This is a genomic window from Psychrobacter sp. YGAH215 (genome assembly GCF_007280595.1).
Lineage (GTDB): Bacteria > Pseudomonadota > Gammaproteobacteria > Pseudomonadales > Moraxellaceae > Psychrobacter > Psychrobacter faecalis.
Genome location: NZ_VKLR01000001.1, coordinates 57672 through 288357 on the forward strand (window position 1 = coordinate 57672; position 230686 = coordinate 288357).

Annotated in this window: 185 protein-coding genes, 1 tRNA gene, 1 other RNA gene and 2 pseudogenes (2 of these 189 only partly in view); 90 read left to right on the top strand and 99 right to left on the bottom strand. The window is 43.8% G+C overall.

Features of this window, described 5'->3' with window-relative positions; genetic code table 11:
- Together FOR85_RS00190 and FOR85_RS00195 are read left to right on the top strand one after the other, a co-directional pair.
- A protein-coding gene (locus FOR85_RS00190; protein WP_144296190.1) for an AAA family ATPase crosses the window boundary here: on the top strand, nucleotides 1–1072 show its end. Its footprint begins 2936 nt before the window's first position; the window shows 1072 of its 4008 coding nt (coding positions 2937–4008); its start codon lies beyond the left edge, outside the window; its stop codon occupies nucleotides 1070–1072.
- A gap of 30 nt (nucleotides 1073–1102) precedes the next feature.
- Nucleotides 1103–1855, top strand: coding sequence for a WG repeat-containing protein (locus tag FOR85_RS00195; protein WP_144296191.1), 753 nt, complete (start codon nucleotides 1103–1105; stop codon nucleotides 1853–1855).
- A 44-nt stretch (nucleotides 1856–1899) separates the two neighbouring features.
- On the opposite strand, the gene FOR85_RS00200 is transcribed toward FOR85_RS00195, so the two are convergent.
- A complete protein-coding gene (locus FOR85_RS00200) occupies nucleotides 1900–6708 on the bottom strand; it encodes an NAD-glutamate dehydrogenase (protein WP_144296192.1) in 4809 nt (1602 codons plus the stop codon).
- A gap of 377 nt (nucleotides 6709–7085) precedes the next feature.
- Between FOR85_RS00200 and purD the strand changes: the two genes are divergently transcribed.
- Together purD and FOR85_RS00210 are read left to right on the top strand one after the other, a co-directional pair.
- Nucleotides 7086–8420, top strand: a complete 1335-nt coding sequence (purD, locus tag FOR85_RS00205) for a phosphoribosylamine--glycine ligase (RefSeq protein WP_144296401.1) — start codon at nucleotides 7086–7088, stop codon at nucleotides 8418–8420.
- A 396-nt stretch (nucleotides 8421–8816) separates the two neighbouring features.
- Nucleotides 8817–10226: an AarF/ABC1/UbiB kinase family protein gene (locus FOR85_RS00210; RefSeq protein ID WP_144296193.1), complete on the top strand. Its 1410-nt coding sequence runs from the start codon at nucleotides 8817–8819 to the stop codon at nucleotides 10224–10226.
- A gap of 312 nt (nucleotides 10227–10538) precedes the next feature.
- Here the strand turns inward: FOR85_RS00210 and FOR85_RS00215 are convergent, their stop codons facing one another.
- The gene (locus FOR85_RS00215) at nucleotides 10539–11201 is read right to left on the bottom strand and encodes a DUF938 domain-containing protein (RefSeq protein ID WP_144296194.1); all 663 of its coding nucleotides are present in this window, start codon (nucleotides 11199–11201) and stop codon (nucleotides 10539–10541) included.
- A 234-nt stretch (nucleotides 11202–11435) separates the two neighbouring features.
- On the opposite strand from FOR85_RS00215, the gene FOR85_RS00220 reads away from it, so the two are divergent.
- Nucleotides 11436–11648 carry a DNA gyrase inhibitor YacG gene (locus FOR85_RS00220; protein ID WP_144296195.1) on the top strand — a complete coding sequence of 71 codons (213 nt, stop codon included), beginning with the start codon at nucleotides 11436–11438 and terminating at the stop codon, nucleotides 11646–11648.
- A gap of 64 nt (nucleotides 11649–11712) precedes the next feature.
- Nucleotides 11713–12894: an aspartate aminotransferase family protein gene (locus FOR85_RS00225; protein WP_144296196.1), complete on the top strand. Its 1182-nt coding sequence runs from the start codon at nucleotides 11713–11715 to the stop codon at nucleotides 12892–12894.
- Nucleotides 12895–13010: 116 nt separating this feature from the next.
- Here the strand turns inward: FOR85_RS00225 and FOR85_RS00230 are convergent, their stop codons facing one another.
- The 6 genes from FOR85_RS00230 to FOR85_RS00255 all read right to left on the bottom strand — a co-directional run bounded on the left by FOR85_RS00230 (nucleotide 13011) and on the right by FOR85_RS00255 (nucleotide 22046).
- Nucleotides 13011–13910 carry a LysR family transcriptional regulator gene (locus FOR85_RS00230; RefSeq protein ID WP_144296197.1) on the bottom strand — a complete coding sequence of 300 codons (900 nt, stop codon included), beginning with the start codon at nucleotides 13908–13910 and terminating at the stop codon, nucleotides 13011–13013.
- 252 nt (nucleotides 13911–14162) lie between these two features.
- Nucleotides 14163–16235: a DNA polymerase III subunit gamma/tau gene (gene dnaX / locus FOR85_RS00235; RefSeq protein WP_144296198.1), complete on the bottom strand. Its 2073-nt coding sequence runs from the start codon at nucleotides 16233–16235 to the stop codon at nucleotides 14163–14165.
- 116 nt (nucleotides 16236–16351) lie between these two features.
- Nucleotides 16352–17758, bottom strand: a complete 1407-nt coding sequence (locus FOR85_RS00240) for a hypothetical protein (protein ID WP_223808437.1) — start codon at nucleotides 17756–17758, stop codon at nucleotides 16352–16354.
- A 98-nt stretch (nucleotides 17759–17856) separates the two neighbouring features.
- Nucleotides 17857–19395 (bottom strand): lysine--tRNA ligase, encoded by a 1539-nt coding sequence (gene lysS / locus FOR85_RS00245; RefSeq protein WP_144296199.1) that lies wholly within the window; start codon nucleotides 19393–19395, stop codon nucleotides 17857–17859.
- Between the two features lie 149 nt (nucleotides 19396–19544).
- Nucleotides 19545–20636 carry a peptide chain release factor 1 gene (gene prfA, locus FOR85_RS00250; protein WP_144296200.1) on the bottom strand — a complete coding sequence of 364 codons (1092 nt, stop codon included), beginning with the start codon at nucleotides 20634–20636 and terminating at the stop codon, nucleotides 19545–19547.
- Between the two features lie 264 nt (nucleotides 20637–20900).
- Nucleotides 20901–22046, bottom strand: coding sequence for a beta-ketoacyl-ACP synthase III (locus FOR85_RS00255; protein WP_144296201.1), 1146 nt, complete (start codon nucleotides 22044–22046; stop codon nucleotides 20901–20903).
- Nucleotides 22047–22336: 290 nt separating this feature from the next.
- On the opposite strand from FOR85_RS00255, the gene pnuC reads away from it, so the two are divergent.
- The 4 genes from pnuC (at nucleotide 22337) to FOR85_RS00275 (ending at nucleotide 25170) form a co-directional block, all read left to right on the top strand.
- Complete coding sequence (gene pnuC / locus FOR85_RS00260; protein WP_144296202.1) at nucleotides 22337–23098, top strand: nicotinamide riboside transporter PnuC; 762 nt, start codon at nucleotides 22337–22339, stop codon at nucleotides 23096–23098.
- On the top strand, nucleotides 23049–23636 hold the full coding sequence (locus FOR85_RS00265) for an AAA family ATPase (protein ID WP_144296203.1): 588 nt from the start codon (nucleotides 23049–23051) through the stop codon (nucleotides 23634–23636). Before pnuC ends, FOR85_RS00265 begins: the two co-directional genes overlap by 50 nt.
- 117 nt (nucleotides 23637–23753) lie before the next feature.
- Complete coding sequence (locus FOR85_RS00270; protein WP_144296204.1) at nucleotides 23754–24662, top strand: DMT family transporter; 909 nt, start codon at nucleotides 23754–23756, stop codon at nucleotides 24660–24662.
- A gap of 136 nt (nucleotides 24663–24798) precedes the next feature.
- Nucleotides 24799–25170, top strand: a complete 372-nt coding sequence (locus FOR85_RS00275; RefSeq protein WP_102077060.1) for an MliC family protein — start codon at nucleotides 24799–24801, stop codon at nucleotides 25168–25170.
- 172 nt (nucleotides 25171–25342) lie between these two features.
- On the opposite strand, the gene FOR85_RS00280 is transcribed toward FOR85_RS00275, so the two are convergent.
- The 4 genes from FOR85_RS00280 to FOR85_RS00295 form a co-directional block, all read right to left on the bottom strand.
- Complete coding sequence (locus FOR85_RS00280) at nucleotides 25343–26491, bottom strand: catalase family protein (protein ID WP_144296205.1); 1149 nt, start codon at nucleotides 26489–26491, stop codon at nucleotides 25343–25345.
- 59 nt (nucleotides 26492–26550) lie between these two features.
- A complete protein-coding gene (locus FOR85_RS00285) occupies nucleotides 26551–28125 on the bottom strand; it encodes a Dyp-type peroxidase (protein ID WP_144296206.1) in 1575 nt (524 codons plus the stop codon).
- Nucleotides 28126–28248: 123 nt separating this feature from the next.
- Nucleotides 28249–28881 (bottom strand): hypothetical protein, encoded by a 633-nt coding sequence (locus tag FOR85_RS00290; RefSeq protein WP_223808438.1) that lies wholly within the window; start codon nucleotides 28879–28881, stop codon nucleotides 28249–28251.
- Between the two features lie 428 nt (nucleotides 28882–29309).
- Nucleotides 29310–29723, bottom strand: coding sequence for an organic hydroperoxide resistance protein (locus tag FOR85_RS00295; protein ID WP_144296207.1), 414 nt, complete (start codon nucleotides 29721–29723; stop codon nucleotides 29310–29312).
- A 181-nt stretch (nucleotides 29724–29904) separates the two neighbouring features.
- Here FOR85_RS00295 and FOR85_RS00300 point away from each other — a divergent pair, with 181 nt between their 5' ends.
- The gene (locus tag FOR85_RS00300; protein WP_144296208.1) at nucleotides 29905–30762 is read left to right on the top strand and encodes an AraC family transcriptional regulator; all 858 of its coding nucleotides are present in this window, start codon (nucleotides 29905–29907) and stop codon (nucleotides 30760–30762) included.
- Between the two features lie 70 nt (nucleotides 30763–30832).
- Here FOR85_RS00300 and FOR85_RS00305 read toward each other — a convergent pair whose 3' ends face one another.
- Nucleotides 30833–31453: a class I SAM-dependent methyltransferase gene (locus tag FOR85_RS00305; RefSeq protein WP_144296209.1), complete on the bottom strand. Its 621-nt coding sequence runs from the start codon at nucleotides 31451–31453 to the stop codon at nucleotides 30833–30835.
- A gap of 253 nt (nucleotides 31454–31706) precedes the next feature.
- Here FOR85_RS00305 and FOR85_RS00310 point away from each other — a divergent pair, with 253 nt between their 5' ends.
- Both FOR85_RS00310 and FOR85_RS00315 read left to right on the top strand, forming a co-directional pair.
- Nucleotides 31707–32042, top strand: a complete 336-nt coding sequence (locus tag FOR85_RS00310) for a hypothetical protein (protein WP_144296210.1) — start codon at nucleotides 31707–31709, stop codon at nucleotides 32040–32042.
- A gap of 457 nt (nucleotides 32043–32499) precedes the next feature.
- Nucleotides 32500–33912 carry an aspartate ammonia-lyase gene (locus tag FOR85_RS00315; RefSeq protein ID WP_144296211.1) on the top strand — a complete coding sequence of 471 codons (1413 nt, stop codon included), beginning with the start codon at nucleotides 32500–32502 and terminating at the stop codon, nucleotides 33910–33912.
- A 161-nt stretch (nucleotides 33913–34073) separates the two neighbouring features.
- On the opposite strand, the gene FOR85_RS00320 is transcribed toward FOR85_RS00315, so the two are convergent.
- The 6 genes from FOR85_RS00320 to FOR85_RS00345 form a co-directional block, all read right to left on the bottom strand.
- Entirely contained in the window at nucleotides 34074–34319 is a 246-nt protein-coding gene (locus tag FOR85_RS00320; protein WP_144296212.1) for a hypothetical protein, read from the bottom strand.
- Nucleotides 34320–34450: 131 nt separating this feature from the next.
- The gene (hrpA, locus tag FOR85_RS00325; protein ID WP_223808439.1) at nucleotides 34451–38776 is read right to left on the bottom strand and encodes an ATP-dependent RNA helicase HrpA; all 4326 of its coding nucleotides are present in this window, start codon (nucleotides 38774–38776) and stop codon (nucleotides 34451–34453) included.
- 141 nt (nucleotides 38777–38917) lie between these two features.
- A protein-coding gene (locus tag FOR85_RS00330) for an IS5 family transposase (protein ID WP_144296213.1) occupies nucleotides 38918–39669 on the bottom strand; the annotation gives its coding sequence in 2 pieces (ribosomal slippage) (nucleotides 38918–39462 and nucleotides 39462–39669; 753 coding nt in all).
- Between the two features lie 68 nt (nucleotides 39670–39737).
- On the bottom strand, nucleotides 39738–40037 hold the full coding sequence (locus FOR85_RS00335; RefSeq protein WP_144296214.1) for a hypothetical protein: 300 nt from the start codon (nucleotides 40035–40037) through the stop codon (nucleotides 39738–39740).
- A 1-nt stretch (nucleotide 40038) separates the two neighbouring features.
- Nucleotides 40039–40647: a DUF1543 domain-containing protein gene (locus FOR85_RS00340; protein WP_144296215.1), complete on the bottom strand. Its 609-nt coding sequence runs from the start codon at nucleotides 40645–40647 to the stop codon at nucleotides 40039–40041.
- A 144-nt stretch (nucleotides 40648–40791) separates the two neighbouring features.
- Entirely contained in the window at nucleotides 40792–42213 is a 1422-nt protein-coding gene (locus FOR85_RS00345; RefSeq protein ID WP_144296216.1) for a DASS family sodium-coupled anion symporter, read from the bottom strand.
- Nucleotides 42214–42588: 375 nt separating this feature from the next.
- Between FOR85_RS00345 and FOR85_RS12580 the strand changes: the two genes are divergently transcribed.
- A complete protein-coding gene (locus FOR85_RS12580) occupies nucleotides 42589–42750 on the top strand; it encodes a hypothetical protein (protein WP_190295457.1) in 162 nt (53 codons plus the stop codon).
- 51 nt (nucleotides 42751–42801) lie between these two features.
- On the opposite strand, the gene FOR85_RS00350 is transcribed toward FOR85_RS12580, so the two are convergent.
- Together FOR85_RS00350 and FOR85_RS00355 are read right to left on the bottom strand one after the other, a co-directional pair.
- The gene (locus tag FOR85_RS00350; RefSeq protein ID WP_144296217.1) at nucleotides 42802–43500 is read right to left on the bottom strand and encodes a YoaK family protein; all 699 of its coding nucleotides are present in this window, start codon (nucleotides 43498–43500) and stop codon (nucleotides 42802–42804) included.
- A 109-nt stretch (nucleotides 43501–43609) separates the two neighbouring features.
- Complete coding sequence (locus FOR85_RS00355; RefSeq protein ID WP_144296218.1) at nucleotides 43610–44416, bottom strand: enoyl-ACP reductase; 807 nt, start codon at nucleotides 44414–44416, stop codon at nucleotides 43610–43612.
- Between the two features lie 352 nt (nucleotides 44417–44768).
- On the opposite strand from FOR85_RS00355, the gene folE reads away from it, so the two are divergent.
- Nucleotides 44769–45365 carry a GTP cyclohydrolase I FolE gene (gene folE / locus FOR85_RS00360; protein WP_223808440.1) on the top strand — a complete coding sequence of 199 codons (597 nt, stop codon included), beginning with the start codon at nucleotides 44769–44771 and terminating at the stop codon, nucleotides 45363–45365.
- 135 nt (nucleotides 45366–45500) lie between these two features.
- On the opposite strand, the gene FOR85_RS00365 is transcribed toward folE, so the two are convergent.
- From FOR85_RS00365 to ffs, 12 genes are all read right to left on the bottom strand, one after another.
- Complete coding sequence (locus tag FOR85_RS00365) at nucleotides 45501–46811, bottom strand: iron-containing alcohol dehydrogenase (RefSeq protein ID WP_144296220.1); 1311 nt, start codon at nucleotides 46809–46811, stop codon at nucleotides 45501–45503.
- Between the two features lie 283 nt (nucleotides 46812–47094).
- Entirely contained in the window at nucleotides 47095–47337 is a 243-nt protein-coding gene (locus FOR85_RS00370; RefSeq protein WP_144296221.1) for a hypothetical protein, read from the bottom strand.
- Nucleotides 47338–47371: 34 nt separating this feature from the next.
- Entirely contained in the window at nucleotides 47372–49081 is a 1710-nt protein-coding gene (locus FOR85_RS00375; RefSeq protein ID WP_144296222.1) for an ABC transporter ATP-binding protein, read from the bottom strand.
- Nucleotide 49082: 1 nt separating this feature from the next.
- Entirely contained in the window at nucleotides 49083–50165 is a 1083-nt protein-coding gene (locus FOR85_RS00380; RefSeq protein ID WP_144296223.1) for an ABC transporter permease, read from the bottom strand.
- Complete coding sequence (gene yejB, locus FOR85_RS00385) at nucleotides 50165–51232, bottom strand: microcin C ABC transporter permease YejB (protein WP_144296224.1); 1068 nt, start codon at nucleotides 51230–51232, stop codon at nucleotides 50165–50167. Before yejB ends, FOR85_RS00380 begins: the two co-directional genes overlap by 1 nt.
- Nucleotides 51233–51445: 213 nt before the next feature.
- Nucleotides 51446–52225 (bottom strand): hydroxyacylglutathione hydrolase, encoded by a 780-nt coding sequence (gloB, locus tag FOR85_RS00390; RefSeq protein WP_144296225.1) that lies wholly within the window; start codon nucleotides 52223–52225, stop codon nucleotides 51446–51448.
- A 132-nt stretch (nucleotides 52226–52357) separates the two neighbouring features.
- Complete coding sequence (locus FOR85_RS00395; protein ID WP_144296404.1) at nucleotides 52358–54190, bottom strand: extracellular solute-binding protein; 1833 nt, start codon at nucleotides 54188–54190, stop codon at nucleotides 52358–52360.
- Nucleotides 54191–54435: 245 nt separating this feature from the next.
- A complete protein-coding gene (serC, locus tag FOR85_RS00400; protein ID WP_144296226.1) occupies nucleotides 54436–55545 on the bottom strand; it encodes a 3-phosphoserine/phosphohydroxythreonine transaminase in 1110 nt (369 codons plus the stop codon).
- Between the two features lie 135 nt (nucleotides 55546–55680).
- Nucleotides 55681–56595, bottom strand: coding sequence for a hypothetical protein (locus FOR85_RS00405; protein ID WP_144296227.1), 915 nt, complete (start codon nucleotides 56593–56595; stop codon nucleotides 55681–55683).
- A 145-nt stretch (nucleotides 56596–56740) separates the two neighbouring features.
- Nucleotides 56741–59788 carry a M48 family metalloprotease gene (locus tag FOR85_RS00410; protein WP_144296228.1) on the bottom strand — a complete coding sequence of 1016 codons (3048 nt, stop codon included), beginning with the start codon at nucleotides 59786–59788 and terminating at the stop codon, nucleotides 56741–56743.
- Nucleotides 59789–59837: 49 nt separating this feature from the next.
- Nucleotides 59838–60434: a LemA family protein gene (locus FOR85_RS00415; protein WP_144296229.1), complete on the bottom strand. Its 597-nt coding sequence runs from the start codon at nucleotides 60432–60434 to the stop codon at nucleotides 59838–59840.
- Between the two features lie 208 nt (nucleotides 60435–60642).
- An RNA gene (ffs, locus tag FOR85_RS00420) (signal recognition particle sRNA small type) lies at nucleotides 60643–60739 on the bottom strand.
- A gap of 297 nt (nucleotides 60740–61036) precedes the next feature.
- On the opposite strand from ffs, the gene FOR85_RS00425 reads away from it, so the two are divergent.
- Complete coding sequence (locus tag FOR85_RS00425) at nucleotides 61037–61753, top strand: SIMPL domain-containing protein (protein WP_144296230.1); 717 nt, start codon at nucleotides 61037–61039, stop codon at nucleotides 61751–61753.
- Between the two features lie 115 nt (nucleotides 61754–61868).
- Here FOR85_RS00425 and FOR85_RS00430 read toward each other — a convergent pair whose 3' ends face one another.
- Both FOR85_RS00430 and glnA read right to left on the bottom strand, forming a co-directional pair.
- Nucleotides 61869–62711 (bottom strand): DUF4124 domain-containing protein, encoded by an 843-nt coding sequence (locus FOR85_RS00430; protein ID WP_144296231.1) that lies wholly within the window; start codon nucleotides 62709–62711, stop codon nucleotides 61869–61871.
- Between the two features lie 244 nt (nucleotides 62712–62955).
- The gene (glnA, locus tag FOR85_RS00435; protein WP_068405236.1) at nucleotides 62956–64365 is read right to left on the bottom strand and encodes a type I glutamate--ammonia ligase; all 1410 of its coding nucleotides are present in this window, start codon (nucleotides 64363–64365) and stop codon (nucleotides 62956–62958) included.
- A 681-nt stretch (nucleotides 64366–65046) separates the two neighbouring features.
- Between glnA and FOR85_RS00440 the strand changes: the two genes are divergently transcribed.
- The 5 genes from FOR85_RS00440 (at nucleotide 65047) to FOR85_RS00460 (ending at nucleotide 69495) form a co-directional block, all read left to right on the top strand.
- Nucleotides 65047–65670: an aminodeoxychorismate/anthranilate synthase component II gene (locus FOR85_RS00440; RefSeq protein WP_144296405.1), complete on the top strand. Its 624-nt coding sequence runs from the start codon at nucleotides 65047–65049 to the stop codon at nucleotides 65668–65670.
- Between the two features lie 121 nt (nucleotides 65671–65791).
- On the top strand, nucleotides 65792–66910 hold the full coding sequence (trpD, locus tag FOR85_RS00445; RefSeq protein ID WP_144296406.1) for an anthranilate phosphoribosyltransferase: 1119 nt from the start codon (nucleotides 65792–65794) through the stop codon (nucleotides 66908–66910).
- Nucleotides 66911–67039: 129 nt separating this feature from the next.
- Nucleotides 67040–67927: an indole-3-glycerol phosphate synthase TrpC gene (gene trpC / locus FOR85_RS00450; RefSeq protein ID WP_144296232.1), complete on the top strand. Its 888-nt coding sequence runs from the start codon at nucleotides 67040–67042 to the stop codon at nucleotides 67925–67927.
- A 68-nt stretch (nucleotides 67928–67995) separates the two neighbouring features.
- A complete protein-coding gene (locus FOR85_RS00455) occupies nucleotides 67996–68727 on the top strand; it encodes a Smr/MutS family protein (RefSeq protein ID WP_144296233.1) in 732 nt (243 codons plus the stop codon).
- Nucleotides 68728–68862: 135 nt separating this feature from the next.
- Complete coding sequence (locus FOR85_RS00460; RefSeq protein ID WP_144296234.1) at nucleotides 68863–69495, top strand: DNA-3-methyladenine glycosylase; 633 nt, start codon at nucleotides 68863–68865, stop codon at nucleotides 69493–69495.
- 59 nt (nucleotides 69496–69554) lie between these two features.
- Here the strand turns inward: FOR85_RS00460 and FOR85_RS00465 are convergent, their stop codons facing one another.
- Nucleotides 69555–71513, bottom strand: coding sequence for a mechanosensitive ion channel family protein (locus FOR85_RS00465; protein WP_223808441.1), 1959 nt, complete (start codon nucleotides 71511–71513; stop codon nucleotides 69555–69557).
- A 384-nt stretch (nucleotides 71514–71897) separates the two neighbouring features.
- On the opposite strand from FOR85_RS00465, the gene FOR85_RS00470 reads away from it, so the two are divergent.
- The 8 genes from FOR85_RS00470 (at nucleotide 71898) to FOR85_RS00505 (ending at nucleotide 86522) form a co-directional block, all read left to right on the top strand.
- Nucleotides 71898–73868 (top strand): TonB-dependent siderophore receptor, encoded by a 1971-nt coding sequence (locus tag FOR85_RS00470; RefSeq protein WP_144296235.1) that lies wholly within the window; start codon nucleotides 71898–71900, stop codon nucleotides 73866–73868.
- Between the two features lie 445 nt (nucleotides 73869–74313).
- Nucleotides 74314–75738, top strand: a complete 1425-nt coding sequence (ahcY, locus tag FOR85_RS00475; RefSeq protein WP_144296236.1) for an adenosylhomocysteinase — start codon at nucleotides 74314–74316, stop codon at nucleotides 75736–75738.
- 13 nt (nucleotides 75739–75751) lie between these two features.
- Nucleotides 75752–76600, top strand: a complete 849-nt coding sequence (locus tag FOR85_RS00480; RefSeq protein WP_144296237.1) for a methylenetetrahydrofolate reductase — start codon at nucleotides 75752–75754, stop codon at nucleotides 76598–76600.
- A 173-nt stretch (nucleotides 76601–76773) separates the two neighbouring features.
- Complete coding sequence (locus tag FOR85_RS00485; protein WP_144296238.1) at nucleotides 76774–77664, top strand: 16S rRNA (uracil(1498)-N(3))-methyltransferase; 891 nt, start codon at nucleotides 76774–76776, stop codon at nucleotides 77662–77664.
- Between the two features lie 63 nt (nucleotides 77665–77727).
- Nucleotides 77728–79452, top strand: a complete 1725-nt coding sequence (locus FOR85_RS00490) for a sensor domain-containing phosphodiesterase (protein WP_144296239.1) — start codon at nucleotides 77728–77730, stop codon at nucleotides 79450–79452.
- A 349-nt stretch (nucleotides 79453–79801) separates the two neighbouring features.
- Nucleotides 79802–81595, top strand: a complete 1794-nt coding sequence (locus FOR85_RS00495; RefSeq protein ID WP_144296240.1) for an acyl-CoA dehydrogenase C-terminal domain-containing protein — start codon at nucleotides 79802–79804, stop codon at nucleotides 81593–81595.
- 251 nt (nucleotides 81596–81846) lie between these two features.
- Nucleotides 81847–83631 (top strand): acyl-CoA dehydrogenase C-terminal domain-containing protein, encoded by a 1785-nt coding sequence (locus tag FOR85_RS00500; protein WP_144296241.1) that lies wholly within the window; start codon nucleotides 81847–81849, stop codon nucleotides 83629–83631.
- Between the two features lie 407 nt (nucleotides 83632–84038).
- Entirely contained in the window at nucleotides 84039–86522 is a 2484-nt protein-coding gene (locus FOR85_RS00505) for a site-specific recombinase (RefSeq protein WP_144296242.1), read from the top strand.
- 257 nt (nucleotides 86523–86779) lie between these two features.
- Here the strand turns inward: FOR85_RS00505 and FOR85_RS00510 are convergent, their stop codons facing one another.
- On the bottom strand, nucleotides 86780–87637 hold the full coding sequence (locus tag FOR85_RS00510; RefSeq protein ID WP_144296243.1) for a symmetrical bis(5'-nucleosyl)-tetraphosphatase: 858 nt from the start codon (nucleotides 87635–87637) through the stop codon (nucleotides 86780–86782).
- Between the two features lie 28 nt (nucleotides 87638–87665).
- Nucleotides 87666–88529 carry a 16S rRNA (adenine(1518)-N(6)/adenine(1519)-N(6))-dimethyltransferase RsmA gene (gene rsmA / locus FOR85_RS00515; RefSeq protein ID WP_144296244.1) on the bottom strand — a complete coding sequence of 288 codons (864 nt, stop codon included), beginning with the start codon at nucleotides 88527–88529 and terminating at the stop codon, nucleotides 87666–87668.
- Nucleotides 88530–89014: 485 nt separating this feature from the next.
- Between rsmA and FOR85_RS00520 the strand changes: the two genes are divergently transcribed.
- Nucleotides 89015–89485, top strand: coding sequence for a hypothetical protein (locus tag FOR85_RS00520; RefSeq protein ID WP_144296245.1), 471 nt, complete (start codon nucleotides 89015–89017; stop codon nucleotides 89483–89485).
- A 250-nt stretch (nucleotides 89486–89735) separates the two neighbouring features.
- Here FOR85_RS00520 and pdxA read toward each other — a convergent pair whose 3' ends face one another.
- Nucleotides 89736–90827, bottom strand: a complete 1092-nt coding sequence (gene pdxA / locus FOR85_RS00525) for a 4-hydroxythreonine-4-phosphate dehydrogenase PdxA (protein WP_144296246.1) — start codon at nucleotides 90825–90827, stop codon at nucleotides 89736–89738.
- A 359-nt stretch (nucleotides 90828–91186) separates the two neighbouring features.
- Here pdxA and dnaB point away from each other — a divergent pair, with 359 nt between their 5' ends.
- The 3 genes from dnaB (at nucleotide 91187) to argF (ending at nucleotide 95033) form a co-directional block, all read left to right on the top strand.
- Nucleotides 91187–92590, top strand: coding sequence for a replicative DNA helicase (gene dnaB / locus FOR85_RS00530; protein ID WP_068405205.1), 1404 nt, complete (start codon nucleotides 91187–91189; stop codon nucleotides 92588–92590).
- Nucleotides 92591–92777: 187 nt separating this feature from the next.
- A complete protein-coding gene (alr, locus tag FOR85_RS00535; protein ID WP_144296247.1) occupies nucleotides 92778–93902 on the top strand; it encodes an alanine racemase in 1125 nt (374 codons plus the stop codon).
- A 207-nt stretch (nucleotides 93903–94109) separates the two neighbouring features.
- Nucleotides 94110–95033, top strand: a complete 924-nt coding sequence (argF, locus tag FOR85_RS00540; protein WP_144296248.1) for an ornithine carbamoyltransferase — start codon at nucleotides 94110–94112, stop codon at nucleotides 95031–95033.
- 159 nt (nucleotides 95034–95192) lie between these two features.
- Here the strand turns inward: argF and rpiA are convergent, their stop codons facing one another.
- The gene (gene rpiA, locus FOR85_RS00545) at nucleotides 95193–95852 is read right to left on the bottom strand and encodes a ribose-5-phosphate isomerase RpiA (RefSeq protein WP_144296249.1); all 660 of its coding nucleotides are present in this window, start codon (nucleotides 95850–95852) and stop codon (nucleotides 95193–95195) included.
- Between the two features lie 361 nt (nucleotides 95853–96213).
- Between rpiA and ilvA the strand changes: the two genes are divergently transcribed.
- From ilvA to FOR85_RS00585, 8 genes are all read left to right on the top strand, one after another.
- Complete coding sequence (gene ilvA, locus FOR85_RS00550; protein ID WP_068405198.1) at nucleotides 96214–97767, top strand: threonine ammonia-lyase, biosynthetic; 1554 nt, start codon at nucleotides 96214–96216, stop codon at nucleotides 97765–97767.
- A gap of 202 nt (nucleotides 97768–97969) precedes the next feature.
- Nucleotides 97970–98302 (top strand): excalibur calcium-binding domain-containing protein, encoded by a 333-nt coding sequence (locus tag FOR85_RS12920; protein WP_144296250.1) that lies wholly within the window; start codon nucleotides 97970–97972, stop codon nucleotides 98300–98302.
- A 177-nt stretch (nucleotides 98303–98479) separates the two neighbouring features.
- Nucleotides 98480–98920 (top strand): RNA-binding S4 domain-containing protein, encoded by a 441-nt coding sequence (locus FOR85_RS00560; RefSeq protein ID WP_144296251.1) that lies wholly within the window; start codon nucleotides 98480–98482, stop codon nucleotides 98918–98920.
- Nucleotides 98921–99111: 191 nt separating this feature from the next.
- A complete protein-coding gene (locus FOR85_RS00565; RefSeq protein ID WP_102077558.1) occupies nucleotides 99112–99609 on the top strand; it encodes a low molecular weight protein-tyrosine-phosphatase in 498 nt (165 codons plus the stop codon).
- A gap of 143 nt (nucleotides 99610–99752) precedes the next feature.
- On the top strand, nucleotides 99753–100901 hold the full coding sequence (gene murB, locus FOR85_RS00570) for a UDP-N-acetylmuramate dehydrogenase (protein ID WP_144296252.1): 1149 nt from the start codon (nucleotides 99753–99755) through the stop codon (nucleotides 100899–100901).
- Nucleotides 100891–101667, top strand: coding sequence for a YdcF family protein (locus tag FOR85_RS00575; protein ID WP_144296253.1), 777 nt, complete (start codon nucleotides 100891–100893; stop codon nucleotides 101665–101667). Before murB ends, FOR85_RS00575 begins: the two co-directional genes overlap by 11 nt.
- A 160-nt stretch (nucleotides 101668–101827) precedes the next feature.
- Nucleotides 101828–102067 carry a cbb3-type cytochrome oxidase assembly protein CcoS gene (gene ccoS, locus FOR85_RS00580; RefSeq protein WP_144296254.1) on the top strand — a complete coding sequence of 80 codons (240 nt, stop codon included), beginning with the start codon at nucleotides 101828–101830 and terminating at the stop codon, nucleotides 102065–102067.
- A gap of 169 nt (nucleotides 102068–102236) precedes the next feature.
- Nucleotides 102237–103199 (top strand): sulfite exporter TauE/SafE family protein, encoded by a 963-nt coding sequence (locus FOR85_RS00585; protein ID WP_144296255.1) that lies wholly within the window; start codon nucleotides 102237–102239, stop codon nucleotides 103197–103199.
- A 108-nt stretch (nucleotides 103200–103307) separates the two neighbouring features.
- Here the strand turns inward: FOR85_RS00585 and FOR85_RS00590 are convergent, their stop codons facing one another.
- On the bottom strand, nucleotides 103308–104462 hold the full coding sequence (locus tag FOR85_RS00590) for a DEAD/DEAH box helicase (protein WP_144296256.1): 1155 nt from the start codon (nucleotides 104460–104462) through the stop codon (nucleotides 103308–103310).
- Between the two features lie 221 nt (nucleotides 104463–104683).
- Complete coding sequence (locus FOR85_RS00595; protein WP_068405185.1) at nucleotides 104684–104899, bottom strand: cold-shock protein; 216 nt, start codon at nucleotides 104897–104899, stop codon at nucleotides 104684–104686.
- Nucleotides 104900–105409: 510 nt separating this feature from the next.
- Here FOR85_RS00595 and aroQ point away from each other — a divergent pair.
- The gene (gene aroQ / locus FOR85_RS00600) at nucleotides 105410–105943 is read left to right on the top strand and encodes a type II 3-dehydroquinate dehydratase (protein ID WP_068405182.1); all 534 of its coding nucleotides are present in this window, start codon (nucleotides 105410–105412) and stop codon (nucleotides 105941–105943) included.
- A gap of 167 nt (nucleotides 105944–106110) precedes the next feature.
- Nucleotides 106111–107412 (top strand): AarF/ABC1/UbiB kinase family protein, encoded by a 1302-nt coding sequence (locus FOR85_RS00605; RefSeq protein WP_144296257.1) that lies wholly within the window; start codon nucleotides 106111–106113, stop codon nucleotides 107410–107412.
- Here the strand turns inward: FOR85_RS00605 and FOR85_RS00610 are convergent.
- Nucleotides 107409–108239 (bottom strand): ion transporter, encoded by an 831-nt coding sequence (locus FOR85_RS00610; protein WP_144296258.1) that lies wholly within the window; start codon nucleotides 108237–108239, stop codon nucleotides 107409–107411. The two genes, FOR85_RS00605 and FOR85_RS00610, sit on opposite strands and share 4 nt — an antisense overlap.
- A 362-nt stretch (nucleotides 108240–108601) precedes the next feature.
- Here FOR85_RS00610 and FOR85_RS00615 point away from each other — a divergent pair, with 362 nt between their 5' ends.
- The 3 genes and pseudogenes from FOR85_RS00615 to FOR85_RS00625 all read left to right on the top strand — a co-directional run.
- Entirely contained in the window at nucleotides 108602–109351 is a 750-nt protein-coding gene (locus FOR85_RS00615) for a YebC/PmpR family DNA-binding transcriptional regulator (protein WP_144296259.1), read from the top strand.
- Nucleotides 109352–109748: 397 nt separating this feature from the next.
- The gene (locus tag FOR85_RS00620; RefSeq protein ID WP_144296260.1) at nucleotides 109749–109925 is read left to right on the top strand and encodes a FeoB small GTPase domain-containing protein; all 177 of its coding nucleotides are present in this window, start codon (nucleotides 109749–109751) and stop codon (nucleotides 109923–109925) included.
- A pseudogene (locus tag FOR85_RS00625) lies at nucleotides 109897–110314 on the top strand (nucleoside recognition domain-containing protein); the annotation flags it as partial. The gene FOR85_RS00620 and the pseudogene FOR85_RS00625, both read left to right, overlap by 29 nt.
- Nucleotides 110315–110494: 180 nt before the next feature.
- Here FOR85_RS00625 and FOR85_RS00630 read toward each other — a convergent pair.
- Complete coding sequence (locus FOR85_RS00630; RefSeq protein ID WP_068405174.1) at nucleotides 110495–111067, bottom strand: methylated-DNA--[protein]-cysteine S-methyltransferase; 573 nt, start codon at nucleotides 111065–111067, stop codon at nucleotides 110495–110497.
- Nucleotides 111068–111129: 62 nt separating this feature from the next.
- Nucleotides 111130–112041, bottom strand: a complete 912-nt coding sequence (ftsY, locus tag FOR85_RS00635) for a signal recognition particle-docking protein FtsY (RefSeq protein ID WP_223808455.1) — start codon at nucleotides 112039–112041, stop codon at nucleotides 111130–111132.
- A gap of 829 nt (nucleotides 112042–112870) precedes the next feature.
- On the opposite strand from ftsY, the gene FOR85_RS12585 reads away from it, so the two are divergent.
- The 3 genes from FOR85_RS12585 (at nucleotide 112871) to FOR85_RS00645 (ending at nucleotide 116311) form a co-directional block, all read left to right on the top strand.
- Nucleotides 112871–113023 carry a hypothetical protein gene (locus FOR85_RS12585; RefSeq protein WP_190295458.1) on the top strand — a complete coding sequence of 51 codons (153 nt, stop codon included), beginning with the start codon at nucleotides 112871–112873 and terminating at the stop codon, nucleotides 113021–113023.
- A 111-nt stretch (nucleotides 113024–113134) separates the two neighbouring features.
- Nucleotides 113135–114706 carry a pitrilysin family protein gene (locus tag FOR85_RS00640; RefSeq protein WP_144296261.1) on the top strand — a complete coding sequence of 524 codons (1572 nt, stop codon included), beginning with the start codon at nucleotides 113135–113137 and terminating at the stop codon, nucleotides 114704–114706.
- Nucleotides 114707–114757: 51 nt separating this feature from the next.
- Nucleotides 114758–116311, top strand: coding sequence for a pitrilysin family protein (locus tag FOR85_RS00645; RefSeq protein WP_144296262.1), 1554 nt, complete (start codon nucleotides 114758–114760; stop codon nucleotides 116309–116311).
- A 98-nt stretch (nucleotides 116312–116409) separates the two neighbouring features.
- Here FOR85_RS00645 and FOR85_RS00650 read toward each other — a convergent pair whose 3' ends face one another.
- A complete protein-coding gene (locus tag FOR85_RS00650) occupies nucleotides 116410–117387 on the bottom strand; it encodes a D-Ala-D-Ala carboxypeptidase family metallohydrolase (protein WP_144296263.1) in 978 nt (325 codons plus the stop codon).
- Nucleotides 117388–117662: 275 nt separating this feature from the next.
- Here FOR85_RS00650 and rodA point away from each other — a divergent pair, with 275 nt between their 5' ends.
- Complete coding sequence (gene rodA / locus FOR85_RS00655; RefSeq protein ID WP_144296264.1) at nucleotides 117663–118805, top strand: rod shape-determining protein RodA; 1143 nt, start codon at nucleotides 117663–117665, stop codon at nucleotides 118803–118805.
- Between the two features lie 1219 nt (nucleotides 118806–120024).
- A pseudogene (locus FOR85_RS12940) lies at nucleotides 120025–120372 on the top strand (septal ring lytic transglycosylase RlpA family protein); the annotation flags it as partial.
- A gap of 165 nt (nucleotides 120373–120537) precedes the next feature.
- Here the strand turns inward: FOR85_RS12940 and radA are convergent.
- The 14 genes from radA to FOR85_RS00730 all read right to left on the bottom strand — a co-directional run bounded on the left by radA (nucleotide 120538) and on the right by FOR85_RS00730 (nucleotide 133255).
- Nucleotides 120538–121974, bottom strand: coding sequence for a DNA repair protein RadA (gene radA / locus FOR85_RS00665; RefSeq protein ID WP_144296266.1), 1437 nt, complete (start codon nucleotides 121972–121974; stop codon nucleotides 120538–120540).
- Between the two features lie 288 nt (nucleotides 121975–122262).
- Nucleotides 122263–122973, bottom strand: a complete 711-nt coding sequence (lptB, locus tag FOR85_RS00670) for an LPS export ABC transporter ATP-binding protein (protein ID WP_190295467.1) — start codon at nucleotides 122971–122973, stop codon at nucleotides 122263–122265.
- Nucleotides 122974–123163: 190 nt separating this feature from the next.
- Complete coding sequence (lptA, locus tag FOR85_RS00675; protein WP_180952567.1) at nucleotides 123164–123652, bottom strand: lipopolysaccharide transport periplasmic protein LptA; 489 nt, start codon at nucleotides 123650–123652, stop codon at nucleotides 123164–123166.
- Between the two features lie 141 nt (nucleotides 123653–123793).
- The gene (lptC, locus tag FOR85_RS00680; protein ID WP_068404219.1) at nucleotides 123794–124378 is read right to left on the bottom strand and encodes an LPS export ABC transporter periplasmic protein LptC; all 585 of its coding nucleotides are present in this window, start codon (nucleotides 124376–124378) and stop codon (nucleotides 123794–123796) included.
- On the bottom strand, nucleotides 124375–124941 hold the full coding sequence (locus FOR85_RS00685) for an HAD family hydrolase (RefSeq protein WP_144296267.1): 567 nt from the start codon (nucleotides 124939–124941) through the stop codon (nucleotides 124375–124377). Before FOR85_RS00685 ends, lptC begins: the two co-directional genes overlap by 4 nt.
- Nucleotides 124942–125067: 126 nt before the next feature.
- On the bottom strand, nucleotides 125068–126060 hold the full coding sequence (locus FOR85_RS00690) for a KpsF/GutQ family sugar-phosphate isomerase (RefSeq protein ID WP_144296268.1): 993 nt from the start codon (nucleotides 126058–126060) through the stop codon (nucleotides 125068–125070).
- Between the two features lie 249 nt (nucleotides 126061–126309).
- Entirely contained in the window at nucleotides 126310–126846 is a 537-nt protein-coding gene (gene hfq, locus FOR85_RS00695) for an RNA chaperone Hfq (RefSeq protein WP_144296269.1), read from the bottom strand.
- Nucleotides 126847–127218: 372 nt separating this feature from the next.
- A complete protein-coding gene (gene miaA, locus FOR85_RS00700; RefSeq protein WP_144296270.1) occupies nucleotides 127219–128412 on the bottom strand; it encodes a tRNA (adenosine(37)-N6)-dimethylallyltransferase MiaA in 1194 nt (397 codons plus the stop codon).
- 61 nt (nucleotides 128413–128473) lie between these two features.
- The gene (mutL, locus tag FOR85_RS00705) at nucleotides 128474–130234 is read right to left on the bottom strand and encodes a DNA mismatch repair endonuclease MutL (RefSeq protein WP_144296271.1); all 1761 of its coding nucleotides are present in this window, start codon (nucleotides 130232–130234) and stop codon (nucleotides 128474–128476) included.
- A gap of 51 nt (nucleotides 130235–130285) precedes the next feature.
- Nucleotides 130286–130810 carry a tRNA (adenosine(37)-N6)-threonylcarbamoyltransferase complex ATPase subunit type 1 TsaE gene (gene tsaE, locus FOR85_RS00710; RefSeq protein ID WP_144296272.1) on the bottom strand — a complete coding sequence of 175 codons (525 nt, stop codon included), beginning with the start codon at nucleotides 130808–130810 and terminating at the stop codon, nucleotides 130286–130288.
- Nucleotides 130803–131438 (bottom strand): 6-carboxytetrahydropterin synthase, encoded by a 636-nt coding sequence (locus tag FOR85_RS00715; protein ID WP_144296273.1) that lies wholly within the window; start codon nucleotides 131436–131438, stop codon nucleotides 130803–130805. Before FOR85_RS00715 ends, tsaE begins: the two co-directional genes overlap by 8 nt.
- A gap of 153 nt (nucleotides 131439–131591) precedes the next feature.
- Nucleotides 131592–131921, bottom strand: coding sequence for a YnfA family protein (locus FOR85_RS00720; RefSeq protein WP_144296274.1), 330 nt, complete (start codon nucleotides 131919–131921; stop codon nucleotides 131592–131594).
- A complete protein-coding gene (locus FOR85_RS00725) occupies nucleotides 131918–132739 on the bottom strand; it encodes a PhzF family phenazine biosynthesis protein (RefSeq protein WP_144296275.1) in 822 nt (273 codons plus the stop codon). Before FOR85_RS00725 ends, FOR85_RS00720 begins: the two co-directional genes overlap by 4 nt.
- A 54-nt stretch (nucleotides 132740–132793) precedes the next feature.
- Nucleotides 132794–133255 (bottom strand): isoprenylcysteine carboxylmethyltransferase family protein, encoded by a 462-nt coding sequence (locus FOR85_RS00730; protein ID WP_144296276.1) that lies wholly within the window; start codon nucleotides 133253–133255, stop codon nucleotides 132794–132796.
- A gap of 307 nt (nucleotides 133256–133562) precedes the next feature.
- On the opposite strand from FOR85_RS00730, the gene htpX reads away from it, so the two are divergent.
- Nucleotides 133563–134477: a protease HtpX gene (gene htpX, locus FOR85_RS00735; RefSeq protein WP_144296277.1), complete on the top strand. Its 915-nt coding sequence runs from the start codon at nucleotides 133563–133565 to the stop codon at nucleotides 134475–134477.
- 86 nt (nucleotides 134478–134563) lie between these two features.
- On the opposite strand, the gene FOR85_RS00740 is transcribed toward htpX, so the two are convergent.
- The 4 genes from FOR85_RS00740 to FOR85_RS00755 form a co-directional block, all read right to left on the bottom strand.
- Entirely contained in the window at nucleotides 134564–135775 is a 1212-nt protein-coding gene (locus FOR85_RS00740) for a BCCT family transporter (protein WP_223808443.1), read from the bottom strand.
- On the bottom strand, nucleotides 135769–135996 hold the full coding sequence (locus FOR85_RS00745) for a hypothetical protein (protein ID WP_144296278.1): 228 nt from the start codon (nucleotides 135994–135996) through the stop codon (nucleotides 135769–135771). The genes FOR85_RS00740 and FOR85_RS00745 overlap by 7 nt, the downstream gene beginning before the upstream one ends.
- Nucleotides 135997–136293: 297 nt before the next feature.
- The gene (locus FOR85_RS00750; RefSeq protein WP_144296279.1) at nucleotides 136294–137565 is read right to left on the bottom strand and encodes a saccharopine dehydrogenase family protein; all 1272 of its coding nucleotides are present in this window, start codon (nucleotides 137563–137565) and stop codon (nucleotides 136294–136296) included.
- A 257-nt stretch (nucleotides 137566–137822) separates the two neighbouring features.
- Nucleotides 137823–139037: a carboxynorspermidine decarboxylase gene (locus FOR85_RS00755; protein ID WP_144296280.1), complete on the bottom strand. Its 1215-nt coding sequence runs from the start codon at nucleotides 139035–139037 to the stop codon at nucleotides 137823–137825.
- Nucleotides 139038–139127: 90 nt separating this feature from the next.
- Between FOR85_RS00755 and FOR85_RS00760 the strand changes: the two genes are divergently transcribed.
- The gene (locus tag FOR85_RS00760; RefSeq protein ID WP_144296281.1) at nucleotides 139128–139793 is read left to right on the top strand and encodes a DUF924 family protein; all 666 of its coding nucleotides are present in this window, start codon (nucleotides 139128–139130) and stop codon (nucleotides 139791–139793) included.
- Nucleotides 139794–139971: 178 nt separating this feature from the next.
- Here FOR85_RS00760 and FOR85_RS00765 read toward each other — a convergent pair whose 3' ends face one another.
- Complete coding sequence (locus tag FOR85_RS00765; protein WP_223808444.1) at nucleotides 139972–140841, bottom strand: ribonuclease HII; 870 nt, start codon at nucleotides 140839–140841, stop codon at nucleotides 139972–139974.
- Between the two features lie 76 nt (nucleotides 140842–140917).
- A complete protein-coding gene (gene lpxB / locus FOR85_RS00770) occupies nucleotides 140918–142228 on the bottom strand; it encodes a lipid-A-disaccharide synthase (RefSeq protein WP_223808456.1) in 1311 nt (436 codons plus the stop codon).
- A 611-nt stretch (nucleotides 142229–142839) separates the two neighbouring features.
- Here lpxB and FOR85_RS00775 point away from each other — a divergent pair.
- Complete coding sequence (locus FOR85_RS00775) at nucleotides 142840–143922, top strand: 3-deoxy-7-phosphoheptulonate synthase (protein ID WP_144296282.1); 1083 nt, start codon at nucleotides 142840–142842, stop codon at nucleotides 143920–143922.
- Between the two features lie 109 nt (nucleotides 143923–144031).
- Here the strand turns inward: FOR85_RS00775 and pepN are convergent, their stop codons facing one another.
- On the bottom strand, nucleotides 144032–146647 hold the full coding sequence (pepN, locus tag FOR85_RS00780) for an aminopeptidase N (protein WP_223808457.1): 2616 nt from the start codon (nucleotides 146645–146647) through the stop codon (nucleotides 144032–144034).
- Between the two features lie 395 nt (nucleotides 146648–147042).
- Between pepN and pal the strand changes: the two genes are divergently transcribed.
- Together pal and FOR85_RS00790 are read left to right on the top strand one after the other, a co-directional pair.
- A complete protein-coding gene (gene pal, locus FOR85_RS00785; RefSeq protein ID WP_144296284.1) occupies nucleotides 147043–147561 on the top strand; it encodes a peptidoglycan-associated lipoprotein Pal in 519 nt (172 codons plus the stop codon).
- A gap of 95 nt (nucleotides 147562–147656) precedes the next feature.
- Nucleotides 147657–148466 carry a 4'-phosphopantetheinyl transferase superfamily protein gene (locus FOR85_RS00790; RefSeq protein WP_144296285.1) on the top strand — a complete coding sequence of 270 codons (810 nt, stop codon included), beginning with the start codon at nucleotides 147657–147659 and terminating at the stop codon, nucleotides 148464–148466.
- 117 nt (nucleotides 148467–148583) lie between these two features.
- Here the strand turns inward: FOR85_RS00790 and FOR85_RS00795 are convergent, their stop codons facing one another.
- Nucleotides 148584–149348: a hypothetical protein gene (locus FOR85_RS00795; RefSeq protein ID WP_144296286.1), complete on the bottom strand. Its 765-nt coding sequence runs from the start codon at nucleotides 149346–149348 to the stop codon at nucleotides 148584–148586.
- A gap of 614 nt (nucleotides 149349–149962) precedes the next feature.
- Here FOR85_RS00795 and FOR85_RS00800 point away from each other — a divergent pair.
- The gene (locus tag FOR85_RS00800; protein WP_068404183.1) at nucleotides 149963–150721 is read left to right on the top strand and encodes an IclR family transcriptional regulator; all 759 of its coding nucleotides are present in this window, start codon (nucleotides 149963–149965) and stop codon (nucleotides 150719–150721) included.
- Between the two features lie 150 nt (nucleotides 150722–150871).
- Here FOR85_RS00800 and mmsB read toward each other — a convergent pair whose 3' ends face one another.
- The 8 genes from mmsB to FOR85_RS00840 all read right to left on the bottom strand — a co-directional run bounded on the left by mmsB (nucleotide 150872) and on the right by FOR85_RS00840 (nucleotide 162851).
- Nucleotides 150872–151846 carry a 3-hydroxyisobutyrate dehydrogenase gene (gene mmsB / locus FOR85_RS00805; RefSeq protein ID WP_144296287.1) on the bottom strand — a complete coding sequence of 325 codons (975 nt, stop codon included), beginning with the start codon at nucleotides 151844–151846 and terminating at the stop codon, nucleotides 150872–150874.
- Nucleotides 151847–151942: 96 nt separating this feature from the next.
- Nucleotides 151943–153175 carry an enoyl-CoA hydratase/isomerase family protein gene (locus tag FOR85_RS00810; protein ID WP_144296288.1) on the bottom strand — a complete coding sequence of 411 codons (1233 nt, stop codon included), beginning with the start codon at nucleotides 153173–153175 and terminating at the stop codon, nucleotides 151943–151945.
- Nucleotides 153176–153232: 57 nt separating this feature from the next.
- A complete protein-coding gene (locus FOR85_RS00815) occupies nucleotides 153233–154015 on the bottom strand; it encodes an enoyl-CoA hydratase (protein ID WP_144296289.1) in 783 nt (260 codons plus the stop codon).
- Between the two features lie 79 nt (nucleotides 154016–154094).
- Complete coding sequence (locus FOR85_RS00820; RefSeq protein ID WP_144296290.1) at nucleotides 154095–155255, bottom strand: acyl-CoA dehydrogenase family protein; 1161 nt, start codon at nucleotides 155253–155255, stop codon at nucleotides 154095–154097.
- A 194-nt stretch (nucleotides 155256–155449) separates the two neighbouring features.
- Entirely contained in the window at nucleotides 155450–156934 is a 1485-nt protein-coding gene (locus FOR85_RS00825; protein WP_144296291.1) for a CoA-acylating methylmalonate-semialdehyde dehydrogenase, read from the bottom strand.
- 322 nt (nucleotides 156935–157256) lie between these two features.
- A complete protein-coding gene (locus FOR85_RS00830) occupies nucleotides 157257–159353 on the bottom strand; it encodes a propionate--CoA ligase (RefSeq protein WP_223808445.1) in 2097 nt (698 codons plus the stop codon).
- Nucleotides 159354–159687: 334 nt separating this feature from the next.
- Entirely contained in the window at nucleotides 159688–161352 is a 1665-nt protein-coding gene (locus FOR85_RS00835; RefSeq protein WP_144296292.1) for a fatty acid--CoA ligase, read from the bottom strand.
- Between the two features lie 314 nt (nucleotides 161353–161666).
- Entirely contained in the window at nucleotides 161667–162851 is a 1185-nt protein-coding gene (locus FOR85_RS00840) for an MFS transporter (RefSeq protein ID WP_144296412.1), read from the bottom strand.
- A 438-nt stretch (nucleotides 162852–163289) separates the two neighbouring features.
- Between FOR85_RS00840 and FOR85_RS00845 the strand changes: the two genes are divergently transcribed.
- On the top strand, nucleotides 163290–164333 hold the full coding sequence (locus FOR85_RS00845) for a dienelactone hydrolase family protein (protein ID WP_144296293.1): 1044 nt from the start codon (nucleotides 163290–163292) through the stop codon (nucleotides 164331–164333).
- Between the two features lie 195 nt (nucleotides 164334–164528).
- Nucleotides 164529–165275, top strand: a complete 747-nt coding sequence (locus FOR85_RS00850) for a hypothetical protein (RefSeq protein WP_144296294.1) — start codon at nucleotides 164529–164531, stop codon at nucleotides 165273–165275.
- 245 nt (nucleotides 165276–165520) lie between these two features.
- Here the strand turns inward: FOR85_RS00850 and FOR85_RS00855 are convergent, their stop codons facing one another.
- Nucleotides 165521–166114 carry an Rrf2 family transcriptional regulator gene (locus FOR85_RS00855; RefSeq protein WP_144296295.1) on the bottom strand — a complete coding sequence of 198 codons (594 nt, stop codon included), beginning with the start codon at nucleotides 166112–166114 and terminating at the stop codon, nucleotides 165521–165523.
- A 73-nt stretch (nucleotides 166115–166187) separates the two neighbouring features.
- Nucleotides 166188–167441, bottom strand: a complete 1254-nt coding sequence (locus FOR85_RS00860) for an NnrS family protein (protein ID WP_144296296.1) — start codon at nucleotides 167439–167441, stop codon at nucleotides 166188–166190.
- 395 nt (nucleotides 167442–167836) lie between these two features.
- Between FOR85_RS00860 and FOR85_RS00865 the strand changes: the two genes are divergently transcribed.
- Nucleotides 167837–168073: a hypothetical protein gene (locus FOR85_RS00865; protein WP_144296297.1), complete on the top strand. Its 237-nt coding sequence runs from the start codon at nucleotides 167837–167839 to the stop codon at nucleotides 168071–168073.
- Between the two features lie 113 nt (nucleotides 168074–168186).
- On the opposite strand, the gene FOR85_RS00870 is transcribed toward FOR85_RS00865, so the two are convergent.
- Nucleotides 168187–169677, bottom strand: coding sequence for an aldehyde dehydrogenase family protein (locus FOR85_RS00870; RefSeq protein WP_144296298.1), 1491 nt, complete (start codon nucleotides 169675–169677; stop codon nucleotides 168187–168189).
- A gap of 539 nt (nucleotides 169678–170216) precedes the next feature.
- Between FOR85_RS00870 and FOR85_RS00875 the strand changes: the two genes are divergently transcribed.
- The 5 genes from FOR85_RS00875 to FOR85_RS00895 all read left to right on the top strand — a co-directional run bounded on the left by FOR85_RS00875 (nucleotide 170217) and on the right by FOR85_RS00895 (nucleotide 174907).
- On the top strand, nucleotides 170217–170819 hold the full coding sequence (locus FOR85_RS00875; RefSeq protein WP_144296299.1) for a TetR/AcrR family transcriptional regulator: 603 nt from the start codon (nucleotides 170217–170219) through the stop codon (nucleotides 170817–170819).
- A gap of 229 nt (nucleotides 170820–171048) precedes the next feature.
- A complete protein-coding gene (locus FOR85_RS00880) occupies nucleotides 171049–172266 on the top strand; it encodes an iron-containing alcohol dehydrogenase (protein WP_144296300.1) in 1218 nt (405 codons plus the stop codon).
- Nucleotides 172267–172406: 140 nt separating this feature from the next.
- Nucleotides 172407–173456: an NADP-dependent oxidoreductase gene (locus FOR85_RS00885; protein WP_144296301.1), complete on the top strand. Its 1050-nt coding sequence runs from the start codon at nucleotides 172407–172409 to the stop codon at nucleotides 173454–173456.
- 109 nt (nucleotides 173457–173565) lie between these two features.
- Complete coding sequence (locus FOR85_RS00890; RefSeq protein ID WP_144296302.1) at nucleotides 173566–174243, top strand: type 1 glutamine amidotransferase domain-containing protein; 678 nt, start codon at nucleotides 173566–173568, stop codon at nucleotides 174241–174243.
- Between the two features lie 28 nt (nucleotides 174244–174271).
- Nucleotides 174272–174907: a glutathione S-transferase family protein gene (locus tag FOR85_RS00895; protein ID WP_144296303.1), complete on the top strand. Its 636-nt coding sequence runs from the start codon at nucleotides 174272–174274 to the stop codon at nucleotides 174905–174907.
- Nucleotides 174908–174968: 61 nt separating this feature from the next.
- On the opposite strand, the gene FOR85_RS00900 is transcribed toward FOR85_RS00895, so the two are convergent.
- From FOR85_RS00900 to FOR85_RS00910, 3 genes are all read right to left on the bottom strand, one after another.
- Nucleotides 174969–175190 (bottom strand): D-arabinono-1,4-lactone oxidase, encoded by a 222-nt coding sequence (locus tag FOR85_RS00900; protein ID WP_223808446.1) that lies wholly within the window; start codon nucleotides 175188–175190, stop codon nucleotides 174969–174971.
- 168 nt (nucleotides 175191–175358) lie between these two features.
- Complete coding sequence (locus FOR85_RS00905; protein ID WP_093071385.1) at nucleotides 175359–176513, bottom strand: RNA-guided endonuclease TnpB family protein; 1155 nt, start codon at nucleotides 176511–176513, stop codon at nucleotides 175359–175361.
- Nucleotides 176510–177121: an IS607 family transposase gene (locus FOR85_RS00910; protein ID WP_144296304.1), complete on the bottom strand. Its 612-nt coding sequence runs from the start codon at nucleotides 177119–177121 to the stop codon at nucleotides 176510–176512. The genes FOR85_RS00905 and FOR85_RS00910 overlap by 4 nt, the downstream gene beginning before the upstream one ends.
- 202 nt (nucleotides 177122–177323) lie before the next feature.
- Here FOR85_RS00910 and FOR85_RS00915 point away from each other — a divergent pair, with 202 nt between their 5' ends.
- On the top strand, nucleotides 177324–178277 hold the full coding sequence (locus FOR85_RS00915; RefSeq protein WP_223808447.1) for a hypothetical protein: 954 nt from the start codon (nucleotides 177324–177326) through the stop codon (nucleotides 178275–178277).
- Nucleotides 178278–178378: 101 nt separating this feature from the next.
- A complete protein-coding gene (locus FOR85_RS00920; protein ID WP_144296305.1) occupies nucleotides 178379–179482 on the top strand; it encodes an HlyD family secretion protein in 1104 nt (367 codons plus the stop codon).
- Nucleotides 179483–179595: 113 nt separating this feature from the next.
- On the opposite strand, the gene pdxH is transcribed toward FOR85_RS00920, so the two are convergent.
- The 5 genes from pdxH to cysS form a co-directional block, all read right to left on the bottom strand.
- On the bottom strand, nucleotides 179596–180255 hold the full coding sequence (pdxH, locus tag FOR85_RS00925) for a pyridoxamine 5'-phosphate oxidase (protein ID WP_190295468.1): 660 nt from the start codon (nucleotides 180253–180255) through the stop codon (nucleotides 179596–179598).
- A 60-nt stretch (nucleotides 180256–180315) separates the two neighbouring features.
- The gene (gene glmM / locus FOR85_RS00930; RefSeq protein WP_144296307.1) at nucleotides 180316–181686 is read right to left on the bottom strand and encodes a phosphoglucosamine mutase; all 1371 of its coding nucleotides are present in this window, start codon (nucleotides 181684–181686) and stop codon (nucleotides 180316–180318) included.
- A gap of 415 nt (nucleotides 181687–182101) precedes the next feature.
- A complete protein-coding gene (gene guaB / locus FOR85_RS00935) occupies nucleotides 182102–183574 on the bottom strand; it encodes an IMP dehydrogenase (RefSeq protein ID WP_144296308.1) in 1473 nt (490 codons plus the stop codon).
- A 373-nt stretch (nucleotides 183575–183947) separates the two neighbouring features.
- On the bottom strand, nucleotides 183948–185855 hold the full coding sequence (locus tag FOR85_RS00940; protein ID WP_223808448.1) for a mechanosensitive ion channel family protein: 1908 nt from the start codon (nucleotides 185853–185855) through the stop codon (nucleotides 183948–183950).
- 300 nt (nucleotides 185856–186155) lie between these two features.
- On the bottom strand, nucleotides 186156–187616 hold the full coding sequence (gene cysS / locus FOR85_RS00945) for a cysteine--tRNA ligase (protein WP_144296309.1): 1461 nt from the start codon (nucleotides 187614–187616) through the stop codon (nucleotides 186156–186158).
- 261 nt (nucleotides 187617–187877) lie between these two features.
- Here cysS and FOR85_RS00950 point away from each other — a divergent pair, with 261 nt between their 5' ends.
- The gene (locus FOR85_RS00950) at nucleotides 187878–188477 is read left to right on the top strand and encodes a cob(I)yrinic acid a,c-diamide adenosyltransferase (protein WP_144296310.1); all 600 of its coding nucleotides are present in this window, start codon (nucleotides 187878–187880) and stop codon (nucleotides 188475–188477) included.
- Between the two features lie 147 nt (nucleotides 188478–188624).
- Here FOR85_RS00950 and FOR85_RS00955 read toward each other — a convergent pair whose 3' ends face one another.
- Nucleotides 188625–189593: a hypothetical protein gene (locus FOR85_RS00955; RefSeq protein WP_144296311.1), complete on the bottom strand. Its 969-nt coding sequence runs from the start codon at nucleotides 189591–189593 to the stop codon at nucleotides 188625–188627.
- Between the two features lie 368 nt (nucleotides 189594–189961).
- On the opposite strand from FOR85_RS00955, the gene FOR85_RS00960 reads away from it, so the two are divergent.
- The 7 genes from FOR85_RS00960 to FOR85_RS00990 all read left to right on the top strand — a co-directional run bounded on the left by FOR85_RS00960 (nucleotide 189962) and on the right by FOR85_RS00990 (nucleotide 199203).
- Nucleotides 189962–190690, top strand: a complete 729-nt coding sequence (locus FOR85_RS00960) for a glycerophosphodiester phosphodiesterase (protein ID WP_144296312.1) — start codon at nucleotides 189962–189964, stop codon at nucleotides 190688–190690.
- Between the two features lie 302 nt (nucleotides 190691–190992).
- Nucleotides 190993–192390, top strand: coding sequence for a fatty acid desaturase (locus tag FOR85_RS00965; RefSeq protein WP_144296313.1), 1398 nt, complete (start codon nucleotides 190993–190995; stop codon nucleotides 192388–192390).
- Between the two features lie 290 nt (nucleotides 192391–192680).
- Nucleotides 192681–194147: a YdiU family protein gene (locus tag FOR85_RS00970; protein ID WP_144296314.1), complete on the top strand. Its 1467-nt coding sequence runs from the start codon at nucleotides 192681–192683 to the stop codon at nucleotides 194145–194147.
- Between the two features lie 340 nt (nucleotides 194148–194487).
- Nucleotides 194488–196809: an NADP-dependent malic enzyme gene (locus FOR85_RS00975; protein ID WP_190295459.1), complete on the top strand. Its 2322-nt coding sequence runs from the start codon at nucleotides 194488–194490 to the stop codon at nucleotides 196807–196809.
- Between the two features lie 161 nt (nucleotides 196810–196970).
- The gene (locus FOR85_RS00980) at nucleotides 196971–198158 is read left to right on the top strand and encodes a tRNA nucleotidyltransferase (protein WP_144296316.1); all 1188 of its coding nucleotides are present in this window, start codon (nucleotides 196971–196973) and stop codon (nucleotides 198156–198158) included.
- Between the two features lie 58 nt (nucleotides 198159–198216).
- On the top strand, nucleotides 198217–199029 hold the full coding sequence (locus tag FOR85_RS00985; protein WP_144296317.1) for a pteridine reductase: 813 nt from the start codon (nucleotides 198217–198219) through the stop codon (nucleotides 199027–199029).
- 97 nt (nucleotides 199030–199126) lie between these two features.
- Nucleotides 199127–199203: transfer RNA gene (locus FOR85_RS00990), tRNA-Ile, on the top strand.
- Between the two features lie 499 nt (nucleotides 199204–199702).
- On the opposite strand, the gene FOR85_RS00995 is transcribed toward FOR85_RS00990, so the two are convergent.
- The 6 genes from FOR85_RS00995 to FOR85_RS01025 all read right to left on the bottom strand — a co-directional run bounded on the left by FOR85_RS00995 (nucleotide 199703) and on the right by FOR85_RS01025 (nucleotide 209003).
- Nucleotides 199703–201385: an NAD-dependent malic enzyme gene (locus FOR85_RS00995; protein ID WP_144296318.1), complete on the bottom strand. Its 1683-nt coding sequence runs from the start codon at nucleotides 201383–201385 to the stop codon at nucleotides 199703–199705.
- Nucleotides 201386–201744: 359 nt separating this feature from the next.
- Entirely contained in the window at nucleotides 201745–202803 is a 1059-nt protein-coding gene (locus tag FOR85_RS01000; protein WP_144296414.1) for a CaiB/BaiF CoA-transferase family protein, read from the bottom strand.
- Nucleotides 202804–202807: 4 nt separating this feature from the next.
- Nucleotides 202808–204991: a 3-hydroxyacyl-CoA dehydrogenase NAD-binding domain-containing protein gene (locus FOR85_RS01005; protein WP_144296319.1), complete on the bottom strand. Its 2184-nt coding sequence runs from the start codon at nucleotides 204989–204991 to the stop codon at nucleotides 202808–202810.
- A 57-nt stretch (nucleotides 204992–205048) separates the two neighbouring features.
- Nucleotides 205049–206257 carry an acetyl-CoA C-acetyltransferase gene (locus FOR85_RS01010; protein WP_144296320.1) on the bottom strand — a complete coding sequence of 403 codons (1209 nt, stop codon included), beginning with the start codon at nucleotides 206255–206257 and terminating at the stop codon, nucleotides 205049–205051.
- Nucleotides 206258–206338: 81 nt separating this feature from the next.
- Nucleotides 206339–207490: an acyl-CoA dehydrogenase family protein gene (locus FOR85_RS01015; RefSeq protein ID WP_144296321.1), complete on the bottom strand. Its 1152-nt coding sequence runs from the start codon at nucleotides 207488–207490 to the stop codon at nucleotides 206339–206341.
- Between the two features lie 595 nt (nucleotides 207491–208085).
- Nucleotides 208086–209003, bottom strand: a complete 918-nt coding sequence (locus FOR85_RS01025) for a LysR family transcriptional regulator (RefSeq protein WP_144296322.1) — start codon at nucleotides 209001–209003, stop codon at nucleotides 208086–208088.
- A 187-nt stretch (nucleotides 209004–209190) separates the two neighbouring features.
- Between FOR85_RS01025 and FOR85_RS01030 the strand changes: the two genes are divergently transcribed.
- The 14 genes from FOR85_RS01030 (at nucleotide 209191) to FOR85_RS01095 (ending at nucleotide 223133) form a co-directional block, all read left to right on the top strand.
- On the top strand, nucleotides 209191–210363 hold the full coding sequence (locus tag FOR85_RS01030) for a muconate/chloromuconate family cycloisomerase (protein WP_144296323.1): 1173 nt from the start codon (nucleotides 209191–209193) through the stop codon (nucleotides 210361–210363).
- Between the two features lie 42 nt (nucleotides 210364–210405).
- Nucleotides 210406–210696, top strand: coding sequence for a muconolactone Delta-isomerase (catC, locus tag FOR85_RS01035; protein ID WP_144296324.1), 291 nt, complete (start codon nucleotides 210406–210408; stop codon nucleotides 210694–210696).
- A gap of 99 nt (nucleotides 210697–210795) precedes the next feature.
- Nucleotides 210796–211719 carry a catechol 1,2-dioxygenase gene (gene catA, locus FOR85_RS01040; RefSeq protein ID WP_144296325.1) on the top strand — a complete coding sequence of 308 codons (924 nt, stop codon included), beginning with the start codon at nucleotides 210796–210798 and terminating at the stop codon, nucleotides 211717–211719.
- Between the two features lie 128 nt (nucleotides 211720–211847).
- On the top strand, nucleotides 211848–213233 hold the full coding sequence (gene benA / locus FOR85_RS01045) for a benzoate 1,2-dioxygenase large subunit (RefSeq protein ID WP_144296326.1): 1386 nt from the start codon (nucleotides 211848–211850) through the stop codon (nucleotides 213231–213233).
- Nucleotides 213234–213295: 62 nt separating this feature from the next.
- A complete protein-coding gene (gene benB / locus FOR85_RS01050) occupies nucleotides 213296–213793 on the top strand; it encodes a benzoate 1,2-dioxygenase small subunit (RefSeq protein ID WP_020443471.1) in 498 nt (165 codons plus the stop codon).
- Between the two features lie 65 nt (nucleotides 213794–213858).
- Nucleotides 213859–214875, top strand: a complete 1017-nt coding sequence (gene benC / locus FOR85_RS01055; RefSeq protein ID WP_144296327.1) for a benzoate 1,2-dioxygenase electron transfer component BenC — start codon at nucleotides 213859–213861, stop codon at nucleotides 214873–214875.
- A 59-nt stretch (nucleotides 214876–214934) separates the two neighbouring features.
- Nucleotides 214935–215714 (top strand): 1,6-dihydroxycyclohexa-2,4-diene-1-carboxylate dehydrogenase, encoded by a 780-nt coding sequence (locus FOR85_RS01060; RefSeq protein ID WP_144296328.1) that lies wholly within the window; start codon nucleotides 214935–214937, stop codon nucleotides 215712–215714.
- A gap of 75 nt (nucleotides 215715–215789) precedes the next feature.
- The gene (gene benE / locus FOR85_RS01065; RefSeq protein WP_144296329.1) at nucleotides 215790–217019 is read left to right on the top strand and encodes a benzoate/H(+) symporter BenE; all 1230 of its coding nucleotides are present in this window, start codon (nucleotides 215790–215792) and stop codon (nucleotides 217017–217019) included.
- 113 nt (nucleotides 217020–217132) lie between these two features.
- On the top strand, nucleotides 217133–217822 hold the full coding sequence (locus tag FOR85_RS01070; RefSeq protein ID WP_144296330.1) for a 3-oxoacid CoA-transferase subunit A: 690 nt from the start codon (nucleotides 217133–217135) through the stop codon (nucleotides 217820–217822).
- Nucleotides 217823–217881: 59 nt separating this feature from the next.
- Nucleotides 217882–218547, top strand: coding sequence for a 3-oxoacid CoA-transferase subunit B (locus tag FOR85_RS01075; RefSeq protein WP_144296331.1), 666 nt, complete (start codon nucleotides 217882–217884; stop codon nucleotides 218545–218547).
- A 17-nt stretch (nucleotides 218548–218564) separates the two neighbouring features.
- Nucleotides 218565–219800, top strand: a complete 1236-nt coding sequence (gene pcaF / locus FOR85_RS01080) for a 3-oxoadipyl-CoA thiolase (protein ID WP_144296415.1) — start codon at nucleotides 218565–218567, stop codon at nucleotides 219798–219800.
- Between the two features lie 82 nt (nucleotides 219801–219882).
- Nucleotides 219883–220662, top strand: a complete 780-nt coding sequence (gene pcaD, locus FOR85_RS01085; protein ID WP_102076543.1) for a 3-oxoadipate enol-lactonase — start codon at nucleotides 219883–219885, stop codon at nucleotides 220660–220662.
- Between the two features lie 273 nt (nucleotides 220663–220935).
- Complete coding sequence (locus FOR85_RS01090; protein WP_144296332.1) at nucleotides 220936–222300, top strand: MFS transporter; 1365 nt, start codon at nucleotides 220936–220938, stop codon at nucleotides 222298–222300.
- Nucleotides 222301–222599: 299 nt separating this feature from the next.
- Nucleotides 222600–223133: a DUF2058 domain-containing protein gene (locus FOR85_RS01095; protein ID WP_102076920.1), complete on the top strand. Its 534-nt coding sequence runs from the start codon at nucleotides 222600–222602 to the stop codon at nucleotides 223131–223133.
- A gap of 89 nt (nucleotides 223134–223222) precedes the next feature.
- Here the strand turns inward: FOR85_RS01095 and FOR85_RS01100 are convergent, their stop codons facing one another.
- The 4 genes from FOR85_RS01100 to speB form a co-directional block, all read right to left on the bottom strand.
- Nucleotides 223223–224722, bottom strand: a complete 1500-nt coding sequence (locus tag FOR85_RS01100) for an aldehyde dehydrogenase family protein (RefSeq protein WP_223808450.1) — start codon at nucleotides 224720–224722, stop codon at nucleotides 223223–223225.
- A 93-nt stretch (nucleotides 224723–224815) separates the two neighbouring features.
- A complete protein-coding gene (locus tag FOR85_RS01105; protein ID WP_144296333.1) occupies nucleotides 224816–226222 on the bottom strand; it encodes a YjiH family protein in 1407 nt (468 codons plus the stop codon).
- 124 nt (nucleotides 226223–226346) lie between these two features.
- Entirely contained in the window at nucleotides 226347–228089 is a 1743-nt protein-coding gene (locus FOR85_RS01110) for a 5-guanidino-2-oxopentanoate decarboxylase (RefSeq protein ID WP_144296334.1), read from the bottom strand.
- A 121-nt stretch (nucleotides 228090–228210) separates the two neighbouring features.
- Entirely contained in the window at nucleotides 228211–229179 is a 969-nt protein-coding gene (gene speB, locus FOR85_RS01115) for an agmatinase (protein ID WP_144296335.1), read from the bottom strand.
- Nucleotides 229180–229433: 254 nt separating this feature from the next.
- On the opposite strand from speB, the gene FOR85_RS01120 reads away from it, so the two are divergent.
- Nucleotides 229434–230333 carry a LysR family transcriptional regulator gene (locus FOR85_RS01120; protein ID WP_144296336.1) on the top strand — a complete coding sequence of 300 codons (900 nt, stop codon included), beginning with the start codon at nucleotides 229434–229436 and terminating at the stop codon, nucleotides 230331–230333.
- 72 nt (nucleotides 230334–230405) lie between these two features.
- Here FOR85_RS01120 and FOR85_RS01125 read toward each other — a convergent pair whose 3' ends face one another.
- Nucleotides 230406–230686 carry the 3' end of a potassium/proton antiporter gene (locus FOR85_RS01125; RefSeq protein WP_144296337.1) on the bottom strand. Its footprint extends 1510 nt past the window's final position, so the window shows 281 of its 1791 coding nt (coding positions 1511–1791); the start codon falls outside the window, past its right edge; it ends in the stop codon at nucleotides 230406–230408.

Genomic DNA, 230686 nt, shown 5'->3' on the forward strand with positions numbered 1-230686 from the left:
CATGAATATCAATCCTGATGCAGAAGAAGCAAGGTTACGCACTGTCCTTGAACAGGCGCATAGCGAACAAGCAGTAGCGCAGCGGCAGTTAGATAGTGCTGAGCTCACTCTCAAACAATTACAACGACAGCAGCAGTTGCTTGCCGAGCAATTAACGACCGCTAGCACTGCTCTGACGACGCAAGAAGATATTTTTAAAACCGCGCTCGCCAGCTCTGACTTTAGCGATGAAGCAGAATTCATGCGCGCGCGCCTGCCAGCTGCCGAGCGTCATCACTTAACCGAGCAGCAGCAGCAAATCAACGATACGCTCAAGCAAGCGCAATCCCTATTGACTCAAACCTTGCAAGCACTGGCGGAGAAAAAAGCCAACCCTTTAACCACTGAAGATAGAGAGTCGCTGGCTGAGCAGCAGCAATTGGCACAAAATGAATTGCAGCGCTTGATTGAAGCAATCGGCGCCATGAGCCAACAGCTCAAAGACAATGAAGAGAAAAAAGGCAACCAGCAGGCTCAGCGCCAAGCCATTGCTCATCAAAAAGACACCTTGCAAGTCTGGCGACAGCTCAATGAACTGATAGGCTCAAGCAGTGGCAAAAAGTATCGTACCTTTGCCCAAGGTCTGACCTTTGATATCATGGTGACCCATGCCAATGCCCAGCTGCATAAAATGAGCGATCGCTATTTGCTGGCGCGTGACGACAATAGTCCGCTCGAGCTCAATGTCATTGACAACTATCAAGGTGGCGAGAGACGCAGCACTAAAAATCTCTCTGGCGGTGAAGGCTTTATTATCAGCCTAGCATTAGCGCTCGGACTGTCACAGATGGCCAGTCATAATATTCGCGTCGATTCGTTATTTTTGGACGAAGGCTTTGGCACCCTTGATGAGGAATCACTGGATATCGCCCTCGATACCTTGACCAGCTTACAGCAAGAAGGCAAATTGATTGGCGTCATCTCGCACGTGCAGGCGCTAAAAGAGCGTATTTTGACCCAAATTCAAGTCACTAAGCTCTCAGGTGGCTTTAGTAAAATCACTGGACAAGGCTGTTATCATATTGCCAGTTAATGGCTAAAGTAATTTTAAGGTGGCACATTTATGCATACTCTATTTAAAATTATTTATATTAATGCGCGTTTGCTTATTGCTTTTATATTTACTATTACTGCTTCTACTTTAAGTTTGACGACTGCGCAGGCGACGATTAATTGCGCCGGAACTCTACCCAGTAGCTACTTTGAGCGTATTGAAAATAATACGCCGTTTGCTGGCAAGTTGATCGAACAAGCTGACGGGTCGCAGCAGCTGCAAGACCTAAGTGGTCAGATCGTCATGGATAATCTGTCCGATGCTTATATCGTAATGGACAGCTATGTGCTTGCTAAGCAGGATGGTAAATACGGCGTTATCAATGCTGCTGGCAAGATCATTGTCCCTTTTGACTATGACGCTATTCAAACCGAGCCGGATATCGCAACCAGCTTTATTGTCAGCGTCAAACCATCAGATGCGACAACCAGACAAGGTATTATTAATCGTCATGGCGACTGGATTTTTCCACTCACCGCGGCGCGTATCGAGCATGCGCACTACGATTCTGATCATGACCAAGATTATTTTAAAATGACTAGTGATCAAGGGCGTACAGGACTGCTTGATGATAAAGGCTACTGGGCAATCGTGCCAAAGTATGAGGCGATTCATCCGTTAAATGCTTGTACAGGTCAGCTTTTATATTTACAAGTGAGCTTAAACGACGAGACCGCGCTCATTGACCAAAACAATGACGTTATTATTCCGTTTGCCGCCCATCAACATATCGAAGCGTTTAATACTTCTGCAAACATATAATCTGGATTTTCTGTAATTTGCTATCTGACTTGTTTTTTAGCTTATTACTTACTTACCAGCCCACTAAGCTCACTCATCAATACCGATAACGTTGATAAACTCATATCATTTTCATCATTGCTATCAATTTTTTGCATCTCAGCGGTGATGGAATCAAGCTGACTTTCATGACGCGATTTCCAGTCATTAAAGGCTTGTTTGGCATCAGGCTGCTTTAATAAAGTATCCATCAGCATACGCAGACTGCGCGAAACTTCGTTGACAAGGGCGTGACGCGCACGGCGATCCCAGTGGTCTTGCTGCGGTAAGGTGGCGATATTGTCCATCATCCAATCTAGCTGTAAAACGTGATAGGCCTCAAAGTATAAAGTGGCAATCTCATCGACTGGGCGTTCATACTGCTCAGCCAGTAGCGCCGCATCTAGGGCATCGACATGGTACGGCAACATCGCGAACATCGCCGCATCATCCGCAGACAGCTCGTTTTCCATTAAGCTTGTGATGTCTTCTTGCAAGTACTCTGAGAATTGCTGCTCGATAAAACCGCCTGCTTTGGTCAATTTCTCCACACTGTCTTCAAAGCGCTCGATCATATCGGCAACTTGCAAGTCCAGCCCAAAGGCATTGATAAACCACACTACGCCATTTTCAAGCGCATCACGCAAACGCAGCTCAAGCTCGAGTAGCAAGGTCGCATCGACTTGGTTGTCTAGTGACTCAAGTTTTTCCCAAGCTTTTGATACATGGAAGACATCACGAGCAATCGCATAGCCGCGCGCGATCGTAGCAAGCGTTTGCCCCGTTTCCTCAAATAAACGGAATAAGGCTTCGATACCCAAACGGTTGACGATGCTATTGGTTAAATAAGTACTGATGATTTCACGGTGCAGGCGATGTTCTTTCATCTCATCAAAGAAGTTAGCTGCCAGCTCATCAGGGAAGTATTGACGCAGCTCATTAACGAAATACGGCGCATCAGGCAAATCTGACGCCAACAAATTATCGTACACCCACATTTTGCCGTAAGCCATGACCACTGCCAGCTCTGGATTGGTAAGACCTGTGCCCGCTTTTTGACGTTTGGCGATTTCTTCATCTGATGGCAGATACTCAATGGCGCGATCAAGACGTCCTTCGCTTTCTAACATTTGAATAAAGCGTTGATGGTCACTTAAATTTGCCGCGGCACGTAGATGGCTGAGCTCAAGCGCCTGTGGTTGTAGATAGTTTTGGCGCAGCACCAATTCAGCGACCGTATCGGTCATAGACTCTAAGAGCTCATTACGCTGCTTGAGCGTCATATCGCCTTGCTCGACCACTTTACCAAGCAATATCTTAATATTAACTTCATGATCTGAGCAATTAACGCCGCCTGAGTTGTCGATGGCATCGGTATAAATGCGCCCACCCATTTGTGCGTATTCAATACGTCCTTGCTGGGTAAAGCCTAAGTTACCGCCTTCGCCGACGACTGCCGTGCGTAGCTCACCACCGTTGACGCGTACGGCATCATTGGCGCGGTCACCAACATCGGCATGACTTTCATTGGCACTTTTCACGTAAGTACCGATACCGCCATTCCAAATCAAATCAACTGGCGATTTTAGCAGCGCGCTGATTAACTCGTTGGGTGCAAGGCTATCTTCACTGATATCAAATAACGCTTTCATTTCAGGACTGATGGCAATGGTTTTATCTTGACGTGAGAACACGCCACCACCTTGGCTGATGAGCGATTTTTCATAGTCGTCCCACGTTGAGCGCGGCAGATTAAATAAACGCTCACGCTCGGTATAAGACGCGGCGGTATCTGGGTTTGGATCGATAAAGATATGTAGATGGTTAAAGGCTGCGACCAACTTGGTGTGCGTCGATCTGAGCATGCCGTTACCAAAAACGTCGCCACTCATATCGCCAATACCAACAACGGTGAAATCATCACGGTTTTGAATGTCCATACCGCGCATACGGAAGTGGCGTTTGACCGATTCCCAACCACCGCGAGCGGTGATACCCATCGCTTTATGGTCATAACCGACCGAGCCGCCTGAAGCAAAGGCATCATCGAGCCAAAAGTTATACTCGCTTGATAAGGCATTGGCGATATCTGAGAAGGTAGCGGTACCTTTATCAGCAGCAACGACTAAGTACGGGTCATCTTCGTCGTGACGCACCGTATTGGCTGGCGGGACAATTTTGCCATCGACAATATTGTCGGTCACATCCAGCATACCGCGCAGGAACGCTTGATAACAGGCGATGCCCTCTGCTTGGAAAGCTTCACGGCCATCAGCCATGGTTTTGGTCTTGACGATAAAACCGCCTTTGGAGCCAACCGGGACAATGACCGCGTTTTTGACCATTTGCGCTTTGACTAGACCAAGTACTTCGGTACGGAAATCTTCCATACGGTCCGACCAGCGCAGCCCGCCGCGAGCGACTTTACCGCCGCGTAAATGCACCGCTTCAACGCGCGGTGAATAAACAAATATCTCAAACATAGGCTTAGGTTTGGGTAAGTTTGGAATATCTGCCGCCAAAAACTTAAACGATAAACGGTCTTTACGTTGACCATCTGCTTCTCTTTGATAGAAGTTGGTACGCACCATGGCATTAATCAAATCTAAATACCAACGCAGGATACGATCTTCATCTAAACTACTGACACCAGCCAAGGCGCTGTTGATTTGCTCTCGAGTTTGACTGGTTTTGCTGGCGCGCTCCTCTTCACTGTATTTAGGATTCATGCGCGCATCGAATAGCTCGCTTAAGGCAATGCTAATGGCACTATTTTTTACCACGGTTTGCTGAATATAAGCACTAGAGAACGGCGCTTTTGCTTGCATCATATAACGCGATAAGGCACGCAGTACCACCACATCGTACGTATCGAGTTTGGTGGTTAATACCAGCTCATTAAAGGAATCACTCTCAACGCGCCCTGCCCATATTTGCTTAAGGCTATCTTCAAACTGCGCGCGTACCACTTGCATATCGATGGTGTCAACATGTTCCAATACCAGCTCATACTCTTGCATCCAAATCGGCTGCTCTGGTAAATCGAACTCATAGGTTTGGGCAGAAATGACCGATACGCCAAAGTTTTCTAGTACCGGCAAGACTTTTGAGAGAATCACAGGGTTTTGGCGACCATATAGTTTTAGGTGCAGCTGATTGCTGGCGCCGCCCGTTGACTGATATAAATGCCAAATCATTGGTTGCTCGTCACTTAAGCTGGCCAGACGTTTGGTATCTCCGACCGCCGTCCGCGCATCAAACCGTTCTTGATAGGCTGCTGGAATATAGCTTAAGAAGCGGCGCATTAAGGCATTGGCTTGTTGTTCACCGACATTATCGAGCAGCATTTTTTGATAATTATCGCGCCATGATTGCATGAGAGCCGACAGCTTATCTTGTAGCGCCGCCGTATCCACGTCATTCACTTGACCGGGTATCGTACGCACATGGACGTGGACGCGGGCGTGTTCTGATTCGTTAAATTCCGTGGTAAAGCCAGATGACGTACCGCCGTAAGCGTCTTTTAAGACGTTTTGTACTTTAATACGCAGCTCGGTATTGAATTTATCGCGCGGGATATAGACCAAGCAGGATACAAAGCGCTGATAATGATCGACTCGGCTAAATAAGCGCAAACTTTTTTTATCTTGCAATTGGCTAATACCAGAGACGATAGGATATAACTCTTCAACGCTGGCTTGAAACAAATCATCGCGCGGCAGAGAGTTAATCACATGCATCATTTTATGATACGCATGACCGTCACGTGGTAAATCCGCCATCGCCATGATTTTATTGGCTTTTTCACGTAGCAACGGAATCTGTTGTACGCTTAGCTGATAGGCTTGCGCGGTAAATAGACCAATAAAGCGATATTCGCCAATCAGCTTGCCATGGTCATCAAACTTATGAATGCCTAAAAAGTCCATGTATACCGGACGATGGACAGGTGACACACGGCTTGATTTAGACAACATCAATACGCGTGGCTCGGTTAATAATTTTTTTAGATTATGAGGCAACTCATCAAAGCTTTTTGAGAGCGTATCCTCACTTCCGCCGCGCAACAGGCCAAGCCCACTATTACCAATGGCAAATAAGTCTAAATTGTCATCATTTTCTAAGCGGTACTCGCGATAGCCTAAAAAGATAAAATGCTCATCTAATACCCAATCCAAAAACGCTTGAATTTCTTGCGGCGAATAATACACTTCGGGTAGATTTTGACCAGCCAGCTCCGCTTTTATATCGGTCAGCTTGCCGCGTATCTGCTGCCAGTCATCAACGACGATATCGAGGGTATCAATTTTTGCCAGCAGCATCTGCTTTAGAGCTGCCAACTCATCATTGTTTTGATAAGCGATTTCGCAATGAATCAAAGACATTTTTGACGTGTCACTTTCATGGGCGCTTTCGACATGAGTGATATCGCCGCTTTCATCGCGCTCAACCCCGATAATGATATTATAGGTACGATGGACATCGATACCTTCTGCTTCCAAGCTCATTAAAATGGTATCGACCAAAAATGGTCTATCGTAAGCGACTATTTGGATAACCGTATGCGAGCTATGAAAATGCTGCTCTTCGGCGATGGGGTTTAAAATAGCAAGCTGCGGCTGACTGCCGTCATAGGCTTTAAGCAAAGTAAAATGATGCAGCGCCATACCAGCCAAATCCATATTACTGATATCTTTCGCCACTTCTTGATGCAGCGTCTGATAATAGCTATGAATAAAATGGTCAAATAGCGATTTGTCTTTTTGTACATAGCTGGTGGCAATATCGCTTATCTGGCTGATCCGCTCTTTTGCGATATTTAAGTTGTGAGGCATATCCATTGTCCTTTGTTATAGGTTTGTCGTTCTCGTTTTTGCAATAACCAATCATTGGTATCTACTAGTGCCAACCTATCAAAGTGTAACGCACTGCGGCGTCTAGCAAAAGCGTACAACATCATTTCATGAATCACTAAAATGTCGATAACCTTTGATAATGAGACAGTTAAAGATAGAGTATTTAGTAATTAAGACAATAACACCCTAACCTCATCTAAAACTTTCTGGCAGGTGGATACTCATGACAACCATGGCGTTTTTTTGTTAGAATACCGCAGTATATTGCAGCAGATTTTGCTGGCTCGCTATTAACTCCCAAAAAACTAACTCACAAACAACTTACAATGAATTTTGATGCTAAGGGCAGACGTATGATGAATATTTTGGTGATTGGCTCAGGTGGTCGCGAACACGCACTCGCATGGCAGTGTGCAAAAGACGACAAGGTACAAAGCATCTATGTCGCCCCCGGTAATGCTGGCACCGCCCTTGAGCCCAAATGCCAAAACGTCACCTTAGAAGATATAGCCGATGCTGACGAACACAGTGCTGTCATCGAATTTTGCCAAAATAATGCCATTGATATGGTGATTGTCGGTCCAGAAGCGCCGCTGGTAACCGGTATCGTTGATGCTTGCCGCGCAGCCGGTATTAAAGCATGGGGGCCAACCGCTTATTGTGCGCAGCTCGAAGGCTCAAAAACCTTTGCAAAAGAATTTATGGCACAAAACAAAATACCAACCGCAGCTTATCAAGGGTTTACGGACGCTACTGCTGCCAAAGCCTATATCGATGAGCAAGGCGCACCGATTGTGATCAAAGCCGACGGTTTGGCTGCTGGCAAAGGCGTTATCGTCGCCGAAACCATCGAGCAGGCGCACGAAGCAATTGACGATATGCTTGCGGACAATAAATTTGGCGATGCTGGTAGCCGTGTGGTTATCGAGCAATTCTTGCAAGGGGAAGAAGCCAGCTTTATTTGCATGGTAGATGGTAACAACATCTTGCCGATGGCAACCAGCCAAGACCATAAACGTGCCTTCGAAGGCGATACGGGACCAAATACTGGTGGCATGGGCGCTTACTCCCCTGCCCCAGTCGTCACCCAAGACGTTCACGATAAGGTAATGGCGCAAGTTATCCAACCTGTTGTTGATGCCATGAAAGCCGCCGGACATCCTTATACTGGCTTTTTATACGCTGGGCTAATGATTGATGATGCGGGCGACCCGTATGTGATTGAGTTTAACTGCCGCTTTGGTGACCCAGAAACGCAGCCGATTTTGATGCGTTTGCAATCATCGATGGTTGACTTGATCGCACAAGGGCTAGAGGGTAAATTACCAACCGCAGCCAATTGGGATGAGCGCCCTGCTCTCGGTATTGTCGTTGCTTCAAAAGGCTATCCTGAAACCTCATCTAAAGGTGATGTAATTACCGGCTTGCCAGAGTTAGATAATGACAATCAAAAGTCAGTCAAAGTTTTCCATGCTGGTACGGCTTTCTCTAATAACGATACGCATAGTGATGATAATGATGAGAAAGAAGTGGTAACCAATGGCGGGCGTGTATTGTGCGTGACGGCATTGGCTGATAGCATTTCTGGTGCACAGCAAGCCGCATTGATCGTGACTGGCGCGATTAGTTTTGATGGCGCTCATTATCGCCGTGATATCGGACACCATGCGATTGCGCGCGAAAACGTTTAATATGGTTAAGCCAATTTAAAACTTATATCGTTTTTCTTATATTGTTTTTATAGCAGTCCGACCTAGTGTAATGCTAGGTCGGATTTTTCGTTTGCTCATTTTTTTTATGAGCGTATTTTAAAATTTATCTTTGGCGGCTTAATGTTAGAATAAAGGTCACCATCGTGGCACATAATTTTGAGCGCTTTAATGCTCGGTCGTAGCCTGTAACATAGCAATTCATAGATGTACTTTTAATAAGCATACGTTAACTTACAAAGTAACGGCTCATGCTAGGCGCAGGCAGCTCAATCTACCACCCATTATATGATACAATTTTGTACCAGTACGTCGCATCTCCTTGTATTGTCGGTTTACGCCCGCACATCAATAGCAACCGGATGAATGATTATATTTATGGCAAATGATACCTCTAGACCCTCTAATAATAAACCGTCTAATAATAAGCAATCCATCGACAACCTGAAGACCTCAGGGTTTGAGCGTCGGATGTCTATTGCGAAAACCTCCTTAAATATCGGTCGTCGTTGGGCAGGTAATAGTGTGTCTGGTATGTTTTTGAATAAAGAAGCACGTACGGCGCGCAATCAAATTTTTATGGAAGAACAGGCGCATTATCTGGCAGAAGAGCTGGGTAAATTAAAAGGGTCGGTGGTAAAAATTGGCCAAATGCTGGCAATTTATGGCGAGCATATATTACCGCCTGAAATCACGCGCGCCCTGCAAACACTCAATGACGATACCGCCACCTTAGCATGGCCAAAAATCGAGGTCACATTACGCCAATTATTAGGCACGAAGTTAAATGAGTTAGAAGTTGATCCCGTTCCTATTGGTACCGCTTCCCTCGCCCAAGTTCATCGCGCAACGGTATTGGCAACGGGCGAGCAAGTGGTGTTAAAAATCCAATATCCCGGTGTGGCCGATGCCATCAATTCTGACTTGGCTTTATTTAAGCGTTTATTAAAAGTCAGTAATATCGTACCGCAAACACGCGCCCTCGATGCATGGTTTGAAGAGATACGTGACCTCCTCCATCATGAAGTTGACTACGAAGCGGAAGCAGCGACCACGGAGCGTTTTTATGAGCGCTTACTAGGCGACCCGCGTTATATCGTACCCAAAATCAATCGTACTTACTCAACCAAACGCTTGTTATGCATGTCTTATGAGCCAGGCATTACGGTGGTCTCGGAAGCGCTACAGTTATTGTCACATGAGCGCCGCAACGCTATCGGTCAAGCCGCTATCGAAATCATGATGCAAGAGATTTTTGTATGGGGCGAGATGCAAACGGATCCGAATTTTGGTAATTACCTCGTTCGTGTCGCTGCTGATGAAAACGAAATCGATAAGCTGGTCTTGCTAGATTTTGGTGCCATTCGCCAATTCGATGATAACTTACTAACCATTGCGCACGGGCTATTGCGAGCTGGGTATCGTCATGACCATCACGCAATGAAACGCGCTATGACCGGTTATGATTTTTTTGATAGCATGAGTGATAAAGTACGTTCAGATATCGCTTCATTGTTTTTATTAGCGACAGAACCCTTTAGCGACCCTACTTTAAACCCTGATATTCCCAAAAATTGCTTAGATGAACAGCAGCGTTATATCTGGGCCAATAGTAAATTACATACTCGCCTCTCAAATAACGCTACGCGAGCAATACAGTCTTTCGAGTTCAATCTGCCACCTAAAGAATTTATGTTTATCAGTAGAAAATTTATCGGTGCTTATACCTTTTTGACAGTGCTAGATGCGCATACCGATTCTAATAAATTGGTGAAGCCTTTTTTATAAGATGAGAAAGTGATATTTTTTGGACCGCCTTTTTGTGGCGGTCTTTTTATGGTTTATTTTTATCTGCTTAGGCTATTTTATATAATTAACCCCACTCTCAACTTATTTTTCTAAGGTATTGGTTTACTTAGTTTTTAAAATTTCAGTTAAAACAATTAGAATTTTAAATTCTATAAAAATCAAAAGCCTACGATAAGTTGAGATTGGCGTATAATTATCTTCTTGATAATACATTTTTGTTTCATGCTCTTTGTCCTTAATTTTTTATTCGCTAATTTTGAGTATAATGCGTTTTTTTACTTAGGCTATTTTTTATGCTTTATTACTTGCTTGCCAATTGTCGAATCGGGTTTGATAACCGTCAGGCTTACGCATGTTTAACTGCCAACAAGTTTCACCGCGCGCTAGATACTTGACTTCAAAGTGTGTACGCTGACTATCGCTAGCGACTTTATGACGCGTATTCGGTAAGCACCAGACTTCATTGGCTTGCTGCTCTGCATTATCCATATACGCTTCTATATTAGTCGCCAGCACCACTTCTCCATCTACTTGCAAACGAGAAAGCAAAAACTCAAAAAAAGGCATGTTTAACCACTGTTGGTTAGGGTTATGTTGCTCAGGATTGGGATATAAGATAAAGATACGCTCGATACTGTTTGGTGCAATGGCGTGGACAATCCAAGCGATGGCATCCGCATGAATCGCGCTGAGATTGCTTGATTTCTGCTGCCCGACCAATTTAGCAAAAGCATCGAATTTATTACGCGTACGCTCGATGGCTATTAGATGCTTATCAGGATACTGCAGTGCAAAGCTAAGCGCATGCTTGCCCTTCCCTGCGCCAATCTCCAATACCAAAGGCAGCTGTCTATTCATCAATACTTCTGGAGTCATAAAATCGCGCGGTGCTGAAAGTTTTTGGGGTTGAAAGGCACGCTGCTGCTGATGCGAAAGCTCAAGATTGTCAGTCATCTACTATCCTTAAGGGATTTGTCATTTGTCATTATCCGACCGCATGCTATTATATAGTCAATCCAGCCTAATAGTAATACAACCTCCATGCTTATCGAACGACAATTATTAATGCCGCAGGGCGATTGCTTATAAAGCTGGAAAACTCACATTATTCATACTCGCTATTGATTAGAAGCGCTGTCTTAAATGACAGCATTTATTGATAGCCCATAGGATATACCTACTTTTATTATGACTGAATCTACTTCTAGCAACAGCGACCACAATACCAACCCCTTACCCAAAACCTATCCTTGTCCAGAATGCGGCAACCAAACTGCGTGGCAAGACAATAAAAATAAGCCGTTTTGCAGTCATCACTGCAAGCTTATTGACTTAGGCGCATGGGCAAGTGAAGAATATACCTTACCTGCCGAATCGACGCCGTTTTCTGATGAACTCTAATTATCTATTCACTCCCATTATACTTTTTACCCTCTAACTTTTTATTATGCCAAGGATGTTTTACATGTCTGCTACTTACCTGATGCCCACTTACAATCGTCAACCAATCAGCTTCACCCGCGGTTCAGGCAGTTGGCTTTATACCAAAGATGAGACGCCCTACTTAGATGCCTTGACGGGTATCGCAGTATGCGGCTTGGGGCATTGTCATCCAAAAGTAACTGAGGCTATTCAGCAGCAAGCAGCAACCTTAGTGCATACCAGTAATTTATTTGGCATTGATTGGCAAGAGCGAGCTGGCGAAGCTCTATGTAATGCCGCGCAAATGGACAGCGTATTTTTTGCTAATAGTGGTGCTGAAGCCAATGAAGCGGCATTAAAACTGGCACGACTCTATGCGCATCAGCAAGGTTTTAAACGCCCAAAAGTTATCGTTATGGAACAGTCTTTTCATGGTCGCACCTTGCTGTCGTTATCAGCAACTGCCAACCCTAAAGCCCGTGAAGGTTTTTATACCTTGGATGAAGACTTTATTCGTGTGCCCTTTGGTGATATCGCCGCGATTGAACAAGCCGCTCATGACCATGATGATATCTGTGCGGTATTTGTCGAGCCTATACAAGGCGAAGGTGGTTTAAATACCGCAGCCAATGGCTTTACGTATCTTGAGCAACTACAAGCTATATGCGATAGTCATGATTGGTTATTTATGCTCGATGAAGTACAAACCGGTAACGGTCGTACGGGCAAGTACTTTGCGTATCAGCATAGCAATGCACGCCCTGATGTCTTAACCACGGCCAAAGGCTTAGGTAATGGCTTTCCAGTAGGCGCTTGCATGGTACGCGGACGTGCCAATGGCTTGTTTGGCGCCGGTAGTCACGGCTCAACCTATGGTGGCACGCCGCTAGCCAGTCGCGTAGTACATAGCGTTTATGAAGTGCTTGCTGATGACAGTATCATGGACAATGCCGTCACCGAAGGACAGTTCATCCGTGAAGGAGTGGTTAATGCGCTTGGACGATATGGCGTTAGCACTCGCGGCGCAGGGATGATGATTGGTATCGCGCTACCAGAAGAGATGGATTGTAGCAAATTGGTTGACCGTGCCCGTGATGAGCAAAAATTAATCATTAATGTCACAGGCGGGCATGTGATTCGACTATTGCCGCCGCTTAATATGAGCCGTGATGAAAGCTCACAAGTGGTTGAGCGTTTGGTTAATTTATTGAAACCTTCGTTTTAAACGGTTGAATTAATCAAAGTTTAAAACTAGAAAAAGCCTATAGATACATTATCTATAGGCTTTTTGCCTTTTAACACTTTAAAAGCATTTTAATCAGATATTACTAAATACTTAACTTAATTGGCGTGAAAGTACTTTTTTAATACTTCTAAGCAACGGGTGATTTTTGCTGGTTGCTGATCACGGTTTAAGGTGACGGCATATAGCACGAAACTTGGCAGCTGATAACCAGTCAACACTTCGACCAAATTGCCATTTTCAAGCTCTCTTTTGACGTCCATCTCCATGATACGAATTATACCATGACCTTCCTTTGCTAAAGTCATCGCCATAAAGACGTTGTTGGTGTGAATACGCGAATTCATTTTGATGCGTGTTTTCTTGCCTGTTTCGGTCTGAGTAAGCTCGACATGACTTGCATCCTTCATGATATCGATACAAATCAGCTGATGGTCTGCTAAGTCTTTTGGCGTTTCAATCTTTTTATGCTGACGTAAATACTGCGGTGAGGCGACCAACAGTTGACGCACATCAGATAATGGGTAATTGCTCAAGGTTGAGTCGTTGATATTAGGGCTCATACGTACCGCAATATCGATACGCTCATCAATCATATCAATATAATGATTATCAGCAAAATAAGTAATGCTAAGGTCATCGTGCGCCGACATCCAAGTCGATAGAGCGGGCAAAATATGGTGAACGCCAAGCTCAGGCGTCGTTGCAATACGTAAGCTACCCGCAAGCTCATCACGTAATTGGTTGACTTTAATACGCCCTTGTTCAGCGGCACTGACCACATCTTTTGCCGCTTCATAAAAGCTTGCGCCCGCTTCTGTTAAGCTAAGCTTACGAGTTGAGCGATGTAGGAGTACTACGCCAAGCTCGTTTTCTAAAGCGCGTATCTGTTGGCTGACCGCACTGGTCGTAATACCCAATTCGCGAGCTGAACCACTAAAAGAGCCGTGTCCGACCACACTGGCAAACACAGCCATACCACGTAAATTATCTAACATATTTCCACCTAAGCTGCTTTTTAGTTTTTAATATAACTTAACCATTATAGCGGATTATAATAAATCCTACAGTTTTTTACTATAACTCTGTTAGTCATCCAAAGCTATTTAGTCATTAATAAAACGAAAAATATCAAGGCGATAAATTGATATCGCCTTGATATTTGGAGAATTATAATAAAATATATAAAGGTTTACTGATTAAAGATTGCCAATCATAAAATTGAACATTGTTTAATATAACTGAACGCTTTAATATAACTGAACCTTACCCATTTTTCCTTCACCGCGCTCCGTCAAATACTGCATAACGGGCGTATTAAGCAATCTAGACTCTGCCACTGTACGCGCTTCAATAAGGCGTTTTTGTTGACGACGTTCAGGCGTCTTATCATCGGCTTGCATAATACTGCCATCTATCTGCAAGCTAATGTCTGCTTGCGTAAACTGTTCTTGTAATTTTGCCGCCAGCTGCTGAAAAGTAGCTTGCAGATGCTTACTATCCACCGCCGTGACAAAGACCGCTTTAGCGTTACAGTGCCCGGTCATCATTCCTTGACGTGCCAGTGCCAATTCATCGGGTGCCAAACTACCAGCTTCGCGGGCGCATTGTAGCCAGTAGTCCCATTTTTCTGGCGTCCACTCGCCCGTTAATTCTTGCGGCGCACAGCGTAATAAAGTACGCGGATCATCCACTTGCGCAGTTAATTGAGAATCATTTGCGCTAGGCTCAATAACAGGTTCAGGCTCAATAACAGGTTCAGGCTCAATAACAGGTTCAGGCTCAATAACAGGTTCAGGCTTAATATTGCTGCTTAATAAATCCAATCCTTCATCATTACCGTAGCTATTATATTGGTCAAATTCAGCATCATCATAACTTGTATTGTATGGCTCGACCTCATTTTGATGTGGGGTCGGATAATCAGCATCATAGCCTGGTAGTGGCAGTATTGAGTCCGCTGCTGGCTCTAAGTATGGTTCTGGCTGCGATTCTGATAGCGCTTCTACTACTGCTAAGGTTTGCTCTAAAGAAGGGGCTATATTTTCATCTGTACTTAAAAGTGCAGTGGTGTTTGCTGCATCAACAGTATTGGCACTTATTGACACTGTATTGAGTTCAGCCTTAGCATTATCGGCCGTATTAGTTTCTATCGAGCCTGTAGAAACAGATGATACAAGGTCAGACGGTATAGTAGTACCAGGTACGTTTACTAAAATCTCATCGACGGGTAAAGGTCGAAACGCCAATAGACGTAAAATACACATCTCAAGCGCCTGCATCGGTGTGCTAGCCAGCTTTACGCCTTCACGCGCCTGCACGACGATTTCGTAATATAGCTGTAAAACGTCAGGACTCATGTGCTGCGCAAGCTGATTAATCTGCTGCGCTTGTGCTTCGTTTACGTTAAGCGCAACCTCAGGCAGCAGTTGCGTCAATGCCAATTGATGTAACAGCTCAGCCAAGCCGTCAAACATGCTAGTGGCATCGACCATTTGCGCCCGCATTTGCTCGATATGTGTGGCGACTGCTGATTTATCATGATTATAAATATCTGTAATTAAACGCACCAAGTCAGCGGCATCAATTAAGCCAAGCATGGCATTAACTGTTACATCATCGAGCGCGCCTTGTCCAAATGCAATCGCTTGATCGGTCAATGACAACGCATCACGCACCGAGCCTTTAGCAGCACTGGCCAATTGCCAAAGCGCAGGCTGAGTATAATCCACCTGCTCTTGATTTAAGATATTGGCTAGATGCTCACTAAGCAGACTTTGCGATAAAGGACGCAACACAAACTGCAAACAGCGCGAGATAATCGTGATGGGCAGCTTTTGTGGGTCGGTGGTGGCTAGTAAGAATTTTACATGCTCAGGTGGTTCTTCCAAGGTTTTGAGCAGCGCATTAAAGCTGTGTGTCGACAGCATATGCACCTCATCAATCAGGTACACCTTGTAGCGACCTTGGCTTGGCGCATACGGCACATTATCAAGTAGCTCGCGGGTGTCTTCAACTTTGGTACGCGAGGCCGCATCAATCTCGATTAAATCAATAAACCGTCCTTGATCAATCGCCACGCAGTTATCACAGACACCACATGGCGTGCTAGTGATACCCGTCTCACAGTTTAAACATTTAGACAAAATACGCGCAATAGTGGTCTTACCGACACCGCGCGTACCCGTAAATAAGTAAGCATGATGCAGACGATTATAATCAATCGCATTAATCAGTGCTTGGGAGACGTGCGATTGCCCAATCAACTCGTGAAAGTTTTTTGGACGATATTTGCGCGCTAAAACTTGATATTGCTGCGTCATAATGAATGCCAACGTGAGTAATAATGTAAATAAAGCTTCAAATCAGCGATTTAGCTTAAAACTAACTATAAAAGTAGGTATTGAAACCAAACGTCGAAACTGGGTTCTAGCACAAGTTAGGATTGCGCCCGTAACTCAGCCAGTTGTTCATACAAACGCTGGGTATTAGCATCGATAAGCGAGCCTTGCTGATGAAAGGCGTCAAGATGAACTTCGGTATTCACGCTGTCTTCACAGGGTCTGACATCGACACCGATTAAAAACAGATCTTGCATGACTGGCTGCTGCATTTGCGCGTTGAGCTCAAATAATAAGTCTTGATGACCGGCACGCACTTTGTCCGCACTTAATGAGCTGTTGTCATCTTGCGCATAAAAAATCAGCAGATAATGACGGCCAAAGATATTATAAGAGTGCTCATGGCGCACGTAGCCATTCCAGCGTGAATCTTGGTCAATCGTTCTATGCGCCAAGATTTTCTCTACCAAACAAGCATAGGTGTACATGGACTCATCGACCAAAATATCAACCTGCTCTTTTGGCAATGGCGTACCCACGTCATAACACGCTATGACCAAGCTATTAAACAGCTTGTACCACATGCGCGTGTTCTTTTGAATCTCTGCCATCAACGCTTGAGCAAACTCTGCCTGCTCAGGCTCTGCCGCTTTTAGCAATCGTGGTTCAATCTCTGCTATCAAATTATGGCTGACCAGTTGTTTTTGAACCTCAATCGCCCTTTGGTGAAAATCTGGCGACTGTAAAAACTGAGCAAGCAAGGTTGATTCGTCTTGAAACGCTTCAAATCCCGCAAGCTTACGGCGATGAAAATCTAAAAATGCCGTCAAATCACTGGGCGTTACCAATTGCTTGAGTATCTCAGTGAAATTCTGATAGCTAAAGACTTGCAAGACACTTTCTTCATCGTCCAAATCTAACACACAGTCTTCTGCAAAAAACTGACTGCCATATTCATAGCCAACCGCATATGAGGCGGTTTCTACAGGTTTACTCTGTTGGCTATTACGATAACTATTCTGATAGCGGTTTTGATAAACGTTTTGAGCATTGTTCTTTTCAGCATTTATCTCAGCAATCTCTTGATGCTGAACCGAAAGTGCGGTCAAACCAATAAAATAAATCGCCTTGTCTACTGTTTGCCTTTGGCCAGATGCCAACTTATTTTTAGACTGGTTTTTAGAAACATTTTGATAGGCAAGCGCCTGATCATTCTTCAGATACAACTGAGCGTGTTGCTTAATCAGCTGATTGACAACGTCTTTTCTCCACGTACGCACCTGAGTGCTATCGATATCCTGTCTATCAGCCTGTATCGTCACATCATTGACGATAAGGTAGACCACAGCATTAGAAAACTCAAAGACAAAATCATACCCCTGAAGATATTCAGAGGCAGTGATTTTGTCTGGAGTTAAATCGTACAAAGATAAAAAGTTTTGCTGAATCATCTGCTGCCAAATCGACGCTGGTACTTGCTGAGTGTCCATAACATCCCTATCCATAAGGTCTCATATAAACTTGAGACCATTCTATTAAAAGTACAAAAAACCTTCTTATGTTCAGTTTAGTCCCAGCATCGATTTATGGCAAGTAAAGCAGTCTAGCTTTCGAACTTGCGGCGCATATGTGGGAATAAAATTACATCGCGAATACTGGCCGAGTCAGTAAATAGCATCACTAAACGATCGATACCGATACCCTCACCTGCAGTCGGCGGTAAACCATAAGACAAGGCTTCGATATATTCTTCATCAAAATGCATCGCTTCATCATCGCCAGCGTCTTTTTCAGCAACTTGACCATGGAAACGCTCAGCTTGGTCAGCAGGGTCATTGAGCTCACTAAAGCCATTGGCCAGTTCACGACCACCGATAAATAGCTCAAAGCGATCGGTAATGTCAGGATTGTCATCGCTACGGCGTGCCAGCGGTGAGGTTTCAGCTGGGTATTCAGTGATAAAAGTCGGCTGACGTAACTGATGCTCAGCGGTTTCTTCAAAGATAATGGTTTGCAACTTACCCACGCCAAAGACGTCTTTGACTTGTTGTTTTAACGTCGTTGAAGCGTATTCTGCAAGATAATCACGGTCGTTGATACGCGATATATCGAAGTTTTCGGCATATTTAGCAATGGCATCAGACATCGACAAGCGGATAAATGGGGCTTTTAGGCTAATCGCCTCACCTTGATAAGTCAGCTCCGTGGTGCCCAAAATATCCATTGCCAGCTCATTGAACAAGCGCTCGGTCAAATCCATCAAGTCATGATAATCGGCATATGCCTGATAAAACTCAATCATGGTAAATTCAGGATTATGACGGGTTGAGACGCCTTCATTACGGAAACTGCGGTTAATCTCGAATACTTTTTCAAAGCCACCAACCACTAGGCGTTTTAGATACAGCTCAGGCGCGATACGCAGATATAACGGCATATCTAAGGCGTTATGATGGGTCACAAACGGACGCGCAACCGCGCCACCTGGGATAGGATGCATCATCGGCGTTTCAACTTCCATAAAACGCTCATTTAGCATAAATTTGCGAATACCGCTGATAACCTGACTGCGAATCACAAAAGTATCGCGCGTGGTCTCATTGGTCATCAAATCAAGATGACGATTGCGATAGCGTGCTTCGACATCGGCCAAGCCATGGAACTTATTTGGCATCGGACGTAGCGCTTTGGTCAATAGAGTCAGCGCTTCGATATGGACATATAAGTCGCCTTTGCCAGAACGACCGATATAACCAGATACCCCAACGATATCGCCCAAATCTAGCGATTTAATCGTCGCTAGCGTCTCTGGGTCTAGCTGTTTGCGTGCCACATATAACTGAATACGACCAGTCATATCTTGAATCACAATAAACGCGCCGCGGTTTAGCATCACGCGACCGGCTACATTTACTTGAGTTTTTTCACCATTGGCAATTTTATCTTCGATTTCTTGCTTTGAGATACCGTCAAAAGCCGTTTGTAAATCCTGAGCATAGTCCGTGCGCTTAAAGGTATTCGGATAAGGCTGCTTACCTGACGCCTTGATGTCATCAAGCTTAGTTTGCAGTTGAGCAATCAGCTCGTTCGCGTCTTCTGGGGCTTGCTCTTGATTCGGATTTTGATTGTTGTGCTTTGACATAATACTCTCAAATTATTAGATAATTAAAGGAATAAACGAAGTAAAATTAAAATAAGACGTTCAAATAAAACTTATTTTTAATATGAAAAAATAGCAAAATCTTTCTAATTTTTGGCGTCCAGCTTAGCTAACTTAGCCAGTTTGTGCTTTTAATCACCGCCGCCAATACTGGCCATCAAGTCTGCTTGGTGTTCACGCAGCAGCGCATCAAGGATTTCATCTAAGTCGCCTTCCATAATCGAATCAAGTTTGTATAACGTCAAATTGATTCGATGGTCGGTCATACGACCTTGTGGGAAATTATAGGTACGGATACGCTCTGAGCGATCACCACTACCGACCAAGTCGCGACGTATTGAGTCCGCCACATCGACTTGTGCTTGTACTTTTGCTTGCTGAATTTTGGACACCAGCATTTTCATCGCATGGGCACGGTTTTTATGCTGACTGCGTTCTTGTTGACACTCTACCACGGTACCCGTTGGAATGTGGGTCAAACGTACCGCAGAGTCAGTGGTGTTAACGTGCTGACCACCGGCGCCGCTTGAGCGAAACGTATCCATTTTAATATCAGCAGGATTGATATCGACGCTATCATCAATCTCAACCTCTGGCATAACGGCAACCGTACAGGCTGAAGTATGGACGCGACCTTGGCTCTCGGTTTCAGGCACACGCTGGACGCGGTGCGCACCCGACTCAAACTTTAAACGACCATACACGCTATTGCCCGACACACGAGTAATGATTTCTTTATAACCACCATGCTCCCCCTCATTGGCTGATAAAATCTCTACCGTCCAGCCTTGGTTTTGGGCATATTTTTGATACATACGGAACAAATCACCTGAGAAAATCGCTGCTTCATCACCGCCTGTCCCAGCTCGAATTTCCAAAAACGCTGGCACTTTATCATTGGGGTCTTTTGGCAACATCATGACGTTAAGCGCTTCTTCCATCTCAGCAATGGTCTTACTCGCACTGTCAATCTCGTCCTGCATCATCTCTTTCATTTCAGGGTCTGATGATTCCGCTAGCATCGTCTCTGCATCCGCTTGATCCGTCTCTGCCCGCACATAGTTCTGCCATAACGTCGTGATCTCCATCAAGTCGCTATGCTCAACCGACAATTCACGGAATTTATTATTATCGCTAATGACACTCGGGTCGGATAATAAAGCGGTGACCTCTTCATAACGGTCTACCATCTGGTCTAAACGCAGGCGTAAGGATTCTTTCATAAAAGGACTTTTTTAAAATGAGTAAAATAAGAGAGTGATTATAGCAAATTTTTGCGCTTAATTTAAAACCTCTCAGCAATCTTGCCATTATATTCGCAAACTGCTCAATTTATACGCGATTACACCCATATACCAACCTTCAATTCTGCTTGCTATAGCTATAAAAAGGCATCACGAAACAAAAAAACAAACGGCGAGCATAAAAAAAATAGCTAAGAATTCTCTTAGCTATTTTTATGGTTAAAACAGAGCTTCTATTAACTATTAAACCTTACGAACCAGTACCGAACCAATCGAGTAACCGGCGCCAAATGAGCAAATCACACCCAAATCACCAGATTGTAGCGCGTCTTTATAACGATGGAACACAATCATAGGACTTGCGGAGCTGGTATTGGCAAACTCATCAATGACACTTGGTACAATCGCTTTATCCGCTTCTTTACCGATAACGGTACGCAAGATTAAATCCAGCATATTGGCATTGGCCTGATGTAGCCACATCATTTTGACATCGCTGGCTTGCAGATTGTTTTCATGCAAATGCTCAGTAATAATCTCAGAAACCTTTGGACAGACTTCACGGAATACTTTACGACCGTTTTGTAAAAACAGTTTGTCAGTGACCGGCTCTTTGATATCGGGGTACATCTCAGTCTGTGCCGCTAAGAACTCAGAGCGATCCATAAAGCCGTATTCGTTTTTGATATTGGTCGAAAACTGAGTGAATAACTTGGCGTTTAGAATCTCGTAGCCTTTTGGCGTATCAAGCTCTTCAACAATAGAAGCCGTTGCTACGTCACCAAAAATAAAGTGGCTATCACGGTTGCGCCAGTTTAGATGCGCTGAAGTAATCTCAACGTTCACAACCGCAACGCGTTTGGCAAGACCCGAAACGATAGAACCATGTGCTTGCGATAGACCAAAAGTTGCGGCACTACAAGCAACGTTCATATCATAAGCAAAGCCACCAACCATACCAATCTCATTTTGAATCTCGATAGAGACCGCAGGATAAGTACGCTGGAAGTTTGAACACGCAAGAATAATACCGTCTAAATCATTGGCCTCAAGACCTGCATCAGCGAGCGCATCTTTCAATGCAGCAGCGCCCATTTCTGCCATGATAGACAGCTCTTCGCCCAAATTACGATGGGCAATGACAGGTGCCATAATTTCAGGGTCTAAGATACCGTCCTTTTCCATCACATAACGTGATTTGATGCCCGATACTTTTTCAATAAAGGCCGCTGATGAGTGCTCTAGCGCCGTAACTGTACCAGCTTCAATCGCGTCAGCATGTTTGGCATTGTAATTATCAACATACTGGTTAAATGACTCTACTAACTCTTCATTACTAATGCTATAAGGGGGGATATATAGGCCAGTGCCTGTGATACAAGTCGTCATGATACGCTTCCTTGTCTACTACGATGGTGCTTGCAATAAGCATAAAAGTGGAGAAAAACAACAGTCGTCTAATTCTCGGTGAATAACTGTAAACTTAAAATAAGTGCCTTTATTATGCCTGAATAATATAATTTTTCTAATACTTTGTTACAAATAATCCGCTTCTTAATGAGAATAAGTAAAGACTGGCTTCATTTGTCGACAGCTGCGCTATAATTGCTGTGAATTATCATCATTTGGTTGCAACTTGTTTGTTAACTCTCGCTTTACTTTTTAATTTTGGAATAGCAATGGCGGAACTCTTAAACTGGTTATTTGGGCAGTATGCTGACTACTCAACCCTATTTATTGCCTTAGAATTGATTGCGGTCATATTTGGGGTCAGTAGCGTCTTACTTGCCAGCAAAACCAATATTTTGGTTTTTCCTATTGGATTGGTCAGCACCGCTATTTTTGTCTATCTACTTTGGAAGTGGCAACTGTTCGGCGATATGTTTATCAACGCCTACTACAGTATCATGAGTATTTATGGATGGATAAATTGGACGCAAAATAAGCACAATACAGACATCAAAAAGCATCATGACCATATAAATCCAACCAGACAGCAGCAAGATGCACACACCTATAATGCGGACGCTCACTCTGCCATTGACGTTGAGCATTTAAACAAAAAAGATCTCCCTATACTCACTGTACTGGCGGCAGCGACCGTCGCCTTTGTCGCTTTGATTTATTATTTTAGACCTGTTATCAATAATAACTTTAGCTTCGATGGCGCGGTATTGGGCTTGCACTTATTTACCTGGGTCGATTACACCGACATGCTGACCACCGCGCTGTTTTTAATGGCAATGTGGCTGATGGCGCGGCGTAAAATCGAACACTGGCTACTTTGGATTATTGCTGACGCGATTTCCGTGCCGCTGTATTTTTATAAAGGTCTAACTTTTACCGCGCTACAGTACGTAGTCTTCACTCTCATCGCAATCTGGGCATACTATGAATGGCAACGACGCTACCGCGTACAATCTCACGCAGCATACGCCTAAATCGGTCTTTAATGTCGCAATATTAGGGGCAGAAAGCACCGGCAAGACTACGTTATGCCGCGATTTGGCTGCGCATTTTGGCAGTCCGTGGGTACCAGAATATATGCGCACTTACCTGCAAGTAAAATGGGATAACGAGCAGCTGACTTGCACGTGGGATGATTTACTACCTATCGCGCAAGGTCAAATCGACTTAGAAAATAAACTTGCCAAACAAGCCGCGCAACTGCCTGATGACAACCGTTATTTATTTTGTGATACCAATTTATTTGAGCTGATGGTGTATGCCAACTGGTATTATGGTGACTGCCCTGAGGCGCTTAGCCAAGCGGCATTGACACACCATTACGATTTAATACTCTTGACCGAAGTGGATATCCCGTGGGTCGCCGATGATTTGCGTGATAGCCCGCATCTGCGTGAAGATATCAGCGCTTACTTTGCCAGTCAGTTAACCTTGCATAATAAAGATTTTCAACGCATCGGTGGCGATAGAGGGCAACGGGTGCAGCAATTGGCTAAATGGCTAAATGGCTAAATGGCTAAATGGCTAAATGGCTAAATGGCTAAATGGCTAAATGGCTAAATGGCTAAAAAGAATAGAGAAATAACTCCAAATCTTAAGCAAAACCTATCGTGTCTGTAGGAATTATTTTTGAAAGCTGCCCTATTTACGATGATCGCTTTAATAGCCTTTGCCGCCAACTCTTTGCTTTGTAGAATGGCATTGGCAGACGGCGCAATTGATGCCTGGAATTTTACCGTTATCCGCTTGCTTAGCGCTGCCGCGTGCCTTGGTCTTATCATGCTGCTGCAAGCGTATTTTTTAAGAAGAAACCGTTTAAGAAGAAATGGTCCAAAACAGACTGGCAGTATTGATAAGCCTGTCTTAAAAGATAAAGGCGACTGGTTTAGTAGTCTTTGCTTAGTTATATATGCACTATGTTTTTCAGTGGCTTACCAAGCGCTTGATACCGGGACGGGGGCACTTATTTTATTTGCTGCCGTGCAGCTTACGATGATTGGTTGGGGCATCTATCATAAAGAACCATTAACTCGCGTACAGTGGACAGCACTTTTGATCGCATTGATAGGTTTTGTGTACTTGATGCTGCCATCAGCTAGCACGCCTTCCTTGTCGGCGGCGCTTATAATGGCAATAAGCGGTAGCGCTTGGGGTATCTATAGCATACGTGGTAAAAGCTGCGTTTCGCCGCTCAGAACGACGGGCTTTAATTTTATACGAAGTTTAATTGCAGTGCCGATATTGGCATTATTAGGTATGAGTTATTTAAACGATATCAGCATGACAGGTATCATATTGTCAGTCGCGTCAGGCGCTATCGCTTCTGGCATCGGTTACAGTGTCTGGTATATGGCGATGCCGCTCTTAAAAACCACCCAATCAGCAGTAGTTCAACTTTGTGTACCGGTACTTGCCGCCCTATTCGGTATGATATTTTTGTCAGAGAAATTGACTTTAGATCTTATTGTCGCAAGTGTAGTGATATTAGGCGCAGTGTTGGTCTTCATTTTAAACAAAGGACAAGCAAGACCTTACTGACTAGACCGTGCAGTGATAAAAGTGCTAGCTGATGTTACTTGCCCAAATACGAACCACAACACGAAATTACATTTTTTATTGTATGATACGGCCTTAGCGTAACCAATAAAATTCACATTAATTTTTGAGGACTATTATGAAAAAATTATTCGCTGTTGCCCCTTTTGCCGTACTACTCGCTGCTTGTGCGACCAGCGCGCCGACCACCACAACGCCACCAGCCAATACTCAACCAGTAACTCAATCATTTACTTGTGAAGACGACGGTCAAATCACTGCTGCGTATACTGCAAACGGTGAAGCTGCCAACCTAAACGTTACTTTACCAAAAGTTGGCTTAGACAACGCTAAAGTTAACATGAAACAAGCCGTTTCAGGTTCTGGCGCTCGCTATGTCAACGATGTGAACCCACAGACCACTTACGATTGGCACACTAAAGCAGATTACGGCATCATGACCATCAAAACAGACAAAGGTCAAGAATACCAAGTTAATTGCCAACTATAATAATCATAAATAATGACTGGTAGTTAATAAACAGTGACTTAAGTAACATCTGTATTTTTACTTAAACCTATTCAAATAAAAGAGCCAGCAGTCAAACTACTGGCTCTTTTTTGTGCCTTATTTTTTTATTTAAACTTATCTTTAATAAACCAATTTAGGCATTTATAAGCAATTAAAAGAATGACTTATCAAAAGTTTCTTTTAAGCTTTTAGGTTCGCAGCGTTTGACGTCGTTTAGCTTATGACGAGTTTCTGAAGCTATTTGATAGGCCTTTAGTCGCGACTGCTGCAAATTGCCAATCGGACGGTTTTCCTCTAGGCAGCGAAACGGTGTAAAGGATAAGTTTTCCATAATCTCAAAATGACCGTCATCCGGCACATCTTGACAAGGAATTGTCAGTCTCGCTACCGTCACAAATGGCGCGTCCTTCTCTTTCCATTCGGTGGTGATCTCTTCAATCGGCTGCTTTTTAAGACTGCGACACAGCTGAATCTGGACGTCAAACTGATAATCATGCTCGCGTATTTCATCGATAATCAGCGGGCGAATTGCTTCCTCGCGTGCATTTACATCAAGCTCACGACGGGTGATTTTTTTAGCCGCTGCTTTGGTTGGCGTGACTCTTATCTTTGCCATATAATCGCCATGACGCACTACGCCTTGCGAATGAAAATCATAAAGCAAGGTGTTTTTTGGCTCAATGGTTATAAATCCGCCCAGTGCTTTAAAGGTTTTAAAAGACTCTTTGGTCGGTAATCTTGAGCCGTAATTGGTCAACCAATTAAAAGCCAATTGCGCTTTGCCTCTTGCGCCTTTTTCAGCGTATTCTGGCAGCTCTAAAAATAGCTTAGAGATATAGGCATAATCTTCGATTCGATTACAGAAAAACACCGGATGATTGATTAAATTAAAATCAAAGTTAAGACTATCTTCTTCGCCGGGAGCGAGTTTTTCACCCGCTACGTCAAAGATCTTAATCGCCAAACCTTGTGCTAGCCCAAGCTTACGATCAGGCGAAACGCGCGAGGCACCGTTAGAAAAACGAATGACGGCATCATGAATGCCTGCTTTGGCATACAGACCTTGCGCGTATTCAGCAGGCAAATTATCTACTATCTCAAACTTGGCTTTAAGGACGCAGTAGCCTTTGGCATGGGCATCGCGCGTATGGTAATCGACGTTACTGGCTTTATCACTTCGAGCAATATAGTTTTTGATATCGTCGGTAATGGTGCGAATATTACGCTCGTCTTCTGCGCTCAGCGCAATATATTTTGCGTCATAAGGTACATATTTAGGTTTGAATAATTTCTTTAGCATTTTTTTAATCCTTTTTTATCAGTAGTTATTCTTGTAAATGAAACGGTATTTTCATGCTTTTAAGACAATTCACTGATCCATTTTAGCGCCGATAGGCTTGGGATAAATAAGTACTCACCGCCGTACAAGGTATTGAAAGTTTCGATACCGTGATAGCGCTGACGAATTGGGTCAGCAGGTACGGTAAAGGTATCAGCAGCGTCGTCTTTATCGCCATGATGGACACCAAGCATCGGATCTTTTTCTTCTCCTAAGCTCATAAAGTTACCATCATTAATCCATTGCGATTGTAAAAATTCAACAGTCTCCATAGCATGAGCATTGATACCAATAAAAAATAGCCCGCGCTCTTTGCCATCGTCCTCAGTCACATCGGGCGGCAACACCTCGCCAAAACCGACGCTGCGCCTAACGATACGGTGAATACGTACGTCTGATAAAATAAAGTCTTTGCTGTCTCTTGGATTCATACGCCGTACATGGGCACCAAATGGACATTTTTTGCCATAAGGATCGTCTTTATAGCCAAAGTTATTGTTGCGGTTGGGGTCATTGCCCAGTGCTTTATCATCATGTTCAGAAGATAAGACCAAAGGCGCACCTGAGCGCCAACGTCCCCACATTTTTGCGCCCAGTAACTCCGCTTCTTCGTCACTTTGCGTATTATCTTTTAGAAATTTATTAAAGGCGGCGACATGACTGTTATAGGCACGCAATACCATAAATGAGCCGTTTTTGCCCAAGACTTCTGGCTGCGGCATTGGCGCTATCGTGCCCGCTTCGCCCTTATAACCTAATACAAACTCGCCTGCTGCTATCGCCTCACCGTCAAGACTTGGCGGCGTTTGAATACCGCTGCCTTGAATCTCTGGATTACTGATACCATCGCGATAGCCAAAGACGTTTTTGACGTTATTGTCTGAACCGAAAGCATGCTCCATAAGAATTTCAATATCGCCATTGGCAGGATTATCTTCATTGATATACGACTGAATATTGTCTTGCAGCTCCTTTAGCTTTATTTGCCATTTCTCTTTACTATCAGCAATAATGGCCGCACCGACATGGATATCGCCTTTATCACCAAAAGGGGCAGCCCAGTTTTCTGGGGCATTGATATCGAAATCCCGCAGCTTTTCTGCGCGCTTCGCCATACCTGCTTTAAAGGATTCTGGAAAGCTATCCAATGACGACCGCGGCACGCCGAGCGCCTCTAAACCATCATAAGTCATGACAATAGATAGCGTCGCTTGCATGTCTTTATGCCACGCCTTACTGCCAGTTACGTCAGGTAAAACGGTTTTCAAAAGTTGGCGCCCAGCTTCTGCATTATTGATTTTCAGCGCAACGATTGTTCCATAATAAGGCGTTGGTCGATCGCGTAAAATAATGGATTGAATGTCTTCTAGCTGCATGGTGACGGTATTTGGATTAAAGACGCCGCGTGCTTTATTCGCTAAAGTCTCGATACCGTCGCCGACTTCTTTTTTAATATCTGCTAACCAAGATTCAAAATTGCTATCTACGATACGATTGCCAAAGTTATCCTTTAATTCATGCAGTTTGCTGGTTAAAGGATGATTATCTTTTGAAGTACTATCATTTTTATTATTATTTCCAGTGTTTTTACTCATTGTTAACCCTATTTTTATCATTGTCTGAGTTTACTTTACCTTTTATATCACCCAGCCCATTTAAAAATGGTGATATAAAAGAATGGCATAAATTAGTAATATCTTATTGTTTTATCACAAACTTTAAGACTGTGCTTCATCCAGCGCTTTATTAATGCCTTTAACGATGCGGTCTTGGCGGCGAATATCTTGAATAGTCAGATGCGGAACTCCTACATACCAACCAGCGGCAGTGATTTGATGATCTAAAATGAACTGTTTGACACTCGGGTCTTTAATGCCAGGCCAACCTTCAACGCTACCGAATAAAATATCCATCAGCTCAGGAATTTTAGTGGCAAAGTCGTCGATATAAGGGTCCCAATCGCCATCATAAGCAGTACAAAATAGCACTCTAGTATCATCATCTAAAAATACAAAGCGCAAATCGTGCAACGTCCCAACCCGCGTGGCACCTTTTAGATTGCCGCCAGCGATTTTTAAAATTTCCTTTAGACGCTCTGCACCGCCTTCTTTTAGAGGTGCGATAACCGTTAACTCTGAAACCTTACCTGATTTAAGCCCTTTCTCACCGGCAGTGGTCGTTGAATGATCGTAGCCATCCTCCCCGCCTTCTTTTATATTGGCCATCAGAAGGTTGGCACGCAGCTTAAAAGCATCGATGGACTCAGTGATTCTGTCTTTTAGATCTTCAGAGTTATCGATAACAGGTTTTTTATTTTTTTTAGCATTATTGTTTTTAGAATCAGTACTCATAATATTCGTCCTTATAATTTGGAAACGCCTTATAGAAAGATATCTTCTAAAAAGATACCTTGTACAAAATATATTTATAAAAATAAGTTGTCGATTCGCTATCAACTTATTGGTTTTTACCATAACAGACATGATAAAAATCTCGAAGCGGAGCAAGTTATTTACACAAAATAGAACAGAAAGCAAACGTCACTATTATTTGATTTCGAACAAAGTTTTAGTATTGATATTGTTTTCATTTTTGCTCAAAGAGCGCTTTATTCGTTTATAGAGTTAAACAAATAGCCTTCATCTTGTTTGGATAAAAAAATTGCTTGGATACGTTATATATCCAAGCAATTGAAAATCACGGTATTCTTATACTTGTTTATAGTTATTAGTGTATCTACTCACTCAGGTATCAAAGCCATTGTTTAATAAAATGATATCTAAACCACAGTCACCTGCAAACGCGCATCCACATTACCGCGAGTAGCATTGGAGTACGGGCATACTTGGTGAGCCGCCTCAACAAGGGTTTGCGCTTGCACCTCATCGATACCAGACACCTCAACGTACAAATCGATATCTAAGTTATAGCTGCCATCGGCCTTCATACCAATACCAACTTGGGTCGAGGTCTTTGACGCAGTGATCGGCAGTTTCATGTGCTGCGCCGTCATATTTAAGGCGCTATCAAAACAAGCGGCGTAACCCATGGCAAAAAGCTGTTCTGGATTGACACCTTTTTTATCTTGCTCTTGAAATGACACCAAATCAAAACCTAACGAACCATCATCAAGACCGGTGTGACCAGAACGACCGCCGGTTGCTGTGGCGCGAGTTTTATAAAATATTTTCATTATCTATTCCTTATGTTTTACTTACACAAAATTTGATTCAATCAATCATGAGGCTGCATCAGTCTCAATAAGGCTAGTATAAGACTCAGCGCGACAATCTGTTAGAACATAGCTCCAAACCTCTTGCCCAATCCTACAAAACTCTATAGTATCGAGTAATTGTATAAAATAAGAAAAGCTAATGAATCAATCAACCATTGAGCAACTCCTATCGTTATTACCTAGAAACAAAACCATTGAATCCGCCGTTTCAGGTTTGTTTTTTTACTGTGCTGATAAACCCAGTAAAGCCGTCAGCTATATTCAAGAACCTAGTATCTGCATCGTTTTACAAGGTGCGCGCGAGATTTACTTAGGTGCCGACTGTCAAAGGTTTGACAAAAGTAATCTCATGTTTTGCCCCGTTAATATCCCTTTAAGCATGCATATAAGGCATGCGACGGTAGAGCGTCCGGTCATTGTGCTGTCTATGAAATTAAACCTTGTCATGATTGGTGAGGTTTTAGCAAAAATACCGCCGAAACCGCCTAATACTGAAAGACATTTAGGAATAAAGTGGCAATTGGACAGTACCATCATGGCGGCGTTTGAGCGCCTAATACACTTGCTTGATTATCCAAATGATATTGGTTTTCTTGCTCCATTAATTCAGCAGGAGATTTACTATCGCCTGCTTATAGCAGAGCAAGGCAATAAATTGCGCCAACTGGTGGTCAATGGCAGCCATACGCACCGTATTAGCAAAGCTACCGATTGGATAAAGACGCATTTAAATGAGGCAATAGTTATCGAAGAATTGGCCAGTCGCTGCGGGATGAGTGTCTCAGGGTTTCATCATCATTTTAAGGAAATTACTCAGTTAAGCCCGCTTCAATACCAAAAAAGCCTGCGTTTGATGGAAGCAAGACGACTGATCCAAGCAAATGACACTCAAATCGCCCAAATCGCTATGCAAGTCGGTTATGAAAGCCCGAGCCAATTTAGCCGAGAATATAAACGCTTATTTGGCATCAGCCCGAGTGCTGAATTACATGTCTAGAATTAAGCAGTCAAAATCAAAGAATATAAGTATTAGCAGTATTATCAAAACTGACAATCACGTTTATAAATTAGCGCCTAAATTCATGCTCATCTGTTTTTTTAGCAATAAACTGTACCACCGCACTCAAGCCTTGATGGCGCTTACCTTCAGAAATCATGCGCTGCTTTTCGATACCCGTTATTTCTTCTAACTCTGGCAGCTCAGCACGCAAAACTGCTAACGAACCAAAGCGCTCTTCTTGTGTTGCAGGAGGTCCGCCGACAGCGTCCATGCTTAGCTGCTGCTCGGTATAAGCCTCTAAGATAAACATGCCCTCTGGCTTGAGCGCTGGTGCAATCTGCGCATGAACGTGCTGGCGTATGGCTGGCGGCAGATGCGCCCAGATAGCAACGATACTGTCCCACTGTGCTTGACCAAACTCATAGTCAGCTAAATCAGCAACTTGAGTGATGATATCAACGCCTCTATCTTGCGCCAGCTTTAAAGCTTTATTTAATCCTACGTTAGACATATCCATGGCGGTCACTTGGTAACCTTGTTCTGCTAAAAAAACTGCATTCCTGCCTTCGCCTTCAGCCAGACACAAAACTTTGCCACCTAGCGGTATTTTTTGAAAATTTTCTTTTAAAAAATCATTGGGTTCTGTACCAAAAACATACTCTGCTCTGTTGTAGCGCTCGTTCCACATGGTTTTTTCCTTTTTATTGCATTGGTTTTTAATTATTGCTTAGGCTATTTATTTTCTATTGATAAAATCTTAGGGTGTAATCTCGTAGCTAGTGTGCTGTTAGTTAAATAAAGATGGTGATAAAAAACAGTTGACTTAACTTGTATATTCGTAATATAACATATAATATTATATTCAATTATTAGAATGTATTGGGTATTGATGTGTTATCCATGGATGGTCACATCACCGTCAGATTTAGGGAGGAAGTCACATGATTCGTTTTAGCTACACTCTCAAATGCTGGGCATTAGGTATCAGCTACTATGTAGGCTTTTACTTTATCGTCCTCTCAAGCAATCCTGACTTCGCCAAATATCTCTATATTCTGGCTGTCAGCACCCTACTTTTCCCGATTGCCAAGCGCGCAGTCGATGTCATCACCGATTTTATCGCACCGCACACCATTATATTCAATGGTTTATTATCATCATTACTCATCAATATCGTAATTTGGGTTTTAACGCCGTTTATCGTCACCATGACCCTTATCGCCTTGCTGTTTTATGCGATGGGTGTGGTGACAGAAAATATAAGAGCAAAACCCTAAAGCAAATTTTGGCTTTTATTAAGTGCTTTAAACTAACTATAGTAGAATTACTCTAAAATCGTTACAGTGCGACTGGGATGAATTTTTCGTAGCCTCTGTGATAACAGCAAGCAAGGAAAATTTATACCAGTCGCAAAAATCTATAACGTGTCGCTTTTATTTTACACTGACTATATTAAAGTAGAGATAAAATCATATTATCTTTACTTTGATGGTGGATTTAATGAGTTTACGGCTTTCTTCAGATAAAAACGTTTAGCGCTTACTATTTATAATATAAAGTTTTTTATTTTATTATGCGTGATGTAATAAATATTCATTGTTAATCCCTACCTAAAAGGCTTATGCTATAAGGTCAACCATATAGACTTACCAATGCAATGCTACTACTGTCATGTTAACAAATGACGGTATCTTTGCGTCTTAATCAGGGCTTTTTATTGAAAGGATTTATTGCATGACAACTGCTACTCGCCAAGAACATGACCTACTCGGCTATCGTGACGTGCCCGCTGATGCTTACTATGGTATCCAAACCTTACGTGCTTTTGAAAACTTCACTGTCAGTGGAGTGCGCTTAAACCAGTTTTCGACCTTTATTCGTGCTTTTGCCACCGTTAAAAAAGCAGCAGCAATTGCTAATAACAAAGTAGGCGTGCTAAATGACACCGTTAAAGATGCTATCGCGGCGGCGTGCGATGACTTAATCGATGATAAATATCATGATCAGTTTATCGTTGATATGTTCCAAGGCGGTGCAGGTACATCAACCAATATGAACGCCAACGAAGTGATTGCTAACCGTGCTTTAGAAATCCTAGGCTACGAGAAAGGTGACTATCAGCACGTGCATCCAAATAACGATGTCAACTTGTCACAATCAACCAACGACGCCTACCCTACAGCGATGAATGTGGCGTTAGATGAATACTGTGTCCATCTATTAAGTAAAATGGATATCTTGTATAACAGCCTTAAGAAAAAAAGCGCGGAGCTTGCCGATCAATTAAAAATGGGTCGCACGCATTTGCAAGACGCTGTGCCTATGACCGCGGGTCAAGAGTTCAACGCCTTTGCAACCATGATCAAAAAAGAGATGGATCGTATCGAATCTACTCGTGCGCTGTTTCATGAAATCAATATGGGCGGCACAGCAATTGGTACGGGCTTGAATGCACCAGCGGGCTATTCTGAAGAAGTTGCCAAAACCTTGTCTGATTTGACTGGCAGACCTTATTATATTGCTGAAGATTTGATTGAAGCGACACAAGACACCAGTGCTTATGTGGCTTTGTCTGGCAATTTGCGTCTCTTTGCTGCGCGTTTATCTAAGATTGCCCATGACTTACGTTTGCAGTCTTCGGGTCCGCGTGCAGGTTTAGCGCAATATCGCTTGCCTGAAATGCAGCCTGGTAGCTCCATCATGCCGGGTAAAGTAAATCCTGTGATCCCAGAAGTGGTGAACCAAGCGTGTTTCCATGTCATGGGTATCGACCATACTATCGCTATGGCGTCAGAAAATGGTCAGCTACAGCTAAACGTCTTTGAGCCCGTCATTGCCTTTAACTTGTTTACGGGTATGAGCATGCTGGCTAATATCTGCGAGATGTTTGCCACGCGCTGTATCGATGGTCTGATGATGAACAACGAGGCATGTAGTGTCGAGGTATTCAATAATATCGGTCTGGTCACCGCGCTAAATCCGCACCTTGGTTATGACGCCTCTTCTTTTGTTGCGAGAAGAGCACAAGAGACTGGTGGCAGTGTTTACGACATCGTATTAGAAGAAAAACTGATGGACAAAGAAACGCTAGATGATATCTTGTCTCCTGCCAATATGGTGTATCCAAAGGTTAGAGCATTGCTATAGTTTATCTATGGTTAAACAAAAAGGCTGGATTAGCGTTTGCTAATCCAGCCTTTTTTTGCTTTCTATTTAGCCTTAAATTTTATTTAGAAAAACACACTCACTAATAACCTTATAGGATGCTGCGTCAAGTTAACGTGAGTACTCATATAGCGCAACTTGAATTAACTCTTAGATTGGATTATTTCTATGCATTTTTGAAATACACCATCTTCTACCTTATTTCTTACATCAAAATCTTTAATATAATCCTCCAGAAAAGAACTCAGAGGTGTGAGCCTCGTATAACCATGTGAAAATATTAAAGGTACTACTTTTTCATTTATGAATATTTCAAAGTCAAAATTACCCTCTTCCTGGTTAATTAATTTAATTCTTATTTGATAACCTTCTATTATAATATCTGTCATTTTTATACCTTTTTAAAATAATTTAACTATTATTAGTTCATGTACTGTGCGTTTAACGCCCCGATAAGAAATACATCTCATGAAAATGGTGCGCTAGGCGCACCCTACACACTATGAGATAAAACCCCATCTTAACTCACTTTCTCCCACATTTTATTTAGACGCTTCGGTGATACCGCCATGCGGGTTTTCATCGGCTGCGCGAATAGCTGAATGCGATACTCCTCAACCATCCAGCGATATTCGCTAATGGCTTTATCATTGGCACGATTTGCCAGCCGCTCCATATGCTCATCAAGAGCGTAGACACCATCAAGATCCGCTTCAAGATTGTGCTCAAGGCGCTCAAGACGAATCTCTAATGCTTCCAAATAGCGTGGATACTGCTGCCAATGGCTATAATCCATGCGATAAACAAAATCAGCCAACTGCAAATCCTCTAGCTGGTCTTCGATATCTTCGATAGACTCGCCAAATATTTCTCTATCAAGCATGAGTAAGCTCTGACGAATACGCTGCCAACGCGTATAGACATTTTTGAGTGTTTTTATGACATCTTGACCCGTTAATAGGAAGTTACCAGCGACGACTTCTAAGGTTTTCTCAAACTCCTCTGGCGTAAAAGGCAATTCTTCCGCAAGGGCAACAGCAGTATCATCAGCGCTTTCAGGTAAATCGGCAGTATGATCAAATAGCACATAATGCTCTTCAAGCGCTGCATCTAATGCCGCATCGATAACGATGGTTTTTAGCTTCTCCATATCACCAAGGGGAGCAAAAGCCAATTTAAATATCTTATCAATCTGACTGGTGAGCTGTTTTTTCTTCGCACCAAGCTTAGCTTTTATTAAAGTCAAAACCCCGACACGGTGTGTCTGCAACGCGGCATTAACGTCGGTATATTGGTGAATCGATACCGCCTCGCCCGACGCGTCTGCGACCAAAGCAGCAAACTGTTTCATCACCACACCTGCACTATGATGATTTTTGCTAAAGGCAAAATGCTCAGGAAACTCCGTATGCGTACCTTGTTGCTCATTCACCGCTTGGCGGGTCTCTTGAGCATGGCGAATTTGTAGCGTTTGTAGGTCGCGACCTTTTTCGATAATGCGGTTTTTGTCATCGACCACGCAGATTTGCGGCTGTAAATAGCGATCAATGCTAGCAGGATTAAAACTCTCAGGCGTCACCGACATAATGCCGCGACGATTTAAAGCTTGGCACAACTGCTTAAGCAATCCTTGCCCACCAGCAGGCTGCAACTCATCAAACAAGCTATCGGCAGTATCAGGAATGGGGACGATTTGACGGCGAATGTCTTTCGGCAATGACTTGAGCAATTGTAATACCAACTCATAACGCCAGCCGGGTACGCCCCACAATAGCTCAATCGCATCAAGCTGCGGTAGCGCCGCCAGTGGCACACGAATGGTCACGCCATCATCATCGCTTGACGGATCAAAGACATAACGCAGCGGTAATTTTAAATCACCCAGCTTCCACACTTCTGGAAAATCGCCTGTCGTTGGCGCTTGGCTATTAAGCACGTCATCATCGGTGAAGAATAGATACTTAGTATCAGTTTTTTCCACCTCGGCCCGCCAATCTTCAAACGTTTTGCGGCTGGCAATATGCTCGGGGATTTTTTTATCATAAAACTGATATAGCGCTTCTTCATCAACCAATAAATCACGGCGACGCAATTTGTCTTCGATACGTTCAATATCAGCAATTTTATCCATATTATGCTGTAAAAATGGCGCTTGCCGACCTAAATTACCGGTCACCAAACCATCACGGATAAAGATTTCTCGCGATTCGCTTAAATTGACTTGCTCATAGTTGGTCAGCTGTTTACTGATAATAATCAGACCAAATAAGCTAATCTGCGCGTAAGCTTTAACGCGTCCGGTCTTCTTCGACCAATGCGGCTCAAAGTAGTGATATTTTAACAAGTCGCCTGCTGCTGAGATAATCCATTCAGGCTCAATTTTGGCAACGGTGCGCATAAATACTTGCGAGGTTTCCACCACTTCAAAGGCCATTACCCAAGGCGGTACTTGTTTAAACACCGTACTGGCTGGGAAGATTTTGGCTTTTTGCTGTCGCGCGGCTAAGTACTCACCGCGATTTTCAGTTTTATGCGCGATCGTAGATAACAGACCCGTTAATAACGCACGATGTAAATTGGCATATTTAACGGCTTTGAGTTCTTCATCTTCAATCGCGGTAGGGTCGCTAGTCACATTCTCTAAAGAAGCTTTTTTATTGCTACCTTTATTAGTGGTTTTTGCCTCCTTAACATCGGTCAGTTTTAGCTCAGTGACCATTTGTACCAGCTGGCGATGGGTTTGATGCCACTCACGGACACGCGGGAAGCTCAAATAGTTTTTCTTGGTAAAATTCTTACGCTGATTGCCAGACAGTTTGTTGCCGTCTTCGTCCTTTTCAAACAAGGCTTTCCACAGGCTCAAATAGAATAAGAAATCTGAATCATCTTGACGAAACTCAGCATGCTTTTGATCCGCTTGCTGGCGCTTATTGGCAGGACGCTCGCGCGGGTCTTGAACAGCAAGCGCCGCAACCACGATGAGCATCTCACGAATACAATCAAAATCGCTACCGGCAACTAGCATACGTGCCAGCCTTGGATCAATTGGCATACGTGCCATTTTTTGCCCAGTCGGCGTCAGAACTAAATGATCAAGACCTTTTTGTTTTTTAGCATTACTGGCCGTTTCTTTTTGAGAAGCTTTTTTGGAAGTAATCGCGCCCAATTCATCAAGCAATTTGTGCCCGTCAGTGACCAAACGGCTATCAGGTGGCTCAATAAAGGCAAAATCATCGACACTGCCTAAGCGCAGGTTGGCCATTTGTAAAATAACGGAGGCAAGATTGGTTCGCAGTATCTCAGGTTCGGTAAATTCTGGACGACCAGTAAAATCCTCCTCGCTATAAAGACGAATACAAACACCTGGCGCCACACGACCACAGCGACCTTTACGCTGATTGGCCGCAGCTTGTGAGATGGCTTCAATCGGTAAACGCTGTACGCGTGAGCGATACGAATAACGCGAAATCCGCGCAAATCCTAAGTCAATCACATAGCGAATACCAGGTACGGTCAGTGCCGTCTCGGCAACGTTGGTGGCGATAACGATACGCCGACCGCGACCTGAAGGCTGAAAGATTCGCTGCTGCTCTTCATAAGTCTGCCGTGCAAATAGTGGCAGCACTTCGGTATGTTTTGGCCCATGACGCTCAAGCACCTCTTGGAGCTCACGAATTTCAGCTTCTGTCGCCGCAAATATTAAAATATCTGCTTGATCGGCATGACCTTTGTTTTGTGCATCGCTAAAACATTCTTCGACGGCAGCAACCACCGCGCGAGGCAGATTCTCTTCAAAGTCATCATAGCTGTCATCATCCGAGCTGTTTACTGGCTCATCGGTCAGCGGACGATAACGAACTTCCACAGGATAGCTGCGACCTTCAACATTAAAAATCGGCGCAGGCACGTTACGTTTCAGCTTCTTATCATAATGGCTAAAATATTCACTAAAGCGTCTAGTATCAAGGGTCGCTGAGGTAATAATGACTTTTAAATCAGGACGCTTGGGCAGCAGTTTTTTTAGATACCCCATAATAAAGTCAATATTTAAGCTACGCTCATGCGCTTCATCAATGATGATGGTGTCATATTTACTCAAAAACCGGTCATGACCCAATTCAGCGAGCAAGATACCATCGGTCATCAGCTTTACGACAGATTGTGCCGACCCTTGCTCATTAAAACGAATCTTAAAGCTGACGGTATTACCAAGCTGCTCGCCCAATTCTTCCGCGATACGGTTTGCTACACTCCGAGCCGCCAGTCGCCTTGGCTGAGTATGCCCTATTTGCCCTGTGATACCGCGACCTGCCAGCATTGCAAGCTTTGGCAATTGCGTCGTCTTACCAGAACCGGTCTCACCTGCCACGATAATCACTTGGTTATCGATAATACCTTGAACCAAGTCATCAGCACGTTGGCTTACGGGCAAATCAAGATTTAACTTGACTGCTAAATCTTGAGGAATACTATCAATACGCGCTTGCACCGCTTGCTGTGAACGGGTTTTTATTTTGTCATACTGCGCACGTTTTTTGGTTAGCCCGTCCTCTGCTTTATTATCAGAACCCTTCTGATCTCTTTTATTATTAGCCACAGCAGCACGCGCCAGCTCACGCTCTAAACGGCTGAGATAATAGCTATCTTTGGCTAAAACTGGTAAGTCAGTGGCAACCTTCGCGTACGAAGATGCTTTATCACTGTTTACAGTAATATTTGAGTCATCATTATTTGGGTTAGCGGCTTTACTTGCTTCATTTTCGTTGGAGCTAAATTCATTAGAGCTTAGGTCGTTGGTTGTGTTTTCAGTAGCAGTTTCTGCAGTATTCTTAGAAGTATTGGGCATATTTACTTAGGCTATTTATTATTTGGAAGTGCTTAGATTATGGGGGTAATTTGGGCGTGATTCAAGATAGTTATAGAAACAGGCTAAAGCAAAAAACTCACTAATTACTGGTATAAATCACCTGCCTACTAGGGCGTGTCCTCAATTCATCTTGCAATGAATGATAGTACACGCCAGATAAAGCATTGACTTAAAATTACGAGCCAACTTCTCATAGCGAGTGGCTATACTACGGAAGTGCTTGAGTCTCGCAAACATATTTTCTACTAAATGGCGCAGTTTGTATAAATAGCTATCAAACTCTGGATTAGGCTGTTTGGCATTTTTCCTTTTAGGGATGACAGGCACCATATCGTGGGTACGGGCTTTGTCTCTGATGGCTTCTGAGTCATAGCCTTTATCAGCGATAAAGTAATCAGCTTGACCAATCATGTCAATCAATTCACCTGCAATTTGACTGTCATGGACTTCACCCCCAGTGATTTTAAAATCGAGCGGATATCCATCGGCATCACAGGATAGGTGTATCTTTGTAGTTGCTCCGCCACGGCTTTGTCCAATTGCTCGATCTTCACCAAGCCGAGCTCCACTTGCATGCTGGTGACACCGTATATAACTTCCGTCGATGAATACCCATTCCGTATCAACTTCTTTTCGTAGGCTAAAAAAAATTTCTCCCACAAACCCGTTTTTGACCATCGATTGAAACGGTTGTAAGCGGTTTTCCATGGGCATAATTCTTCAGGTATGTCACGCCAAGGAGCACCTGTACGTAGTTTCCAAAGAATGGCTTCCATCACGTCACGATTCTTATCTTTTCGGTAGCAACCATGTTGTGCCATAGTCACTTGTAGCTGTTCCCAGAGATTATCGGTCAATGCTTGTCTGGCCATCTTTCTTATATACCTCTTATTTTATAAAGTGTATGCTTTATTTTAGAAGATATATACTTTTTTGCCAATTAGGGACACGCCCTAGTTGCAGCTCCCGTAAAAAAGGTGTGGAGCTTTTGCAGAGGCAGCATAGGAAAAGGCAGGTGCAACGAAAGTAACAGTCTTTCAAACGCCACCACCTCATCAGCTAATAATTTAGCGACATCAGGCTGAATCTGTGGATTTTCATAAAAGTTATTAATTAACCACGTCAGTTGTGGAAAATTGGCATTATTATGAACCTGATAAAGCGTGGTCAATAGCTCATCAGATATCTGGCTGCGCGTTTTGCGTATGATGCCATTTTTATAGTACATATTTAAAGCCATATTATGCTAACCTCCTTAAATTCTTGATACTCAGATAACCAACGTACTCTTTATCATCAGTATTCGCAAATTCATTGTTATCGTTAGTAATCGGCTCAATTAGCAACCGAACATTGGGGATAAGGTCATTGACGTTATAAATATCGTCGATATCTACCTCAAACTTATCATCAATATGCGAGGCGGCATTAAAAGGCGACTCTTTATCTTTATAAGTAAAGGCTTTATAAAATTCGCTCTGTTTTGCTTGCTTAATAGCGTCCGCTTGAGTAGCAGCAACGATAAGCAGCTTATAATGAAACTCCTCGAAACTGCCGCGCTGATAACCCCCTAGATTGATAAAGAATAACTTTAAATCGTTGGTATTCTCTACATCGTTGGCACTCTCTGTTTGGCTACTTGATTCGACCAATTTAATCGCATAATTATCAACTTTGCTAATCGCTCGATACGAGTCAATGTGCCATTTATTTTTAACCTCAGGCCAGTGCTGATTGATATCGTCTATCAGCTCGCTGACTTGATTGGCCACGCCAAAAAACATATCGTGCTGCTCAATCAAACGACCTTTTGGGCGACCACCAAGTTGTACCATAAACAGTGTTAGCATTTTACCCATTCCATAGCCAATCTCTTCTATAAAGCTTAACGTTAAAGTTCTAGTTATACAGTCATTGAAAATAAAAGGAAATAAAAAACCCGACATTTAAGTAAATATCGGGCTTTAGGGATTATGATGAACTTAATTGCTAGGCTATATTAAGAAAAAATACGCCCACAACCCGACGACTAGGGTAGCAAGAATATTGAGAATAACACCAACACGTATCATCTCGTTTTGCTTAATCAGCCCCGTACCAAAGACAATCGCATTCGGCGGCGTGGCAACCGGTAACATAAAGGCACATGAGGCGCCAATACCGATGACCAAGACGAGCACTTCGTGTGGCAGTCCCATTTGCTCAGCAATAGCAGCAAATACTGGCACTAACAAAGCAGCAGAAGCCGTATTAGAAGCAAACTCTGTCAAGAAGATAATAAATGCCGATACGGCAATCATCACTATGATAAGCGGTGCTGAAGACAGCGCATTGGCAACCGTTTCGCCCAGTACCAAAGACGCACCTGATACTTTCAAAATCGTCGATAGCGCGATACCGCCACCGAACAGCATGAGTACGCCCCAATCGGTATTATCAGACACTTGCTTCCATGACACCAAACCCAAGCTCACTACAGCAGCAGCAGCGGATAAGGCAATCACGGCATCGGTATCCGTAATATCTAATGCCGCACCGATTTTTTTGGAAAAGATCCAGCTAAGGGCGGTAATGATAAAGACGATAATTGTCACTATGCGCGGTTTATTCCAAGCAATAGGCTCGTCTTCAAGCAGTACAATCTTACGATTTAGATTTGGTTTTAAATATACATACATGGCACCCAGTAACAATGGCAAGAGCACCAACATCATCGGTATACCAAACTTCATCCAGTCTACAAACGCAATATCAAGCGCCTTTGCGGCAATAGCGTTGGGCGGCGAACCAACAATCGTACCCAAACCACCAAGACTCGCTGAATAAGCAATACCCAGTAATACAAAAACAAAGGTGCCACGGTCTTTTTCACGGTCAACTTGGGTCAAAATACCGAGTGCTAGTGGCAACATCATCGCCGCGGTCGCAGTATTCGATATCCACATCGACAAAAACGCTGTCACACCAAATATCAAAAATACTGCCGTACTGAGCTTACCGCCTGACATCGATAAAATCTTTAACGCAATTTTTTTATCCAGTTGCTGTACATGTAGTGCCGCTGCCAAAGCAAAACCACCAAAGAATAAATAAATCGTCGGATTGGCAAAGCTTTGTAAGCCAATCTCCGCATCAAACTCTGGAATGCCAATCAACGCACCAACGACGACGACCAAAAGCGCCGTAATCGTAACGTGCACCGCCTCTGTCAGCCACAGAACCCCGATGAAAAACAACATCGCCAGGCCTTTATTGGCATTGATATCAAACGGCAAAACGTTATAGATAATCATACTGATAACCGCCGCAATAACGACCACTATCAACCCTTTACCCGTACCTTTTGGAAAGGTGTCGGTAAATAAATATTCGTTGCCATCATCAGGAAGATGGCTATCTAGTTTTTGCTCTGACATAAAATGTCCTTATTTTCCCCAAAGACAGTGTAAAAAACCTAAAATAAAAGCGTATTTTAGCGACCTACCCTTCATCAATCGGTCACCACAAAAAATACGCCGTCATCATAGCAGATATATAACAAAAAACTGATTTAAGAGTGCTGCTAATAATTTTGCAATAAATGTGGTTATAGAAAAATTAAGCAGTAATCCTTGTGATGTATGGTTACACATCGTCACTAAACAAGCGTACACCGTGTATGTACAAGCGTACAGTGCTATCTCATACTAAATAAGTTAATTAAAACTAAAAGCCGATAAATTTACCCATTATATTTTTAAAATTTTTATTGGACTTTATTGGACATTGATAAAAGCAAACAGGAGTATGCTATGCCAAATTCAAATAAAACCGATTCGACCACAAAAATGGCGCCAAAAGATATCAATCAAGACGGCTTGGATAAAAAAGATCAGCAGCGTACCGACGACTCCGCATTAGATATGATGCAAGGGTTGCATGAACATGAAGATCACGAAGAAAACGATAAGTAGTTTGTCTCGTTAAGCTTATTTGAATTAGAAAATTAAAATAAAAAGCGCTCATCAAGCAGATGGGCGCTTTTTTTGTCTCGGCTGTCTTTTTTCTGGCAAACGGTCTGACATATAGTTATAGAAAAAAGCTGCACTCAAAACAATGCTAATAGGGACAAATAACGCGCCATAGCCAACTTTGGCATATAAAAACGCCCCGACTGCGCCGCCACCGCAAAAGCAGTACCAAATAATCGCTTGAAAACCCAAGGTGGGCTTACTAATACGGCGACCTGCCAGCCAGTTGCCGATGGCAGCGCCCATATCCGAGGTTAGTCCGGTCAAATGCGTGGTACGAATAACCGCGCCGCTATAAGTGGCGACCATCGCATTCTGTAAGCCGCACGCCATCGCCGCTGCCAATTGTCCTAAATAATCATGCTGCTGATATAACCAATAGCTCATCAATAATAGTGCCGCTTCTATATACAGGGCACTGCCGTAACGCCGACCCAGCTTTAATGATCGTTGCCCAATCACAAAACCGCTTAATATTGCCCCAGCCAAAAAAGACAGTAGCAAAGCACCGATATATAAAATACTGCGACCGTCTAAATGCGCAATCGCCGCTGAAAACAAGCTGACATTACCCGTCACATGCGAGACAGACAGATTGGTAAAACCCATTAATGCGGCGGTATTGACGCAGCCTGCGCTAAATGCCAGTACAGCGCCGCCCCACAATATCCATTTTGGTAATCTGGTTATCATATTCGTTGCCTAATGGCCCAACACCAAAAAGCCCTTATTATAACCAAAAAAGACAGCCAATTGGCCGTCTTCTCTACTGCTTAACTCATATTAACTTTGCTTACAACCATTATTTTGTCTCATCAAGCATCATTAATTGCTCACTGATAGCAACGGTATTAAAACCTGCATCCACAAACATAATCTCGCCAGTGATACCAGATGCCCACGGTGATAGTAAAAATAGCGCCGCATTACCGACTTCGGTCTGGGTAATATTACGCTGTAACGGGGCAATTTTTTCACTGATATCGAGCATTTTACGGAACGATTTGATGCCGCTTGCCGCAAGGGTACGAATAGGACCAGCAGAAATGGCATTGACACGAATACCTTCACCGCCCATCGAGGTAGCAAGGTAGCGCACACTGGCCTCTAAACTGGCTTTTGCCATACCCATAACGTTGTAATTTGGCAACACGGAAATGCTGCCTTCATAGGTCAAGGTCAACATAGAACCATGACGCATGGCTAGCAGCGCGCGTGCTTCTTTGGCCAAGGCCACAAAGCTATAGCTTGAGATATCATGAGCAATTTGGCTGCCTTCGCGGGTCGTCGCACTGGTAAAGTCGCCATCAAGCTGATCCATGGGTGCAAAGCCAATCGCATGTACCACACCATCGATACCATCGCCCCAATGCGCGGTCACTTGCTCAAAACATTCAGCAATCGATTCATCTGATGCCACGTCACACTCAAGCACCAAGTCCGCTTCAAAGGCTTCGGCGGCCATATCGACCCGTTTTTTAATTTTTTCATTGGGATAAGTTAAAATTAACGACGCGCCTTCACGGTGCAGCGCTTCAGCAATTGACCAAGCGATAGAAAGTTTGCTTGCGATGCCGGTAACGACAAAGCGCTGTCCTTGTAGTAACATAATAGTTCCCCGTAAATCAATTTAAATGACAGATTATTTTTAATAGCTCGCTCATAAATAGCGAGTGAAGACACAAATTAAAAGATGACTCATTATACACGAATTGATTTAAGTAAACACTCGTATACTGTATTTACTTACACGCTATAAACGCTTAATCTCCTTTCATAGTAATAGCTAATATGGATAAAACGATTATCTACTGAGCATAGCAGTATGAAGTTAAGCTGTTTTCAAGTATAATCACAGCCCTCCCAGCTTGCACAATTTTTATAAAAATCCTTTACAACCATTGTTTGTAAACAAGGATTAGCGTTAAGCTACACCCACATTTTGGATGGCTGCCAAACTTATGAGCAATACCCCAACAATAGCAACAGATTTTCATGAAAGTGTTGAATCCTATCGTCAGCTAATCACCTCAACTGGCGAAGACTTAGAGCGTCCTGGCTTGCAAGATACTCCAATACGCGCGGCAAAAGCGTTTGCGCATTTGACGCAAGGCTATCATCAAAGCTTGGAAGAAGTGGTCAATGGCGCGGTATTTCCATCGACCAATCGTGAATTGGTCTTGGTGCAAAACATTGAATTTTATTCATTATGTGAGCATCATATGTTGCCATTTCATGGCGTCGCGCACATCGGTTACTTGCCCAATGGTCAAGTATTAGGGCTGTCAAAGTTCGCCCGTATCGTCGATATGTTTGCCCGTCGCTTGCAAATTCAAGAGAATTTAAGCGAACAAGTGGCACAAACGATTATGGATGTGACAGGTTGCCGCGGTGTGGCAGTGGTTATGGATGCAGCGCACATGTGCATGATGATGCGCGGCGTTAACAAGCAGCATTCAACCACGCGCAGCACAGCGATGCTAGGCGAATACGTACACGACAATCAAGCCCGTAATGAGTTTTTAGATGCGGTGCCAAAGCGTAAACCTGCGTTTTAATATCGTTTAAAATAAAACCAGTGCTAGTTATAAGCAACCGAGAAGTAAAGAAAAAGAGCACATTGCGATAACAGCAATGTGCTCTTTTTTATTTTTAGAAATTGTTAATCGGACTTATTAAGTAGCTTAAATAACTTAAGCAACTTTACCAGTTTTTGCATCACGACTGGCGTGCTCATCACTGGCTTGCTTAATCTTGGTTAAAATATCCTTAATTTCAGCGGCAGATAGATAAGTCGGCACCGCATAAGTATCGCTGACTTCTTTTGCCGCGGCTTTGGCAATATCATTAAAATCACTGCTTTGCATATTTTTAACGGTTGGATCGATATTTAAGGTAGCAATCAGCTCACGTACTTGTGCGATGAGACTATCGGCAATATCGCTATCACTCTTGCCAGCTTGACCCGATTTGACCATACCAGTCTTGCGAGCTAACTCTGCCAATCTTTTTTTGCTGCCTTTACGATTGACGTCAAGCACATACGGCAGCACGATGGCATTGGCACGGCCATGGGGGATACTATAGTGCGCCCCCAACTGGTGAGCGATAGCATGGACGTAGCCAAGACCGGCTTTATTAAAGGCGATACCGCCGTAGTGAGCAGCGATACCCATCTCTTCACGGGCTTTGAGGTTGCTGCCATCTTTATAAACTAGGGGTAGATTTTGCATCACAGCTTTAACCGCAGAGGCAGCATAATAATCGGTCTCGACGCTAGCATTGGCACTCATCCATGCTTCTAAAGCATGGGTTAAGACGTCGATACCCGTATCAGCTGTGATATGCGCCGGCATGCCTTTCATAATAATCGGATCGATAGCCGCTGCTAATGGCACCATTCTTGGGTCGATAGACAGGGCTTTTTGATGCGTTTTGTCATCTGACACCACCGCACCCAACGTCGCTTCTGAACCGGTGCCCGCTGTGGTCGGAATACAATAAAGCGGAACCGAAGGCTTTCTGGCTTTTAGGATACCGATAAGCTGTTTTGGCTTACAGTTATTGCCCTGTGACATCGCAATCATTTTAGCGGCATCAATAACCGAGCCGCCACCGATGGCAATAATCGAGTCGCACTTAGCATCGACAGACTTGCGCAATCCTTCTTCGACGACTTTAAAAGTAGGATCTGGGGTAATGCCGTCGTAGATTTTATAGCTAATATTTTTGCTATCTAGATAGTCTGTGACTTTCGCAGGGATGCCCAGTTTGTTTAATACTGCGTCCGTAACGATAAAAACATTGGTATTGCCTTCATTGATGAGCATGTCGCACAAATCTTCACATGAGGTCTCACCGACAAATAACATCGGTCTTCTGATAGGCACAACGTAAGCGAACGCTTTTAGCACTTTGGCACGCGTCTTAGCAACCGCCAAATAACCAGCGTGTTGTAAGCCTGTACTACTGACCAATTTAGAAATTGTATTTTGTTTTTTCATGGGTATAAAAATCCTTTTTAATGATGCTAATACTAGCAATAACGACAACCTGAATCAGCGAATCATCACCGCTGTCAAAATAGAAATGCTTGCAAAACAAAAGCACGGTGAATAAAAATACTGCATCAGCGTCTATATAAAGCAGACTACTGTTTAAACTTATTGTACCACCGCCATTTTTAGGATGTCATGATTATTATGAACTGCTATGTTCTGGTTATTTAGCGTCGCATCTTTACTTATACAAAGAAAATCAGCCATCAACTTACTTCTTTACGAAAACTTAAAATAGTCTCAATAGCGACTTGTTGTAGGTTCGTTCAGGCTTTTTGTCCACGCGCTTGGCTATCCAACTAGGATCGCCATCATATTCAATCAATTCGACAAATTCTCTAGGTAGATTTACAGAAACGCCACCAAGATCGCCAATGGCATATTTGTCTTCTGTATTAGCTACGGTTGAACTATCCGAACAACCACTAAGCGATAGAGCGCTAAATAAAAGCATCAAGCATAATTTTCTCATGTTTTTTACTTATAATAATTGATAGCGTTTATTGTTATAACAAATTCGCCTGCAACAGCTGCTGTGCGTATGGGTGCTGTGGGTTATTAAACACATCTTCGCTAGGGCCCGACTCAATACACACACCATCTTTTATCACCATCATATGCTGACATAAGGCGCGTACTACTTTTAAATCGTGGCTGATAAACACATAGCTGACTTGCAATTTTGCTTGAATTTCCCGTAGCAAGTTGACCACCGTAACCTGCGTGGTGCTATCAAGCGCCGACGTTGGCTCATCTAATATCAATAAACTTGGCTGCATAATAAGGGCACGCGCAAGGGCGACGCGCTGACGCTGACCACCTGATAGTTCATGCGGATAACGCTGCGCAAAATCAGCTGGTAGATGCACTGTCGCCAAACTATCCATCACTGCTTGCTGGCGTTCTGCTTTATTGACACCTTGAACTAACAGCCCTTCTTCGACGATTTGCATGACTGTCATGCGCGGATTGATACTGGCAAAGGGGTCTTGAAACACCATTTGACTTTGCGAGCGAAAGGTGCGCAAATCACGTTTGGACAATGCTGTCATGTCCTGTCCATTGACCATTATCTGACCACTGACACGCGCTTGATTACTGAGTAATTGACTTAGCGCAAGGGCAATCGTCGTTTTGCCAGAACCTGACTCACCAACGATACCTAATGCCTGCCCTTTCCGCAGGGTCATATCGACATCTTTTACCGCATCAAACCAGCGTTTGGTACCGCCAAACAAGCTTTTTTCAATCGGAAACTGCACTTTTAGATTACTGACCTGCAATACGGTTGGTAACTGACTTTCATCATCCAATAAACTGAGCGCGTGCCCGAAATCTTGCTGAATAAGCGAGCGGGTATATTCTGCTTTCGGCTCATTAAATACCGCTGCCGTTTGCCCTTGCTCAATCGTTTGCCCTTGGCGCATAACGATGACATCATCACTATAACGCCTGACCAGATTGAGATCATGGCTGATTAATATCATCGCCATATTGTGCTGACGTTTGAGATTATCTAGTAGCTCAAGAATCTCATGTTGCAGGGTGACATCAAGCGCGGTCGTCGGTTCATCGGCGATTAAGATATCAGGCTGCTGCGCCAATGCCATAGCAATCATGACTCGTTGGCGTTGACCGCCTGATAACTCATGCGGAAAGCGATTCAGTTTATCAGCAGGATCGTTGATATTGACATCGTTTAATAAAGCGATACTTTTATCGCGCCACTGTTTTTTGGCTAAGCCACTGATACGCAAGGATTCTGCAATTTGTTTGCCGACGGTATGTAGTGGGTTTAGCGCCGTCATCGGCTCTTGAAACACCATACCGATACGCTGCCCTCGTATAGAGCGCAGCGCCGCATTACGTGCCTTATGATTAGCTACCAGTAATGTCATCATTCCTTTTACATCTGCTAATTTTACATTGCCAGTAACGGTCAAACTGTCCGGTAGCAAACCCAACAGCCCAAGACTGGCAATCGACTTACCAGAACCCGACTCACCTACGATAGCTAACGTCTGCCCTTGCCTAAGCTCATAAGATAGCTTATCTACCAGAGCAACACCTGCATGAGTTATGATGCTAAGTTTATCTACGCTCAGCATGAGCTTGTTTTGGCTGTTGCTATGACTATGATTTAAATAGGCATTTTGCTCAGTAGCACTTTGCTCAGTCGTCGTCATATTAGCGTTTATCATCTTATCAGTTGTCATATCAGGAACGCCTCGGATCAAAGGCATCACGTAGCGCTTCGCCAACGAAGATGAGCAATGATAAGATAAAGGTTAAGCTAAAGAACCCTGATAGCGCAAGCCATGGGGCATCAAGGTTGTTTTTCCCTTGTACCATCAGCTCACCAAGCGACGGTGAACCAGGTGGCAAGCCATACCCTAAAAAGTCTAACGCTGTTAAAGCAATAATATTAGCCGTTAAAATAAACGGCAGTTGTGACAAGCTTGATGCCAATGCATTTGGCAAGATATGCCTGAGCATGATTTGACTGTCTGATACCCCAAGGTTACGCGCGGCACGAACATAATCAAAATTACGCGCGCGCAAAAACTCTGCCCGTACCAAACCGACTAGCCCCATCCAACCGAATAACAACATCATGGCGAACAGCATAAAGATACTAGGGCTAAACAAGCTGACCAAAATAATAATCATAAACAGCTGAGGCATCCCGCCCCATACTTCCATAAAGCGCTGCCCGGCCAAATCCACCCAGCCACCATAATACCCTTGTATCGCACCAACGATAATACCAATGAGTGCCCCCGCGAGCGTCAGTGCCAGTCCAAACAATAACGATACCCGCAACCCATAAAGTATCCGCGCCAGTACATCGCGTCCTAAGTCATCAGTGCCCAGCCAGTTCTGGCTATTGGGCGCGGCTGGATATGGAATCCCAAGCTCAACGTTGGGTGTCTGGTCAGCAAAAGGAATGGGCGGCATAATATAAAAGCCCTGCCCATCAATCAGAGCTTGCACCGCAGGGTCCTTATAGTTGGTTTCGGTCTCAAACACTCCGCCAAAAGTCGTTTCAGGATAGGCTTTTAGGAAGGGGAAATAATAATCACCTTGGTACTGCACCAGTAGCGGCTTGTCATTGGCAATCACATTGGCTGCCATACAAATGACAAATATCAGGGCAAAAATAAATAGCGATGTTACTCCAAGGCGATTATGACGAAAACGCTTTAGACGCGCCTGCCAGATAGGGTTTAGGCGGCGTTTTTTTTCTATAGCAATAGACGCTGCGCTTGAGGGTGTTGAAGATAATGGATGACTTGACATTAGCGCCCCTCAAAATCAATACGCGGATCAATTAAGTGATAACTCAAATCACTGATTAACTGCAATAACAGCCCGAGCAAAGTAAAGATAAACAGCGTACCAAATATCACCGGATAATCACGCTGCTGAATGGCTTCGAAACCCAACAACCCCAAACCATCAAGTTTAAAGATAATCTCAATCAAAAAATTACCGGCAAAGAAAATCCCAACGATGGCCGCTGGGATACCGGCGATAATAATCAGCATCGCATTACGAAACACATGGCCGTATAACACTTGCCGTTCGCCCAAGCCTTTGGCGCGCGCGGTAAGGACATATTGCTTACCGAGCTCTTCTAAAAAACTAAACTTGGTCAAGTAAGTCAAGCCAGCAAAGCCGCCAACGGTACTTGCTAGGAGCGGCAATGCCAGATGCCAAAAGTAATCTTTCACTTTACCAAAGGCGCTTAATTGATCGAAATTTTCGGAAGTTAATCCTTGCAGCGGAAAGATATTCCAGTAGCTGCCACCAGCGAAAAACACCAATAGTATGACGGCAAATACAAAAACGGGAATCGCATGGCCGATAGCAAGCAGCATTGCCGTGGCTTTATCAACCCCCGAGCCATGATGCATGGCTTTATAAACACCCAGTGGAATGGCTATCATATAAATCAGCAACGTGCTCCAAAGCCCGAGTGAGATGGATACAGGCAGCTTTTCTATAATGAGGTCAGTCACAGTCTGACCTTTAAAAAACGACTCACCAAAATCAAGCTTGGCGTAATTCTTGAGCATGAGCCAAAAACGCTCAGGTGCTGACTTATCGAAGCCGTATTGCGCATTGATGGCCGCTACCATCTCCTCCGATAGGCCGCGCGTGCCTTGGTAAGTACTAGTATTACCGGCACTGCCCGCACCAAGATTACCGCCGAGCGCATTGTCCTTTGCGCTTTGCTCAATAAGCGCCAGTTGCTGCTCAACAGGGCCGCCCGGCGCCGCTTGTACAATGACAAAGTTCGCCAGCAATATCAAAAATAGCGTCGGTAATATCAGTAGCAATCTTTTTAAGATATAACGACCCATAATGGCAGCTTCCTAAAATAAAGAGATATGACAATTTAGGGCGTGTCCTCATTTTAAAAATGGTCATAAAAATGAGATAAATTGCAGTCAAACGAGGAAAATAGCGCAAATAATATCGGGATATTAGTCAGCTATTTGACGATGTTTGGCAAAATTTAGCCATTTTTAGCCCATTTAGATACAATCGCTTGAAGTGAGGACACGCCCTAGTATTTAGAAGTTATTTTTAAGCTCACGTAACGCAGCAAATATAGTCAAAGACTTGTCATCATCGATAATGACTTTAGACTTCACCCCTGCTATCACACTGGGCTCTTGCGTACGCAAAAACACATTGATTGCGCGTTCATGCTCTAAAGTGACTGGCAGCGTCGGGCCACCTTGGGCGGTTTTTTCTTCTGCTTGAATCAGTGCTTGCTGCATTGCTTCATTAGTAGGTTCAATAGATAGTCCAAAGCGCAGATTACTGGCAGTATACTCATGAGCAGGATACAGCAGCGTCTCAGCTGGCAAGCCATTTAAACGCTTAAAGCTCTCATGCAATTGCTCAATCGTGCCGGTAAAGACACGTCCGCAACCGGCACTAAATAAGGTATCACCGCAAAAACAATGCTTTTGTCCATCGATATCTAAGATATACGCCATGTGGCTGGCGGTATGACCAGACACGTCCCACACTTGCGCGGCGCAGCCCCACGCACTGACCGTACTGCCGTCTTTAATGGTCTGGTCTTCATCGACATTGTGCTCGGTATGCGCAACCAAATGCGTCATCGGATAAGATTCTTGTAGCTCTGCCACGCCGCCGATATGATCATGGTGATGATGCGTGGTCCAGATAGACGTCAGCTCCAAGCCATTTTCTTCTAAATAAGCGATAACTGGCTCGGCTTGACCCGGATCAATGACAATCGCCTGCTTATTATTTTCATTAATGAGTGTCCAAATATAGTTGTCATTGAACGCTTTAATGGGGTGAATACGAATACTCATATAAAATCCTTAGCAGTGATTGTCTTTATTACTGATGTTTTCTATTAAATTTTAAAAACCAAATGAAACGTGACTTTACTTATTGGTTTAAATGATAATTTTTAAATAACTGTTTTGAGCCATTATCTTAAACTATTGCTTTAAGTATCGATTAACACGGGCTTCCGCTTCTTTATCTGACCACCAATAATCGATACCGATCGCATTGGTCGGCAGCTTTGCAGTATGACGATATTGATTCCAGTAGGCAACATTGGTGCTAGATTTGCCGTATAAAGGGACTAAATAATGTCCTGCCCGTAGCAGGCGATCGAGTACGTGCGTATATAAGACAATCTCATCGCGACTTTTAGCATCGCCCAGTTTTTTAATAACACTGTCAATCGCAGGGTTTTTAATACCGATGGTATTGGCGTTACCCGCTTCATCGGCGGCAGCACTACCCCAAAAGCCCACTTGCTCCGCGCCAGGCGATAAGCTCTGGGCAAAGATGTCGACCATCATATCGTAGTCAAATCGGCGCACACGTTCATAATATTGCGGCCCATCGACTTGGCGTAAAGTCGCATCAAAGCCCAAACGCTTTAGATTACGAATATAAGGCAACAATACCCGCCCCATAGTTTCACCCGTCATCAAGATCTCAATCTGAGCAAGCTTACCGTTTGGCTGATACAACTTCATATCTTGATAATAAAAACCAGCCTCTAGCAATAGCTGCCGCGCCTCTAACAATCCTTGACGATTAAAGCCGCTACCATCGCTGGTTGGCAATCGCCATTCGTCTAGTACCGCTTGCCGTTGAATCGGTTCAAGCTTGGCGAGCAATGGTTTTAATACCTGCATCTCAGCCGCAGATGGCGTGCCAGTAGCAGCAAGCTCCGAGCCATGAAAAAAGCTTTGTAAGCGCTCATATTGCCCATGGAATAATGTTTTATTCATCCACTCAAAGTCGTAAGCTGCCGTCAAGGCTTGGCGAACGCGAATATCTTGAAAAATGGGCCGGCGCATATTCATCACCAAACCCTGCATTGGCACAGGGTTTTCACTGCTGATGGTTTCTTTATGAATCAAACCGGCTTTGACAGCGGGGAAATTGTAACCTGTTGCCCAGTTAGAGGCTTTGTTTTCTAGCCGAAAGCGATACTGCCCAGATTTAAAACCCTCAAAAGCAATCTCATCACTTTGATAATAGACAAACTTAATCATATCAAAATTATAACGACCGCGATTGACCATCAAATCCCGACCCCAATAATTGTGATCACGCACATAGCTGACCGCACGCCCCGCATCGACGCGGCCAAGTTTATAAGGACCACTACCCATTAATGGCGTCAATGTTATTTTCTCAAAATCTGTATCAATCGAAGATTTAGCAAAAATAGGGAATTGCCCAACCGTTAATAAAATCTCTTTATTGTCATCAGACTTAAAAACAAACTTGACGCGCTGCTTATCGATAATCTCAATGTCTTTAATATCGCCCAAATAGCTGCGGATATACATTGGGCCTTTAGTCAGTATCGCATCATAGGTGGCTTTAACATCGTGACTGGTCACCGCTGTCCCATCCCAAAAGCGCGCGGCAGGATTAACATGGTAAATAATCCAACTGGTGTCATCGGGATCATAGGTGACTTTATTTGCCAGCTGCGGATACATGGTAAAGGCTTCATTGAGTGAGCCCGTCATCAAGGTATCATACAGATAGTCCGTACCAACCATCGCCACACCTGTGGTCATCCATTTATTGGCCGCATTAAAGGTGCCGCGTGCCTCAAGCGATAATGTGCCACCCTTGGGCGCATTGGGATTGGCATAAGGCATGAACGGCACGTCAATATACTCAGTGGTACTATTATGCCCAAGCGCCGTTGTGGTGATTGGCGCGGCGATACTAACAGGTATCCAGCTGATAGTCATGGCAACTAAGACGGCTTTTAGCATGGTATTTTTTAGCATCATGACTGTATAACCACCCTCATAACGACCCTCTACTCTAAACCAACTTGGATAAAAAATGCGCGACTGACGGCAAAATAGACGATTGACGAAATTTTATCATAACAAACTTAGGTTTTTTAACCTAATATTTTGCAGCGTTAAGGTTGCTACATGACGGATTATGCAGCTTAAAAAACACTAATACGCATAAAAAAAGACGCAGCTTATAAAGTTGCGTCTTTTGTTTTAAAACCCGTGCTAACTTAAGCGTGCTTTTTTTCAAAGGCGATCATAAAGTCAACCAACTGCTGCACCCAATCTAGTGACACCGCATTATAAATACTGGCGCGCATACCGCCGACATCGCGGTGACCTTTTAGATTCATGAGGCCTGCTGCTTCCGATTCTTCTAAAAACACTTTATCAAGGCTACTGTCCGCTAAGGTAAACGGCACATTCATGATAGAGCGATATTTGGGGTCAACTGGATTGCTATAAAAGCTGCTGTCATCGATGGTTTTATACAGCAAATCCGCTTTTTGCTGGTTGATTTTGCCGATAGCAGCGACGCCGCCCTGCTCTTCTAACCAATCAAACACCAGCCCTGCTAAATACCAAGAATACGTCGCTGGCGTGTTTGACATCGACTCTTTTTCCGCCTGATGTTCATAGTTCATCAGTAGTGGGCACCATTCACTCGCTTTGCCCAATAAATCTTCACGGATAATGACAATAATTAATCCTGCTGGCCCGATATTTTTTTGCGCACCCGCGTAAATCATGCCGAATTTAGACACGTCAATTGGCTGTGACAAAATGCAAGAAGACATATCGGCGATAATTGGCGCATCGACTTGTGGCGGCTCAAATATTTGTACACCATGAATGGTTTCATTGGCGCAGTAGTGAAAGTACGCCGCATCTTTACTCAGGTTCCAGTCGCTTTGGGCTGGCACGTCGGTAAAATTACTGTCTTTACCCGTTGCCACCACATTAACCTCGCCCAAACCCAGTTTGCCATAGCGCTGTGCTTCTTTGACCGCTTTACCAGACCAAGTACCTGTCGTTAGATAGTCGGCGCGGCCACCATTTAACAGATTTAATGGAATCGCTGAAAACTGTAAGCTGGCACCGCCTTGTAAAAATAGCACTTTATAGTTATCTGGAATGTCCATGAGCGAGCGCAACTTGGCTTCCGCTTTTTCAGTAATCGCGATGTATTCTTTACTACGGTGACTCACTTCCATGACCGACATACCGCGTCCCTGCCAATCAAGCAACTCTTCTTGAGCGCGTGATAAGACGGCGTTCGGTATGGTGGCAGGTCCCGCTGAAAAATTGGGTACACGGTTAGGAGCGGCTTTAGTGGTCATAATCATTATCCTAAATATGATGAGATCATCGTGGTTATTAAAGGTTAAAGGTTAAAGGTTAAAGGTGAATGTTATCGTTATTTTTTAATCTCTGTCGTAGTAGTCGTAATAATAGTAAGTGGCAAGCCTTTAATTCTACTTTGATAACTGCTCCCAAAGCTGACGTTTAAGTTTGCTATCTTTAAGCATCTCATCGAGTGTGGGCACAGTCGTAAAGTTCGGATGCTCAAGGCCGTCAGGTAATACGGTCAATGCCGCCACTTTTATCTCTTCGCGACGACCAATCTTAAACACATATCCTGCAAGGCTGGCATTGGCAAGCTCAGCGGTATCCATACCTTCACAAATAGGAAATGAGGTCGTCTCACAGCTGATAGATAGCGCTTGGGTGATATTTTGCCACAGTTTTTGGCTGTCATTATTGAGGGCTTGGATATCAACCAAAATTACCCAATCGCCATAGCGACCACCTTGTAAATCAAAGGGTGCTACCTTTTTAAAGCTTTCCTCTTGAAAGCCCTCTCTGTTAAAACCACTGTTTTTAAAACTGCCATCTTCACAGCTTGCAGCATTATTTATGTCACCAAAAGCAGTCTGCTGAACGACCGTATTTACAAGTGAGGTAACGGCGGGCTTAGAGATGACAGGGGCAGTCGAGTCAAAATGATAGGTGACGGGGCTTTGTGGGTCAGAATGGCTTAAACCTGTCTCATTAGCGTCATCATAAGAATGATTAGATTCATCATCTAGCATATCTGATATGGCATTAATATTTGGGGATTCAATATTAGAAGATGCAATATTAGAAGATTCAATGCTTGGCTGTTCAGTGCTCGTCGCAGAAGAAGCTGCAGCATTAGATGGAGTGCTGGCATTAGATAAAGTTGAGTTAGCGGTAGTCTGCTCAGGCAGAGTAGGCGCAGAAATATCGGCAATATTCATGGTTTCAGAGCTTGGCTGCACCCACTGATTGATACCCATCATCGCTAAAATCTGGCGCTGCTGCATACGATGCTGCAATACAATTAGCGGGTCTTGGATATCACTCATGCTTATTTACTATCCTACTTATCTAAAATGGATTTACAGGCTTTTAATGTCAAAAACAATATTAAAGAACGATGTTAAAAAAAAGATTAAAAATATAGTCGATTCAATTTAAAAAATAATACTCAAATGCCGTCAATGACATTGCTTAAAAAAGCTGCCGAACGCCTAACCAATGATTGGCAAGCTCGGTCAAGCAATCATATTCATCTTGACTAACTATCGTATCGTGTAACATCACTGTATGCAACGTACTCAGCCATTGCCGGTAATTATTATAAGCATAAGGCTTATTATTAATCGCATTATAATCTATTTGAGCGTCGCCCTGTTGCCTCTGTCGATAATTATCAGCACCTTTGGCTTGAGAGCCAGATGATTGACTGGCAGACGCTATAAAAATAGGCACTGCTGCTATTAATGCCAATAATTGAATACTATTTAGATTTTGCGCAGTCAATAGTAGCCATTGCAAATTTGCCTCACTAACGGCAGCTAAATCAATATCAATCAAACGTGCATGACGGCGTAAATCTACAAGATAATGAGCAATGCTAGCACTATTATAGCTGAGCACTGAGCTACGTAATTCGCTATCTAGTGCGGATATTATCTGCCCTTTGGCATCCTTTGATAAGCGATAAGCCAATACAGTAAGCACGGTTTTTGCGGCAACATCAAGACCATCAAACACCTGCCCTGATGGGTCAAGCTGAGCATAAATATCATCCGTGCCGGCATGCAATACTTGCTGCCATTGATAGTATGGATATTGAGAGTGAAGATGCGACTGAACCTGTTTATCGTTTAATACGGCAGATATTATGGGTAGTAACTGCTGCAGCTGTAGCGCCTGCCATAACGCTAAAATCGAAGGCGAGCGACAATGGGTATCTTCTAAAGGATTTAATAATGATTGAGGCTTATTAATAGAATCATCGTTATCTATATTATCAGCAAATTTTTGACTTAAATCAGCCGTTAGGGAATTTTCAAATAGCTCAATGATACCTCGCTGATAACGCAATAGCATTGACCGACACTTTTTTTGCTGCACGTAATGTTGATGATCTTGATTACGATGACTGGCTTCATATTTTAAGCGCAACTCATCGATAGCGTTTTCTGATAAATTATGCTGGCGTAGTTGCTTTAGCGCCAATGCAATCAAAGCACTGTCTACGCGCCGATCAAGATTTGCCACTACCGCTAATAATTTATGATCGAGTGTATGCGGTAAAACTCGCGTGTTATCTATATCGACTTTAGTTTCAGCAGAAAATCTCTTATCCTCATCAAGCCCAAGCCAGATTTCAGTTAAATCATACGTTGCTGTTGTTGACAGCACATAACCCTGATGACAAAGCAGCACAGCTTCAATCAGAGCTTGCGCTCCGAGCGGATGATAACTGTGATTGAGCACATACTGCGGTAGCGATACCTTTTGTATATCTTCGATACCAATCAAGGTATCTGATGGCAAATCACTATCAGGTTTAGCTTGCCACGGCTTAAGCAGCTGATGAGTACCGATATCTTCTGCTTGCACCTGCAAACGCCCATTAATAACAACATCTTGCTCTACAACAAATTCAAGCCCACTATCGCTCTGCAATTCATTATTTATCTCACTAGTAGAATAGGTTGCGATTTCTTTTTCGATAGCAGCTTTATGAATAGTATTTTTTTGAATAGTATTTTTTTGAATGGCATCTTCGTCAATAACATCATTGAATGTATTATTAATATTTTTATCAGTGAATTTATTTTCACTTAGGCTATTTGTTACTATCACGCCCCAATCACCCAAGCGGCGCTGCTCATAAATTTCTTTTATCTTTTGCTGATTGAGACGTTTTTCTTTAGCCACTTGCACGGCGAAATCATGATAAGCGTTGGCATTGATAGCACTCATACGCTCAGCCAAACTTGGATGCGTGGCAAACCATGATACGTCACCCAAATCGGCACCACTACTGGCAAAGAAAAAATGACTTAATCCATTGATATCGGCGATGCCAGTTAGGCGCGAACCAAGTGCATCTTGATGAATGGCCTTTAAGGTTTCCATAATAGCTGGTGAGCGTGTGAGCTGCACGCTGGTCGCATCGGCAAGTAACTCGCGCTCACGATTAAAGCTGTGTTTAATCAGTTGCGCACTGGCCATACTAGAAAAACTCAATCCATGGATTAATAATGTCCAGATATTACGCGGCGCTTGACTATTGAACTTATCATTATGTTGTAGCCATCTTGACTGACTCTTAGCTGAAGATTGCTGGCTTTGCGACTGGTTTTGCCAGTAGGCGACCCATTCGCTATGAGTGGTAAAGTTGGCTGTCTGCGCTTCAGTGCGACGCGCATGGCTATCGATTGCTTTTTGCGGTAAAGGGTTGCTTTGATTGACCGCACTATTAATAAAAGAGCCATCAAAATAGTTTTGCTGAGTGTTTTGATGAGTGTTTTTATGACTGACTTTATAACCAGAACCAAAATTATTAATAGAATCACTCCAGTCATAGAGTAATTGCAATCCTGCTAGCACCACCATTAGCTGTAAATTAAACGTCGCATCGCCATGTAAGATATGACCATATTCATGCCCTATTAGCCCGTATAGCGCCTCATCAGATAGTTTATCGAGGGCGCCTTGGGTGACGACGAGTACCATATCTTGGCTATGGCGACCCGCCACAAAACCATTAATGCCTTGTTCTTCAGGCAGCACATATAAAATTGGCATTCGCAAACCTGAAGCAATGGCTAGCTGCTGGGCAATCTCATAATAACGCCGATAAACAGGCGGGAAATCCCGCTCATCACGCACGGCAATCTGGCGGGCACTAAAGCGAACTTTTGATACAGGCTGATGCTGATGGGCAACTCCTTGGCTATGCTCCCAAGCGTCTTGGCTTTGGTCGATAAATAAGCGCACTGCACCCACACGTTGAGCAATCGCCCGACCACCTGCTTTTAAGCGCCTATACTCTAAAAAACTACCAACGACAAAGCTACCGATTGTCCATACGACCACCAGTATTAATACCCAATGATAAATGCCACCGGTAAATAGCGTGAGCAGCAACGCCATGACACCAAGTGCTACAGCAATATGGGCAAAGACAATCAGAAAAAATAGTCCATAAAGCAACAAGCTGCGCTGAGTACGGCTACGCTGTGCACCAAAAAAATCCATCTATTTATTTACCTAACGCTAGCTAAACACATTTAACATTATTTGAGCATCAGCCCATATCGACGACAGGTGCTTGAGCAATTACCTTTCTATCTTCAAATACCAATGGGCTAAGTGGACGAAAGCCAAAGGTTGTGCTGACAAGATTATTAGGAAACACTTCGCGGTCATTGTTATAAAACATCACGCTATCATTATAATGCTGACGGGCAAAGCCAATCCTATTTTCGGTATTGGCGAGCTCATCCATCAGCTCTTTAATCATACTATCCGCTTTTAACTCAGGATAGGCTTCTACAACCGCTGAGAATTGCCCCAAGGCTTTTGACAACATACCCTCTGCTTTGGCAAACAACGCCATATGTTCAAGGGAGTCTGGCTGATGCTTAGTAGAATCTTGCAAGCTTTGGGCATGATTACGCGCATTAATCACACGGGTCAGCGTCTCTTCTTCATGGGTCAGATAACGTTTAGCGGTTTCGACCAAATTTGGAATCAAATCGTGACGGCGCTTTAGCTGCACATCGATTTGTGCAAAGCCATTTTTTGCTTGGTTGCGGGCACGTACCAGCTTATTAAATACTGACACCCCAAACACTACGATCAATACCACCACTGCAATGAATAGCCAAACGAACATTTTCATTATCAGACTCCAAAAGGTTTTTTGTTCACAATATTGTTATTAAAGGTTACTACATTGTATTTTAACCCATATATTTTGTTTGAAGTTTAAAATCAGACGAAATGCAGGCGAAAAAAAAGCCCTTTACAATGAAGGACTTATTGTTAGGATTGACTCGTTTAAAGCGATATAGCACGACTATCAGCAAATTTTAGGCAAAAAAAAGCGACTCCATCAGCACATCCTCGGCACACATTATAACTATTACCGTTGCTACCTTCCGGTCCTGGCGGGATTCATAGAACAATGTTGCGAGGCTACCAATGGAGCCACCAGTTGCAGATTATACAAGATTTTTTTATTATTACAACCCCCATTGTCAAACTGTTTGCTTTAGGCAATAGACAACCTTATCAGTACTACGTGCAAGTGACGATGTAGCCAAATTTAAACAGCAACTTAACTGACAAAATTCTCATAGCAAATTGTTGATTTTTTGCTATTTTAGTCAGGGTATGTTGCATAAAAAACAATACAAAAAACACTCATATAAAAATGAGTTTTCTGACCATATCCCTCATACAACTATCATGACCATTACTAGCACTAATTAGGAGATAATTATGAAAAACACTTGGATGAACAAAGCCGCACTTGCTACGGGTACCGCTGCCCTACTAACAGCAATGATAGGTAGCGCCCATGCAGAACCCACAGGCTACGATCAGCTGACTTTTCAGACAGAAGTCAAAGAGGAAGTCCAAAACGACGAAGTTCGCGCCACTATGTATAAAAAAGCGCAAGCATCAGATGCTAAAACGCTAGCGACCACGCTTAATACTTCGATCAATAACGCGATGAAAATCGCCAAACGCTACCCAAGCGTGACGGTTAGTACTGGCCAGCAGCGCACCTATCCACGCTACGATAAAAACGACAAAATCATTGGTTGGACAGGACAAGCCAACATCGACTTAAAGAGCACTGACTTTGCTGCCACCAGCCAACTGATTGCAGACTTACAGCAAACCTTAGTGATGGAAAACCTAAACTTTGGGGTTTCAGACGCTAAAAAAGATGCGCTAGAGCAAAAGCTTATGACCGATGCTTCTCGCGCTTTTCAGCAGCAGGCTAAAAACCTGACTCGTGCATGGGATGCGCGCGGTTATCGTGTCGTCACTGTCAATCTAAATACCGGCAGCAACTACCCTCGCCCTATGTATAGCGCGATGAATATGAAAGCTGAAGCGGCGGATGCCTCAGTACCAAGCCAAAGCTTTGAATCGGGTAATAGCACCATTTCAGTGACAGCTAACGGTACGATTGAGTTGTCTAAATAAGATAACGACAGTTATAGAAAATGGTTTTTAACAATAAGGGCAGCCACTGATTCAGTGACTGCCCTTACTTTATAGATATATTTTTATTATTAACACTTAATCAAGCGATTCAAGGTTATTTTTTTATCGGTTCTTCAAGGGTCATCGGTGTATCAACTAGGGGTTTATCAACTATTGGCTTAGTAAATGACAACATATTAGGATGCTTGCCATCTTGACGCATTTTTAGTAACACTTTTTGATACCAAGGCAGACGCTGATACGCCAACAGCTGCTCTGCCAATTTTTTATTTTTTTGCAAGGTTTGCGTGTTTTGAATGACGTAGACGGTACGCTCGACCTGTTTTGCTGCCTGCCCTTTTTTATCTTTTATCACCGCTTTGATATTATGCGTGCCTGGCAAGATATCAACAGTTGCAATCGAAGCGCTCAAACCCTGCGCCACCTCGTTGCCATCTAAGTAAATGCTCACGCTATCGCCTGCTTGTAGGGCTGGTTTTACTTGCACCTTGACATCGATGCTTTGTACCGGACGACGATACGCCCGCTCTTCGCTAGGCTCTGTTATCGTCAGCTGATAATTAATGGGTGCTTTATTAGCGGTTTTGTTACTGTTAGCAGTGGTGCTGGTGGTGCCAGTGCTGTTAGCAGCAGATGCTTGAGTAGTATTGACAGGCTGATTGTTGGCATTGTTGGTTTGACTAGAACTATTTGCACCCACACTATCGCTGCCAGTCATGACGCTGGTTTGGCTAATTTGTTTGCCAGCTTGCTGTTCGTAGTTTTGCGGACGGTCGGTAAAGGTCACTTGACCGGTCTTTTCATCGACAACTTTATAAATAGCAGCGGCATTTGCCATCGGCGCGTAAAGGCTTGCGGTGCTAATAATCAGCCCTGTCAGCAAACTTACCGACAACCCTTTATTTAAAAAAACAGTACTTTTAAATGATGAACTCATAGTCAATCAGCCTAAAGCGATTTGTTATTAATATATAGATGTAACCATTATGCGATATTTTTGCCATTAAATCAGTAATGACTTTACACTAAATTTAACAATTAAACGTCTACTTTAATTGCCCACAAAAAAACCAGCTAAATATAATTTAGCTGGTTTTTCTTATTTAAAACAATTGAGCCTATTAATTATTAATTATTAATTATTAATTATTAATTATTAATTATTAATTATTAATTATTAATTAGCAGCTATAGTACAAATCAAACTCAACAGGATGGACGGTGATATTGACACGTTGTACTTCTTCTTGCTTCAGCGCGATGTAAGCTTCTAGCATCTCTTTAGTAAACACATCGCCTTTTAATAAGAACTCATGGTCATCTTTTAACGCTTGTAGGGCCACTTCTAAGTTTTCAGCAACCGTTGGAATGAGTGCTTCTTCTTCTGGTGGTAAGTCATATAAGTTTTTATCAGCGGCTTCGCCTGGATGCATTTTGTTTTGAATACCGTCAAGACCTGCCATCAATAACGCCGCAAACGCCAGGTATGGATTGGCTGCTGGATCAGGGAAACGCGCTTCAACACGTACCGCTTTTGGGCTACTAACGTGTGGAATACGGATAGACGCCGAGCGGTTAGACGCTGAGTACGCAAGCTTGATAGGCGCTTCATAATGCGGCACAAGACGCTTATAGCTGTTGGTCGATGGGTTGGTAATCGCATTTAAAGCACGGGCATGTTTGATAATACCACCGATAAAGTATAGTGCGGTTTCTGACAAGCCGGCATATTCATCACCTGAGAAAGTATTGACGCCGTCTTTTGAGATAGAAATATGCACGTGCATACCAGAACCGTTATCACCAACGATAGGTTTTGGCATAAAGGTGGCGGTTTTGCCAAACTGGTGGGCAACGTTATGGACGGCATACTTTAGCTTTTGTACTTCGTCTGCTTTACGTACTAAAGTATTAAATGCCACGCCAATTTCTAACTGGCAAGGAGTCACTTCATGATGATGGACTTCAATACAACCTTCACCAATCATATCTTCGATACGCTCGCACATTACCGCACGCATGTCTTGTGAGCTATCAACCGGTGGTACTGGTACATAGCCGCCTTTAACGCGTGGACGGTGCCCCATGTTGCCCCACTCATAGGCTTTATTGGTTGACCAAGCGGCTTCTTCAGCGACGATTTCATGGCTGACACCAGACATATTAACCGACCATTTTACTTCGTCAAAAACAAAGAACTCAGGCTCAGGACCAAAAAAAGCGGTATCACCAATACCCGTTGATTTTAAGTATTCTTCGGCTCGGCGAGCAATAGAGCGCGGATCACGGTCATAGCCTTGCAGCGTTGATGGCTCGATGATGTCACAAGTCACCACCACAGTAACTGCGTCAAAGAATGGGTCGATAAAGGCAGTTTCTGGGTCAGGACGTAAAATCATATCTGAGGCTTCGATACCCTTCCAGCCAGCAATCGATGAGCCGTCGAACATTTTGCCATCTTCCATCACTTCTTCATCAACGCTGTGCGCTGGGAAAGTCATGTGTTGCTCTTTACCGCGGGTATCGGTGAAACGAAAATCAACCCATTTGGCATTGGATGATTCGATAAGATCAAGTAATTTGTTCGACATGGAAAGTTTCCCTTATGGTTAACATGGTAATAAAATTGAAACGTAGAATGAAAATTTTAGACGGAAAGTTTTTTTTAAAGTTGTTTTTTGCTTAAAGCCCAGCTGATTTTCTGGCGTTAAGCTTTAAGTATTTTTATGAGCCAAATAAATGCAGGTGCTATTTTAGCAACATCTGGCCAATAATGCTGAACTCTTCAAATGCATCTTGGTAAATAATATTACATCGCTTTAATAGCGAGCTATTCACACCTATAAGAATTGCAGCTACTATGCCAACTCATCTTCGGGCCATCAAGTTTTTAAAATTTCCAAAGGCTGAAAGTAATAATTATCTACAATAAATACAAACATTTACGTAATATAAATCTTTTATATTAAAGCGTTATTTGCATAGCAATTGCTATGTATAGCTAGCAAACTCAAAGATGAATATATTAAATGACGTCCCATAACAGTGCAAAATTTAGAAAGTTTAACTTAGTAATGCACCTTTATAGAGCATTTATTACTATCAGCGTGCAACAGCGCTACGTTTGATAGATAACGAAATAGTGTTAAGATAACAGCGTTTAAAATCGCATCGCTGTTGAACCTATTGAATTAAAGACACTACACTAAGAACACGAAGCTAAGAACACCAAGATTAAGACACTAGGTTAAAGATAATAAGTTGAACAAATGATGATTTTGATGATCGATAATTACGACAGCTTTACCTACAATATTGTACAGTACTTCGGTGAATTGCAGCAGGACATCAGCGTTTGGCACAACGATGAAATCAGTATTGATGAGATTAAAGCACTCGCGCCAGATGCCATTGTTATTGGTCCCGGCCCCTGTGACCCTGACAGTGCTGGTATTTCGCTAGAGGTGATTGCGACCTTTAAAGGCATTATCCCGATATTAGGTATTTGCTTGGGTCATCAGGCAATCGGTCAAGCCTTTGGCGGTAAAGTCGTCAAAGCAAGCGAGGTTATGCATGGGCGGTTATCGGCTATTTATCATAATGGTCAAGGCGCTTTTACCAACTTGCCAAATCCAGCCCAGTTTACCCGTTATCACTCATTGGTGATTGAGCAAGCAAGCTTACCCGACTGCTTTGAAGTTAGCGCTTGGACTCAAAATGCTGATGGCAATATCGAAGAAATCATGGGCATTCGCCACCGCGAGTTTGCGATTGAAGGCGTCCAGTTTCATCCTGAGTCGATTTTAAGCGAAGCGGGTTATCAGCTGCTGAATAATTTTTTACAAATGCATCAGTTAGCAGTTTTATCCTCAGATAATTTACCAAAAGTAGGATAAGTGTTTTAAAAGACGAACCCTATTTTTTAATCCAATGAATGTATTTAAACGACAACTATAAAAGATAATAATAAGTGAGAATATTATGACCGCTGCCGCTATGCAGGACAAAAAATCAATCATGAATCAAGATAAGCAAAACCTGCAAAATGCTGAGAGCATCAATCAGCTGCCAGATGAGAGTATTCATAAGCTTCTGACCACCGCATTAGGCAGGATTTTTCAGCATATTGATTTGACCTTTGACGAGATGTATCAAGTCATGCTCGTCATCATGCAAGGCAGATGCAGCGATGCCATGATGGGTGCGATTTTGACGGGCCTGCGGATGAAAGGCGAATCCATCGACGAGATTACCGCCTCAGCCAGTGCGATGCGTGACTTAGCTGCCAATATTAACCCAAGAGACTGTCGCTACATGGTCGATATCGTCGGTACTGGTGGCGATGGCGCTAACTTATTTAACGTATCAACAGCGGCAGCCTTGGTCGCAGCCGCAGCTGGGGCGCAAGTCGCTAAGCATGGCAACCGCGGCGTTTCAACCAAATCTGGTAGCTCAGACTTACTTGAGCAAGCTGGTATTAGCCTAACCCTGACACCAGAGCAAGCACAGCAGTGTATCGAGAATCAAGGGATTGGCTTTTTATTTGCGCCCAATCATCATAGTGCGATGCGCTACGCCAATCCGGTACGCCGTGAGCTAAAAGCGCGGACGATTTTTAATATCTTAGGTCCACTGACCAACCCTGCTGGCACGCCAAATCTGGTTATCGGCGTCTTTACCGCCCAGTTATGTGAGCCTTTGGCAAAAGTGATGAAAAATCTGGGCGCGCGTCATGTAATGGTGGTCGGTGCCAAAGATGGTTTGGATGAAATCAGTCTTGCAACTTCAACCACGGTAGCCGAGTTAAAAGACGGTGAAATCTCTGTTTATGAGATGATGCCAGAAGATGCGGGCGTTGAGTCACAAACCTTAATTGGGCTTGATGTCGATTCTCCTGCCCAAAGTCTTGAGCTGATTCGTGCCGCTTTATCAGGTGCAGATACTAATGACCGCGCTGTTCTAAAAGCCCGTGATATGATTGCCTTAAATGCCGGTGCTGCGATATATACCGCAGGACTTGCCAGCAACTATCCGAATGGCGTGAGCCGCGCCCAAAAAGTCATTCAAAATGGTGACGCTTTGAGTAAGCTTGATGACTTAGCCAAATATACGCAGCAATTAGCTGACCAAGTTTAATAAGCTAAATGCTTAGAATTAATAAGAAATACGTGGCTCATAACCCTGTTAATCGCAACTATGTGTGCCGCCTTAATTTATTAGCCTAATTGTTACCCTAATTTTTTTACCAAATAACGGAATATAGCCATGACCGCCAAACCAAAATCAGACACCGCGATTCCTTCAGTGTTGCAGCGTATCGTTGCTACCAAGCACGAGGAAGTTGCTGCTGCTCGTGCGGCAGTATCGCTTGAGGCATTAAAATCGCAAGCCACCGCTGATACCCAGCCACGTCGCGGTTTTGCCAATGCTTTACGCAGCGCTGATATTGGTATCATTGCGGAGATTAAAAAAGCCTCGCCGTCTAAAGGTATTATCAATCATAACTTTGAGCCTGCGCTATTTGCCAAGCAATATGAGCAAGCGGGAGCCAGTTGTTTATCAGTACTCACCGACCGTGATTATTTCCAAGGTGATGATAGCTACTTAATCCAAGCGCGCCAATCTTGCAATTTGCCCATATTGCGCAAAGATTTTATGGTAGATATTTATCAGATTTACCAATCTTACTTAATGGGCGCTGATTGTATTTTATTGATTATGGCCTGTCTTGATGAGGCGCAAGTACAAGAGCTGCATGCGCTAAGCATTGAGCTGGGTATGGATGTCTTGATTGAAGTTCATACAGCAGATGAGCTTGAGCGTGCGCTACAGTTGCCACGTTCAGCGCATAATATCTATGGTATTAATAATCGCGATTTAAACACCTTTGATGTCGACTTACAAACGACGCTTGATTTAAAAAACACCCTGCTGCGCGAATTAGCTATCGATGATGCGCTCGCTGCCAATCCTAATGACCGTCTAGAACGGCCGCTTATTGTCACCGAAAGTGGCATTCATAGCAGCCATGATATACGTTTGATGCTCAATAATGATATTCAGCACTTTTTAATCGGCGAGCAGTTTATGAAGACCGAGCATCCAGGGCAAGCGTTACAATCCTTACTTGCGAGCGTCGCAGCACAGGCGTAAAGTAAACCGCATCTATTTTATGTACGATATAAATCACTCATTCACTCACCAACGATACGTTAATTATTATGTCAAACTCTCTGTTTTCAAAAGAAATGCAAGACCAATTAAAAGAGCTTAAAGGGCAACTGAGTAAAGGTCGCGATACCAATTCACCAGAAGGTGAAAATGAAAAGCCAACCGAACCTGTCTCACTCTTGACCCAAAAACAAGTCAAAAAAACGGTCAAGCAATTAGATAGCGAACATATCGACGACGATAAAGTGCTATTTATGCAAGCGATGCATGGCGTCAACCAGCTAAAAGACAAAAACGTGCGCACACCTGCCAACGCCTCTAAAGCAGGTAAGCCTGACGCTGCAACGCTTTCAAAACGTGCGGCTGCTCAAGGGAGCGAAGCTGGTGATTTGGGCGCAGGCTTGTCAGATATGCAAGCGCTATTAAACCCTGTCGCCGGCGAAGCTTATTTATCCTATAAGCAGCCGACCTTACAAAACAAAATCTTTGATCAGCTTAAAAAAGGTAAGCTACGCTGGTATGATGCGGTAGACATCCATGGTTGCACCATTGAAGAAGCGCGCGATGCAATGACCCAACTGCTCAGCCAAGCCAAGCAAAACAATGAAACTGTGGTAAAAATCGTCCATGGTAAAGGTTCTGAGGCTATTTTAAAAACCTGCGTCAATGGTTGGTTACGTCAACTGCCAGAAGTACTGGCATTTTGCTCGGCTCCGCCGAAAGATGGTGGCAATGGTGCGGTACTGGTACTACTTAAAAAGACCAAGACCGATAAAGAATAAAATTATAGATCGAAAAAAAGGACTGCCACCATGCAGTCCTTTTTTATATCAAAGGTTCACCCTCTCGTTTTGTAGTCGCGCTTTGATAAATCTTCCTATCATTTTGCTGCATATTTTTTAGTAAGTGATTTCTCTATGAATATACAAATCATCGAAAACAAACAAGCATTAAAAGCACATATCAACGCTTTGATTGCTCTCGAACCAAGATTTGCGCCTGTTTATGAGCAAGTGGGTGTGCCTGATTTACGCCATAACGCGGGCGGCTTTACGCAAATAATGAGAGCGATGGTTGGACAGCAGTTATCAGTCGCAGCGGCAGCCAGTATATGGCAACGCTTGGTAGAGGCAGGTTTGACGACGCCATCAGCGATTCGGGCAGCGACAGACGAGGATTTACGGGCGCAGGGGCTCTCTAAGCAAAAAATTCGTTATACGCGCTCTTTGGTCGAGCACGATATAGATTTTGCTGCCTTAACAACCCTACCCGACAACGACGTTATCGATACCCTGACTGCTGTGGTTGGCATTGGACGCTGGACCGCTGAGATGTATCTGCTATTTTCGTTACAGCGCGCTGATGTGCTGGCAGTTGATGATCTAGCCATTAAAGTCGCAGCGATGGAATTGTTAGATTTAGAAGAGCGCCCAACGCCAAAACAATTAAAAAACCTGACCCAAGATTGGTCACCGCACCGTAGCGCTGCCAGCTTATTGTTATGGCAATATTATGGTTTTTTACGTCAAAAAACTGCTATCCCTTTATAAGCCATAGCTTTATAAATAAAACGTTCAATAAACCTTAAGCAAAATAACCACACAAAATATTAAGGCTGATTCCATATAGAAAAACCAAATTTCTTTTTGGCGTGTTTAAACTGACCTTTTTTTAACAGACGATGTTTATGCCTTTGTAGTTTTTGCTTTTTAGTGGTGTCTTTACGAGCCTCTTTCTCACTCGTCGCACTGTCAGCGTTTTTATTTAAATCAAGCGCCTTTTGCTCATCAGCATTATCGTTATTGGCATCAGTGTCTGCTTCACTCGCATCGCTTGCGTCCACTACTTCGTTTATCGAATCATCAGTCACGGTTTCTAGCTGAGGTTGTGGCTCAAGCTCGGCTTGATTGACAATCAGCTGCTGCGTTGGCAGCGCATGCTCGACATCGTATTTTTTCACCAGGGTCAACACGTCGACCAACAAGTCATCTTGCTTACGATAAAACTCTATCGAGTCGACAGCATTAATATAAGCGCGCAGTTGAATGACGTAGCAGTCTTGGCGCAGCTCTGAAATATTGGCCTGATTCCACTCCTGATTGGTCAGCTCGTGCTCGTCCAAAAATTGATCTAATTTTTTGACCATCTTAAAGACCACATCGATATCCGCATTGCGTTTGATATATAAGTTATGCAAAAAGTGAAACATATCCCGCGAGGTATAGTTTTCAATTTGCATCGATGAAAAATCACTGTTAGGCACCGTCACAATCGTCCGGTTCAGTGTGCGCACCCGTGATGAACGAATACCAATATCAATCACCGTACCTGCTTGGTTGCCGAAGCTACAATAGTCGCCGATGCGTACTGGCGAATCTGCCACCACCACCACACTGCCGACCAAGTTCTCAATCGTCTTTTGCGCACCTAGTGCCAAGGCTAAACCACCGACCCCTAATGCGGCAATCCCTGTAGTCAAATCAAATCCTAAATTTCCAAAAATAACAATAACCGCAAAGATTAATAATAGCGCTTTGACCACCTTGCGCATCAAACCCAAGATAGAAACTCGCTCGGTATAGTTTTTCTTATAACTTAAATTGACCGCGCGGGTAAATATCGAATCAATAACCCGCAGTAATAGCCATGTCGTCGCTACCCAAGAGGCAATGTCGGTAAAGCGCTTAATCGGTTCACGCAGTGTCACTGATATACCGGCATATACCATCACCTCGGCCAATATCAGCGCCGTGATAACGACGGTCAGTGGCAATATCACATTATTAGGTAAAGGTAACGTCTCACCCCGTAGGCGAGGATAAATCAGTTTTAATAAATAATAGAGCAGCCAAACCACGATGTAAGTAAAAATAAAACTACTGACTATAATGGCTAATGCCGCCAATATATCAGAAATCTGATAACCAAATAGCTTTTTACCATCTAATGAGTCAATGGTGTAGCGCGAAACCAGCGTCGGCTGATAATTCTCTATCACTTCTGGTATCGAGCTTAGGGTATCGTTTGAAAACTGCCAATATTGCTCGCCTTGCTTAGAGGCTACTCTTTCGAGCACCAGCGGCACGCTCTTATCACCGACATTAATCACGCCGACGTTTTCTTGGCTTGGCGGTAGCTGATCGCTTAAATTTCCCTCAGGCGTATTGTTAATTTGCAAATCAGGCTGAAAACGCCCGCCCGCATCGAGTGCTTGCTTAAATTGGCGCACCACAGTGGTTGGATTATCAGACTTGGATAAATTTAGATAATTACTGGCCAGCAGATAGTCGTTATCGCCCAATGCTTTAATAAAGCCTTGTACAGTATGGCGCGGCGTGTCACGTCCGAAAGAATCGGGCACCGAGGTATTGACCACCTCTTCAGTTTGACCACCCACGCCTAATATGTTGGCTTCGGCAGCAAGCGCCTTATGTGAAAAAACCACGCTTAATACACTCAATAGCATCGCAAAGAAAAACACCGTTATCATGAGCGTTTTTTTTGTTTTTAAAGATATAAATGATGCAGATGGCGCAGTACGAGCACTCAGATGACGCTGAATAGACAAAACAAACCTCTTAGCTTTAGGAAGAGCAGCACAGAAAATAAATGAAATCCGCCACTATAATAGCAATTATTAATCACAGCAATGCGTTTGATTGCATGTTTTTATTACTGGTTAAAATAGTGCTTGCCTTTACAGATGATACTTATATAAAAGCCTAAAAAACACTGGAAATAGCTAAACAACCCAGATAAACCTCAACCATCATGAGCACCACTCATCGTATGCTGAATAAATATTAGGACAAAGTAGTTTATAAATGTGCTGGTTTTATAGATAATAACCTTATGTAATATTCGTATTACTTTTTGTAATTTTTTACTTTTAGGCTCTCGCTTCTGTAACTTTTTAATTTGTTCAATTTGTCATTCAACTTTGGAATTCAATATGGCTTTATCACGTTCATCTTCGACTACCTATCTGCGGTTGTGTATCTTAAGTGCGTTAGGCGGATTTGCTATTAGTGCCACAGCTGCGACTGGTGATAGTAGCGTTATCAATCGCAGCGAGTTGCCACAAGTTGAGCTTGATAAAATCGTCGTGACGGCGACGCGGACGCCAACTAAGACCAGTAATGTCATTGCCCAAACTCGGGTGATTAATCAAGAAGATTTAAAGCGTTATCGAGGTCAGACCGCACTTGATGTTTTGAAAAGTCAGCCAGGTTTCAGTCATTACACTAATGGCGGAGCAGGCACTACCTCAAATTTTTATATACGCGGTTATGATGGCAAGCAAGTCTTAGTGCTCATTGATGGCGTACGCTATAGCTCTTTGAGTACGGGCGGTGCAACATTAAATCTACTTCCAGTAGATCAGATTGATCGTATTGAAGTCTTGTATGGTGCTTCAGGCTCTAGTATTTATGGTGCCGATGCGATGGGCGGCGTTATCCAAGTGTTCACTAAAGGCAATAATATCGAACAAAGCAATATTTCTGTGACCGCAGGTATCGGCTCTCATGATCAATATTTATATGGTGCGAGCGCTCAATTTGCTAATGATAAGGGTACTACGCTGAGCCTAGCAGCCAGTCACAACGAAACAGACGGGTTTAACGCTACTTTACCTCGTGACCTACCAAGTCAGACTGATGATGATGGCTTTGAGAGTGATAACTACAGTTTATTTCTTAATCAAAAAATTAATGATAGTTTAAGATTTGGAATTAGCGGTCTTTATTCGAAATCAACAACCGATATTGACTCTTATGATGATTACATGACGGGCGCTCCTGCTTTAAAGCATGCATTTTCAGATCAAGAAAGTGGAGCTGCTAGCGCATATCTTGAACATTTTACCGATAGCAGCAACACTAAACTTCAATATGATTATAGTATCGACGAATCAACAACTTATGAGACTGATGTAAATAATGGCAGTCAATATGATACTAAGCAGCAGCAAATAAGCTTGATAAGCGTTCAAAATTTGCCAGTCGGTAAAGTAACTCTAGGCGCTGAGCATTTGAAGCAAAAACTGGAGTCAAATGTATATGATGCCGATGTTCGTAAAATTACCAGTGGTTTTTTGGGTTACTTGCTGTCATATAATGGCTTCGATGCGCAAGCCAATATACGATATGACGACTATTCAGACTTTGACAGCGAAACTACTTATAACTTAGGCGGTGCTTATAATATCAGCCCTGATTTTCGTATTGGCGCAAGTTACGCTAAAGGCTATCGCATACCGACTTTTAATGACTTATACGGACCTAAGAGTTGGGGTAGTAATGCAAATCTAAAACCAGAAACTAGTGATAACTACGAAGCTTTTATTGAATATAATACTTCACTGCAATCGACACGCATTACAGGTTACAATAATAAGGTCGACGACCTTATTGCCAGTGATGGTAAAAGCACCCCTGAATACATTTATGGACAAAGAATAAATACTGACAAAGCCAAAATCAAAGGTGTAACATTGACTTCAGATTGGGTGATTGATAATTACCTATTTGGAGCGAGTTACGACTATCAAAAAGCTAAAGATGATAGCGATTACACTGGTAAAGTCGACTATCTTGGTAATCCTATTGATTACAATGGTAACTATCTTCCTATTCGCCCTGAGAACAAAGGCCTTATCTACTTAGGTTATCACTTACCGAGCTTAGATATCCGTGCTGAATATGAATACATAGGTCATTATTATTACAGTGTAAACAATGCTGATTCACAGATCATAGACAGCTTTGGTCTATTTAATATTAGTGGCAATTATCAGTTGACAGATAATTTAACAATGAGTGCTCGCTTAAATAATATTACTAATAAAGAATATGTGACAGCGCTTGGTTATAATACTGACGGTACTAACTTCTTTACCTCACTCACCTATAAATGGTTTTAAGCTTATTTGGTAAAAATTAGAACTTATATACCCCACTCTCAACTTATTTTTCTAAGGTATTGGTTTACTTAGTTTTTAAAATTTCAGTTAAAACAATTAGAATTTTAAATTCTATAAAAATCAAAAGCCTACGATAAGTTGAGATTGGCGTACTTATATATAAATAATCAAGGCTATCAATCGATGGCCTTTTTTTTATGACGTAAGCACTTACGATTTTCTGCAGCCAATAGGTGACAAATTAATCCTCATCAATTACAATAACGACCTCCGAGAGGTGTTGCGCCATAATCATCGATTACTGCAATTAAGCTTTATTGCTTTGCAAATCATTTATTATGTTAGGCTCGGTTAACTGTCCATTGCCAATTTTTGGTTATTGACAGCGCAAATAACGGCACCTGCGTTTTTATTCTTTTTATCTATTAACTGATAGGAGCATATTATGGACGCAGTGTCTAACACCCCATCTGCCCATACGATCGACCCCTCTTTCACTGACTATAAAGTCGCCGACATTAGCCTTGCTGATTACGGTCGCCGTGAAATCACCCTAGCTGAAGCCGAAATGCCTGCCCTGATGGGTTTACGTCGTCGCTACGAAGCCGACCAACCGCTTAAAGGCGCAAAAATCGCTGGCTGTATCCACATGACCATTCAGACGGCTGTCCTTATCGAGACATTAGTTGCGCTTGGTGCGGAAGTACGCTGGACCTCATGTAACATCTTCTCAACCCAAGACCATGCTGCTGCTGCGATTGCTGCTGCTGGTATCTCTGTTTATGCTTGGAAAGGCGAAACCGAAGAAGAGTACGAGTGGTGCTTGCGTCAACAAATTCACGTTGGCGGCGAAGAATCCGGTCAGCTTTGGGATGCAAACTTAATCTTGGACGACGGCGGTGATTTAACCGCTTTGATTCATAATGATTATGCCCAAATGCTTGATAACATCCATGGTATCTCTGAAGAAACTACTACAGGTGTCCATCGTTTGGTTGAAATGCTGGGTAAAGGTACGCTAAAAGTACCGGCTATCAACGTTAACGACGCGGTTACCAAATCTAAAAATGACAACAAATACGGCTGCCGTCATAGCTTAAATGACGCCATCAAACGTGCTACCGATATGTTCCTTGCAGGTCGCCGTGCTTTGGTCATCGGTTATGGTGATGTGGGTAAAGGCTCAACGCAAAGCTTACGTCAAGAAGGCATGATTGTTCGTGTCTCAGAAGTTGATCCTATTTGTGCCATGCAGGCCTGTATGGACGGCTATGAAGTATTGTCACCTTATATCAATGGCGATAACACCGGCGGCGCAGAAAACATCAATACTCGTCTGCTTGAAGATACTGACTTAATTGTTACCACTACCGGTAACTATCACGTTTGTGACAAACATATGCTAGCGGCGCTGAAGCCGGGTGCGGTCGTATGTAACATCGGTCACTTCGATACCGAAATTGATACGCAGTTTATGCGTGATAACTGGCGCTGGGTTGAGATTAAGCCGCAAGTGCATCAAGTCTTCCGCTCGGATGACGAAAACGATTATTTGATTTTGCTTGCTGAAGGTCGCTTGGTGAACTTAGGTAATGCTACTGGTCACCCATCGCGCGTGATGGATGGCTCATTTGCTAACCAAGTATTGGCACAAATGTACTTGTTTGAAGAAAAATTCGCTGAGCTGCCAGTCGATGAGCGCTTTGATAATTTATACGTTAAAGTGTTACCGAAAAAACTTGACGAAGAAGTTGCGGCGGCAATGGTTGCAGGCTTTAACGGTACATTGACGAAACTGACTGAAAAACAAGCCGAGTATCTAGGCGTACCTGTCGAAGGTCCGTTTAAGCCTGACGCTTATAAATACTAATAGGAGTCAGACTGTGACTAAGCCTACTTTCTCCTTCGAGTTTTTCCCAGCCAAAACCGAGCAAGGCCATGAAAAACTCCTCAGCACTTATGATGAGCTCAATAAGCTATCACCTGCGTATTTTTCGGTGACCTATGGGGCTGGCGGTTCAACCCGTGGCCGCACACTTGATATCGTGCAAGCGTTGTGTGCGCGCGGTGACACGGATATTGCGCCGCATATGTCTTGTATTGGTGATGACAAAAGTCAAATCGCTGAACTACTCGATCTTTATAAAAGTTTGGGCATCACACGCTTGGTTGCCTTGCGTGGTGATTTACCGTCAGGTCAGGTCAGTATGGGAGAACTGCCGTTTGCCTTAGACTTAGTAAAGTTTATCCGCGAATATTCAGGCGATCACTTCCGTATCGAGGTCGCAGCCTACCCTGAGATGCATCCGCAAGCACGTAGCTTTGAATTTGATGTCGACAATTTGGTGAATAAATATCAGGCGGGCGCCAATGCGTCGATTACCCAGTTTTTCTATAATGCCGATAGCTATTTATATCTGCGTGACACCTTAGAAAAACGTGGTATTGACACGGTAGCGCAGCCTTTGGTCGCTGGCATCATGCCGATTACCAACTCAAGCAATCTCGTACGCTTTGCTGATAGCTGTGGCGCTGATATCCCACGTTACGTGCGTAAGCGCTTGGCAGATTTTGGCGATGACCGTACTGCTATCCGAGAGTTCGGCTTTGATGTCGTTTATCGTTTGTGTGAGCGTCTAATCTCTGAGGGCGTACCTGCCATGCATTTTTATAGCATGAATAAGGTTGAGCCAAATAAACGCTTAGTCGAAGCTTTAGGCTTGATTGCTTAAATATTTATCGAATGTACTGCTGAATGACTGGCGTTCTTAGGGGCGCCGGTCTTTTTTGGTATGGGAATTGCATTTATGCCAATTCTACTGATGACAATCCCTTTACCCACCCAAATGATATTCTGCTAAGATATTGAAAAATATCATGACTCCCATTATAGGAATAAGTAATTTTGCGACGTTTCTTTTATGCCACCAGTAGCGATAGCAGTGATAAAAATGCCCCAACCTGGCCACAACTGAGCACCTTAGCTATCGGTGCTAACGTCGAGTTGACCGAAAGTATTGTCCATCATTGGTGCCGTGTATTACGCGCTAATATTGGCGATAAAGGGATTTTGTTTGACGGTTTCGGCGGTGAATATCAGGTACAGCTACAAACCATCAGCAAAAAACACGCCACTGCAACGTTATTGGCTCATGTAGATACTGACCGCAATGCCGCTGTATTGACGAAGATTGGACTGGTCATAAGTCGCGGTGAGCGAATGGATTACGCCATTCAAAAATCCACTGAGCTTGGTGTGACTGCCATTCAATTGCTGAGCAGCCACCACGGTGAGGTCAATCTAAAACCTGCCCAAGTAGAGAAAAAACTGGCACAGTGGCAGCAAGTCGCCATCGCCGCCTGTGAGCAATGCGGTCTTAACCGTCCACCGCTTATTATCGCGCCATTATCGATTGATGACTGGCTATTAAATGTAGCAGCTAGCGAAAATAAAAATGAGATGGTAATCAGCCCAATCGTCGCTGAGCTAAGTAAAGATGCTTATTATCAGGTATTACAGCGGCCTGCCGATTTACGTCTGCAACTGAGTGTCCCAGCAGCAGGGCAACCCCTGATGCCTGAGGCGCTGCCTGTCGTCTTAAAGCAACATGCGCCTTATATCGAATTATTAATCGGACCTGAAGGCGGGCTTAGCGCTGATGAATGCGCCAAAGCTGCGGATGTGGGTTTTGCACCTTGGCAAATTGGCCCACGGGTTCTGCGTACCGAAACCGCGCCCGTGGTTGCACTGGCGACATTGTCGGCATTGGCAACTATGCATGCTTTAAATCAATAGTGGACAAACTGTTCACCATTACCAAGCCCATTTATTATTTAATTTCGATGTTATGAGTCCATTATGAGCGCATTCACCCCTATGCCAATATCAGATAAACAGCAACTATTGGTCAAATTGTGCGAGCAATTTGAAGACGCCATATTCATATTGGACGAAAAATTACGCTATTTATCCGTCAATGCTAACTATGAGCTGATGCTTGGCTATACAGAAAATTTTTTGCTTGGGCGTCCACTTGGGATATATGCTGCTGAGTTTTTGTCAGAAGATGAACAGGCAGTGCTCAAAAATCTGATTAACAGCTTGGACAGTACAGGATTTTGTGAAATTGACTTTTCAATGGCAAACCGCTACGGGCAAGTCATCGACTGCCATATCACCTATCGCAAAATTTATCTAGAAGATACCCCTTATTACGTCGGTACCATTCGTGATATGGCGACGCTTGCTAAAAACAGAAAAAAGGTGGTGCACCTGCTGAATTATGACCAGCTGACCGGACTACCGAACCGTAAAGTGTTTTTGAGTCAAACCAGTGAATTGTTGTTAGACAGCTATCAAGAAGTGGTGGTCGTGCGTTTTAACATTGACCGTTATCGCAACCTTGCCAGTCTACTGGGACCGGATGCTATCAATACCTTGGTAGAAAATTTTGTCTTACGTATTACTGAGCTTGAGCTTGATAATTTACGCTGTTTTTCTCATTTTGGCGGTGATGACTTTGCCTTATTGTTTGTATGTAATGATGCTAATATGGTACGCCATCAGTTAGACAGCTTAATGCAAATGTGCGAGCGCCCTTTCTTCTTAAATGGCAATACGGCAAAAGGCACCGAGGTCTATTGCCATATCTCTGTCGGGGTAAGCTACTTTCCTGAAAATGGTAATGAATTTACCGGCCTGTTGACCAAAGCCGAAAAAGCCTTGAATTATGTCAAACAGCAGGGTGGCGATGATGTCTGTTGGTATCATAAAGCCATAAATGAGGTCAATGCGCATAATATACAGCTAGAATCTGAGCTGAGAGCTGCCACCAATGCAGGGCAATTTGTACCCTACTATCAACCTAAATTTGCCTTAGACACAGGCATGATTACCGGTTTTGAGGCGTTAGTACGCTGGCAACACCCTAGCCGCGGTTTGCTAAAACCCATTGATTTTATTGATGCCATCATTTCTCATAAACTATCGCTTGAGTTATTTTCGCAAATGGCGGTTCAAATCGCCGAGCAGCTAACAATTTGGCAAGGTTTGGGCTTTGATCAACACATCTGTATCAATGCAGATGCCGCTGAATTTAGCCATCCTGATTTTTTTGATATGGTCAGTAACTTACTAGTAGAGCATGATATTGCCGCCCCCCAACTGCATATCGAAGTGACAGAATCTTCTTTAATACAGCGCCATGCCAATGTTAAAAAGCAGCTTAACTTGCTCAAGGAGCTCGGCATCTGTCTGGCGCTTGATGACTTTGGCACCGGTTATGCCTCATTGAGTTACTTGCAAGAGTACCCTTTTGACTTTATTAAAATTGATAAAAGCTTTATCTCCAAAATCACAAATGACCGTACACAGCGCGCGATTGTCAAAGCGATTTTGGATTTAGCGGAGGCGCTTGATATGCAGGTTATCGCCGAAGGCATCGAAACCGAGCAGCAGCGTGATTTACTCTTAGACATGGGTTGCCAGTACGGGCAAGGCTATTGGTTTGGTAAGCCTATGACGGCTGAGCAAGCAACCGTGCTATTAACGCAGCAACATTTGTCCAAAAACAACCCTTCTTAATACTGTCCAATAAAAGTAGATTGATAGCATTTTCATAGAGTTATTGCGCGGCGTTTTATTCTGTAAGGTCGATGATATATAGGATGCAAGACAGGTTGATGACTTATCAGTATTGTCACCAAACTTGTATATTTGCCACTGAACGCCTATCTTTTACCAAGAATTTACGAATACAGTCATAATTCTTTTTACTCTTCTCAATCTATTTCATATGATCGGTGTCATTGTTTGTTATTTATGCAGACAGATTTCATACCAGTAATTGGCTGGCGACTCAGACTTAACTAATCACAGTCAATGATAGTCGTCGCCTTACTGCCGGTCGCACCTTAAAAAAGGACAGGAAGTTATGCAATATAAAGCGCCCCTACGTGATATCCAATTCGTGATGCATGAGTTACTTGACAGCGAAAGTCACTACAAAACCTTACCTGCGTTCCAAGAAGCGGATCGTGAGTTGATGGACAGTCTGTTTGAGATGGCGGCAAGCTTTGCCGAAAACGAGCTATCACCTTTGAATCAAAGCGGCGATGCAGAAGGCTGCCAGTTTGACAACGGTACTGTGACCACACCCACAGGCTTTAAAGAAGCTTATAAGCAGTACTGTGAGCTTGGCTTCCCAGCGCTATCAGCTGAAGAAGAATTTGGTGGTCAAAACATGCCGTTCTCACTATCAACGGTCATCAATGAGATGATCGGTACGGCTAACTGGTCATTTTCTATGTATCCTGGCCTATCGCATGGCGCAATTCAAACCATCGAGCACCATGGCACTGATGAGCAAAAACAAACTTACCTAGAAAAAATGGTCACCGGCGAATGGTCAGGCACCATGTGCTTGACAGAAGCCCACGCGGGCTCTGACTTGGGTATTATCCGTACCAAAGCTGAGCCAAATGATGACGGTACTTATAGCATCACTGGTCAAAAAATCTTTATCTCAGCGGGCGAGCATGACCTAACCGACAATATCATTCATATCGTCCTAGCCCGTCTACCAGGCGCGCCTGCTGGCACCAAAGGCATCTCGTTGTTTATCGTGCCTAAAGTCATGGTCAACGCAGATAGCAGCCTTGGTGAAAACAACAACGTCGTTTGTGGTTCTATCGAGCACAAAATGGGTATCAAAGCGTCAGCGACTTGCGTGATGAACTTTGACGGCGCAACTGGTTATTTGATTGGCCCAGAAAACCGCGGTCTACAGTGCATGTTTACCTTTATGAACGTGGCCCGTATCGGTACCGCCATTCAAGGTTTAACGGCAGCAGAATATGCGTTCCAAGGCTCATTAACCTATGCCAAAGACCGCTTAGCGATGCGCTCACTATCAGGTGCTAAAGCACCAGAAAAAGTCGCTGATCCTATCATCGTTCACCCAGCCGTTCGTAACATGCTATTGACCGAAAAAGCCTTTGCTGAAGGCGGTCGTGCCCTCGTTTATTACCTCTCACACTTTGCGGATACTGTAGCAAAAGGCGAAGGCGATGATCTTAAATTTGCTGACCAAATGCTGTCACTATTGACACCGATTGCTAAAGCATTCTTGACTGAAACTGGTCTAGAGGCGGCTAACCATGGCGTACAGGTTTATGGCGGTCACGGCTTTATCAGTGAGTGGGGCATGGAGCAAAACGTCCGTGATACCCGTATTGCTTGCCTCTACGAAGGTACCACTGAAATCCAAGCGCTTGACCTACTCGGCCGTAAAGTATTGGGCTCACAAGGTAAAATGCTGGCCAACTTTGTCAAAGTCATCCAAACTTTCTGCGAAGAGAACAAAGACAACGATCAAATGGGTCAATTTATCCGCCCACTTGCCAAACACGTCAAAGAATGGGGCGATTTGACCGCGCGTATCGGTATGCAAGCGACTGAAAACCCAGATGCGGTTGGCGGTGCAGCAGTTGACTACTTATACTTCAGCGGTTATGTCACATTAGCTTATTTATGGGCGCGTATGGCCTTGGTTGCGCAAACTGCATTGGCAGACGGTACTGGCGAAAAAGCCTTTTACGATGCCAAAATCAAAACCGCGCAATTCTACTTTGCAAAATTATTGCCACGTACCACCACGCACGTACAGCGCATCAGCACTGGTGTTGAGCCGTACATGACCATGGACGTTGATCAATTTGCGTTTTAATGTATAGAACATTGCAAGTGTAGTATCTATTTTAATAAGCATTTCCTATCGGCAACATACTTAGGTGTGTTGCCGATTTTCTTAGCGGCTTTATTGCTAATAGTTTTTGGTGGACGCACAATTCACGAAGAAAACCACCCGTCGTTACGCTAATTTGCTAAAATTTAACTATCTATGTTTAAGCTGCACTCACAAGAAAATTGAACGCTTTGCCCTACTCACTTTTATTTATTTAAACCAAAGGAATGTTTATGGCTGTTTATAATGCCCCTCTTAACGACATGCGCTTTATCCTAAACGACGTATTTAAGGCGCCTGAATTTTGGCAAAACAACGAAAACCTTGCTCATGTCGATATGGAAACTGTCGATATGATTTTGGAAGAAATGGCAAAATTGTCAAAAAACGTCTTATTACCTATCAACCGTAGCGGTGATGAAGAAGGCGCAACCTTTGAAGGTAATGGCGTTGTCACCACCCCTACTGGCTTTAAAGACGCCTATAAGCAGTATGCCGAATCAGGTTGGGTTGGCTTAAGTGGTAACTCTGAGTACGGCGGTCAAGGTTTCCCAAAAATGGTCACTATGTTGACCGAAGAGATGGTATTTACCGCCAACCAGTCATTTGCTCTATATCCAAACCTAACCGTAGGCGCAACGCTTTGCTTAAATGCGGCGGCGTCTGAAGAGCAAAAGCAAACTTACTTAGAGAAAATGTACAATGGTGAATGGTCGGGTACTATGTGCTTGACTGAGCCGCATGCTGGTACTGACTTAGGTATTATCAAAACCAAAGCCGTGCCAAACGACGATGGTAGCTATAACATCTCTGGTACCAAAATCTTTATCACCGGCGGTGAACACGACCTCACAGAAAATATCATTCATTTGGTATTGGCAAAAACCCCAAATGCGCCAGAAGGCTCAAAAGGCATTTCGCTGTTTGTGGTACCAAAATTCTTGGTTAATGAAGATGGTAGCTTAGGCGAGCGCAACACTTTAGCAGTTGGCTCTATCGAGCATAAAATGGGTATCAAAGCCTCTGCGACTTGCGTGATGAACTTTGACAACGCCAAAGGCTGGATGGTTGGTGCAGAAAATACCGGTCTGTCTTCAATGTTCATTATGATGAACTATGAGCGCGTAACCATGGGTCTACAGGGCCTAGGTGGTTCTGAGCTTGCTTATCAAAACGCTGCTTTATATGCTAATGACCGAGGTCAAGGCCGTAGCGACACGCAAATTCAAAGCCCAGAAAAACCAGCCGATGCCATCATTCATCATGCCGATGTACGTCGCATGCTGTTAAATGCTAAAGCCAATACTGAAGCGTCACGTTGTTTTGCGATGTATGTTGCCAAAAACCTTGATCAAGAGAAATTTAGTACCGATCCTGAGGCCGCTCAAGCCGCGGCGGCGCGCGTTGCCTTACTGACGCCAGTTGCTAAAGCTTTCTTGACCGATAAAGCGTTAGAAGCAACCATTGATTGTCAGCAAGTATTTGGTGGTCACGGCTATATCCGCGAATGGGGCATGGAGCAAATCGTCCGTGATACTCGTATTGCCCAGATCTATGAAGGCACCAACGGTATTCAAGCGCTTGACCTACTCGGTCGTAAAGTGGCAAAAAACAACGGCAAATATGTCACCCATTTCTTAGGTGAGATTCGTGACTTTGTCAATAATATGCAAGCAGATCATGGTATTAAGCAAGCAACGCTAAACGCTGCTGATACGATTGAAGAGTTAACCACCACGGTACTTAGCAATATTGGCGCACGTAAGAGTGAAATTAATGGCTGTGCCGTTGATTACATGCATGCGTTTGGCTACCTTGCCTACTCGTATATGTTTGCACTCATGGTCGAAGCTGCGAATGGTAAAGAAGGTGAGTTCTACACCAATAAAGCCAAGCTTGCCGATTATTTCGTCGGTCGTATCTTGCCACGCATCGACGCTCACGCGCAGATGGTAAAAGCTGGCAGTGATCCAATGATGAACTTTGATCTTAGTTACTTTGATGTACCTGCTAGCTAATTGTTTACTTTTATAATAAAGTAAGCCATACCGTACAACGATAAAAGGGACAGTCACGCTACTGTCCCTTTTTTTGCCAAAATATTGTGGCAGCCATTAAAGAAATTAGACGAATCAAAGAAAGAAGAGAAATCAGCATAGTAAAGGTCAGAATAACTGCTAACAAAATAATTAAGCGCCGAGAGATGGTTACGATTAAAATAACGCAGAGCTAAGCGTATTAACTTTAATAAGGGTTTTTTAGTTTTAAACAGTAAAGTGATGCATTGGCACGCTAAAAATTAACACTCAAAAACTCCCGTCACTTATTGCAATATTGATAAACACAGCATTTGCTAAAAAAAAATATCTCCTTGCCCATACTCAATAATACCAATGATTGAAATAACTACCATAAGGGATGCAATGTGTCAGAAATAAAACACATTTTACAACAGATAACTGCCTTAAGTGATGTGCCAGATCCTGCGGTACTCAAGCGCTTAATCGATGAGCTACGTGTCAGCGACAAAGAGCCAGCGTTAGCCAATCAAAAGATGCAAGATTTGATTGATATTTTACGTCAGCATCCAGAATATGCCGATGGACTGTCAAGCTTCGTTTTAAAACTCATCATTGAATATCGCCAAATTGCGTTATATACCGATACGGGCATCATGTCGGATCAAGGCTTTTTTAATAGTCTGCGCCGCCTTATCGGTCATCGTTTTTTACCCCTGCTGCCACAAGAAGATTCTGTCATAGAATTGGTCGGTTATTTGTTTGACAGACGCTCTGATGAGCGCTGGCTTGCCAATATTGACAAAGACAAATGGGATGAGATGGTCGGCCTACTCAAGGTCAATGAGCAGCATTTAAACTTGGTTGCAACGGCAAAAAACAGTATCTTGAACGCGATTATCATTTTATCGTATCGGATTAGCGGCATCGGCTTGCATCCAGATTTGATGGAATTTTATCCGCAAATGCTCAATTACTCGGCGTCATTTGTGGCACAAAATCAAGAAGCTGTGCTGTACGTCAATCAATACCGAGAAGCGCATGAGCTTGACACTCTAACCGATATTATCCCTGACAAAGCGGTCGATCCTGCGCCATTACTAGTGATGATTGAGCAATGCGAAGATATCGTTGCCACCATACGTAAGCGCATTTATAAAACCGGTATCTCTATCCGCCTAACCAACATGATGCTGCGTTTGGATCAAAGCCTACAACGGATGCGTATTTTAACTGAGCTGGTAGCAGACAATTACGATAAGCGTGATCAGGCTATTATTGAGCTCATTCAAGCGCTGATTACGAGTGCCAGTCGCCGCTATAGTATTGGTTATTTGATTGATAATAATACCAAGCTGCTATCGCGCAAAGTTACCGAAAACGCCAGCCGCGTCGGTGAGCATTATATTAGTACCGATAAAGCTGGCTACCAGAAGATGTTTAAAAAAGCTTCCATCGGTGGCTTTATCATTGCTTTTATGGCGACCACTAAGATATTGGCGTACCATCTGGCGCTTGCACCGATGGGACGCGCCTTTATCAATAGCATGATTTATGGTTTGGGCTTTGTTTTTATTCATATCGTCCATGGTACGGTCGCCACCAAGCAGCCCGCTATGACGGCAGCGGCAATCGCCTCTACCATCTCTGACGGTTCTGGTAAGAAATCGCACCAATTAAACAAGTTATCAGAGTTGGTGGTCGATATTTTACGTACCCAGTTTGTCGCGATTATGGGTAACGTTATGTTAGCCATACCTGTTGCCCTGATTATCTCGTTTGCGTGGTTACAGTATACTGGTACTCCGATGATCAATACTGACAAGGCCGCACACTTATTGCATGACCTTGACCCTTTTCATTCCTTAGCGCTTCCTCATGCGGCTATCGCTGGCGTGTATTTATTTTTAGCTGGTCTTATCGCGGGTTACTATGATAATTTGGCGGTTTATAACCAAATCGGCGCCCGTATTCAGCGTCATAAGCTTTTGCAATACTTATTACCCAAAGCTTGGCTTCAGCGTTTAGGCGGCTTTATCGAAGCCAATCTCGGCGCCATTATGGGCAACTTTTTATTCGGGGTGTTCTTAGGCAGTACGGCTACCATAGGTTTTATATTTGGCTTACCGATTGACATACGTCATATCGCTTTTGCCTCGGCGAATCTGGCGCATGGGCTATTTCACATACCTGCCAATCAATGGGATTGGACGGTTTTTTTCATCTCTATTTTGGGCGTTGCCCTTATCGGTATGGTCAACCTCATGGTCAGTTTCTCGCTGGCATTGTTTGTCGCCCTGCGCTCTAAAGAAGTCAAGTTTATGGAATGGAGCCGTTTAACCAAGCAGCTTTTTAGTCATATGCTGACCCACCCGTCCGACTTTTTTTGGCCACGTGACAAACCTATGAAGTACGCACGTATCGACAGCCAAGGTCATATGATTTTTGATGATACCAATGCTCATAAAGGCGGACAGACCATACCGCATAATTACGTGGTACGCCGTTTATCTGACGTCAAAATCCTGCCCAAATCTAAGCAAAAAATCATGCAAAATGAGCAGGCGATTACCGATATAGATTATGATAATAATATATCGGATAGTCATGCCGACGCGGCGCTAAAAAGTCGAGAAACGCACAGTACTACTAAGCCAGTAAGCGCCAAAAAAACGATCGACCTTGATGATGGACTAATAGATGAGGAGCTAAATAGCACGCCTTATACCGACGATATCCAATATGACAAAGTCACCAAGACGCTCAATACCATCGATAATGATGATACTGTTGGTCACGAGTCAAATCATGCGGAAGCTGATGACAAGTCTACTGGCGATGCCAAAACACCTTTGCCAAAACCTAAAAAGCCACCAAACCTACCCAGTTAAGGGGACGGTGTTGGTGGCTTAAATACCAGCTTAGCAAACAGTTTATTTAATTTACGAATTAAATGATAAATTAGTTTTTTACAGATTTTATCTCAGAAAATATAGTCAAAATAACCTAAAAAACGCTACGGTATTGCTGATATCAATTTTTTGTACCCTCTGTCTGAGCAGGCACAGCAAGCAAGAAAAGTTGATATCAGCAGTGCGTGATGTATCGATATTACTTTTCACTCATTATAGCATATAATGTGGTATGACTATTGTTCTGTTGGCTCTTCTGTTGGTGGTAGGCAGTGAGAACTTGAGGTGATGGCTTTGCCGTCGCCCAAGCGATAAGCAAATAAATAATTACCCCAAACACAGCCACCATCAAGCGCACGCGCATGCGGTAAATCAACATCAGCGTTAAGCGCCGCCCAATGACCAAATAAAATCTTGCGTGCTCGTGGTACTTGCCATTCAAACCAAGGCAAAAAATCCTTTGGCATGGGCTCATCTAATCCTGCTGAAAAATTAAATTCGAGCGTGCCATCTTGTTTGCATAAGCGCATACGGGTGAAATAATTGGCAATTGCTCGCATTTTGGTATAGCCATGAATGTCTGCATGCCATTCATCGGCAGTTTTGCTATATAGATTCGGCAATAAGCGATCAAGCTGTTCTAAGCTGCCTTTTAGTTGGACCTCTAACTGCTGTGCATATTTCGCCGCCGCCTTAATCGTCCAATGCGGTGGGATACCCGCATGTACCAATACCGTCTGCTCATCAGGATAAGCCAGTAGTGGCTGATGGCGTAGCCATTCTAACAATTCATCGCAATCATCGGCAGCAAAGATAGGTGCGGTCTTATCTTTTTTCTTGAGCGCTGTTGCCCCGCGCCAAACCGCAATTAAATTGATATCGTGATTACCCAATACCGTTGCCGCAGCTCCTTGTTCACATAGTGCTTTGACATGACGTAAGGTACTTAACGAATCTTCACCGCGTGCCACCAAGTCGCCGGCAAACCATAATTTATCTTGCGCTGGGTCAAAATCTAAAGTTTCAAGTAATTGCAGGTAGGCAGCATAGCAACCCTGCAAATCACCGATGACATACTGATGGCGAAAACTCATAAACCCTCTATCATTTTTGCTTGATAAATTAAGATGATAAGTGACGCGCTTGATTGCTTAAATTGACAAAATCTTTCACACTTAACACTTCCGGACGCGCTTGTGGATCGATGTCGCAAACGGCGAAATCGGCTTCGCTCAGCGTCGGCAATAACGTAGAATTTTTAAAAATAGCGCGTAGTGTCTTACGGCGATGGTTAAAGGTCTCACGTACCACAAGTGCGAAATATTCCTCATCTTCTGCCACGATTGGTTTATTGATATGCGGCGTTAAGCGAAAAACCGCACTGGTGACTTTTGGCGGTGGATTAAAGGCGCCGCGCGGTACGGTCAATAAATAATCGGTATCGCAATGGTATTGCATAATGACCGATAGACGACCATAGGTTTTGCTGCCAACTTCGGCGGTGATACGCTCAACCACTTCTTTTTGCAGCATAAAGTGCATGTCTTGAATGACATCGGCATAACTGAGCAAATGAAACAGTATCGGCGTAGAAATATTATACGGTAGATTGCCCACCACGCGCAGCTTACCACGCTCAGGACTATACAGTTCACGATAATCAACATGCATGGCATTGTCTTTAATAATCGTAAAGTTTGGATGGCTATTAGCCCCAATACGAATGCGCAAACTATCTGCCAAGTCACGATCAAGCTCGACCACGGTCATCGCATCGACTTCTGTTAATAGTGGCTCTGTTAGCGCGCCCATACCGGGTCCAATCTCAATTAAATTATCGTCACGCTCTAAACGAATGCTCTCAACAATCTCACGAATAACACTACGGTCATGTAAGAAGTTTTGGCCAAAGCGTTTACGCGGTTGGTGTTTGGCAGCGCGTAGGCTGTTAGAAATAGATTGAGCATCAAACGTAGTTTTGGACATAAAAAGGTCTTAATCGATAAAAGATAAATGGACTATAGCGCTATGGCAGCAATGTGCTGGATTTATATGCGCTTTTGTTTGCTGGCTTTGTAATACAAAATTATAGCACAGCTCATAATTACACTGTATTTTTGAGACATTATTATTAATAAACTACCCATACCTTATCACAACCGACACAGTGCCTTATTTTTGTTCTAAAATCCTTTATTATAACGACGATCATGAGAATAAGCATGGTACCCTAGTGAGGACTTGAACACTAGGCTGTGGGCTAGGAGTATCAAGGTTTAAAATCTCTGAATTGGTTGCAGTGTACTTCATGGTGTACTTACCATAAATATTCCATTAGTGATCGGTGCGCTATACAGGCATCGGAATACTAACCTTAGGTATAAATTTATACACCATGAAATTGATAGTATGAGTCGTTACGAACGTTATGTTAAATGGTTTTGACTAAATTATTCTGAGACGAAAATAATATGAAACAAGAAGAAATTAGAGAAAAAATGACCATTCTTATTGATAAGTTATTATCAAATACTTTAAGTGAGCAAGAAGATGACAAAGTTTTGGATGAAATCAGTCGAATTTCTCCATATCGATATTGGAGTGATTTAATTTTCTGGACTAACGACTACGTTGATGAGATTGATGGAAACCTTAAGTTAAAGCACGACGAGTTTTTTGATGAGGTATTTAACGGTTCTAAATTAAATGAAGAACAGGAAAAACAGAAAATCAAAGAACTTTTGGCACATTTAATAACAAATGATTTTTCAGGTTTGCCGATACAGTCTAGCATGGCTGTAAGCGCTGAAATTGATAGACTATCTCCTGATAAGAATTGGTGGGCAATCCTATATTCGAATACAGGCGTTTTGAATCCAGAGTTTATGGATAGAGAAGGTGATTTTAATTATGAACTGTTTGTTGAAAAGCTATTTGATTAGCATGAGTTTATTATTTGAGAGTATAGTTCCCATGTAGGGTGTCGAACCAGCGAAAGCACCTGATTGGTCATCCTAATGTATACCCCAAGGGAACCACTTATTTCACCCTTCAAACCTATTAACAGACCACTTATAACAGACTGGTATAACGGAACCACTTATATTAGACCGTGTTTGATGATTCATAAATAGCCGTTATTCACAACAAAGTTACCCAGTACTGCGTGACAAATGCCACTAGGGCACTAACTTATGCAAGAGGTCCATTAACAAGCGATTTATCTGCCATCTCATTGGCCATCAGGAGTGCTTGGTATAAGCTGGTCGCACTTGCGCCGCCGCGCCCTGCTAAATCAAGCGCCGTACCGTGATCAACTGAGGTACGAATATACGGCAACCCCAAGGTAAGATTGACTGTATCGCCAAAGCCGTGCGATTTGAGCACTGGTAAACCTTGGTCATGATACATAGCAATGACCGCGTCACAGTTGGCTAAATGTCTTGGGGTAAATAAGGTATCCGCTGGCATTGCTTCTGATATATCGACGCCTACGTCGATAAACTCACGCAATACGGGATTGATAATCTCAATCTCTTCAACGCCCAAATGACCGCCCTCACCTGCATGCGGATTAAGACCGCAAACCAAAATACGTGGCTGCGTTAAGCCGAACTTCTCGCGCATATCGTCAATGACAATTTGTACCGTTTGGCGTACATTATCAGCAGTGATAGCCGCAGGTATGTCTTTTAATGCTAAATGCGTGGTAACAAGCGCCACTTTCATGGCTTGATTGGCGAGCATCATCACGACTTTCTCACAGCCACTTTGCTGCATAAAAAACTCGGTATGACCGCTAAACATGGTGCCATCGAGCAGTTTAATATCAGCATCTATTAAGGCAGATTTTTGCAATGGCCCTGTGACGATGGCAGCGACTGTTTTATTAGTCGCTAACTGATGGGCGATGTCCAATTGTTTGGCAACCATGGCCGAATTGCGAGTATTAATTTTTCCGCAGACAACGGCTTCAGCACAAGGCGTATTTAACAAAATAAACGCATTATCATCATTGTCATCCTTAATTTGCTGTGACATCTGTTCTAAAAAGTCATCGGCTGCGATGTCTAAATCGACAGTTTGCCAAAGCGGACAGTTTTGGAGCACGCCTGCTGTTACCAGTATATCAGCGCGCTTTTGCATTGCGGCGCTATCAGCAGTGACCCAGATTGGACGCTTAAAATCCTGCAATTTACCCTCAGCTGCTAATAGCAGCACGATATCCATACCAATACCAGCAGGCTCACCGGTTGTGATTAATAATGGTAGTCTTTTTTGCATAGTAAAATATCCTATTTTGACATTAAGAATATGATTTTATTGTATTTATTATTATGAAAACGAGCGTTCAAGAGGTTTTAAGGGGACGCAAATTTTATATCATAGCAGATAGCATTTTTATAGATAGTTACTGATAGCAGCCGAAAAAACGCTAGAATGTGTTAAACTTTCGCCTTTCATTGTAGCATTTACCAGCAAGCGCTGAGACCACCTTTTGGTACTTCTCTCGTAGAGCTATGTCGCGCTTGCTTGACCGTATCACTCCTAAAATAAATACTGATAGCAAATAGCTATTTATACTCTTATATAATTAATTTTATACCGACTTTTGAAACTGACTTTTAAGACACTGGGCACCCATGGCAGACAACGAAAAAACCGACGACTTACTCAATCAGACACCGCCGCACAATATCGATATTGAAAAGGCCTTGCTGGCGTCTTTGATGAGCATCGAAGAGGCATACGATAAGATTGCAGATATCGTCACCAAAGACGATTTTTATGCGGGGCGTCACCAGTATATTTTTGATGCAATTGCGCATTTGGCAGCGGTCAACGAGCCTTACGATACGGTCATGGTGCATGATTGGTTGGAAGCACAGAAACTGCTTAAAGGTGCCGGCGGTGACAGCTATTTGGCCGATATTTTGAGCCAAAGTCCTGCCACTTTGTTTAACCTCACTGCTTATGCACAGCGCGTGCGTGAGCTGTCGACCTTACGTCAGCTCATTACCACGGGCAATGACATGCTGACCCTTGCCTATAATCCCAAAGACCAAACGGTAAGCGATATCTTGGACAATGTTGAGGCAAAAATATTTAGTATCAATGAGCAGCATAATAAACGCGCAGAGCAACGCGGTCCCGTTGGTATTACCTCAGTATTGACCAATGTCATTGATAAGATTCAAGAGTTAAAGTCTAATCCTGACGGCATGATAGGTTTACAAACGCCATTCGTCGAGCTAAATAACAAAACCCAAGGCTTACAAGCCGGCGATTTAATCATTGTAGCGGCGCGTCCGTCTATGGGTAAAACCACCTTTGCTATGAACTTAGCAGAAGGCGTTTTGTTTAATGAAGATTTGCCCGTGGTGGTATTTTCGATGGAAATGCCAGCGGAGTCCATCGTCATGCGTTTGCTGTCATCGTGGGGCGCGATTAATCAGACGCACTTGCGGTCTGGGCAAATGAACGAAGATGAATGGGCAAAAATGATGAACGCCATACAGCATTTGCAATCTAAGCATTTATATATCGATGACAGTACCGCCTTGCCGCCCTCAGAGCTGCGTTCGCGCTGTCGCCGTATCGCCAAAAATCATGATGGTAAACTTGGCGCTATCGTCGTCGATTACCTACAGCTAATGAAAGTACCGAGTCTTGATGGCAACCGCGTGGGAGAGATCTCGGAGATTTCTCGTAGTTTAAAAGCCTTGGCTCGTGAGCTTGAATGTCCGGTTATTGCGCTGTCGCAGCTTAACCGCAGTCTAGAAAACCGTCCTAATAAGCGTCCTATTATGTCGGATTTGCGTGAATCGGGGGCGATTGAGCAGGATGCCGATTTGATTATGTTTATTTATCGCGATGAGGTTTATAATGAAAACTCAGACCACAAAGGCGTGGCTGAAATCATCATCGGTAAACAGCGTAACGGCCCTATCGGCACCGTCCGCTTAGGCTTTGAAGGGCAATTTACCCGCTTTATTAACCTGACACCAGAATACTATCAAAACGTCAGCTTTGAGAATGATGAATAATCGGCTGACTAAACAATACATATAATAAGCTTTAACTTTAAAACGACTATGAATAAAACTAGCCAGTGCGTCATCAGCCAAATTGATGACGCACTGGCTTTATTGCTTTACCCCATTACTAATAACACCATTTGTTTAATGAAATCGTTTTACTAATAAAAATAACTTTGCTATAAAGAAGGCAATTATGCGCACTATCACAATCAAACCAGCCGCCATTACTCATAATGTGGCGCAAGTTAAAAAACTGGCACCGACGGCTAAAGTTCTTGCTATGGTCAAGGCCAATGCTTATGGTCATGGCGTCGCTGCTGTCTTACCAGCATTGCAACAAGGCGAGCAACAGGCTGATGGTATCGGCGTTGCAACTTTTATGGAAGCTTTAGAAGCCCGTCAATTAGGTTGGAATAAAACCATTGGTCTGATTGAAGGCGCATTTACCGCCGATGAATGGCAGCTAGCGATAGAGCATGATATCAGCTGCGTGATTCATCATGAGCCGCAATTAATATGGGCATTAGAAAAAACCCCACCGACTACCAGCGCCACTCGAGTGGTTTGGCTAAAATATAATACTGGCATGAACCGCTTAGGCTTTAATGACCAAACGCTGATTCCAGCAGCCAAACGTTTGCATAAAGCCGGTTTTCAGCTGATTTTAACCACTCACTTTGCCAATGCCGACGACTGCGCTCATCCTCTAAATGCCATTCAAATTCAGCGCTTTAACGACATGCTACAGACGTTACGAGAAACGGTGAACAGCGATGTAGAAGGCTCATTGTGCAACTCAGCAGGTATCGTCAATTTTCCCGAGCATCATCACGATTGGGTACGTCCGGGCATCATGCTTTACGGTAGTACGCCTGTCACTGATAAAAGTGCGCGTGATTTGGACTTACAGCCAGCAATGGAATTTAGCGCCCAAATCATCGCGCTACAAACAGTCAACGCAGGTGACGGCATTGGTTATGGCAGCCGCTGGACTGCGATGCAAGATACCAAAACAGCGTTAGTCAGCATCGGTTATGGTGACGGCTATCCACGCGTGGTGAGTGCTGATGCCTATGTTTGCGTCATTGATGAGACCAACAACCAAAGCTACCCATGTGCGGTCATCGGACGCGTAGCCATGGATATGATTGTCATTGACGTCAGCGCTGTGCCAAACAGCGTGGCGTTAAATAGTAAAGTATTACTGTGGGGTGACGCGCCGCACGTCGATGAAGTCGCCGCCCATGCTGAAACCATTAGCTATGAGCTGCTATGCCGCCTAAGCGCGCGCCCAACTCGAAACATAACAGAATCCTAATCGTTAGATATGAACATCATGACAGTTTGCCAGATAAAAGAGACAGCGCCAAATCATGGCAAATTGAACATTTACATTAAGCCCAATTGCGCTATACTAAAAGTTTGTTGTCACCACAGTATACGCACTGACGCGATATGATTACTGACTGACAACGTAACATTTTTATCGATTTTTCATCGATTGTGATCGACTGCTAGGATTACTATGAGTTTGCGCCATTTTTTGACCCTATCTGATTTAACCAAACAAGAACTAGAAAACCTCATCAAACGCGCTTGTGAATTACGCAAAATGCAACATGCCGGCGAGATATATCAGCCCTTCGTTGGGCGGACGCTTGGCATGATATTTGAGAAATCATCCACTCGCACACGTATCTCATTTGAGACGGGTATGGGACAGTTTGGCGGCAGCGCTATCTTTCTGTCGCCAAACGACACGCAGCTTGGGCGCGGTGAGCCGCTAGAAGATTCGGCGCGCGTTATCTCAAGCATGGTCGATATCATTATGATTCGTACCTTTGGCCACGAAAAAGTTGAAACCTTTGCCGAATACTCAAGTGTGCCGATTATTAATGCCCTGACTGACGAATTTCATCCGTGCCAGCTGCTTGCTGATATGCAAACGTATTATGAGCATCGCGGCAGTATCGAAAACAAAATCGTTACTTGGGTTGGCGATGGCAACAATATGTGCGCCTCCTACATGCAAGCGGCCAATCAGTTTGGCTTTGAGCTGCGTGTTGCTGCCCCTTATGGCTTCGAGCCTGATCCTGAACTGATGGAGCGCTTCTCACATTGCGTGAGCTTGGTCGAAGATGTGCAAGATGCAGCAAAAGATTCAAACTTAATCGTCACCGATGTCTGGGCGAGTATGGGACAAGAGTCTGAGCAAAATACTCGCGCACGCCGTTTTGCGCCCTATCAAGTTACGCCATCACTGCTTGATAAAGCTGACCCCGAAGTGGTATTTATGCATTGCTTACCTGCGCATCGCGGCGAAGAAATCTCTCACGATATGCTTGATGATCCACGCTCAGTGGTTTGGGACGAAGCTGAAAACCGATTACATGCGCAAAAAGCCTTGATGGAGTTTTTATTAAAAGACAAAATTAAGCTACCTGCCTAAAAATAGGTTGTTAAAAACATATCGTGATATTTTGCTAAACCAGCAAGCAGCAGATGAACAAATACGAAAAAGGCAGCGCATATTTTAATGCGCTGCCTTTTTATTGTTTATGACTTTATTTAGCGATAAGTTATAGCATTAAATTCTATCAATAATGCATTAACGCGTCAAAGTTGTCACCCCATCACTGCCCGCTCTAAGCAGCACATCGGCTTGATTGGCAGCAAAAATACCATTACAGACCACGCCAACGATATTATTTAACTCTTGTTCGAACGCCAATGGATTACTGACATCCAAATCATAGGTGTCTAAAATCACATTACCATAATCGGTGACAAAATCTTCACGATAAACCGGCTCACCGCCCAAACGGGCTAATTGCCTTGCTACATACGAGCGCGCTTGTGGCAGTACTTCTATCGGTACGGGAAATTCGCGCCCCAAGCATTGCACACTTTTGCTTTCATCAACCATACAGACAAACTTGTTGGAAGCCGCAGCGACGATTTTTTCACGTGTGAGCGCACCGCCACCCCCTTTAATCAATTGCAAATGTTCATTTACCTCGTCAGCGCCATCGATATAGACATCAAGCTGACCGGCAAAGTTTAAATCGATGATTTCGATACCCAAGGCGCGTAGTTTATCTTCGGTGACCTGTGAGCTTGCGACCGCGCCAGCAAGCCTTAACGTCGGCAATAACTCAATCAAACAATTTACCGTACTGCCTGTCCCTACGCCAAGTATCATGTCATCTTCGATATAGCGGAGGGCAGCTTTGGCTGCGGCTTGCTTTTGTGCTTGCTGATCACTCATCATAAATCCTTGGAAAAATAAACGTCTCACTCTAAAAGAGCTAAAATGATAAAGGAAGTAAAAGGCGCGCTTATTATAACCGATGGCTCTAAGCGATGTTAGCGTAAAACCTATTCTAAATACTCATTGAACCCTCTCATTACGCATACTTACTTTAATGTATTCATAAATGAGCATCTAAACTTTAATAAACTCTCGACGAAATTTGCAATTGTGTCTTGCAAGATAGTGAAAATCAGCATAGGCTAATCTATTTCGTTTTTGTGCTTATCTTTACTGGTTTATTGCTGTTTATTATTAAATACCAATTTATAACCATTTGCACTTCTTTTATTCATCTTCACTTTGTTTAGGAAACATTATGCTGTCACATTGGGTACGAGCCATCTTGCAAGCCACCGTCTATGACGTCGCCATTCAAACACCACTTGAAGCTGCACCGAAGCTGACCCAACGTTTTGCTAATGATATTCGATTTAAGCGCGAAGATTTGCAACCGGTTAAATCCTTTAAGTTGCGCGGTGCTTATAACCGTATTAGCCAATTGAGCGATGCGCAAAAAGCACGCGGCGTTATTTGTGCTTCGGCAGGTAATCATGCGCAAGGTGTTGCCTACTCTGCCCGTAAGCTTGACTTGAATAACATCATTGTGATGCCAACCACCACACCGGATATCAAAGTCGATGCGGTACGCGCGCTTGGCGGTAATGTCGATTTGCATGGCGACAGCTTTGATGAAGCCAACCGTTATGCGATTAATCGTGCTGAGACCGAGGGTTTAACCTTTATTCCGCCATATGATGATGAATTGGTGATTGCAGGGCAAGGCACTATTGGTCTGGAATTGACCCAGCAATGGCGCAACATGGATTATGTCTTCGTTGCCGTAGGCGGTGGCGGTTTGATTTCTGGTGTGGCAGCATTTTTAGGTGAAGTGGCGCCGCATGTCAAAGTCATCGCCGTCGAAGCGGAACAATCAGCTTCACTAAAAGCGGCGCTTGAAGCGAATGAACGCGTTAAACTCAAACAAGTTGGACTGTTTGTTGATGGTGTCGCCGTTGCTCAAATTGGCGAGCTGCCTTTTGATATCGTGCGTATGCAAAAGGGCGATGCATCAGGTCCTTTAGTCGAGACTGACGTGGTCACTTGTACCAATGATGAAGTCTGCGCGGCGGTGAAAGATATCTTTGAAGAAAACCGTAGTATCGTTGAGCCTGCTGGTGCTTTGTCCGTTGCAGGCATGAAAAAATATATTGAAGCCAACAATTTACAGGGCAAAAACTGCGTTGGTATCATCTGCGGTGCCAATATGAACTTTGATCGCTTGCGCTATATCGCCGAGCGTACGGAGATTGGTGAGAAAAAAGAAGCCATCTTTGGCGTGACCATCCCTGAACAAACGGGCGCGTTTTTAAACTTTTGCCGCAGCCTACATGGCCGTAATATCACCGAGTTTAATTATCGTGCCGATAGCAAAAAATCACCCGACTCTATGGAACCTGCGTCTATTTTTGTCGGTATCGCTCTAAAAGAAGGTGAGAAAGAGCGTCAAACGATTAGCAACCAATTGGCAGCCGATGGCTATGAAGCGCATGATTTAACCGATGATGACATCGCCAAATCTCATATTCGTCATTTGATTGGTGGTCATGCCCATGTCGAAAATGAGCAATTATTAAGCGTAGTATTCCCAGAACGTCCGGGCGCTTTATTGACCTTTTTAGAAAAATTGGGCGATGACTTTAATATTACCTTATTCCATTATCGCAACCACGGTGCCGCTGAAGGTCGCGTATTGGTTGGCTTACAAGCTTCTGAGGGCAACTCTCGCCAGCTACAAGACGCGCTTCTTGATATCGGCTATGACTGCACCATGCTCAATGACAATATTGGCTATCAATTGTTTTTAAAGTAATCACCATATAGTACAGCATAGGTAATCTTTCATTTATCAGGTCGGTCTTTTAGCGATTAAAAAGCTGGCTCTGATAAATGAATAATGATCACTTACTGACAGTATTTACTCATTTGCAGCGACTATTATTAGGTGATAAGCCGTGACTCAAAAGATACTGATGTTTATATTATTGCTAGTTTTAGGTCTCGTGGGTTATAAGATGCTGCAACCTAAAACCACAACTAGCAATCATGTTACGGCTGATACTTCAGTTCCTGCTTTTACCGCGGCTGATTTGGATGATATCCCGCCAACGTATGTGGATTTAGAGGCAAGTTCAACCTCAAGCTCAGTAGCAAATCCAGCTGTAACGTCACAGCTAGTACTAACAGCGCAATCAGCGGTAGCGCCAAGCTTTGCGTGTGATGGCAGGCGACATTGTTCTCAGATGACCTCATGCGCAGAAGCGACTTACTTTATACAGCACTGTCCTAATACAAAAATGGATGGTAATAATGACGGCATTCCTTGTGAAAAACAGTGGTGTCATTGATTTTTAAGTTCTAGACTTCCTATTTATGCAATACAAGACCGTCATAACAATGGTTAATTTATTTTACTTATTCACCATAAAAACCCATTTTGAAAAACTTTAATCACTTATTACTCTTTTAATTCCCAAAAAAAACCACCATTATTATCTTAGTTTATTGATATTTATGAGGTTTTGATGAGTAAACATAACAAAAACCACAATCAGCCAAGCCATAGCCAACCAGATACGGTACGTATGCGTCTTGATAAATGGTTATGGGCTGCGCGTTTTTATCGCACCCGCACTCTTGCCAAAGAAGCTATCGAAAGCGGTCGCGTCCATTATGCAGGGAGCCGTGTCAAAACCAGTAAAGAGATTACGGTCGGAGATGAACTCAGTATTCGCCAAGGCTCAGCCACCGCCATGACTGAAAAAACCGTGATTGTCGAAGCGCTAAGTGCCCAACGTGGTAATGCAACTGCCGCCCAAGCGCTGTATTCTGAGACTGAGGAAAGTGAAGAGCGCCGCGCCTACTATGCCGAACAGCGCAAACTGGCCAATCTTGCCCGCCCTGATAATAAACCCAATAAAAAAGAGCGTCGTGATCTACAACGCTTTAAAAACAAGCAAGAATAAAAGCTGCCAGTAACAGTAGTATTCTATTATTTATAGCCTAGCGTGACCCTATTGTTTACCTCTGCTCTTGCCATTCAATGTATTAACCGTTACGCTAGCCACCAATTCATTTATTCGATAACATGCTAAGCAACCGCATTATTATGCTGGTCTTGATGGCATGTTTTTTTGTTGTGATAAAAGGTCATTATATGCCAATAAAAGCGTCTACTCCTTCCTCTGTTCTAGTGGTTTGTTTGGGGAATATTTGCCGTTCACCGACCGCCGAAGAGATTTTCCGTCAGCAAGCAGCGATTGCAGGGCTGGCGATGAAAGTGGATTCAGCAGGTACGGGAGACTGGCATATTGGTCATGCGCCAGATGAGCGGGCACAGCGCCACGCCAAAGCCCATGGTTATAACATCAATAAGCTGGTCGCGCGTCAAGTGAGCGCTGATGATTTTCGTAAGTTTGATTTAATTTTGGCGATGGATGCGCAAAACTTAGCTGACCTACAAGCCATAAAAGACAGTATCAGCGATACAGATGGCAAGCTTGCCAAACTGGCATTGTTCAGTGAAGAAGACCCAACTTACGGCGGCGACGATGTACCAGACCCTTATCAAGGGGACGCCGATGCTTTCGAAGAAGTGATTGAACGTATTGAATCCAGTTCACAAGCTTGGATTGAAAGTTGGAAAACTGCTTAGTTTAATAGTTCTTAGCGCTAAATGTTTAACCACACTCAATAATAGTTAGCGATAAAGTGCTATATTTCTGCTACTTTTATGCCGCTCATCCTTTATAATAAACACCGCATGATTTTTTGTTTATTTGCCCTATAGGCTATGTTATGACCTCAGCTTTACGCCATAATTTCAGTGCTCAACCTGCGACATCAACCAATCTTGCAGTGAATATATCGCAGGATAATTTAGTCGATTTGTCGCATAGCAATACCATGGCATTAGCATCTATGGCGGATGTGGTCGTCACACTAACCGATGAGGCACAGCTTGATGCCTTTATGGCAGATTACGGAAAAGAGGGAGCATCTACTAAGCCATTGTTCGTGCTCTCGGGCGGCAGTAACGTTTTATTGCCTGCAAACCTAAATGCGATTGTCTTACGGCCACAGATGCGCGGTATTAGCGTGACAGCGCGGACAGACGGTTATGTCGATATCGAAGTAATGGCTGGTGAAAACTGGCACGACTTGGTCATGCATACGGTGGCTCAAGGCTGGTATGGTCTTGAAAATCTAGCACTGATACCGGGTTTGACTGGCGCGGCGCCGGTACAAAATATCGGCGCTTACGGTGTGCAGTTAGAAGACTGTCTAGAGTACGTGCGTGCTTATCATCTGCCAACCCAAACTTGGCACCAGCTAACAGCAGCAGACTGTGAGTTTGGCTACCGCGACAGCCTCTTTAAGCGTGCGCCCAATACTTGGCTGATTACGCGCGTTGGTTTTCGTCTGCATACCGATCCCAGCAAAATCCTTGCCAGCTACGGCGATGTGCAGACGGTTGCGCAGCGCTATGCCGAGCAGCGAGGACGCAGCCAGCCCAATCCTGCTGATGTCATGCAAGCGATTATAGATATTCGCCAGCAGAAGCTACCCGACCCCAAACAGCTACCCAATTGCGGCAGCTTTTTTCAAAATCCTATTATTCCTCAAGCGCAATTTATAGCGCTAAAAGCCATCCATCCTACCATCGTTGGCTATCCAATGCCCGATGCCATGGTTAAGGTGGCAGCTGGCTGGTTAATTGAACAGGCTGGTCTAAAGGGGCATGGTTTAGCGCCAATACTCACCCATCAGCAGCAAGCGTTAGTGTTGACTAATCATAACCCTTATCAAGCAACGCAAGCGGATGTGGCAAAAGCGCAGCAGCATATCGCTGACATTGTCTATGAGAAGTTTGCGATTGAATTGGCGCGCGAGCCGGTTTGGGTAAATGCTGACGGCTCTATTGGATTTGATGAGCATGTGGTCTAAGCGATCATGGTCCAAGCGCTTATGGCGCTCTTATTTACGTTCAGCTGAGCGTATGATAAAGCTGTTTCGTATTATTAATGCCACTTTTTTGCTTGGCTCAACGGCCGTTATTCTCGTTCTTATCAGTTTGTTTACCCCGCTATTTTCGCAAGCGGTGGTTTATCTCTTAGCATATTTACCCTTACCAAAGATGCCACCTGCCGCCATGAGTTCTCCACCGACCGCTTATGTGGTGTTGGGCGGCGGCTTGACCAATGACAATAACAATCAAACTATTCTCAATAGTTATAGCCTTAATCGCGCTCGTACAGCGGCAACCGCTTATCATGACTTGCCGCTACCTATCGTCCTTAGCGGCGCCGAAGCGCCTTGGCTTGGTCAATGGCTTATTGACCATGGAATTGACGGGCTTATTAGCGAAAACGCCAGTATGAATACCTGTGAAAATGCGCGTTTTACTGCCAAGCGCATTCCTCTGTATCATGTGTACCTTATCACCGACAGCTATCACATGGCGCGCGCGCGCAGACAGTTTGCTTTAAATGGCATTAATAGTACGCCAATTAACGCGCCCTTACCGGTGCGCCGTGATTGGATGGAGCCAGCGCAAAACTTAAGCCATTCGCGGCGGGCCGTTTATGAAGTTGCCGCTTACTTACGTGATGTCATTCGTCCGCAAGCAAACTGTCGCCAAGCAAATGATGTGACCTCGCAGCAACTATTAACACCAAGGGGTAATGTCGCTAAAAAACCTACTGAGCAATAGCCAGCTGGCATTTACTGTCTTAATTTTAATTTTAGTCTTAATATCATTAGATACCTATTACTGCCCCATTATTCATTGTCTTATTTTTGAACTTTATAGAACATTTATAACACTTGCAATAAGTGTATAATATAAGAAACTGCTATGAAAGAGGTTTGCCATGCTCAGTATATTTTTATTAATTCCTTTAAGTTTAATGCTGTTTGTGGTCGCCATCTGGGCAATACGCTATGCGGTTCGATCAAACCAATTTGAAGATTTAGATAATGCATCGCAGCGCATTATCTTGGATGATCGCCAAGAGCGTCGCCAAACCATTCAAGCCCATGAGCCTAACGAGAATACCCCTCAAGCACCGCAAACCAATGATCCAGCAGACTCTAACAAAACCGATGATTGAATGCTAACGATGCACTGCGTGCTGATATCGTCTTTATCATGAAAATAGCTATCAATAAAACTCAATCCTTTAGCCTTTTATATCTCATTTATACCTGACTGTTTCTATCATTTTTTTAGGGCAAGGATAAAAGCAGGCTCACCCTTTACCATTTTTAGGAGAAACCCCCATGACCACAGCTTTACTCGTTGCGGCATTACTAATGGGATTTTTAGGTTCACCGCATTGCTTAGGCATGTGTGGCGGTTTGGTCGCGGCATTTAGTTTATCGATGAAAGATGTCAGCCCTGCTAAGCGCCGTGCTTTGATAGCGACCTATCATTTCGGGCGCTTAAGCAGTTACGCATTTTTGGGCTTGGTTGCTGGACTTGTTGGCACCACTGTTTTAGAGCCGTTGATGACGGGCAACAGTATGCCTCGTATCTTATTAGGTTTGGTCTTGGTCTTTGTGGGCGTCACCATGCTTGGCGCGCCATTTTTAGCCAAACTTGAGCGCGTCGGCATGCGTTTTTGGCAATTCCTTAGTCCGCTTCGCCAAAAAGTATTTCCACTTAATACCTTCCCGCGTGCTTTAGCGGCAGGGTTATTATGGGGATTTTTACCTTGCGGCTTGGTTTATGGTGCGCTACTTATCGCTGTCGTTGCTCATAACCCACTGGGTGGTGCGGCATTGATGTTTGTCTTTGGTTTGGGAACTGTACCGATGTTAGTGGCTACCCACGAGACAGTTGGTTGGCTACGTGAAAAAATTGGCCGTATGCGTTTAAGACAAATTAACGGCGCTATCATGGTGTTATCTGGTTTAGCGGTTGCTTTTGTTCCTATGATAATGGCTAGCATGCATGGTGGCCACGGCGGCGGTAATGGACATGGTGAGCATGCTCAAATGAATCATGGCAGCCACGCCGCTATGATGGCCGATAGCAATACTTCCTCTGAAGCGACAACAGCAACCACCGCCCATCATAATATGAACAATATGCAGCACGAGATGACGCCCGCTATGAATGGCTCAATGCATGATATGCCACATGATGCAGATAACGCTATGAATCAAAATATGCATAATATGACAGATGAGCAGCAAATGAATAGCCATCCTCATGAAGCTATGCCAGAAACTGCTCAATAGCAGCATAAAAAATATCATGACCCTATAAAAAAGCCCTTAACATCATGATGACGTTAAGGGCTTTTTTATGCAGCAATATTTATCAAAATAAAAGTTGTTTTAATAAGATCATTCCTGCCACTGCTCAAGACGAAAGTTGGTATCCAAATGCTTCTCTAGCGCTGGGATATTAAAAGCATCGTCTTCGCTGACAAAACTGATACTGATACCGGTTTGTCCGGCGCGTCCCGTACGACCAATACGGTGTACGTAATCATCTGGCTGATCTGGCAAAGTATAATTAATCACATGGCTGACATCATCCACATGGATGCCGCGTCCTGCCACATCAGTTGCGACCAGCACAGAAGCATGACCATCTTTAAAGCGTTGCAGATATTTTTCACGCTTTTGCTGAATCACATCGCCTGATAACATGACGATTTTATGCGCCTGACGCAGCTTATGATACAAACGCTTCACTTGGTCTTTACGGTTGGCAAAAATTATCACCTTCTCTACTGTCTCATCAGTGATGAAACGCTCGACCGCGGCGAGCTTTTGGTCTTCGGTTAATAAGTAAAAATGCTGATCGACCAATTCACTGGTCTTATGCTCAGGCTCAATCTCTACAAACTCTGGCTCATGCAACCAGCGATAAGCGAGATTCATCACATCTTGGTTAAAGGTGGCAGAAAACAACAAGCTTTGACGATCAGTATTTGGCGGCATACGACCAACCAAACGCTTGATATCCGGGATAAAACCCATATCGAGCATACGATCGGCTTCATCTAACACCAACACTTCGACGCGATCTAGATAGACCATGCCTTTGTGCATTAGGTCAATCAAACGACCTGGAGTGGCAATTAAGATATCCACATATTGGCGCTCAAGCTCATGCTGCTGAGTTTCATAATTGGTGCCACCCATGATACACACGCTGTGAAGCGAAGTATATTTGGTCAGAGCAATACAGTCATCAAATATCTGCTGGGCAAGCTCACGCGTTGGCGCCATAACAACGGCTCTTGGCTCGCCCAAATAGCGTTTTTCATCGGCAGCAAAGGGGCGCTTAAGCAGTGCTTCCATAATAGTCAATAAAAACGTTGCCGTCTTGCCAGTACCGGTTTGCGCCTGTCCGATAGCGTCTTGATTTGCCAATGTATGCGGTAATATCTGTGCTTGAATGGGTGTCAATTCAGTAAAGCCTAAATCATTTACAGCTCGCAAAGTGGCACTTGATAACGGCAAATCGGTAAACGTCTTAAAAGTACTCAAAAAAAATATCCTTTTGTATAATTTGCCTGCCATTAATAGCATATCTGCGCTAAGCAGACAAACAATAAAACAAGCATGCATAAAAAAGCCAAGCCTAACATCTAAACTTACCAAATATGCTGCGTTTTATTCAACATAGGCAAGACAGACGGGCTTGACTTAGTAGTATATCAGTAGTTTGTAACGACATTATAGCCAAACGGCATTAATGTCAGTAGCAATTACTCTTCTACTTTTCTGACTTCTTCAGCTTGCAGGCCTTTTTCGCCTTCAACCACACTGAACTCGACTTTTTCGCCATCTTTTAAAGAGCGATAACCATCACCTTGGATCGCGCGGAAATGGACAAAAATATCTTCGCCGCTATCACGTTGAATGAAACCAAAGCCTTTTGAGTCATTAAACCACTTAACGATACCTTGCTCACGAGCTGACATAATATTACTTCCTAAAAAGTCACTTAACCCCAAATTCCTTTGCGACATTGCATATAAACGGGGTTGAAGATTATGAAATCAAAATGTAAGAGTACTACTTTACATACCATCATCGCCTCATAAAGCCTGTTATTACTCTCTTTATGAATCAGCGTATAGTAAATTCATCCTCACCAACATAAGCAACTATCAAAATACTCTAAGCATTATATTATTTGCTTATATCAGCGCTAGCAACAAACAAGTAATATTTGTTGCGTAAAAAATATCATAGCATGGGTTTTTGGCAACATAAAGACTTTTCATATGATTTTTAGCCCTTATGGCAGTTTTTGCGGTTATTTTTATAACCATGCTGACAAACTGTTATGATAAAGGTCTAAAACATCGTATATTTGATGTATTTTCTTTCTTAAAATTTCAAAAAAGCACCGTCATAAAAGTACGGCGCCGCTTATTTTTAATAATAGCAACCCACTTACCTTAATAATTGTAGAGCCAACTATAACTATGACAACCACTTCTCAGCCAATAAAAGCAAATAGCAATCTACAACAAAATGATAAGACGTTGACGCACAAATTATTGCTGATCAATGGCGTTAATCTTAACCTACTTGGTAAACGTGAGCCAGAAATCTATGGCCATACGACCCTTGCTGATATTGAGAAAAACTTGATCGAGCGTGCCGCCAAATACGGTATCGAGCTGATTTGTATCCAATCAAACCATGAGGGCAAACTGGTCGATGAGATTCAATATTATGGTCTTTTAGCAGAAACCGCTGTACAAGTAGATGCAATTATTATCAATCCTGCTGCTTTTACCCATACCTCAGTGGCGATACGCGACGCGCTATTGGCAACACAAAAACCCTTTATAGAGGTGCATTTATCCAATGTTCATGCTCGTGAGCCGTTTCGGCAGCATTCGTATTTAAGCGATATAGCCGTCGGCGTGATTTGCGGTCTCGGGCATTTGGGTTATCAGATGGCATTGGATTATTGGCTAACCCATACTTATGCTTTAAAATTAGACGGTTAACGTAGAGATTATGACTTTATCTATATGAAGAAAACGTCAAATAAGCACAAGACTACTAGCATTGAAGTTGCGATCAAGTTGCTTTTGGCACATTAGTCAAACAGCAATGATATGATGAAAGTAATAATATGAGCGCATGAAAAACAACCCACGATATGGTGATATGAATGGCAAAATCGTCCGGAAAACGCTTTATGAAACTCGCTGGCATGACCGCAAGTATTGCCGGTAAAGCTGCTAAAAACTCATTAAAGCACCTCTCAAGTGACGAAGAAAAACGTCTAGAAGCGCGCTCAGCGCTGATGCAAGACGTCGGTGTGCAAATCGCTGAAACGCTTGGTGAAATGAAAGGCGCGGTGATGAAAGTGGGACAAATCGCCTCCCAATATAAAGACGTGTTTCCGCCTGAAGTCGCGACCGCTTTAGAGAAACTCCAAAAAGACGCGCCGCCGATGCCTTATGGACAAATACGCGCGCAAGTTGAGCGTGAATTAAAAGCGCCTATCGCTGAGTTATTTACCCAATTTGAAGAAGCGCCATTTGCCGCGGCGTCAATCGGCCAAGTGCACAGAGCGGTTTTGCCGTCTGGACAAAGGGTGGTGGTAAAGGTGCAGTATCCTGATGTTGATGAAAACTGCGATAGCGATCTAAAACAAGTACGCATGGCGCTAAAAATAGCTGGCGTCCTCAATATGAGTAAGCAGTTACAAGAGCAGCTGTTTAATGAGATTCGCCAAAGTTTGCATGACGAGCTCGACTACGTTAAAGAGGCGCACAATCTACAGGTATTTGGCGCCTTTCATGCCGATGATGAAGGGCTAGTTATCCCTAAAGTGATCAGTAGCCATTCATCCAAGCGCATTTTGACCTTGACCGAAGAGATGGGTGAGCCGCTTGCTGTTGCTGCAACTTGGGATAACGACATTAAGCAAAAAATCGCTAAGCGCCTGTTTCATTTTAGCGCTGGACAGCTATTTGGTTTATACCGTATGCACTGCGACCCCCACCCTGGCAACTTTGCTTTTCGCACCGATGGTAGCGTTGTGGCTTATGATTTTGGTGGTATCCGCAGTTATAGTGACAGCGAAGTACAATTATTTCGCCGCTTTGCTAAGCATGCCTTAAAAGGCGATGTGACCGCGCTTGAGCAAGACTTGATTGCCCTTGATATCCGCCGCGATGATGATAAAGTTGTGCCGGGTGAATTTTATAAAGAGTGGTTAGAGATTGGACTTAAACCCTTATCCATAGAACCTTATCAGCAAGGTCCTTTTGATTTTGGCAGCAGCCAAACCCATCATGAAGCCATTGCCCAAATGCGCACGTCGTTAAAGTATTTTGGTCAGTTTCAGCCATCAGCAACGACGATGATGCTTGACCGTACCATTTCAGGTCAATATTGGAATTTGGTTAATCTAGGCGTGGTTATCGACTTATCGCCACTGGTGGCAGAATATATAGACTACTAAACATGGAGCGCATGACCGCAGCGATCGCAGAAATTCGCTCCTACGGCGTGACCGAATTTACCACAGTTTGGGCAAGTGACAGGATTGAGCTGTGGCCGCATATTACGAGCCAGCTCAGAGGTAAAAATACCTGTTGGTACAGCGATGACTGCATAACCGGTAATCATGACCAGCGTTGCAATCGCTTGGCCTAACGGCGTCTTGGGCGACATATCGCCATAACCCACTGTCGTTAAAGTCACTACTGCCCAATAGATAGACAATGGAATACTGGTAAACCCGTTCTCAGGCCCTTCTACCACATAGACGATTGAGCCATAAATAGTAACTAGAAGGACTAGTGATAAGAAAAAAACCGTGATTTTCTGCTGACTGGTTTTAAGTGCTGAGGCAAGAAAGCCCGCTTGCTGCATGTAGGTATTGAGCTTGAGTACCCGAAATACCCGTAAGATACGCAGGATGCGAATGACGAGCAGATACTGGACGCCGCCAAATACAAGGCTTAAATAGCTGGGTAATACCGACAATAAATCTACGATGCCAAAGAAACTAAACGCATAACGAAAGCGATTGGGTGCCGAAAACCACCTTAAAATATACTCAATGGTAAATAAAATGGTAAAAAACCATTCTGCATAACGAAATAGCGTACCATATTGCAAACGCATATATAGCACACTGTCGAGCATTACCACGGCCACACTGGCCAAAATCGTAATCAACAATACAATATCAAACAGCTTACCCAAACGGGTATCCGTGCCTTCGATAATGATATGAATGCGGTTACGCAAATGGGTAATGGCTTCGGCGGTTGGTTGTTTCATAAAGTCGGTATAGTCACAAAATCAATGGTTATAAAAAACCGAACGCTTTAAGCTGATATGGGCAAGCTAAGGTTGGTCAAAATGCGCTAAAGTGGTTTATAATACTGCCAATATTTTTATTTTACTAGCGGTTTCCATCGCCTTAGGCAATAGTCACTCAAGACAAAGAAGATAGCAGTGTAGCAAAAAAGCGCGCCAAACGACATACATATCGTTAACTTGCCGATAGGTCTATTACACTCTATTAACCGCACAATCATATAATAACAATACCTTATCAAGTATAAAAAGTTGTTAACAAGGCATAGCCTACTAACTTTTTATACGCACTATAAACAACCCGTAAAACGTAAGGACGTCATATGGCAGGCCATTCAAAATGGGCAAATATCAAACACCGTAAAGCCCGTCAGGATGCGGTAAAAGGTAAAATATTTACCAAGATTATTCGTGAAATTGTTTCTGCTGCCAAGCAAGGTGACCCCGACCCTGATAAAAACCCACGCTTGCGTGCGGTAATCGAAAAAGCCTTATCAGTTAATATGACACGAGATACCATTAACCGTGCGGTTGCTCGTGGTACAGGCGGCGATGATAATGACAATATGGATGAAGTCAGCTACGAAGGCTATGGCGTCGGCGGCGTTGCGGTCCTGGTAGAAACCATGACTGACAATCTGAACCGTACGGTCAGTGAAGTGCGCCATGCCTTTACCAAAAATGAAGGCAATCTTGGTACCTCAGGCTCGGTCGCTTATCTGTTTACCAAACGCGGTGAAATCGTTTTTAACGATGTCAGCTTAGAAGAAGAAGTCATGCTCGCGGCTTTGGACGCTGGCGCGCTGGATATCGAAAACGATGGTGAAAGCTTGCTGGTTATTACTGAATGGGAAAATTTAGGTCGAGTAAAAGATGCGCTCAATGCAGCAGGGCTTGTCTCTGATAATGCCGAAGTCACTATGGCACCTGCCACCAGCGCTGAGATTGATAATATCGACGACGCGCTAAAAGTGATGAAAATGATCGATATGCTAGAAGATATTGACGATGTGCAAGAAGTCTATAGTAATGTGAGCTTTACCGATGCAGTCATGGCGCAGCTTGAACAGTAGCCTAATGTGTCTGAGCTTAGTCTAAGATTTACCAGCAAAAAACCTTGGCAAATTTAATTAGCTTACGTCAAAAACCATATTATCCTTAGCAAAAAATAAAAACCAGACAGTGTCATACTCTCTGGTTTTTTTTGTTATTTGCATCATCCTTCATGGGTATTGTATCGTCAATAAGCGAGGCATATAATTCGATTTTAACAGTAACAATTATCATTAACATATAAGAATAGATAAGGGTTCTTTATGCGTACGTCCCTTCTGCCCTCTTATCCAACCGCCACTGCCGTCAGTGTTCAGTCTAATTTACTGACTTGCTCCTGACTTACTGTATTAAGGCTGCTGTAGGTTGTAGCACCTTAATGACTGATAACTTGATAAATAAGCGATGTCTGACTAAATGTCAAGTACGCAAACACAAGCCGAAACCCGCCCTATTAATCTTGCCTTAGTTGGCGCCCCTAATTGTGGTAAAACAGCCACCTTTAATGTGCTGACAGGCTCTAAAGCGAAAGTGGCCAATTATTCTGGCGTCACTGTCGATAAACGCAGTGCCATACTGCTTGGGCATGCTTGAGCATATGATTGAGCCAATTTTTGCGCCCATTGGTTTTACTTGGCAGATGTGCATTGCTTTAATCCCAGGGCTTGCCGCTCGCGAGGTCGTCATTGCGGCGCTTGGCACGGTATATGCGGTCGGTAACGTCGGCGATGAGGCCGTCAATCAGACGCTTATTCCTATTATTCATACGCAGTGGGGATTGGCTACTGCGTTTTCATTTTTGGCATTTTATGTTTACGCGCCGATATGTTTACGCGCCGATGTGTTTGGCCACGCTAGCCGTTATTCGCCGCGAAACCAATTCTTTGAAACAAACCATCGCCATAGCCAGCTATTTATTCGTATTGGCTTATTTAATGGCGTGGCTAACCTATCGGGTGACAGGACAAATTTTCGGATTTTAGAGAGGTAATGATGAGTACATGGGTCGAGTATTTATTGGTGTTTATGATGGTGGTTTTATCCATTTATTATGTATGGACCAAGGTGATATTTAAAAAGTCGAAGGATTGCAATGGCTGCGGCAAATGTTCTAAATAGCCAAAAAACTTATAGTCAGAATTTTTGGCGTAGTAAAAAAAATCTTAGCGTTTAACCTCAGCCCCTTCGAGCGTCAGCAAGTATGTTTTTTTATCTAAGCCGCCGGTATAACCGCCCAATTTACCATCGCTCGCAATAACGCGGTGACAAGGAATGATGATGCTAAAGGGGTTTTTGCCATTGGCATTGGCGACGGCGCGAAAGCCTTTAGGATTACCGACTCGCTGCGCCAGTGTGGCATAACTAATCGTTTCACCATGCGGTATCTGTTGCAGCTGTTGCCAGACGCATTGCTGAAAATCAGTGCCTAAGCTTATGTCTAATGGCAAGTCGAATGCTTGACGCTTACCTTTAAAATACGCTGCTAATTGCTCAAGCGCTTCTAGAAGTAACGCCTCAGCAGGCTCGCTTTTGCTCAGGTTATTTTGAGCGATAAAGGTGAAATCCTCATCGACAAGCCCATAATGCTTTTTAAGCTTGGGAATAGATTTTGAGCTGTGCCAAGAATCACCCACCTGCAGCCAATTGACTTCGACCAGCTTAGGGCTGCTATGCTCATGCGTACTGGCAATCAACGCCAACTGGTGCGACTCAACCGCTGCGATGGTGACTATCATTATTCCTTCCTCTAAACACTCATAATTTTGACACTTACTTATTGTAAAAAACCTATAGAGCGCTACTCTTTATCGTCAGTCTCAAATAAAGCGGCGACAAACTGTTTTGGACTAAAGGCGCGCAAATCATCAATCGACTCACCGACCCCAATATAACGAATCGGCACATCCGTGGTTTCAGCGATATTGAACACCACACCACCTTTCGCCGTACCGTCTAGTTTGGTAATGGTAATACCGGTTAATGGCACGACTTCATTAAATAACTCGACCTGATTGATGGCGTTTTGACCCGTGCCAGCGTCGAGGACAATCATGCCTTCATGCGGCGCGCTTGGATCAGCTTTACGCATCACGCGCACGACTTTTTCAAGCTCGGCCATCAAGTGGGTTTTATTTTGCAAGCGCCCTGCCGTATCAGCGATTAACACGTCGATATTTTTTGCTTTGGCAGATTGCATCGCATCAAAGATAACAGAGGCGCTATCAGAACCATGACCTTGAGCAACGACAGGAATGTGATTGCGCTCACCCCAAATTTGTAGCTGTTCAGTCGCCGCGGCACGGAACGTATCGCCAGCCGCTAACATGACGGATTTTCCTTCACCTTGCAGGCGCTTAGCAAGTTTACCAATAGTCGTCGTTTTACCAACACCATTGACGCCCACTACCAAGATAACAAAGGGCTTTTTACTGGTATCGATGACTAATGGCGCAACTTTTGGCGTTAAGATATCGACCAGCTCAGTTTGCAGTGCTTTATATAATGAATGGGCATAAATCAAATCGCCACGGGCAGTTTGTTCAGTCAGGCTCTTAATAATACGATTGGTTGCATTGACACCGATATCAGCCACTAACAGCTGGTCTTCCACTTCTTCTAAGAGCTCATCGTCAATCTCTTTACCACCGATAAGGATACTAACCATCCCTTCGGCAAGATTTTTACGTGACTTACTCAGCCCCGTCTTCATGCGATTAAACCAGCTGCCTTTTTTCTTATTTTCCTCAGTCTGTTCTGACTGTTGCGACTCTTCTGGCGCTGTTGTCGGCTGCTGTAACTCAGTTTTTGCTTTATCAATAGCGCTGCTATCATTATTTTTAGAAGTGACGCTCGCACTATCGCCCAGATGATCTTGTAGAGGCATCGTAGGAATTGAAGTTATAGACTGCGACGCAACAGTATTTGTAGCACTTTTTGCCGTTGTTTCTACAGTACCCTCTATAGTATTTGCAGCAGGGCTTTGTTTTTCTTTCTCAATAATCGGCGTCGCTAATGGTAGCTCTGCCGCTGTATCGGTAAGTGAAGTATCTTCAGACTCCTCGATGATAGGCACCGATTGCGCTGGCAGACTGGGTAAGGTAATATCATCGTCATCCAAATCATCAAGACCGCCGTCGAGGTTAATGACCACACGATTGCTATTATTGGGATTATTCATAAGCTTGCCCTAAAAGTTATCATTATCAGTAGTTTTTAAAATGATGTGCCGCCCGCCTTTAGTGTTTAACGGACGATTATTTTTAGCCTAGTTTAGCATAATTCAAGCGACGCTTAGCCTTTAGCATCGCAGAGCATGGTTAAATTATAAAAACTCATAAATTCATAGTAAAAACGTTTAGTAATTAAGAATAACCTTCCTAATGAGAGGTTTATAAATCCTATAACTAGCTAAGCAAGTTTCGCTTAAGGTTTGGACACAAAAATCTGACCCTTGATAGGGCAAACTTCGCCTACCCTTAGCATGATTATACCACCCTATTTCATTTGCTTTTTTTGTCCACTTATATTGGAAATGACCTATGTTATCACTATCGAACGATTATAAAAAAATGACCCAAATGGGCGCCGCCTTGCTTGTTGCTACTATCGCGTTGTCTTCAACTGGCTGTAGCACTACACAAGAATTCAAACCGACTGCTACCGTCATGGTGGGAGCACACAAGTCTTTATAATAGCGTTATGTTTGTCATAAATAGGCATATTCATCTAAGCATAAACATGCACCATTCTCATTTTATCACTCAGTCACTTATCAGCTACCTTTTATATAAGTAGAACCTATCATGCCCTCACCTTTACCTACTATCTCTTTACGCTTTGCCTGCGCTTTAGCGATGGCGACCACCCTTGCGGCTTGCCAAACCAGCGCAATTTCTTCGACAAATGAAGTTGCTACGACTAAAAATGCCGCAACAACACAGGTAGTGAATAAAAATCAAACGCTAGAAAATACCGAACAATCTTCAGCATTGACCATGGATATGTCTGGTCGCCATGAATACCAGCTTGAAAATGGCTTAAAGATAGTGGTCAAAGAAGACCACCGCGCGCCTGTGGTCATGACCCAAATTTGGTATCGCGTCGGCTCAGCAGATGAGCCAACCAATAAAGGCGGCATCTCACATGTGCTTGAACATATGATGTTTAAAGGCACCACTGATGTATCAAGCGACGATTATGAGCGTTTGATTGCCAAATTTGGCGGCGTGAATAATGCCTTTACCAGTTACGATTTTACCGGTTATTACGAGCTATTCCCTGCCAATCGCTTACCGTTAGCGTTAGAGCTAGAAGCGGATCGCATGAAAAACTTAATATTTGATGACAAAGCATTTGTCAAAGAGCATCAAGTGGTCATGGAAGAGCGTCGTCAGCGTACGGATGACAATCCGATAGCCAAAGCTTATGAGTCATTTCGCTTGCTGGCAATGCCAAACAGTCCAAAAGGCGAATCGGTCATTGGCCCTATGAATGAGCTTGAATCGATTACCCTTAACGATTTAAAAGACTGGTACAAAACATGGTACGCACCTAATAATGCCACGTTGGTTATTGTCGGCGATGTCGAGCCAACCGACGTATTAGCGCAGGTCAAACGCTATTTTGGTGAGCTAAAACCGACCGCGCTACCTAAGCGTCCTGTGGTCACACAAAAGGGTTTTCGCGGTTATCAGCAGGTAGAGTCTGAGCAAGCGGTACAAGTGCCGGTTTTATTGATGGGTTATAACGTACCCAGTCTGGTAACAGCGGGCGCTAACAATGAGAAGCAAGCGTATGCGCTGTCGCTTGCGCAAGATGTATTAGATGGTGGTTTATCAGCACGCCTTGAGAGCAGGCTGGTACGCGAGCAAGGACTGCTGACCACAGTTGGTACGTCTTACGATTTGCTCGATCGCGGCGATGGGCTGTTTTTGATACAAGCAACCCCGCGCGAAGGCGTCAGTTTAGCGCAGGCACAACAAGCCATTATCAATGAGATTAATAAGCTATCAACCGACCCAATTTCTGCCGATGAAATCGAGCGCGCCAAAACCAATACTGTCACCGGCTTGATATACGCACAGGATAGCATGGAAGGTCAGGCGCGTATGATTGGCTCGCTGCAATCTATCGGTCTTGATGACAGGCTACTGGCTAAATTGCCAACCAAGCTTGATAGCGTAACCATTGCGGATATCCAAGCGGCAAGTAAAAAGTATTTGGTTAAAGATAATTTAACGGTCATGCATATCATCCCGCCTAAAGAGACTGCTGCTAAAAATAACGTTAGCCAAAATAAGATGAGCAAAGATACCGTTAGTAAAAACGATGCTACTAATACCGCTACTAAAGAAACGGCTAGCAAAGCTAAATAACATCAATGTGCTATCCAATTACCTTGGCAAAAACCCAATACTGATGACCTTATGAATAAGAAGAAAGACATGACGCAAACACCTTTTCTCAAAAAAAATAAATTATCATCACATTTTAAGCAGCTGCCTTATGTAAGTGCTTGCGCCTTCTTTGGCATAATGAGCTTGACCACTGTAGCGCAGGCAGATATGGCAGGTGGCGAAGGTGCTCGTACGCCAGCTGCTGCAGTCGATACCAGTGCGCCAATTGCCGCTCTGTCTAAGCTGAGTAGTCTTGAAAATGCCAAACCTTTAGAAGTCACGGTTCCAGACATACAGACCTTCAAGACCAAAGCCGGTATTCCTGTGCTTTTCGTGCCGACCACCACCTTACCCATTGTCGATATTGATTTGCGCTTTAATGCCGGTAGCGCGCGTGATGGTAGTATCAGTGAATCAGGCTTTGGTATCGCCAATATGACCGCGACGATGCTTGAACAAGGTTCCAAACGCTTAGATGAAAACGCGTTCACGCGGGCGGTCGAAACCTTGGGTATCAGCTTAGGTAGTAGCGCCTATAAAGACATGTTTATTGTCTCGTTGCGCAGCTTATCTGATGACAAGCATTTGCTGCCTGCGGTTGATTTAATGACGCAAATGCTTACTGAACCGAGCTTTGATGAGCAAATCTTAGCCCGTAATAAAGCACGCTTATTGGTCGGTTTACAACAGCAAAAACAAGACCCAGGCAGTCTTGCTAGCATTGCCTTTAGCAAGGCACTCTATGGCGACCATCCTTACGCCCATCCATCGGTTGGCACGCTTGAAACGGTTCCTAATATTAAAAGACAACAGTTAATCGACTTTAAAAACCGCTATCTAGTCGCCGCCAATGCGTCGCTTGCCATGACGGGTAATTTGACTTTGGCACAAGCGAAAAATTTGGCGGAAGAAATAACGGCAGACTTGCCAGCGGGTCAAGCGGCGGCGGCCCTGCCCGAACCAAAGCCACTAACCCAGCCTCAACATATTCATATTCCGTTTCCTAGCACCCAAACTACGGTATTGATGGGACAACTGGGCGAAAAGCGTGCCACTGACCCGCAAGCGCAGCAAAAGCAAACCAACTTTGCCGTCGGTAATGAAGTGCTAGCAGGGGGCGATTTTAACGCGCGTCTGATGACCGAAGTCAGGCAAAACCTCGGCTATACTTATGGCATATCAGGTTCTATGAACCCGATGTTGGCGCGCGGTCCTTATCAAATTGGATTTTCAACCCGTAATGACAAAGCACGCGCAGCAATTGATGCTAGCTTAGCCGTGATTAATGAGACATTAGATAAAGGTATTACCAGCGATGAGATGAAATTGACCACGGATAATTTAAAAAACAGCTTTCCGATGGGATTTGCCAGTAATGTTGGAATCAACAGCTTAATTGGTATGATGAATTTTTATCAGCTACCTAACAGCTATCTGACCAATTATGTCAATCGCATCGAACAGGTTAAACTCTCAGAAGTCAACCAAACCCTGCGCGACACTCTAAAGCCTGATAACTTTTTGATTGTGACTGTTGGTGAGGTCAATCCATGGGATAAGAAGAAAGCTAAGAAAAAGTCGTAGAATCCATCGTTTATTTTTACAGACGCTTAAAAAATAGCTCAATAAAAAAGCTCAATCAGTAATCACTGGCTGAGATTTTTAAATTAAAGAGTCTGCTTTTAATAGCGGCAAGCGGAGCTGCTACTGGCATGATTAAAGCCCCATTTGCGATAACCATCGGTATCAAGATGAATAGCACCGGTAGAATACAGTCCTAAACCAAAGTTATGCGACTGCCCTTGATATTGCCAAAACTCGCAGAGACTATCTTGCATGCGACTTAGCTGCCATAAATTACCTTCATATTCAGGCACCCAGATATCCATCGCGCCTGCGGTCATGTGCTTACTCGCACTCGCCCCGCCCGCGCAATTATTTAACCCCGGACTGCGATATACTGAACGTATCTCGGTACTGGCAGGTAAAATACCTTGGCGTTTTAGCTGACTATAAAGCTGCAAGGTCGGTACAATATTTGCCCATAACTCCTGCGGTGGTAGCTGATAAGGCTCATAACCACATTTATCCCAACTACGAGCGGTCGTCAACAGCTGAGATAAGGGCGGTACATTTCTTGCGCCGATGCGTGAGCTTAAATAGCGTTGATAATTGGCCACTTGGCTTGCGCGGTAACTATTACTATTTAACCATACATTAAAATCCATACTGGTAAAATCGTTATAATTACTATTTCCAAAGTTATTATTACCGCTGCTATAACGTGGCGTCCCTCTATTGGTAATGACGCGTTTGTTTTCTTCTATCGATACTGCGCTATCGAAGTTAAACTCGCGCTGTTTTTGTTGAATCAGCCCTTGCATACTGTCGCCGCTAATACCATTTGACCGACGAGCGCCTTCACTCAAGATGGTTGCGCCGCCGCTATAGCTATTGCTTTGACTGCCATAACTGCTAGCGGGTGTGATATAAGCATTGCCACTATTATTGGTCGTACCACTGCCATGACGGATTTGGATGCGGCGCTCACTATTATCACTTATAATAGCGGCGTGCACAGAAATACTGCTGGCACAAATACCTAGGACGATAATAGGCTTATAAATGTGCCCATAAATAATTTTTTTTGTCTTTATCATTACCAGAAACTACCGCTAAAAACGTTTTATCGATACTATCAAATTTTAAGCAAGCAAGCTAAACTATCGCAGCGAATTGATGGTCACTGATTCGTTATTAACACTTATCCTTATAATGTTTATATTGTCGTTACTTTATTACGGGTAAATTATGGGTTTTGCTACCAAATTCTTAATTAAGCTGCCCGATAAACATTTTGCCCTCGCTGATTGCTTACTTATCGTTTGTCAAAGCAGACTTTTCTTTCACGCCAATTATCAGTCACATACCACCTATGCCTTCTAACCTCCAGTACCGTTTTTCTCGTCAAAGCCATCACTTTGGTCGAGGTCGTGCGCCGACGCTTTGGCAACGTATCCATATTGATCCGTGGCTGACCTTATTGCTATTCACCGTTTGTTGCATTGGCTTGACGATTTTATATAGCGCAGCAAGCCAAGACACTGATATGGTCATCCGCCAAGTCATCAGTTATGGCGTGGCATTTACGGTGATGTTTATTATGGCGCAGATACCGCCTAGCCTTTATCGTACCTTGACGCCCATATTTTATGTATTGGGGCTGATATTGTTGGTGTTGGTCGATATCATTGGCGAGGTGCGTATGGGTGCGCAGCGCTGGATTAACTTACCTGGTTTTGGTAGCGTTCAACCTTCAGAGTTTATGAAGCTTGGTATGCCAATGATGTGTGCGTGGTTTTTATCCAAACGTGACTTACCGCCTTCATTATCAAGTATTGCCATCACCTTAGCGTTAATTGTCGTGCCGGTATTATTAATCGCCAAAGAGCCTGACCTTGGTACTTCCTTGCTGGTCGCAGCCAGTGGCATTTTTGTATTGTTTTTAGCGGGTCTATCATGGCGCTTGATTGCTAGTGCGGCAGCATTAGCCGTGCCATTGGTGGCATTTGCTTGGAACTTTTTATTACACGACTACCAACGTACGCGCGTTTTAACGCTATTCAATCCTGAAGCTGACGTCCAAGGTGCTGGATGGAATATCATTCAGTCCAAAACCGCCATTGGCGCGGGCGGTTTGACCGGTAAAGGCTATTTAGAAGGCACGCAGTCGCATCTACATTTTTTACCAGAAGGTCATACTGACTTTATTATTGCTGCCTTTTCCGAAGAGTTCGGTCTGCTTGGCGTGATATTGTTGATGTTTATATATGCTTGCCTGCTTATGCGTGCTTTATATATCGCATTTTCGCACCCTGATGTTTATAGTCGATTGCTGGCAGGTGCACTTGCGATGTCTTTTTTCGTATATATTTTTGTCAATGTCGGCATGGTTGGCGGCATCTTACCCGTTGTTGGGGTACCTTTACCTTTTATCAGTTATGGCGGTACTGCTATCGTGACGTTAATGGCAGGTTTTGGCCTACTAATGTCAATTCATACTCACAAATCCAGCTAAGCCATAGCAGGTATTATTTACAATCTATTCACCTGGAAAGTTCATCTTTAATAACCAATATTACATTCGATAATCACGATAAACTTGGGTTTAAATGTCTATATAACTCCCTTATATAGACAGGGTTAAAATGGTACGTTAACAAATTTGCCTAGAAACTGAAGCAAAATGTGCTTGGCTAAGTAATCTAATGTAATAGCGAAATTGCTCAAATTAAATGAATATCTACTTTTTTAAGCCTTTCTTATTTGTCATTAATTCTCCATAAATTACTATTAAAACCTTAACTTTCTTGCTTTAGAAATAACCATAAGTTGTTGTTATTTATAGCTATTATTCTTCTTATGTTTTGGCAAAACCCAGATGAAGCCCTATTAGTGACCGATTAGTACTGTTAGGTTTTATTCCTTGTTTTTTACAAATAATTGCGTTACCCTCCTTTTATTGTAGTTTGATACACAACGCGTACATAGCTACTAAGAAAGATATCATTTAATTATATTGCAGTTGTAGCTCGTCCGTATAGTTAGCAAATTGTAGATTTTGGGCTTGCAAAGTCAGTACTTAATTAACGGTTTAATAACAAAGTAATACGCAACATACTTTAAACCCTTTATTAACTTAGCAATGCAAAAAAGTCCTTTATCGATTGGTGCAACCTTACTTTGGTTGTTTGATTACTATTGTTAACTATCATTTGAGCGTGTCATAAGTGGGTTTTGCGAGTCGTATATAACGATAATTCCCGAGCCACTTATGATGATATAAATGAAAATTACCATATGTTAGAGCTTATAAAAGCCCATATTTACTATCATCGTGATAAAACAGATAGATGATAGAGCGGCTTTCGAGTTTGCGGCACTGTTAGAGTGGTCTAATATTGTCTCGCTCCCTCTAAGAGGTTTTAGAGTTAGGTTCTAATGTATACGCTATAGAGGTATTTATGAATAAGCGTTTATCTGGTTTACTTACAATGTCAGCCGTTTTATTTGCTGGCTCTGCAATCGCTACTAATGCAAATGCTGTAGAATCAAAAACCTCCCTTGCAATGATTTCGCAAGATAACGCCTCCCGTATTGACCGTGTGCTCGGTGAACTTAGTCGTCAACATGACGGCGCATCAAGCTTAGTTAAGTCTGCTCGTCAGCCCACTTCATTAGCGCTTAGCAGCCCATTACTCGCCAGCGACACTGCCCAAGTATCCAATGATGAAGATGTTTTAGAGCGCTTAACGGCAGTCGCTTCTAATTCTGTAAGCAAATTTAAACAAACTGGTTTGGCTTCTTGGTACGGTCGTCAGTTTCATGGCCGCAAAACTGCCAGTGGCGAAACCTTTGACATGAATGGTTTAACCGCTGCTCACCGCTCGTTACCCTTGAACTGCTACGTTAAAGTTACCAATAAAACTAATGGCAAAAGCGTCGTCGTTAAAGTAAACGATCGTGGTCCATTCCATGGTAACCGTGTGTTGGATTTATCTTACGGTGCTGCCAAGCAACTTGGTATTACCAATAAAGGTGTGGGTAACGTCTCTATTGAGCGTGTTTCAGGCCCCTCTTCTTAAACCATTAACTTTTTAGACCATTCGCGGTTTAAACCTTTAACGGTTTTTTATCGAAAAAACTGCTTAACGTTAGTTGTAAAAAAAGCGCCTAACTCATTTAAAGTTAGGCGCTTTTTCGTTTTTAACGTTTGACGCTAAATAGTTAACATGGTATAGCTTTTAAAACTATAACTCAAATGCGCTTTCAATCGCATCATCGAGACGCTCAACCGCGATGACATTGATACCCTTAAACTGCGGCGCATCTTTGGCAGGCGCATTGGCTTTAGGAATAATTGCGTGTTTAAAGCCGTGTTTCATCGCCTCCTTTAGGCGCTCTTGTCCGTTAGGAACCGGTCGAATCTCTCCTGATAAGCCGACTTCACCAAAAACGGCAAGTGATGAGGGTAAAGGCTTTTCTTTGATACTAGAAGCACAAGCCAATAGTACGGCCAAATCAGACCCGGTTTCAATCACCTTAACGCCGCCAACGACGTTTACATACACATCTTGTCCGCTGGTATGGATACCGCCGTGACGATGCATGACCGCAAGCAGCATTGATAGGCGCTGAAAATCGAGCCCTAAAGCCATACGTCTTGGTGAACCTTGTGAGTCATCAACCAAGGCTTGCACTTCAACCAGCAGGGGTCTAGTACCTTCACGGCTTACCATCACCACAGAACCCGCTACGGGCTTATCATAACGGCTTAAGAATATCGCTGAGGGATTGGCGACTTCTTTGAGTCCCATATCGGTCATGCCAAAAATGCCCAGCTCATTAACTGCACCAAAACGGTTTTTTACCGCGCGAATCATACGAAAGCGTGAATCGGACTGACCTTCAAAATATAAAACCGTATCAACCATGTGTTCGAGGACACGTGGTCCTGCCAGCGTCCCTTCTTTGGTCACATGCCCGACTAAAAATAGTGCCGTGCCAGTTTGCTTCGCATAACGGGTCAAAATAGCTGCCGACTCACGAATTTGACTAACGCCGCCTGGGGCAGAATGAATGGCATCGGTATAAATAGTCTGAATCGAGTCAATAATAGCAATCGCCGGCTGCTCTTGGGTTAAAGCCGCACAAATGGTTTCAACATTGGTCTCCGCGAGCACACGTAATCTATCCGCTGGCAAATCTAAACGCTTGGCGCGCATCGCCACTTGGGCGAGCGACTCTTCACCCGTCACATACAGCGCGCTACCTGCCAATGAATCAGCCTTTGCCATATTGGTCGCAGTTTGCAGCAAAATCGTAGATTTACCGATTCCTGGGTCACCGCCGATCAAAACGACCGAACCGGCCACCAGTCCGCCGCCCAACACTCGATCAAACTCACTAATGCCAGTGGGCAGGCGTGTATCTAGTGTCACGCTTACCGCATTGAGTGGCATGACCGCACTGTGCGTACCCGAATAATTGCCAGCAGGTGCACCCGCACTACGAGAAACCGCTCGGCTAGCATTCGCTTTTGCGCTACTCTTATTATGGTGCGGCATACTGACATTTGGTGCTTCTACCAAACTGTTCCATTCACCGCAGTCTGTACACTGCCCCGCCCATTTGCCAAAATGCGCCCCGCACTGTTGACAGACATAACTGCTTTTATTTTTTGCCATAACGTATGAACCTTATTGAACTGGTCAATCGAAAGTAATAAATCGCGAATAATAAATAGAATTCTAGAATGCTCTATACGAGCTTAAGTGTAAGACTAAGAGAAAGAATGAACGTGCCTTTTTTAATAACCAGGCATTAGATTATGAGAGATAGATAGCAATTTATAGTGGGCATGGATGTTAAGAGAAAATAGACAAATATTCGTTACACCCTACAATGATAAGATATTTGGCTAATGATTCAAACAAGGCTTTATACAGGCTCACCTCTACTAAATAGCGAAGTGCTTATACGCGAAAGTCTTTACCAAGATAGACAGATTTTACTAAATCATTCTCTAACACTTCACATGACGTCCCTTCCGCAATGATGGCGCCTTCTGAAACGATATAGGCTTTTTCGCAAATGGCGAGGGTATCGCGCACGTTATGGTCGGTGATGAGTACACCAATACCGCGATTTTTTAGGGTTAAAATAACATCTTTAATATCACTAACAGAGATAGGGTCAACACCAGCAAACGGTTCATCTAATAGGATAAATTTTGGATTGGCCGCCAAAGCACGCGCAATCTCACAGCGGCGGCGCTCACCGCCTGAGACACTCATACCCAATGATTTGCGTACATGTTCTAAATGGAACTCGCCGATCAACTTTTCAAGCTCTTGACGCTGCTCAGCGGCACTTAACTCTTTACGAGTTTGCAGAATGGCTAAGATATTATCTTCAATGGATAATTTACGAAAAATAGAAGCTTCTTGCGGCAAATAGCCAATACCAGCACGCGCGCGCTCATGCATGGCATATTTTGATAAATCCATTTTTCCTAAGGTAACGCGGCCCTTATCCATATTGACCAGTCCGACCACCATATAAAAGCTAGTAGTTTTGCCCGCGCCATTTGGTCCTAATAATCCAACAACTTGCCCTTGCTCAACAGAAAATGATACATCCTTTACCACCCAGCGTTTGCCGTAGCGTTTGCCCAAATTTTGCATTGTTAAACGGGCGACAGGCTCGGAGCTATTGGTTGCCGCTACAGAACCATTATTAAGCTCGTTGCTATGAATTTCATTAGTCTTAACAACATTGTTTTTAATATCGCTCATCACTTACCTGTCAATTACTGTTAAAGTTGCAAAGTTTTTAGTATTACTATCGCTTACTTTTATATTAAAAATACTGTGCTTAGCGTATGCTGCTTCGGTTACTACCGCTATTAGGCGGGAAGACCAATTCTACGCGCTGACTGCCACCAGCAGTTGCTTCTACATCGCCAGCTTTTAAACTATAACGAATGACATTACCGGCAAAACTGGCGCCATTTTGTACCAATTTTGCATTACCCGTGAGCGTCACGATACCCGTGACCGCATTATAATCAATCTTATTGGCCTGCCCTTTTGCCAAGCCCTTTTCTTGCGTCACTACCTGCTGCATAGTGGCTGGACGGCCGGTGGCGACTGCCGAGTTGATACTACGGCCTTGCGAGAGGTTGACCGTAATATCATCGGCGGTCATTTTGAACGTACCCTGCGTAATCACGACAGTGCCTGAATAGCTGGTGATACCTGTACGTTCACTATAAGTAGCCTTATCCGCCAACAGCTTAATAGGCTGATTGGCATCTGATGGCAGGGCATGGCTGTATAACGGCAATGCTAACAACATTAGCATCGGTAGCGTTCGTAAACCGTGTGTTACTTGGATAGAGCGTGTCGATAGCAAGCGTAAAGTAGGCAAAAAAGTAGATTTCATAAAAGTTACTCGTATCATTATGGGTAGTGGCGTTTGCAAACTTCCTGCTAGGTGCTGCTGTTAAAATAAAGCTTTATCTTGGCGTTTCGCGGGCGTAAATGCAACCGCGACTTGACCAAATTCATAGTCCCCAGTTTCAAGGTTGGCTTTCATGCTTGACGCCTCGAAGCGGTTCATCCCTTGTTCGACTTTTACTGGCGCATCACTATAGACTTGACCTGTTTTGGTATTGCCTTTTAAGGTAGTGCCCATGACTTTAATCGGCTCAATATCAGACTCGCCCGCTTTGCCTTCGCTAACTAAAGTAAAACCACCTGATAAGCTCATCTCACCTGTCTGTTGACTGATGGCAGCGCTGCCCGCTTCAACGCGGTAACGCTGCTCGTCTGATGGCTCCCAATTCATGGTGATGCCTTTCATCTCATCTTTATTGGTCACAGGATTATGGGTCAAGGATTCTGCACTTAGTTCGTACTCGGTCTCACCTTTTTCATTGGTCTGTACCGCCTTAATGTCAGTGGCTTCATAATCCACATCCGTCGGTTCCATACTAACGGGCGGCGTGATCTCCCCTTGCTGTTTGAAGAACCAGCCAGCAATTACAGCAATAATTAATGCCAGAACGATTAAAACACGAGTATTCACGATAAGTTATCCTCAGGTTTCGCTGCATCAAGCGTATAGTGCGCGATAAAATCTTGATAGTGGCCATGACCTTTTAAAATAAGATCACATATTTCCCGTACTGCGCCGGTACCACCTGTGCGGGTGGTCACCATATCACTGCGCTTTATCACCTCTTGATGGGCATTTGGGACAGTGGCCGCAAAACCTACCGTTTGCATCGCTTTAATATCTGGTAAGTCATCGCCCATATAAGCACAATCAGCAGCGGTGATATTAAGCTCAGCATCAAGCGTCGCTAATAGCTCATTCAACGCAATCAGCTTATCATCACGACCTTGGACGATATAATTGACACCCATTTCAGCAGCACGCTTGTCCACCATAGGACTGCTACGACCAGTAATAATAGCGGTCAAAATACCATAGCGCGCCAACGATTTGACACCGACACCGTCCTGTACCGAAAAGGCTTTTGTTTCAGTACCGTTGGCATCATAAATAATTTGACCGTTTGACAAGATACCATCAACATCCATGACCAATAACTTTACTTGTCCGGCTTTTTTTATTAAGTCTTGCATCAATTTTCTCTTATTAATGATTTTATTATGAGATGTATTCTTATTAAACACTCTTTTATTAAGGCTTTTTTAATATGTTACTTCTTAATTGCGCCAATTATTAATACATTGTTTATTAAAATAGGGCTACTTAACACCGGCTTGTAATAAGTCATGTACCGTAATGATGGCCTCCAAACGCTGTTCCTCATCGATAATCAGCAGCTGGCTAATGCCGTTTTCATTCATCACACTTAAAGCATCGGATGCGCGCATATCTTTACTGACGCGGCGTGGATTGCTGACCATCAGCTCACGCATCGGGGTTTGCAAATCAATGCCTTTTTCTAAGCCGCGGCGCAAATCACCATCGGTAAATACACCGACGACTTTTTGCTCGTCATCAGTCACTACTGTCATACCTAGACGCCCAGAAGACATGGTAAATAAAGCGTCTTGTAGCGGTGCTTGTTGATTAATAAGCGGTAAATTTTCTGAATTGGTATGCATTAAATCTTCGACCCGCGTCAGCAGCTGGCGTCCTAAGGCGCCTGCAGGATGCGATAAGGCAAAGTCTTCTGAAGTAAAATTACGCGCATGCACCAAGGCCACAGCCAATGCATCGCCCAATGCTAAGGTCGCTGTGGTACTAGAAGTCGGGGCAAGGTTGAGCGGGCAAGCTTCTTGTGATTTACCCAGCGTCAAAATGATATCCGCCGCTCGTGGTAGCATACCGCGTTTGTCTCGGCTAATACTAATCAGGGGAATATTTAGACGCTTAACCACGGGCAGCAGCATTCTAATTTCATCTGACTCGCCCGAGTTTGAGATAGCCAGTAGGACATCGCCCTGCACCAACATCCCCAAATCGCCATGCCCCGCTTCCCCAGGATGCATAAAAAACGCTGGCGTGCCCGTAGAAGCAAAAGTCGCGGCTATCTTACGACCAATCAGACCCGATTTGCCCATCCCGGTCACGACCACACGTCCTTTGCAGGCTAGGATAATATCGCAGGCTTGAGCAAATCTATCATCGATTTGTTCCGTTAACAATGCTAGCGCCGCCATCTCCGTATGAATCGCTTCGATAGCAGTGCTAATAAATTGTTGATGGGTCAGGTGGCGGTGCGGATTACTCATACGTTAGCTCTATATTTTCGGTGAATCAATGAAACATTTTACTATACTATGGCTGATATTAATAATATAGGGCAAGACGTCGCTTTCATCATTGCCTACTTACTAAGTAGGGTAAATAGTCGCTTGCGCAGCCATGATTATACGTCTATTTATACAAAAAAAACCCACTATAATTAATAGTAGGTCTTAATCAGCTATACAACATTTTAATAACATACTTTCAATCAAATAGACGTCAGATAGCGTTATTTATTGATTGCTATCGTCTATATCATCGTTTGATTTGTTTTCAAACATAGCATTGTCTGAAGAATTGTCGAAGCCACGATCTTGACCAAAGCCGCCGCGCTCAAAGCCGCGCTCTTGACCTTGTCCAAAGCTGCCACGCTCAAAACCACGATCTTGACCTTGACCAAAACCGCCACGATTAAAGCCACTACGATTGGCAAAGCCGCGCTCTTCAAAACCGCCACCACCAGCAAGGTTACTACCACGCTCAAACCCACTACTCATACCACCTTGGTAACCAGCAGGTGCGCCCGTTGAGGTTTGCGTACCCGTGCCAGTCGTCGTGCTGCTTCTAGGATTACGAGCTGGCACGACTGTTGAAATGGCATGTTTATAAACCATTTGACTCACTGTATTTTTTAACAACACCACATATTGATCAAATGATTCAATTTGACCTTGTAGCTTAATACCATTAACTAAAAAAATAGAAACAGGAATGCGATCTTTGCGCAACGAGTTCAAAAACGGGTCTTGTAAAGTTTGTCCTTTTGACATGACATCTCTCCTAAATATTATATAATTATTTTTAGTGCCAATTATTATAAGTATTGCTTTAATTATAATGGCTAAGGGCAGATACAATAATAAGTTTTATTTATAAAACGTATCTAAATAAGCACTAATTCTTGTTAAATAATTTCACTTTACCGTGAATACGTTATTATTGTAAATAATTAAGTAACCGCTTATTTTTTAAGACTTCTTACCAACAAAAGTTAATTAACGACCGTTCAAAAAGCAATGATACCGATATAATTCACACTATTTTACTATGATTTAAATTATAGCAGTTATCCAACCTTTATTTTGAAACTAATTGTCATTATTTTTTACGAGGACAATTAACGCGCTTTATATGATTTTGTTTTAGTATAAATACTCTCTTACTTGGATCATAGTAGTAAACGTTTTTATTTTGATATCACCGCGCATAAGCTTGTCATCGTTTTCATTTAGCTTTGTTGCAGTATTTGACGCATTATCAGGCAAATTGGGCAACTGAGTAAGTTTGCGCAGCCAAGTATATTGACGCTTCGCCAGCTGTCTGGTCGCATATAATGCCTTATTTTGCATTTGCTGACAAGCAAGTGCCTCGGTTTGAGCGCTGAGCGTCAATGGCTGATCGAGCGCTTGAGTAGTGGTATCTTGTGGTCGTTTACTTGCACTCGCCGCTTCTACTTCTGAAAAGGCGTCATAAAATTGCGCTTTATCCAAGTGCGGCTGTTTAAATATTGGATGCTTAATATGGACTAGGTATTCTAATACTTGCCGATAACCGACGCAGCGCATAGAGGGTAAGTTTGGTGTCAAAGGGTACTGCTCAAGCAATCTAATCACTTCCGCCACTAGCCCGTCATGCCACATTATATCTAAACGTTGCTCGATACGCTGATGTAGCCATGAACGTTCTGGCATCACCGCCAGCGCATGCCATTGCTGATTGGGATTATGCGCCAAGGCATGTTTGGGCTTTTGCTGCCAGTCACTGATGGGTATATTGGTTTGCAGATAAACTTCAACCGCGCGCGTGATACGCTGAGTATCGGTCGCATTAAGACGCTCGTGGCTTATCGGATCTATTTTTCCTAGATAATCATATAGTGCACCAATACCTTCGTCTTGCCGCCACTGCTCCACACGCGCGCGCACGTCATCATCACTGTCAGGCACGGGCGATAACCCATCAATAAGCGCCATGTAATACATCATAGTACCGCCAACGAGCAAAGGTATTTTACCTTTCTTATGACAGCTATCAATTAAATGAGCAACATCATTAACGAATTCAGCGACGCTATAGCTTTGCATCGGGTCAATGATATCAACCAAATAATGCGGATAACGTGCCAACTCTGCAGCGGTTGGCTTGGCTGTACCGATATTCATATCACGATATATCAATGCTGAATCGACCGAAATCAGCTCATAACGCCCAGTATCGTATAGCTCATACGCTAGAGCTGTCTTGCCACTCGCCGTCGGTGCCATCAAGCACACCACGCTATTATCTGCCAAATTGGGATTGAGGCGATAAGATGAGCTAGCAGACGAGATTTGCATAGGATTACCTTTATTTTTTATAGGACTACTAAAACGTGTCCTCACTCTAATCAATGGACATCTAAATGGCTGTAGATGATAGCATCAACGCGATTAAACGCTGGTTATTTATAGACTTAAAAGCATGTTTAGCAAGTAAGTCTTCGATATCTGCGTTAAATGCCCATAAATCTTCTGTAGACATTTTTGTGGCTAAGTCAGTAAGCTGCTGATTGACAGCATTCGCATCATTAAATGAAACCTGCTCTCTAAATATATCCGACTCAAACAATAAGCTTAATTGCGCCTGCCATATTTCAGCGCCAATCAGAAAAAATTGGCTGCAACTATAAAACAGCAACCATGGTAGCGTTTTCTCACTGACACTTTTAATTGCATCTAAATCATGACCGGTATTTAAAATAACCTCCAAACAATATGGTAAAGGAGCATTTTTTACCGATAGATTTTGTGACGTATTGGCCGTACTTATTAATGTGCTGCCTGGATTTATATTTTCAGTAAAAGTTGCCTGTTCTGATTGAGCATTATCGGTATTTTCTGACAACTGATATGGCTGTTTGGGCGCTTGCACTTGCTGACTTTTCGCTGAATAAATGGTTGATGACGTCTGTTGCCTTACAGTAGCAAAGGCGTTATTGATAGATAGATGATTATCTAATACCTGACTACTTTCATCAGCGGAATTGATGGTCTGATTGATGTTCTGTTTGGTAGCAAACGTTTTAAGCTTTGCTTGAATCGCATGACTAAGATGCGCCATGATGTTATTTAGCGGGCTGATTTTGATACGCTGTTTGGACGGATGGACATTGATATTGAGCCAATCAGTTGGCAGATCAAAATACAGCGCGTAGCCAATACCTGCTAACTGCGCACTTTGGGCAAGTTGACGCAGCTGATTGCTAATCAACGCTTCTTTTACCAACCGTCCATTCACATAAATTAATTTTGGAAAAGTACTTTGAGAGTCATTGCTAAGCCATAACCAACCGTTGATGTTCGCTTGACCAGCAAAGTTATTATTCACATAGTCTTTAGGCAATTGCATCAAACTGGTAAGGTCGATGGATATTTCTAAGGCGTTGTCCGTTAATGGTAACCCAGTCGCTTGCTCAAGACGTGATAAAGGCAGACGATGAGCGTTATTGTTGCTGCTATTGGTATTATCGTTATCATTTGCAGACATTGCTCTTGAAGACAGCGATAACCGCTTTTTATTGTCATGAAACAAGGCTAGCGTCACATCTGCACGCACCAAAGCCACTTCGCGGACAGTGGTTTCGATATGACCGAACTCGGTCGCAATAGATTTTAAGTTGCCGCGGCGTGCGGGCACATTAAAATATAAATCTTTAACCGTGATGGTCGTGCCGCGTTGATGCACGACTGGCACCAATTTTGGCACCTCGTCCAATACACCGGCAACTTGCAACTGGCGACCAATCCCACTGTCGTCATGACTACTGGTTAAAGTCAAACGAGAAACTGCCGCCGTCGCTGCCAACGCTTCACCGCGAAAGCCCAGTGTGGTAATACCATGCAAATTAGCCACATCGGCCACTTTACTGGTTGCATGGCGAGTAATGGCCATGACCATATCATCAGGATGAATACCCATGCCGTTATCCAGCACTTCAATCATACCCATGCCGCCTTGGGTAATACGTATCTCAATATTGCTCGCGCCAGCGTCTATCGCGTTTTCAAGCAGCTCTTTGACCACAGCGGCAGGACGCGTCACCACCTCACCTGCTGCTAATTGGTTGATGAGCAGCGGCGATAGTTTTTTGATGCGGCTATTGGAGGGATTATCTGGCATTAATGAGCGTCATACTTTTATAAAACCTCAGAGGCTGTGATGCGGTTTAACCTAAAGGTTAAGAGAGGATAAATCTAAGCCCTGCGCTTGACCGACCTTTGATAGTCGCAGCTCAACTTGGCGTGCCTCTTTATCATTATCATTGCGATCAGCTTGCGTCATATCAATAAACAAACTCGGTGGTGGTAAATAGCTGTCCGCACGACTCGCCCATTCGATAATAACCAGCGCATTTGGCTCATCTAGATATTCATCAAAGCCAATAAAAGATAGCTCTTCTGGGTCTTGCAGACGATATAAATCTGCATGATAAACAGGTTTAATTGAACCATCATTTTGCTCAATACTATAAGGCTCGACTAAGGTATAAGTTGGGCTTTTGACCGCACCTGTATGACCGAGCGCCTGCAACCAATAACGCGTCAAGGTGGTTTTACCAGCGCCTAAATTACCCGACAGCCACACGCTACCCGATAAGGGCAACGCTGCCAATTGCACCGCCAAGCGCTGAGTATCTGCTTCAGAATGCAGCGTCAAGGTTTTCACATGTTGGTCTTGTTTTATATTATTAGGCATCAAACTTACCTTCTTTTACTTGCGTTTGTACTTGCGTCTGTACTTGCATGGTCACGGCTGGATTGATAAAGCTTTCACCGCGAATCAATTTGGCATATAGCTCGGGGTCATGCCATTCTGCCTTTACTTGCTCGCTGAACTCAAAGTCTTCTAGATGAAGCTCTCCCATTTGCGCGTTTGCAACATCGTCTGCAAAGCACTGTGCGTAACCGGTTGCGGTTTCGTGGGCAATCACCGAGTAGACGCTGACATCAGATTCACCGTTTTGCATTTGGGTTTGTTTGAGAATTTCTTGTGCCCAAAAGAAGATGACGCGTGAGAATTGCTCTGCTGACGGCGATACCGGCAAACTGATCCAACGCGCGCTGAATTTTTTACAGGCGGCGATATATTCAGAGTCGTCTTTATTCCAAAAGCAAATCGCATGATCAAAGCTGTCGATAATGTCTTTAATAGACGATTTTAATAGACCAAAATCATACACCATTTGCCCATGGTCTAACCGCTTAGCTTCAAGAATCAGCTCAATCTGATAGCTATGACCATGAATAGAATGTTTGCAGCGCTCAGAGCTACAATTACGCACGATATGCGCATTTTCAAATTTGAACAGTTTACGAATACGCATAATAATTGACCAAAACAGTAAGCTTTACTGTGTTAAACATGAATACTATAAGGGTTTACCGCGACGACACATCGGCGTGCGGCTCATTATAGCAAATCGTAATGACTGCGTAAGTAGTCACTTACTAATAGCAATATTGGCAAAACCCATTCACTAATGACGTGGTGCAAACATAATAATTGCCATGCCTAAGAGCGCGACAATAGAACCCAATATGTCCCACGTGGTTGGTCTGATGCCGTTCACCGTCCACAGCCAAATAATAGCCATCGAAATATAAACACCGCCGTAAGCAGCATAAACGCGACCAGCGGCAGTGGGATGTAAGGACAGCAGCCAAACAAAAGCGACCAAACTGAGCGCACCTGGAACCAGCAGCCAAATCGACTTACCTTCTCGTAGCCAAAGATAAGGCAAATAGCAGCCCGCAATTTCTGCCAATGCGGTCAGCGCAAATAGACCAACGGTTTTTAACTCAGTCAAACTAACGACTCCTCGACGGTGATAACTCCGGTCAAATACTGTACGGCATTGCCAGAAATCATTACTCTGTCACCTGCGACGACACAGTCTAAAATACCGCCTCGTTTTGATGCTTGATAAGCAATCAATTCATTTTTACCCAAACGCTCCGCCCATAATGGTGCTAAAGCAGTATGAGCTGAACCTGTCACTGGGTCTTCATCGCCACCATTAGCAGGCCAAAAATAACGTGAGATAAAATCGTAATCTTTGTAGTCAGCAGAGGTAGCCTGACAGGTGACCACTACATCTAATGGCGCAAGCTGTTTTAGTCGCTCGTTATCGCGCTCTACGTTTAGGACATCTGCTTCAGCATTATAAATCACAAAATATGCTTGGGTGTTTTTATAAACTTCGACTGGTGCAACAGACAATCCTGCCAACAAGCTATCGGGAATATCTTTAACCTTTTCCGGCTTAGTATTAGGAAAGTCCATTTGTATTTTGCCATCGTCTGTTTGCACGATGGTCAATATACCAACGGCTTTGGCGTAAAATTTAATGGTTTCTACATCAGGATTTTTGTTAAATAACACAAAGGCTGACGCCAAGGTTGCATGCCCGCAAAATGCAATCTCAGTTAAAGGAGAAAACCAGCGAATATGATAAATGCCGTCATCATCACGCACAATAAAAGCTGTCTCCGACAAATTATTTTCAAAAGCAATAGACTGCATTAACTTATCGGCAAGGCAATTATCTGTGATAATAACGGCTGCTGAATTGCCTTTAAAAACGGTATCCGTAAAAGCGTCGACGACATTGATTTCTAGTTGCATATTATGCTCTTCTTTTTTATTAACATTAATTTTGGCTATTTTTTATCCCGCTGTTTATACCCAACGTCTGACTTTTGCCTTGTAAGTCTGATAAGCTTTGCCAAATTTCTGAGCCAACATCCGCTCTTCTGGCTGGATTTGAAAACGGGTCATATGAAGTATAAATAGAGGCAACAACACGAAGGCAAGAAAGTGCGACAGATACAATGCCCAGCTAAATAATATAAGCACCAAGCCTACATACATAGGGTTGCGGCTATATTGATACACACCACTAGTCACTAAGCTTGAAACTTTTTCAAGCGCTTGCGGATTGGGTGTGGTCTGCGCTTTTTTAAATTGAGTAACACCTAAAATGGCGCTACCCAGTCCTATAGCGCCCAAACCTACTGCCAATGCCGCAGAGCCTTTCAAAGAAAATTTCAAAGCAGGTGCGACTTTAGAGACACCAGCCATGGCCGCTGCGGTGACGATAACTTGCGCGACTGGCGGTACTTTTAGCTCTAGAGAATTCATCTTGACTCCTTATAAATGCAATTTTATAAATAAGACCTTATATAGAATTAAATAATGAATGAGCGCTTAATTACTTATTATAGTATTCAGTGTTTATTTAGCTTTTCGCCTTTTATTCTTCATTAGTTAAACACTTTACGCCGCTGTTGTCCCTACTCTACAAGTTTTAAGTGACGATTGATATTAGAATGAGCGGCTTTATTATCCATAGAAGGTTATAATTGCTATTTGTTTCATTTTTACCCTTTACTCTAGTGAAGGTGTTGTTTCTAAGATGTAGTTGAACTTAAATGAGGAAGTTAGCGTCATGATGCGTATCGGATTGTTTTTATTAACCAACTTAGCGGTGATTGTGGTATTTAGCATCGTGTTTGGTATTTTATCCAGATTTTTTGGGATTGGTGGCGTACATGGCGCAGGCGGGCTAAATTACACCAGCCTTGCCATTATGTGCGGTATATACGGCATGGTTGGCTCGATGGTTTCGCTATTTATCTCAAAGTGGATGGCCAAAAGATCAACGGGGACGGTGGTTATTGAAACGCCAAGCAACGCCACGGAACAATGGCTGGTAGATACCGTCGCTAAGCAAGCACGAGCGGTAAATATTGGCATGCCAGAAGTGGGGATTTTTAATAATTCGCAGCCAAACGCGTTTGCAACTGGCTGGAATAAAAATAAAGCGTTGGTCGCGGTTTCATCTGGTCTGTTGCAAAATATGAATCAAGATGAAGTAGAAGCGGTATTGGCGCATGAGATCGGTCACGTGGCCAATGGCGATATGGTGACCCTTGCGCTCATTCAAGGGGTGGTAAACGCCTTTGTGATGTTCTTTGCGCGTATTATTGGTAGCTTCGTCGACCGCACTGTCTTTAAAAATGAAGGGGACGGCCCGGGTATCGGTTATTTCATCACCAGTATCGTGATGGATATTTTGCTGGGGTTTTTGGCGTCTGCCATCGTCATGTGGTTCTCGCGCCTACGTGAATTCCGTGCTGATGAGATGGGGGCAAAGCTTGCCAGCCGTGAAAAAATGATTAGCGCACTGGATGCCTTGCGTCCTTCTGAGCAACGTCCAGACCAGATGCCTGAGAGCATGAAAGCGTTTGCAATCTCGTCTGGGCAGTCTACGGGCTTTAGTATCGCTAACCTTTTCCGCTCACATCCAACGCTTGATGAACGTATCGCGGCGTTGAGAAAGTATAATCCTAGCAAGGCTTAAGCCGCAGCCCTAACATACATGACAGATGATAGCGGATGGCTAGAACAGCGCCGCTATTATCTGCATCGTTTGACCGTTATAAACAATCAACCTTTACCTGTGATTCCTACTGCCGCGGTGGTTGTGTTCACATCTGTCTCTGGCGGACTGGTAATAAAAGTCAGATACGCTTCATATTGTTCAAGCACATCATCAATCACTTGCTGCTTGGTCAAGCCCATCAAATCATAACCGCCGGAGCCGGTTTGCGTCGTTACCTCTAAACGATAATAAACATCGCTAACTGGTGACATCTTGCCACTAAAGGTCGGTGACGGCGTCTCGACCATAGACACTTGATAATAAAAGTCGTTTTGGGCGTCAGTAGATACCTTTAATAATGGCCCACCAACATCAATATCGCCCGCTATATGAGGAATATTATCACGATCAATCTTATAACCTTGGCGCTCAAACTCATTGGCGACATCGTTTAGCGCCGGACGGACGACACGCTCAAGAAATTGCTCCGTTTCTCGTTTGCTCGGATAAGCCAGCATTTGTCCCAAGCGCTGCTTCCAAGAACGCTCCGGTATATGCCCGCCACTTGGCGTAACAGATGGGCGACGCAGCACCGTACCTTCGCGCTCAGCCCGTTCTATTTTTAACGCTTTAGAAAAAGAGAACATCACCAGATAAACAATAATCGTCACAGGAAGAGCAAAGATAAGCGTGGCATATTCCATGGTAATGACGCCGCCTGCAATCAACATAGAGATGGTCAATACTGCCGTCAACACCGCCCAAAAAATGCGTAGCCACTTTGGGCCATCTTCGCTTGGGTCAGGGATAGAGGTTGAAAAGTTCGACATCACCATCGCCCCTGAGTTAGCACTGGTGATATAAAACAGCAATCCTGAAAGCGTCGCTAACGCTATCAAAATAGTCGCTCCCGGAAACAGCTCAAGTAGCGCGTACCAACCGCGCTCTGGGCTTTGAACCGCAAGCTCGGCAAAGGCGGTATTGCCTTGTAATACCTCATAAAGGGCGGAGTTACCAAAGAAAGAAACGATGATAAAGTCACATAATACCGGCACTGTAATCGCGGCAATGACAAACTCACGTAATGTGCGCCCACGCGAAATACGCGCTAAAAACACCCCAACAAACGGCCCCCATGCCAGCCAAAACGCCCAAAAGAATAGCGTCCAACTGCCCATCCAGTCGCTACTACCGGGAACATAGGCAAAGGTTTTAAACATACGAGCAGGGAGTGTGACAAAGAACTGACCCAAATTTTCGACTAAGGCATTTAACAAATAATATGAGCCACACTGTTTTCTGACAGCTCCTGTGCTCCTTTTTTCAGATCGCTGCGGGAGATTGGCACATCTTCATCAAACGGTTTTGATTGGCGTTCTGTACCGCCAAACTGCCTGCGCTCAAACGGCGGGCGCGAGCTTTCGCTAGGCTCATTTACTGATGGATTATTTGACTCGTCAGCCTCCCTTAAGCCATCGTCATTCGGTTTGTCGCTCATTTATATTCCTTATTTTTATATGACTGTCCGTATTAGGTTCACTCTATTCTACCCCTAGTTTAATGTCATTATGCTGAATGTGTTTATCCAATGATGATACAGGCTTAGCGTCAGTAGTAAAGCATCGTGAGAGAGAATCATACGTATGAAACTATTTAAAGCTAAAGTAATGAAAAAGGTTAAAGCCAAAGTAATGAAAAAGGGCACTGTCATTCACTATAAAGTTTCTTGCATAAAAAAGCCCACCTAACGCTCTTATCGAGAAATTAGACGGGCTTTTTTATGGCTTAAGATATATTACATATCAAACTCAAGCGCTCTATCACCGTTGGCGTCTTGGATACGCGTTGGCAAACCAATCTCATTTAGCAAGTTGATAAATGGCTTGGCATCAAGTTCTTCAACGTTGACCATTTTGCCTGCATCCCACTCGCCAGTCGCCACCAACATTGCAGCAGCAACAGGTGGCACGCCAGCGGTATAAGAGATACCTTGGCTACCAACTTCGTTATAAGCGTCTTTATGATCAGAGATATTATAAATAAACACCTCGCTATCAACGCCATTAATCTTGCCTTTAACCTTATCACCGATACAAGTCTTACCCGTATAATTGGGCGCTAATGAGCTTGGATCCGGCAGTACGGCTTTGACCACCTTAAGCGGAATCACTTCTTGCCCTTCAGCAGTCATCACCGGCTGCTCGGACAATAGACCTAGGTTTTGGAGCACAGTAAACACATTGATATAATGCTCACCAAAGCCCATCCAAAAGCGGATATTTGGCACATCTAGGTTAGCCGATAAAGAATGAATCTCGTCATGACCACTTAGGTAACTGTTTTGCTCGCCAACGACTGGCAAATCATCGGTACGTTTGACTTCAAACATCTTATTCGACTGCCACTTACTGTCTTGCCAAGAATAAACCGTACCAGTGAACTCACGGAAATTAATCTCAGGGTCAAAGTTGGTGGCAAAATACTTACCGTGGCTGCCAGCGTTGATATCGATAATATCGATATCCGTCACCGAGCCTGCATCCATCATGTCATAGCCAAGACGCGCATAGGCATTGACCACACCAGGATCAAATCCAGCACCCAAAATTGCCGTGATGTTCTTGTCAGCACAGCGCTGTTTACGCTGCCATTCATAGTTGTCATACCATGGCGGCGTCTCACAAATCTTGCGCGGATCCTCATGAATGGCGGTATCAATATAAGCCGCGCCCGTTTCAATACAAGCCTCTAAAACGGTCATATTGACAAATGCCGAACCGACATTGATAACGATTTGAATACCCGTCTCTTCAATCAGCTGTATCAGCGCTTGCGTATCCATCGCATCGACTTGATGGGTATGTAATACCGCAGGCAGCTTAAAGCTATTCTTTTCTTTGACACTTTGGGCGATGGCATCACATTTATCCTGCGTGCGTGAGGCAATATGAATCTCGCCGAGCACATCGTTATGCATCGCACATTTATGCGCGACCACTTGCGCCACACCGCCTGCACCGATGATGAGCACGTCTTTTTTGTTAGGGTTGGTTTGATTTGTGTTCAATGAACAATCCTCCTTTGTGTCCCTGTCGATACCATCGATGGTGGCGAGTCAAAACAGAAACGAGTGAATGATATGCGTGAATTAAAAAGGAAGACCGAGGAAAACCCACGCACCCGTCGAGCAAAGCAGTATTTGGCTACTTGCTTTTGCCCGCGGCGATTATAACAATTTTTACCCACCTTTCGGCAATAATTAATCGATAAGATGACATCTAACTCTATTACTCAAATACCATCACCGTCATCTTAATAGCAAAATTAAGACAAGCTGGCCTTATAATCTTGATAATCAAACTCACGCTGCACATGTATCGACCCATCTAAACGGCGGATAACGATTGCAGGCATACCCACACCATTAAACCAGTTTTTCTTGACCATGGTATAACCGGCAGCATTTCCAAACGCAATGGTATCGCCAATTTTCAAATTACTCGGTAAGGCGTACTCACCAAAAATATCGCCTGCCAAACAAGAACGACCGTAAATAATAGTGTTGTCTGCAGCGCCCTCTTTTTGATCTTTATTTACCGGCATCATATCTATTGATTCTTCATTAATGGACACAATGGGAGCAGACTCGCGATAAATGAGCAAATCAAGCATATGCGCTTCGATAGAGGCATCGACGACGGCAAGATTTTTTTCATTGTGCATAGTGTCTAAGACGGTTGTCACTAATGAGCCAGCGCCGTGAATGCTCGCTTCACCCGGCTCAAGATAGACTTGCACGCCATATTTTTCGCTAAAACCTTTTAATCTATCAGCCAGTTTTTCGAGTGGATAATCAGGCGCGATAAAGTGAATACCACCGCCCAAGCTCACCCATTCAAGCTGCGCCAGCACCTCACCAAACCTGTTTTCGATATCGGCTAAGCTTGCGCTAAATGCCTCAAAACTATCGTTTTCACAGTTGTTATGAATCATGACGCCAGTGATATCAGCAAGTACGGCGGTAATCTTATCTTTATCATGCTCACCCAAACGGCTAAAGGGACGCGCTGGATCAGCAATAATAAAGGACGAGTTGCTGGTTTTTGGATTTAAGCGTAGCCCTACTGGAATATTCTGAGCAGCAGCTTTACCTTTAAATGCATTCAATTGCGAGATAGAATTAAAAATAATTTTATCGGCATAGCTTAATACTTCGTCAATTTCATCTGCGCTATAAGCAACGCTATAAGCATGGGTTTCTTTTTTATTATCACTGCCTTTACCTTTACCAAAGGTCTCATAGCCCAACCGCACTTCATTCAATGAAGACGAGGTTGTACCATGCAAATAAGGCTGCATGACATCAAACACGCCCCAAGTGGCAAAACATTTGAGCGCGAGCAAGGCTTTGGCGCCAGATAGCTCGCACAGACGCGCGATAATCTGCATATTGGCAACGATTGCCGCTTCATCAAGCAGATAATAGGGCGTTGCAGGCAAGGATGAGTAACTGGTTTGTAACGGTAAATTTGTATTCATAAGAGGTTACCTAATAGCTGCGGTCGGTATCATGACAGACCTAAATAATTGCGCTATAGTAGACTAAATCCATCATAAATAGAATATCTTATGGCACTCTCGACCGATTATTCTACGGCTAAAAACCCAGCCAATCTATCCCAGCTAGATCCACAAAACATCAGCTTAGAACATCTTGCTGCGGATGCGCGTGCGGTATTGGATTTTTGGTTTGATAAAGACAATGAGCAGTACTGGTTTGCGCAAAATGATGCTTTTGATAAACAGATAAAAGACAAATTTTATAATATTTGGCAGGCAGCAAAACAGGGTGAATGCGTGTCGTGGCGTATCGCAGATGCAGCGACTGATAGCAATAGCTCAGTCACGGCGCTAGCAGGACGCTTGGCAGAAATTATTGTGTTAGATCAGTTTTCGCGTAATTTATGCCGTGAGCAAGCGTGCGCTTTTGCCCAAGATGGCATGGCGCTAGCATTGGCACAAGAAGCCATTGGACAACCATATTTTGATACGCTGCCAGCGCAGTGGCGGAAATTTATTATCATGCCATTTATGCATTCTGAATCGGCCATGATTCATGAGCGCTATCTGCCGCTGTTTAAGCAATTAAATGATGCAACAACCTTAGAGTTTGAAGAGCGTCATAAAGAGATTATCGATAAATTTGGACGCTATCCACATCGTAACGACACGTTGGATCGTGAAACGACTGACGAAGAAGAAGCGTTTTTAAAGCAGCCGAACTCATCGTTCTAAGTATTTTTGGGACTTTGAAGATTTCTGTTGTTAAAGGTTTAAATAAAAAAACCATCTGTTGATTATGAACAGATGGTTTTTTTATGACTGAAAGCATTTTCTTATTTAAGTTTGCTTAGGCTATTTTATTAAGCAGTCTCATTCTGCTAGCTAATGATCATTTTTAGGTCAGGCAATGTTAGCTTTCAAGCACTTTTCTTACCGGTGCAAAGCTACGTCTATGCGCGGCTAGTACGCCATGAGCTGCAATCGCCTCCATATGGGCGCGCGTTGGATAGCCCTTATGCTTGGCGATGCCATATTCAGGATGTTTAGCATCAAGCGCATACATGGTTTGGTCACGGCTGACTTTTGCTAAAATACTGGCCGCCGCGATACTGGTATGTCGGCCATCGCCTTTTACCCATGCTTGGCAGTCAATCGCTGACCCTTGAATACCAAATTTAGTGAGACTGGCATAATCTAAATCTGGACAACGATTGCCATCAATTAATATCTCAAACAGTGTTTTGTCACCCGTATTCAGGTGTTTAGCAACTACCGCCAATAAAACCTCAGTACATAAGCGCATCCCTAGCATGGTCGCTTGCAAGATATTGACTTGGTCGATAACCGCTGGCGGTATATCAGCGACGATGTGCGCGACTGCATGCTGCTGAACCAACGGATAAAGAATATCGCGCTTTTTTTCACTCAGCTGCTTTGAGTCCGTCAGTATAGACAATGGCGTATTTTTTAGTGGCTCATTTTCAATTAAACCTGCCCACGCCGCAGGTAATATTGCCGCAGCGACATTCACACTACCCAGCAGCGGTCCACGCCCTGCTTCGTCAACGCCAATTTGTATGGCTGTTGGTTGCAAGTTTTCTAAACTTAATGAGTATTGCGCAATCAGTTCTGAGATATTGACTTGCCCTGATAACTGTATGGGCGCTGCCAGTTGTATATATTGTCCTTTAATATCAACTTGCTCAATAACTCTTTCAATCTGAACGCTATGCTTAAGCATAGCTGGGCTTTTTATAGGATCATTTTCTGTAGAAGACATAGTACTCATAACTTTATTATTTTTTAACTTTACGGTTTAATAAATTTTTTGCGTGCCTAACATAATTAGCGTTTGGTTACTGAGCTTGATAATTGTCTTGGCTGTCGTAATTTTCTTGACTGACATGACCGTCTTGTCCATTAAAATCATGATTTTGATGACTGGCGCGGTTTTGAATAAACCACTGTTCGATGACGCTATGCGCAGGGTCATGATTGCTTTGTTGTTGCAATGCATACTTGGTATCAATCAGCGCTTTTAATTGTTCTGCATACGCGCGCGGCTGCAACAAACGCATCACGGTACGACAGATATTATCGCCACTTGCCTGCTCTTGGATAAGCTCAGGCACGATTGCGCTATCTGCCAAAATATTAGGCAAACCGACATAAGGGACTTTGACCAAACGTTTTGCTATCTGATAAGTCAGCTGATTTAATTGATAAATCACCACCATTGGACGCTCAAGCAGCATGGCTTCCAAGGTTGCAGTACCCGATGCCAGCATCACCATATCTGATGCCGCCATCGCCAGCTGACTAAAGGCTGGCTGACTTTCATCATAGACCACCGCAATCGCGGCCCGCAGCTGCTCTGAGCGCTTATCGATCACATCTTGCACAATATATTGATGGTTTTGATCCACCGTTGGAATGATAAAGCACAGCTTAGGATCTAACAATAATAGTCTTTGAATACCATCGAGCATAAGCGGCAAAATAGCCGTTATCTCACCACGCCTAGAGCCGGGCATGACGCAAATAAGCTGACTGACCTCATCGAAACGATCGATAAAAAACTGCTGCAAGCCATCATTATGCCAGACCAATTCGCTACGGCGCTGATTGATGGGCGTCTCAAGTAAGGTCTGATCAATGGTTCGTAGTAGCGGATGACCAACGCAAATCGCGGGATGATTATAACGCTCGTAGACGGGTAGCTCAAATGGAAATAGGCACAGAACCAAATTGGTCGCTGCCATAATATTATGAATACGCGACTCACGCCACGCCCAAATAGAAGGGCTGACATACTGCACGCAAAACACGCCCTGCGGCTTTAATTTCTTGGCCACTCTGAGGTTAAAATCAGGCGCATCAATGCCAATAAACCAATCAATGCTTGCGGCTTTAAATGCCGTCAGCAGCTCTTGACGTGCTTTGAGTAAATCCGGTAACTGCGACACCACTTCGACCAAACCCATCACAGCTAAGCGCGATAACGGAAAAATACTTTGCAGCCCTTGCGCCTGCATTTTTGCGCCGCCAACCCCAACCCAAATAATATCATCACGCAGATTATTCATCTGCTTCATAAAATCTGCACCCAAACTGTCGCCTGACACTTCACCGGCGACAATCCCTATCACCAGTGGCGAACACGTCATCTCAGGCAATTTATCAAAAGCACCATAAGTATCTGGTGCTGGCGTTGTATCAGCAGGTTGGTGAGGCGTAGCAAGATCTGTCATGATAAGCTCTCAATATTAAAGTGGTACAATTTAATTGATGCCATTTAAGTAGCACAGTTAAACAAAAAAAGATAAAATGCGTCTATCATAAGAATGATTATATAAAATATAACATAGCTTAGCCGTAATAAGATCCCCATTAAAACGCATCTTGATAGCATTCCATGATGCTCGAACTTAGTCGTTTATATCGCCATCATACGTGACAGTGTTGGAAATAGCTAAATTAGTGCACAAAATCCAGTCAGTATCACTCATTTATATCTGCCTATAAACGTTGTGTTTAATGCAAATTTGGACTTAGGTTAGCGATAAAGCGTCATTTTCCCTATGCTTTACATTGCCTTATCATTCTTATACACCTATGAATGACAGCATGTTAAGACGGGTTGCAGCGATAAGGTATAACAAAGTTTTGGTCGCCACATTCCAGTTAGCAGTCAATTAACTGTACGACTGCCCTTGTCAACCAGCGCTTTTGTCCGCATAATGAATATCCCTATAAATCAGCTAGACGATATATAATCATGACAACACCAGCTACTCATAATGCAGATATTGACGACGTGAATATTGAAAAATTCATTCCTTTAATCACACCCGCTGAGCTAAAGTCTGAGCTACCTTTGTCAAATGACGCCTATAACACGGTGCTAAAAGGTCGCAATACCATCCAAGATATCCTTGATGGCAAAGACAAGCGTTTATTTGTGGTTATCGGCCCCTGCTCTATTCACGATATTAAAGCCGCCCACGAATACGCCGATCGCTTAGCCGAATTGGCCAAAGAGATTGAAGACAGCATCTTCGTTGTGATGCGCGTTTATTTTGAAAAGCCGCGTACCACGGTTGGCTGGAAAGGCATGATTAATGACCCTGATATGAACGACAGCTTTGATATCGAAAAAGGTCTGCGCACCGCTCGTAAGCTACTGCTTGATTTAAATGAAAAAGGTCTGCCGTGCGCGACCGAAGCATTAGACCCAAATACGCCGCAGTACATTCAGGATTTGATTAGTTGGTCAGCGATTGGCGCGCGTACCACCGAAAGCCAAACGCATCGTGAAATGAGCTCAGGTTTATCGTGCCCAGTTGGCTTTAAAAACGGCACCGATGGCGGCATGACCGTTGCGGTTAATGCCATGCAAGCGGTCAAAGAAGGTCATAGCTTCCTCGGCTTATCAGCAGATGGCAAAGTTTCTATCATCAAATCTAAAGGCAACCCCTACGCGCACATAGTCCTACGCGGTGGTAATGGTAAGCCAAACTATGATGAAACCGCTGTTGCACAAGTTGAAAATGAGCTGGCAAAAGGCAAAACCAATAGTAAAATTATGATTGACTCAAGCCACGCCAACTCAGGTAAAGACCCGTATCTGCAACCAATGGTCATTCAAAACGTTGCCGAGCAGATTAAAAATGGTAATAAATCTATCATCGGTTTGATGATTGAGAGTCATTTAAAAGGTGGCAATCAAAAGCTAACGGCAGATTTGAGCCAGCTTGAATATGGTAAATCTATCACCGATGGCTGCCTAGATTGGGAAAGCACCGTTAGCGCTCTACACAATCTACGTGATATGGTTAAAGACGTTCTGCCGAATCGTTAAAAGCGCTTGGTGGTAATGAATACTGATTGACCACTCACTAAAAGGCCCGTTTGATAACAGATATCAGACGGGCCTTTTTTGTGCTTTTTAACTTATAAAGTACTGCTCGTTATGCACTTGCAGAACCTTCATTTGCCGCGCCTAAAACACTGTTTAAGCTTTCAATTACATGCTTAGAAGTCGCTTGCTTTTGTAGTTCAAGCAACTGCTCATGCGCCATTTGACGACGTGGTTCAGCCAAAGTATTCCAACGTGCCAGCACTTGCAATAAGCGTGACGCTAACACCGGATTGGCGTCATCCAGCTTTTTAATCACAGCGATATAAATATCTAGACCCTCTGGTGTCCACAACACCGTAGGCTGCGAGGTAAAGGCGCTGATGACCGAACGTACACGATTGGGCGTATTCCAATCAAAATCGTTATGCGCAAGTAAGGATTTAATAGTATCGGGCGTAACCGCATCAGCAGAGGCTTGCACACTAAACCATAAATCGATGACCAAATCATTATTTTCAAAACGATGATAAAAATCCGCCAGATACTTATCAGCATTTGCCAGTTGATGATTGACCATCGCCTTTAACGCGCCAAAACGCTCGGTCATACAGCTGGCGTTATCATACTGCTGCTCTGCCCATCCAGTAGCGCCATCGACGTTAGCGGTCAGTGCCATATCAAGCATCACATTACGTAAAGCGCGATTGCCACGAGCTTCCGCACTGTCTTCATAAGCCTGTATTGGTAGCTGTTTATAAAGCTCAGACCATTGATCTTTTAACGCTAAAGCCAGCTGTTGATATAAGCCTTCACGCTGTGCTTTTACCAGCTCTGGATCGTAATCTTTATGAATGGCAGATGCCAGCTCATGTGCTGACGGAATATCAAGCAAACGCGCCGCCAACATCGCATCATTAGCAGCCAGTTCAGGTAAGGCCTGCGCCACTACTTGCAAATATATCTCAGGACTGCTTTTCGCGCCGTGACCTTGCAGTAAAATGCGATTGACCAGCATTTGCGTCACTTGCCAGCGGTTAAAACCATTGGTTTCATATTTGAGCAAAAACGCCAAGTCTTCATCTTGATAGTTATAATTGAGCTGAACGGGCGCACTAAAATCACGTAGCAAGGATACGACTGGCTCGCTCATTATATTTTCAAAGGTAAAGGTTTGTGTGACTTGATCGAGAAGCAACATACGCTCGGCGATGATATGACCAGAATTTTTATCAAATAGTGCGGTCGCTACAGGAATCGGCAAGGGTTTTGGTGCATCAAAACCTGCAACCTGACGGGCTTGCTGACTCAAAGTAATAGTCAATGTCTGCGTCACGCTGTCATAATCTTGGTAACCAGACACCACAGGCGTACCGGGCTGACGATACCAGTCGATAAAGTCTTCAATTTTGCTATCGGTAATACTAAGCGCCGATAAAAAGTCCTCAACCGTCACCGCTTGCCCATCATAACGGCGGAAATACTCGTCCGTACCTTTACGGAAGTTATCACGCCCTAGCGTATTGGCAATCATACGCACGATTTCAGCGCCTTTTTCGTAGACGGTGGTGGTATAAAAGTTGTTAATCTCAACGAAACTCTCAGGACGTACAGGGTGCACTAGTGGTCCGGCATCTTCAGCAAATTGATGGGCGCGCAAGGTTGCCACGTCATCGATACGCTGGACAGCACTTGACTGCTGATCGGCTGAAAATGATTGATCCCGATAAACGGTAAAACCTTCTTTTAGGCACAGCTGAAACCAATCACGGCAGGTAATGCGATTGCCCGTCCAGTTATGAAAATACTCATGAGCAATGATAGATTTGACACTAAAGCTGCGCGCATCTGTGGTCGTTTCAGGACTAGACAAGACACAAGCGGTGTTAAAAATATTTAAACCCTTATTTTCCATCGCGCCCATATTAAACTGACTGACGGCAACAATCATATAACGGTCTAAATCATACGCGCGGCCATAATTGACCTCATCCCACTGCATTGAATCTTTTAATGCTTGCATACCGACAGCACATTTATCGATATCTTCGGATTTCGCATAGAGCTCAAGCATTACCTCACGCCCTTCGCTCGTGGTATAGCTGTCAGTCAATACATCCAAATCAGCGATGACACAAGCAAACAGATAGCTTGGTTTGTTGGTCGGGTCTTGCCAAATCGCATAATGACGCTCAGGCGCGTCCGACACTTCACCCGCTTCGAGCAAATTCCCATTACTCAATAGCGTCGGGAAACGCTTATCGGCTTCAAGCCGCGTGGTAAATCTTGCCAGCACATCGGGACGGTCTGGATAAAAGGTAATCTTGCGAAAACCCTCAGGCTCACACTGAGTGACGAACATAGTATCGTCACCACTACCGGCGATATATAAGCCTTCAAGCGCGGTATTGGTATGCGGATGGATACGTACTTGTAGCTGTAATTTGCTATACTCCGGCGCATTAGTAATGGTTAATTTACCATCCGTTTGCGTATAGCACTCACTGGTAAGCAGCTCATCATTGAGCTTAATAGATATCAGCTCAAGTCCTTCGCCATACAGCACTAAGTCGCCGTCAGTCTGACGCTGCATCACCAAAGTGCTATCCACAATAGCATGGTCATCGAATAACTTAATATCCAAATCAATGGTTTCGACCGCAAAGCTTGGCGGTTGATAGTCTTTCAAATGAATTTTACTTGGCGCATGTGGCGGCACATCTGGCATGTCAGGATTGATAATTTGTGCGTCAGTTTCAGTAGTAGACATGGAAATTCCTATTATTATTCACATTTTAAACAGTCAATTGATTATTTTATAGTGCCCTATTAATTAGCACGGTGTTCGTTATAAACAGAGTTTTTAAAATAGTTACATTGACCTAAACTATGAAATTTCAAGTACGATGAGTAATTAAATTGGTTAAGGTAGAAATCAATTCAAAATTTTTAATCAGAACGCTACATATCTTTAGGTAAACTCTCGAACTATTTACAGTAATACTACTTACATAAAGTAACATTTAGTATATGATAGATAGTAATTGCCTAAGTTTTACCGTAAGCAGTTCAAAAACAACAAATGCCATTAAAACTAATGTTATTAAAATTTTAGGAGCTTATATGTCTACCAGTATTGCAAAAGTTGCTGCCCTCGCAGTATTATCAAGCGCTGTCGTATTTGCGTCAGGTTGTGCTAACAAACGTGCGACATCAGAAGTGGTCGTTGCCCCACTAGGTATCCCAGGTGGTCAAGTTGGTTATAACGGTGCGGTTATCGTTGATAATTCAAATGCCGTTATCACTGGTGCAGAAAATCTACAAGCCGTGGTTTACTTTGCTTTCGATAGCAGTGAAATCACCTCAGAAGCTGCCAGTGTATTAAACCAACATGCTAGCCTCCTAAGCTCAAATCCAAACGCTGGTGTCGTTATTGCAGGTCATACCGATGAGCGTGGTAGCCGCGAGTACAACATGGCACTAGGCGAGCGCCGTGCCCAAGCGGCTCGTAATTATCTTGCCGCTCAAGGTGTTGCTGCAAACAACGTCCGTATCATCAGCTATGGTGAAGAGCGCCCTGCTGTTGCCGGTACTACAGAAGATGCGTATGCCCAAAACCGCCGTGCTGAGTTGTCTTACTAATAGTATTTAATAAGCGTTAATCAGCCCTAATTTAAAGAAGCCCAGCAATCTATTGTTGGGCTTTTCTTATTCTATTCATATTCTACAGATAAATTATGTCAACTTTAAAATTACGTGATATTCACTACCAACAACTTGACGCTACTACTTGGTATGCGTCAGCTCAGATTATCACGCCTTGTTTTTTAAATTATTCTGATTTACTCAGCGATTTACCGCTGTTATTTAATCTCAATCTATTTTTAGATACGAGCGTGGAAAAAGTGCGCCACATGCAATGGCGGCAGATGCAATGGTACCGCATTCCTACCGTGTCTCTATCCACACGCGAGATAGCTCATCGTCAGCGCCAACAGCAGCGCACTGGCGTACGATTATTATTACAATCACTACTTAATAAGCTAGAGATGATTGATACCTTGGATGATGCAAGTTTTCCATATCGACTTGCCAATAGTCAATACTACGTCTGCTTTAGTCATACTGGCGCCCATAACAAAGTTATTTCTAATCAGCATAAAAAAAATAAACCTTTCGATTATTTAGACAATAAAGTCGCGGTGGTCATCAGCGCTCATCGTCCTGTAGGTATTGATATAGAAATAAATGCCGTTAAATGGCTGGTTGCGCAGCGCTTCTTCCATGTTAATGAAATGGCTATCTTGCAGACCTTACCACCCATGCAAAGAAATATAATCGCCAAACTACTATGGCAAATAAAAGAAAGTTTTATTAAGGTTTTTCAGTATAAGCTGGCACAAGGATTAGGAAAGGACTACTCTTACCTCATTGCTGATTTAATAAAAGGGGCTACAAGCAAATCGCCCTTACTGGCCATTAACGACAATAAAAGCAATTACCGTATCGCTATTTTACGCCATTATCAAACAGTGATCATTTATTGATGATTCTTTAATTTAATCAAAGTAGCGCTACCTTATTTTAAACAAAAAAAACGACCCTTTTTAGGATCGTTTTTTTTATGCTTGGCTATCTAATAAAAGTTTTAAACTGTCGCTAGCTTAGAAGCGGTAAGTTGCACCAACTTTAACGATTGGCATCCACTCTAACCAATCTTTATCTTCTAGCTCTTTTTCTGCAGCTTTAGCTACATCACTACCTTTAACAGTTGTAGTACCATTTACAGTCGTAGCTGTAACGTTACCGTTTGGATTGCTTGAAGTAACAGTGGCATCAGTTTGACCCATGTATGCTGCACCGATTTCACCAAATAAACCAAAGTTGTTAGTGATATTAGGACGGAAACCGATAGTAGCATAAGGTGCTAACTTGTTACGATGTTCCATAGTACCTTCTAAAGTACCTGTTTCAGCGGCATTATAGTCAACGTTATTAATTCTAAAGTTAGGACCTTTTGCGTTTGCACGTACATCAAAATCATTATCAGGAACGATGATACCAGCACCCATCGTGAACCAATTACCTGTAGGACGTAATTGTACGCCTAAGTACGGGTTACTAAAATCAGAATCAACTTCATAGTTTACATCGTTTGCATCAAAGTCACCGCCGAATAGGTCAGCAACGTCGCCACCTGCCCAACCAGCTTGTAATTCAGTTTTGTCGTTAAGTGCCCAACCGATATTAGCACCATAACCTAGTGTACCTACTTCAGCACTGACAGCCGCTGGATGAGTCACAGTTTGGAAAAAAGTTCTGTCGCTATATGAGTTTGCTGGTTGTACGACAGCAACTGGTTCAGCTGCTAGTGCAGCAGTAGATGCTAATACAGCAGCAGAAATTGCTGTTAATTTAATAAGTTTCATAAATACTCTCCTAAAGTGTGAAATAACTCGCCCGTAAAAAAATGATAATTTAACTTTTTTATAAACAACCATTTTGTTGAGCAGATTAAAACAATTTTGGCTTAAAAAGTCACCCCCATGAATGCACTTTTTATTTGCCGTTATGTAAAGATTGCATAGATATTGTAATATTTGCTACACCAACCTGCAAAACTTCGCTTTCCTGTTACACAATACTCTCAAAGCAACTGAATAGTCAGAACATGAATATTGAATCGCTTAACGCTCATGTAAAGGTATTACAAAACATGTCAGTATAATGACCTACCTCCCCTTTTAACTCAATTACAGTTATAGAGTTTATTACTACAGTTTGTTGTGGTTTGTGAGCTAACGTATCCAATGCTACCCAAAATAAGATCTAGAACAGAAGTGTGGGAAACTAGTCTGGAATATAAAACGTAAATATATCGTTTATATTTAATAAGATAGCTTGTTTGAGTGCGTTATTATGCTAAATTAGAGCTACTAATAGATGTCTTTTTAGTATTTACATTTTTGAAATTTTCAATAGTGTATTAATGATTTTTTTCTACTTTTCGCTTTACCTTTATTATTCTTATTGAGCCATTTTTATGCCAAAAGTTTCGTCGATTACCCGTGTTTTAGAGATTATCGAAGCGGTGTCTTATGCGTCAAAACCCCTCTCACCACTTGAACTGTCGCAAGAGCTTGATATCCCAAAACCTACTATCCATCGCTTGATTCAAAACTTAGTCGATGAAGGGTTTGTGACCGTCGATATTGGCGGCGGTATTATTCCTGGTAAGCGGGTGCGTAATTTGAGCGTTGAGCTTTGGCAGCAGCGTCAATTTTTTAATGAGCGGCAAATTATTTTACAAAAATTGGTTGACGAGATTAAGGAGACTTGCGGTATCGCCATTCCTTACCAGATGGACATGATGTATACCAATCGCGCTAACACCTCGCTGCCTTTGCAAATATATCTGCCTGTCGGCGCGAAATCACCGATGTGGTGTACGGCTACGGGTAAGCTATATTTAAGCCAGTTGTCTGCGACCAGCCGCGCTAAAATACTACAAGGCCTACCGTTAGATAAATTTACCAAAAATACGATTACTGATATTGATACATTAAATGCCGAGCTTGATCGTATCGCAGAGACAGGCATTGGTATCGATAATGAGGAATTTATCTCAGAGATGGTAGGGGTGTCAGTGCCTGTGCTAGACAAAAAATCTCGCTATCTGGCGTCGCTATATATCCACGCACCAACCATTCGCGTGTCATTAGATGAGCTAATGGAGCATGTGCCGCGCTTGCAAAAGGCAGCGCATGATATTCAAGCATTGGTGTATGAGCTACAAAACTAGGGTGTGTGACATTAAGAAAAAATATGACTGAGTAAAAAGGTCTGCGTCATAAAACTAGCGCAGACCTTTTTTATGCTTTGTTAATAACATGATGGCAATTAGAAAAACACTCTATGCAAAATTGATTAAGGATTTGAAGCGTTTCGTGCTTTAAGACAAGACCGAACTGTCATGACGCGCCATGATGCTAGAAAAATCTTTATCGCCATTTTCTACTATGTGAGATTCATAAAGCTCAGTAGCCTTGGCTCCCATCGGCGTTTCAACATCGGTATCCCTAGCCGTTTGCATCGCAAGATTAAGGTCCTTTTGCATGAGTTTACTCATAAAGCCGCCTTTATAACCGTTGCTAGAGGGCACATTTTCCATCACCTGCGGATAAGGGTTATAAACCTCTAGCGTCCAGTTACGGCCCGAGCTTTGTAGCATAATATCTGATAGCACTTTAGGGTCGAGACCGTTTTTTACGCCTAAATTAATCGCCTCTGCCGTCCCTGCCATGAGAATACCTAACAGCATATTATTGCAGATTTTCGCCACTTGTCCGGCACCATGCTCGCCTGCATGAAAGATGTTTTTGCCCATAACGGCGAGTATTGGTTCGGCTTTGGCAAATGCATCGTCACTACCACCGACAATAAAAGTTAAAGTGCCGGCAATGGCGCCTCCTGTACCACCGGAGACTGGCGCATCTAAGAAGTCGATACCAACCTTACTTGCTGCTTCTGCCACCAATCTTGCATCAGCTGCTGCGATGGTACTGCTATCGATGACCAAAGTACCCTTAGGTAATTCTGCTAGTAAACCATCAGCGCCATTATTTCCTAGATAAACAGAATGGACGTGCTTGCCCGCAGGCAACATGCTAATGATAACTTGTGCATTACTCGCCGCATCTTTAGGACTATCAGCCACACTGGCACCTGTTTGCTGCAAGCGCGCGGTTGCCTCTTCAGATAAATCATAAACCGATAGCGTATAACCTGCCTTTAACAAGTTCTCTGCCATCGGTGCGCCCATATTGCCAAGCCCAATAAAGGCTATATTTGGCTTAGTAGTATGATTATCGCTCGCAGCGGTATTATTTGTGTCTTTATTACTTAAATTCAAATCCTTTGTACCCATCTCATCGCTCCTTGATGATTGCTTATGCAGACAGTGCTACACATAGTTTTACGTTTTTTAATTTATATCTGATTCTTATAATGAGCCGATAAGCTCTTAGCGTACAAGTTGGTTACCGAATGCGCCTTCACCCAACCAATCGCCTAACGGATGCTCACCTTTAGCATAAGGATTCACAAAGTGCTGATGTATATACGCCTGCCCTTCGCTACTGAGACAGTCTGCCAGTGAACGTGACCACTGCGGATTGCGATCTTTATCAATCAGTAGCGCACGCACGCCTTCTTTAAAATCAGGATTGGCGGCACAATGCACAGCTACGTTGGTCTCTAAATACAGGACTTGCTCAAGCGATAAGTCGGTGACTTTGTGGTAAAGCGCATAGGTCAAAGCGGCAGTTACAGGGCAGCCGTGACGATAAGTAGCTACTGCGCGCTGCGTCCAGCTATCTGCTGCAAAGTCTGTATCTAATTTTTCAAGCGCTTCGTCACTTTGTAGAAGTGCATCAATATCTCCTAAGCCGCCGCTGTTCATTAATTGCTGGATAGGTTTCCAATATATCGCAAGCTTACTTGCAGGCAACTCAGCAACAGGCTGTACGGTAAGCGCACGACTAACGATACTATGAGCGCTATTATTATGATATTTATCATTGTTGTCAGCTGCTCCTTGCCAATTACTCTGTTTTAAACGTTGTATGACAGCATCGTAATCACTACTGGCAACAGCATACTCTGCAAGATTGGCTAATAAAGCGTCACTGCCATTACACATCGCACCTGTTAGCCCTAAGAACAAACCTGTTTTAGCAGGCATGCGCTGCAAGAACCAACTACCAGAGGCGTCAGGGAACAGTCCAATGGTCACTTCTGGCATGGCAAAGCGCGTGCGCTCGGTGACTAAACGATGACTACAACCTGCCATCAGACCCATGCCGCCACCCATGATAATGCCGTCACCCCAGAGGATTAATGGCTTTGGATAAAAATGCATCTGCCGATACAAGCGGTATTCATGACCAAAAAACTCTGTCGCATAAGGATTCGGTAGCGGCACACTGCTGGACATGCTGTTATACAGCTTACGGATATCACCGCCAGCACAAAACGCCTTGTCACCTGCCCCTTTTAACACCAATGCCACTACCTGATCGTCGTTTTGCCACTGCTCTAGCTGCTTGGCTAATAATTGACACATCTCAACGCTGAGCGCATTGAGAGACTTTGGCGTATTTAACATCATTATGCCAATCAGGTGACCGCACTCTGTCGGCTCAGTATTGAATAGGACCGGCGCTTCTTGTTCTATGTTTTCTGTTACTGCTGTCATAAAAGAGACCTACCAAAATTAAAATGAGTAAAGTAAATATTAAGACATCCCTACAGGCTATTTATTTTGCCAATTGGGTGTGCGCTTCTCTAAGAATGCTTGTACGCCTTCGCGCTGATCGTTGGTGTCGAATAACTTAACAAAAGCTTCACGTTCATGGATAAGGTTTTGGGCAGGCGGGGTATTTCTTGCCGCTTGGATAAGCTGTTTCGAATAACTGACGGCAACAGGAGATTGTCTAGCGACTTTTTGCGCTAAGGCTTGCGCCGCTAATAAACCGCCACCCTTTGCCGTGACTTCTTCGACTAAGCCAATGCGCAATGCGGTCTCGGCATCGACGCGCTCACCGCACAATACCATCCGTTTTGCCCAACCTTCACCAACCAGTAAAGGTAGGTTTTGCGTACCGCCTGCACAGGGCAATAAGCCCACGCCCGTCTCTGGTAACGCCATCTGTGCATGCGCTTCTGCGATACGCATATCGCAAGCCAGCGCGCACTCAAGTCCACCGCCCATCGCATAGCCGTTGATAACCGCAATACTGACGCCGCGATAGGCTGATAAGGCTTCGAACGCCTCACCAAACGCGATAGCCATACTTATCGCACGTCCTTTATCACCGTCTGAAAAATTATTTAAATCCGCACCTGCTGAAAAGAACTTTTCCCCATCGCCATGGATAATTAAGGCATAAACATCATCATTAGCATTGAGGTCAGTGACCAGCTGCTTGAGTGCCGGCAGACTTTCCATCGTCCACGTATGGGCTGGTGGATTACTCAGTGTGACGGTAGCAATATGGCCGTCGATTGATAACTTGAGATTGGTATAATCGGTCATGGAACATCCTTGTTATTATCTTTCTATAAAATGGCTTTATTCAAAACGCTTAATAAAGCAGTTTTATAATATTGTTGGGCTAGCGTAACTGACTCAACGCATCATCCTGCATAAGCTGGCGCGAGACAATCACCCGCATAATCTCATTGGTGCCTTCTAAAATCTGATGCACGCGCAAGTCTCGCACATGGCGCTCAAGCGGATATTCATTGAGATAGCCATAACCACCATGCAGCTGTAAAGCTTCATTGGCAACATCAAAACAAAGATCAGTAGACAGACGCTTTGCCATGGCACAGTAGGTAGAGGCTTGCGCGTCATTATTATCGATTTTGCTAGCCGCTAAATACAGCATTTGCCTTGCAGTAATGGTTTGGGTGAGCATATCAGCAAGTTTAAACTGTACTGACTGTAAGCTGGCAATCGGGCTGCCAAACTGGCTACGCTCTTGCACGTAATTGGTCGCGGTCTCAAGTGCTGACTGCGCTGTACCAACTGCACAGATACCAATATTGATACGACCGCCGTCTAAGCCTTTCATTGCAATGCGAAAACCTTGGCCTTCCTCGCCGATTAAATTTTCTGCTGGTACTTTGACATCTTTAAAGCTGATGGTACGGGTTGGCTGCGCTTTCCAGCCCATTTTATGCTCGTTTTTACCATATTCGATACCAGCGCTGTGGGCATCTACCACAAATGCCGAGATCCCTTTTGGCCCTGCAGCACCGGTACGTGCCATGACCACTAACACATCAGTTGAACCTGCCCCTGATATAAAAGTTTTCTCGCCATTAAGCACATAATAGTCGCCTTGCTTATCGGCTTTGGTACGTAATGAGGCGGCATCAGAACCGGCATTCGGCTCTGTTAAGCAGTAACTGCCAAGCCATTCACCGCTGACCATATTGGGCAAATACTTTTTACAAAGTGCATCGCTACCATATTCCCCGATCATCCAGCTCGCCATGTTATGAATACTCATATAAGCGGCAACGGCGGTATCACCCCAAGCCAGCTCCTCAAACACCATGGCAGAATCTAAGCGTGGTAGCCCTAAGCCATCATATTCTGAATTGGTATATAAGCCCAAAAACCCAAGCTCGCCGGTTTTTTTGATGACATCGACTGGAAAGTGCGAAGTACGATCCCATTCAGCCGCGTTGGGCTTTAGCTCTTTTTGCGCAAACTGTCTGGCAGTTTGGCGAAAGGCGATTTGGTCTTCGGTCAATGAAAAATCCATAGGGTCATCCTTGTGCATGTATAGCAAATATGGGAAAAAAGGTTATAAACCGTCAGTCTACCGTGGTTTAAACCGTGCTGGTTATACAGTATAGCAGCGCTATAACGACAATCATAAATCATGCTTTTGCTAAAAAACACTGAGCAAGAGTGTCGCTATGTTGCTTGGACGCTGCAAATATAGTCGATTGACGACTACATTGAAATAGTAGTATTGACGCTGCGGCTTGCCTCGTCATCAAACCAGCGGGCAGTGACCGTTTTGGTTTGGGTATAGAACTGTACCGCTTGCTTACCATAAGGACCCAAATCGCCAAGCTTACTAGCACGTGAGCCTGAGAATGAGAACATCGGTAGTGGCACAGGAATCGGCAAGTTAATACCGATTTGACCAACCATAATATCTTGTTGAAATTTATGCGCAGCAGCGCCTGACTGAGTGAAGATAGCCGTACCATTACCATTTGGATTGGCATTGAGCAGCTCAATCGCTTCATCAAGGTCAGCTGCACGCATGATACACAGTACTGGGCCAAAGATTTCTTGCTGATAAATTTGCATATCAGCGGTGACGTTATCAAAGATAGTCGGGCCTACAAAGTTGCCTTTCTCAAAGCCTTCAACCGTGATGCCGCGACCATCAAGAAGTAGACTGGCGCCCTCTTCTACCCCCGTACCAATTAAGTGCTCGACACGCGCTTTTGCGGCAGGTGAAATGAGCGGACCTAAATCCTTGTCGTTTTTGCCTGCTGAAACCACTAAGCCTTCTGCTTTGGCTTTGATATCGTCAATCCATTCACCTGCTTCACCCACTAGCACCACGACCGACAGCGCCATACAACGTTGACCGGCTGCACCAAAGGCGGCACCCGCTAGCTGATTGAGCGTTTGTTCTTTATTGGCATCAGGTAGGATAACGCCATGGTTTTTCGCACCCATCATACACTGGGCACGTTTGCCAGATTGACTAGCGCGCTCATAGACATGCTTGCCGACGTTGGTTGAGCCAACGAATGAAACTGCTTTGATATCTGGATGATCGCAAATGGCATCAACGGTTGCTTTACCGCCGTGCACGACGTTTAACACGCCTTCAGGGACGCCAGCTTCAACTGCCAACTCAACCAAACGCATGGTTACCATCGGATCTTGTTCAGAAGGTTTAAGGACAAAGGTGTTACCCGTCGCAATCGCCATTGGGAACATCCATAGTGGAATCATCGCGGGAAAGTTAAATGGCGTGATACCAGCACAGACACCAAGTGGCTGCCAGATACTATAGGTGTCGACGCCTGTTGCGACGTTTTCAACGAAGTCGCCGATTTGCAGATTGGCAATACCTGCGGCATGCTCGACCACTTCTAAACCACGAAATACATCACCGCGCGCATCAGCAATGGTTTTTCCCTGCTCTGCGGTTAAGATTTCTGCCAGCTCATCCATATGCTCGCGAATCAGTTCTTGATACTTTAAAAAAATACGCGCACGTGTGGTGATAGGCGTTTTACGCCATGTCTGAAACGCTTTTTGGGCGGCAGCGACGGCTTGATTGATTTCATCGTCAGTCGTTTGCGGAACTTTGGCGATGACTTCTTGGGTGGCGGGATCTGTGATGTCAATCCATTCGCTGGTATTAGAATCAACAAATTGACCATCGATAAGCTGCTGAACGTGATGCATAAGATATCCTTATCTTGTTTGTTTGCTCACCATTTAATGGTGGGCCAGTATTTATAAAAAAGTATTCATACAAGTATATTGTTAAAAGGGATAAAAACTGTCCATTATTACCCTTTAAATATTTTTTTAAAATGATTTATTTCGTATCGTTATTGACTATAGCAATAAATCAATTTTAGGGTCAAGCGCTTTATCAAAATTTTATTTGCGATAGTCGCCATCTATAAAATTTATCAGTCTAAAAACTAAAAAGCCCATGATGGTACATGAGCTTTTCCCGATATTAAGATGACTGAATTTTTTCAATTAATACGCTATTAGATTAATAATCTTTCATCGATTTTTTAATCGCATCAATCGCCGTTGGATTGTCAAGCGTTGACATATCTCCCGTTTCATTACCTTCCGCTAAAGCACGAATAGCGCGGCGTAAGATTTTGCCAGAGCGCGTTTTGGGTAATGCTTGCGGGAAATAAATCGCCGCTGGACGAGCGATACCGCCCAAGGATTTTACTACCGCACCAATCACTTGCTGCTCAATACGGAAACGGTTTTCGGTCGTCGCCACTTGCTCATGGTCTTTTAACACACAAAAAGCAATCGGCAACTCGCCTTTTAATTGATCTTTGATACCCACGACCGCACATTCAGCCATCTCTGGATGAGTACTGATGGCTTCCTCAATCTCCTGCGTGCCAATACGATGACCGGCGACATTAATCACATCATCGGTGCGTCCTAAAATATAAAAATAGCCGTCGTCGTCGGTCACTGCATAATCTGATGTAGAGTAGTGCTTGCCATCAAACAGACCAAAATAGCTGCTGATAAAGCGCTCGTCATTACGCCATACAGTCGTGAGACAACCAGGCGGCAGTGGAGCGCGAATGGCGAGTAAGCCCTTTTCACCAGCTTTACAAAGCTCGCCGGTTTCTTCATTGATGACGTGGGCATCATAGCCATACATCGGATAACCGGGCGAGCCTTGTTTGTGCGGTTTATGATTAAATTTGGGTGTATTGCTCAAAATTGGCCAGCCAGACTCTGTCTGCCAATAATGATCTAAAATCGGCACCCCTAAATGCTTGGTTAACCAATTGGCCGTTGATTCATCGAGTGGCTCACCTGCCAAAAAGAATGACTTAAGGCTAGAGACATCATAGCGGGTCATCCAAGTCTCATCTTGTTTTTTAAGCATACGCACACCCGTCGGTGCGGTAAATAAGATATTCACCTTGTTTGCTTCGACAATCCGCCACCAAATACCTGGGTTTGGACGATGCGGCAAACCTTCATACATGACACTGGTCATGCCAGCGAGCAACGGCGCATAAATGGTATAAGAATGCCCAACCGCCCAGCCGATATCAGATATCGCCCAAAAAGTTTCGCCCGCTTTGCCATCGTAGATATAATCTATCGACGTCGTTAGCGCCACTGCATGACCGCCGGTATCGCGCTGCACACCCTTTGGCGTCCCAGTGGTGCCTGAAGTATACAGAAGATACGACGGCGTATTGGACTCTAACCAAACTGGCTCAACAATAGCATTGGCCTCACAACTGATACGGCGCTGGGCTGCATAATCGACATCGATAGATTTTGGCTCGAACGGTAATACACCACGATTGACCACTAGTACATACTCGGGCTTGATTGTCGCTTGCTCAACACCTTGATTGACGAGGCTTTTATAATTAATCACTTTACCGCCGCGTAGACCTGCATCGACAGTGATGACCATTTTTGCCTCAGCATCATCCATACGGATGGCCAAGTTATGGGCTGCAAAGCCACCAAACACCACCGAATGCACCGCACCGATACGCGCACAGGCGAGCATGGCATAAGCGGCTTCTAAAATCATCGGCATATAAATGATGACGCGATCGCCCTTCTCGATACCATGACGCTGTAGCACATCGGCGAAGTAATTTACTTCTTTATAAAGGTCGTTATAAGTCAGGCGCCGCTTAGTATAATCAGTATAAAGCTCAACGTTATTGCCCAAATCATTAAAAGCATCAACTACGGCAGGAAAAGTTTCGATTAACTCTTGGTTAATTTCAGAGGATAGCCAAATAAAGGCATCTTGCTCAGCACGCTCTGCAAGATGGCGATCGACACAGTTGTAGCAAAGATTGGTTTCACCGCCGACGAACCATTTGGCAAATGGCAAATTGCTGTCATCAAGGGTTTGCTCAGGCTCTTTGTGCCAATAAATCCGCTTGGCTTGCTCCGCCCAAAACTGCTCGCGATTATCAATAGAGGATTGATAAATATCGGCAAAGCTTTGCGCGCTATCAAATGATGGGTGAGAATCTTGGCTAGAGAATTGAGTAAGGTTTTGATTATTATTGTGATTTATAGCTGGCTGGCTGGTTTGTTGAGAATTTCGACGAATGGCTTGCTCGTTCATAATGGCTGTCCTTAGCGTAAACGATGGGTAATGCTGTATTTTTTTATAACAAGCGATACTATAAAAAGTGCTTTTATAAGAGATGATTTTATAAACTGTAAAAAGCGCTTTTATAGAGATCATATTTATAATATGACGCTTTATAAGATACGCTCTTATTCAATACTATCATAGTATAAAACTGGCTGTCCCTGCCAGAACTGAAAAACCGATACGTTATGTATCGGTTTAAAATGTAGCAGAGCTAGAGATAAAGGTCAACTACTACGCATGTCAGCCATTTGATATTTTGCTTAACGCAAGCGTTTTAAACAGCTGACTATTTAATGAAGTCTTATTTCTGCTCATCGTACATTTCGCGCATGACTTTTTTATCGTGTTTACCGACCGAGGTTTTTGGCAGCTCATCGACAAACTTAAACTGACTGGGCACGCCGTATTTAGGAATAATTCCCCGCGCTACCGCCTGTTCGGCAAGCGCTTTGATGTCATCGGCGTTAGTATCTTGACAGGCAGGTTTGAGTACAATCAAAGCTAGCGGACGCTCGCCCCATTGTTTATCACGGATACCAATCACCGATACGTCAGCGACTGCGGGATGCAAGGATAAAATCGTTTCAATCTCTAATGACGATATCCACTCGCCGCCTGACTTGATGACGTCTTTTAAACGATCGGTGATTTTAATATAACCATCAGGACGCATATAGGCGATATCTTGGGTATGCATATAGCCATTTTCCCACAGCTCTTTACCAGCATCGTCATTTTTCAGATAGCTTTGTGTTAGCCAAGGCGCGCGCAGCACCAACTCGCCGGTATTGTCTTTGCCCGTACCGACGGACTCATTATCAGTATTCCATATTTGAGCGTCCACCATCAGTACTGGCTTACCCGTCATACAGCGGCGTGCGATATCTTCGTCCTCAGACATCTCAGGCTCATTTAGGCTAAATTCTGTCAAGCTAATCAGCGGTGCAGTCTCAGACATGCCGTAGCCAGTATAAACCTCAATATCTTGCGCCAATGCTGCTCTCGCTAGGCCTTCCGTCAGTTTCGAACCACCGATAATCATTTTTAAACCATTAAAACTGGCATCGCGCTCTTGCGCTTCTTTGAGTACCATCTGCAAAATCGTTGGTACGCAGTGGGTGATACTGACCTTTTCATTGATAATCAAATCCATCAAGGCATCAGGCGCGTAACGTCCGGGATAGACTTGTTTTAAACCAACCATTGTGGCGGTAAACGGGAAGCCCCACGCATGAACGTGGAACATCGGCGTCATCGGCATATAAACATCGCCGTAACTGACGCCTTGTTTATTGGGCAGCATACCCAAGGTCGCGGCTTCCGTCAGACTGTGCAAGACCAGTTGGCGGTGGCTAAAGAACACCCCTTTTGGATCGCCTGTTGTACCTGAAGTATAAAAAGTCGTGGCAATAGTATCTTCATCAAAATCTGGGAAATCAAACTCGCTACTGGCGGCCTCTAACAATGCTTCATACTCTCCAGTGACGCGATTTTGATTACCGCCAAAGACGCCTTCATGTGACACGCCATTGTCATCAAGCCAAATAATATGCTCAATGCTAGAGTTTTCAAACTGATAGTCTTTCACCAATGGCGCAAACTCAGAGTTTAGTAGCAATACTTTTGGCTTAGCGTGGTTGATGGTATAGAGGATTTTTTCAGGTGACAGGCGGATATTGACGGTTTGCAAAATATATTCTGACATCGGTACGGCGAAATACGATTCTAAATAGCGATGACTGTCCCAATCCATCACCGCAATCACATCACCGGCAGCAAGATTTAGGTCGGCTAAAACATTGGCTAAACGATTGATACGCTCAAAAAATTCTTTATAAGTGAGGCGTTTTTTATCGGCATAAACGATTTCTTGCTCTAGCGACACCGTTTTGGCACGGTTTAAGAGTTGCTTGACGATTAAGGGATAATCGTAGGCTGACGGCGCACTATGATAAATATTTGACATAAATTTGACTTCCTTGTGGGTGATTTTAATTATCTTAAAGCACTTTTAATAAGGTTTAAGAAGCATATAAAAACAGAGCATTTTTATCGGTATACGCGTGGCTATTATTGATGGCAATACTTATCGTCATTCTTGATAAGCTTCATTGATAGTAAGAAAAAACCTAAGCCATGTAAAGCCTGCTTGCGTAAGTCGCTGACGACTATAGGTTCTTTGATTGACGTTTAAATACTTAGATTATTGTGTTATGGCAAGTTAGGTTATAGGGTCGAGTGAGGTTAGAAGTGTATGTTAAAGGGTAGTAAAAATCTATATTACTCCGCGCGAGCCGTTGTTTTGACCATCCCAATGCTAGCGACCAATAGAGCCAGCACTTGTACAAACAATAATAACCAAATCGTCAGCGACCATTGTCCACGCGCGTAAGCAATGCCGCAGAGCCACGCGCCCATCGTGCCGCCCGCGTAATAGCCCATATAATATAAGCCTGAGGCCAATGAGCGTCCTTTTTTGACATTGACCGCGATATAGCTGATGGTGGCCGCTTGGGTAATAAAGACGCCGCTAGACATGATGGCAAGCCCCAGTACGATGCCCCAAAGCGGCGTCACGAGCGTTAAGAGCACGCCAAACATCGAGATAATAACTGCCACGCGAACCGTACGCGCTGAACCAAAGCGGCGCAGCAACGTCGTCGATAATGGGGTGATGACAACGCCAATTAAATACACCGCAAAAATATTGGCAAGCGCACCTGTGCTTAATTCATAAGGTGTATCGGCCAAATGTAGATTAATAAAGGTAAAACAGCCAACCAACGAGAACAACACACAAGCACCAAGCAAACAGGAAGTGACAACATAGCGATTGACCAAATGCTCACCGAGGGTCTGCATGGCTGAGCGAAATTTGGGATTAGCAACGAAGTGCCGTGATGCGGGCAGCATTTTACCCACCCACAGCGCCCCGATCAGCGTCATACCTGCCATCACATAGTAGCCAGCGCGCCAACCAATAAGCTCGTGCAAGTGCCCAAGTAAAAAGCGCCCCATAAAGCCGCCGAGCACCGACCCTGACACATAAAACGACATCAGCTCAGTGAGCGCCCGTCCCTCAAACTCTTCGCCGATATAAGCAATCGTCACCACCGTAATACCGGGCACAGACAATCCCTGCATAAAGCGCCACATGCCCATCCAGCCGATATTCGGACTTTGGGCAATTAACGCAGTGGGTATCGCTAAAAACAATAACGCCCCAACGATAAATGACTTGCGTCCTACTGCATCAGACAGCATGCCCAAAAATGGTGACATGATAGCAATTGCCAATATGGTGGCACCAACAATCATGCCCGCCTGCACCTCAGTTGCGGTGAAATCCATCATCAAGACCGGTAAAATAGCTTGAATAGAATAGACCTGCAAAAAAGCAAACATCCCAATCAAGCCAATCGTCAGCTTAAGTACCCATGAAGGCGCGGCAAAGGGTGTGTTCATACGGCGATTGCTGACGCTATTATCTTGGCTAATACCAGCGGCTTTGCCATTAACATCGCTATCATTATTTATACTGTTATTTATATGATTGTTCAAAGTATGACTTACTATATTGAGTGCTTTTTTAGCTAGAGCTGACTTTTGTGCTGGCTCGTACTAAATGACGCATGGGTGATAGAAATAAGTGGTAGCAATTACATCATGCCTAGCATAAAACTTATAACTGGCTATAAAAAGATGGCTGATTGGTGATTTTATCACAGCAAATACCAGACTCAGGTTTCGGTATGTTATTCACGCCAGCTTTTTAAATGCCGCTTTATAAAAGCCGTTTTAGCACTGTAGATGTGACTGTTATTTTTGACAGCGAATAGATTACTGTCTACTATTATTTTGCTTTGCTATTAAAACCAACTATCATCTAACAGACCCTTTATCATGTTAAACAACCCTTTTTATCTAAGATTGATTGCCCTAACCGGCACACTGATTATTTCTGTGAATATGGCAGCAGTCGCAGCACAACCAACAGACACAATTCAAACCTTTTCAATTAAAGAGCAATCAAACATTACCTTACCAACTACAGCAACCAAAGCGACTTCAAACGAAATATTATTAACCCCTGCATCATTAGCCAAAGTGCCTGCAAGTAAAGCAACTTTGACCACCACCACATTTACAGCCTCCAGATCAAACTGTATCGCTGATAGTGTCATTACCGCAGCTGAGCTATCAGCTACGCGTGATAATGGTCCTTTTACGGTGGCAAGTAAAGCCATTCCTCGTCAGTTAGCAAATGGCTTTGGCGGCGGCACCATTCATTATCCTACCAATGCTGGAGACTGCGGCCTGTTAGGCGGCATCGCAGTGATTCCCGGTTATGTGTCTTATGAAGCATCGATTAAATGGTGGGGTCCGCGTCTGGCATCTTGGGGATTTGTGGTGATTACTATCGACACCAACTCTATTTATGATGACCCAAATAGCCGTGCAACGCAGTTGAGCGCTGCCCTCGATCATATTGTGAGCGATAGTACGGTAGGTGCGCAAATAGATAGCACACGTTTGGGCGCCATCGGCTGGTCGATGGGCGGTGGTGGCGCGCTGCAGTTAGCAACCCAGCGCAGTGACGTTCGCGCCATTATTCCGCAAACGCCTTATCATGATAAAGACTACGGCATTATGGACACGCCCGCGTTATTTATTACCTGCCAAAATGACCGCATTGCCTCTAATAAAAAGTACAGCAGTCCGTTTTATAATCATGCTGCTGGGCCAAAAATAAAGATTGAAATAAAAAACGGCAGCCACTTTTGTCCAAGCTATCGCTTTAATGAGATATTACTCAGCAAACCGGGTATTGCTTGGATGCATCGCTACATCAATGGTGATACTCGCTTCGATAAATTTTTATGCAATAACGAAAACTATGGCAACAGCCCCCGTATATCTTCTTACGATCATAAAGATTGTGGATAAGCACTGCTCTTAAATTGCCTTGTATTTAATACTTTTTCTCCTTCATCTTTTTCGAACTTACATATTTATAGTCCTGATATCCCTTTGCTTACAGACTTTGCATGCTTAAAAAACCATAATCAAAAACTATCCATATTTATTGCTATGACTAACAATTAAAAAAACTCATAAAATAATGATTAAGGAAGAATATTAATGACCGATAAAATACATGATTTAGGCGCAGGATTTTGGAATATTCGCGGTACGTTTCGCATAGGCGGCGTCCTTAATATAGGTACTCAATGCTCACTGATTAAGTTAGATTCAGGGCGTTTTGTCTTTTTAGATAGCTATGAGCTTACCGGCGACGTACGCAATGAGGTAATGGCCTTAACCAATAATGGGCAAGATGTCGAAGCCGTGCTCAACGTCCATCCTTTTCATACGATTCACTGCGCGCAGATGGCAAAAGATTTCCCGCAAGCGACTTTTTATGGCAGTCGCCGTCATCATAAAAAAATCCCTGAGGTGCAATGGGCAGACGATTTGGTCGAAAGCGAGGCCGTCGCCAAGCGTTATCCTGAGCTAAAGTTTTCTATGTCAGAAGGCATTCACTATATCTCACCTAATGAGATGATTCATGCAGGGTCGCTGTTGGCCTTTCATCCTGCCAGTAAAAGCCTACACGTCGATGACACCTTTATGAGTCCGCCAACCAAACTCCTAGAAGCGGTGTTGCCTGAGCTGCTATTGCACCCAACCACCAAAAAAGCGCTTAAGGATGAGCCTGATGCTGGCAAGCAATACTGCGATTGGGCGGCCAATTTGGCACATGAATGGCGTGAGGTACGAAACTTTTGCGCCGCGCATTCTTATTTGGTGAAGTTTAAGGAAGGCGAGTTTGAAAACGCTTTATTAAAAGCCATCGATAAAGCACGTCCGAAGCTTGAAAAATCTTAAACGTTTAGATGCTTAAGTTGAATGAATTAGAAATTGATAATAAAAAAGGCTACCCATATTATTACTAGTGGGGCAGCCTTTTTTTGTGGCGATTTTATATATAGTAGAATCACTTTAAAATTGTTACAGTGCGACTGGGATGAATTTTTCGTAGCCTCTGTGATAACAGCAAGCAAGGAAAATTTATACCAGTCGCACATAGCTATAACGTATCGCTTTTATTTTGCACTGACTATATAAAGCTTCTATTTTACAAAGCCATTAAGGTTATTTCTATAAAACAATAGCTCAGCCAATTCTGACTCATTACTGATAATATCCGCCAGTGTATAGCGCTCAAGGACGTTGATAAAAGCAGTCAGCGCTTCAAAAAATACCTGCTTTAACTGACAGACAGGGCTAATGATACAGCCTGATTTGACCACCGCACTGGCCTCTTCGTCGATAAGCGTCAAAGCCAAATCTTTAGCGACCCCGCTGTCTTCACTAATAACCGGACTATTCGCCGTGCTATTAGTATTAGCATCGGGTTTGGCAGTTACTAATAAGTCAGTCGAAAAACATTCAACCAAATTAAAATCTGGCTCAATTTGCTTAATCAATACGCCCAAATTGATATCCTTTGGCCGACAAGCCAAGCGAATACCGCCATTTTTACCGCGTACGCTGTCGATATAACCAAGCTGCCCCAGTTGGTGGATAATCTTGGTCAAATGACTTTTAGAAATATTGTAGCTGTTGGCAATATCACTGATATTTGCCAATAGATGCGGCTCAGGCTTAATCGCCAAATATATTAATGAGCGCAGCGCATAATCACTATAGTTGGTCAGTCGCATTTTTTGCGCTCCCCTGTTTGAGATGAATATTAACTTGACGTTGTAAAATAACGTTGATCACGTCAAAACCTTATTAACCAAATAAGCCATCTGGCCGTTGGCGTGCCAGCATCGGTAAATAACTGATGCAAAATAGTGCAAAACAAGCAATCCAAACACCTTGCGCCGTCATAATCCATAACAAGTAATGGCTCATATCGACTAATGGTAAAAATACTCGACTGACAAACGTCAGCACCATCAGTGCAAACATAAGATTGACGATTTTAGGCGGTTGATGGATACTGCGACCTGTATGACCGAGCGATACCCGCGCCATCATTGCCACTGTCATCATACCAACGCCAGAGATGGATAATCCATGGACGGCGATACTGTGGCTGTAACCGAGCCATGGCTGTAGTGCGTATAACACAAAACTCAGACACATCCCTAAAAATGCGATATATAACGACCATAAGAGTGGTTTTTGCCAAATGCCACGATGATACCAGCCGGCCAAGCGCACGATGTTGACCACTGCGACCCCAAGGGCACTGATGGTCAGCAAGTATTTATTGGGGTAAAATAAATCAACGAGGAAAAAAACAAAGAAAAACAGTAAACTTGCGATATCTTGTGCTTTATTATTACGTACTGTGACTTCTTCTTTTTCGCCTTTAGCGTTTGGAATACTTAAACCACGCTCGATAAAGAACGGCACCACACGGCGACCAATGGTCAACACTAGGCCGATAATCAGGTAAAAGCCTAAATAGATACCTAACTTGGTCAAATTCATATTGGCGCTTATAATGCCCCAATAGCATAGCGCATTACCGAGTGTTAGAAGCGTAAGCTTGGCTAAAATACCCATCTGCTTATATTGCTTCACTTGTAGCACTGCCCGAGAAATCACAAATGCCATCCAGCCGACAAACAATAAATCAAATATCGCCGCGGCATATAGTAAGGCTACCCCACTACCAGCAACCGTGATACCGAGGCCGAAAGCTACCCAGCCCAAGCGTGCCAGCAACCAACACATAAAAATACCGAGCAGCTTATAACCATGCGGCATCATCACACCCGTCCAGGTTTTCACTGCGGTCAATAAAAATCCCGCCACGACTGCCAGCGCATAGCCATAAATCATTTCATGACCATGCCAATACAGCGGATTTAACGTTTGCGCATCGATATCCGTGTGTCCGGTAAACACAAACGCCCATAGAGTCATTGTGATAATGGCAAACAAAGCCGCGGCACTAAAAAATATCCGAAAGCTCAGGTTAAGAATAGGATGCGGCGAGCTTGGCGGTTTGGTAGGTAAATTGATTGATTGCATAACAGACTTCTTATAGTCAAAGTTAGAAGGTATGTCTTAAAGATATATTCTAAATGAATGTTATACATAATACAACTGAAACTATATGACTGTTACGATGAATTAACGCACTTATTATATACAGCTTTGATTTATATAACGCGCTACACTAGATAACTTATATTATATTAATCTATATTCTATCATTTATGCTAAACCACGGCTATTAAATAACTTATCGCAAATGACTGATATCGGCGAATTTACGGCGATATAAATGTAAATTCTAAAAGCTAAGCGCTACGAACTAAGCGCTAAAGTAGCCAGCACCTTGATATCTGCTTTCATTATTACCATCATCAATAGTGACCACGGCTAATTTGACTACATAAATGGTCCACCTTGAGGAGAATGTCATGACAGAAGCACATGCACCAATTGAAAAACGCAAAATTGTTAATCGTTTTTTAACCCTACTGACCGAACAACAACCACAAATGTATTATGCCACGACATCAGAGGTCGCGCGCAGTATCCATACCATGATTAAAGAGCACGCCAATCGCTTGACGGTAGAAGAGCAAGCACTGACCCGACGTATGTCTATCGAGGAAATCGAAGCGTTATTGGGTTTTCATACTAAGCAACATTAGAATAATCAACTTTTAGAGTCACGACATTATTAGTAAGAAAAAAGACCACCATCAAGGCGGTCTTTTTTCATAGCAGTACGTTTAATTAAATACGTCTAACCAAAATACGTTGATTAGAACGGATACTCACGTGGTTTATGCTGTACTGAAATCCAATGCAAAGTGGTAAATTCTTCTAGTATCCACTCACCATTAAAGCGTCCGATACCAGAGTTTTTCTCGCCACCGAACGGCGCATTACTTTCATCATTGACCGAGATATCGTTGATATGGGTCATGCCCGCTTTGATACCGCGCGCAAAACGCAGACCTTTTTCCATATCTTGGGTAAAGACCGCACTCGATAGACCATACATAGAGTCATTGGCAATCGACAGCGCATCATCTTCATCCTTGGCACGAATGATACCAACCACAGGGCCAAAAACTTCGTTACAGGATAAGTCCATCTCACGCGTCACTTCACTAAAGATATGCGGCGGCACCACCTGACCTTTAATCTCACCACTTAATAGCATCTTAGCACCCTCTTTCTGCGCTTTGGCGATTTTTTCTTGTAGCGATTCGACTTGTTTTTTATTGATGATAGGGCCAACTGCGGTGTCTTCTTTGCTAGGATCACCGACATTTAGGGTTTTTACGTGAGCGAGGAAACGCTCAACGAAATCATCATAAATCTCATCTTCGACAATGATGCGATTAATCGCAATACAGATTTGTCCTTGGTGCAGGAATTTACCAAAGGCTGCTGCTTTTACCGCTTGTTCGATGTCGGCATCTTTTAGCACCACAAATGGGCTATTACCACCAAGCTCAAGCGCCACTTGCTTTATATAATCGCCGCTGTTAGCAAGCTCGCCGATATGTTTGCCAACCGCCGTTGAACCAGTAAATGACACCAAGCTTGGAATATCGTGAGTAACAATCGCATCGCCAATCTCGCTACCTGCGCCAACGACCACGCTCAGCAGCCCTTTTGGCAGACCCGCTTCTTCAAATATTTTTGCCAATAGTAGACCGCCAGTAATCGGCGTATCACTGGCAGGTTTGAGCACCACGGCATTACCCAAGGCTAACGCAGGCGCAATAGAACGCTGGGTTAAATGTAGAGGAAAGTTCCATGGGCTAATCACAGCAATCACGCCCATCGGCTCACGATAAATAAAGTTCTCTTTACCCGGCGTATTAGAAGGGCGAATCTCGCCATGCACGCGGTTAGGAAAAGTAGCCGCTTCAAGCGTAATCGCACGCGCACTACCGAACTCGACCATGGCTTTAATACGGGTACTGCCCGACTCTTTAATTAACCACTCAACGATTTCTTCTTGACGCTCATCAAAAATATTGACAACTTTATATAATACCGCTGCACGCTGGGCTGGCGTTTGCTTCGCCCATTCTGCCTGTGCTTTGGTTGCCGCCTGAAAAGCTTCATCGAGCTGTTTATCGGTTGCTTGCTGAATCTCTACCAAGGTTTCGCCATTAAAAGGATTGGTATCGGTATTGACGCTATCGTCTTGACCTTTTTGCCAAGTACCAGCGATATATTGCAAATGAAAATCGTTATACGCGCTTTGTTGAGTATGCTTAGTATCGGTTGACATAATTATCCTTATTTATTTTAAGTTTGTTTTTAAGAGCCATTCAATTAAAAGTATTTTTTAGATAGAAACTTATATAAAACACCCCACTCTCAACTTATTTTTCTAAGGTATTGGTTTACTTAGTTTTTAAAATTTCAGTTAAAACAATTAGAATTTTAAATTCTATAAAAATCAAAAGCCTACGATAATTTGAGATTGGCGTATAAAACTCTAGGTTGTATCACTTTATAAACAGTCGACACAACTATCGTGCAAAAAACTTGCTGCTCAACGTTGATAAAAGGTTTTATTGATAAAAGAATTCATTTATAAGTTGCGTTAATAAATAAAAGCCTTCTTACCAAACGTAACTTGCTAGACGACTGGTCTAATGCTACCATAGTAAGTACAAAAACAAGAATAATTTATCATTATGTATTGTTGAGAAAACGTAACGCTTAAAACTATTGTCAAAGTAGTGCTCTCAACCCTGGTTTCTATTTAACTGATTTCCATTCGATTACATAACCAAATAATACCCTAAGGAGAACATCCTCTTTATGTCTGATATTACCACCCCTATTCCATCCGATACGAAGGCGCTTCTGTTAGCGATAGGTTATAAGCTTATTGCCCAAAAAGGTTTTACCGCTGTCGGTATCAAACAAATACTCGATACTGCCGGGGTACCTAAAGGCTCGTTTTATCATTACTTTGCTTCAAAAGAAGCTTTTGGTGAAGCCATCATCGAGCATTATTTTGCTAACTATAAAAGGCGCTTAGAGTCGATTGCAGCTGAAGATATTAGCGCGCAACAAAAGATTTATAATTATTTTCAGAACTGGTATGACACCCAGCAAAACGGCTGCGACCATGGAAAATGCTTGGTAGTTAAGCTCAGCGCTGAAGTGGCTGATATCTCAGAAACCATGCGTAAAGCCTTGTATGCAGGTTATCAGCAAACTGTTAATTGGATTGCTGAGCAAATAAAAGCCGGCTGGGCAGATGGCTCAATTCCTCACCTTGATAATATCGCCGCTGAAAGTATGGCTAAGCGTTGGTACTTTGCGTGGTTAGGTGCCAGCTTAATCGCTAAAATCAGTCAAACCGATACACCATTGGCAGAAGTTTGGCTGATGACCACCTCGCAACTTGGTCGCTAAATATTATTCAGAATTTCCATGAGCAACTATTTAGACCGCTAGCTAATCAATGACGATTTTCGGTTATACGATAGTTTTGTAAAATTAATAATAAACTACTAGACGACCGGTCTAGTTGATGTAAAATACGCTCAAACAGCAAAAGTTACTACGATCTAATTTTTGCGCTCACAACCTACACACTTCTTAAAACTCACCTTACAGCTTCTCATTAACAACTAGGAATTTTATGAATAACTTTCAATATTACAATCCCGTTCGTATCGTCTTTGGCGAAGGTCAAATCAAAAAATTGTCAGAACTGGTGCCAACCGATGCACGTGTATTAATCACTTATGGCGGTGGTTCAGCGCAGCGTACTGGCACCTTAGATGAAGTAAAAAATGCGCTAGGTGCTAACGGCAACCGTGAAGTATTTGAGTTTGGCGGTATTGAAGCCAATCCAGAGTTTACCACGCTGCTAAAAGCCGCTGACATGGTCAATGAGCATAATATTGATTTCTTATTGGCCGTTGGTGGCGGTTCAGTCATTGATGGCAGTAAATTTGTCGCCCTTGTGTCTTCATTAACTGAAGAAGGTAGCACAGATGGTACGGTTTCTCGTGAAAAAGCGTGGGACGCATTGACCAGCTATTGCAAAAACATCGACTCAGCGATTGATTTAGGCGCAGTATTGACCATTCCAGCGACCGGTTCTGAGATGAACTCTGGCGGCGTAATTAACTATAGCGAACGTCAAGCAAAACTACCCTTTGGCAACCCGCTTACCTTCCCTAAATTCTCAATTTTGGACCCTACCAAAACCTTGACATTACCTGAACGCCAAGTGATGAACGGTGTCGCTGACGCCTTTGTTCACGTCATGGAGCAGTACCTTACCTATCCTATTAATGCCAAAGTGCAAGATGCCTTTTCTGAGAGCTTATTAAAAATTCTTATCGAAGAAGGTAAAGCGGTCAAGGCCGACCCAGAGAATTTAGAAACGCGTAAAAACATCATGTGGACAGCAACCATGGCATTGAATGGCCTGATTGGCACGGGCGTGCCACAAGATTGGACGACGCATATGATTGGTCATGAATTGACTTCTCTACACGCGATTGACCATGCTCGCACGCTCACGATTGTACTGCCGTCAGTCATGCGTGAGCTTAAAGACAGTAAAAAAGACAAATTGCTCCAATATGCGCGTAACGTTTGGAACATTACAGATACAGATTTAGACGACGATACCATCATCGAAACTGCTATTGTGCATACTGAGAACTTCTTCCGCGAGCTTGGCTTGCCAGTGAGCTTAGAAGATGCTGAGTTAGATAAGTCGGCGATTGACCCTATTATTAAGCAACTTGAAGCGCACAAAATGGTGAAATTGGGCGAGCATGGCAAAAATGATTTAGACGTATCACGTCGCATCTTAGAACGCGCCGTGACGAGCAAAGCCTAATCATTTAAAGCCTTATCATCGTAACTTTCTTATCCACAACAATCGGTAGCCATCCACCTTAGTATGGCTACTGACTTTAAGAATTTTAAAACGTTAAAAAACCAATAACTAGAATAATAACTAGAATAAGGAGCTTTAACATGAGCTTTAATGAACAACAAAACCAGCAACAAAACCGTCAAATCAAACTTGCCAGCCGCCCGAATGGCGCCCCAACCAAAGATAACTTTGAGCTGACCATCAGCGACATCCCAACACCTAACGATAAGCAAATGCTACTGCGCACGGTATACATGTCGCTTGACCCCTATATGCGCGGACGTATGAGCGCGTCAAAAAGCTATGCTGACCCACTAGAAGTCGGCGATGTGATGCTTGGCGGTACGGTCGCCCAAGTGGTCGAATCTAATATCGATAAATTTGCCGTTGGTGATTTGGTGGTATCAAATTCAGGCTGGCAGGATTATAGCGTCAGTGATGGCGAAGGCGTGCTAAAACTTGATAAGAATATGTCCAACCCTTCGTATGGTTTAGGTGTCCTTGGTATGCCAGGCTTTACCGGCTACATGGGTTTAACCGATATCGGTAAACCAAAACAAGGCGAAACCTTAGTCGTCGCAGCAGCAACTGGTCCTGTGGGCGCAACGGTCGGACAAGTCGGCAAGCATTTAGGCTTGCGTACCGTTGGTGTGGCAGGCGGTGCGGAAAAATGCGCTTATGCGGTCGAAGAATTGGGCTTTGATATTTGTATCGACCATAAAGCCGACGACTTTGCCGAACAGCTGAAAAACGCTTGCCCAGATGGTATCGACATCTATTATGAAAACGTTGGCGGTAAAGTACTCGATGGCGTATTGCCATTACTAAATGCTCATGCGCGTATCCCAGTGTGCGGCTTGGTGTCACAATATAATGCGACCGACCTTCCTGATGGCAAAGACCGTCTCGGTATGTTGATGGGTCTTATCCTGAGCCAACGCCTGACTATCAAAGGTTTTATTATCTTTGAAGAGTACGGCGATTATTTCCCAGAGTTCTTAAAAACCATGGGTGAATGGGTTGAGTCGGGTAAAGTTAAAACCAAAGAGCATATTGTCGATGGCTTAGCACAAGCACCACAAGCTTTCTTTGATATGCTAGAGGGTAAAAACTTCGGTAAAACCGTGGTTAAAGTTGCTGACGTTCAGTAGTGGTTATTTTAAATAGCGCAACGCTAAGAGCAATAGAATCTCTCAGCAATACTTAACGATGGATACCAACAAGCATCAATACCAATATCAATAATAAATAAGGACAGTTATGAATATTTTAATGGTACTAACCTCACACGATAAATTAGGTGATACTGGCAAAAAGACCGGCTTTTGGCTCGAAGAATTTGCCGCCCCTTACTATGCTTTTTTAGATGCTGGCGTCAATATTACCTTAGCCTCTCCTGCTGGCGGTCAACCACCACTCGATCCGAGTAGCGATACGGAAGATGCGCAAACCAAGGACACCAAACGCTTTAAAGACGACAAAGATGCTCAAGAGCGTCTTGCCAATACCAAAAAGCTTGCCGACGTAAAAGCCGAAGACTTCGATTCTGTCTTTTATCCAGGCGGTCATGGTCCATTATGGGATTTGGCAGTCGATAAAAACTCCATCGAGTTAATTGAAAGCTTTGTTAAGCAAGACAAGCCGGTTGCTTTTGTTTGTCACGCTCCTGCAGCGCTGAAAAACGTCAAAATCGATGGTGAGTATTTGGTTAGAGGTAAAAAAGTTACTGGCTTTACCAATACCGAAGAAGAAGGTGTACAGCTCACTGACGTCGTACCTTTCTTATTGGAAGACGTTTTAAAAGCCAATGGTGGTGACTATCAAAAAGGCGCAGATTGGGAATCGTATGTCGTCGAAGACGGTCTATTGATTACCGGCCAAAACCCAGCCTCATCAGAAGAAGCTGCCAAACGCTTACTGGCTAAACTGAACGCTTAATATAAAATACAGCAAAAAGGCTGACATCATGATTCGCTTACATCATCTTAATCAATCACGCTCACTACGTACGTTATGGCTACTAGAAGAATTGGAGCAACCTTATGAAATCATTAGCCATCAGCGCGATGCCAACACGCATCTAGCACCTGATAGCCTAAAAGCAATTCATCCACTCGGTAAATCTCCGGTTATTGAGATGGATGGCGAGCTTTACGCCGAATCTGGGGCGATTACTGAGCTATTGATTGAGCGTTTTGCGCCAGAGCAATTACGCCCTGCGACCGACAGCACTGATTATGGTCATTACTTGCAGTGGATTCACTTTGCCGAAAGCTCGCTGATGTTGCCGTTATTGCTTGAGCTGTTTACCACTAAAGCAGGCGTTGGCGACAATGCGTTTTTGACCGGTTATATCGCTCAAGAAAAGCACAAACTCCTGAGCTATTTAGATAATGAGGTGAAAGACAAAACGTTTATCGTCGGCAACAAACTCAGTGGCGCTGACTTCATGCTATCGTTTGATTTAATCATGCTCGCTAAGCGCGGCGCGTTAGAAGACTACACCCATATCAAACAGTATGCTTTGCAACTGACGAGCATTGATAGCTACCAACGCGCCATGCGTTTGGAAGCCAACTATGATGACTCTATTAAGCGCTAAGTAAGACATTTCAATGGTTTAATATGAAAAAACAGCTCTTTATGAGCTGTTTTTTTTATGGCTAAGCTGTTAAGGGCTTAAGGCAAAACTTTTGCTCAAGCCAGCTATTCATAAAGACATTATCAGGATCATACTCACGGCGTATCTCCAAAAAACGATTTAGCTTAGGATATAAGCTTTGCAGCTCTATACGGCTCAATTTATTCACTTTGCCCCAATGCGGGCGACCCTGCCATTTTTTCATATACTCGTACAGCCATTTAAACAATGGCTCACAGTCCATACCGTTCCAAAAATCTTACTCAAACCTAGCCAATATTGACTATTAGATAGGTTTGACGTTTTCTTTCTGCTTCATTGTCACGCGCTATTTCTCATTTGAGATTTAGACTGACCACGACTCCACAGACTTTTTTAATTGGCGATGGAACTCACCGTCCAATAAACAGGATTATGCAGCTGTTAAAATAACAGTCGCGTTATTTAAAATATTGATGCTGGCGTTGAGGTCACGGTCATGAGAAACCTGACAGTTAGGGCACAACCACTCACGCATTTTCAATGTTAGCTCATCTTTACCAAGGATATGATTGCAGTTTGAACAGGTTTTTGAGCTTGGGTAGAAGGGTCCGACTGATTTCACAACCTTGCCTTGCTCAGTGGCTTTGTAGATAAGCTGTCGCTTAAACTCAAAGAAACCCAAGTCACTGATAGCTCTTGATAGCCGCCTATTCTTAACCATACCTTTGACATTCAAATCCTCAATCGCAATCACATCGAACTCATTAACCAGACTTGTTGTGATTTGATGGAGAGAATCTTGCCTAATACACCTGATCTTATAGTGCAAACGAGAGAGCTTGGTTTTCGCTTTTTCTCTGTTTTTACTGCCTTTTTTAGTGCGACTGAGCGCTTTGTTTAGCGTTCTTAGTTTTTTAAGGTTTGCTTGAAGTGGTTTTGGCGCTTTAATTTTAGTGCCGTCTGATAAAACCAGTAAGTCGGTAATACCAAGATCAACACCAACGCTTTTACCTGTCTTTTTAGTAGGAATTACAGCTTTTTGTATTTCAACAGCCACACTAACAAACCACTTACCGCCACGTTTAGAGATGGTGGCTGACATGATCTTGCCGTCAAAACGTAAAGCTTCTTTTAAGCGAACCCAGCCCAAGTTTGGGATACGAATGGATTTACCTTTAATGGCAAATTGGTCGTTGGATAAACTGAATCTATCGTCACGGCCTTTTTTACGAGCGGTTGGGTATTTCGCTAAGCCTTTAAAGAAGTTGTTATAAGCATCACCCAACTGCATGATTGCCGCCTGCGGAGCGCATTTGGTCACTTCCAGCATATAGGGGAATAATTCACGCTTAATGGCGTTCAATTCGCGTCTGAGCTTCGCCTGTGAGGGCTTGTTTAGATTTTTAGTATCAACCTCAACGCCTGCGGCCAAACACGCATCACGGTACGCTTTGTCAAGCGCATACTGCCGCTGCCACTCATGCAAAGCCCAGTTGTAGGCTTTTCTCGCCACGCCACAAGCACGAGCAAGGTGATTTGCCTGTACGTTGTTTGGCTTGAGTTCGATAATGTGTCCACGGATCATAATGCTTTTTTAACCGCCTCTATTAATTGTTGGTTTTTCTTGCTGCGAGAGCCGTATAGCCTCGCTGAAAATACGGTGATAATCTCCAATACATCTTGGGCTAATTCTTGCTCAAAATTCAACTCTTCACCTTGATTGATTATTACCACTTCAACGTCACGAGCCTCACACAACATGAAAACCAGTTCTGCACCAAATCGTAAAAGCCTGTCTTGATGGGTAATTACCAGCCGTTCAACTTTATTGCTCAGTATGTCATCAAGCAGGTCTTTTAAGCCTTTCTTTTTATAATTCATTCCACTACCAAGATCGGTAATCGTCTCAAAAGTCCAGCCTTGCCTGGCACAATAAAGTTCCAAAACTTGAGACTGGCGAAGTAAGTCGTCTTTTTGATCACGACTCGACACACGAGCATAAGCAATGGTTTTTCGGTCTAATTTAGGTGGTGTATTCAAGGAATGCGGTCTGATTTCACTTAAATCATATCGCCTATGCCCGTTTTCGGTTCGCTTGGCGACTAACGTACCATCCTCATCCCAACGTCTTAATGTGGATTGAGCAACCCCGAAATGTTTGGCAGCCTCCCCAATACTAACCAGTTTCCCCATAACTTGCTCTCTATATTATAGATATAATCTATCTATTATAGTAATAAATAGGTAGGTTTGTATATGTTTTATTTAACTGTTTGCAACCCTGATTTGCTTTGCCCTGATTAATATCTTAGAGCTACCACCTGGCAATACCGAAAAAGTATTCGAAAAACTGGATTTTTTAAGCTTTGCGTTTTTTGCTAGCGGACTTGCAGCCTTGGCAGTCTTTCTGGTTCAAGGGCGTATCCAGTGGTGGACGACGCCTTGGCTGAGCTATCCGCTCATCATCGCGGTGGTGACGATTAGCATCGCTTTATGGATTGAAACGCACCGTAAAAACCCAATGTTACAAGTGCGCTGGATGCGTAGCAGCAATATCATCGCTTTTACGATAACCGGCGCGGTGATGCGTATTTTATTATCCGAGCAAAATGTCGGTGCAGCAGGTTTATTGGCCAATTTGGGCTACGGAAATGATCAGTTGATTACCTTTTATGCGGTGATACTTGCCGCCAGCGTTCTGGCCTTGGTCATCAGTATTTTTAGGACTAATGCGATGAATTTACGCCGTCCGGTCATTTTCGCCGTGGCACTGATTGCTGTTGGCGCATGGCTAGATACAGATATTTCGCTAAATTCTGCTCCTTATATGTTTTATGTCAGTCAATTTATGATTGCCTTTGCTGCCGTTTACTTTATGGGTCCCATGGTTTTTGAAGGGATGTTTCGCGCTATCGCTAACGGCCCCGCTTACATTATTCGTTTTTCGGTTATTTTTAGCATCTCGCAGACCATTGGCGGACTTGCAGGCGCAGCAGCGATTCAAGCGTTTACCACCATACGCACACAGATACACTACGCCGATATGGTCGGCTCGCTTAATTTAGGCGACCCGGCCTTAATGGCACAAGTCGCAGGCGTACGTCGTATGTTATCTACCCAAATCACGGATGCCAATCAAGCAAATGTCGCGGCGATGGGACAAGTATTGCAAGGCATTCAGCGCCAAGCGACGGTCGCCGCCTATGCTGATTTATTTTTTCTTATGGCAACTATCGCCTCCATCACAACGCTGATTTTATTACTAAATTACTTGTATCATCGCTACCATAAACGTAATCCATTGGCTAAAGAATTGGCAGCGATTGCAAAAATGCGCGAAGCAAAATAGCCCAAATAATTAAAGCATTTTCTTCATTTAAAAATGCCACTTAACATATTAATTAATGCAAAAAAAACTTATGATAACTATTCAAACTTTAGGAGCGCGGCATGAGTCAAGAAAAATCTGATGAGCTTAACCAAAACCCTAAGCCCGCCTCTGACGTACTAACCAACAACACTCATGCTCCTGATGCAACAAATTATCCAAATGCTGCGGTCAATATAGATAAGCCGGCTAACGACAGGCTTGTTAATGACGAGAGTATTGTTAATGATAATCTTACTGACAGTGATGAGCCGTCCATGCCGCCTATACCGCCAAAGGAGCCGATTCCTAGCAGCGATGGCTGGTCGCCGAAGAAGAAATCTTATTTAAATTTAGGCATACTAATCGCCTTGATTGTGATTGGTGTGGCATTAATTTTGTACGCTTGGAAGCTGCCGCCCTTTACTCCAACGGTGCAGCAAACCAATAATGCTTTTGTTAAAGGACAAACCACCATTATCAGTCCGCAAGTATCCGGCTACGTGACTGAGGTAGCTGTTAAGGATTTTGCCACTGTTAAAGAAGGTGATTTATTAATCAAAGTAGACGATCGTACTTTTAGGCAGCAGCTTGAACAAGCGCAGGCAAACATTGAAATCGCTGTGACCAATCGCGCTAGTAATGCGCAGGATACAGGAACCAGCCAAGCGCAAATCGAAGCACGCGAGGCGGACTTATATAGTGCTAAAGTCAGCGTCGACAGTGCGCGTGAAGATGTGAAGCGTTATCAAGGTTTAGACGCTATCGGTGCAGTATCAAAGGCAGAAGTGGCGCATATCAAAGCGCAACTTGCAAAAGCGCAGGCCAACGTGCAACAAGCAGAAGCGAATTTACAAGTGGCTCGTGAGGCAAGCGAGAAGACCAGTGGTAGCCGCTCATCTTTAGATGCCAACATTAAGAGCGCAGAAGCCGGTGCCAAGCAAGCTCAGATCAATTTAGACAATACCGTTATTAGCGCACCAGAATCTGGGCAGCTGAGTCAAATCAGTGTCAAAGAAGGACTATACGTGAGTGCCGGCGCGGCCAACCCTGCGACGGGTAACTATATCAAAATTGCTCAGCGCGTTCCCGTTAGAATTGACTTGGCCCAAAACCAGCCTAACCTTGCGCAGTTACGTCCAGGTATGTCAGTGTCAGTGAATGTCGATACCAAAGCAAAAAGTTAATGCAAGAAATTAGACTAAAAAACAGCGCAAAAAAAAGCCTCTTTAAACAACTGTCAAACCAGATTTAAAGAGGCTTCTTTATTTGTAATAGATTGTCATTAAAACGATCAAGCTTAGGGTAACAAACGTTTGGTTGTCCATTTTGCCGCGTCGCCCGTGCCACTCTTGTCTTGCGTATAAACAATGCGGTCATGCATACGATTGGCACGGCCTTGCCAAAACTCGATGCTCTCAATCGTAATCTCATAGCCACCCCAAAACTCAGGGGTTGGCACTTGACTGTCTGCTGGATAATCATTTTGCAACTGCTCAAACGTTTGCTCCATGACCTCGCGATTGGCAACTTCACCACTTTGTGGCTGGCTAACCCACGCGCCCACTTGACTATCATGCGGACGTTTTTGGAAATAAGCCGCTGATTTAGTAGCGTCTATTTTAGCAATATTGCCGCTGATACGGATTTGACGCTCAAGCTTATGCCAAAAAAACAGCGCTTCGGCATTGGGATTTTCGGCGATATCTTGGCCCTTGGCGCTTTCGTAATTGGTATAAAACACGATGCCTGCGTCAGTAATTTCGCGCAGCAAAACGATACGCACGCTGGGCTTATTGTCTGCGCCGCACGTTGCTAAACTCATCGCATAAGGTTCTTGCACTTCTGCTGCTATCGCTTCATTCATCCATGCATGTAGCAGCTCAAATGGTGAGTCTGGTACTGACTGCTGGTCGAGTTGCCCTTTCTCATACGATAGGCGCTGATCGGTAAAATCCATACTCATGTTTGTTTCTCGCTAACTTTCGAATATTAATATAAGTCTATTTAACCAAGACGTTTAGCCTAAAACCGTTTTGATTTTATCGGCCAAATCATTGGCCATCACATCGCATTCTATCTCATCGTCTGACTCAACCATGACCCGAATCATCGGCTCTGTACCTGACTGACGGATAAGCAGGCGACCGCGACCCTCTAAGGTAGCGCGCGCTTTATCAAAAGCTGCGACAAGCTCTTCATGCTCAAACGGATCTTGCATTTGCGATAAGCGTACATTGACCAGTTTTTGTGGTAATACTTCAAAACCTTCGGTCAAATCGCTAAGTGCCTTACCGCGTGCTTGCATCACTGCGAGCACCTGCAAACCTGCGATAATAGCATCACCCGTGCGACTTTTATCCAAGCATAAAATATGACCAGATGGCTCACCGCCTAGTATCCAACCATTGGCTTCAAGCTCTTGCATGACATAGCGGTCGCCAACTTTTGCACGGGTAAACGCGATATTAGCGTCTTTTAACGCCAACTCTAAGCCCATGTTACTCATCAAGGTACCCACGACACCTTCGGCTTTGGTTTGACTTTGGGTAGCCAGTACATACAAAATACCATCGCCATCGACTAGCTCACCGGCTTCATCGACCATCACGATACGGTCACCATCGCCATCTAAAGCAATACCAACATCAGCCTCGTATTCAAGTACCGCTTTTTGCAGATTTTCAGGATGGGTTGAGCCGCAATTGGCATTGATATTAATGCCATCAGGTTTATTATTAATTGCGATAACATTGGCGCCAAGCTCACGCATGACACGCGGCGCAACGCTATAACCTGCACCATTGGCACAGTCGACGACGACGGTTAAATGGTCTAAGTCATATTGATAAGGAAAGCTGCCTTTGCAAAATTCGATATAGCGCCCTTTCGCATCATTAATACGATTGTTTTTGCCCAGTCGCGCCGGATCGAGGATTGGCATGATGGCACTATTATCGGAATTTGAGGCATCCATAATTGCGGTCAATTTATCGTTAATTGCGCTTTGCATCTCATCGGTCAGTTTCTTGCCATCTCCTGAGAAGAACTTGATGCCATTATCAAAATAAGGATTGTGCGAAGCAGAAATGACCACGCCAGCATCGGCGTTAAAACTGCGGGTCAAATGCGCGATAGCAGGCGTCGGTAGTGGCCCTAGCATATGGACGTCAACCCCAGCCGCATTAAAGCCCGCCTGCAGCGCCCCTTCAATCACATAGCCGGACAGACGCGTGTCTTTACCTATCACCACACTGGGTTTGCGCGCAGGATTATTATTATTTTCTATCAGCACCAGCCCCGTCACATAACCTAACTTCAAAATAAAATCAGGGGTAATCGGTAACTCACCAAATTTGCCGCGAATACCATCAGTGCCAAAGTAACTCATTATTATTGTTCCTCAATTTTATAAAGTAAAAAATCAAACGGGCGCCCAGACTGTCATTGTTTTAAAAGAAGCTAATTGATAGACAATCGCTTTTTTAGAAACGCTTTTAAAACTATCTGCTGCTATAAATTTTCTTTATTGGCTCTCTTTCTATGCGCCTTATCCTTTTTAAGGCTACTAAAAACCCACTCCAGCATTAGCGAAGTATTTTTAACATACATCAAGTATAAGCCTTAAACCGAGACAAGGCATCTAAATAATAAAAAGGCGTCTAAGTTATAGATAGAAGAGTTTAATGTTGTATTTTACAAAAAAAACAGCCAACAATAATAAAGCATTGTTGGCTGTTTGTATCTTGGTGTCACGGCAACGCTACAGAGCCGATAACCTACATCTTACTAGCGTTAAGAGATGATCAATCAACGCGATAGTTAGGCGCTTCTTTGGTAATCTGCACATCATGGACATGAGATTCTTTCATACCCGCTGAAGTGACTTTGACAAACTGCGGCTTAGTACGCATCTCTTCAATGGTCGCACAACCAGTATAACCCATCGATGAACGTAGGCCACCCATCATCTGATTGACAATACCAGAAACTGGGCCTTTATAAGGTACGCGGCCTTCGATACCTTCTGGTACCAGTTTTTCTACGCCGTCTTTGGCATCTTGGAAATAGCGATCTGATGAGCCGTTTTGACCTGACATCGCACCCAAGCTACCCATACCGCGATAGGCTTTATAGTAACGGCCTTGGAACAGCTCAACCTCACCTGGCGCTTCTTCGGTACCCGCCATTAGTGAACCAACCATGATGCACGACGCGCCAGCAGCAATGGCTTTTGCCATATCGCCTGAATAGCGGATACCGCCATCAGCAATCAGTGGAATACAGTCTTGTAGTGCGCTTGCGACACTATCGATTGCCGAGATTTGCGGCATACCAACACCCGCGATAATACGCGTGGTACAGATAGACCCAGGGCCAATACCTACTTTTACCGCGTCTGCACCAGCATCACGTAATGCTTTAGCGGCATCACCTGTGGCAATATTACCGCCGATAACCTGAACGTTTGGATAGTGCTTTTTAATCCAAGAAACTTTATCAATCACGCCTTTTGAGTGACCATGCGCGGTATCGACAACGATGATATCGACATCAGCGGCAATCAAAGCTTCAACACGGGCTTGGGTATCAGCGCCAGTACCGACAGCCGCACCAACGCGCAGGCGACCCTGCTCATCTTTACAAGCATTAGGGTTATTTTCTGCTTTAGAGAAATCATTGACCGTAATCAGACCACGCAAACGAAAATCATCATTAATCACAATCACTTTTTCGATACGGTGCTCGTGAAGAAGTTTTTTGATATTTTCGTTACTCTCACCTTCTTTGACGGTGACCAGCTGATCTTTTGGCGTCATGATATGGCTAACTGGTAGTGACAAATTGGTTTCAAAGCGCCAATCACGATGGGTAACGATACCAATGACTTTATCGGTACCCTTCTCAACCACAGGCACCCCTGAGATGTTGTTATCTTGAGTCAATCTTAATAGCTCACCGATGGTCATCTCTGGGTGCACGGTGATGGGATCAACAACTGTACCGGCTTCGAATTTTTTAACGCGGCGTACTTGCATGGCCTGTTTATCGATATCCATGCTCTTGTGCAAAATACCCAAACCACCAAGCTGCGCCATAGTGATGGCCATCTCAGATTCAGTGACGGTATCCATCGCAGCCGAAATCATCGGTAAGTTTAAAGTGATATTTTTGGTTAGGCGGGTCGTTAAATCAGCAGCTTTTGGTAGGATTTCAGAATAAGCTGGTAATAATAAAACGTCATCAAAGGTTAAGGCTTCATCGACAATTCGCAACATACAGACCCCTAGTGGTGGTTATTTTGATGGGTGGGCAATGCAGTATCACGTCGATAAACAAAAGCTTTATCAAAATCAATACGCCAAAATAAAGCGGCTAGAATTGTGAAAAAACCATGAGGAACAAACCTTAAATACGGATATCACTCGGCATGTTATCTGTTTATCAGCGGTAATAAAATACTTAGGAAAGTAGAGTTGCTAATATCGCGCTTCTAAACCTTCTAACATCTGATTACCCGACGCTTAATAACTGAATTATCCCTTAAAAATAACGCCATATTATAACAAATAAAGCAAGCCTTCGCATAACATATTTGTCAGCTTATTTTGCTAGATGGTGCCTTTATTTTGCCATGCTCTTACATCGTTACTATGTTTCTGTTTTAACGATAAAACGTTCCGCTGGTAGATAATCTTTTTGTTCGCTATATAAGTAGCTTAGCATTTGCTCACGCACTTCACATTCAAGTAACCAAGCATTGAGCGGGCTATCGGACGCTTGGCTACAGCGCAGCTTAATAGTGGTTTCTGATACCGAAACGGTAAACAGCTCAGGCTCAGTTTCACCGTCCCATAGCGCATTGTCTTTTACCAGCTCGATGTATTTTTGTCGAATGGCGTCAATATCAGCGCCATAATCGACATACAAATAAATCACTGAGGTTTGATGCGATTCGGTATGCGACCAATTTTCCACAATCTCAGTGATAAAATGCCGCATAGGTACTATCAAGCGGCGCTCATCCCACGTTTTTAGTACCGCATAGGTGTAGCCTAAATCCTCAATCGTACACCATTCGCCCTCCATCATCACCGTATCGCCGATACGCACAGGCTGGGTAATGGCGACCTGCATCCCTGCGATGATATTACCTAAAATAGGCTGGGCGGCAATACCTATCACCGCGCCGGCAATCCCCGCTGAAGTGAGTAAGGTCTTACCCAAACCATCAATATTGGTGAACTCACTCAGACCTATCCAAATACCGCCTAAAATCATCACAAAGATAAAGACGCGGCGAAAAATAGACACATAGGTGCGGCGACTGCGGCCTTTATCAAACTGCTCTTCGCTCAAATTCTCGATTTGCAAATCTTTATAACGATTGGCAAAGAAATTAATGGCGCGTGTACCCAGCCACATGGCGCTTAGCACCAACCCAATCCAAATAATGGGGCGTGTCGATGAGGCAAGCGCATCTAAGTAAGGAAAACCGCCCGATACCAAGGTATAAACCGCGGAAAAACTGATGGTAAACGTCAAAGGCACGGTCAGCTTATTGACCAAGTCCTCGACGCCGTTATGATGAATGGTGGCGAGCCGATTGCCCTCTTTGTCTAAAACGTACCAATTGAGCAGTTTACCAGCGGCTTTACTGAGCAGCCAACCAGCGCCCATGGTAAAGAAAAAGAATAAAAATAAAGCGATAAATTCCCAAATAGCAATGCCAAAGACTTTTAATTTGGTCCAGTCGGGCAAATAACGCTCAAACTTGGCAGGCTGATATTGCTCATACAGCTTATTGATATTGGCGACCGTTTGCGCGGAAAACACCCAAAAAGGCGGGCTGTCATCAATGCGTACGCGCTCAAGATGCAGCGGCACACGGCGATCACGATAGTCGATATAACCCAACTGGATTGAGCGCCGAGGAATACCTTGGATACTATTATTGCTACCAAGCGGCGGTTCTATCAAACCATCAGGACGGTCGGGCAACTTATCAAACGCATACAGCTTTTTTTCCATCAATAGAAAATCGAGCTGTTTGGCAAGCTCTATTGCTTGATTACGCTGCAACTCCTCGTCAATCAAGTTCATATTGAGCGCATAAGCGGCCAAATCATACTGCTGCTTGATAACTGCCGATTGAAAAAACTCTAGCGTTGCCAGTGGTGTCGATAAATTCGGTGGCTCAGATAGTGGCGGCAAGCCGACATTGAGCTTATTTAAAGCATAATAGCTTTCGTTATAGTCGCCAGTCAGACCAGAGTCGCCCTGCAACACGCCTGCCTGCTGCTTGGGTTTTTTCTCAAACGGACTAATGACCTCTTCAGCAATTGCAGAGACACTGACGCCCTCTTTTTTGAGCTTATCGATCCGTTGCGATGCATAGTCAACGATGTTTTCTGGCGCCTCGGAGATGGGCGCTGTTGTTTCGTTTTGATTGTTGATCGTTGAAGTGTCATTCGCTGAATGACTAGCCGCATAAGCTGGCAGATAGACAATAATTAGGATAATGACGGAGATACTGGAAATAAAATGACGTATGTTCAAATGCCTCACGGTTAATTTATGCCTACCTTTAATAGTGTCTAGACTCTTACAACCAGAAACATCAGCGTCGCCCCTATTGCCCATATACGGAGCTTGGATATTTTTAGCCATCAAAGACTGAGAGGAATGTTTCATACGTTAAGGTTCTAGGCTGATTAATGAAATGATTTAGTAAAGTTAAACATCAATTTTGACTATAAGATAAAGCTAATGCACTGAACCAAAAAAAGCCAGCATAAAGCTGACTTAATTTGAGGGTAAAATGTTAATTGATACAATTGCTTATAGCAAGAATATGATTTAAGCACGGCGCCAAGTCGTACCCGCACGGCTGTCTTCAAGCTCAATTCCCGCCTCTTTTAACTGCTCACGTATCTCATCAGCACGGGCAAAGTTTTTATTGGTTTTGGCATCGGCACGCTCGGTGATTAATCCATCGATAGCGTCATCGGACAAACCACCTTCTTGCGCCTCACCCACGACCGCTTGTAAAAACTGCTGTACCGGTAGCTGCAATATATTTAATGTCTGCGCCAAAGCTTTTAGTTGCTGCGCTAACTGCCATGCAGCCTCTGCATCTTCGCCTTTGAGCGCTTTATTGATATCTCGTGCCAGCCCAAATAATACGCTAATAGCCGTTGAGCTATTAAAATCATCATTCATGGCTTTGATAAAGTCTTGTCCTGCCGCGCTATCATAAGCAGAGTTTGTTAGCACATCATCGATAGTGAGTGTTTGTCCTTTTTGTTGTTCAGCCGCTTTTAATGCTTGATATAATCTGCTTAGGCTATTGTGCGCTTCATCTAAGGCTTTGTCTGAGAAATTCACTTGGCTGCGATAGTGACTTGATAACAAGAAAAAGCGCACCGTTTCAGAATGATACTTGGCAATCACATCGCGAATGGTAAAAAAGTTATTTAGCGATTTGGACATCTTTTCGCCATCAACATTGATAAAGCCAACATGCATCCAATTACGCGCGTACTCGCAGCCTGTCGCCGCTTCCGATTGTGCTATCTCATTTTCATGATGTGGAAACTGTAAATCATGACCACCGCCGTGAATATCAAAGGTATTGCCAAGGCATTTGATCGACATCGCCGAGCATTCGATATGCCAGCCCGGACGCCCTTGACCCCATGGCGATGCCCATTGTGGCTCACCAGGTTTTGCCGCTTTCCATAGGACAAAGTCAAACGGATTGCGCTTGTCATTTTCGACATTAACGCGCGAGCCCGCTTGCATATCGTCCAAATTGCGCTTGGATAATTTGCCATAATCAGGGAAGCTATCGACTGCATAATAGACATCACCATTATCGCCAGTGTACGCATAGTCATTGCTGACCAAATTGCCAATCATCTGCTGCATCTCGTCGATATAATCGGTCGCACGTGGCTCAGCATCGGGTGCTAAGCAGCCCAGTGCCGCAAAATCTTCGTGCATCGCGGTGATAAAGCGCTGCGTTAATGCGCCAATCTCTTCGCCGTTTTCGGCTGCGCGAGTGATAATTTTGTCATCTATATCGGTGATATTCCGCACATAATTGACGTCATAACCCAGTTGCGTCAGCCAGCGCACCGCCATATCAAAGGCAACTACCACCCGCGCATGACCGATATGACAATAATCATAGACCGTCATTCCGCACACATACATGCCGACTTTGCCCGCAACCAGCGGCTTAAATGACCGCTTGCGTCCGTTAAGTGAGTCGTAAATGGCAAGCTGAGACATCGCGTCTGCAAGAGGTGTGGTCATAGTAAAAAAGCCTTTTGATAAAAAAGATAAGAGTGAAACGAAAATATTCTTACTGCACACTTAAATAATGAAAACGCTTATTTATAGCTTAGTTATAACAATATTTAGCGTCATTATTATTTTTGAAAAAGTAGCAGTATAAAACTTAACCCATTATCTTAGCGAAAATGCTCGTAAAATACTACAATGAGCGCATAACTAACATTCGCAATGCTAAAAAATACTGACTTTTTAACAAACACTAACCTTTAAGGATAAAACATGGGCAATCGTTTAAGCAAAATATATACACGTACTGGCGATGACGGTACCACAGGCATGGCAGATGGCAGCCGCGTGAGTAAAGCGGACAATCTATTTAGCGTCATGGGTGATGTCGATGAGCTCAACTCACATATTGGTTTGGTACGCGCGCAGTTGGCGCAAAACTCGACTGACGCGACAAAAGAAGCCGACTTTGCCCAAGCATTAGTGATTATTCAGCATCTGCTATTTAATATCGGTGGCGAGCTTGCCATGCCAGAATATGAAGGCGTGAATAGCGCGCACATTGCATGGTTAGAGCAACAGATTGACGCGATGAATAGCACTTTGCCGGCGCTAAAAGATTTTATCCTACCAACAGGTTCAGTGTTGGTCAGCCAATTGCATGTCACCCGTACCGTCTGTCGCCGAGCTGAGCGTCAAGCGGTGCTATTGCAGCAGCAGCGACCAGAAGCCATTCGTCCAACGGCAGTTAGCTTTATCAATCGTTTGTCGGACTGGTTGTTTGTCGCTGCGCGTTTTTGCACCGACCCTGAGCAAGTTTCTGAAGTGCTATGGGACAGTCAAGTATTACAAAAATTCGCTGAGAATAAATAGTTTAGCTTTTACTGACTGCTAAAAATTAACCGCTAAAAATTAATTTAAGCAAAAAGCCCGCGACTTACGATAGTTGCGGGCTTTTGAATTTCAAACGCTAGGCTTAGACAGCACCTACTGACATTTTATTAATAAACTGAGAGGTTATTAATAAGTTGCGTCTTTATCTTCGATAATCACCATATCGATACTGTCATCTTTAGGGACTGACTTAGGTGTAGCTGGAGTCGCAGGCGCTGTAGTACTAGGCGTTGTGGCAGCTTGGTTATTGCTTTGGTTATCCTGATTACTCGTGTTCTGGCTACTGTTTTGACTGCTGCTATTTTGATTGACAGTCGGTGGCGTAGCTGGCTCAGCTGGACGCACAGGGGCCGCTGGCGTTACCGGTCTTGGTTGACGAGTTTGGTTTTCGCTATTGTTTTGTGCCGTTTGACGGCGGCGTTCGGCTGCTTGCGCGGCACGCTGCTCTTCTAGTGCTGTCTGAAAGGCTGAGCCTGCCACTACTTCTGATACTACGGTCAGCAGTGCTGGCTGTCCAGCGATACGCGTACGTACTTGACCGCCTTGGGTACCAACGACATAGGTAAAGGCATCGTCAACGAGCATGTTGTTATTGATACGGATATTGTCATTGGCTAGGCGTGATTGTAAGCTTGGCTGATTGTTAGCGGCTTGCAGTTGGCTGGCTTGGTATAAGTCTTCACTTGGCAAAGTCATGCTGACACTCGCCTGACAGGTGGTCATGCCATTATCATTTGTGGCTTGTAATACCGCAGCGTTTTGCATATCGATGACGATACCATTGGTTTTACCAGTGACAACGCCACTACTTAAAGCAATTTCAGCATCGTTAGCGTAACTTGCTGCCAAGGTTTGCGCTTGTTGATTGAGCGTATTTCTTAAGGCTGATTTGAGGCGATCTTGTACCATTGGATCATCACAACTTACCGCTGTAGCAGCCGCGTTTTCATTAGTAGCGGTCTCTTCGGTTAGCTCGGCAGTTTCTGTGGTCTCTTCTTTTTCTGAGCGGTTACAGCCTGTAAGTACCAAACTACAGGCGATACCAATACCAGCAACCTTATACCACTTACTCAAACTCTTGTTCGCTACGCTCATCTTTTTTGCTCCAATTTCCTGATTCGTACCGCCACTGACGGACAGTGTTTTAACATTCAAAAACTTACATGCGCATCATGACATTTAAATGTTAACAATCGTCATGCAAGTTTTGAAAACCACGTTATTATACGGCGTTTGATTTAAATGGTCATCAGTGTAGCCTATTGATATACAAATAACGTCCAACATTGTGTACAAAACCTTGCTTTGGTTGCAAAAAAGCTACAAAGACATATTTTATATCGTAGCTGCAGCTCCTACGTACGCTATATAAGTAATGCTTCTGTTCTCAGATAAATATTTTATTAGACCCCATTTTGCACAGACGATATGATAGCGATAAGAATTTTTGATAGCTATTAATAATGATAAATTTTAAAAATACCCTTTTATTGGGCCATCGCGGGGCGCGCGGTGAAGCATTAGAAAACACCTTAGCAGGCTTTAAACTGGCGCAAAACCTACAAAGCGCGGGTTTAATAGGCGTTGAATTTGATGTGCAATTAAGCGCCGATGGTCACTTGCTGGTCTTTCATGATGATAATTTACAACGCCTATGCGCTCAGCAATCCTGCATCGACCAGTTGAGTCTTGCCGAGATTGGACGCTATTTACAGTCTGGTCATCAGATTACCCCTTTGGCCAAAATAGCCTCTGTGCTAAAAGGTTTTGGCTATATTGAGCTGGAAATCAAGACACATGAGCGCACGGATTACGGCAAATTAATTAGAGCATTAATGCACGATTTAACCGACAGTCCGCTTGCCAGCTTGCCTATAGCGCTGACCAGCTTTGATGTCGAACTACACGCGCGGTTGCAACGCAATAAAACCTTACAACATATTCCGCGTGGTTTACTGATTCGCACCCCTAAAACTTTGCTAAGCGCACCACAAACTGCCCTGCAACTTGGCTGCGTCCAGCTAGGTATTCACTATCCATTGCTGACTCAAGCTGTCATTAAGCACTGTCATCGTTATCACCTGCCAGTCAGCGCGTGGACCGTCAATGATAGCGAGACGATTAAACAGCTTATTACGTGGCAAGTCGACGTCATCATCACCGATTATCCAACCTATTTTCTCATGCGCTAAGTAAGGGAGCTTCTTACCTATCTTTTTGTCATATTTCAAAAAACTTGCTTGAAAATGGCTTAAAAAAGCCAGCTAATTAATTGGCTCGATAGTCGTTTATACATTTTTATCGCACACATATTTATCTTTTTACTTACACTTTCACTTAACTGCTGATAAGTAAGGGATTATTTGGGTTAATCGCTACCATAACTCCTACAAGTTATTGTTATTTAGCAATATTTTTCTAGTGTATAACTGTTCACTTTACTGGTCTTTTAGGGTAATATGGAGGCTGAAATTAATATCATTAGGAATATTACATGATTGCTAAAAAAGTAATAGGCTTACCACTTAAGGGCTTGCGTTTCGCCATGAAGTCGGGTGATTCGCTTATACAGCATGCTGGTACTCAGGCGCTGCGCGTGAAGACGTGGCTTGATACTGGCAAAAGCAAAACTGATGATGCTGCCGATACGCAGTTTGCGACGACGAGCGGTTATAAAGATGCCAATGCAGTCGCTAACTATGAGGGTATCGATCCGCTTGAGCTTGAATTTCAAAAGTCGCCAATCAACTTGGTTCCAGCGATTTTTCTGATTGCGACGCCTATTGCTGCTGCCGTCATTACGCCATGGTACCTGTTGACCCATCAAGTTAGTGCGCCAGTTTGGGGTGTGTTTGGTGCCTTTATGGTGTGGACCGGTATTAGTATCACTGCAGGCTATCACCGCCTACTGTCGCATCGCGCTTACAAAGCCCATCCCTTGGTAAAAAACTTCCTATTACTTGGCTCAACCCTGGCGGTTCAAGGCTCTGCTTTTGACTGGGTATCGGGCCACCGTACGCATCATCGTCATGTTGATGACCGCATGGAAGATCCTTATTCAGCAAGACGGGGTTTTTGGTTCAGTCATATCGGTTGGATGTTACGCAATTATCCTAGTGGTCGCTTTGATTATAAAAACATTCCTGATTTGACCAAAGATAAAGTGCTACAGATTCAGCATAAATACTATGGTTTATGGGTACTGGCTACCAACGTTGCGATGGTTGCGGCAATTGGTTGGTTAATAGGTGACGTTTGGGGCACGCTTGTATTGGCAGGTCTACTGCGCTTGGTACTGACCCACCACTTTACCTTCTTTATTAACTCGCTATGCCACATGTTTGGTACGCGTCCTTATACGGATACCAATAGTGCTCGCGATAACTTTTTCCTTGCTATCTTTACGTGGGGTGAGGGTTATCATAACTATCATCACTTCTTCCAATACGACTATCGTAATGGCGTGAAATGGTGGCAATATGATCCAACTAAATGGCTTATCTTGGGCTTATCTAAAATTGGGCTAACCAGTGAATTACGCACGGTTGACGACACCACCATTAAGCATGCTGAAGTGCAAATGCAGTTCAAAAAGGCTCAACAGCAGATTGATAATGTCACTGCGAACGGTCTAGATATTCCACATGCGATGAAGAGTTTCCAAGATCGTATCAAGTTTGAATATGAAGCCTTTACGCAAACGGTCGAAGAATGGCAAGCGCTAAAAGCCAAAACTATTGAGCTAAAAAAGACCGAGTTTGCCGATCGCCTGCATGAAGTTGAAGAGATGCTAAAGCACGACTATGCCAAAGTTGAGCAAAAAATACTGGCGCATAACAGCAATCTAAAAACGGCGTTTCGCTCTATCGGTCAAAGTCCAAAAGCGGCGTAAGCGTTTATAGATTTATTATCTTAGCTTTTATTGTACGTTTCTCCTGCCCTCTATTCTGTAAAGATAGGGGGTTTTTTTCAGCCATGAGTTGTGCGCTGCTCGTTTACGCACTTATTATTTTTGCTCACTCATTGTTTATACAGCAATTACAAGAGATGGACAGAGTGAAACGCGGCATTATTAAGGCTATGCTATAGTAAGTTTATTACTCTCTTTACACGCTTTCATTACTCGCTTTTAACCTTAAGTTTTTATATTAAAAATACATACCTTTATATTGGAACGCACCTATGCGCTATCAAAATACTTACGTCACATTAGATACTCGCCTTTATCATGAACAGCAGCCGACACCGCTTGATAATCCGCGCGCTGGTCACTTTAACACCGAAGTTGCCAAGCAATTAGGCTGGCTCGATGACGATGAGCTGATGGCGCGTTGGGTTGAAATATTAGGGGGTCAATACGTGCCAGCTGAGTTTCGACCGCTGTCCATGGCCTATGCTGGTCACCAGTTCGGACAGTGGGCCGGACAATTGGGCGATGGGCGCGGTTTACTCATGGCGCAAGTGCTCGATAATAATGATAAATTACAAGATTTACATTTAAAGGGCATTGGTCTGACCCCTTACTCACGCATGGGCGATGGGCGCGCGGTATTACGCAGTACCATTCGCGAGTATTTATGCGGTCATGCGCTGACCCAGCTTGGCATTCCTTCGTCCAATGCCTTAGGCTTTGTGGTGTCTGATACGCGTGTCCGCCGTGAGCGTATGGAAGCGGGCGCGGCATTGATGCGCGTCGCTGACAGTCATATTCGCCTCGGTCATGTTGAGTGGATTGCAAGCTTTGCGCCCGACTTACTTGGCGAGTTTACCGACTATATGATTGATACATACTATCCAGAATGCCGTGATAGTGAAGCGCCTGTCTTAGCATTTTTACAAGCGGTGGTTGAGCGAACCGCACGTATGATTGCCGATTGGCAATTGATTGGCTTTGCCCATGGGGTGATGAATACTGATAACTTATCGATTACGGGCAGTACCTTAGACTTTGGTCCGTTTGGTTTTATGGAGCGCTTTAACCCTGCGTGGATTAACAATCACTCCGACCATACTGGTCGTTATGCCTATCAAAACCAACCTGCTATCGGTCATTGGAACTTAAATATTTGGCTCCCGCACTTTATGCGCTTAAATGGTGTAACACGCGATACCTTGGCTGATTGCCTAGCGCCGTATGAAGCGACCTTTATGCAGCATTACCAGCAAGGACTCTGCCGTAAGCTTGGGCTGCCTCACACTAAAGAAAGTTTGACCCTTGCTTTTGAGTGGTTAACCTTGTTAGAGAATAATTTGCTCGACTATAGCAACAGTTTCCGCGCGCTATTGGGTTTGGTCGCGCCAAATGAATATCCGTATGAGCAAGAATTGCTGGCAAAAATGACTGCTGAGTTTAATAATGAGGCACAGCACGTTTGGCAACAATGGTCAACAAGGTATTTAGCAGCGCTAGAGCCGTTATCTAGCGAAGCCTCTATTGAACAAATGCATAGCAATAATCCGGTTTATGTACTACGTAATAGTGTGGCACAGCGGGCGATTACGGTGGCGGAACAAGGCCAATTTGAAGAGTTAAATCGAGTCTTTGACTTACTTGCCAATCCTTACAACGTCCAAGACATCGCCACTGAGCTCGATACCATGCCGCCCGCGCCACATGCGCCGCAAATGCCAATCAGCTGTTCTTCGTAAGAGAATACGGACAAGCTGCTATTCTGTAATGTTTTGAAACATTAGGCAATTATGGTTGATATCGAGGGGCGTTTTTTGCCATTATCAAACAGCGAAATAACGAATATCATTTTATTATATTATTCACCTAATTGAGATGACTTGACTAGGCAGTGAAATACCAATAGTGCTAGAATAACGCTTCCTGTGAGATTGCTGTTTTTACGCTGATGTCTAGTCGCCGAGCACGACCTTTTTAGTATAAATGTGCCTTAATTATCATAGTCATGATAATGAAGCATAGACATTGGTTTTTATCACCATTTACTTTATTCCAATTATTCCAACCATGGCAATTATTATGAATGACGATATCACTTTGAATACGGACACCCCTACTACAGAAAAAGAGCAGTTTGAACAATCTGCCTTACACTACCATGAGTTTCCGCGCCCCGGTAAAATCTCAGTTACGCCTATCAAGCAACTGGCCAACCAACGTGATTTGGCACTTGCTTACTCTCCAGGGGTTGCGATACCTTGTCTTGAGATTCAAAGAGATCCAGCGTTAGCGGCTAAATATACTGCTCGTAGCAACTTGGTTGGCGTGATAACCAACGGTACTGCGGTGCTTGGTTTAGGGAATATTGGTCCATTGGCCTCTAAACCTGTCATGGAAGGTAAAGGGGTTTTATTCAAAAAATTTGCTGGTATTGACGTTTTTGATATTGAAATTGCCCAAAATGATCCAGATAAGTTCATCGAAGCCGTCGCCTCGCTTGAGCCTACTTTTGGTGGTATTAACCTTGAAGACATCAAAGCCCCAGAATGTTTCAAAATCGAGCGTGAATTGCGTGAGCGCATGAACATTCCGGTATTCCACGATGACCAGCACGGTACCTCAATCATTGTTGCCGCAGCGATGCTAAACGCTTTACTTATCACTGGTAAAAAAATCGAAGAAATCAAAGTGGTTTGCTCTGGCGCAGGTGCGGCAGCCATCTCTTGCTTGGATATCATTTGTGCACTTGGCGTAGATAGAAACAATATCTTTGTATCAGACTCGCGCGGTATCATCACCACCAGCCGTGAAAACCTTGATGAAACCAAGCAGCGTTATGCGCGCAATACCACCGCCACTACCATCGAAGAAGTGATGGATGATGTCGATATGTTCTTAGGCCTATCTATGCCTGGCACATTGACCGAAAACATGGTGCGCCGTATGGCAAAAGACCCAATCGTCTTTGCCCTTGCCAACCCAACGCCTGAAATCATGCCAGAAGTGGCGCACGCCGTACGTCCAGACGTTATCATGGCAACCGGTCGCTCAGATTATCCAAACCAAGTAAACAACGCGCTATGCTTCCCTTATATCTTCCGCGGTGCACTTGATGTTGGGGCGACAGCGGTTAATGAAGAGATGAAAATCGCTTGCGTAAAAGCCATCGCGGCTATGGCGCATGTTGAAGCGACACCAATGAATAACGTGAAAAACGTTGAGAGTACGCCAAGCTTTGGCCGTGATTACCTTATCCCAGGCCCTCTTGAGCCAAACCTAATCATCGAAATCGCCTCTGCGGTTGCCAAAGCGGCGATGGATTCTGGCGTAGCAACCCTGCCTATCTCTGATATGAAAGCCTATCGTCAACGCTTGTCTGAGTTTGTTTATAACTCAGCGTTCGTGATGAAGCCTATCTTTGCCCGCGCGAAAGCCGATCCTAAACGCATTGTTTACTGTGAAGGCGAAGACCGCAACGTACTGCTTGCCGTACAAGTGGTCGTTGATGAGCAATTGGCGCATCCAATCTTGGTTGGTCGCCCTGCCATCATTGAAAAGAACATTAAAAGATTGGCGCTGCGTCTAAAAGATGGCGAAAACATCACCATTATTAATCAAGACGATGATCCACGCTATAAAGACTACTGGCAAGGCTACTACGAGAAAAATAAACGTAATGGTGTCAGTATTGAGCTTGCGCGCCGTGATGTCCGCCGTAAGACTTCTTTAATCGGTGCCCTACTGGTTGAAAACGGTGATGCTGATGGCATGATTTGTGGTACTTTTAGCTACTATCATCTGCATTTAAAATACGTCAGCCGAGTCATCGGTAAAAAAGCAGGCGTCAGCGATTTTTATGCGATGAACGCGGTATTGATGCAAGATCGCAATATTTTTATTGCCGACACTTACATCCATGAAGACCCAACGGCTGAGCAATTGGCTGAAATGACGGTACTGGCAGCTGATCAGTTACGTCGCTTTAGCATCACGCCACGTGTGGCGTTGGTTTCGCATTCAAACTTCGGTACATCAGACCGTGCCAGCGCGGTAAAAATGCGCAAAGTACATCAGCTGCTGACAGAAATGAATGTCGACTTTGACTTCGATGGTGAAATGCAAGGTGATGCGGCCCTTGATGAGCATATCCGTGCCAATGACTTGCCATCAAGCAACCTAAAAGGCTCAGCAAACTTGCTTATCTTGCCAACGCTTGATGCCGCAAACATTGCTTTCAACCTACTAAAAACAGCGACCAGCAGTGCCTCTATTGGACCTATTTTGCTAGGCGCGAGCAAACCTGTGCATATCCTAACCCCATCAGCGACAGCGCGTCGTGTGGTGAATATGACAGCGCTTGCAGTTACTGAAGCTCAAGATTTAATCAATGAGCAGAAGTAGTTGTTTATATAGCGTATAAACGCATTACGAAGACGGTCTTCTGTTAGTTATTTATAGAAACCGTCTGCTATACTAAAACCAGTCAATACTCATATCAGTGTTGACTGGTTTTTTTTGGCAACCTGTTTTATTAAATACTGGATAAATACAAAGAGACTATTATGCAAGTGTATCTCGTCGGCGGCGCTGTCCGTGACCAATTATTAGGTCTTCCTAACAAAGACAAAGACTTTGTCGTCGTTGGCGCGACGGTCGCAGATATGCTGGATGCAGGATTTCAGCAAGTGGGCGCAGACTTTCCAGTATTTTTGCATCCTATTAGTCATGAAGAGTATGCGCTGGCGCGTACAGAACGCAAACAAGGGCGGGGCTATCAAGGCTTTAGCGTACATGCCAGCCCTGATGTGACGTTACGTGAAGACTTAAAACGTCGCGACTTGACCGTCAACGCTATGGCAATAGAAGTTAAAAGCCTTATGGATGATACGCCGATAAGTGGCGACGTTGTCGATTACTATGGCGGTTTGAACGACATTCATAGCAAAACCTTGCGTCATGTATCAAGCGCGTTTAGTGAAGACCCATTACGGGTACTGCGCACCGCCCGTTTTTATGGCCGCTATTATGATTTGGGCTTTAGTATTGCCGATGAAACCTTGCTATTGATGCGTGAGTTGGTGCGCTCAGGCGAGCTTGCGCATCTAAGTAGTGAGCGCATTTGGCAAGAATCGAGCCGTGCTATGATGCAAGTATCGCCGCAGGTTTATTGGCAGCAGCTGTTTGAGATTGGGGCTTTAACGGAGTATTTTGCTCCGCTACAGCAAGTTTGGAGCCATGCTCAATACGGTCAAATACGAGAGATTGTACAAACCGCATTGTATTTCGCCGGTCAAATGCAATTAAACTTATCTCAGCGCTGGGCGTTATTAATGGCCAGTCTCAACACAGATTTATTTGCTCTGAAACCTACAGAAACTCTTTCGGTTAATATAGAGGCAGCGGCTAAAGCTATTAATGAGATCGGAAACAGCGCCAAAGTGCCAAAAGCACAGACTCAATTTGCCACTTTATTTGTGCAGCAAGCGAAAAATCTTAGCCGCATAGACCAGCTGAGCGCCGCCGAGAAAATCGATCTTATTCAAGCTTGTAGCGCTCATAAAGCGCCCGATAAACTGTCGCAGCTCTTGGTCACCAGTCATGTCTTAAAACTGGCCATACAGCACCGCCAAATGATGCTCGCCTTAAATAGCTTTCATGCAATCAGCATGGATAATATTGACCAGAATCTAAAAGGCCCAGCGATAGGCGAAGCATTACGCCAACGTAGAATTGAGCATTTACAAACATAACCTGTCTTGTAAACAAGCACTTTCAACCAGCAATTTAAATAACAAAAATACCTTTAATATGAACCATGAATTTAGTTTAAGCCAATCAAAATATTCTAATACCTCAGCGCCCGTAATGGTAGTCACCGGTGGCGCTAAGCGTATTGGTGCGGCTATTGTCCGTGCCGCCCATGAGCAAGGCTACCGTGTCATTATTCATTGTCATCATAGTGAGCAAGAAGCCAATGACCTAGCCGATACGCTGAATCACAGTCGTCCTGATAGCGCGGTCGTCGTCCTTGCAGATTTGACGGTTGTTAATAATAGCGAGATGCTACAGCAATTTACTCAAAATATTATGCAAGCATTTGGGCAACTCGATGTCCTAGTGCATAACGCCTCTCGCTTTTATCCAAGTCCACTTGGTGATATAGATCTAGAGCAATGGGATGATTTATTTTTAACCAACGCCAAAGCGCCCTTATTATTAAGCCAAGCGTTATATCCTTATCTACGGACACAGCAAGGCTGTATCATTAGCCTACTCGATATCCATGCGCATAATAAACCTTTTAAAGAGTATGCCGTCTACAATATGGCAAAGGCGGCGCATCGCATGATGGTACAGTCTTTTGCGCTTGATATGGCGCCAGAGGTACGTGTCAATGGCATCGCTCCTGGCGTAAACATCCTACCAGAAGCAGATAGCGACCAAGCACTTGACCCGCAGCAGCAAAAAAGCATCATCAACTCCATTCCTATGCAGCGGATAGGCAAACCTGAGGAAATTGCCCATAGTGTGCTTTATTTGGCGCACGCCCGTTATGTGACGGGTGAAATAATTACTGTCGATGGTGGTCGCAGCCTGACATTGGCTGGCGGTGGTGTTTGACCAGGAAAAAAGTGGCTTTTTGAATAATATCTGCCTGACAGGCCATCTTTTACTTGAAAATTTAAAAAAATCGGGTATCATTGTGCGTCTAACGTTAGGGCCCATAGCTCAGTTGGTTAGAGCAGAGGACTCATAATCCTTTGGTCGTAGGTTCAAGTCCTACTGGGCCCACCACATATTGAATCAGGCTTGTTCGCAGCGATGCGGCAGGCCTTTTTTTATAGAGTTTTTTAGGACTTTCAGAAGATATAGAAATAGGGCGGACTATATAGAAATGGTTGATTTTGCTAATATTGCCGATATCATCTCTAAATACATTACCGAAGAGGCTTAATGCTCCTACGTCTGAACAGTACCCCATACTGATGAACATATGAGGCTTATTATGGGTTTGAACCATAAGCTTAAGCTACCTAGGAAATCAAAAAGCCCTCTACGCTATTTTATATAGCGTAGAGGGCTTTAACGGTTTTAATGAATGAATAATTGATAACTATAAAAAGACGCCGCTGCGCCTGCTGAACTAATTGCTTTTTTATGCTAAACCAAATCAGCCGCAACCGACCAACTGTATTTAGCAAATTTCAGTTAGCGTTCAAGCAAGGACATGCCCTAGCCTAGAACCAGCTATCTACTATTTATTTATCGTTTACCTATAAACACCTTCTAAAAACTAGAAAGAAGTACGACGATAATTGCGATATTCAGGCAACCAAAAATTCGCTTCCAGTCGGCGCTGTAGGTTCTCTGCTGTGATAGGTAATGCCAGCTTATCTTGGACCGCTTGCAGTGCCACTTCATAGGCTATTTTTTTACTGATCTCTTTAATAACTTTAATTGGCGGTAGTATGGCGCCGGGCGCTTTTTCGTACTCCATTGATATATCTGCAAGCGCTTGGCTTGCCGCCATTAACATATTGTCGCTGATACCTCTCGCCCGTGCTGCGAGAACACCAAGACCGATACCAGGAAATATATAGCTATTATTACATTGAGAAACCTCAAAAGACTGACCGTTAAAAGTGGTATGTGCAAAAGGACTACCCGTTGCGATAATGGCGCGACCACGGCTCCAGTTCATCACTTCTTGCGGTGTGGCTTCCACACGAGAGGTCGGGTTTGAAAGCGGTAGTACAATTGGGTGTTCAGTATTAGCACATAAGGACTCGATCACCTCTTGAGTAAACAAACCTTTTTGTCCACTCACGCCGAATAATACCGTTATTTTTGCTTGTTTCACCACTTGCGCTAAACCGAGTTTTTGACTCTTATCCCAATGTTCAATTGCTGATTGTTTTTGCACCAGTGGCTCTTGGAATTTTTGTAGCTCTGTCATGCTATCGATGAGCAAACCGTAACGGTCAACCATAAATACTTGGCTGCGCGCTTGCTCTTCGGTTAAGCCTTCGCGCTGCATTTGGCGAATGATATGCTCAGCAATACCGCAGCCCGCAGAACCTGCCCCTAAGAAAGCTATTTTTTGCTGACTGAGTTTTTGGCCTTTATTGAGGCACGCGGCAATCAAAGCGCCGACCGAAACCGCAGCCGTCCCTTGAATATCATCATTGAAACAGCATAACTGGTCACGATAACGATTTAATAACGGCGTAGCGTTTCCTTGAGCAAAATCTTCAAATTGTAATAAAACCTCTGGCCAACGACGCTTAACGGCTTGAATAAATAAATCGACAAATTCATTGTATTCCTCGCCAGAAATGCGTGGATTTCTCCAACCCATATACATAGGATCGTCAAGTAGCTGTTGGTTATTGGTACCGACATCTAACAAAATAGGCAGACAGTAAGCGGGACTGATGCCACCGCAAGCTGTGTACAACGCCAATTTACCAATAGGAATGCCCATACCACCAATACCTTGGTCGCCAAGGCCCAATATACGTTCACCGTCAGTGACAACGATCACTTTGACATTTTGTTTGGTGGCGTTTTGCAGCATATCGTCGATTTTATGACGCTCAGGGTAGGAGATAAATAAGCCCCGTTTCCGGCGATAAATTTGCGAGAACTTTTCACAAGCTTGACCAACCGTTGGCGTGTAGATGAGCGGCATGACTTCCTCAATATGCTGCTCAACCAGATGATGAAACAAGGTCTCATTGGTATCTTGTATATTACGCAAATAAATGTGCTTATCCATCGTATTGGTAAATGAACGCAGTTGGTGATAAGCCCGCAGAGACTGCTCTTCAATCGTCTCAATGTTGTGTGGTAATAGCCCTGTTAAATTAAAGCTATCGCGTTCTTCTGATGAAAAAGCACTACCTTTATTCAATAAAGAGGTTTCTAATAGCGCGGGGCCAGCAATAGGAATATATAAGGGACGCTTGTTTGACATAATAAAATCTTCTTATTAAGGACGTATGAGTGAAAACGATGCTAGGGCTGCATTATACCTAGCATCCGCTCATGTTTAACAATAGATAACAAATCATTTTGAGTCAGTACGGCTTTAAACTTGATTGCTTATACATTTGCCTAGAAATACTGCCGTTTTCTCTAAAATTGCATGCAATAAGTCGATTACCGCGCCAATAGTGATAAGTTCATAAAGGGGTTAACGCAAAAGAGGAATGTTTTTTCAGTCGCTTAAGAATGCCGTAGATGCTAAAAATATAATGGCTAAGAGATTAAGTGGCTAAATGATTAAGCTATTAACTGATTCACTAACAATGCTGTTACTTCAGCTTCATTACCTTACTGCCAACCCAGTGTCGCCCCATACTCATCTTGATGGGCAAATAAAGGATGTGCTCTTGCCTCCTCTAAACTCAATACTGGCGTGACGCACACATCGGTAGATGCAAAAACCTGCTGCCAATGGCTTAAAGGCTGATTGGCAAAGGTATCAGCAACCATTTGTGCTGCCTCTTGGCTGCTCTTGGTATTGGGCATAATCCCACGCTGCCAATGCACATCTTTAATTTCAGCCAATTTTAATATTTCACACAGCCCTTGCCAGAATTTTAGCTCTAGTGAACCCACCGCCATATGGCGATCATCGGAAGTTCTATACAACCGATAACAAGGTAATAAACCGCCTAAGAAATCCTGTTGCGGCTCTGGGTTTTTGCCAGAAAAGCTGGCAACCAGTTTTCCAGTCGCTTTTGGCATGACTAGATGCTGATACAAGCTGTGCGTCATACTGACCGCAACGTGGCGACCTTTCCCCGTACGCTGGGCTGCAAATACAGCCGCTAATAGAGCAATCACCGCCGTGTCACTGCCGCCTGCTAAGTCTGCAAACTGAACATTGGGCATTGCCTGCTCGCCATCTGCCGTCTTGAGCTGGTCAAGCACCCCGCTCATCGCCATAAAATTGATATCATGACCGGCTTTATGCGCCCAATCATGAGTGATGCCATCGCTATTAGCCATGCCATAGCCCGTAATCGATACCATGACCAGCTTTGGATTAATGGCATGCAAGGTTTTGGCATCAAGCCCCATGCCTTCTAATACCTCAGGGCGAAAGCTATCGAGCATCACGTCGCTATCCTTGATTTGCGCTTTGATAGTCTCAATACCTTGCGAGTCACGAAAGTCAACTTTTAAAGTGGTTTTGCCATGATTAAGGGCGGTAAACAAATCCCCAAAAGCGCGAGCCGGATCGCCATTGAGTGGTTCAATCTTAATAATATCCGCGCCTAAGTCCGCAAGCAATCTGGTCGCAAATGGCCCAGGCAGGTTGCGCGTCAAATCAACGACACGCAGCCCTTGTAAGCAGTCTCTCATAGCATCCGCTTGATTAACCATCGATTCAGTCATCTGAGAAAACCTCGCCTTTTGCCGCCATTTCTACTAATAGCTGCGCAGGCTCAAAACGTGCGCCATATTTCTGTGCCAGCTCACGACTACGCGCGACAAATTTATCGACGCCTACTGAGTTGATAAACTGTAGCGTCCCCCCTTGGTTTGGCGCAAAACCCCAACCAAAGATTGAACCGATGTTGGCATCGGCCACCGTACGCACCACGTTTTCCTCGAAACACTTCGCGGTCTCATTGGCTTGCACATAAAGTAGACGGTCTACCAAGTCTTGCTGCGAGGGCTGCTCATCTGTCGTTTGATATAATTCAGTGAGATCAGACCATAGATGTTTTTCACCATTCTCTGGATAATCATAAAAACCTTTAGACACCTTTTTACCTTCGCGGCCAAATTCTTTGACCATTTTTTCTACTACTGACATCGCAGGATGCGGCGTAAAGGCTTTACCTTCTGCCTCCATTGCCTTTTTAGTCTGCTGCATCACGTGTAATGACAGGCTGAGTGACACCTCATCTTGCAGTGCGAGCGGCGGCATCGGCATACCAGACTTCATACCAGCCACTTCTATACTGCGTGGGTGAACACCCTCAGCTAACATGGCAATGCCTTCTGACACATAAGTGCCAAAAACACGCGATGTATAAAATCCGCGGCTGTCATTGACAACGATGGGCGTCTTGCCAATTTGACCAACATAATCAAAACCTTTGGCTAGCGTGGCATCGTCGGTTTTTTCACCAACGATAATCTCAACGAGTGGCATCTTATCAACCGGTGAGAAGAAATGCAGACCGATAAACTGGTTCGGGCGTTTGCTGGCTTTAGCAAGCTCAGTGATTGGCAAGGTTGAGGTGTTAGAAGCATAAACGGCAGTCTCTGGAATAACGGCTTCAGATTGTCGCGTACATTCCGCTTTAATATCAATGTCTTCAAAAACAGCTTCAATGATTAAATCACAGCCTTCTAAATCATCATAAGACGTGGTGGTCTTGATAAGGTCTAATAATGCTTGTTTTTTGTCCTCTGTTGAACGCCCTCGGCTGATGGCTTTGTCTAGCAGCTTAGTAGAGTAGCTTTTGCCTTTTTCGGCACCTTCAATCGCCGTATCGAGCAATACCACTTCCATACCCGCTTTAGCTGAAACGTAAGCGATACCAGCGCCCATCATGCCAGCGCCTAAAATACCGACTTTGCTGACTTTATATTTTTCAAACCCTTGCGGGCGTGATTGTCCTTTTTTAATGCTATTGAGCTGCGTCCAAAGGCTATTAATCATGTTTTTGGATACGTCTGATAACACGCAGGCGACAAAAAAACGCGACTCGATTTTAAGGCCGTTGTCGATATCGGTTAAGCAGCCTTCAAACACGCTAGATAAAATATGGGTAATCGCAGGATAGTTGCCGTGGGATTTTTGATTGGCCATCGCTGGGGCCATAGAAAATACTTGCACCATTTTTGGATGATTGCTATCACCGCCTGGGATTTTAAAGCCTTTTTTGTCCCATGGTTGCTGCGCTTTTGGATTGTCATTAATCCATGCTTTCGCCTTACTGATAAGCTCGTCATCGTCATGAGCCACGTCATCGATAAAGCCAATTTCTAGCGCTTGCTGTGGACGCAGCTCTTTACCTTGGGTCATCAGCTCAAGGGCTTTTTGAATACCAATCAAACGCGGTAGACGCTGTGTCCCGCCGCCGCCGGGTAACAAGCCAAGCTTAACTTCTGGCAAACCCAGCTTGGTTGTAGACGAGGTTTTTGGTGAATCGATAGCAATACGATAATGACAGGCTAAGGCAAGCTCAAGACCGCCCCCAAGCGCCGTACCCGTAATAGCAGCAACGACTGGCTTACCTGAAGTTTCAAGTTTACGCAGGCTAGTTTTTAAATCTTCAACCAGATCAAAGGCTTGCTCGGCCGTTTCAATAGTAGCCAATTGGTCAATATCTGCGCCAACCACAAAGGTTGATTTACCAGACGTTAGAATTAGGCCTTTTGCGTCCTGGTCATTGATAAAAGCATCCGTTATTGTAGCAAAGGCTTCATTAAAGCCCTCTCCAATGACATTCATCTTACGCTCGGTTTGGTCGATAGTGACGGTGATAATTCCATTATCAGATTGGGCAGAAAAATTCTTTAATGCATTGATGGCATCTACGCTATTGGTGCTCATTTTAAATCCTTGTTAATCATCCATAATCATTTTTATAATCGTTTTTGCTAAATGTTTTTATACACGCTCAATGATAGTTGCAATCCCCATACCGCCGCCGACGCATAGCGTAACCATGGCGGTTTTTAAATCGCAGCGCTCAAGCTCATCAAGCACCGTCGTCATTAGCATCGCACCTGTTGCGCCGAGTGGGTGACCCATCGCAATCGCGCCGCCATTGACATTGACTTTATCTAATGAAATACCAAAGTCGCTAGCGGTATTCATCGGAACAGCAGCAAAGGCTTCGTTTATCTCCCATAGGTCGATATCAGACGCTTGCATACCTGCTTTATCTAGCGCTTTTTTACAAGCTGGTGTCGGACCTGTCAGCATAATAGAAGGCTCTGAGCCAATGACCGCTGCCATAGTAATCTTCGCTCGCGGCTTGAGGCCAGCTTTGCCACCAGCGGCCGCACTACCGATAAGACAGATAGCAGCACCATCAACGATACCTGATGAGTTGCCAGCATGATGCACGTGGTTTACTTTTTCAATCGTGGTGTATTTATCCAAAATAACGCTATCAAAACCCATCTGACCGGGCATAGCAAAAGACGGATTGAGCTTTGCTAAAGTAGTAACATCAGTATTTGGACGAATGGTTTCGTCTTTGTCTAATAGTAATAAACCATTAATATCCTTAACAGGCACCACTGATTTATCAAAATAGCCTTTTTCCCAAGCGGCGGCGGCTCTTCTATGTGATTCAGTGGCAAACTCATCAACATCGCTGCGACTAAAGCCCTTTAGGGTCGCGATAGTATCAGCGCCAACCCCTTGTGGGACAAAACCAGTAGCATCATTAACGCGTGGATCCATATACCAAGCACCGCCATCTGAGCCCATCGGTACGCGGCTCATAGACTCAACGCCGCCTGCGACTACCATCTCTTCCATACCGGACATGACTTTGGCAGCAGCAAGGTTGATAGATTCAAGGCCTGAGGCGCAGTAGCGTGACAACGTCACCCCTGCTACACGTTGATCCCAGCCTGCATCGAGAGCAGCGATACGAGCGATATCTGAGCCTTGCTCACCGACTGGCGTCACACAACCCAGCACGATATCGTCGACGAGGCTGGTATCTAAGTGATGACGCTGCTGCATCTCTTTAAGTAGCGTACGTGTCAACCAAATCGGCGATGCTTGATGCAAAGCGCCATCCTTTTTTCCTTTACCACGTGGAGTGCGGATCGCATCATAGATATAAGCGGTCTGGGTCATAATAAATCCCTTTAATTTTTAAGTAGCTAGTTTTAAATAAGGAAGTGTTGAGAAGCGCGCATTCTGCTCACTCATAAGCGATTACATAAAGCGCGAGGCCAGCTCTTTCATGATTTCATTAGTGCCGCCGTAGATTTTTTGTACGCGAGCATCGGCATACATACGAGCGATTGGGTACTCTGACATATAACCGTAACCACCAAATAACTGTAAGCATTCATCCATCGTTTTACACTGTTTTTCTGTCACCCAGTACTTGATTAAGGATGCTTGCGCGGCGTCAAGCTTACCCTGTATTTGCGCCTCAACTGCTGAATCACATAAGGCTTTTACCGCTAAATAATCCGCTTGTACCTCAGCGAGCTTAAAGCGCGTGTTTTGGAATTGCCAAATTGGCTTGCCAAAGGCTTCACGCTCTTTGACATATTCAAGCGTCAGCTCTAATGCCAGTTTCATCGCGCCGCAGCCACTTAAAGCAATAATCAGGCGCTCTTGCGGCAGCTCTTGCATCATGTGTATAAAGCCGAGCCCCTCGACACCGCCTAGTACGTTTTTTTGTGGCACACGCACATTACTAAAGAAAAGCTCTGAAGTATCTTGTCCAGCAAGACCCGTCTTTTTCAGGTTACGGCCACGTGTAAAGCCTTCTAAATCGTCGGTCTCAACAAGAATAAGCGAGACGCCTTGTGCGCCCTTATCGCGGTCTGTCTTACAAGCCAATAGCACGATATTGGCATGCTGACCATTGGTAATAAAGGTTTTTGAACCATTAATGATATAGTCATCACCCTCTTTTATCGCATAAGTTTTGATGGCCTGCAGATCAGAGCCCGTCGTCGGCTCAGTCATCGCAATAGCGCCAATATATTCACCCGTCGCCATCTTAGGCAACAATGATTTTTTTTGCTCTTCAGTTCCAAGCTTATAGATATATGGGGCCACGATACCTGAGTGCACCATACCGCCATAACTGGCTCGGTTCGCCTGCGCCTGCGCCAAAAGAATCGCGGCTTCATGACCAAAATCACCGCCGCCGCCGCCGTACGCTTCTGGTATTGACGCACATAAAAAGCCCATCTCGCCGGCCTCTTCCCAAGCCGCGCGGTCAATCATACCGTTTTCTCGCCACTGCTCGTCTTTGTCCTCCCAGCTTTGAAACATTTTTAGCGCACTGTCATATACCATTTCGTGTTCTTCAGTCATCCATTTTGCTGGAAATGCTTTGATACTCATACGGGTCATCCTTGACGTAAATTAACAGACATAAATTAAAAAATAATGAAATTGATACGATTAAAACTAACGTTTATTAGAATAATAGCCAATATACGGTAATCATAATTACCATATATGTTAACTCTCTAAAGCCATATATTTAACAACTCGCAAAAACATACTAAATTAACCAAAAGCTTTGTTCAATAAACTTGTATAAAATCGTGATTGGTAGATTTGACCACTTACCCTAAGACTGTTCCTTATATTTCATAAAAAAAGGCTTGTTCGCAGCGATACGACAAGCCTCTTTTTATGGTATTTTCAAGGTTTTCAGAATGTATAAGACTGTGGCGGACCTTATACTTAGATATCGTTGAGATATGCTGCATCAAGCGCATAACGGAATCTGGTAAACGAATAATCATATATCAGCTCTTTATAGTCAGTCTTCTAGTTCAGAAAAATCGTATTCACGACGATTATAATAAGGGCTACCACAAACGAGCCGTGCTACTTCCGCCGGGCCTGTTTCGGGTTTGTAATGGAATTCTGGCATAAAACTATCCTATTATGAGTTCATATTAAGATTATTAATGAGCAATTGATCTTCTTAAATTTTTTCAGGCTTATAATCAAACCCTTCTTCATCATAAATCTGATAAGTCACCTCCAACAATGTTTTTAATAGCTCTGATTTGTCAAAATGCCTCACACTCATAACAATAGGCGAGGTTAAAAGCCCGTCCTCGAAAGGAATATAAGTCACTTCCTGACTCCGCAGATGCTCAAGCGTTTTTGGTACAATAGTCAAGCCCTCACCTGCTGCTACCAATCCTAAAGCAATATGCAGCTCACGTACTTCAGTAAAATAGTTTGCTTTTAGATTGCGTGACTCAAAGAGCTCTAAGACAAAATCAATAAAGCTAGGACGAGGTGCCATTGGATATAACAATAAATTTTCATTGGTTAAATCCATTAAACGAATGCTCTTTTGTTGCTCTTTTGCCAATCGATGCTTGTTAGGAACCGCAACCACTAAACGCTCCTGTCTTAGTAATAATCGCCTAATAGAAGCGTCTTCAAATAAAAGCCTCCCAAAACCGACATCTATTTTGCCTTCTACTAAGCTTTGCTTTTGCTGCCAAGAGTTCAATTCATATAATTTAATCTCTATATTTGGATACACCTCTCTGAAGCGCGCAATCACTTTTGGCAATATGCCATATAATATCGACGACACAAAACCTATCGATAATGTGTTGTCAAAGCTGCCTTTACGAAAGGTCATCGCCCGCAGATCATCTGATTTTTTTATTATCTGCAGCGCATGATCATAAAAAAAGTCGCCAGCTTCTGTAAGCTTTAAAGGACGATTGTCCCTATCAATGAGCGTGACGCCGATCTCTTCTTCCAACTGTTTTATCTGACGGCTCAGTGGGGGCTGTGAAATAAACAAACGCTCTGCTGCCTTATTAAAACTTTTTTCCTCTGCCACCGCTACAAAGTAGCGTAAATGTCTCAATTCCATTGAATGTTATTCCTTGAGTGATCTATAAGCTTATCGATACCTAAAGAACATAACATGGTGCGGGTTGGTTATCAAAATACCTAAAAGGTATTAATAATAGACTAAATAGGTCTTAGACATGTCGTTATACAGCAACTATAGTTCTTATTAAGCATAAGGAAGCAGCATTAACTTAATAGGGACTGTTATGATTCGTTCAATTAATACTTTATTGGTACCAATACCTACTATAAGGGCTCATAAGCTCGCTTGTACCGTTATGAACGAACAAGTTTTGGTGTTGGTGCACATTCAAACAGAAGATGGCTACGAAGGTTGGGGCGAAGCGACCACCATTGGTGGCCTAAGCTACGCTGAAGAAAGCCCTCATAGCATCAAAACCAATATCGACACCTACTTTACCCCTCTTTTATTAAAAGAGCAGCCGACTAGTCCAGCAAAAGCCATGCAGCTGCTAAGTCTTCATATCAATGGCAACCGCTTTGCAAAGTGTGCGATTGAAACTGCCCTACTCGACATTGAAGGTAAACGCCTAAACCTACCAGTAAGTGAGCTGATTGGTGGTCGTGTTCGTGACCGTATCGAAGTGGCTTGGACGCTTGCCAGCGGCAATACAGCGACCGATATCGCCGAAGCTAAGCGCATGATTGAGCAAAAGCGCCATCGCATTTTTAAATTAAAAATCGGTAGCAATCCGATTACTGATGATGTGGCCCACGTATTAGCCATAAAAGCAGCCTTGCCTAATTGCCGCATTACCGTTGATGTCAATCAGGCTTGGACAGAACTTGAGGCAATGCAAGGTATTAGCCTATTACAAGCTGGAGGCATTGATTTAATAGAACAACCTATATCAATGCGTAATAAAGCCGCTCTAAAACGCTTAACCGAACATTTTGATGTGGCCATTATGGCGGATGAAATTGTCCAAGATCCTCAGAATGCCTTTCATTTAGCAGCAGATCATTATGCTGATGTCTTTGCGGTAAAAATTAATCAAGCAGGCGGATTGAGAGCAGCTTGTCTTATTGGACAAATGGCACATCTAGCAGGTATCGAGCTGTATGGCGGCACTATGCTTGAAGGGCCTATCGGTACGGTGGCCTCAGCTCATGTATTCTCAACCTATCCCAGTCTAAATTTTGACACCGAACTGTTTGGTCCGTTGTTATTAACCGACGATGTTTTAGTACAGCCTCTTGATTATCAAAATTTTGGGTTAAATGTACCTACGGGCGCAGGTCTTGGTATCGAAGTAGATAGCGATAAAGTCTATCACTACGCCAAACAAGCAATCAATAATTCACTTAAATCATCGAAGCCGCAATTTGCCACTAATGCTCAAACTGAAATGCTGTAACAGCTAAAAAAATTACCCGTCATCAAATATAAGGAAATAATTATGTTATACCACGTCAGAATGGATGTCTTAATCCCAACAGATATGGACGCCGACAAGGTCAACGAGCTTAAAGCCACCGAAAAAGCGCTGTCACAAAAGCTCCAAGACCAAGGTAAATGGCGTCACATTTGGCGCATAGCCGGTCAGTACTCTAACTTCAGCATCTTTGATGTTGAGAGTAATGAAGAACTACACGACATTATGATGTCGCTTCCGCTGTACCCGTATATGAATGTTGAAGTAACCCCATTGTTACGTCATCCATCATCTGTTCGTAGTGATGACAGCTAAAGCAAGCCAGTACAGCTGATATCAGAATCTATAAAAACTGAGTAAGAATACTCAATGTAGTTACCTTTTAATAAAACAGTCCTCAACAAGGAGAGAGACATGGAACGCAGCCAAATTGAAGCATTAGCCACGCAGTTCATCAAAGGCAAAATTGACTTCCCAGAGCAAGTCAATCCACGCGTACAAGAGATTGTATTACGTATCGTAACCGACCTTATGCAAACCATTAATGACTTAAAAATCACTGCCGACGAATACTGGTCTGGGGTTGAGTTTATTGGCGATTTGGGCAAAGAAGCTGGTTTATTATCACCAGGCTTGGGTTTCGATCACTTCATGGATTTAATGATTGAAGAGGATTTAAAAGCAGCCGGTCTTGACGGTGGTACTGTACGTACGATCGAGGGGCCACTCTATGTCGCTGGTGCGCCAGAAGCAAAAGGCTTTGCGCGTCTAGACGATGGTACAGACCTTGATAATGGTACCGTGCTGTTTATGCAAGGCACTGTTTATGATAACGATGGCAAGCCACTACCAAATGCTAAAGTTGAAGTCTGGCATGCCAACAGCTTAGGCAACTACTCTTTCTTTGATGAGTCACAGTCAGAATTTAACCTACGTCGCAGCATCATCACCGACGAAAACGGCAATTATGCCTTCCGCAGTATTGTACCGCTAGGTTACTCAGTGCCACCAGACGGCATGACGCAAAAAGTATTGGGCGCGCTGGGTCGTCATGGTCATCGCCCAGCTCATGTTCATTTTTTCGCCAGTGCCGACGGGCATCGTAAATTGACCACGCAGATTAACATCGATGGCGATGAGTACCTATGGGATGACTTTGCTTTTGCCAGCCGCGAAGGTTTGGTACCAGAGGTAACGATGGTCGAAGATGCGGACAAGCTAAAAGAAAAAGCGCTTGATAAGCCTTACGCAAGTATCGACTTTGACTTTCATTTAGTAAAAGACATTGACCAAGCTATACAAGGCAGCGAAGTAGAACGCCGCCGTGCTCAAGGTTAATGAGCACTCATATTAAATAGCATTCATTAATAACTATTAGCGACTTACGTTTGATATGTCCTCAGTTGTCGTATCAAACGTTAGCTTCTAATCTCATTTTATACCGTCATTATACAAGGAAGGCAGCCATGAGCCAGCGTATCAATCTAGTACCTGAAGGATCAGACATCAGTATTGATGATTTTTTAGAAGAGAACAGTGAAAAAGGGATTTATCGCCTGCATCGTAGCGCCTTCACTAACGAAGAGTTGTTCGAGCTTGAGATGAAGTACATCTTTGAAAACAATTGGGTGTATTTGGCTCATGAGTCTCAAGTTCCTGATAACAACGACTACTACACCTCATACATTGGTCGTCAGCCTGTTATTCTTGCCCGCAATAAAGAAGGCGAGCTGCATTGCATGATTAACTCATGCTCACATCGTGGTGCACAGCTCTGCCGACATAAAAAAGGCAATAAAGCCACTTACACTTGCCCATTCCACGGTTGGACTTTTAACAACACAGGCAAGCTGCTTAAAGTAAAAGACCCACGCGGCGCAGGTTATCCTGAGATATTCAACAAAGACGGTTCACACGACCTAAAACAAGTGAAGATAGCCAATTATAAAGGCTTTATCTTTGCCAGCTTAAATGATGATGTTCAGCCAATCGAAGACTGGCTTGGCGGCTCTACCAAAATTCTTGACATGATTGTCAATCAGTCGCCAGAAGGCCTAGAAGTTCTACGCGGCACCTCAACCTATACCTTTGATGGTAACTGGAAACTGCAAGCTGAAAACGGTGCTGACGGCTATCACGTTTCAGCCGTGCATTGGAACTACGCTGCGACAACTGCTCGCCGTAAAGAAACTGAAGCTGTCAAAGAAGACAATATCAAAGCCATGAACGCTGGCAAATGGGGTCGACAAGGCGGTGGGTTTTATTCTTTTGAAAACGGTCACATGCTGTTATGGACACAATGGGAAAACCCACAAGACCGTCCAAACTATGCTTATCGCGATGAGTATGTCGCCAGCTACGGTGAAGCCATGGCGGACTGGATGATTGGGCGCTCACGTAATTTATGCCTATATCCAAACGTCTACATCATGGATCAGTTCAGCTCACAAATTCGCATGCTACGCCCTATCGCGGTTGACAAAACTGAAGTCAGTATCTGGTGTATCGCACCAAAAGGCGAAAGCGACGAGGCACGTGCACGCCGTATCCGTCAGTATGAAGATTTCTTTAACGTTACTGGTATGGCAACCCCTGATGACTTAGAAGAGTTCCGCTCATGCCAAGAAGGTTATAACGGTATCAAGCTTGAATGGAATGATATGTGCCGAGGCTCCGAGCACTGGATTCAAGGTGCAGATGAAGGCGCTGCCGCTATTGACCTCAAACCTTTAATGAGTGGTGTTAAGACTGAAGATGAAGGACTATATACCGTCCAACATCGCTACTGGCATGAAGAGATGAAAAAAGCTCTAGAGCAAGAGCAGCAGCTACACGGTGCTAATAGCGACTAATACATTTTTTATTATTACTCTGCTATTTATTGTAGAACTGACAAAAAATAAGGATATCAATCATGAAAAATGCAACGGTTAACATTGAAGACATTAGACAGTTTCTATACCGTGAAGCGCGTTTATTGGATGAGAAAAAATGGGAAGAATGGCTCACTTATTACGATGAAGACTGCCCTTTCTGGATGCCAAGTTGGGATGATGATGGTCAGCTCATCAGCGACCCACAACGAGAAATCTCGCTGATTTATTATCCGGATCGCCGTGGTCTTGAAGATCGTATCTTCCGCATCGAGACTGAGCGCTCATCAGCGACCATTCCTGATACGCGTACCACGCACAATTTATCGAATATTGAACTACTCGAAGACAATGACGGTATTGTGACGGTGCGTTTCAACTGGATCAACAAGTCCTTTCGCTATCACGAGACCAATACCTATTGGGGTTACTCTCAGTACAAAATAGACATGACTCAAGACCAACCAAAAATTTTGGATAAGTATGTGGTCTTAAAAGACGACTATGTGCATCAAATCATGGACGTCTATCACGTCTAATCATTATTCACTTATTATTTAGCCACTAGCTTTTAATTAATACGTGTTGAAAAGGGATATTTCTCATGGAATATAATATTGCTCTACAGTTCGAAGACGGCGTCACAGGCTTCATCAAATGTGAAGCCGACGAAACCGTCGCCGAAGCCGCTTATCGTCAAAAATTTAATATCCCTGTGGATTGCCTTGATGGTGCTTGCGGTACTTGCCGTTGCCATTGTGAATCTGGCAGCTACGACATGCACCCTGATATGTATATCGAAGATGCACTGACAGAAGCTGAAGCCGCTGAAGGTTATGTACTCACCTGCCAGATGATTCCAGAAAGCGACTGCGTGATCAAAGTACCAACCTCCTCTGAAGCCTGTAAAGTTGGTAAATCTACTTTTAAAGGTAAATTACAGCAACTCAATGTGTTGTCTGAATCTACCATTCATTTTGGTATTGATATTGACAACTCAGATGCCTTGGTGTTTCTTCCAGGTCAATACGTCAACATCAACATTCCTAACTCCAACGAAACGCGCTCTTACTCATTTAGCTCTGTACCCAATGCCAAGCAGGCTGAGTTCGTCGTTCGTAATATTCCTAACGGTAAGATGAGTACTTTTTTATCTGACATCGCTGAAATTGGCCAAGATATGGATTTCGAAGGCCCATTTGGTAGCTTTTATCTACGTCCTCTTGTTCGTCCGACATTATTCCTAGCAGGTGGTACCGGTATTGCGCCTTTTCTATCGATGCTAAAAAGTTTAGAAATATCTGGTGCTCACCATCCTGTCAGGATGGTTTACGGCGTCACCAACGACTTTGATCTTATAGAAGTTGAGAAACTAGAAGAAGTCAAACAAAACCACCCTTGGTTTGACTACCGCACCTGTGTCGCCACTGAAGACAGCCAGCATGAGCGTAAAGGCTATGTTACCGGTCATGTTGATAATGAGTGGCTGAACGATGGTGACGTCGATGTCTACTTGTGTGGTCCGTTAGGGATGGTGGATGCGGTGAGTAACTGGTTAGACAGCAGCAATCTAAAACCGAGTCATTTTTACTATGAAAAATTCACACCTAGTGAACAATAACGTAGCCTAGCTGTATTACTCTACTAGCAAAGCATGAGCAAGATTTTTAGGAGACTGTCATGAGTAAAAGATTTGATAATAAAGTATGTATCGTTACTGGTGCCGCCCAAGGCATCGGGCGCGGAGTCGCATTACGCTTAGCAAGTGAGGGCGGAAAAATCGTCATGGCAGACTTTTCTCCATTAGTAGAAGAGGTGCTGGCTGAAATTATCGCTGATGGTGGAGAGGCAATTACCATTCAAGCTGACCTTGAAACCCATCAAGGTGCTAAAGAGGCTATTGATAAGGCACTTGATAGCTATGGGCGCATCGATATATTGGTCAACAATGTCGGCGGCGCAATATGGATGAAACCTTTTACCAGCTTCTCTGAAGCAGAAATCCAAAAGGAAATCAGCCGCTCATTATTTCCAACATTATGGTGTTGTCATGCTGTTTTACCAACCATGGTCAAACAGCAGTCAGGCACTATTGTTAATGTGTCCTCTATCGCTACTCGCGGTATTAACCGCATACCCTATTCGACAGCGAAAGGCGGCGTGAACGCCATGACCGCATCGCTCGCTTTTGAGTATGCAAACGATGGTATACGCGTGAATGCTGTGGCAACTGGCGGTACTGAAGCGCCGCCCAGAAAGATTCCACGTAACGCCAAACCATTAACTGATGATGAAAAATCATGGATGAATGCGGTGGTTGATCAGACCATTGATCGCACCTTTATGAAACGCTACGGCACGATTGATGAGCAAGTCAATGCCATCTTGTTTTTAGCATCCGATGAGTCTTCTTATATTACTGGTAGTACCATTCCTGTGGGCGGTGGCGACGAAGGCTAATAATAAATCTGCCAATTAGTAGCATGCATCTTAATTTGCAATCCCGTAACGAATGCTAATTTGCAAGGAAGCAATATGGCCTCTGTAATCCAAACCTTAAAAAGCGACTGGTCGCTCTCCGCATCGGTTGCAGGGTTCTTAGCGGTTCTTATTTCTTATGCGGGGCCTTTAATTATTTTTTTTCAGGCCGCACAAGCCGCACAAGTATCAGATGCCATGATGGCGTCTTGGATTTGGGGTATCTCCATCGGTGCTGCCATTCCTGGTATATATTTATCCATTAAATATAAAACACCGGTTATTACAGCATGGTCTGCACCTGGTACCGCTCTACTGGTTACCCTATTTCCACAGATGAGTATTAATGAAGCCGTTGCTGGTTATATCATCTCGGCGATTGTCATATTTATTGTTGGAGCGACAGGTTACTTCGACAAAATATTAAAATGGATTCCTAACGGTATCGCCGCTGGCATGATGGCAGGGATTCTATTTCAATTCGGCTTAGAATTATTTAAAGCCACTGATAGCATGCCATTTATCGTCTTTAGCATGCTCGGTTGCTATTTATTAGCCAAACGCTTTTCGCCGCGCTATACGATGATCTGGGTATTGATATGCGGTGTTATCTTAAGCGTCTTACTTGGCAAAATGAACCCTGTCAATTTCGATTTAGCTATCACTATACCTACTTTTATTGCCCCTGAATGGTCGTGGAACTCAACGTTTAACCTCGCTATACCACTCATCCTTGTGAGCTTAACTGGTCAATTCTTACCCGGTATGGCTATTTTAAATCTTAGCGGTTACGACACGCCAGCCAAGCCTATTGTGAGTGTTACAAGCCTCGCCTCGTTAGCAGTTGCATGTGTTGGTGGTATCACTATCGTACTTGCCGCTATCACAGCCGCGCTTTGTACTGGCAAAGATGCGCATGAACTTAAGGAAAAGCGCTATATCGCAGGTGTCGCTAATGGCATCTTCTATTTATTTGGCGGTTTATTTGCTGGCAGTATCGTGATGGTATTTAGCTTGCTTCCAAAAGAGCTTGTCGCGGCACTGGCCGGCCTTGCATTAATCGGTGCCATTTCTGCCAATATCACCATTGCTATGAAAAATGATGAGCAAAGAGATGCAGCGTTAATTACCTTTTTGGCGACAGCATCGGGTATGAGCTTTTTGGGATTAAGCTCTGTGTTTTGGGGCATTCTTATTGGCATGATTGCTCACTATATTCTGACCAAAAAACGCCTACTACCAACATCATCTATCTCATTAACGACCTCTAATAATGAAGCCAATTAAGAGCAAGTCTCTTACGAAAAAAATTAAGTAGTGTCAGAGCAATGAGTCCAACCCATGTACCACTTATTAATTTTAAAGACACTACCTCATATGACTTTTTATAGGATATAAACATGATTAACAAAGCAGAGAAAAATATCACTGACGTACTGAGTCAAATCAAAGATGGCGCTACCATCATGATTGGTGGCTTTGGCACAGCGGGTCAACCCGCTGAACTCATTGATGGACTTATTAATTTAGGCGTAAAGGATTTGGTCATCATTAATAATAATGCCGGTAATGGCGACCATGGCCTTGCCAAGCTCTTAAAAACAGGTGCTGTGCGTAAAATCATTTGTTCTTTCCCGCGTCAATCGGATTCTTGGGTATTTGATGAGCTTTATCATGCTGGCAAGATTGAACTTGAGCTAGTACCACAAGGGAATTTGGCTTGCCGCATTCAAGCAGCTGGTATGGGACTCGGTGCGGTATATACGCCCACAGGCTTTGGTACTTTACTCGCAGAAGGCAAAGAGACTCGAGAAATCGATGGTAAAGACTATGTTCTTGAATATCCGATCAAGGCTGATTTTGCTTTAATTAAAGCTTCTAGAGGCGATCGCTGGGGCAATTTAGTCTACCGCAAGTCTGCGCGTAACTTTGGTCCTATCATGGCAATGGCGGCTGATATTACTATCGCCCAAGTCTCCGAAACGGTTGAGCTTGGCGCGCTTGATCCTGAGCACGTTATTACGCCGGGTATCTTTGTGCAGCATGTGGTGCAAATTCAGCCTGCTAGCACTGAAGCTGCTAGCGCTTAACTTTCTAGCACAGCTACTACAGCCACCGCTTAATACTGCCAACTATAAGGAGCGTCATCATGAGCCATACTTCCTACACCGTTTTGACCCGCGATCAAATCGCCGAGCGTGCTGCACAAGATATTCCAGATGGTGCCTATGTCAATTTAGGCATCGGACTACCGACCAAAATTGCCCAATACCTACCGGATGATAAAGATGTATTTTTGCATTCAGAAAATGGTTTACTAGCTTTTGGACCACCACCTGCCAAAGGTGAAGAGGATCCCGAACTGATTAACGCCGGAAAAGAGTATGTCACCATGCTCGATGGCGGAAGCTTCTTTCATCATGGCGACTCTTTTGCGATGATGCGCGGTGGTCATCTTGATATCTGCGTACTAGGTGCATTTCAAGTGGCTGAAAATGGTGATCTAGCCAATTGGAGCACCGGTGCGACAGATGCAATACCGGCTGTTGGCGGCGCTATGGATTTAGCCGTCGGTGCCAAAAAAGTCTTTGTGATGACCAATCACACCACCAAGACTGGCGACCCTAAAATCGTTAGCAAGCTTACCTACCCTGTGACTGGCAAAAACTGTGTTGATCGTATTTATACTGACTTATGTGTCATTGATGTCACTGATAAAGGTTTAGCCGTCACTGAAATGGTCGATGGCTTAAGCTTTGCGGACTTACAAGCATTGACGGGTGCGACGCTAATTGATGCTACAAATTCAAAATAATAAAAAGGACAAGGATGATGACTGATTCAATCACTGGTTTAAATGATGCTTATATTATCGATGCCATTCGCACCCCTTTTGGACGCTACGGCGGCGCTCTAGCACAGATACGCGCTGACGATTTGGGAGCTATCCCTATCAAGGCGTTAATGGAACGTAATGCCAATGTCGATTGGGTACAAGTAGATGACGTTATTTACGGCTGTGCTAATCAGAGCGGTGAAGACAATCGCAACGTCGGGCGTATGTCATCGTTACTAGCTGGCTTACCTTATCGAGTGCCTGCCACTACCGTGAATCGCTTATGCGGCTCGTCAATGGATGCGTTAGCGATAGCGGCACGCGCCATCAAAGCCGGTGAAGCTGATTTGATTATCGCAGGTGGCGTTGAGAGCATGAGCCGTGCGCCATTGGTAATGGGTAAAGCAAATAAACCCTTTGATCGTAGTCAAACGCTTGAAGATACAACCATGGGCTGGCGCTTTATCAATCCAAAGCTTGACGAATTGTATGGCACGGAGACCATGCCGCAAACTGCTGAAAATGTCGCAGAACAATTCAATATCAATCGCGCTGACCAAGATGCTTTTGCCCTACGTAGTCAACAACGGACCGCAGCGGCGCAAAAGGCAGGGTTTTTCAAAGATGAGATTACTCCAGTCAGCATCCCGCAACGCAAAGGCGAGCCTATCACTGTCGATACCGATGAACACCCTCGCGCTGATACCACGCTTGAGAAGTTGACCAAACTGCGCCCTATCGTCACCTCAGATGGCACCGTGACGGCTGGCAATGCGTCAGGTATCAATGATGGCGCAGCGGCTTTTTTAGTGGCATCAGAGCAAGCGGTGAAAAAGTTCAATCTAAAACCGCGTGCACGTATTGTGGCCTCAACTACGGTAGGCGTTGAGCCACGTATTATGGGCTTTGCTCCAGCACCAGCGATAAAAAAACTACTGGTAAAAACTGGACTGTCACTTGATGAGATGGATGTCATTGAATTAAACGAAGCCTTTGCCGCTCAAGCTCTCGCTTGTACGCGTGACTTAGGGTTAGCTGATGACAGCGCGCGCGTCAACCCTAATGGTGGTGCCATTGCCCTTGGTCATCCACTCGGTGCCTCAGGCGCACGTTTAATTTTAACAGCACTCAATCAACTTGAGAAAACTGATAAGCGTTATGCTATTTGCTCGATGTGTATTGGGGTTGGACAAGGCATTGCGATGATTATTGAACGGGTTGTCAACGATTAGATAGTGCTATTCATAAATATCGCTCAAACCACCCACCATTACTACTGCAATGACATTACCATGATTAAAAAGGATAATAATGATGCCCATATTTGACAACAAAGACGTTGCCCTAAACTATGCCACTTTTGGCGATAGCAGCAATCCTGCTCTGATATTTTCTAACTCTTTGGGCACTAGCTATCATATGTGGCAGCCGCAAATCGATGCCTTACAAAACGATTACTTTATTATCTGCTACGATACCCGTGGCCATGGTAAATCTTCCGCACCAAAAGGCCCTTATCGTTTAGATCAGCTTGGACAAGACGTTATTGATTTGCTTGATTATCTAAACATCGATAAAGCGTCTTTTTGTGGCATCTCTATGGGCGGAATGACGGGTCAATGGTTAGCTATCAATTACCCTGACCGCTTCCATCACTTAATGCTTTGCAATACCGCCGCGAAGATTGGCAATGAGGATGCTTGGGTAGATCGGGCAAAATTGGTACGTGAGAAAGGATTAGAACCTATTGCATCGACAGCTGCTTCGCGTTGGTTTACAGCAAGTTTTATCGATGATTATCCAGATGTAGTTAAAGCATTATCTGACGCTCTCGTAGCTGGCAGTAGCGAGGGTTATGCCAGCTGCTGCGAGGCATTATCTGACGCTGATACACGTGAACAGCTAAAAGATATCCGCGTGCCAGTTACGGTGGTTGCAGGTTCTAAAGATCCAGTGACGACGGTTGCCGATGGTCAATATATGGTCGAACACATCCCTAATGCTAAGCTTGCGACTATCGATGCTTCACATATTTCAAATATTGAACAGCCTGACGTGTTCAATCAATTAATCAAACAATATTTTCATGACTAATAGAGTTACGGATACCATCAGATTTTTTAGTAATAAAAAATAGTCTAACAAATAAGAGCTTAAATCTTTCATTTGGTTTAAGAAAAGCACCTGCATATCTAAAGGATATGTAGGTGCTTTTCTCTTTTACCACATGTCACCGCCCTTTATTAAGTTACGTCAAAATCTATACTTTATAGGTATAAATTATTACTCAGATGGTTTTTGACTTGCTTGATAGAAAACAATAACTTAATAAAGACTTATAGGGATATTACCCACGGAGAAAAAAGAATGGACTCACCTACTTTAAACATCAATAGGGTTATTGATGAAGCCAAATTTGCACCTTTTCACTGGAAAGTCTTATTTTGGTGTTTATTGATTATTATCTTTGATGGCTATGATCTTATTATTTATGGTGTAGCATTGCCCCTACTCATGGAGGAATGGTCATTAACCGCAGTACAAGCAGGTTTTCTTGCCAGTGCTGCACTTTTTGGCATGATGTTTGGCGCCATGATTTTTGGAACACTCTCAGACAAGATTGGACGCAAAAAAACCATTATGATTTGCGTCGGCTTGTTCAGTAGCTTTACTTTTCTTGGTGCTTTTGCTGGTGGTCCAATACAGTTCGCCACTTTGCGCTTTATTGCAGGCCTAGGTATCGGTGGTGTTATGCCTATCTGCGTGGCTTTAACCTCCGAATATGCACCAAAACGTATTCGCAGTACTTTAGTTGCTATAATGTTTAGTGGTTATGCCATTGGAGGCATGGCATCGGCATTATTAGGCTCGTTTTTGGTGGTAGATTTTGGCTGGGAGATTATGTTTTATATCGCTGGCATTCCAATGCTACTTTTACCAATCATTTGGAAAATGTTGCCTGAATCTTTGATGTATTTGGTAAAAGAGAAGCGAGATAAAGAAGCCAAAATTATTGTTAAAAAATTGGCACCGCAGGAAACGATTACCACTTCTACCAGTTTGCTATTGGACGAGCCGACCAAAGGCGATGATGCACCAATTAAAGCCTTATTTCTGAAAAACCGTGGTTTCACTACTATCATGTTTTGGCTCGCTTTCTTTATGTGCTTACTGATGGTGTATGCCCTTGCTAGTTGGTTGCCAAAACTAATGATTCAGGCGGGTTACTCACTAGGTGCAAGCATGCTGTTCTTATTTGCACTCAATATTGGTGGCATGGTGGGAGCTATCGGCGGCGGCATACTGGCTGATAAATTTCATCTTAAACCTGTCTTAGCCATCATGTTTGCCCTAGGCGCTGCGGCGTTGATACTGCTTGGCTATAACAGCCCTCAGCTAGTACTATATACTCTGATCGCGATTGCAGGCGCTACGACTATCGGCTCACAGATACTACTCTACACCTTTGTCGCACAGTATTATCCGACGAGTGTACGGACAACAGCTATGGGCTGGGCATCAGGTATTGGTCGTATTGGTGCTATCGTAGGTCCTATCTTAACTGGCGCGTTACTTACACTAGAGCTAAGCCACCAGACGAACTTTTTGTTTATCGCGATACCAGGATTAATTGCAGCCACTGCTATTTTCCTTGTGAATTTAAGCGCAGCAGTGGATGGCAAAACAAGCAAGGTACAACCAGTAACTTTAGATACGCCTATAGCAACCTAAATCTGACTAAACTCTATTTTTATTTAAGCATTTTTATATTACACCTATATAGCTTTTAGCGTACTCACGATGTGGGTGCGTCTTTTTGACAATTTGAATAAAAGCTTAGCTCTTTATCTTTAAACCTTATGTGAGAGATATTATGTACAATTACTTTTTAAAATTATTCTTTTAAGGCGTAATGAACGATTTTTACGCCAGACTGTGACAGTACTGCACAAAATTTGCTACCATAACCTTTTTAAACACTATAATTTTGGATCTAGGCAATTTCACTTAGGTACTTAGGTAATACAGACATGGCCAAAAACGCCCTACAAGAACAACTCTTAAAAGCTGGATTGGTGGATAGCAAAAAAGCCAAAAAAATCAGCAAACAGTCACAGCATGCCAAGCGCACAGGTGACGCATCAAATCTTGAAGCCAAAAAAGCCTTGGCAGACGCTCAAGCCAAAAAAATAGAAAAAGACCAAAAGCTCAATCAAGAAAAACAGCAGCTTTTAGAAGAAAAAACGCTAAGAGCCAACGTTATCCAAATGATTAGGCAACATCAAATCACAGAAACGCAGGGTGACATCACTTATCAGTTTGTTGATAATGGCAAAATTAAAAAGATTTATATCTCCCAAAAGCTCTATGATCAAATCGTAGCAGGTCATGTGGTGATTGCACGCTTAGAAGACGATTATGCGCTGCTTCCTCGTCCACTAGCTGATCGTATCAACGCCAAGCTCGAAGGTTTCATTGTGGTGTCGAATGACAAGTCAGAGGTCGAGCTGGCAGAAGATGACCCTTATGCCGCTTATGTTATTCCAGATGATTTGATGTGGTAATCTACCATTTTATGGCTAAGCATTAACCAAAATCCCCTGTATAAGATATCTATATAGGGTTTTTTTTGACAGTGCAATAAAAACAGTAATTACAATGGTAGCAAAACGTGCTTACTCTTCTGATAAGCAGACAAGCCATCAGCACCCAATTCGCGACCAATGCCACTTTGCTTAAACCCGCCCCAACCTGCTTCAGGTACTACAATTTGCTGCTCGTTAACCCAAATATGACCAGCTTGAATTTGTAACGCCATCTCTAACGCTGCAGTCTCATTAGCACTGACAATAGTCGCTGCCAAGGCATACTTACTATCATTGGCAAGTTCAATCGCCTGCGTATCGTCTGCAAACGTGGTACTGACCAATACTGGTCCAAATACTTCTTCTGTCCATAACTGACTGCTTACTGGCACATTCGTATAAATAGTCGGCGTTGCAAAATATCCTTGACGGTCTAGTATCTCGCCACCTGTTAGGCAAATAAGATTTTCACCAACCGCGATATCGATATACTTTTCGACTTGCGCAAGTTGTTGCGCGCTAACCAGCGGCCCCATTTGCGTGTCTGCAGCAAAACCATCGCCAATTTTCAGGCTTTCTGTTTTCGTTTTCAGTGTATCAAATAACGACTGGGCAATGTCTTGATGGACGAGCAGCCTTGAGGTCGCAGAACAAATTTGTCCAGCATTAGTAAAAATACCACCGATGATTAAATCACAAGCATAATTAATATCAGCATCTGCGCGCACTACAATAGCGGACTTACCTCCCAGCTCTAGACTGATATCCTTGATACCTGTTGCTGCTTGGCGCATTACTTTTTCACCGACGATATTACTACCAGTAAAAGACACTTTATCAATCAGTGGATGACTGCTCATCGCTGCGCCCACTTCTGCTGCGCCTGGTAGAATGTTAACCACCCCTCTTGGCAGCTTAATAGTAGACAATATATTGCCCAGCATCAATTCTGGCAATAGTGTCACCTCTGACGGTTTGAGTAAAACTGTACACCCTGCCGCCAGTGCTGGCGCTAGTTTCCAAGCGGTGGTCACCATCGGAAAGTTCCAAGGCACGATAAGGGCGCAAATACCGACTGGCGCATAGGTTTTTAATAAGCGGATACCTGTCTCGTTTGTAGCAACCTTAGACCAAGTCGCCTGCTCGATGACAAGATTGGCATAATAGCGATAACAAGCAATGGCGTCGCTCACGTCTATTTTCGCCTCTGCAATCGGCTTACCATTATTCAATACCGACAGCCCAACCAGCTTCTCAAACTGCTGCGCCATCGTATCTGCAATCGCCTGCAGATAACGCGCGCGCTCATTGACGCTGGTTTGCGACCAAGTTGCATAAGCGCGTGATGCGGCATAAGCGGCGCTGTCTACCTGTGCACTACGACACAAGCGAGTTTTTGCAATGACTTCGCCGGAGTTTGGATCATATAAAGCATGCTCATCTACTGTTTCAGAGGCTGCAATCGTGACCCAATCACCCTCTATGTAGGCGGCATTTAACCTAACTTCATTTTTCATGCTTTGCTGAGCGGCGGCTCTCGTTAAGGATAAAGAATTTGTTATTTCCATGATGACTAGTTGCCTTATATTGTTTAATAAAGTTGTCTTTACGCTAACTGTTCACTGCTTTTTTAATGCCAAAATGAGGCGTTGCAATCACGACTAATACAATAGATGCGCCACCGACGTAATGACCACCAAGCTAATCAGCGTCCGCAAGATAAAAATCATAAACAGCTCTAAGACGTTCAGCTTGATGTTTGATTTCAATATCAGCGCGCCTACCTCAGACATATAGATAATCTGGGTAATAGAAGCTGCACCAACGATAAAACGCGTCATTTCACTCTCGATACTTTTACCAACCAAGGCTGGCAAGTACATATCGGCAAAGCCCATAATCATCGCCGGTGCCGCCTCTGCTGCCTCTGGAATTTGCAATAATTCAAGTAATGGCACGAGCGGCGCAGAGAGCCAATTAAATACCGGCGTGTATTCTGCTAAACCAAGACCAATGACGCCAATAGCAAAAATCACTGGAATTAAGCCAAAATAAATATCAAATAAGTTCTTTAGGCTATGCTTAAACACTTTCCCTAAGCTTGGCATAGAATGCGCGCGCGTGACGGCACGATTGATCGCCCATTGGTAAGTAGAATACTCAGTAGGGATTTCTTCATCGAGCATACTTTTGCCAGAATGATAAGTGTCAGGTTTTAATGACAGCGGCGGTATACGCGGCATAATAATCGCAGCGATAAAACCAGTTGCAGCAATGGTCAGATAAAAGAAAACAAAGTGGTTATCGACGCCGATGGTTTTGGCAACGACATAGGTAAAGGCGATGGACGTCACCGAAAAGGTGGTGGCAATAATTGCCGCTTCACGCTGACTATAGTAGCTTTTATCATACTCTTGCATGGTCACCAGCAGACCAATAGAGGCGGCGCCAAACCAAGAGGACATGGCATCGACCGCAGAGCGACCCGGCAATCTAAATAATTTAACGAACACTTTACTAGATAAAGTACCCAAAAACTCCATCAAACCGAAATCAGTCAGAAATGGTAAGGATAAAATGGCAAAAAAGAACAAAGGAATAAGGATAGGAATCAGGTCTTCAAAAATCACGCCGCCGGTATTACGATTGATGATAAATTCAGGGCCGACTTGTAAATAAATCATCCACGCAAACAGCACGCCCAAAAAGCGCGCGCCAAGCCAAAACCAATCGACATCAAAAAGCTTTGCCCACATAGAGCCTTCATGCAGATTGGGTCTTAATACCTTAACGGCCAGCGCCCCAATAAAGGAGGTCGTCACAATTGCCAATACCGCGTAAACCACATAACTGCCCAGCACTGCTTGCAAGGTATCGGTTAATACGCCCAATAAAATGGTGACTTTGCCATCCCACTGAAAGGGAATAATAAACAGCGCAATACCCAGTGCTGAAAATAGCAAAAACTTCCACATGGAGGCACGCCAATGTAGCCCTTCCGGCGTGCCTGAAACGATGGTATTGTTGCCTAAGATTGGCTGCTGGGATTTATCGATATAGTTCGTCATTCAATCCTCCTTGATAGGCGACGAGCGCCAATTTTTTTTGGCTGCCCAATCTATCCATAGACTGAGCGCATTGCGCAAATAGTTAGATAACGTTTTATAAGTTATTTTTAGTAGCAATTACGCTTTAGCTAAAGCAGGTAAAACCTTTACCCATTTCAAGAAGAAATTTATCGGCTTCATCGACTTCATAAATAATTGGTTGTTTGCCTTTGATGTCTTCTTTTAATGCCTCGAGCAGCTGCTGCTTATCTGTGATTCGACGATAACCGGCGCCAAATCCTGCGGCTAACGGCTCAAAGTTCGGGGTTTTAATATTGACCCCAATCAAAGGCAAGCCGCCCTCTTGCATATAGCGGCGAATCTCACCGTAACCTTGGTTGTTCCATAACAGCACAATTAATGGTAGCTCAAGCTCAGCGGCACAGATTAATTCGGCAATGGTAAATTGAATACCGCCATCACCAATCAGGCTAATAACGGGCGCTTTTGAGCCAATCATGGCACCAATCGCAGCGGGCAAACCATAACCTAAGGTGCCAAAGCCCGTCGATGAGTTAAACCATCGACGCGTAGTTAACGCTTCAAAGCCAAGATTGCCGCTATAAACAGGCTGGGTTGAATCGCCAACGAAGATAACGTCTTCCACCTCATCTCGAATCAGCTGTAGTAGCGCGTTTTGACCAGCAAAATCTGGCGTCATTTCTTCTATCAACGCTTGCTTTACCTTTGCTACTCGCGGTGCTGCTTGATGATGCAGCGGTTGATTTTCTAAGCGCGTACATAGACCACTAATAGCCATTTGCGCATCCGACAATAGCGCAATATCCGCTCTAAACGGACGCTGTAATTGCTGAGCATCGCAGTCGATACGAATCAGCGTGCCATTGATTTTGAACCCACCATTAAAGAAGACGTCATAATCAGTCTCGCCAAGCTCAGTACCAATCGCCAATACTAAGTCGGCCCCGCTAATGACGGCGCGACCTGCGGCCAATGACTGATTGCTACCCAAACTCAACGGATGAGCAGGTGGCAGTAAACCTTTGGCATTAATGGTCAAAAACGTCGGTGCATCGATAAGTTCTGCTAATTTTTGTGCGTCATGATTAACATCAACGCAGCCGCCGCCGTAAAGTAAGACTGGGTTTTTTGCGCTTTTAAGCTGCTCAATAATCAAATCCAATTGCGCAGGATGAGGTAGTGGTCTATTTGCTTGTAGTTGCGTCAAAATATTATTAGTAGATTGGCTGTTTAGAGAAGCACCTAGCTTATTTAGCTTAGGCGGCTTGGCGACATGACTGGCATCGGCGGTAATCACATCAATGGGCAGCTGGATATGCACCGGCCCTGGACGCGCGCCATTGAATAACGCAAAAGCTTCGGCGATGACTTTTGGTAGCGACTCAGGCTGCCAAATGGTTTTACTCATAAGCGCCACTTTACTGACCATACCTTGCTGGTCGTGCAATTCATGCAAGTGCCCTTCACCGCTGCCGGTATGCTGCACTTTATTGACACTAGATATCACCAGCATCGGGATAGAATCTGCCAATGCTTGCGCCATCGCCGTCATGATGTTGGTCATGCCGGGACCGGTGATAATAAAGCATACCCCGACTTTACCAGAAGCGCGGTAATAACCATCGGCCATAAAGCCTGCGCCTTGCTCATGACGCGGTGTCACGTGGCGAATATCGGTATTGGGCAGGCCACGATATAGCTCGACCGTATGTACGCCCGGAATACCAAATACCGTCTCCACCCCGTAATATTCTAACCACTGAACAAGCAGCTCACCACAAGTTAGAGATGAGGCAGTTGGCGCGGAATTTGGCAATGAAGAAGGCGTTTGCAGAGAATGCGTCATGAGTTAATCATCCTAAAAAAATTCAATAGCAAGTAAATAAGTCGTTCAGTATCAAATCCAAGCTAAACCTAAACTGACCTTTAATTTTTTGTAAAGAGCAGTTTAGGTTTATAAGTTATTCTTAATAAATGGCTTTAACCTTATCGTCATAGCGCACGCCCGGTAGGATACATAGCATCTCAAATAGCAGGTTCGCAGCCAGTACCGAAGTATTGCCAAACGGGTCATAAGGCGGCGACACTTCTACTAAATCGCCACCAACTACGTCAAGTCCACGCATACCGCGAATGATTTCGATACCTTGCGTTGACGTCAGGCCGCCAATTTCAGCGGTGCCCGTACCGGGTGCAAACGCCGGATCGATGCCATCGATATCGAAACTTAAATAGACAGGGCCGTCGCCTAATTTTTCGCGCACTTCTGCCATGAGTGGTGTCAATGATTTATACCAGCACTCCTCAGCAGGCACAACGCGAAAGCCTTGCTCGGTCGACCAATCAAACTCTTCAGCGCTATAACCCGTGCCACGCAGACCAATCTGAACGACACGATTGCCATCGATAAGGTTCTCTTCGACAGCTCGGCGGAACGGCGTACCATGGGCGATTTGCTCGCCAAACATCTCATCATTAATATCGGCATGGGCATCGATATGTACCATCCCAACAGGGCCATATTTTTTGGCGAGCGCGCGCAAAATAGGCAAGGCAATCGTATGATCACCGCCTAACGTTAAAGGAATAGCGCCATGGCTAAGGATTTTATCGGTATAGAATTTCTCAATAATATCGACACTTTTTAGCAGGTTAAAGGTATTGATAGGCACATCGCCAATGTCAGCGACTTGTAAAGATTCAAAAGGCGCGGCACGAGTGGCGACATTATAAGGGCGAATCATGCGTGATTCATCGCGAATCTGTCTCGGACCCAATCTTGCACCGCTACGGTTTGAGGCGCCAATATCTAAAGGCACCCCAACGAATGCTACATCTAGCCCTTCAGCATCGGCTTGGGTTGGTAGGCGCATCATAGAAGCGAAGCCGCCAAATCTTGGCATGTCGTTGCCACTTAGTGGTTGGTTAAATTTCATCACTTACATCCTTGTATCGATTGGTCAAAACAGACAATTTGTCTATATTACTTTTTATCTATATTACTTTTTGTCTATGCCGTTTTTTCTATAGCTCTGACAATACCTAAATATCAGAGGCGAGACCATGGTAAAATTCAGAAGTAAACTTCTGGTTTTTCGTAGTAACTTTGATTTATTCGTTATTTATAGAAGTTTTATAAAAAATTTGGTTAAGACAGATTAAGATAATAGATATGGGAACATGACCTTTAATGCTAGATGAATTGATAAAAATTGATATCAAGACCTTGCGCAGCTTTATGGCCATCGTAGAATGCCAAGGAGTGACCGCCGCGCAGTCACGCTTAAATGTCACCCCGTCTGTCATCAGCGGTCATTTAACCCATTTAGAAGATCGTTTGGGTATGACGCTCTGTCATCGTGGGCGCGCAGGTTTTAAGCTCACCGAAGACGGCGCAGCGGTTTATGAGGCTTGCTTAAGCTTTATTGAGGCGGTGGCCAGCTTTCAACATCAACTGCACTATATTCGGCAACTGGATTCGGTACGCGGCGGTCATATTCGATTATGTCTTATCGATCAAATGCCAACGGTTTTTTATGATGCGTTACATCAATGCTTAGCGGCCAGCTATCGCGACAATCCGCTTATTCACTTTTCTATCGATGTGCAAAGCCCTGAGAGTATGCTTGATAAGTTACTTAGCAATGAAAGTGATATTGGCGTGGGTTATTTTAGCAGCTTCCCGCCCCTATTGACCTTTCAGCCAGCATTTATCGAAAAGCAAGTCGTCTGCTGCGGACGCGAGCATCCGCTGTTTTATGAAGCAGACGGTTTAACTTTTGAGGACTTGGAACAAAATTATCCTTGGATAAAACGGGGTTATATTACTGACCTAAGTATCAACCATGTGCGTCCAAAAACGTTAAGCGCCACCACTTATCATATGGAGGCGACCGCACAGTTAATTTTGGCGGGTCATCACGTCGGCTACCTTCCCAATGATTTGGCCAAGCGTTATGAAGAGAAAGGAATGATGAAAATACTATTGTCCAATGAGGCAAGCCATGAGGTCAAACACCATTGGGCTTATCGAGAAAATCTGCATAAGCACGTCGCTGATTTTTTGCAGCAAATGACTGGGCTTTTATAAAGTGACAAGCATTTAATGGATAATAATAAAGAATAACGATAAACAGTCATGGCAACAAATAACCATAAACAGCTATCCTGCTTTTGGTAGCTCTTCACGTTTTAAACCAATCGTTCTAAGTTTGCCTTTATCATCGACTTCTTTGATGACCAGTGACCATTCATCATTAATCGCCACTGTATCGCCCGATACCGGCGCCATATCTAGGTTACCTTTGACGTATTCAGCAACCGTTTGCTGCCACATATTTTTTTCATTATCTTCTGGCTTGGATCTTAGCTTATCGACCAAAGACTCAGAAGTCATAACACCAGTAAAAAATGGCAAGTCGCCCAGTTTAACGCTCGGTGATA

Excerpts from the sequence above, each read along its gene's own strand:
- FOR85_RS00275 (WP_102077060.1), top strand. The coding sequence starts at position 24,799 with ATGAAAAAATTATTCGCTGTTGCCCCTTTTGCCGTACTACTCGCTGCT.
- FOR85_RS00980 (WP_144296316.1), top strand. The coding sequence starts at position 196,971 with ATGCAAGTGTATCTCGTCGGCGGCGCTGTCCGTGACCAATTATTAGGT.
- FOR85_RS00895 (WP_144296303.1), top strand. The coding sequence starts at position 174,272 with ATGATTCGCTTACATCATCTTAATCAATCACGCTCACTACGTACGTTA.
- cysS (WP_144296309.1), bottom strand. The coding sequence starts at position 187,616 with ATGACCACACCTCTTGCAGACGCGATGTCTCAGCTTGCCATTTACGAC.
- FOR85_RS00310 (WP_144296210.1), top strand. The coding sequence starts at position 31,707 with ATGATTCGTTTTAGCTACACTCTCAAATGCTGGGCATTAGGTATCAGC.
- FOR85_RS00440 (WP_144296405.1), top strand. The coding sequence starts at position 65,047 with ATGATTTTGATGATCGATAATTACGACAGCTTTACCTACAATATTGTA.
- pnuC (WP_144296202.1), top strand. The coding sequence starts at position 22,337 with ATGGCGGAACTCTTAAACTGGTTATTTGGGCAGTATGCTGACTACTCA.
- murB (WP_144296252.1), top strand. The coding sequence starts at position 99,753 with ATGACCTCAGCTTTACGCCATAATTTCAGTGCTCAACCTGCGACATCA.
- FOR85_RS00860 (WP_144296296.1), bottom strand. The coding sequence starts at position 167,441 with ATGCAATCAATCAATTTACCTACCAAACCGCCAAGCTCGCCGCATCCT.
- FOR85_RS00255 (WP_144296201.1), bottom strand. The coding sequence starts at position 22,046 with ATGACGACTTGTATCACAGGCACTGGCCTATATATCCCCCCTTATAGC.
- FOR85_RS00220 (WP_144296195.1), top strand. The coding sequence starts at position 11,436 with ATGACTGAATCTACTTCTAGCAACAGCGACCACAATACCAACCCCTTA.
- dnaX (WP_144296198.1), bottom strand. The coding sequence starts at position 16,235 with ATGACGCAGCAATATCAAGTTTTAGCGCGCAAATATCGTCCAAAAAAC.
- FOR85_RS00200 (WP_144296192.1), bottom strand. The coding sequence starts at position 6,708 with ATGCCTCACAACTTAAATATCGCAAAAGAGCGGATCAGCCAGATAAGC.
- FOR85_RS00335 (WP_144296214.1), bottom strand. The coding sequence starts at position 40,037 with ATGGCTTTAAATATGTACTATAAAAATGGCATCATACGCAAAACGCGC.
- FOR85_RS12585 (WP_190295458.1), top strand. The coding sequence starts at position 112,871 with ATGTTATCACTATCGAACGATTATAAAAAAATGACCCAAATGGGCGCC.
- FOR85_RS00815 (WP_144296289.1), bottom strand. The coding sequence starts at position 154,015 with ATGACCGATTATACCAATCTCAAGTTATCAATCGACGGCCATATTGCT.
- FOR85_RS00315 (WP_144296211.1), top strand. The coding sequence starts at position 32,500 with ATGACAACTGCTACTCGCCAAGAACATGACCTACTCGGCTATCGTGAC.
- pcaD (WP_102076543.1), top strand. The coding sequence starts at position 219,883 with ATGCCCATATTTGACAACAAAGACGTTGCCCTAAACTATGCCACTTTT.
- glmM (WP_144296307.1), bottom strand. The coding sequence starts at position 181,686 with ATGAGTTACTTTGGCACTGATGGTATTCGCGGCAAATTTGGTGAGTTA.
- FOR85_RS00830 (WP_223808445.1), bottom strand. The coding sequence starts at position 159,353 with ATGAACGAGCAAGCCATTCGTCGAAATTCTCAACAAACCAGCCAGCCA.
- FOR85_RS00560 (WP_144296251.1), top strand. The coding sequence starts at position 98,480 with ATGAGTAAACATAACAAAAACCACAATCAGCCAAGCCATAGCCAACCA.
- FOR85_RS00615 (WP_144296259.1), top strand. The coding sequence starts at position 108,602 with ATGGCAGGCCATTCAAAATGGGCAAATATCAAACACCGTAAAGCCCGT.
- FOR85_RS00835 (WP_144296292.1), bottom strand. The coding sequence starts at position 161,352 with ATGTCAAATATTTATCATAGTGCGCCGTCAGCCTACGATTATCCCTTA.
- FOR85_RS00370 (WP_144296221.1), bottom strand. The coding sequence starts at position 47,337 with ATGAGAAAATTATGCTTGATGCTTTTATTTAGCGCTCTATCGCTTAGT.
- FOR85_RS00795 (WP_144296286.1), bottom strand. The coding sequence starts at position 149,348 with ATGAAACTTATTAAATTAACAGCAATTTCTGCTGCTGTATTAGCATCT.
- FOR85_RS00210 (WP_144296193.1), top strand. The coding sequence starts at position 8,817 with ATGGCAAATGATACCTCTAGACCCTCTAATAATAAACCGTCTAATAAT.
- FOR85_RS00430 (WP_144296231.1), bottom strand. The coding sequence starts at position 62,711 with ATGAGTTCATCATTTAAAAGTACTGTTTTTTTAAATAAAGGGTTGTCG.
- FOR85_RS00870 (WP_144296298.1), bottom strand. The coding sequence starts at position 169,677 with ATGTCAACCGATACTAAGCATACTCAACAAAGCGCGTATAACGATTTT.
- ilvA (WP_068405198.1), top strand. The coding sequence starts at position 96,214 with ATGCTGTCACATTGGGTACGAGCCATCTTGCAAGCCACCGTCTATGAC.
- FOR85_RS00690 (WP_144296268.1), bottom strand. The coding sequence starts at position 126,060 with ATGAGTAATCCGCACCGCCACCTGACCCATCAACAATTTATTAGCACT.
- lptB (WP_190295467.1), bottom strand. The coding sequence starts at position 122,973 with ATGCAAAATTTGGGCAAACGCTACGGCAAACGCTGGGTGGTAAAGGAT.
- FOR85_RS00295 (WP_144296207.1), bottom strand. The coding sequence starts at position 29,723 with ATGAAAATATTTTATAAAACTCGCGCCACAGCAACCGGCGGTCGTTCT.
- ahcY (WP_144296236.1), top strand. The coding sequence starts at position 74,314 with ATGGACGCAGTGTCTAACACCCCATCTGCCCATACGATCGACCCCTCT.
- FOR85_RS00425 (WP_144296230.1), top strand. The coding sequence starts at position 61,037 with ATGAAAAACACTTGGATGAACAAAGCCGCACTTGCTACGGGTACCGCT.
- FOR85_RS00820 (WP_144296290.1), bottom strand. The coding sequence starts at position 155,255 with ATGGATTTTTCATTGACCGAAGACCAAATCGCCTTTCGCCAAACTGCC.
- prfA (WP_144296200.1), bottom strand. The coding sequence starts at position 20,636 with ATGAAAGAATCCTTACGCCTGCGTTTAGACCAGATGGTAGACCGTTAT.
- pcaF (WP_144296415.1), top strand. The coding sequence starts at position 218,565 with ATGACTGATTCAATCACTGGTTTAAATGATGCTTATATTATCGATGCC.
- FOR85_RS01110 (WP_144296334.1), bottom strand. The coding sequence starts at position 228,089 with ATGACGCATTCTCTGCAAACGCCTTCTTCATTGCCAAATTCCGCGCCA.
- FOR85_RS00950 (WP_144296310.1), top strand. The coding sequence starts at position 187,878 with ATGGGCAATCGTTTAAGCAAAATATATACACGTACTGGCGATGACGGT.
- FOR85_RS00880 (WP_144296300.1), top strand. The coding sequence starts at position 171,049 with ATGAATAACTTTCAATATTACAATCCCGTTCGTATCGTCTTTGGCGAA.
- FOR85_RS00605 (WP_144296257.1), top strand. The coding sequence starts at position 106,111 with ATGGCAAAATCGTCCGGAAAACGCTTTATGAAACTCGCTGGCATGACC.
- FOR85_RS00760 (WP_144296281.1), top strand. The coding sequence starts at position 139,128 with ATGGCACTCTCGACCGATTATTCTACGGCTAAAAACCCAGCCAATCTA.
- hrpA (WP_223808439.1), bottom strand. The coding sequence starts at position 38,776 with ATGCCCAATACTTCTAAGAATACTGCAGAAACTGCTACTGAAAACACA.
- rpiA (WP_144296249.1), bottom strand. The coding sequence starts at position 95,852 with ATGAGTGATCAGCAAGCACAAAAGCAAGCCGCAGCCAAAGCTGCCCTC.
- FOR85_RS00305 (WP_144296209.1), bottom strand. The coding sequence starts at position 31,453 with ATGTGGAACGAGCGCTACAACAGAGCAGAGTATGTTTTTGGTACAGAA.
- FOR85_RS00595 (WP_068405185.1), bottom strand. The coding sequence starts at position 104,899 with ATGTCAGCTCGTGAGCAAGGTATCGTTAAGTGGTTTAATGACTCAAAA.
- FOR85_RS01090 (WP_144296332.1), top strand. The coding sequence starts at position 220,936 with ATGGACTCACCTACTTTAAACATCAATAGGGTTATTGATGAAGCCAAA.
- FOR85_RS00415 (WP_144296229.1), bottom strand. The coding sequence starts at position 60,434 with ATGAAAATGTTCGTTTGGCTATTCATTGCAGTGGTGGTATTGATCGTA.
- lptA (WP_180952567.1), bottom strand. The coding sequence starts at position 123,652 with ATGCTAATGTTGTTAGCATTGCCGTTATACAGCCATGCCCTGCCATCA.
- FOR85_RS01025 (WP_144296322.1), bottom strand. The coding sequence starts at position 209,003 with ATGGAATTGAGACATTTACGCTACTTTGTAGCGGTGGCAGAGGAAAAA.
- ftsY (WP_223808455.1), bottom strand. The coding sequence starts at position 112,041 with ATGAAGACGGGGCTGAGTAAGTCACGTAAAAATCTTGCCGAAGGGATG.
- FOR85_RS00565 (WP_102077558.1), top strand. The coding sequence starts at position 99,112 with ATGCCAATAAAAGCGTCTACTCCTTCCTCTGTTCTAGTGGTTTGTTTG.
- FOR85_RS01075 (WP_144296331.1), top strand. The coding sequence starts at position 217,882 with ATGAGCCATACTTCCTACACCGTTTTGACCCGCGATCAAATCGCCGAG.
- FOR85_RS00500 (WP_144296241.1), top strand. The coding sequence starts at position 81,847 with ATGGCTGTTTATAATGCCCCTCTTAACGACATGCGCTTTATCCTAAAC.
- FOR85_RS00345 (WP_144296216.1), bottom strand. The coding sequence starts at position 42,213 with ATGTCAGAGCAAAAACTAGATAGCCATCTTCCTGATGATGGCAACGAA.
- glnA (WP_068405236.1), bottom strand. The coding sequence starts at position 64,365 with ATGTCGAACAAATTACTTGATCTTATCGAATCATCCAATGCCAAATGG.
- dnaB (WP_068405205.1), top strand. The coding sequence starts at position 91,187 with ATGGCAGACAACGAAAAAACCGACGACTTACTCAATCAGACACCGCCG.
- serC (WP_144296226.1), bottom strand. The coding sequence starts at position 55,545 with ATGACCACTAAAGCCGCTCCTAACCGTGTACCCAATTTTTCAGCGGGA.
- mutL (WP_144296271.1), bottom strand. The coding sequence starts at position 130,234 with ATGCCAGATAATCCCTCCAATAGCCGCATCAAAAAACTATCGCCGCTG.
- FOR85_RS00285 (WP_144296206.1), bottom strand. The coding sequence starts at position 28,125 with ATGAGTAAAAACACTGGAAATAATAATAAAAATGATAGTACTTCAAAA.
- FOR85_RS01015 (WP_144296321.1), bottom strand. The coding sequence starts at position 207,490 with ATGAGTATCAAAGCATTTCCAGCAAAATGGATGACTGAAGAACACGAA.
- lpxB (WP_223808456.1), bottom strand. The coding sequence starts at position 142,228 with ATGACGTGTTCGCCACTGGTGATAGGGATTGTCGCCGGTGAAGTGTCA.
- htpX (WP_144296277.1), top strand. The coding sequence starts at position 133,563 with ATGATGCGTATCGGATTGTTTTTATTAACCAACTTAGCGGTGATTGTG.
- FOR85_RS00865 (WP_144296297.1), top strand. The coding sequence starts at position 167,837 with ATGACAGAAGCACATGCACCAATTGAAAAACGCAAAATTGTTAATCGT.
- FOR85_RS00960 (WP_144296312.1), top strand. The coding sequence starts at position 189,962 with ATGATAAATTTTAAAAATACCCTTTTATTGGGCCATCGCGGGGCGCGC.
- FOR85_RS00955 (WP_144296311.1), bottom strand. The coding sequence starts at position 189,593 with ATGAGCGTAGCGAACAAGAGTTTGAGTAAGTGGTATAAGGTTGCTGGT.
- FOR85_RS00975 (WP_190295459.1), top strand. The coding sequence starts at position 194,488 with ATGAATGACGATATCACTTTGAATACGGACACCCCTACTACAGAAAAA.
- FOR85_RS00730 (WP_144296276.1), bottom strand. The coding sequence starts at position 133,255 with ATGAATTCTCTAGAGCTAAAAGTACCGCCAGTCGCGCAAGTTATCGTC.
- FOR85_RS12580 (WP_190295457.1), top strand. The coding sequence starts at position 42,589 with ATGCCAAATTCAAATAAAACCGATTCGACCACAAAAATGGCGCCAAAA.
- FOR85_RS00365 (WP_144296220.1), bottom strand. The coding sequence starts at position 46,811 with ATGAAAAAACAAAATACAATTTCTAAATTGGTCAGTAGTACAGGCTTA.
- FOR85_RS00765 (WP_223808444.1), bottom strand. The coding sequence starts at position 140,841 with ATGTCTTCTACAGAAAATGATCCTATAAAAAGCCCAGCTATGCTTAAG.
- FOR85_RS01120 (WP_144296336.1), top strand. The coding sequence starts at position 229,434 with ATGCTAGATGAATTGATAAAAATTGATATCAAGACCTTGCGCAGCTTT.
- benB (WP_020443471.1), top strand. The coding sequence starts at position 213,296 with ATGAAAAATGCAACGGTTAACATTGAAGACATTAGACAGTTTCTATAC.
- FOR85_RS00510 (WP_144296243.1), bottom strand. The coding sequence starts at position 87,637 with ATGAGTTTTCGCCATCAGTATGTCATCGGTGATTTGCAGGGTTGCTAT.
- FOR85_RS00495 (WP_144296240.1), top strand. The coding sequence starts at position 79,802 with ATGCAATATAAAGCGCCCCTACGTGATATCCAATTCGTGATGCATGAG.
- FOR85_RS00585 (WP_144296255.1), top strand. The coding sequence starts at position 102,237 with ATGACCACAGCTTTACTCGTTGCGGCATTACTAATGGGATTTTTAGGT.
- FOR85_RS00725 (WP_144296275.1), bottom strand. The coding sequence starts at position 132,739 with ATGCAACTAGAAATCAATGTCGTCGACGCTTTTACGGATACCGTTTTT.
- FOR85_RS00920 (WP_144296305.1), top strand. The coding sequence starts at position 178,379 with ATGAGTCAAGAAAAATCTGATGAGCTTAACCAAAACCCTAAGCCCGCC.
- trpD (WP_144296406.1), top strand. The coding sequence starts at position 65,792 with ATGAATCAAGATAAGCAAAACCTGCAAAATGCTGAGAGCATCAATCAG.
- FOR85_RS00890 (WP_144296302.1), top strand. The coding sequence starts at position 173,566 with ATGAATATTTTAATGGTACTAACCTCACACGATAAATTAGGTGATACT.
- FOR85_RS00825 (WP_144296291.1), bottom strand. The coding sequence starts at position 156,934 with ATGCATCACGTTCAGCAGCTTATCGATGGTCAATTTGTTGATTCTAAT.
- catA (WP_144296325.1), top strand. The coding sequence starts at position 210,796 with ATGGAACGCAGCCAAATTGAAGCATTAGCCACGCAGTTCATCAAAGGC.
- FOR85_RS00645 (WP_144296262.1), top strand. The coding sequence starts at position 114,758 with ATGAATAAGAAGAAAGACATGACGCAAACACCTTTTCTCAAAAAAAAT.
- rodA (WP_144296264.1), top strand. The coding sequence starts at position 117,663 with ATGCCTTCTAACCTCCAGTACCGTTTTTCTCGTCAAAGCCATCACTTT.
- FOR85_RS00640 (WP_144296261.1), top strand. The coding sequence starts at position 113,135 with ATGCCCTCACCTTTACCTACTATCTCTTTACGCTTTGCCTGCGCTTTA.
- FOR85_RS00455 (WP_144296233.1), top strand. The coding sequence starts at position 67,996 with ATGTCAAACTCTCTGTTTTCAAAAGAAATGCAAGACCAATTAAAAGAG.
- FOR85_RS00850 (WP_144296294.1), top strand. The coding sequence starts at position 164,529 with ATGACCGATAAAATACATGATTTAGGCGCAGGATTTTGGAATATTCGC.
- benA (WP_144296326.1), top strand. The coding sequence starts at position 211,848 with ATGAGCCAGCGTATCAATCTAGTACCTGAAGGATCAGACATCAGTATT.
- FOR85_RS00650 (WP_144296263.1), bottom strand. The coding sequence starts at position 117,387 with ATGATAAAGACAAAAAAAATTATTTATGGGCACATTTATAAGCCTATT.
- FOR85_RS00985 (WP_144296317.1), top strand. The coding sequence starts at position 198,217 with ATGAACCATGAATTTAGTTTAAGCCAATCAAAATATTCTAATACCTCA.
- FOR85_RS00240 (WP_223808437.1), bottom strand. The coding sequence starts at position 17,758 with ATGGATAGGGATGTTATGGACACTCAGCAAGTACCAGCGTCGATTTGG.
- FOR85_RS00810 (WP_144296288.1), bottom strand. The coding sequence starts at position 153,175 with ATGACAGCAGTAACAGAAAACATAGAACAAGAAGCGCCGGTCCTATTC.
- FOR85_RS00230 (WP_144296197.1), bottom strand. The coding sequence starts at position 13,910 with ATGTTAGATAATTTACGTGGTATGGCTGTGTTTGCCAGTGTGGTCGGA.
- FOR85_RS00395 (WP_144296404.1), bottom strand. The coding sequence starts at position 54,190 with ATGCTAAAAAATACCATGCTAAAAGCCGTCTTAGTTGCCATGACTATC.
- FOR85_RS00845 (WP_144296293.1), top strand. The coding sequence starts at position 163,290 with ATGTTAAACAACCCTTTTTATCTAAGATTGATTGCCCTAACCGGCACA.
- miaA (WP_144296270.1), bottom strand. The coding sequence starts at position 128,412 with ATGCAAATCTCGTCTGCTAGCTCATCTTATCGCCTCAATCCCAATTTG.
- yejB (WP_144296224.1), bottom strand. The coding sequence starts at position 51,232 with ATGGGTCGTTATATCTTAAAAAGATTGCTACTGATATTACCGACGCTA.
- FOR85_RS01030 (WP_144296323.1), top strand. The coding sequence starts at position 209,191 with ATGATTCGTTCAATTAATACTTTATTGGTACCAATACCTACTATAAGG.
- FOR85_RS00790 (WP_144296285.1), top strand. The coding sequence starts at position 147,657 with ATGTCAACTTTAAAATTACGTGATATTCACTACCAACAACTTGACGCT.
- FOR85_RS00910 (WP_144296304.1), bottom strand. The coding sequence starts at position 177,121 with ATGGGGAAACTGGTTAGTATTGGGGAGGCTGCCAAACATTTCGGGGTT.
- pepN (WP_223808457.1), bottom strand. The coding sequence starts at position 146,647 with ATGCCAGATGTGCCGCCACATGCGCCAAGTAAAATTCATTTGAAAGAC.
- FOR85_RS12920 (WP_144296250.1), top strand. The coding sequence starts at position 97,970 with ATGCTGCAACCTAAAACCACAACTAGCAATCATGTTACGGCTGATACT.
- FOR85_RS00225 (WP_144296196.1), top strand. The coding sequence starts at position 11,713 with ATGTCTGCTACTTACCTGATGCCCACTTACAATCGTCAACCAATCAGC.
- tsaE (WP_144296272.1), bottom strand. The coding sequence starts at position 130,810 with ATGCCTAATAATATAAAACAAGACCAACATGTGAAAACCTTGACGCTG.
- trpC (WP_144296232.1), top strand. The coding sequence starts at position 67,040 with ATGACCGCCAAACCAAAATCAGACACCGCGATTCCTTCAGTGTTGCAG.
- lysS (WP_144296199.1), bottom strand. The coding sequence starts at position 19,395 with ATGTCAAAGCACAACAATCAAAATCCGAATCAAGAGCAAGCCCCAGAA.
- FOR85_RS00215 (WP_144296194.1), bottom strand. The coding sequence starts at position 11,201 with ATGACTGACAATCTTGAGCTTTCGCATCAGCAGCAGCGTGCCTTTCAA.
- FOR85_RS00855 (WP_144296295.1), bottom strand. The coding sequence starts at position 166,114 with ATGCGACTGACCAACTATAGTGATTATGCGCTGCGCTCATTAATATAT.
- pal (WP_144296284.1), top strand. The coding sequence starts at position 147,043 with ATGTCTACCAGTATTGCAAAAGTTGCTGCCCTCGCAGTATTATCAAGC.
- FOR85_RS00375 (WP_144296222.1), bottom strand. The coding sequence starts at position 49,081 with ATGACAACTGATAAGATGATAAACGCTAATATGACGACGACTGAGCAA.
- aroQ (WP_068405182.1), top strand. The coding sequence starts at position 105,410 with ATGACAACCACTTCTCAGCCAATAAAAGCAAATAGCAATCTACAACAA.
- FOR85_RS01005 (WP_144296319.1), bottom strand. The coding sequence starts at position 204,991 with ATGAGCACCAATAGCGTAGATGCCATCAATGCATTAAAGAATTTTTCT.
- FOR85_RS01105 (WP_144296333.1), bottom strand. The coding sequence starts at position 226,222 with ATGACGAACTATATCGATAAATCCCAGCAGCCAATCTTAGGCAACAAT.
- FOR85_RS00745 (WP_144296278.1), bottom strand. The coding sequence starts at position 135,996 with ATGAGCGACAAACCGAATGACGATGGCTTAAGGGAGGCTGACGAGTCA.
- FOR85_RS00775 (WP_144296282.1), top strand. The coding sequence starts at position 142,840 with ATGACAACACCAGCTACTCATAATGCAGATATTGACGACGTGAATATT.
- FOR85_RS00875 (WP_144296299.1), top strand. The coding sequence starts at position 170,217 with ATGTCTGATATTACCACCCCTATTCCATCCGATACGAAGGCGCTTCTG.
- FOR85_RS00800 (WP_068404183.1), top strand. The coding sequence starts at position 149,963 with ATGCCAAAAGTTTCGTCGATTACCCGTGTTTTAGAGATTATCGAAGCG.
- FOR85_RS00265 (WP_144296203.1), top strand. The coding sequence starts at position 23,049 with ATGAATGGCAACGACGCTACCGCGTACAATCTCACGCAGCATACGCCT.
- FOR85_RS01070 (WP_144296330.1), top strand. The coding sequence starts at position 217,133 with ATGATTAACAAAGCAGAGAAAAATATCACTGACGTACTGAGTCAAATC.
- guaB (WP_144296308.1), bottom strand. The coding sequence starts at position 183,574 with ATGTTGCGAATTGTCGATGAAGCCTTAACCTTTGATGACGTTTTATTA.
- FOR85_RS00995 (WP_144296318.1), bottom strand. The coding sequence starts at position 201,385 with ATGTCAAACAAGCGTCCCTTATATATTCCTATTGCTGGCCCCGCGCTA.
- ccoS (WP_144296254.1), top strand. The coding sequence starts at position 101,828 with ATGCTCAGTATATTTTTATTAATTCCTTTAAGTTTAATGCTGTTTGTG.
- FOR85_RS00350 (WP_144296217.1), bottom strand. The coding sequence starts at position 43,500 with ATGATAACCAGATTACCAAAATGGATATTGTGGGGCGGCGCTGTACTG.
- catC (WP_144296324.1), top strand. The coding sequence starts at position 210,406 with ATGTTATACCACGTCAGAATGGATGTCTTAATCCCAACAGATATGGAC.
- FOR85_RS00290 (WP_223808438.1), bottom strand. The coding sequence starts at position 28,881 with ATGAGTACTGATTCTAAAAACAATAATGCTAAAAAAAATAAAAAACCT.
- FOR85_RS00965 (WP_144296313.1), top strand. The coding sequence starts at position 190,993 with ATGATTGCTAAAAAAGTAATAGGCTTACCACTTAAGGGCTTGCGTTTC.
- FOR85_RS00380 (WP_144296223.1), bottom strand. The coding sequence starts at position 50,165 with ATGTCAAGTCATCCATTATCTTCAACACCCTCAAGCGCAGCGTCTATT.
- folE (WP_223808440.1), top strand. The coding sequence starts at position 44,769 with ATGAGCAATACCCCAACAATAGCAACAGATTTTCATGAAAGTGTTGAA.
- benC (WP_144296327.1), top strand. The coding sequence starts at position 213,859 with ATGGAATATAATATTGCTCTACAGTTCGAAGACGGCGTCACAGGCTTC.
- pdxA (WP_144296246.1), bottom strand. The coding sequence starts at position 90,827 with ATGCAAAAAAGACTACCATTATTAATCACAACCGGTGAGCCTGCTGGT.
- benE (WP_144296329.1), top strand. The coding sequence starts at position 215,790 with ATGGCCTCTGTAATCCAAACCTTAAAAAGCGACTGGTCGCTCTCCGCA.
- FOR85_RS00470 (WP_144296235.1), top strand. The coding sequence starts at position 71,898 with ATGGCTTTATCACGTTCATCTTCGACTACCTATCTGCGGTTGTGTATC.
- FOR85_RS00520 (WP_144296245.1), top strand. The coding sequence starts at position 89,015 with ATGAAACAAGAAGAAATTAGAGAAAAAATGACCATTCTTATTGATAAG.
- FOR85_RS00630 (WP_068405174.1), bottom strand. The coding sequence starts at position 111,067 with ATGATAGTCACCATCGCAGCGGTTGAGTCGCACCAGTTGGCGTTGATT.
- FOR85_RS00355 (WP_144296218.1), bottom strand. The coding sequence starts at position 44,416 with ATGTTACTACAAGGACAGCGCTTTGTCGTTACCGGCATCGCAAGCAAA.
- FOR85_RS00410 (WP_144296228.1), bottom strand. The coding sequence starts at position 59,788 with ATGGATTTTTTTGGTGCACAGCGTAGCCGTACTCAGCGCAGCTTGTTG.
- FOR85_RS00900 (WP_223808446.1), bottom strand. The coding sequence starts at position 175,190 with ATGGACTGTGAGCCATTGTTTAAATGGCTGTACGAGTATATGAAAAAA.
- FOR85_RS00300 (WP_144296208.1), top strand. The coding sequence starts at position 29,905 with ATGAATCAATCAACCATTGAGCAACTCCTATCGTTATTACCTAGAAAC.
- FOR85_RS00405 (WP_144296227.1), bottom strand. The coding sequence starts at position 56,595 with ATGAGTGATATCCAAGACCCGCTAATTGTATTGCAGCATCGTATGCAG.
- FOR85_RS00610 (WP_144296258.1), bottom strand. The coding sequence starts at position 108,239 with ATGAAACAACCAACCGCCGAAGCCATTACCCATTTGCGTAACCGCATT.
- FOR85_RS00575 (WP_144296253.1), top strand. The coding sequence starts at position 100,891 with ATGTGGTCTAAGCGATCATGGTCCAAGCGCTTATGGCGCTCTTATTTA.
- hfq (WP_144296269.1), bottom strand. The coding sequence starts at position 126,846 with ATGTCAAAAGGACAAACTTTACAAGACCCGTTTTTGAACTCGTTGCGC.
- FOR85_RS00490 (WP_144296239.1), top strand. The coding sequence starts at position 77,728 with ATGAGCGCATTCACCCCTATGCCAATATCAGATAAACAGCAACTATTG.
- FOR85_RS01100 (WP_223808450.1), bottom strand. The coding sequence starts at position 224,722 with ATGGAAATAACAAATTCTTTATCCTTAACGAGAGCCGCCGCTCAGCAA.
- FOR85_RS00715 (WP_144296273.1), bottom strand. The coding sequence starts at position 131,438 with ATGCGTATTCGTAAACTGTTCAAATTTGAAAATGCGCATATCGTGCGT.
- FOR85_RS01060 (WP_144296328.1), top strand. The coding sequence starts at position 214,935 with ATGAGTAAAAGATTTGATAATAAAGTATGTATCGTTACTGGTGCCGCC.
- FOR85_RS01000 (WP_144296414.1), bottom strand. The coding sequence starts at position 202,803 with ATGGTTAATCAAGCGGATGCTATGAGAGACTGCTTACAAGGGCTGCGT.
- FOR85_RS00755 (WP_144296280.1), bottom strand. The coding sequence starts at position 139,037 with ATGAATACAAATTTACCGTTACAAACCAGTTACTCATCCTTGCCTGCA.
- rsmA (WP_144296244.1), bottom strand. The coding sequence starts at position 88,529 with ATGTCCAAAACTACGTTTGATGCTCAATCTATTTCTAACAGCCTACGC.
- FOR85_RS00905 (WP_093071385.1), bottom strand. The coding sequence starts at position 176,513 with ATGATCCGTGGACACATTATCGAACTCAAGCCAAACAACGTACAGGCA.
- FOR85_RS00320 (WP_144296212.1), bottom strand. The coding sequence starts at position 34,319 with ATGACAGATATTATAATAGAAGGTTATCAAATAAGAATTAAATTAATT.
- FOR85_RS01095 (WP_102076920.1), top strand. The coding sequence starts at position 222,600 with ATGGCCAAAAACGCCCTACAAGAACAACTCTTAAAAGCTGGATTGGTG.
- FOR85_RS00620 (WP_144296260.1), top strand. The coding sequence starts at position 109,749 with ATGTCAAGTACGCAAACACAAGCCGAAACCCGCCCTATTAATCTTGCC.
- FOR85_RS00885 (WP_144296301.1), top strand. The coding sequence starts at position 172,407 with ATGAGCTTTAATGAACAACAAAACCAGCAACAAAACCGTCAAATCAAA.
- speB (WP_144296335.1), bottom strand. The coding sequence starts at position 229,179 with ATGAAATTTAACCAACCACTAAGTGGCAACGACATGCCAAGATTTGGC.
- FOR85_RS00195 (WP_144296191.1), top strand. The coding sequence starts at position 1,103 with ATGCATACTCTATTTAAAATTATTTATATTAATGCGCGTTTGCTTATT.
- pdxH (WP_190295468.1), bottom strand. The coding sequence starts at position 180,255 with ATGGATTTTACCGATCAGCGCCTATCGTATGAGAAAGGGCAACTCGAC.
- FOR85_RS00685 (WP_144296267.1), bottom strand. The coding sequence starts at position 124,941 with ATGCAAGACTTAATAAAAAAAGCCGGACAAGTAAAGTTATTGGTCATG.
- FOR85_RS00280 (WP_144296205.1), bottom strand. The coding sequence starts at position 26,491 with ATGCTAAAGAAATTATTCAAACCTAAATATGTACCTTATGACGCAAAA.
- argF (WP_144296248.1), top strand. The coding sequence starts at position 94,110 with ATGAGTTTGCGCCATTTTTTGACCCTATCTGATTTAACCAAACAAGAA.
- radA (WP_144296266.1), bottom strand. The coding sequence starts at position 121,974 with ATGGCAAAAAATAAAAGCAGTTATGTCTGTCAACAGTGCGGGGCGCAT.
- mmsB (WP_144296287.1), bottom strand. The coding sequence starts at position 151,846 with ATGGGTACAAAGGATTTGAATTTAAGTAATAAAGACACAAATAATACC.
- purD (WP_144296401.1), top strand. The coding sequence starts at position 7,086 with ATGAATATTTTGGTGATTGGCTCAGGTGGTCGCGAACACGCACTCGCA.
- FOR85_RS01010 (WP_144296320.1), bottom strand. The coding sequence starts at position 206,257 with ATGACCCAGACCGCTTATATCTATGATGCGATCCGCACTCCACGTGGT.
- FOR85_RS00340 (WP_144296215.1), bottom strand. The coding sequence starts at position 40,647 with ATGCTAACACTGTTTATGGTACAACTTGGTGGTCGCCCAAAAGGTCGT.
- FOR85_RS00970 (WP_144296314.1), top strand. The coding sequence starts at position 192,681 with ATGCGCTATCAAAATACTTACGTCACATTAGATACTCGCCTTTATCAT.
- FOR85_RS00460 (WP_144296234.1), top strand. The coding sequence starts at position 68,863 with ATGAATATACAAATCATCGAAAACAAACAAGCATTAAAAGCACATATC.
- FOR85_RS00840 (WP_144296412.1), bottom strand. The coding sequence starts at position 162,851 with ATGAACACACCCTTTGCCGCGCCTTCATGGGTACTTAAGCTGACGATT.
- gloB (WP_144296225.1), bottom strand. The coding sequence starts at position 52,225 with ATGAGTATTCGTATTCACCCCATTAAAGCGTTCAATGACAACTATATT.
- alr (WP_144296247.1), top strand. The coding sequence starts at position 92,778 with ATGCGCACTATCACAATCAAACCAGCCGCCATTACTCATAATGTGGCG.